Here is a 222,205-nt window from a genome sequence, read left to right as displayed (position 1 = left end):
CGTCAAGCGGCGCATGGTCGAAAAGCTGCTCGACCTCTGCGGCGGCAGCTTCAACGGCAAGACGATCGGCGTGCTGGGCGTGACCTTCAAACCCAATACCGACGACATGCGCGAGGCGCCGGCGCTGACCATCGTGCCCGCGCTGGTGGGCGGCGGGGCCAAGGTGCGGGTGACCGACCCGCAGGGCCGGCGCGAGGGCGAGCATCTGCTGCCCGGCGTCACCTGGTGCGCCGATGCCTACGAGGCGTGCGACAAGGCCGACTTGGTCGTTCTGCTGACCGAGTGGAACGAGTTCCGCGCGCTCGACCTCAAGCGGCTGGTCGAGGGCATGACCAAGCCCCATTTTGCCGATCTGCGCAACGTCTACGAACGGGGCGACGTGCTGGGCGCGGGCTTTGCCACCTACGACGCCATCGGGCGCTGAACCGGCCGGCCGACGATTGCGTGCCGGCTTGACCGGGTCTTTGCCCCCCGATCCGGGCTGTGACATGCTGCGCGCCACGGCGGGGCGCGGCAGGCGGAGACGGCGATGAGCCAAGGCGCATGGGAATTCTGGATCGACCGGGGCGGCACCTTTACCGATGTCGTGGCGCGCGCGCCCGATGGGCGGCTGCTGACCCACAAGCTCTTGTCGGAAAACCCCGAACGCTACCGCGACGCCGCGGTGCAGGGCATCCGCGAGGTGCTGGGGCTGGGCGCGGGCGCGCCGCTGCCCACCGGTGCGATCCGCGCGGTCAAGATGGGCACGACCGTCGCCACCAATGCGCTGTTGGAACGCAAGGGCGAGCGGGTGCTGCTGATGATCACCCAGGGCTTCGGCGAGTTGCTGCGCATCGGCTATCAGACCCGGCCGCGGCTCTTCGATCTGCACATCGTCCGCCCCGAGCTCTTGTATGAAGACGTCGCCGAGGTGGCCGAAAGGCTGGACGCCGAGGGCGAGGTGCTGACCCCCCTCGACGAGGCCGCCGCCCGCGCTGCATTGCAGGCGGCCCATGACAGCGGCATCCGGGCCGTCGCCATCGCGCTGATGCACGCCTACCTGAACCCCGCGCACGAAGACCGCCTGGCCGAGATCGCCAGCGACGTCGGCTTTACCCAGGTCTCGGCCAGCCACCGCGCCTCTCGCCTGATCAAGCTGGTGGGGCGGGGGGATACCACCGTCGTCGACGCCTATCTCTCGCCGATCCTGCGCCGCTATGTCGACCAGGTGGCCGGCGCGCTGGATGTCGGGCAGGGCGGCGCCGACCGCCTGCTATTCATGCAGTCGAATGGCGGGCTGACCGATGCTGCGCTTTTCCAGGGCAGGGACGCGATCCTTTCGGGCCCGGCGGGCGGCATAGTCGGCATGGTGAAAACCGCCGAGGCGGCCGGGTTCGACCGGCTGATCGGCTTTGACATGGGCGGCACCTCGACCGACGTCAGCCACTATGCCGGCCGCTACGAGCGGAGTTTCGAGACCGAGGTGGCGGGGGTGCGGATGCGCGCCCCGATGATGGACATCCACACCGTGGCCGCCGGCGGCGGGTCGATCTGCAAGTTCGAGGATGGCCGGTTCCAGGTCGGCCCCGAAAGCGCGGGCGCCGATCCGGGGCCGGCCTGCTACCGCCGGGGCGGGCCGCTGACCGTGACCGATTGCAACGTGATGCTGGGCAAGCTGAACCCAGGCCATTTCCCGGCCGTGTTCGGCCCCGATGGCGACCAGCCTCTGGATGTCGAGGCCGTGCGCGCGCAGTTCGCCGCGCTGGCACAGGACATCGCCGCGGCCACCGGCGAGGCGCCCCGCACGCCCGAAGAGGTGGCCGAGGGCTTTCTGCGGATCGCGGTCGAGAACATGGCCAACGCGATCAAGAAGATCTCGGTTCAGCGCGGCCATGACGTGACCGGCTACACGCTGCAATGCTTCGGCGGCGCGGGCGGGCAGCATGCCTGCCTTGTGGCCGACGCTCTGGGCATGAAGCGGGTCTTCCTGCATCCCTTCGCGGGCGTGCTGTCGGCCTATGGCATGGGGCTGGCCGAGATCCGCGCGATGGAGGAATGCCAGCTCGACGCGCCGCTCGCCGAGATCGGGCAGGCGGAACGGGCGCTGGCCGACCTGCGCCGCCGGGCGGTCGACGCGGTGGCCGGTCAGGGCGTGCCCGAGGGGGCGATCCGCACCGTCGCCCGCGCCCATCTGCGCTATGAGGGCTCGCACCAGACGCTGGAGGTGACCTTTGGCCCCGCAGACGAGATGCAGGCGGATTTCGAGGCCACCCATCGCGCCCGCTTCGGTTTTGCCTCGCCCGACCGGGCGCTGTTGTTCGACATGCTCGATGTCGAGGCCATCGGTGAGACCGGCGAGGCACCCGCGGCCATGGCGCCGGCGGCCCGTCCCGAGGTCGCGGCGCGCGTGCCGGTGCATCTGGCCGGCGAGACGGTCGAACTTGCGCTTTACGACCGCGCCACGCTGGGCGCGGGCACCCGCATCGACGGCCCCGCGATCATCACCGAGCCCACGGGCACCAACATGGTCGAGCCCGGCTGGGCAGCCTCGGTCGACGAGCGGGGCAACCTGATCTTGGAAAAGGTCGCCGCGGCGCCGCGGCCCCGCGCCGCCGGCACCGAGGCCGACCCGGTCGTGCTGGAGGTGATGTCGAACCTCTTCATGTCCGTGGCCGAACAGATGGGCGCGACGCTGGCCAACACCTCGTGGTCGGTCAACATCAAGGAGCGGCTCGATTTTTCCTGCGCGATCTTCGATGCGGGCGGCGACCTCGTGGCCAATGCACCGCATGTGCCGGTGCATCTCGGCTCGATGTCGGACTCGATCAAGACGGTGATGCGGGCCTTCGCGGGCGAGTTGCGCGAGGGCGACGCCTTCATGCTGAACTCTCCCTTCGCGGGCGGCACCCACCTGCCCGATGTCACCGTTGTCACGCCGGTTTTTGTCGAGGGCGAGGCGCGGTTCTGGCTGGGGGCGCGCGGGCATCATGCCGATATCGGCGGCCGCACCCCGGGCTCGGCCCCGCCCGACTCGAGGCGGATCGAGGAAGAGGGCGTGGTGATCGAGGCGATGCGGCTGGTCGACCGCGGCGGGTTCCTGGAAGACGAGGCCCAGGCGGCGCTGACGGCAGGGCCCTACCCGTGCCGGAACGTCCCCCACAACATGGCCGACCTCAAGGCCCAGGTCGCCGCCAACGAGACCGGGCGGCGCGAGCTGTCGAAGGTGATCGCGCAGTACGGGGCCGACGTGGTGACGGCCTATACCGGCCATGTGCAGGACAACGCCGAGGAAAGCGTGCGCCGGGTGATCGACCGGCTGCGCGCCGGGCGCTTTTCGTACCCGATGGACCACGGCGCGACCATCGAGGTGGCGGTTCGGGTGGACCGTGCCGCGCGCGAGGCGGTGATCGATTTTACCGGCACCAGCGCCCAGCACGCGGGCAACTACAACGCGCCGCTCTCCATCTGCCGGGCGGTGGTGCTTTATGTCTTCCGCACGATGGTGGGCAGCGACATCCCGCTGAACGAGGGCTGCCTGAAGCCCTTGAAAATCGTGGTGCCCGACGGGTCGATGCTGAACCCGCGCCCGCCGGCCGCAGTGATCGCGGGCAATACCGAGGTCAGCCAGGCGGCCTGCAACGCGCTATACGGCGCGCTGGGGGTGATCGCCGGCAGCCAGGCGACGATGAACAATTTCGTCTGGGGCAACGCACGGTTCCAGAATTACGAGACGATCGCGGGCGGCACCGGCGCGGGCCCCGGGTTTGACGGTTGCGACGCGGTGCAGAGCCACATGACCAACACGCGGATGACCGACCCTGAAGTGCTGGAAAAGCGCTTTCCCGTGCGGCTGGAGGAATTTTCCATCCGCCGGGGGTCGGGCGGGGCCGGGCGCTGGTCGGGGGGCGACGGTGCGGTACGGCGCCTGCGGTTCCTCGACGGGGTGACAGTGACGACCCTGTGTTCCCACCGCGAGATCCCGCCATTCGGCGTCGATGGCGGTGCGCCCGGGGCGGTGGGCGAGAACTGGGCCGAGTACCCCGACGGGCGCCGGGTGCGGCTGAACGGCAATGACGAGATCGACCTGCCGGCGGACGGGCTGTTCGAGATGCGCACGCCCGGCGGCGGCGGCTGGGGCGCGGCCTGACCGCCTTTAGGCCAGGCGTGTTTCACGACGTCTTGCCAAACGACCTACGAAATCTTCGGGCGGCTCACTTGGGCGCCGCGCCGCCGATGGCCGCGGTCACGGTGTCGGCCGCGCGGCGCACCTCGGCGCCGATCCGGCCCGCCTCTGACACCGGCATCCGGAACGCCGGCCCCGAGACTGACAGTCCCGCCACCGGCTCGCCATAGGCGTTGAAGATCGGCGCGGCGACGCAGCGCATGCCCTCGGCGCGCTCCTGATCGTCGATCGCATAGCCCCGCTCGCGGATGCGGGCGAGGTCGCGCTTGAGGCCGATCTCGGACGTGATCGACAGCGCGGTGAAGCCGTGCAGCCCCCGTTCGGCGACGATGGCCGTGACCCGCGCCTCGGGATAAAAAGCCAACAGCGCCTTGCCGATGCCCGAGACATGCATCGGGCTTTTCGTGCCCGGCGGGAAAAAGGCGCGGATCGCCTCGTGGGTTTCGACCTGGGTCAGAAACAGCACCTCGTCGCGGTTCTCGATGCCCAGGTTGGCGGTTTCGCCGGTGGCGCGCATCAGCGCCTGCATCGGCCCGCGGGCGCGTTCGGCCACGTTGGTGCGCCTGAGAAACCCCGATCCGATGCGAAAGGCGCCGGCCCCGACATGCCAGCGCTGCGCGCCCTCCTCCGATTCGACGATGCCGCGGGTTTGCAGCGTGGTCAGCACGCGGTAGACGGTGGGGGCGCTCTGGCCCGTGCGCTCGGCCAGTTCCGACAGCGTCAGCCCGTTGGTTTCGCTCAACGAGGCGAGAATGCCCATCGCCCGGTCGAGCGAGCGCACGGTGTTCTGTTCGGTCTTGTCGTGGAAGGCGCGGGGGCGGCCACGCGGGCGGGGCTGGGTCATGGATCGGCGTTCCGTTCAAGCGTGAAAACATTTTTCACATGATGAAATATGCGAAAGCGCCCCGATTCAAGGGGCCTGACCACTTTTTCGCCTGTCAAAATCATTTTTCAAAAAAATTGCACCACACCGGGCCCGGCGCGTACAAGACATGGCAGGAGAGAGAGGAACACATCATGGCCAGCCAGAACCCCGTTTTCATTCCGGGCCCCACGAATATTCCCGAAGTGATCCGACATGCCTGCGATATCCCGACGATGGATCACCGCTCGGCCGATTTCCCGCCGATTTTCGACAAGGCGAAGTCGGGGGTGAAGGCTGTGCTGGGTTCGGCGACCGGCGAGGTCGTGCTGTTTCCCGCCACCGGCACCGGCGGCTGGGAGGCGGCGATAACCAACACCCTGTCGCCCGGCGACAAGGTGCTGGCGGCGCGCCACGGGATGTTTTCCCAGAAATGGATCGACATGTGCCAGCGGCACGGTCTCGACGTCCATATCATCGAGGCGCCCTGGGGCGAGGGCGTTCCGGTCGCGGCTTTTGCCGAGGCGTTGGCGGCAGACACCACTCACGGAATCAAGGCCGTTCTCGTCACCCATAACGAAACCGCCACCGGCGTCACCTCTGACGTCGCTGCGGTGCGCGCCGCGATGGATGCCGCCGGCCACCCGGCGCTCTTGATGGTCGACGGGGTCAGCTCGATCGGGTCGATCCCGTTCAAGATGGAGGATTGGGGCGTCGACCTGGCCGTTGCGGGGTCGCAAAAGGGCTTTATGCTGCCGGCGGGGCTGGCCATCGTCGGCATCAGCCAAAAGGCGCTGGCCGCGATGGAGACGAACGGCCTGCCGCGCTGCTTCTTCGATTTGCGGGACATGCTGTCGGGCGTCTATCCCTATACCCCGCCCGTGGGGATGATCCATGGCCTGTCGGTTGCCACCGACATGCTGCTGAGCGAGGGGATGGAGGCGGTCTATGCCCGTCATCATCGCATCGCCGAAGGGGTGCGCAAGGCCGTGGCGGCCTGGGGGTTCAGCCCTTGCGCGGTGACGCCGGCGCTCTACTCTGATACTGTAACGGCGATCGTGACGCCCGAAGGGATCGATGCCGGGCGCATCGTCACCCATGCCGCAGACACCTATGGCGTGGCGTTCGGCGCTGGGCTGGGCGCGGTTGCCGGCAAGGTGTTTCGCATCGGCCATTTGGGTCAGATGACCGACGTGATGGCGCTGGCCGGCATCGCCACGGCCGAGATGGCAATGGCCGACCTGGGCCTCGACGTGGGCCTTGGCCGGGGCGTGGCGGCCGCGCAGGACTATTACCGCAGCACACATGCCGCGCCGGCGCGTGCAGCGGCTTGAGGAAGGGACCGATGAAAGACGCAAACGAGATGTATATCCCGACCTATGACGACGTGGTGGCCGCGCATGAGCGGATCGCCCCCTACATCCACCGCACGCCGGTTCTGACCTCGTCCTATTTCAACGAGTTGACGGGGGCCGAGCTGTACTTCAAGTGCGAGAATTTCCAGAAGGCCGGCGCCTTCAAGGTGCGGGGCGCGTGCAACGCGGTCTTCGGTCTTGACGACGCGACGGCGGAAAAGGGCGTGGCGACGCACAGCTCGGGCAACCATGCGCTGTCGCTGTCCTACGCGGCCGGGCGGCGCGGCATTCCCTGCTACGTGGTGATGCCCAAGACCGCGCCGCAGGCGAAAAAGGATGCGGTGCGCGGCTATGGCGGTATCATCACCGAATGCGAACCCTCGACGTCGAGCCGCGAGGCGGTGTTTGCCGAGGTTCAGGCCGAGACCGGCGCCGAGTTCGTACACCCCTACAACGACCCGCGGGTGGTGGCTGGGCAGGGCACATGCTCGCGCGAGCTCAACGAGCAGGTGCCGGGGCTGGACGCGGTGATCGCGCCCATCGGTGGCGGCGGCATGGTCTCGGGCACCTGCCTGACGCTGTCGAACATCGCCCCCGATATCGAGATCTACGCCGCCGAGCCCGAGCAGGCCGACGATGCCTATCGCAGCCTCAAGGCGGGCCACATCATCGCCGACGATGCCCCGAACACGGTGGCGGACGGGTTGAAAGTGCCGCTGAAAGAGCTGACCTGGCATTTCGTGTCGAACCACGTGACCGACATCTTCACCGCCTCGGAAGAGGAGATCATCGACGCGATGAAGCTGACCTGGCAGCGGATGAAGATCGTGATGGAGGCGAGCTGCGCCGTGCCGCTGGCGACCATTTTGAAGAACAAGGATGCCTTCGCGGGCAAGCGCGTCGGCGTCATCATTACGGGCGGCAATGTCGATCTGGACAAGCTGCCCTGGATCAAGAGCTAAGGGAGAGAACGCCATGAAAGACGTAACCACCTTTGACGGGCTGGAAGTGGGCTATGACGTTCCGGCCGTGCCGGGAATGGACGAGGCCGATATCCAGACCCCCTGCCTGGTGCTCGACCTCGACGCGCTGGAGCGCAACATCAAGAAGATGGGCGACTGGGCCAAGGAACACGGGGTACGCCACCGGGTTCACGGCAAGATGCACAAGTCGGTGGACGTGGCCAAGCTGCAGGAAGAGCTGGGCGACGCGGTCGGCGTGTGCTGCCAGAAGGTGAGCGAGGCCGAGGTCTTCGCCCGCGGCGGCATCAAGGACGTGCTGGTGTCGAACCAGGTGCGCGATCCGGCCAAGATCGACCGGCTGGCGCGGATGCCCAAGCTGGGCGCGCGCACGATCTGCTGCGTCGACGACATCGACAACGTGGCCGACCTGTCGGCCGCCGCGCAAAAGCACGGCACCGAGATCGAGTGCCTGATCGAGATCGATTGCGGCGCGGGCCGCTGCGGGGTGACCACCACCGAGGCGGTGGTCGAGATCGCCAAGGCCATCGACGCGGCGCCGGGGCTTAAGTTCTCCGGCCTGCAAGCCTACCAGGGCGCGATGCAGCATCTCGACCTCTACGAGGACCGAAAGGCCAAGATCGACATCGCCGTGGCGATGGTGCGCGACGCCGTCGAGGCGCTGAAGGCCGAGGGGCTGGAATGCGACATCGTCGGCGGCGGCGGCACCGGGTCGTATTACTTCGAGGGCAACTCGGGGGTCTATAACGAGCTTCAGTGCGGCTCTTACGCCTTCATGGATGCCGATTACGGCCGGATCCTCGACAAGGACGGCAACCGCATCGACCAGGGCGAATGGGAAAACGCGCTGTTCCTGCTGACCAGCGTGATGAGCCACGTCAAGCCCGACAAGGCGATCTGCGATGCCGGCCTCAAGGCGCAGTCGGTCGACTCGGGCCTGCCGGTCATCTATGGGCGCGACGACGTGGAATACGTCAAATGCTCGGACGAGCACGGCGTGATTTCCGACCCCGAGGGCAACCTCGAGATCAACGAGAAGCTGAAGCTGGTGCCTGGGCATTGCGACCCGACCTGTAACGTGCACGACTGGTATGTCGGCGTGCGGAACGGCAAGGTCGAGGTCGTCTGGCCGGTCTCGGCCCGCGGCAAGGCCTACTGACCGCCGCGCGGGGGAGCCGCCTTTCGGCGGCTGCCTCCGGCGGGGGTATTTTCGCCAAGAAGAAGCGAGGGCGCGGGGGCGCGGACCCGGCGCCCTTTTTACGGTTCAGAGGAGGGACGGGCATGATCATCGTGCCGGAGAAGGAGATTGCCGGGCTGATTTCGGCTGAGGACAGTTTCGATGCGGTCGAGTCGGTGTTCGCGGCCATGGCGCGGGGGGATGCGTATAATTTCCCGGTGATCCGCGAGGCGATCGGCCATGCCGATGCGCTTTACGGCTTCAAGTCGGGGTTCGACCGGGCGGGGCTGGTGTTGGGGCTGAAATCCGGCGGCTACTGGCCGGGCAATGCCGATAAGGGTCTGACCAACCACCAGTCGACCGTCGTGCTGTTCGATGCCGATACCGGGCAGGCCCATGCGCTGGTGGGCGGCAACCTGCTGACCGCGCTGAGGACGGCGGCGGCGAGCGCGGTGTCGATCAAGCACCTGGCGCGCAAGGATGCGAAGGTGCTGGGCATGGTCGGCGCCGGGCACCAGTCAGCCTTCCAGATGCGTGCGGCGGTCAAGCAGCGCGATTTCGAGAAGGTGGTGGGGTGGAACTACCACCCCGAGATGCTGCCGCGGCTGGCCGAGACGGCCGAGGAACTGGGGTTGCCGTTCGAGGCGGTCAGCCTCGAAGAGCTGGGGGCGCAGGCCGATGTGATCGTCACCATCACCTCGTCCTTCGAGGCGCAGGTGATGGACGCCCATATCAAGCCCGGCACGCACCTGGCCTGCATGGGGACCGACACCAAGGGCAAGCAGGAGGTCGACCCCGCGATCCTGGCCCGTGCGCGGGTGTTCACCGACGAGGTGGCGCAGTCGGTCAGCATCGGGGAGGCGCAGCATGCCGTGGCGGCGGGGCTGGTCGCCGAGGGCGATATCGGCCAGATCGGCGCGGTGATCGAGGGGACGGTGCCGGGGCGGCAATCGGCCGAGGAAATCACGCTGTTCGACGGCACCGGCGTGGGACTGCAGGACCTTGCGGTGGCGGCCAAGGCGGTGGAACTGGCTCGCGAGAAAGGCGTGGCGGTCGAGGTCGATTTCTAGGGCAGCCGCACCGTGTGGGGCGTGTCGAACCAGTGTTCCTCGAGGTTCGCCCCCTCGCCGATGCGGTCGACCACGGCGAAGAGCCCGGGGCCGTTGAGGGGCGTCAGCACACCGTGCCAGGTGCCGCGGGCGTAGTTCACGCCCTGGGCGCCGTCGGTGAGAAAGGCCAGCGGCGTGCCCGGCACGCCGTCCGCATCCGGCGCGACCACCACGAGGAACGGATGTTCGGACATCGGCAAGAACGCCTGGCTGCCCTCGGGGTGGCGCTCGACCATGTCGAGCGTCATCGGCAATGCGCGCGGCGTGGCACGAAACACGCTGATCCCGGCGCGGCCTGTGGACCCGAACTCGAGCCCGGCCCGGTCATGCCAGCGCCCGCAGAGCCCGCGATTGATGATCTTGTCGGGCGGGCCCGCCGTTTCCAGAACCTCGCCGAAGGGGGCGAAGGCGGCGGCCGTCAGCGCGCGGGCGAGGATCACGCTCATTCCGGGCGGCCGTAGAGGCGCAGCCGGCTGACGCCCCCGTCGGGGATGATGTTGAAGCGCACATGGGTCACGGGGCCGAATTCGGCCAGTTCGGCGGTGAAATCGTGCAACTGGTCGGGGCCGAGGGAAACCTCGGGCAGCAGCATGTTCCAGAACATCGAGTCGGTGATCAGCGCGTCGGTCAGCCCGTCGCCGAAGTTTTTCATGTCGGCGGCCTGTATCGAACACCGGGGCGGGAAATTGCCCTTGAAATGGGCGGTGTCCACGACGACGCGGCCGATGCGGCCCCGCGCGCCCAGCGCGAGGATCATCCAGTCGTAACCGGGTTCGCGGCGGCGCCGGGTTTCCCAGCCATCGCCCATGTTCAGCCCGCGCCCCGGCGCCAGGAGGCGCATGTAATCGCCGTAATGGGCGTCGGACACGGCCAGAACCCGTCCGCCGTTCAGCGCCGAGACCAGGTCGATCTCCCGGCCGTCCGCGATGGTGTCGAGCTCGGGCACGCCATAGACGCGCAGCCGGGCGATGCCGCCGTCGGGGAAGATGTTCAGCCGAAGATGCGTCCAGCTTTCGTAGCTTTCGCATTTGAAGAAATGATGGGCGTTGGGCCCCAGCGGGCGGTGCGGCAGGACCGGCACCCAGGTCGCCGCGTCGAGATTGCCATCGCTCTGGGTGCAGGCCTCGATCATGCAGGCGGGCGCGAAGTTGCCGGTGAAATGGCTGGTGTCGATGTCGAAGCCCAGGATGCGGCCCGCCGCCGCCAGCTTGATCACCGCGTGGTCGTTGCCGCCGTCGCGGCGGCGCTGGGTTTCCCAGCCGTCCATCCACTTGCCGTGATCGTCGAACTTGCCCTCGACGAAGACCGGGGCACTGTCGTGCAGCATCCGTTCGAGCGGCGCGAAGAATTCGTCACTGGCCGCAACCGCCTGCGCGCCGAGCCCTGCCGAGGCGAGGTTGATGCCGGTGCGGGCGAAAAGCGGCGTGTCGGGGTTGAGCGACTCGATCGAGGGCATGGAATATCCGTTACTGCGGCAAGAGGGCGTCGAGGCGCAGGCGGGCGATGCGCTCGACCTGTCGGCAGGCTTCGGCAAACTCGGTCTCGGCCTCGTTGTCAATGCGCTTGCCGAAGGCGGCGAGGATGCCGGCCTTGTCGTGATCGCGCACGGCGATGATGAAAGGAAAGCCGAACTTCGCCGTGTAGGCGTCGTTCAGCCGGGTGAACTCGGCCCGTTCGGCATCGGTCAGCGCGTCCAGCCCGGCGCTGGCCTGTTCGGCGGCCGAGGCGTCGGTCAACCGCCTTGCGGCGGCCAGCTTGCCGGCAAGGTCGGGATGGGCCCTCAGCACCTCCAGCCGGTCCTGAGGCGGGGCAGAGCGGAAGGCGCGGGCCAGCGCGGACTGCATGCCGACGGCGGTGTCATGGGCGGGGCCCAGTTCCAGCTCGAAGGCGCGTTCGGCGACCCAGGGCGAATGCTCGAAAATGCCGCCGAAGGCCGCGACGAAATCGGCGCGGCGCATCTCGGAGGGGCGGTCGAAAGAGACGGGCGGGTGCGCCGCCGCCCAGTGCCGGGCGATGTCGACGCGCCGGGCGAACCACACGCCCTCGTGGCCCCTGGCATGATCGAGGAAGCGTTTCAGCGCGGCCAGCCGTCCCGGGCGCCCGGCCAGCCGGCAATGCAGCCCGATCGACATCATCTTGGGCGTGCCGGCCTGCCCCTCGGCATAGAGCACGTCGAAGCTGTCGCGCAGATAGGCAAAGAACTGGTCGGCCGAGTTGAACCCCTGCGGCGTGGCGAACCGCATGTCGTTGGCATCGAGCGTATAGGGCACGATCAGCTGGTCGCGGTCCGCGACGCGCATCCAGTGGGGCAGATCGTCGTCATAGCTGTCGGCCACGTAGTCGAACCCGCCCTCTTCGGCGGCCAGCCTCACCGTGTTCATCGAGCAGCGCCCGGTATACCAGCCGCGCGGCCGTTCGCCGGTGACCTCGGCGTGCAGCCGGATCGCCTCTGCCATCTGGGCGCGCTCTTCGGCCGGGTCCATGTCCTTGTATTCGATCCATTTCAGGCCGTGGCTGGCGATTTCCCACCCCGCGGCCTGCATCGCGTCCACCTGTGCGGGGCTGCGCGCCAGCGCCGTTGCCACGCCGTAGACCGTGACCGGAACGCCTGCCCCGGTGAAAAAACGGTGCAGCCGCCAGAACCCCGCGCGCGCGCCGTATTCGTAGATCGACTCCATGTTCCAGTGGCGCTGGTCCGGCCAAGCGGCGGCGCCGACGATTTCCGACAGGAACGCCTCGGACGCGGCGTCGCCGTGCAGCAGGCAGTTCTCGCCGCCTTCCTCGTAATTGATGACGACCTGCACGGCGATCTTCGCGCCGCCGGGCCAGGCGGCATCGGGCGGCGTGGGGCCGTGGCCATGCAGGTCGCGGGGGTATCGGCGCATCGGCTCCTCCGTCGGGATCGGGACAGCCCCGTTATGCCGCCTCGGCCCTCGCCAGAGAAGCGGTTTCATGCCAGAACCCGGGGAAGAGGCGAGCGATGCTGAAGGAGTGAGCGATGACGACCGGCGGCTACCTGACGACCCATGTCCTCGACACCGCCCGCGGCTGCCCGGCGGCGGGGCTGAAAATCGAGCTTTTCGAGATCGAAGGCGGCGCGCGCAAACCGCTGGCCGAGGCGGTCACGAACGCCGACGGACGCACCGCCGAGCCGATCCTGCCCCGCGGCGCCTTCCGCCCCGGGCATTACGAGCTGGTCTTCCACGCCGGGCGCTATTTCGACGCCGCCGGCAAGGCAGGCGGCACCCCGCGCTTTCTCGACGAGATCCCGATCCGTTTCGGCATCGCCGACGGGGCCGCGCACTACCATGTGCCGTTGCTTCTGTCGCCCTATGGCTATTCCACCTACCGCGGCAGCTAGGGCGCACCGGCCCCGGCGGCGGCGCCTCGGGCAGGGTCGGGGATCATGGGTATTTCAGCCAAGAAGAAGGCAATGCCCGCTTCTTCTTGGCAAAAAATACCCAATTATGGTGCGCCGCGTGCCGCGGGCGCGGCCGGTGCGGATTTCGCGGTGCATGGTGCGCCGGCGCGCGCTATAGCGGAACGGACGGGATTTCGAGGGCCGGCGAGGCATGTTCGAGAGCTACACTTTCGCCCTTTTGTGGGATTGGGCCGAGTTTGCCGCGCGCTGGCTGCACGTGATCACCGCCATCGCCTGGATCGGTTCGTCCTTCTATTTCATCGCGCTGGACCTCGGGCTGAGGCGGCGCGACGGTCTGCCCGAGGGCGTGGCGGGCGAGGAATGGCAGGTGCATGGCGGCGGCTTTTACCACATCCAGAAATACGTGGTCGCCCCCGACCACCTGCCCGACCACCTGACCTGGTTCAAATGGGAAAGCTACGCGACCTGGCTGTCGGGTTTCGCGATGATGGTACTGGTCTATTACATGGGGGCCGACCTTTACCTCGTGGACGCGGCGCGGCTGGACCTGCCGGTCTGGCTGGCGATCGGGCTGTCGGTGGCCTCGATGGTGGGCGGCTGGTTTGCCTATGACCGGGTTTGCCGTACCCGCTTTGGCGACGACAATTTGCGGCTGATGCTGTTTCTCTTTGCCGTTCTGGTGGCGCTCAGCTGGGTGTTTGCCCAGATCTTCACCGGCCGCGCGGCGCTTTTGCACCTGGGCGCCGTCACCGGCACCTTGATGGCGGGCAACGTGTTTTTGACGATTATCCCCAACCAGAAGATCGTGGTGGCCGATCTGAAGGCGGGGCGGGTGCCCGACCCGGTTTACGGCAAGATCGCCAAGCAGCGGTCGGTGCATAACAATTACCTCACCCTGCCGGTCTTGTTCCTGATGCTGTCGATCCATTATCCGCTGGCCTTCGCCAGTCAGTGGAACTGGCTGATCGGGGCGCTGGTGTTCCTGATGGGCGTGACGATCCGGCATTACTTCAACACCCGCCACGCGCGCGCGGGCAACCCGCTATGGGCCTGGGCGCTGACGGTGGCGATTTTCCTGGTCATCGTCTGGCTGTCGGCCCTGCCCGGGCGCGAGCCCGCGGCGGCGGCGGCGGAGGAGGCCGCGCTGCGCGGGCCGGCGCGGGCCTATGCCGCGGCCGAGGGGTTCGAGGACGTTTACTACACCGTGCTCGGGCGCTGTTCGATGTGCCACGCGCGCGCGCCGAGCTGGGACGGGATGCATTGGGCGCCCAAGGCCGTGCATCTGGAGACCGAGGCCGATGTCGCGCGCCATGCCCGGCAGATCTACCTGCAGGCCGGGGCGAGCCACGCGATGCCGCCCGGCAATGTCAGCTACATGACCGAGCAAGAGCGCGCGGCGATCGTGGCGTGGTATCGCGCGGCGCGCGGCTAGCGCAGGGCCAGGGCCGTGCCGTCGGGCGCGACCGTGACCGCCCGGTTGACGCCGGTCTCGGCCCAGCCGCTGGCGGTGCCGTCCGGCCAGATTACCCGCACCCGGGCGGTTTGCGCCGCCCCGAGGCCGAAATGCTCGGGCCCCGCAAGTCCGCCCGCATGGCCGCCACCCACGGTGATCTCGCGCGCCTGCACGCGGCTCCCGGCCTCGACCTCGACCCAGGCGCCGACGCCGCGCGTGTTGGGCGCATCGCTGGCCAGCGCGACGGCCAGCCAGTGGCCGGTGCCGTCGGTTCGGTTCTCGTAGATCTCCATCGGCGCACGGCGGTTGACCACGGCGAGATCGAGCCGCCCGTCGCGGTTGAGATCGACGAGCGCCGCGCCGCGGCTGCGGGCGAGGCTGGCGATGCCGGCCGCGGCGCCGGCCTCGTCAAAACGTCCGTCCGCCGCCTGGATCAGCAGATTGTTGGGGTCGTGGATCGCGTTCGAGGGCATCTGGTCGACATTGCCCTTGGCCACGAAGATGTCGTCGCGCCCGTCGTTCTGCACATCGCCGAAGGCGACGTGCCAGCCGGTCGAGGGGCGGCCGTCATCGCCCAGGTAGGGGCGGTGGGCGGTGGTGCCCCGGTCATAGGGCGCGTCGCGGTAGACCGGGCCCCCGGCCCCCGGCACCAGCATTTGCAGACGCTGGTCGCCCATCGAGCTGAGATAGATTTCGGGCAGCCCGTCGCCGGTGATGTCGCGGCTGGCGATGCCCATGCCCCACAGGCGGAAGCTCTGCCAGCCGTCCTCTGGACCGTAGAGCCGGGGCCGCTGATCCATCGCCCACATCTGTTCCTCGCCGCCTTTCACGTAATAATGCCGGTCGTTCGAGATGCGCAGGTCCGCGCGGCCCTGTCGGCCCCAGTCGGAAAACAGCATCGACAGCGCGCAGAAGCCCGGCTCCAGCGGCAGGGCGTGGCCGTAGCGGGCGCCCGTGGGCCGGATGAGCCGGTTGCCGTCGCAGGTGCCGAAGGGGCCCTTGGGGTCGTCGCGATCGACGTAGTTGCCGAAGGCCAGGGTGGGGCGCACCGCGCCGGCCTCCCACGTGGCGGAAAAGGCGGTGGTCCATCCGGTGCCGGGGGCGATGCCCCAGGCCTCGGTGACATCGGCAAACCGGCAGCCGGACGCGCCGCGCAGCACCCGGTTGCCACCCACGCGCAACACCACCAGATCGAGCGGGCCGTCGCCGTCGATATCGAGAGGATAGGCCCCGGTCACCCCGGTCAGCCGCAGAGCGGCAGGCGTGTCGGCGATGAAATCGAGGGGTGCGCCGGGGGCAGGGGTGCGGTTGCGGAGCAGCACCGCGGGCGCCGTGCCGCCCGCCGCGAAAAGCTCGGGCAAACCGTCGTCGTCGCAATCGAAGGCGGCAAGCCCCCCGCCGACGAAATGCTCCCACCCGCCCGTATAGCGATGCTCGATGCCCAATGCGGCCGCGCGTTCGACGAAGTGCGGGGTCTGCGCGGCGGCCCCGCCGGCAAGCAAGAACGCAAGGCCTGCCACCGCCACCGCAAGGCGGCGCAGAACAAAATAAACATGGCCGCTTTCCGCAAACCGCATGGCGATAAGGTTAGACGCGAAAAACACGCGGTGCTAGCGTTCTTGCATCGGGGTCGATTCCGCCAAGAGAGGACCCGATGAATGTTACGGGAGGACATCATGAAAAAAGTGACAGTCGCCGCGGCGGCCGTTCTGAGCGTGACGCTCGGCGCGGCGGCCTGGGCACAAGACCTCGTGGTCGGCGTGAGCTGGTCGAATTTTCAGGAAGAGCGCTGGAAGCGCGACGAAGCGGCGATGAAATCGGCGCTGGAAGAGGGAGGCGCGTCCTATATCTCGACCGATGCGCAGTCGTCTGCGGCCAAGCAGCTTTCGGATATCGAAAGCCTGATGGCCCAGGGCGTGGACGCGCTGATCGTGCTGGCGCAGGATACCGAGGCGATCATCCCCGCGGTTCAGGCCGCCACCGACGAGGGCATCCCGGTCATCGCCTATGACCGCCTGATCGAGGACCCGCGTGCCTTTTACCTGACCTTCGACAATGTCGAGGTCGGCCGCATGCAGGCCCGCGCCGTCTACGCCGCCCAGCCCACCGGCAATTACGTGATGATCAAGGGCTCGCCCACCGACCCGAACGCCGATTTTCTGCGCGGCGGCCAGCAGGAGGTGCTGCAAGAGGCCATCGACAGCGGCGACATCACCATCGTCGGCGAGGCCTATACCGACCAGTGGCTGCCCGCCAACGCGCAGCGCAACATGGAGCAGATCCTGACCGCCAACGACAACGATGTCGACGCGGTGGTGGCCTCGAACGACGGCACCGCCGGCGGGGTGGTGGCCGCGCTGACGGCGCAGGGCATGGCCGGTATCCCGGTCTCGGGGCAGGACGGCGACCTTGCCGCGCTCAACCGCGTGGCGCAGGGCACCCAGACCGTCAGCGTCTGGAAGGACGCGCGCGACCTGGGCCGCAATGCCGGCGAAATCGCCGTGACGCTCGCCAACGGCGCGATGATGGCGGATATCGACGGGGCGGTCGAATGGACCTCGCCCTCGGGCACCACGATGTGGGCCAAGTTCCTGCCGCCGATCCCGGTCACGCAGGACAACCTGGACGTCGTCGTGGATGCCGGCTGGATCGACCTCGAGACGCTTTGCCAGGGCGTCAGCGACGGCCCGTCGCCGTGCAACTGAGGCGTCCGGCCTGACATGTGACCAAGCGCCTTCGCCCCATCGCGGGGCGGAGGCGCCGACTTGGCGAGTTTCCGAAAGACTGCGATGACCCATACATTCGACGAACCGGCGCGCGTCAAGAGCAAGAACCCGCTCGCCGCGCTGGAGATCGACAGCCGCCTGCTGGGGATGATCGGCGCCTTTGCCGTGATCTGCGTGGTATTCCAGGTCTGGACCGGCATCAACGCGATGACGCTGCGCGGAGATTTCGCCTGGAACCCGGCGGCCTGGCTCTTCGACGGACGCTTCCTGACGCCGCGCAACGTGTTCAACCTGACGATCCAGACCGTCTCGGTCGCGCTGATGGCCACGGGAATGGTTTTCGTGATCGTCACGCGGCATATCGACTTGTCGGTCGGCTCGCTTCTGGCCACCTGCTCGGCGGTGATGGCGGTCACCCAGACGGTGGTCGTACCCGAATGGATGGGGCTGGGCCTTGAACACCCGGCCATCGCCCCGATCTCGATCGCCGCGGGGATGCTGACGGGCCTTCTGATCGGCGCGTTTCATGGCTGGCTGATCGGATACCTGACGATCCCGGCCTTCATCGTGACGCTTGGCGGCCTTTTTGTCTGGCGCAACGTCGCGTGGCACCTGACGGGGGGCCAGACGGTGGGCCCGCTCGACGCCAATTTCCAGCACTTCGGCGGGATCAACGGCACCCTGGGCGTCAGCATGAGCTGGGTTTTCGGCCTGCTGGCGCTGGCGGCGGCATTCTACGGCCTGTTTTCCGCTCGCCGGGCGCGGGTGGCCCACGAGTTCCCGGTCAAGCCGGTCTGGGCCGAGTTCGCCATCGCCGGCATGATCGCCGTGGCGATCCTGGGCTTCGTGGCGGTCCTGAACGCCTACGAAATTCCGGTGCGCCGCCTGCAGCGCATCTTCGAGGACCGGGGCGAGGTGATGCCCGAGGGCTTTACCACCGGCTACGGCTTGCCGATCTCGGTCTTCGTGCTGATCGTGGTGGCGATCGTGATGAACGTGGTGGCAAGGCGCACGCGGCTGGGCCGCTATATCTTCGCCACGGGCGGCAACCCCGAGGCGGCGGAGCTGGCGGGCATCCGCACCCGCCTGCTGACGGTCAAGGTCTTTGCCATCATGGGGCTCTTGTGCGCGATCTCGGCGGTCGTCGCCAGCGCCCGGCAGACGTTTCATTCCAACGATATCGGCACGCTGGACGAATTGCGGGTCATCGCCGCGGCGGTGATCGGCGGCACCGCGCTGTCGGGCGGGATCGGCACGATCGTGGGCGCGATCCTGGGCGCGCTGATCATGCAGTCGCTGCAATCGGGCATGGCGATGGTGGGGGTCGATGCGCCCTATCAGAACATCGTCGTCGGCATCGTGCTGGTGTTCGCGGTCTATGTCGACATCGTCTACCGCAAGCGGACAGGAGGCTGATCATGGCACCCCCGCTGGTCGAGATGCGCGATATGCAGAAAGCTTTTGGCGGCATCCGCGCCGTCGATCACGTCAATGTCGACCTTCACCCCGGCGAGGTGGTGGGGATCCTGGGGCATAACGGCGCCGGAAAGTCGGTGCTGATGAAGATGCTGTCGGGCGCGCTGCCGCGCGACGGGGGCGAGATCTTCATCAACGGTACGCCCGCGCCGATCAACAGCCCGCGCGACGCGCGCGACTACCAGATCGAGACGATCTACCAGTACCTCGCGCTGGCCGACAACCTGGACGCCGCGGCCAACATGTTCCTCGGGCGCGAGCTGGTGACGCCGCTGGGGCTGGTCGACGACGCAAAGATGGAGGCCGAGACGCGCAAGATCATGAAGCGGCTCAACCCCAATTTCCGCCGCTTCAAGACCCCCGTTTCCGGCCTTTCGGGCGGGCAGCGGCAATCGGTGGCCATCGCGCGGGCAGTCTATTTCCAGGCCAAGATCCTGATCATGGACGAGCCCACCGCGGCGCTGGGGGTCGAAGAGACGCGGATGGTCTCGGAGCTTATAGAAGAGCTCAAGCGGCAGGGGATCGGGATTTTCCTGATCGACCACGACATCCACCAGGTCAAGTCGATGTGCGACCGCGCCAGCGTGATGAAGAACGGCCGGCTGGTGGGAACGGTCGATGTCGACAAGGTGACCGAGGATGACCTGCTCGGCATGATCATCGCGGGCAAGGACCCGATGACCGGCGAGATGGTCGGCGCCGCCGAGGTCTAGCCCAGCGGCGCGATCAGGATGGCGCGGACATCGTTGACATTGGTCAGCGTCGGCCCGGTGATGACCTGATCGCCGAGGGCTGCGAAAAACCCGTGGCTGTCATTGGCCGCCAGCGCCGCGGCCGGGTCCAGCCCCGCGTCGCGGGCGCGGGCCAACGTGTCCGGGCCGATGACGGCGCCGGCCACCTCGGCCGCCCCATCCACGCCGTCTGTGTCGCAGGCGATCCCGTAAAGTCCCGGCGCGCCGTCCAGCGAAAGCGCCAGCGCCAGCGCGTATTCCGCGTTGGGCCCGCCGGTGCCGTCGCCGCGCCGCGTGACGGTGCATTCCCCGCCCGAAAGCAGCAACAGCGGTGCGTCGCCGCGCGCCATCGCCGCCTGCCGCGTCAGCGCGAGCGAGGCATGACCCCCCGCCAGTTCGCGCGCCTCGCCCTCCAGCGCGTCGCCCAGCACCTCTGCCCGGATGCCGGCGGCGCGGGCGACCTCTGCCGCGGCGGCGAGCGATTGCGCCGGCGCGGCGATTACCCGGTTTTCGACGCGGCTCAGCCGGTCGTCGCCGGGGTCGAGCGGGGCGCCGCCGGCCCGGAGAAAACCCGCGATCGCGGGCGGTGGTGTCACGCCCCAGCGGTCGAGCGCGGCAATCGCCCCTGCGGCGTTGCCTTCGTGGCCGACGGTGGGGCCGCTTGCGATATCGGCGGGGTCGTCGCCCGGCACGTCCGAGATCATCAGCGCCAGCATTCGGGCGGGAAACGCGGCTGCCGCCAGCCGCCCGCCCTTGACCGCAGACAACTCCTTGCGGATGCCGTTGATCTCGCCGATGGGCGCGCCCGAGGACAAAAGCGCGTTGGTCAGCGCCTGCTTTTCGGCCAGCGTGATGCCGTCGGCGGGCGCGATCAGCAGGGCCGACCCGCCGCCCGAGATCAGCGCCAGCACGAAATCGCCCTCGCCCAGTGTGCCCAGCAGGTCCAGCATCCGGTTGGTAGCCGTCTGCCCGGCGGCATCGGGCACCGGGTGGCCGGCCTCGACGATCTCGATGCCCTTTGTCGGCCGGCCGTAGCCGTAGCGCGTGATCACCAGCCCCTCGCAAGGGCCCCAGGCGGTCTCGACCGCCTCGGCCATCCGCGCCGAGGCCTTGCCGGCGCCGACCACGACCACGCGGCCGACGGGCCGGGGGGGCAGGGCGCCGGGCACCGTGCGCATCGGGTCTGCCGCGGCGACCGCGGCGTCGAAGAGCTGGCGCAGAAAGGCTGGGATGTCGTCGGGCAGGGGCATGGCAGCAGCTCCGGCTGGGGTCCGTAGATCAGCCTAGCGGCCCGGCCGCGCCGCGCAAGAGGCGCTCATGCCAGCAGCAGGGTGTCCTCAAGCTCGGCATTGCCGGCCACCAGGTCGGACAGGCTGATCGCGTCGAGCGTATTGTAGAATTCTGCCAGCGCCGTGACCAGCGCGCCCTTCAGCCTGCAGGAGCAGGAGATCGGGCAGGTATTGGTCTCGGGGTCGAAGCATTCGGCGAACGGCACGCCTGCCTCAAGCTTGCGAAAAACATCCCCCACGCTGATCTCCTCGGCGGGCCTGTTGAGGGTCAAGCCGCCGTGCCGGCCGCGGGTCGTGCGCACAAGCCCGTGATGGCTGAGCGTGTTGATCACTTGGGCCATATGATTTTCCGAGGTGTTGCAGGCTTTTGCAATATCCGACTTGCGCACCAGCCGCCCACCATTTACGGCACAATACATAAGGGCCCGCATGGCGATGTTGGTGCGTATCGTCAGACGCATCGGGGGTCCTTTCGGCTCAATGCCCGTGAAGGGTGCAATGCTCCATTGTGGATGCATGAATTATTGAGCATAGAGGCTGCACCGTGAAGGGCAAGCGCCATTTCGCGGGTCCGACATGCCCAGGCAGGGCGTAGCGCGAGGCGGAGAGTGAAGGGCAGACGCGCAAAAAAGACCGATCCGGCGGCGACCCGCCTGGAGCTGATGACCGAACCGGTGCGCCAGACGCTGCGCAGCGCCGGCGATCTCGGCACGCTGTCGGCCCTGTTGTGGCTGGTGCAGGCCGGTGCCGTTGCGCTGGCCGTCGGCGACATGCTGGAGCCCGAGGGCGGACTGCCCGGCGGCGTGGCGGTCTACGCGCTGGTTTACATCCTTGTGGGGATACTGCGCGCCGCGCTCGACAGCCGCTCGGGGGCGCTGGCCTTTGCCGCGGCCGACTGGGTGCTGGCCAACGAGCGCGACCGCCTGATCGCCCGCGAAAGCCGCCGCCGCACCGACGACCCCGCGCGCCAGCCCGCCGCCAAGACCGCCACGCTGGCCGCCGAAAAGCTGGCCGCGCTCACCCCTTACCTGATCCGCTACGCGCCGGCCAAGCGCCGCGCGGCGGTGATGCCGCCGGTGATCCTGGCGGTGTCGTTCCTGTTTTCCTGGGCGGTGGGCCTGGTCCTGCTGGTGGCCGGGCCGCTCATCCCGGTTTTCATGGCGCTTGTCGGCATCGCCGCCAAGGAGGCCAGCGAGCGGCAGATGGAAGAGCTGTCGGACATGAACGTGCTGCTGCTGGAGCGGCTGACGGCGCTGGTGGATATCCGTCTGCTGGATGCCGCCGGGCGCACCACCGCGCAATTCCAGGAGGCCGCCGACCGGCTGCGCAAACGCACGATGGAGGTGTTGCGCATCGCGTTCCTGTCCTCGACCGTGCTGGAATTGTTCGCGGCGCTGGGCATCGCGATGGTGGCGGTCTACGTGGGCTTTGCGCTGCTGGGCGAGTTGGGCTTCGGCGCCTGGGCCACGCCGCTGACCGTCAGCGAGGGGGTGTTCCTGCTGCTGCTGGCACCGGATTATTTCCAGCCGTTGCGCGACCTGGCCGCCGCCTGGCACGACAAGGCCGACGCCTCTGCCGTGGCGCGCGAGCTGTCGGCGCTGGAGGCCGAGGAGGAGACGGCGTTCCTGGGCAGCGGCACCGCCGTGGCCCCGATGTCGGCGGGCGCGCTGTCGGTGCGGGGGCTGGTGCACCGGCTGCCGGGCGGCACGCGAATCCGCTATCCCGATTTCGATCTGGAGCCGGGCGAGACGCTGGCGGTGACCGGACCATCGGGCGTGGGCAAGTCGTCGCTGCTGCGCCTGCTGGCCGGGCTCGATGCGCCCGAGGCGGGCGAGATCAAGCTGGGCGACACGGTGCTGTCGGGCGAAACCGCGGATGCGTGGCGCGCGCAGCTCGGCTGGATGCCACAGGCACCGCGGTTTCTGTCGGGCAGCCTTAAGGCCAACCTGACGCTGGCCGCGCGCCCGGGCGACGACCGCCCGCTCGACGCCGCGCTCGACCGGGCCGCGGCGCGCGAGGTGGTCGAAACCCTGCCGCGGGGCCTGCATACCCAGCTGGGCGAGACCGGCATGGGCGTGTCGGGCGGCGAGGCGCGGCGGCTGATCCTTGCCCGCGCGGCCCATGCCGAGCCCGCGCTTCTGCTGGCCGACGAGCCCACAGCCGACCTTGACGAAGAGACGGCGACGCAGGTGGCCGAGGGCCTGCTGGGGCTGGCGCGCAGCGGCGCGGCGCTGGTCGTGGCCACCCATGACGCGGGGCTCGCCAAGCGGATGGACAAGGAAATCGTGCTGGAGCCGGACCGGTGAAGCATCTGTGGCATATCCTGCGACTGATCTGGCGCAAGCAGCCCGGCGCACTGTTGCGGGGCACGGCGCTGGCGGTGACGGTCCTTGTGGCCGGCGTGGCGCTGCTGGGCCTGTCGGGCTGGTTCATCACCGCGGCGGGCGCCGCGGGGTTGGCGGGTGCCGGCATCGCGTTCAACGTCTTTCAGCCGTCGGCGGCGGTGCGCCTGCTGGCGCTGGCCCGCACCGCGGCGCGCTATGGCGAGCGGCTGCTGACCCACGACGCCACGCTGAAAAGCCTGACCGACATCCGCGTGGGCCTGTTGCGCGGGGTGCTGAATCTGCCCTTCGACCGGCTGTCGCGGCTCAGGGGCGCCGAGACGCTGAACCGGCTGGTCGCCGATGTCGACGCGCTGGACGGGATCGCGCTGCGCCTGTTCATTCCGGCGGTGTCGGCGCTGATCCTCTATCTCGGTGCCTACGGTACGCTGGCCTGGCTGACCGATCCGCTGCTGGCGGGCTGGATCATGTCGAGCTTCACCCTCGGTGTCGGCTATGTGCTGTTCTGGACCGCACGCCACGCCATGGCGCCCTCGCGCCGGGCCGAAAAGGCGCTGCAGGCCTATCGCATCCGCCTGATCGACCTGTTGCGCGCGCGCGACGATCTCTTGGTCTACGGCCGGCTGCCCGACCAGAGCTCGGCGGTGGCCGCGGCCGAAACCCGGATGCGCGAGAACCTGAACGCGACCGACCGGCTGGAACGCCGCGCCGGGCTGCTGCTGGCGCTGACGACGACGCTGTCGGGCGGTATCGCGCTGTGGCTGGGCGCGGCGCTGGCCGCGCGCGGCGAGATCACACCGGCGCTGGCGGCGCTGGGCTTTTTCGCAACGCTGGCGCTGGCCGAGACCGTGGTGCCGCTGCGCCGTGGGCTGGCCGATATCGGCCGGATCCTCGACGCCGCGCGGCGGGTCACGGGGCTTTTGCCCGATGACGGCGCGCCGGCCGCCCCGGCGATCGCGCCGGCGCAGCCCGCCGGAGCCGCGTCGTTGACGTTCGAACAGGTGCGCTTTGGCCATTCGGGCGCGGTGCGGCAGGTGCTCGAAGGGTTCGACATGGAGATCGCCCCGGGCGAGATCGTGGCGCTGACCGGCGCCAGCGGCAGCGGCAAGAGCACGGTCCTTGCGCTGGCCGCGCGGCTGGTGCGGCCCGACGCGGGCCGCATCCTGCTGGACGGCCAGCCGATCGAGACGCTCGACCATCCGCTCTTGCGCGCCCATGTCACCTATCTGCCCCAGCGCAGCACGCTTTTGGGAAACAGCTTTTTCGACGTGCTCGCGCTGGCCGACCCGGCCCTGACCGAGCCCGATGCCGAGGCTGTGCTGGAGGCCGTGTCGCTGAGCGAGACCGTGGCCGCCCGCGGCGGGCTGCGGTCGCGGCTGAAGGAAAACGGCGCCGGGTTGTCGGGCGGCGAGCAGCGCCGCCTGGCGCTGGCGCGCGCGCTGTTGCGCCGCCCCGGCCTCTTGCTGCTGGACGAGCCGACCGAGGGGCTGGACCGGCCCACCGCCGCGGCGGTGCTGAATGGCATTCGCCATGTCCTGCCGAACGCGACGATCCTGACCGCCTCGCACCGGCGCGTCGAAAAGGACTGGGCCCAGCGACTGGTTCGGATGCCCTAAAGATGCATCTTGAATATGTCAAATTGACATAGGTCAAAGAGTGCACACGGGCGGATACCTAGAACGGCTCTAATGTGTTTTTGAGATACACATTAAGGAATCGCTAGGGTAACGGCCACAAGGAGGCCCCGCCAAATGGAACTCGACATTGTCGAGCTGTCCCGGCTCCAGTTTGCCATGACAGCCATGTTTCACTTCCTCTTCGTGCCGCTCACGCTTGGTCTGTCGATCATCGTGGCGATCATGGAGACGGTCTACGTCATGACCAATCGCCCGATCTGGCGCCAGATGACGAAGTTCTGGGCCACGCTGTTCGGGATCAACTTCGTGCTGGGGGTCGCCACGGGCATCACCATGGAGTTCCAGTTCGGCATGAACTGGAGCTACTACAGCCACTATGTCGGTGACGTCTTCGGTGCGCCGCTCGCCATCGAGGGCCTGATGGCATTCTTCCTTGAGGCGACCTTCGTGGGCCTGATGTTCTTCGGCTGGGACAAGCTGTCGAAGGTCGCCCATTGCGTCGTGACCTGGCTGGTGGCGATCGGGTCGAACTTCTCGGCGCTGTGGATCCTGATCGCCAATGGCTGGATGCAAAACCCGGTCGGGGCCCAGTTCAACCCGATGTCGATGCGGATGGAGATGACGTCCTTCTTCGAGGTGATTTTCAACCACGTCGCCCAGGCCAAGTTCGTGCACACGGTCTCGGCCGGTTACGTAACGGCCTCGGTCTTCGTGCTCGGCGTTTCGGCCTGGTACCTGCTGAAGGACCGACATATCGAACTCGCACGCCGCTCTATCGCGGTGGCGGCCAGCTTTGGCTTGGCCTCGGCGCTGTCGGTGGTGATCCTGGGCGACGAATCCGGCTATTCGGCCACCCATACCCAGAAAATGAAGCTCGCCGCGATCGAGGGCATGTGGGAAACCCACGAGGCGCCCGAGCCGTTCAACCTGGTCGGCCTGCCCGACATGGAAGAACGCGAGACCCAATTCGCGGTGAAAATCCCGGTGGTGATGGGCCTGATCGGCACACGCTCGCTGACCGAAGAGATGCCGGGCATCAACGAGTTGGTGATCGAGGCGGAAGAGCGCATCGAAAACGGGCTGGTCGCCTATGACGCGCTGATGCAGATCCGCGCGGCGCGCGGCCAGGCCACGCCCGCGCAGACCGCACTGTTCGAAGCGCACAGCGAAGACCTGGGCTTTGCCTTCCTGCTGAAGCGCTATGTCGAGGACCCGCGCGACGCCACCCAAGAGCAGATCGAAATGGCGGCCGCCGACACCATCCCCGGCGTTCCCCAGCTTTTCTGGGCGTTCCGCGTCATGGTGGTGCTGGGCTTCGCCTTCATCGGCGTCATGGCCTACTTCTTCATCCGCGCGAACTTCTACCGCATGTCCTTCCCGCGGTGGGCGCTGCGGGCGGCAGTGATCGCCATCCCGACGCCGTGGATCGCGGCCGAGATGGGCTGGTTCGTGGCCGAGTTCGGCCGGCAGCCCTGGACGGTGGACGGCGTGCTGCCGACCGCGCTGTCGGTCAGCAATCTCAGCGTGGCGCAGGTTGCCCTGACGCTGGCGGGTTTCGTCACCTTCTACTCCATCCTCTTCGTCATCGAGATGGGGCTGATGGTGAAATACATCCGCAAGGGCCCCTATCTCGACGTGCCGGAAACCGAGGCCTGGGTCCGCAAACATCGTGAACGGCTGGCCGGCAACGGCCCCAGCACCCAACCGGCGGAGTAAAGACCATGATCCTTCACGAACTCGTGGATTTCGAAATCTTGCGCGTCATCTGGTGGGTCCTGCTGGGCGTGCTTCTCATCGGCTTCGCGTTGACCGATGGCTTCGACCTTGGCGTGGGGGCGCTTCTGCCCTTCGTCGCCAGGACGGATGTCGAGCGGCGCGTGGCGATCAATACGGTGGGCCCGGTCTGGGAAGGCAACCAGGTGTGGTTCATCCTGGGCGGCGGGGCTATCTTCGCCGCCTGGCCACCGCTCTACGCGGTCAGCTTCTCTGGCTTTTACCTTGCCATGTTCCTGATCCTCGCGGCGCTGATCCTGCGCCCGGTGGGCTTCAAGTACCGCTCCAAGCGTGACGACGAGCGCTGGCGCACCGCCTGGGACTGGGCGCTGTTCGTCGGCGGCTTCGTGCCCGCGCTGGTCTTCGGCGTGGCGGTCGGCAACGTGTTGCAGGGCGTGCCCTTTTACCTGACCGAGGATCTGATGCCGATGTACGAGGGCAATCTCTTCGGCCTGCTGAACCCCTACGCGCTGCTGGCCGGTCTGGTGTCGCTGTCGATGCTGGTGATGCATGGTGCGGCCTGGCTGGTGCTCAAGACCGAGGGCATCGTCGCCCACCGGGCCCGCATCTTCGGCGGCTATGCTGCGGTATCGACGATCGTGCTGTTCGTCCTTGCCGGGTTCTGGCTGGCGGCGGGCATCGACGGCTACGCCTTTGCCGGCGAGGTCGTGACCGACGGCCCCTCGAACCCGCTGATGAGCGAGGTCGAAAAGGGCGGGTCCTGGATGACGGCCTATGGCGCCCGGCCCTGGATCGCGGTTGCGCCGGTTCTGGGCATTTTGGGGGCGGGGCTGGCCTTGCTCGGCTTCAAGGCCGGCAAGGAAGGCTGGACGATGATCGCCTCGAAACTCTCGATCTTGGGCGTCATCTCCACGGTCGGGCTGACGATGTTCCCGTTCATCCTGCCCTCCAGCATCGAGCCGAACTCGTCGCTGACGGTCTGGGACAGCTCGTCCTCGCAGCTGACGCTCTTCGTGATGCTGGTCTCGGCGGTGATCTTCGTGCCGATCATCCTGGCCTATACCGCCTGGGTCTACAAAGTGCTGTGGGGCAAGGTCACGTCCGAGGACGTGTTGGACAACAGCGATTCCGTTTACTGAGAAAGGAGCGACCGGATGTGGTATTTTGCTTGGATGCTCGGCCTTCCGCTGGCGGCGCTCTTCGCCGTTGTGAACGCCATGTGGCTGGAGATGAACTGCGACAGCGAATACGAAAGCGGCCGGCGCAAGCCTGAATGAAGCTGCTTGGGCGGGGCTGGACACGGCCCCGCCCACCTTGCCAGGCGCCGTTGCGGCCCGGGCCCGAAAAATCCCCTTACGGTAAAAGATGAGTCTTTGACATAAGTCATGGAATCTGTATACCGACATATGCAAATATACGAATGTTTAAGGAGGAGACGCATGACCGACCCCCTTCACCTTGGCGCCTCGCGCCGCGCCTTTCTTGGGCTCGCGGCCGGTGGGCTGGCGTTGGCCGGCGGCAGCGCGCCCGCCCGGGCCGAGAAGGTCAAGACGCAAGCGCGGATCGTGATCCTGGGTGCCGGTGCCGCGGGCACCGCGATGGCCAACCGCCTGGTTGACCGCCTGGACGGCGCCAAGATCACCATCATCGACGGGCGCAAGCAGCATCTCTACCAGCCCGGCTTCACCCTGATCGCCTCGGGCCTGAAACCGGCCGATTACTCGGTCTCGTCCACTGGCGAATGGCTGCCCCGCGGGGTGGACTGGATCGACGAGGCCGCGGCCGAGATCGACCCCGAGGCCAAGAAGATCGTCACCGCCGGCGGCAAGACCGTCGCCTATGATTACCTGATCCTCGCCGCTGGCCTGACGCTCGACTGGGGCGCCATCGAGGGCTTCTCGCTCGATATGGTGGGCACCAATGGCATCGGCGCCGTCTATGCCGGCCCCGAATATGCCGCGCGCACCTGGGGCGCGATGGACCGCTTCACCGACGAAGGGGACGTGGCGCTTTTCACCCGTCCGGCGACGGAAATGAAATGCGCCGGCGCGCCGCTGAAATACACCTTCCTCACCGACGATTACGCGCGCCGCAAGGGCAGTCGCGGCCGGGTGCGGATCGACTATGCCGCCCATGGCGGCAGCCTGTTCTCGGTGCCGATCGTGAACGAAAAGGTGCGGATGCTGTTCGACGACCGCGGCGTGAACGTCACCTACAACCGGGTGATGAAGGCCATCGACCCGGCCAAGAAGATCGCCACCTTCAGCTCGCCCGAGGGCGACGTCGAGATGGAATACGATTTCACCAACGTCATCCCGCCGATGGTCGCGCCCGAGGTGATCCGCAATTCGCCGCTGCCCTGGCAGTCGGGCAAGTGGGTGAACGAGGGCTGGGCCGAGGTCGACCCGCAGACCCTGCGCCACGCGCGCTACCCCGAGGTCTTCGCCGTGGGCGACATCGCCGGCGTGCCGAAGGGCAAGACCGCGGCCTCGGTGAAATGGCAGGTGCCGGTGGCCGAGGATCATCTGGTGGCCGATATCGCCGGCAAGATGAGCCCGGCAATCTACAACGGCTACACCTCCTGCCCGCTGATCACCCGGGTGGGCCGGGCGATGCTGGTGGAGTTCGACTACAAGAACAACCTGACCCCGTCCTTCCCCGGCATGATCGCGCCTCTGGAAGAGCTGTGGATCTCGTGGCTGATGAAAGAGGTGGCGCTGAAAGCCACCTACAACGCGATGCTGCGCGGCAAGGCGTAAGGAGAAAAACCGATGAAAGACCTTACTCTCGAAACTTTGATCGCTGTTTTCGAAGAGATCTTCGGAACTGCGCTCTTTTGGACGATGGTTGCGGTGGCGGTAATTATTACTCTCGCATTCATCTTTGTTCTGATTCGTGACCGCAGCCTCGAAGCGCGCTACCTGGCGCGCGCCGAACTGTCGGCGCCGATCGGGGCGATCGCGGCGATCCTGTTCGTGCAATACATGACGAATTCGGGCTTTTCCGATATCGGCGGGCCGGTCGATTTGATCGTGCTGATGCTGACGGGGATCGCGGGGGCAGGCGGCCTGATCTTTCTGGCCTATGTGGTGCAGGCGCTGCTCGGACGAGACGAGGAAGAGAGCTACTGAGCTGAGGAGTTTCCAAAAGATATGAGCACATCCGCCGATATCGAGCCGCAGGCGCAGGAAAGCCGCCTGGCACATTACCCGATCACCTTCTTCGCGACGGTCATGGGCATGCTGGGCCTTACCCTGGCGCTGCATGCCGGGGAACAGGCCTTTTCGGTGGGTGTGCATTATTCGCACTATGCGCTGCTGGTCTCGGCCGCGCTGCTGATCGTCGTGGCCGCTGGCTACGGGCTTAAGATCCTGACCCATTTCAAGATGGCGGCCTGGGAATGGCACCACCCGGTGCGGCTGGCCTTCTTCCCGACCATCTCGGTCTCGTTGATCCTGATGTCGATCGCGACCCTGGGCGAATACCCGGCCATCGCACAGCCGCTCTGGATCGTCGGCACGGCGCTGCAGGGGGTGCTGTCGCTTTTGGTGATCTCCGACTGGATCGGCCATCGCGACTTCAAGCCGGGGCACCTGAGCGCGGCCTGGTTCATCCCGCCGGTGGGCAACATCCTGGTGCCGATCGCCGGCGCCCAGCTGGGCTATACCGACATTTCCTGGTTGTTCTTCTCGGGCGGGTTGCTGTTCTGGATCGTGCTGCTGACCCTGGTGATGAACCGGCTGACCTTCCACGACCCGCTGCCCAGCCGGTTGCAACCCACGCTGGTGATCCTGATCGCGCCGCCCGCGGTGGGCTTCATCTCGTGGATGAAGCTGAATGGCCAGCTGGACCTTCTGGCAATGTTCCTGCTGAACTCGGCCTATGTGTTCGCGCTGATCGTGGCGACGCAATTGCCCAAGATCCTGAGGCTGCCCTTCGCGCTGTCCTTCTGGGCGCTGTCCTTCCCGCTGGCGGCGCTGACCATCGCCACGTTCCTCTATGCCGGCGAGACGCAGTCGGAGATGCACAAATACCTGGGCGGCGGGCTGCTGGCGCTGCTGGTGGTGGTCATCGCCCTTCTGCTGGCGCGCACGGCGGTGGCGATTGCCAAGCACGAGATCTGCCAGCCCGAGTGAGGCCGGTCCTATTGCGTGACAGGGGGGCGGGCCAGTGGGGCGCCGCCCCTTTCCTTTTTGCGGGGCGGAGAGGGAGACAGGGGGCGCTGCCCCCGGCGCCCGATTCCGGGCGCCTCCCCCGGGATATTTCGGGCCAGAAGAAGTGGGGGATCAACGCAGGCGGGGCAGGACGAGGCTGGCGGCGAAGATCAGGCTGGCGGCAACGACGATCGAGGGCCCCGCCGGCGTGTCGAAGACGAGCGAGCCCCAGAGCCCGGCCAGCGCCGAGGCGGCGCCGATGGCGAGCGCGCCCAGCGCCATCGCCTCGGGCGAGCGGGCCAGCGCGCGCGCCGCGGCGGGCGGCACGATGAGCATGGCCACGATCAGCAGCGCGCCCACAACCTGCAGGGCCACGGCGACCACGAGCGCAAGCGCCAATGTTAGGATCGCCCGTTCGCGCGCGGGGTTGAGCCCGGCCGCGCGGGCGAGGTCCTCGCTCACGGTGACGGTGAGCAGCGCCGACCAGCGCCAGGCCAGCAGCCCCGCCACGATGAGCGCGCCGGCCCAGATCGTGGCGAGCTCGGCCCGGCCGACGGCAAGGATGTCACCGAAGAGATAGGCGGTGAGATCGACCCGCACCCCGCGCAGGAAGGAGACCGCCACCAGCCCGAACGCCAAGGCGCCATGGGCCAGCACACCCAGCGCGGTGTCGGCGGCAAGCCCCCGGCCGGTGAGCCCGCCCAGGGTCAGCGCCATGGCCAGCGCCGCGGCGAGCGTGCCAAGGAAAATCGAGGTCGAGAAGGCAAGCGCCAGCGCAACGCCCAGGATCGCCGCGTGAGAGGTGGCCTCGCCGAAATAGGCCATCCGCCGCCAGACCACGAAACAGCCCAGCGGCCCTGCGGCCAGCGCGACGGCCAGCCCGGCGAGCGCCGCGCGGACCAGGAAATCATCGAGCATGGGCGGGTTTTTCCTCGTGGGTGCAGGCGTCGTGCGCGTGGTCGTGCGCATGCTGGTAGAGCGCCATGGTGCCGTGGGTGCCGTGGCCGAAAAGCGCGCGGTATTCGGGTGCGGCGGTCACCACGCGGGGGTGCCCCTCGCAGCAGACATGGCCGTTGAGGCAGATCACGCGGTCGGACGCGCTCATCACCACGTGTAAATCGTGGCTGACCATCAGGATGGCCGCGCCGGTCTCGCGCCGAATGTCCTCGATCAATGCGTAAAAGGCGGCGGTGCCCGGCTGATCCAGGCCCTGGGTGGCCTCGTCGAGGATCAACAGGTCCGGCGCGGCGAGCAGCGCGCGCGCCAGCAGCACCCGCTGGAACTGGCCGCCCGAGAGCGCGGTGATCTGGCGGTGCTCCAGCCCCGGCACGCCGGTGCGGGCGAGCATCGCGGCGACCTCGGGTTCGGGCCGGCGGTTGGGCAGCGACAGGAAGCGGCCCACGCTGAGCGGCATCCGCGCGTCGACGGCGAGCTTTTGCGGCACGTAGCCGATCTTGAGCCCCGGAGCGCGAGTGATGCGGCCGGCGGCAGGGCGCACCGCGCCCAGGAGCGCGCGCACCAGGCTGGACTTGCCCGAGCCGTTGGGGCCGATCAGGGTGACGATCTCGCCCTTGGCGATGGCGATGTTCACGTTCGACAAGGCGGCGACGGGGCCATATCGCAGGCTGAGCCCCTCGGTGGCGATCAGGCTCATCGCGCACCCTCGCGGCAGGCGGGGCACAGGCCCGTGGCCTCGATGCTCATCCGGTCGATGTCAAATCCGGCGCTGGCCGCGGCGGCCTGCATGGCGCGGGCCACGTCGTCGCCCGGCGCCTCGGCCAGCGCGTCGCAGCCTTCGCAGATCAGGAAGGCGGGCACATGGGCGGTGCCCGGGTGCATGCAGGCGCAAAAGGCGTTCAGCCGGCGGATGCGGTGCGCGAGACCGTGGTCGACGAGAAAGTCGAGCGCCCTATAGGCCACCGGGGGCTGGCGGGCAAAGCCGTCCCCGGCCAGCCGGTCCAGCACCTCGTAGGCGCCCAGCGCCTTGTGGCTTTCCAGCAGGATTTCCAGCGTGCGCCGGCGCACGGGTGTCAGGCGCAGGCCGTTGCCTGCGGCCATCGCCTCGGCGCGCGCCAGAACATTGCCGGTGCAGGCGCTGTGGTCGTGGCGGGCAAAGGCGAGCGGCGGGTCGGTTGGACGGGTTGTCATGATTACCCCTTGACACGTTACGCTATAACATATCGATATCTGCCCGTCCGCTACAACCCCGCTTGATCTTCGGGAGGTCGCCCATGCGCCGCATCGCCGCTATTCTGTCGCTCGCCCTTGTCGCCATGCCGGCGCGTGCCGAGGTGCCGCGCGTCGTGACCGACATTCCCCCCGTGCATGCCCTGGCCGCGGCGGTGATGGGCGATCTGGGGGCGCCGGACATCCTGCTCGACAAGGGGGCCGACCCGCACCATTTCCAGTTGCGCCCGTCGCAGGCGCGGGCGCTGGAGGGCGCCGATCTGGTGGTCTGGGTGGGTCCGCGGCTGACGCCGTGGCTGGACCGCGCAATCGACGGTGTGGGGCTGAGCGGCGCCTCGATCGAATTGATTTCGGCCGAGGGCATGGTGCGGCGCGACCTCGGCGAAGACAATCATGACCACGATCACGACCACGATCACGACCAGGCCGAGGCGGGGCATGACGAGCCCGCGCATGACGGCACCGACCCCCACGCCTGGCTGGACCCCGGCAACGCCCGCCGCTGGGTCGAGGTGATCGCCGCGGCGCTGACCGCGCTCGACCCCGACAACGCGGCGGCCTATGCGGCCAATGCCGACGCGGCCCGTGCCGCCATCGAGGCGGCCGAGGCCGAGGCGCGGGGCATCCTCGCCCCCGTGGCGGACGCGCCGGTCATGGTGTTTCACGATGCCTATGGCTATTTTGCCGATCATTTCGGGGTGAACGTTGTCGGCGCCATCGCCCTGGGCGATGCGGCCCGCCCCGGTGCGGGCCGGCTGCGCGCCCTGCGCGACACGCTTCAGGCGGCCGGGGCCGTCTGCATCTTCCCCGAGGCCCAGCACGACCCGGCCTACGTGGCCGCGCTGGTCGACGGGACCGGGGTGAGGGTGGGCGCGCCGCTCGACCCATCGGGCAGCACGCTGGATTATGGGCCCGCGCTTTACGGCGCGCTGCTGGTCGGGATGGCCGGCGCCATCGCCGACTGCGTGACAGGGACGGAGTGATCTAGTTTTCCGGCCGCTCGACAGGCAGACCGCTGGGCACCTCGTCGGGCACCCCGAGGCGTCCGGCAAGGCTGGCCCGATCGGTGAGGCTGCCTAAAAAGGCGATGAGCTGGGCGATTTCGCTGTCGCTCAGCTCTTGCAGGGCCAGTTCGTTGGCCGCGGCGATCGCGGCCAGATCCTCGGGCGTGTCCATCACCGTGAAATCGGGCGCCGCGCCGGGCAGGGGGGGCAGCACGGCCTGCGCCCGCTCATAGGCGGAAAGCGATGCCACCGGATCGAGATGGTGGCGAATGACCGCCATGAGCGTGTCATAGGCGCCGGCATGGCCATAGGGCGGGGTCGCGGTGACATTGCGCAAGGACGGCGTGCGAAACCTGTAGGCGTCTTCGGCGCGGCCGGTCACGCGCATCCGGCCGACATCGCGCTGGTGGCTCTCGAAGCGTTCCACCTTGCCGGGGCCGATCTGCGGCATCGCGATGGCGTGAAAGTCGTGATCGGTCTGGAACCGGCCCGAATGGCAATCGGCGCAGCCCGCCTTGCCGTAAAACAGCGCCATCCCGGCGGCGGCGTCCTCTGGCAGCGGCGTGCCCTTGCGCAGGTAGCGGTCGAACGGGCTGTCATCGGCACGCCATTCCCAGGCGATGAAGGCGGCCAGCGCGTTGGAGATGTCGGTAAAGCGGATCGGCGTCTCGGCCCCGATCACCCGGTCGAACGCGGCGCGGTAGGCAGGGATCGCCGCCACGCGTTTGGCCACGATGTCCCACGCGCCGCCCTCGCCGGTCAGCATTCCACGGCGCACCGCGACCGACACGTCGCTTTCGCCGTAATGCCCGGCCATCTCGTCGGGCGAGAGCACGGGGAACATGTTCTGCGCGGAAAGCGCACCGGAAAAGCCCTGCACCATCTCGTCTTCCAGCGGCGTGCGCAGGCCCGAGGGGCGCGCCGGGTCGACCTCGAGCCGTCCGTCATGGAACAGGTGGGTGAACTCGGCGGCGCCGAGGTTGAACAGCGCCTGCGAATTGCGCGGGATGCGCTGCTCGGGCATGTTTTCGGGGTCCGGTCGGCGGTCGGGGCCGAGGCCACGCGCCCCGTCGCCGAGCCCCAGCGACAGCGCGTCGGAGGTGCCGAAGGCGGGGTGATGGCACGAGGCGCAGGACACCTGCCGACTGCCCGACAGGATAGGGTCGTAGAACAGCAACCGGCCTAGACGGACTTGCTCGGGGTTCTGCGCCGGGAAAAAGGGCGCGTTGCCGGGCAAAGGCAGATCGCCATGCGCGGGCAGGGCGAAAAGGATCAACAGGCACGCGGCGCGGATCATGAAACCTCGACCTCCAGACGCTGGGCGTAGGGCGCCTCGGGGCTGCACAAGATGGGCGGGAAGCCGGGCTTGTTCAGCGCATCGGGAAAGCCCTGGGGCTCCAGGCAGAGGCCGGCGAAGGGGCCGATGGTTTGGCCCTCATGGCCGCCGTCCACGGCGCCGAGGCCGCCGGCTGTATAGAATTGCAGCCCCGGCCGGTCGGTCGTCAGCCGAAGCGTCAGCCCGTTGGGCGCGCGCACCGTCGCGGCGGGCTGGCCGCCGTCCAGAACATAGTTGAGGTCATAGCCCTGCCGGTCGGGGTCGGCCTCTGCCAGCCGCCGGGCGCTGGTGAAATCGAATCGGGTGCCCGCGACCGGGGCGATCTCGCCGGTGGGCAACAGCGTCGCGTCGGCGGGGGTATAGCGCTGCGCGGCGATCTCGACCGCGTGGCCGTAGACATCGCCGCCGCCCATCAGGTTGTAATAGTTGTGCTGGGCCAGGTTCACCGGGGTCTCGCGGTCTGGGGTCGCCTCGAATTCGTAAGTAAGCCGCGGCGCTTTCAGCGTGATCGTGACGGTAAACGCCACCCGCCCCGGATAGCCGTCTTCGCCGTCGGGCGAGGTGTAGCTCAGCCGCACGGCCCCGGCGCCGCTGTCGGCCTCCATCGACCAGAGCTTCGTTCCGAGGCTGCCATGCAGGTGATGGGGGGGCATGTTGACGGGCAAGGCGTACTCCTGCCCCCCGAGCGTGAACCGCCCGAACCCGGTGCGGTTGGCCACCCGCCCCACCACGGCGCCCAGAAAGCCGCTGCTGCCCGCATAGGCCATCGGGTCGGCATGGCCCAGCACCACGGGCACATCCCGGCCCCGTTGCGCCACCCGCCAATCCTGGGTGATGCAGCCGAGGTTGAGGATCGCCACGCGCATCGCGCCGCTGTCCAGCACCGCCCGCATCAGGGGCGCGCCGTTCAGGGTACCGACCTGGCGGGGCGGTTCCATGCGATCAGACGAAGCGGTTGACGAGGTTTTCGAGATATTCCTGGCGGCCCGATTGGGGCTGCGGGTCCAGCCCCTCGGCCTCGACATGGGCGGCGATCTCGGCCAGGCTCATCTCGCCCGACAGCATCCGGCGTCCGGTCTCGCCCTGCCAGCCCGCATAGCGGTTTTCGACAAAGCCCGCGAGACTGCCCTCTTCCAGCATCGCCGCCGCGGCCTTGAGCCCGCGCGCGCAGACATCCATGCCGCCGATATGGGCATAAAGCAGGTCCTCGGGGTCGAACGACTGGCGCCGCAGCTTGGCGTCGAAATTGGTGCCGCCGGTGGTGAAGCCTCCGCCCTTGAGGATGTGGTAATAGGCCAACGCCACCTCCGGCACGTTGTTCGGAAACTGATCCGTATCCCAGCCCGACTGATAGTCGTTCCGGTTCATGTCGATCGAGCCGAAGATGCCCAGGGCGGTGGCGAGCGCCAGCTCATGCTCGAAGCTGTGGCCCGCCAGGATCGCGTGGCCCTGTTCGATATTCACCTTGATCTCGTTTTCCAGCCCGTGCCGCTTGAGAAATCCATAGACCGTGGCGACATCGTAATCGTACTGGTGCTTGGTCGGCTCCTGCGGCTTGGGCTCGATCAGGATCGTGCCCTTGAATCCGATCTTGTGCTTGTGCTCGACCACGAGGTTCATGAAACGGCCCAGCTGGGCGTCCTCGTGCCCGATATTGGTGTTGAGCAGCGTCTCGTACCCCTCGCGCCCGCCCCAAAGCACGTAATTGGCCCCGCCCAGCCGGTGCGTGGCCTCCATGCAGCATTTCACCGTGCCGGCGGCGTAGGCAAAGACGTCAGGGTCGGGGTTGGTCGCGGCGCCCGCCATGTAGCGGCGGTTGGAAAACAGGTTCGCCGTGCCCCAGAGCAGGCCGACCCCGGTGGCCTCCATCTTCTGCCCGAAATAATCGGCCATCTCGTCCAGCCGCGCGCGGCTTTCGGCAAAGCTGTCGCCCTCGGGGCGCACATCGTGGTCGTGGAAGCAGAAGAACGGCGCGCCCAGCAGCGAAAACATCTCGAAGGCGACATCGGCCTTCAGTTTCGCCAGCTCCATCGTGTCGGCGGGAAACCACGGGCGCTGGAATGTGTCGCCGCCGAACGGGTCGGTCCCGGTCCAGACGAAGCTGTGCCAGTAGCAGACGGCAAAACGCAGATGATCGGCCATCCGCTTGCCCAGCACCGTCTCGTCGGCGTTGTAGTGGCGAAAGGCCAGGGGGTTTGTGCTGTCCGGCCCCTCGTAGGGGATGGGGGCGGAAAGGGGAAAGAAATCGGTGCTCATGTCACGGCCTTCAATGCGGGGTAAAGGGCGCGGAAGCCTTGGTAGGCCTCGCGGTAGGCGGGGGTCAGGTCCGCCCGGGGCGCGACGGTACGGGCGACCGGCGGGGGGGTCATGACCTCGGCGGGCTTGGCGCCGGTGACGGCCACCATCGCCAGCCTCGCCGCGCCCAGCGCGGCGCCGTAATCGCCCTGGGCGGGCAGGTCGATGGGCAGTCCGAAGACCGTCGCCAGCAGCTCGACCCAATAAGGCGATTTCGAACCGCCGCCGATGGCCAGCAGCCGGTCGAGCCGCGCGCCGGTGGCTTTGAGCGCCTCAAGGCTGTCGGTCAGGGCAAAGGCGACGCCTTCCATCACGGCGCGGGTCATGTCGGCACGCTCGGTCGCGATGTCGAGCCCGGCAAAGGCGCCGCGGATGGCGCTGTCGTTATGCGGCGTCCGTTCGCCCGAGAGATAGGGAAGAAAGCGCAGGGAACCTGGTGCGCCGATGGCCGTACCCAGCTCGGCCGACAGCGCGGCCGGCTTGTGCCCGGTGATCCGGGCATGCCAGTTCAGGCTGTCTGTCGCGGCCAGGATCACCCCCATCTGGTACCAGGTTTCGGGCACCGCGTGGCAAAAGGTGTGCAACGCGGTTTCGGGGGCGGGAGCATAGCGGTCGCGCGCGGCCAGCAATACACCCGACGTGCCCAGCGAAACGAAGCCCGCGCCCTCGGCCAACGCGCCCACGCCGCAGGCCGCCGCCGCGTTGTCGCCGCCGCCCCCGGCCACCGCGACCGAACCGGCAAGCCCCAACTCGGCGGCGAGATCGGCGCGCAGCCGCCCGCTGACCGCCGAGCCCTCGACCAGGTCGGGCATCTGTTCGGCCCGCATCTGCCCGGCCTCCAGCAACGTGCCGGACCAGGCCCGCGCCCCGGTGTCCATCCACGAGGTGCCGGCGGCGTCCGACATCTCGGACACATGCGTGCCGGTCAGCCAGAGGCGCAGGTAATCCTTGGGCAGCAAAACCTTGGCGACGGCGGAAAAGACATCGGGCTCGTGCGCCGCCACCCACAGCAGCTTTGGCGCGGTGAAGCCCGGAAAGACGATGTTGCCCGACAGCCGCCGGACATCGGGCAGCGCGTCCAGCGCTGCGGCCTCGTCATGAGCGCGGGTGTCGTTCCACAGAATGCAGGGACGCAGCACCTTGTCGTCCGCGCCCAGCAGCGTGGCGCCATGCATCTGCCCCGACAGCCCGATCCCCCTGAGCGCGGCAAAGGCCTTGGGCTGAGTCCGGCGCAGCGCGGCCATCGTGCCCTGACAGGCGGCGATCCAGTCGGCGGGGTCCTGTTCGCTCCAGCCCGAATGGGGGTGGGCGACGGGGTAGCTGGCCTCGGTCGTGTCAACGATGCGACCTGCCTCGTCGACGAGGCTGGCGCGCAGGCCCGAGGTTCCCAGATCAAGGCCCAGAAACATCGCTCCCCCCTTGGTTGCGGAGGAAGGGTTTCACGGCCCGCCCCCGCCTGTCAAAGCAAAAAAGGCGCCGCGCTGCGGCGTGGCATGCCGGGCGCGACGGCCCGTTCTCTGCCCACTTCTTGGGCATGTGCCCCTTAAATCGCCCCGGGAGCGCGGCGACCCTTGCCATTGCCGCGCCGCCGCGCAAGGGTTTGCCGAAGCACCCCAAGCCCGCGCCAGAATGACAGAACCTTCCCAGACCCTCCGCGTAAAGCTGTCCGAACTTGTCGGGCGCATCTACCCCGACCGCGACCGGGCCGAGCTGGTCAATGCGCTCGTCGCTGCCTTCTGGCCCGAGGGCAGCCACCCGCGCAAGCGCGCGCGCACCCCGTCGAACCGGCTTTGGTCGCCGCATGACGCGATGGTCATCACCTATGGCAACACGCTGATCGACGGCGCGCACAAGCCGCTCGACCTCTTGAACGATTTCCTGCGCCGATACCTGAGAGGGACGGTCAGCAGCGTGCATATCCTGCCGTTCTTTCCCTTCACCTCGGATGACGGGTTCGCGGTGACCGACTACCGGGCGGTCAACAGCCATCTGGGCGACTGGGCCGACATCCGCCGCATCGCCGATGAATTCACGCTGATGTCCGACCTGGTGCTGAACCACGTCTCAAGCCAGTCGAACTGGTTCAGCGAATATCTTCAGGGGCACGCGCCGTTCGACCGGTTCTTTTTCGAGGCCAGCCCCGATGACGATCTCTCGCCCGTGGTACGCCCGCGTACCAACCCGCTGCTGCGCGAGGTCGAAACGGCGAACGGCACGCGATATGTGTGGTGCACCTTCAGCCACGACCAGATCGACCTTGATTTCCGCAATCCCGAGGTGCTGCTGGAATTCCTGCGGATCATGCGACTGCACGTGGAAAACGGCATCCGTATCATCCGCCTCGATGCGGTTGCCTTCATCTGGAAGGAGGCGGGCACGCCCTCGATCCACCTGCCGCAGACCCATGCCATCGTGCAGCTCATGCGCGTGCTGTGCGATTTCGCGGTCGAGCCGCTGATCCTGCTGACCGAGACCAATGTGCCGAACATCGAGAACCTGTCCTATTTCGGCAACCGCAACGAGGCGCACGCGGTCTACAATTTCTCGCTGCCGCCGCTGATCCTTCACGCGCTCTTGTCGGGCAGCGCCGAGTATCTGCACCTTTGGCAGATGGGCATGCCGCCGGCGCAGCTGGGCTGTGCCTATCTCAATTTCACCGCCTCCCATGACGGCATCGGGATGCGCCCGGTCGAGGGGCTGTTGCCCCATGACGAGATCGCCCGCGTCATCGAGGCGGTGCGCAGCTTTGGCGGCGAGGTGTCGATGCGCACGCTCAACGGCGGCGGCGAGGCGCCTTACGAGCTGAACATCACCTGGTTCGACGCGATGACCGGCACGCTGGAGGGCCCCGACGACTGGAAGGTGGAACGCTTTCTCTGCAGCCAGTCCATCGTGATGGCGCTGGAAGGGGTGCCGGCCTTTTACATCCATTCGCTGCTGGCCACGCCGAACGACCATGCCGGCGTGGAAAAGACCGGGGTCAAGCGGGCGATCAACCGCCACCGCTGGGATTATCCCACGCTTCTGGAACGGCTCGACGACCCGTCCAGCCCGCAGTCGCAGGTGCTGCGCCGGATGAAGCGGCGCATCGGCATTCGCTGCCGCCAACCGGCCTTCCATCCCAACGCCACGCAATTCACCCTGCATCTCGACACGCGCATTTTCGGGCTCTGGCGGCAGAGCCTCGACCGCGACCAGTCGATCTTTGCGCTGCATAACGTCAGCGGCGACACGGTGTCGGTCTCGCCGCTGTCGATCAACCTGATCGGCAGCGAGAACTGGACCGACCTTTTGTCGGGCGAGACGATTTCACCCTCGGGCACCGATATCCCGTTCAAGCCCTACCAGTGCCGCTGGATCACCAACCGGGCATAAGGGCCCGACCGGACGATCAGGCCAGAAGGTCGAACACCTCGCCGCCGATCTCGATGTTGAGGCTGTCCTGCCCGGCCCCGTCGACCAGTGCCCAGACGATGAGGCCCTCCGGACGGTAGACCACGAACGCCTCTTGAACGTCGTCGTCGCCAGAGCGCCCGGTTGCGGGCGAGGATGTGTGCGTAAAGCGCACATTGAAGTCGTCGACCGATGCCGTGGCGTCGCTGAAGAGCAGCACGTCGCCCTCGGCGGCATCGTAATCCTGCACCCAGTCCGAGCCGTGGTTGGCGATGCCGAGATGGTAGAAATCGTCGGCGCCCGCGCCGCCGTTGATCCGGTCGAAGCCGAACCCGCCGTTGACGAAGTCGTTGCCATCGCCGCCGAAGACGAGATCGGACAGCGCCCCGCCGGTGATAACGTCATTGCCGGCCTGGCCGCGCAGGTCGTCGGCGCCAAATCCGCCGGAAATCCGGTCGTCGCCGTTCATCCCGAAGACGAGATCGTTGCCGTAGCCCGCGTCGATATCGTCATTTCCGTCGCCGCCATAGATCTCATCGCGCCGGTCGGCAGAGGTCGCGCCGCCCAGCACGACGTCGTCGCCCGCCTCGGCGTTGACCGTGTCGGGGCCGTCGCCCGCCTCGATCCGGTCGTCGCCTGCGGTGCCGGTCAGGCTGTCGGCGCCGGGCGTGCCGAAGATGGTGCTGCCCCCCGCACCCTCGAAAAGTTCGCCGCCCGACAGGACGTAGACCTTTCCGTCGTCGTCGAGCGCGACCAGATCGCCGGGCGCCCCGATCAGCAGTTCGGGCGTCCCGTCGCCGTCGAGGTCGCCGCTGGCAAGGGCGTAGCCGGCCGAGTCGGCCGTAGCCCCGTCAAGCCGCAGCATTCCCGCCGTGTCGGGGTCGTCTGACACCATGCCGAGCGACGCGAACGGTGTGAGGCTGCCCTCGCCATCGCGGCCGAGCACGACATAGACCGCCCCTTTCCCGTCGCCGGCGTTCAGAAACCCGATCCCGAAATCGCCGATACCGTCGCCGTTGACATCGCCGAGGGCCGAAAGGCCAGAGGTCAGGCCGCCGGTGTCTTCGTCGACCTCTCCGTCCTCCGAAAGCAGGTCGAAGGCGGGGTCGGCCGCATCGCCTTCGGCGTTGCCCAGCAGGCGCACATCGCCGTCGCCCGCCAGCGTGCCGCGCCGCGGCAGGCCGCCATCGAACAGCCCCTCGTCGCCCAGGATTGCGTAGACCGCCCCGACATTGGTCGCCGGGCTCACGCCGGTCCGGTCCAGCAGCGGGGCCAGCACCCCGATATCCGACACCCCGTCGCCGTCGATATCGCCGAGATCGGAGGGCGAGAAACCGGCCGCCGTGATTTCACCCGTTACCTCGCCCTGCAGGAAATACTGGTCGCGCAGGGTGACCTCGGCGCCGGGGCTCACGCCGTCCTCGAAATGCAGCAAGAACAGGCCGCCGCTGGTGTATTGCGAGTCCTCGGGCCCGTCCTGCAGCGCGCCGCCGAAGGGGGCGCCGACCATCAACTCCGACAGGCCGTCGCCGTCGAGGTCGGCCATCCCGAGCGTATCGAACATCCCGATCAGCCCCGAGAAGACCGGCCGCGAGCCACCGTCGCCGTCGTCTTCGCTCTCGACATAGCCTGCGGTGTAAAATCCCTGGCTGCCGTCGCCCTCGACGATGTCCGCACCCAGGCTGATTACCGCGGGCATCTCTTCATCGCCGAAAATCCCGTAGACGCGGCCCAGCGCCGAGGAAGGCGACGGAATTCCGGGGAAGCTGGGGATCTCCAGCGGCGATCCGTCGGGCTCGTAAAAAATCCCATCGGCTTGAAACGTCCCCAGCGCCAGGTCGGCAAAGCCGTCGCCGTTCAAGTCGCCCCCGCCGGTCATCGACAGCCCCAGGCGCAGGCCCTCCGCCTCGCCCTCGATGATGGTGATGGCGGGCGAGCCGTCGCTCATGGCCGGCATGTCGGCCAAGTCGATCAGCCCGGTGCCGGCCTCGGCCAGCGCCTCGGCCGAGGGCCCGCCATAGAGGATATAGGCCGTGCCGGGGCGGTGGTCGTAGGTCGTGCCGAAGGGGCCGCCGTCGACCTCGACAAAGCTCGGGGCGGCCAGCAGCGCGTCGGCGTATCCGTCGTTGTTGACGTCGCCCGCGGCCGTGCCGGTCAAGTCGTCGAATTCCAGCGCGCCCTGCACATAAAGGCCGTTGCCGGCCAGGTCGCTCGACGACAGCGTCAGGTCGAACACCCCGTCGGTTACGTCAGAGGCGAGCGCGGAGCCGCCGTAAATGATGAACGCGCCGCCGGCGTCCTCTCGGGTGCTGCCGATTTCGCTTTTGTCCAGGCCCGGCGCCCCGACGATGAAATCGTCGATTCCGTCGCCGTTGAAATCGCCAAGCACCGATACGGCGCTGCCGACACCCGACGGGTAGCCGGATATGTTCAGATTGCCTTCGACGGAAAAGCCGAAGGCGGCGTCGTCAATTGCTTCCGGAATCTGGATTGCCATTCTTAATCCCCTACGAGTGCGACAATACGTCCACACTAATCAACCCGTTCGCGGCTTGCCAAGGGGAAAAACCCATTTCGGATATATGGATAGACCGGCCGCGCCCGCCGCCTCGGGCTGCTCGGGTCACGTGAGGTCTTTCGTACACTGAAGCAGTTCAGGGCTCTGGCGGGCCCTTTGACGCCTGCTAACCGAATTCGGCGATATCGTCGGCCACGGCGCGCAGCATGTCGGTCATCAGCGCGGTGTCGGCGGCATGAACACGGTTCCACGTCGGGATGAACGGCGTCTCGGAGGGGTTGTCGAGAAAGACCTGCCCGGCCTGCCAGATGTTCGCGGCGAAAAGCTCGATGATCCGCTCTTCGCGGTGCCGGTCGAGGTGCAGCCCGTTCATGCGCGCGTCGCTGTAATAGCATTCCAGAAGGTCGAGCGCCGAGCGGTAATAGGTGGCCTTGAGGGTGCGGAAGATTTCCTCGGTGAACACCGTGCCGTCCGCGGCGAGCTTGCGGAAGATCGACTTGCAGATGTCGATCGACATCCGCGACAGACCCGTCGTGGAATCCTCTTGCGAGACGGGCTGGTGCTTGTGGTCGTAGGCGTCGGCGATTTCCACCTGGCACACCGATTGCGGCGCGAGGTTGCGCCACGCCTCCGACAGCACGCCGATTTCCAGCCCCCAGTCCGAGGGGATGCGCAAATCGGGCAGGGGCGCGGTGCGCATGGCGAACTCGCCCGACAGCGGGTAGCGGAAAGAGCGCAGGTAATCGAGGTAGTCGCGGTCGCCGATCACCTTTTTCAGCGCCAGCAGCACCGGGCTGACCAGCAGGCGCGAGGCGCGCCCGTTCAGCTTGCCCTCACCGATGCGCGGGTAATAGCCCTTGGCCAGCTGGTAAGAGAAAGTGGGGTTGGCCACCGGATAGACCAGCCGCGACAGCATCTCGCGGCTATAGGTCAGGATATCGCAATCGTGCAGCGCCACCACGGCGCTGTCCTTGCAGGCCATCATGTAGCCGAGGCAAAACCACACGTTGCGCCCCTTGCCGGGCTCACCGGGGTCCAGCCCCAACGCTTCGAGCCTTGCGTGGATGGCCTTCATCCGCGGGCTGTCGTTCCAGATCACCACGTGGTCCTGCGGCAGCCGCGAAAAGAATTTCAGCGCGTGGGCGTATTGCTCGGCATCGGCGCGGTCCAGCCCGATGACGACGCGATGCAGGTAAGGCACCTCGGCCAGTTCGTCGAGGATCTTGGGCAGCGCCTCGCCCTCCAGCTCGGAAAACAGCGAGGGCAGGATCAGGCTGATCTTGCGGGTCTGGGAAAAGGTGGTCAGTTCGCGGCTGAGCGTCTCGGCATCGCTGGAGCGCAGGTTGTGCAGGGTCGCCACGTTGCCGTTTTGATGAAAATCAGCCATCCGTCCCGCCTCCTGCGCGTTACAGCCCGCGCTCTGTGATAACCCGTTCAATGGCGTCGTTCCAACCCTTCGGGCCGGGCGCGTCAATGCGCCGGACATGGCCCTCGGCCTCGCCTTTCAGCGGCGGCAGAGGCGCGCGGTGCGGGTTGGCCACGACGATCCCCAGGTCGGCGGCTTCCAGCATCTCGATATCGTTGGGCGCGTCCCCCAGTGCCACGCGATAGGGATGGTCGTAGCGCGCGGCGATTTCGTCCATCCGGCCCGCCTTGGTGCCGCCGAAACTGAGCGTCAGAAACCGCCCGCCTTCGCGCGCGGTCACGCCCTGTTCGGCAAGAAGTGCAAGAAACGCGATGCGGTCGGTGTCGCTGCCGGCCCAGAGGCCGGGTTCCGAAAACCGGCGCCGGGCGGCCAAGGTTGCGGCGGCGGGCGACAGGCCGGTTGCCTGCGCGATGCCCCCAGCGCCCATATCGCCGAATCCGGTGAAGAGCGCGCGCAGATCGTCGGGCAGGGCGTCCAGCGCGGCGCGCAGCAGGGCGTAATCGCCCCCCGCGGCGGGCGCATCGGCCCCGCCCTCCAGCACGCCCGCCCCGTTTTCCACGATGGCCGGCACATCGGCAAAGCCCAGCTCGGCACGCAGCGGCGCGATTTCGGCGGCGGTCTTCGACGACGCCAGCACGACCGGAACCCCGGCGGCCTTCAGCCGGGCCAGCGCGGGGTCGGCCTCGGCATGGCTGTAGGTGTCGTGATCCAGAAGCGTGCCGTCGAGATCGGTGAATACGATGAGGGGCGCGGGCGGCATGGGCGGTCTTTGTCCGGCGGTGGGTCGCGCGCACCTTAGGCCGGACCGCGCGCAGCCGGAAGGCCCCCCTTGAACCCGCCGGCCCTTGCATGCCTTATGAAGGTGGAGGAAGCCCGATGGCATGGCCAATCTTTCGAACCGAGGGCGTGACAAAGGTCTACGACACAGGCGAGGTGCAGGTTCACGCGCTGGCCGGTGTCGACCTGACGCTTTTCGCGGGCGAGTTGGCCGTCCTGCTCGGCCCGTCGGGGTCGGGCAAGTCGACGCTTCTGAACATCCTTGGCGGGCTCGACCGGGCAAGTTCGGGGCACGTGTGGTTCCGCGATACCGATCTGACCGCCCTGCGCGAACGGGGACTGACCCGTTTCCGGCGCGACCACGTGGGGTTCGTCTTTCAGTTCTACAACCTCGTGCCCAGTCTCAGCGCGCGGGAAAACGTGCAGCTCGTGACCGACGTGGCGCGCGAACCGATGCCGCCGGAAGAGGCGCTCGGCCTTGTGGGACTGTCCCACCGGATGGACCATTTCCCGGCCGAGATGTCTGGCGGCGAGCAACAGCGGGTGGCGATCGCGCGGGCGATCGCCAAGCGGCCCGAGGTGTTGCTGTGCGACGAGCCCACCGGCGCGCTCGACAGCAAGACAGGCATCCAGGTGCTGGAGGCGCTGAAGGACATCAACGACCGGTTCGGCACGACCACGGTCGTCATCACCCATAACGCGGCGATCCGGAAGATGGCGCATCGCGTGGTGCGGTTTCAGGACGGGCGGATCACCGAGGTGGAGGTCAACGAAACCCGCCTCGCGCCGCACGAGATCGTGTGGTGAGCCGGATGGAGGCGATCGACATCAAGCTCTTGCGCGATTTTCGCCGGCTCTGGGCGCAGGCGCTGGCGATCGCGCTGGTGCTGGGCTGCGGGGTGGCGATTTTCCTGACCTCCTTCGGCATGTTCCGCGCGCTGGAGGACACCCGCGCGGCCTATTACGAGCGCAACCGCTTTGCCGACGTGTTCGTCACGGCGCGGCGGGTGCCCGGCCACATGGTCGAGGCCATCGCGGCGATCCCGGGCGTGTCCACCGTCGAGACCCGGGTCACGGGCTCGGTCGTGCTCGACATCCCCGGGCGCGAGGAGACGGCAGTGGGCCTGGTTATCTCGCTGCCCAACGGGGGCCTGTCGCAGCTCAACCGACCGGTGATCCGCTCGGGCAGGCTGCCCGACCCCGATGCGGCCGACCGGGTGATGGTCAACGCGCCCTTCGCCCTCGCGCATGGCTTTGGTGCGGGCGATGTTTTCTCGGCCAATCTCAACGGGCGGAAACGGCCGCTGACGATCACCGGCACGGTGCTTTCGCCGGAATACATCTATACCCTGGGCCCCGGCGCGCTGATGCCCGACAACGAGGGCTTCGGCATCATCTGGATGCCCGAGCGCGCGGCGGCGGCGGCCTTCGACATGACCGGGGCGTTCAACTCGGTCAGCATGAGCCTGACCCGCGGCGCCGACGAGGCAGAGGTGATCGACCGGCTGGACGACCTGCTGGAACCCTATGGCGGCATGGGCGCCTACGGGCGCGAGCAGCAGGTGTCCAACAGCTTCATCGATGCCGAGATCGCCTCGCTGAGAAGCACCGCGCTGATCCTGCCCCCGGTCTTCTTCGGGATCACCGCCTTCCTGGTGAACATGGTGCTGGGCCGGATCATCGCGCTGGAGCGCAGCCAGATCGGGCTGCTCAAGGCGGTGGGGTATTCCAACTGGGAGGTTTGCCTGCACTACCTGCTGCTCGCCGGGCTGGTGGCGGTGGCGGGCATCGTTCTGGGCTGGGCGGTGGGCGGCTGGCTGGCCCATGCGCTGGCGGAACTCTACGCCGATTTCTTCGACTTTCCCTTCCTGATCTACCGCGTTTCCTACGACGTCTACGCCATTTCGGCGGCCATCGCGCTGGCCTCTGCCGGCCTGGGCGCGGCGCGGGCGGCGCTGTCGGCCGCGCGTCTTTCGCCGGCGGTGGCCATGGCGCCACCCGCGCCGCCGCGCTATTCGCGCAACCTCTTCGACAGGATGCTGGCCGCGCTGCGGCTGTCGCAACCGGCGATGATGATCCTGCGCGCGATATTGCGCTGGCCGGTCCGGTCGGGGCTGACGGTGCTGGGGCTGGCGCTGGCGGTGGCGGTGATGGTCGCCGCCACCTTCACCGAGGATTCGCTGGACAAGATCGTCGATGCCGCCTTCTTCCAGTCGAACCGGCAGGACGCGATCCTCTATTTCACCGAGGACAAGCCCATCAGCGTGCTGGAGGAAATCCGCCGGCTGCCCGGCGTAATGGCGGTGGAGGGCCAATATTACCTCAGCGCCGAGCTGCGCCACGGCCACCGCGAAAAGCAGATCGCGCTGGAGGCCCGGCCCGAAGGCAGCGACCTGGCGCGGGTGGTCGATGAGCGGGGCCATGTGGTGGTGGTGCCCGAAAACGCCTTGGTCCTGACCCGCCGGCTGGCCACACATCTCGACGCGCGGCCCGGCGACGTGATCGAGGTGGAGTTCCAGGGCGACAAGCGCCAGACCAACGAGCTGCCGGTCGCGGCGCTGGTCACCCAGTATTTCGGCCTCGGCGCCTTCATCGACTACGACACCGCCAACCGGCTGTTCCGGCAGGCGCCGCAGATCACCATGGCCAACATCCTGATAGACCCGAGGCACGAGGCAGACCTGCACGCGCGGCTGAAGGACATGCCGGGGCTGGCGGGCACCGTGATGCTGACCGACACCAGGCGGTCGTTCCAGGAGACCATCGCGGAAAACGTGCTGATCATGAACACGATCTACGTCACCATCGCGGTGTTGATCACCGTGGGGGTGGCCTATAACGGGGCGCGGGTGCAGCTTTCGGAACGGGCGCGGGAACTGGCCAGCCTGCGTATCCTGGGCTTCACCCGTGGCGAGGTCTCGGCCATCCTGATGGGCGAGACGGTCGTTTTGGCGCTGGCGGCGCAGCCGGTGGGCTGGCTTTTGGGCTGGGGCATCTCCTGGGCGATGACCGAGGGCTTCACCTCGGACCTCTACGCGGTGCCGCTGGTGCTGCGCCCGGCGACCTTCGCCCAGGCCAGCATCGTGGTGCTGGTGGCCTGCCTGGGTGCCGTTCTGCTGGTGCGGCGGCGGCTCGACCGGATGGATCTGGTCGCGGTGATGAAGACGCGGGAGTGATGCGATGAAGGTCTCGGCGCGAAACGTTATCTTGGCCGGTCTCGGCGCAGCGCTGGTGGGCGGACTGGTCTACACCGCCGTTCGCACCGATCCGGTGCCGGTGGACCTGCACGAGGTGGGCCTTGGGCCGATGCAGGTCACGGTGAATGCCGATGGCGAAACCCGCATCCGCGACATCTACGAGGTGGCCGCGCCGATTGCCGGCACCGCGCGGCGCTCGCCCGTCGAGGTGGGCGATGCGGTGGCAAAGGGCGAGACGGTCGTCGCCGTTGTGGAACCGGTTGCGCCCAGCCTGCTGGACACGCGCAGCCGCGTGCAGGCCGAGGCCGCGGTCCGCGAGGCCGAGGCGGCGCTGCACCTCGCCGAAAGCGAGCTTGCCCAGGCGGTCGAAGACCTCGTCTACGCCCAGAGCCAGCACAACCGCATCCAGACGCTCGCCCAGCGCGGCGTCGCCTCCTTTACCCAGCTCGAGGACGTGACCCAGCAACTGGCGATCAAGCGCGCCGCGCGGGATGCCGCCGAGGCCGGGGTGGCGCGCGCCGAAAGCGCGCTGGAACGCGCCCGCGCCGCGCTCATCCCGCCCGAAGAGCAGGCGGGCTCGGTCAATGGCGAATGCTGCATTGAACTGCACGCGCCGATCGACGGTACGGTGCTGGATATCGACGTGATTTCCGAACGCCCGGTCAGCGTGGGCACAAGGCTGCTCAGCATAGGGCGGCCCGACGATCTTGAGATCGTGGCCGACCTTCTGTCCACCGATGTGGTGCGGCTGGCCCCCGGTGCGCGCGCCATCGTCGATCGCTGGGGCGGGTCCGATCCGCTGGAGGCGCGGCTGAGGACGGTCGAGCCGGTCGCGCGCACCAAGGTTTCGGCCCTGGGCATCGAGGAACAGCGCGTGGACGCGCTGTTCGATCTCGTCAGCCCGCCGGCGGCAAGGCCCGGCCTGGGCGATGGCTTTTCGGTGTTCCTGCGCATCGTGGAATGGGAGACGGACGAGGCGCTGAGCGTGCCGCTGAGCGCGCTTTTCCGCCGCGACGGGGGATGGGCGGTGTTCACGGTCGCTGACGGGCAGGCCAGCCTGCGCCCGGTCGAGATCGGGCGGCGCAACGCGACCCATGCGCAGGTGCTCGACGGGCTCGCCCCCGGCGAGCGGGTCATCACCCACCCAAGCGACGCGGTGGCGGACGGGGCGACGGTGATCGACCGCGCCGCGCTCTGAGGGCGAAATCGCGCAACTTTCAGGTTGACACATGCCCTGCTATGCCGCCACTCCCCTAGACGTGCGTCGCCACCGGGGCGGCGGCCAGACCAGTGCATACCCAGCATTTGGCCATGCGGCCTTGCCCCGCCGACGGCAGTATTAGGCGCCGCTGAGCCAGAGTTAGCGAGGAACGACAGAACCCGTGTCCCGGCCCCAGCCTTCCAGAAGCGACCTGATCCGTATCGGCCAGAAAGAGATGCGCGAAGCGCGGTCCAAGGGCACGACGCTCTTGGGCTATTCGTTCCTGTTCAGCATCTTCGTCAACCTCTTGATGCTGACCGGCCCGCTCTTCATGCTGCAAATCTACGACCGCGTGCTCGGCTCGCGCTCGGAAGAGACGCTGACCGCGCTGTTTTTGCTGGTGGCGGGCCTCTACGCGCTGATGGCGATCCTGGACTTCGCCCGCGGGCGGGTGCTGGCGCGCTTCGGCGCGCGTTTTCAGTCGACCCTCGACCAGCGGGTGTTCGACGCCACGCTTCGCCGCGCGGTGGTGCCCTCGGAACGCGCCGCGCCGGCGACCGCCCAGCGCGATCTCGAATCGATCCAGACGCTGTTTTCCTCGACGGCGCTGCTGGCGCTGCTCGACATGCCCTGGACGCCCGTGTTCATCGGGGCGATCTTCATTTTCCACCCGCTGCTGGGCTGGCTCGCGGTGGCCGGCGGGCTTTTCCTGGTTTCGCTGACTGTGCTCAACCAGCTGCTCACGCGGCGCCGGCTGAACGAGGCGCAGACGGCCTCGCAAGGGGCCTATGGTTTTGCCGAGCAGGCGCGCATGGCCAGCGAGATCGTGCGCGCCCAGGGTATGCGGGGCGCGATCACCGAACGCTGGCTGAACCGCCGCGTCGATGCGCTGAAACAGACGCTGGGGGCCAGCGACTGGACCGGCAGCTTTACCTCGTTCACCAAGGCGGTGCGGCTGTTTTTGCAATCGGCGATGCTGGCGCTGGGCGCGTGGCTGGTGCTGCAGGGCGAGATGACCGCGGGCGCGATGATCGCGGCTTCGATCCTCCTGGGCCGGGCGCTGGCGCCGGTGGAACAGGCGCTGGGCCAGTGGCAGGTGATCCAGCGCGCGCGTGCGGGCTGGACGTCGCTCTCGGCGTTTCTCGGCGCCACCCCGAAAGAGCCCGTGCGCACCGCCCTGCCGCGCCCCAAGGCGGAGCTCGTCGTCAAGGGCCTGAGCGTGGTGCCGCCCGGCGGCAGCACGCCGACGCTGAAAAACGTGAGCTTCAAGCTGGAGCCGGGCCACGCCCTTGGCGTGATCGGCAAGAGCGGGGCGGGAAAGTCGACGCTGGCGCGCGCGCTGTTGGGGCTGTGGTCGCCTGTGGCCGGCGAGATGCGCCTCGACGGCGCTACGCTGGATCAGTACGACGTCGACAGCCTGGGCCGGCATATCGGCTATCTGCCGCAAAGCGTGACGCTTTTCACGGGCACCGTCACCGAGAACATCGCCCGCATGTCGCTGGACCCCGACGAGGCCGCGGTGATCGACGCCGCCAGGCGCGCCAATGCCCATGACCTGATCACCAGCCTGCCCAAGGGCTATGACACGGTGATCGAGGGCAACGACAGCCAGCTTTCGGGCGGCCAGCGTCAGCGCATCGCGCTGGCGCGCGCGCTTTACGGCGACCCGGTGCTGCTGATCCTCGACGAGCCCAACTCGGCGCTGGACGCCGACGGTTCCGAGGCGCTGAACAAGGCCGTGCGCTCCTTCAAGGCGGACGGCAAGTCGGTGATTATCATGACCCACCGCCCGGCGGCGATCTCGGAATGCGATATCCTTTTGGTGCTCGACAACGGCCAGGCCACCGCGCTGGGGCCACGCGACGAGGTGCTGAAATCGATGCTGCGTAACGCCGACGATGTGCAGAAAACGCTGAAACGGGGGGCTGGCGCATGAGTGACGCCGACCAAAAACCCCCGGCGCCTGCGCCGCAAACCCAGCCCGAGGCCAAGACCGAGGGCCTGCCGGCCGCAACCGCCGCCGCGACCGCGCTGGCACGCCCGGCCGCAAGCCAATCGGGGACCGGCGGCGCGCAGCCGCCGCGCTGGCGCGCCACCTTTCCCATCGTGGTCGGGCTGCTGGCGCTGGTCGTTCTGCTTGGCGGGATCGGGCTGTGGAGCGTGCAGGCCCGCATCGCCGGGGCCATCGTGTCGTCGGGCATGATCCAGGTGGAATCGAACCGCCAGGTGATCCAGCATCCCGACGGCGGCGTCGTGGGCGCGATCCTGGCCAAGGACGGCGACGTGGTCGAGGCCGGCGATGTGCTGATCCGTTTCGACGACACCTTGCTGCGCTCGGAACTGGCGATCGTCGAGGGCCAGCTCGACGAGATCCTCGCGCGTCGTGCCCGCTTCGAGGCCGAGCGCGACGGCCGTGACGAGGTGGACTTTCCCGAAGAGCTGATCTCGCGCGCCTCGGTGATGCCCGATATCACCTCGCAGATCGAGGGCCAGCAGCGGCTGTTCGAGGCCCGCATCGAGTCGATGGCGCGCGAGTCAGAGCAACTGGACGAGCAAGTTGAGCAGATCGAGAACCAGATCCGCGGGGCGCAATCGCAGATCGACGCGCTGTCGATCCAGCTCGGCCTGATTTCGACCGAACTGCGCGACCAGCAGCAACTGCTCGACAAGGGCCTGACCCAGGCCTCGCGCGTGTCGACGCTGCGCCGCGAAGAGGCGCAGCTGAAGGGCGAGATCGGCAAGCTTGAATCCGACATCGCGCGCGCGCGCGGTCAAATCGCGGCGATCCGCATCGAGCAGCTCAAGCTGGTGACCCGGCGGCGCGAAGACGCGATCACGACCCTGCGCGATCTGCAATTCCGCGAAATCGAGATGCGCGAAAAGCGCCTGTCGCTGCTGGAAACGCTGTCGCGGATGGAGGTGCGTGCGCCGGTCGGCGGCGTGATCTACGGCACCCAGGTCTTCGCGATCCAGTCGGTGGTGCAGCCGGCGCAGCCGATCATGTACATCATCCCGCAGGACCGGCCGCTGATCGTCTCGTCGCGGATCGAGTCGATCCATATCGATCAGGTTTTCGTCGGTCAGCCCGCCACCCTGCGTTTTACCGCCTTCGACCAGCGCCGCACGCCCGAGATCGAAGGCCATGTCACCAAGCTGTCGGCGGACGTGTTCACCGACGAGGCGACCGGGATCAGCTTTTACCAGGCCGAACTGGTGCCCGACGATGGCGAACTGTCAAAGCTTGAGGGGCAGGAGCTGTTGCCGGGGATGCCGGTGGAGGCCTTTATCAAGACCGGCGACCGCAGCCCGCTGACCTATCTCGTCAAGCCGTTGTCCGACTATTTCAACCGCGCCTTCCGCGAGTAGGCGAGCGTGGCGGAAAAGCGTCATTATCCGGGCGATCTTCTGGTTTTCTGCGCCGCAGCGTTGCGGCGGCGGGGATTTTCCCGGATAGTCGGGGCGCTGCGGGCAGCGCATGGCAGCGTAAGAAAACGGGGGACTGGATGACCGACGCATCCAACGACAATACAAAGCGTCAGGGTCAACAGGTCGAGCAGAACGGATCTTGGATCGGCCGGAAATTGTTGCGGCTGGTGGTGAGCCTGGGGCCACGGCGCAAGACGGCCGTGTTCCTGCTGGTCGACATGTTGACGGTGCCCGTTTGTTTCGTACTGGCGCTGGGCCTGCAAACCACCCATTTCTGGCCCTCCGAACTGGCCGACCGCGGGCATTACCTGGTGATCGTGCTCATGGGGGTGGCCGCGCTGGTGTCGATGGTGCTTGGCCTGCCGCGGATCAAGCTCAAGGCGTTCGAGACGCGCGGAATCTACGCGACGGCGATCTTCGCCTCGCTGGTGGCGCTTTCCGGGATCGCGCTCAACCGGCTGGCCGGCGGGCCGGTGCCGGTGACGACCTTCATCACCTTCGGTATGCTGACCTTCCTTTGCGGGGCAGGCTGGCGGCTGGTGGGGCTGCAGGCGCTGTTGTGGGTCTACCGCCAGGGCCAGCCGCGCTGCCGCGTGCTGATCTACGGGGCCGGGCGCACCGGCATCCAGCTCGCCACGGCGCTGCACAAGGACGAACAGATCGAGCCGGTGGCCTTCGCCGATGACAACCGCGCGCTACAGGGCATGAACGTCGCGGGCCTGCCGGTGCATCCGCCGGCGCGCATCCCCGAACTCGTTGCCGAAAAGGGCATCGGCCGCGTGTTGCTGGCGATGCCCAGCGTCTCGCGTCCGCGGCAACTGCGCATCGTGCGGCGGCTGGAGAAGATGGGGCTGGACGTGCACGCGCTGCCGTCTTTCGCGCAGTTGGCCGGTGAGGGCGGGCTGGTCGAAAAGCTGGCGCCGATCTCGCCCACCGACCTGCTGGGCCGCTTCATGCTGGACCAGGAACTGCCGCAGGTCTCGGAATATTACGAGGGCCGCAACATCATGGTCACCGGCGCCGGCGGGTCGATCGGGTCGGAACTGTGCCGCCAGATCCTCGCCTGCAAACCGGCCTGCCTGGTGCTCTACGACATCTCCGAGGTGTCGCTTTACACCATCGACATGGAACTGCGCGTGCTGGCCGACGATGCCGGCGTGCGCCTCGTCTCGGTGCTGGGCTCGGTCGGCGACCGGCCACGCGTATCGCGAGCACTCAAGCTCTACGACATCGACGTGGTGCTGCATGCCGCGGCCTACAAGCACGTCCCGATCGTGGAAGAAAACGAGACCGCGGGTCTGTCGAACAACGTGCTGGGCACCCGCGTGCTGGGCGAAGCCGCGGCCGAGGCCGGGGTGTCGAGCTTCGTTCTGATCTCGTCGGACAAGGCCGTCCGGCCGTCCAACATCATGGGCGCCTCCAAACGCCTCGCCGAGCTTGTCTTGCAGGACCTGATGGCGCGCAATGCGGGCACGCTGTTTTCAATCGTCCGTTTCGGCAACGTCCTGGGCTCTTCGGGCTCGGTGATCCCGCTGTTTCAGGACCAGATCTCGCGCGGCGGCCCGCTGACCGTTACCCACCAGGACGTCACGCGTTATTTCATGACCATCCCCGAGGCGACGCGCCTGGTGCTGCTGGCCGGCTCTTTCGCGCGGGGCGGAGATGTCTTCGTTCTGGACATGGGCGAGCCGGTGCCGATCCGCCGCCTTGCGCGGCAGATGATCGAGGCGGCGGGCTATACCGTGCGCGACGAGAGCAACCCGGACGGCGATATCGAGATCATCTTCACCGGTCTGCGCAAGGGCGAGAAGATGCACGAGGAAATCCTCACCGGGGCCGATCTCTTGACCACGCCGCATCCGCGTATCCTGCGCACCCAGGAAGAATCGCTCTCGCGTCTCGAGGTGGCCTCGATGCTGCGCGACCTCAGCGCCGCGGTCAGCCGCGCCGATCCCGACTCTGCGCGGGAGGTGGTGCAGCGCTGGGTGCGCGATTATTGCCCCGATCCGGACGCGCTGCCCGCGCCTCAGGCCTTGACGCTGCGCCCCGCGCCGCAGGAAAAGGCGCAATAGCGCAGGCGAGCCCGCCGCACCTGACGGGCGACACCGGAACGAAGGTCTGACACATGGGACGCATTAGGCGAGATCGCAACATACCGGCCCGGGGCCTCGGCGTATCTGCCCTCGCTCTGTGGCTGGCCGCAGGCCCGGCCCTGGCCCAAAGCCAGGACACGGCGTGGAATACGCCCTCGCTGAACTTCAACGGCGTGACCGGGTTGATCGACATGCCCTCGGGCGAGGCCCAGCCCGATGGGCAGGTTTCGTTGACCTTCGGGTATTTCGGCGGCATGAGCCGCACCACCCTGCATTTCCAGTTGGCGCCGCGCCTGTCGGGCGCCTTTCGCTATTCCGGCACGCGCGACTGGGGCGATGTCGTCGATAGCAATTTCGACACCTATTTCGACCGTAGCTTCGACATGCGGCTGCTGCTCTTGAAAGAGCGGCGCTACGTGCCCGCCGTGACGCTGGGCTTTCAGGATTTCGTCGGCACGGGCCTTTTTTCGGGCGAATACATCGCGGCCACCAAAGAACTGCTGCCGGGGCTGAAGGTGACCGGCGGTCTCGGCTGGGGGCGGCTGGGGAGCTATAACGATATCGGCACGCCGTTCGGCGACCGACCGGAGATCGACATCGGCGAGGGCGGCAACGTCAACAACACCCAGTGGTTCCGCGGCCCGGCGGCGCCCTTCGGCGGCATAGAGTGGCAAATCAACGAGCGTTTCACATTGAAGGCCGAGTATTCCTCGGACGCCTATGTTGAGGAGGCCGGTCGGCGCGAGGTCTTCGAGCGGGAAAGCCCGTTCAATTTCGGTGTCGACTACAAGGTGAACGAGTCGCTGCGCGTCGGCGCCTATTCGCTTTACGGCAGCGAGTTGGGGGTGATGGCGTCGATCACGCTGAACCCGAAGCGCCCGCCGAACCGGGGTATCTTCGGACCTGCGCCGACCCCGGTCGAGCGGCGTCCGGCCCTCAGCGCCGACCCCGAAGCCTGGTCGGAAGAATGGATCACCCAGGACGGCGTGACCGAGATCTTGCGGCGCAACATGCGCAAGCAGCTTGAGGCAGACAGCCTGGAGCTTGAATCGATTGCGCTATCGGGCGATGCGGTCGAGCTGCGTTTCCGCAACTTGCGCTACGATTCCTCGGCCCAGGCCATCGGTCGGGTGGCGCGGGCGCTGACCCGGGTGATGCCCGCCTCGGTCGAAACCTTCCGCATCGTGCCGGTGGTCGACGGTGTGCCCGCCGCCGCCGTCACCCTGCGCCGCACCGATGTCGAGCAACTGGAACACGCCCCGAACGGCGCGGCGGCCATTCGCAGCCTGGCCGGGCTTGGCGATGCCGGCCCGATGCGGCGCGGCAGCTATGCCGAGGGGCTTTACCCCAAATTCGACTGGGCGCTCGGGCCCTATCTTCGCACCAGCTATTTCGACCCGGACGAACCCGTGCGGGCCGATCTCGGGCTGCGTCTGCAGGGCAGCTACGAAATGTCGCCGGGGGTGGTCCTGTCGGGCTCGGTCAGCGGACGGCTGGTCGGCAATCTCGGCGACAGCGACCAGGAATCGAACTCGGAGCTGCCGAAGGTGCGCTCGAACGCGGCCGAGTACAACCGCCAGACCGATGTCGGCCTCGACCGTCTCACGGCCGCCTATTATTTCAAACCGGGCCGCGATCTCTACGGGCGCGTCACCGCTGGCTATCTCGAACGTATGTTCGGCGGGATTTCGGGCGAGGTGCTTTGGCGGCCGGTCGACAGCCGCCTGGGCCTGGGCGCCGAAGTCAACTATGCAAAGCAGCGCGATTTCGACGGCGGGTTCGGTTTTCAGGATTACGACGTCTTCACCGGGCATGTTTCGGCCTATTACGACCTCGGCAGCGACTATCAGGTGCAGATCGACATGGGCCGCTACCTGGCCGGCGACTACGGCGCGACATTCACGGTGGACCGCGAATTCGACAATGGCTGGCGCATCGGCGCATTCGCGACCTTCACCGATGTGTCGGCGGAAGAGTTCGGCGAGGGCTCGTTCGACAAGGGGATACGGTTGCAGATCCCGCTGGCCTGGTTCACCGGGACCCCGACGCGCGAGCGGTACTCGACGGTCGTGCGGCCGCTGTCGCGCGATGGCGGGGCGCGTCTGCGGGTGGATGGCCGCCTGAACGAAAAGATCCGGGATTACCACCGCGACCGGCTGGACGCGCAATGGGGGAGGTTCTGGCGGTGAAACGGATCAAAGGGTTGCTGTTGGCGCTTGCCGGCAGCGTCGCGCTGAGCTCTTGCGGCGCTTCGGACACCTCTTACGAGGTTTACGGCCAGTTTCGTGAGCGGCTCAAGACACTGGGGCGCGGCAACGAGGCGGCCGAGCCCGGCGCCGAACCCAGCCGCGCCAGCATCGCCGCGTTCACCGATCCGCTGATCCTGGCGCGGGTGGACCGGACTGGCGGCATGTCCTTTATCGTGCGCACCAGGAAATACGGGGCGACCGAGGTCTGGCAGTCGACCGATGACGTGTCGATCACGCTGATCGGCGGAATTTTGCGCGCCACCCGCGGCCTCGGCGACGACCTGATGTCCTCGGACGTGATGCCGCTGGGCATGCAGGCGGATTCCGGCCGTGAGCACTATTATTTCGGCGGAGATGCGCGCACCCGGCTCGTGACCTTCGCCTGTACCCGGCAGACGCTGGGCACTGAGCGGATAATCGTGCTGGAGCGGGCCTATTCCGCCCGCCATATTGCCGAGACCTGCCAGGCCGGCGAAACGAGATTCACCAATGAATACTGGGTGGATAGCCGCGGCGTGATGCGTCAGTCGCGGCAATGGGTCAGCAGGGGTGTCGGATACGTCACACTTAAGCGGGTTGTCGATTAAAATCGTGACATCTGCCTTTTGACAGACCCAGACGGATGATATACGCATGCTAGTGGCACTCGCACCTTTTGGAGTTTCGACATGAAAAAAATCACTACCCTCGCTCTGGGCACTGCCCTGACCCTGTCCATGGCTTCGACCGCTTTTGCTGGCGGCCCGGTTGTGGTTGAAGAAGAGCCCGAGCCGATCATGGCTCCGGCGACCGGCAGCAGCGCCGGCATCGGCGCGCTTCCCCTGCTCGGCGGCGTTGCCGCTGCGGTGGTCGTGGCTGCCGTGGCCTCGGGCGGCGACGACGACGATTCGTCGGCCACCACCGAGTAAGCCAAGCACCGGCTTTCGCTTCGAAAGTTGCGAAATGATTAGAGGGCCCGCACGGATGTGCGGGTCCTTTTCCGTTTCGGGCGCCCTGCATGGCGGGATTTCTCTTGTGCCGCGGGGCGGCCTGTCGCAGGACGGCAGCCACGAACGGATGTTAGGTACGCCACGGAATTACAGCTCTATCAACAGGCGCACGCTATGACCGAATGGCCCCCCGGCGGCTCGGACGACCTGATCGAGACGCTGCAAGACCGCTACCTTCCTGATCTCGGCCATGTCGACATGCCCGGCCTCCTGCTCGACCGGCGGCTGGGGCAGGTCGCACTGGTCTCTTCCTTCGGGACAGAGAGCGCCGCGCTTTTGCATTACGTGATGACGATCAGGCCCGGGCTGCCGGTTGTCTTCATCGACACGGGCCGGCATTTTCCCGAAACGCTGGCCTATCGTGACCTGCTGGCCGAGCGGCTGCGATTGAACCTGGTGACGGTCGGGCCGGACAGCGCGCTGCTGGCAGCAGAGGACAAGGACGGCGACCTCAACGAATCCGACCCCAACATGTGCTGCACCCTGCGCAAGACCTTTCCCTTGCAGGACGCGCTGGCCTCCTTCGACACCTGGATTTCCGGGCGCAAACGCTATCAGGCCGACACCCGCGCCGCGCTGCCCGCGATCGAGCGCGATGGCGCGCATCTCAAGATCAACCCGTTCGTGTTCTGGCAGAAAGACGACATCGCGGCCTATTTCGAGGCCCACGGCCTGCCGCGCCACCCGCTGGAGGGGCGCGGATACCTCTCGATCGGCTGCGAGCCCTGCACCCGGCCCGTGTGCCCGGGAGAGGACGCGCGCGCCGGACGGTGGGCGGAAAACCCCGACAAGACCGAATGCGGCATCCATCTGGGCCCAGACGGCCGCTTTGCGCGGGCCGGGCGCCGGAGCTGAGGCTCAGGCCTTCTGCGAAAACGGGTCGGCCGGGGTGTGCAGGCGCACATGCCGGATAAAGGCGCGCGCGATTCGGGGCAGGGGGCGCTGGTCGGAGACCGCGAAATAGCTGCGATAGGTCATCGGCGCGTCGAAGCGGCGGAATTCCATATCCTCGCTGCGGAAATGGATCACCGGGAACGGGTTGACCACCGCCAGCCCCAACCCCTCTTTCGCCAGGTCGATGGCCGCAAACGAGGTCGAGACCTCGGCCACCACGTGGGCCCGGGCGCCAGCCTGGGAGAGCAGCTTGTCGAGCTGGGCGCGGCGCGCATGGCGATGGGTCAGCGCGATCAGCGCCTCGCCGTCCAGATCGGTGGGCGCGACGGTGGCCTTTTCGGCCAGAGGATGGCCGCGGGCCATGGCGCAGACCGCCGAAGAGGTGCGGTAGGGGATCATCCTCAGCCCCGCCCGCGACAGCTCTACCCCGATCACGCCGAGGTCGAACCGGTCGTCCAGCAGCCCGCGCACCACCTCGTCGGAGGTGTTGACCTCGAGGCTGACGAAGAAATGCGGGTTGGCCTTGAGAAAGCCGGTGACGAAGGAAACGAGAAAGCGGTGCGCGTAGGTGGGCGGCGCGATCAGTCGCAGGGTCTCGCGCACGGGCTCGGCCGGGGCGTCGATCCGGTCGAGCGCGGCAAAGAGCGGGTCGAGCCGGCGGTTGAGGCGCACCGCCTCGGCCGTGGGGCGCAGCCGGCCCGAATCGCGTTCGAAGAGCGTGCGGCCTGTGCGGGTCTCCAAACTGCCGATCGCCCGGCTGATGGCCGATTGCGACAGGCCCAGCCGGCGCGCGGCGGCGGTGGCGGTGCCAGCCTCCATCATCGCGCGCAGCGCTTGGTATTCCGACAGGCTGTGGCCATCCCGACGCGCCATAGGGCCCCCGCGTTTTGCTCATGGGTTAATGAGGTTTTATCATGCTGTTTTCCTGCGTCCATGAGGAAAAATCAGATAAGCTTGGGCAGGTCAGAGGGGCTGACCCGTTTAAACTTGGGATTTCCGTGTCCGGACCGATCCAACCCGCCGTCCTGGACGGCCACAACGACGTTTTGTTGAAGCTGTACCGCGCCGGGGGGCTGGCCGCGGCCGAGACCTTCATCACCGGGCGCGACGGCCATATCGATCTGCCGCGCGCCACTGAAGGCGGGTTTGGCGGCGGGTTCTTCGCTGTTTTCATTCCCTCGGCCATCGATCTCGACGAAAAGACCGAGCAGATGCAGCGGCCCTCCTACGACCTGCCGCTGCCCGAGCCAATCGACTGGGAAGACGCGCTGCCCGTCGCGCTGACCGAGGCCGCGATCCTGTTCCGGCTGGAAGAGTTGGGTGCGCTCACCGTCTGCCGCAGCGCCGCCGACATGCGGGCCTGCCTCGCCGGGGGCCGCATGGCCGCGATCCTGCACATGGAGGGGGCCGAGGCGATCGACCCCGACCTGCACGCGCTGGATGTGCTCTACCGCGCCGGGCTGCGCTCGCTCGGCCCGGTCTGGAGCCGCCCGACGATCTTTGGCCACGGCGTACCGTTCCGCTATCCCAGCGACGGCGATATCGGGCCAGGGCTGACCGATCACGGGCTCAGGCTGGTGAAGCGCTGCAACGAACTGCGCATCATGATCGATCTGTCGCACATGAACATGGCCGGTTTCTGGGATGTCGCGCGCCAGTCGGACGCGCCGCTGGTGGCCACCCATTCCAACGCCCATGCGGTTTGCGCGCACGCCCGCAACCTGACCGACGATCAGCTTGCCGCGATTCGCGACAGCGATGGTATGGTAGGGCTCAATTTCGCGGTCGCCTTTCTGCGCGAAGATGGCCGGATGGTCGACACCGGGCTTGACCAGATGCTGCGGCATCTGGACCATCTGATAGATCGTCTCGGTGAGACGCGGGTCGGCCTCGGCTCGGATTTCGACGGTGCGGTCGTTCCGTCCGAGATCGGCTCGGCCGCGGGGCTGCCGGCCCTGCGCGAGGCGATGAGGGCGCATGGCTATGACGAGGGCCTGATGAAAAAGCTCTGCCAGGAAAACTGGCTGCGCGTTCTGGAAAAGACTTGGGGCGGCTGAACCGACCCCGGAGATACGCCCAAACCAACAGAGAGGACCGAAAAGATGAACGCATTTTCCAAGTTGATGTCCGGGGCCGCGCTTGGCGTGGCCATCGCGGTCACCGCGCTGCCCGCGGGTGCCGAGACGCCGGCCAACATGCTGGTGATCGCCAACCGCATCGACGACATCACCACCCTGGACCCCGCCGAATCCTTCGAATTCGCAGGCTCCGACGTCAGCCGGCAGGTCTATAACAAGCTGGTCAACTTCGACCCGATGAACCTCGATGCCGGCTACCAGCCCGACCTCGCCGAAAGCTGGGAGGTCTCCGAGGACGGCAAGACGCTGACCTTCACCATGCGCGAAGGGGTCATGTTCCATTCCGGCAACCCGGTCACCGCCGAGGACGCCGAGTTTTCGCTGCGCCGCGCGGTGATCCTGAACAAGACGCCTTCTTTCATCCTGACCCAGTTCGGCTTCACCCCCGACAACGTCGAGGAAACGATCCGCGCCGAGGGCAACAAGCTGATCATCACCACCGACAAGCCCTACGCGACGTCGTTCGTGCTGAACTGCCTGACCTCGACCATCGGCGGCATCGTCGACAAGCAGGTGGTGATGGAGCACGACCAGGACGGCGACCTTGGCAACCTGTGGCTCAAGACCAACTCGGCCGGCTCTGGCCCCTACAAGCTGGTTGGCTGGAAGCCCAATGAATCGGTCACGCTGGAGGCCAATGCCGACTATTACGGCGGCGCGCCCAACCTCGACCGCGTGATCGTGCGCCACATCCAGGAAAGCGCGACCCAGCGCCTGCTGCTGGAACGCGGCGACATCGACATCGCGCGCAACCTCAACCCCGAGGACATCGCGGGCGTGATGGAAGCCGACGGCGTCAAGGTGCAGGACGAGCTCAAGGGCCGGCTGATGTACGCCTCGTTGAACCAAACGCATCCGGAGCTGTCGAAGCCCGAAGTGCGTCAGGCGATCAAGTACCTGATCGACTACGAGGGCATGGTGAACAGCTTCCTCAAGGGGCAGTACACCATTCATCAGAACTTCCTGCCGCTGACCTATCTCGGCTCGGTTCGGGAAAACCCGTTCTCGCTCGACGTGGAAAAGGCCAAGGCGCTGCTCGAAGAGGCGGGCGTCGACGGGCTTGAGCTGAACGTGGGCGTGCGCGAGGCGCAGGAGCGTCTGGAAATCGCCCAGTCGCTGCAGAACACCCTAGCCCAGGCCGGCATCACGCTGAACCTGACGGTGGGCACCGGCAAGCAGATCCTCGGCATGTACCGGGCGCGTGAACTGGACGTCTATATCGGCGCCTGGGGCCCGGACTACCCGGACCCGCACACCAATGCCTCGACCTTCGCCTACAACCCCGACAATTCCGCAGACGCGGGGCTGACGGGCATTCTTGCCTGGCGCAACGGCTGGGACACCGGCGGGCTGAGCGAGAAGACCGACGCCGCCGTTGTCGAGAACGACCGCGACATGCGCGCCAAGATGTACCAGGACATCCAGGCCGAGTTCCGCGAGACCTCGCCCTTTGCCATCATGTTCCAGCAGATCGAACAATCGGCGATGCGCGAAAACATCACCGATTTCTCGACGGGGCAGGCGATCACCGCCGCGTCCTACTGGCAGGTCACCAAGTAAGTGGCCCTGACAGAGCAGAAAAACGGAGGGCGCCCACGGGCGCTCTTCCCCGGCTGGCTGACCGCGACCGGCGTCACGGTGGGCTCGGTCGCGGTCACCATGCTGGGCCTGTTGTTCGTGACCTTCATCATCGGCCGGGTGATGCCGATCGACCCGGTGCTGGCCGTGGTGGGCGAACGCGCGACGCCCGAGACCTATCAACAGGTCTATGAGGAGATGGGTCTCGACAGGCCGCTGATCGTGCAGTTCGGCTTTTACCTGTGGGACGTGGTGCAGGGCGATTTCGGAATGTCGCTGCTGAACGGGCGCCCGGTCTCCGAAGATATCGCCCGCGTCTTTCCGGCGACGCTGGAACTGGCCACGCTCGGCACGCTTTTCGGCGTCCTGATCGGCGTGCCGCTGGGCGTACTCGCCGCGGTCAAGCAAGGCAGCTGGATCGACCAGGTCGCCCGCGTGGTCGCGCTGGTCGGCTATTCGATGCCGATCTTCTGGCTGGGCCTGATGGGCCTTTTGATCTTTTACGGAATCCTCGGCTGGGTCGGCGGACCCGGACGGGTGGGCATCTTTTATGTCGACGTGGTGCCGTCGGTGACGGGCATGATCCTGATCGACAGCGTGCTCGACCGAAACTGGACGGTGCTGAAGGATGCCTTCAGCCACATCATCCTGCCAGCCTCGCTGCTGGGCTATTACAGCCTCGCCTATATCAGCCGGATGACGCGGTCGTTCATGCTCGAACAGCTATCGGCCGAATACGTCACCACCGCCCGCGTCAAGGGTCTGTCCGAGCGCGCGGTGATCTGGCGCCACGCCTTCCGCAACATCCGCGTCCAGCTGATCACCGTGATCGCACTGAGCTATGCGGGCCTCCTGGAGGGCTCGGTGCTGACCGAGATCATCTTTGCGTGGCCCGGCATCGGCTCTTACATCACCACGGCGCTGTTGTCGGCCGACATGAACGCTGTCCTTGGCGGCACGGTGGTGGTGGGCCTCGTCTTCGTTCTGCTGAACGTGGGCTCCGACCTTCTGTACCGCTTTCTCGACCCGAGGGCCAAATGAGCGAAACCCTGACCGGATGGCGCGACTGGCTGTTGACCGACACGCCGCATTCGCGCAGCCAGGCACGCCTGTCCGCCCTCTACCAGGGGTGGCTGGCGTTCCGGCGCAATTCGCTGGCGATGCTCGGTCTGGCGATCCTGCTGTTCCTGCTCTTCGTCGCCGCCTTCGCGCCCTGGCTGGCACCCAGCGACCCCTTTGCGCAAGACCTGGCCAACCGTCTGCAGCCCATCGGCGCCGAGGGTCACCCGCTGGGCACGGATTCGCTGGGCCGCGATATCCTCTCACGGCTGATCCACGGCTCGCGGATCACGCTTTACATCGTCACGCTGGTGGCGCTGATCGCGCCCATCGCGGGGCTGATCGTGGGCACGATCGCGGGCTATGCGGGCGGCATCATAGACATGGGCCTGATGCGCATCACCGACATCTTCCTCGCCTTTCCGCGGCTGGTCCTTGCGCTGGCCTTCGTCGCCGCGCTGGGCGCGGGCATCGAGAACGCGGTGCTGGCGATCTCGCTGACCGCCTGGCCGCCCTATGCCCGGATCGCCCGGGCCGAGACGCTGACGATCCGCAATTCGGACTATATCAGCGCGGTGCGCCTGCAAGGCGCCGGGCCGATCCGGATCATTACCAAGCATATCTGGCCGCTCTGCATCTCGTCGCTGATCGTGCGGGTGACGCTGGACATGGCCGGCATCATCCTGGCCGCCGCGGGGCTGGGCTTTCTCGGCCTCGGCGCGCAGCCGCCCAGCCCCGAATGGGGCGCCATGATTTCCGAGGGCCGGCGCTTCATCCTCGACCATTGGTGGGTGGCCACCATGCCGGGGCTGGCCATCTTTACCGTGTCGCTTGCCTTCAACCTGCTGGGTGACGGGCTGCGCGACGTGCTTGACCCAAAGAGCGAGAAATGACCGATCTTCTGGACGTAGAGGACCTCTGGGTCCGCTTTCCCACCCGCACCGGCATGTTCGACGCCGTGCGCGGCGTGTCGTTCCGACTGGGGCGCGAGCGGCTGGGCATCGTGGGCGAAAGCGGCTCGGGCAAGTCGATGACGGGCCGGGCGATCCTGCGCCTGATCCGCCCGCCGGGGCAGGTGGACGCCACCCATATCAAGCTCGATGGAGAGAACCTGCTGGACAAGTCCGAGGTCGAGATGCGCGCGGTACGCGGCAACCGTATCTCGATGGTCATGCAGGACCCGAAATTTTCGCTCAACCCGGTGATGACCGTCGGCGAGCAATTGATCGAGGCGTATCAGCTGCACGCCCGCGGCGGGCAGGCCGAGGCGCGCAAACGCGCCATCGAGATGCTCGAGGCCGTGTCGATCCGCGATGCCGAGCGGGTGATGCGTGCCCACCCGCACGAGATGTCGGGCGGCATGGGCCAGCGCATCATGATCGCCATGATGCTGATCCCCGACCCAGAGCTGCTGATCGCGGACGAGCCGACATCGGCGCTCGATGTCTCGGTGCAGGGGCAGGTGCTGCAGATCATGGACAAGCTGGTGCAGGACCGGGGCATGGGCCTGATCTTCATCAGCCACGACCTCAACCTCGTGGCGCAGTTCTGCGACCGGGTGCTGATCATGTATGCCGGCCGCGTCGTGGAAACCTGTGACGCGCACAAGCTGCACGAGGCGCAGCACCCCTATACGCGGGGGCTGTTGAACTCGCTGCCGCGCTTCGACGCGCCGCAAAAGCGGCTGGAGGTGCTCAAGCGCGACCCGGCCTGGGCCGAGGTCCCCAGCGTGGGGCCGCGGGCATGAGCGCGCTCAGCTTTCAGGGGCTGAACGTCTGGTTCGGCGAAGGGCGCGACAGGGTCGATGCGGTCAAGGACGCCAGCTTCGAGGTGGCGCCGGGCGAAAGCTTTGGCCTCGTCGGCGAGTCGGGCTCGGGCAAGTCCACCATCATGCGTGCGCTCACCGGGCTCGCGCCGCACTGGTCGGGGCATATGTCGGTCAACGACCGCCCGGTGGGGCGCCGGCGCGACCGGACCTTTTACAAGACCGTGCAGATGGTGTTTCAGGACCCCTATGCCTCGCTGCACCCGCGCTTGTCGGTCGACCAGGTGCTGTCCGAGGTTTTGTGGCTGCACGGGTTCGGGGATATCGAGCCGCGCATCGAGCGGCTGTTGGACGATGTCGGGCTGGGCCCGTCGTTCCGCTTCCGCTACCCGCACCAACTGTCGGGCGGGCAGCGCCAGCGGGTGGCGATCGCCCGCGCGCTGGCGCCCGAGCCGTCGATCCTGCTCTTGGACGAACCCACCTCGGCGCTGGACGTGTCGGTGCAGGCCGAGATCCTGAACCTGCTGGCCGACCTTCGGACCGAGCACAACCTGACCTTCCTGATGGTGTCGCATGACCTCGCCGTGGTGGCGCATATGTGCGAACGCATCGCGGTGATGCAGGCCGGCGAGATCGTCGAAGTTCTGGGGGTCGAAGAGATGCGCGCGATGAAACCCCAACACCCCTACACGCTGAGCCTGCTGGAAGCCTCGCTGGGCTACCGTCGGGAGAGCGCCTAGGGGTCGGCCCGCGTCCCGCCCGGCATATCGAATCGGATCTTTTCCCGATGGATGTGGTATAAGTGCTTGTGGGCCTTTGGTGCCTGACAACGCCGATTGGCCTGCTTCAATAAGGGAGGGGACCAATCATGAACTGGGCTTTGCCTGTGGTGGCAACGCTTGTCGCGGGTATTGCGACGGTATCTGCCGCATCTTCAGACCAGTACGATCTCGACGCGCTGAGGATGGCCGCCGAGAAATACAAGGACGTGAACGTGGCGCTTGCCGAGGGCTACATTCCCGACCCGTCCGGCCATTGCGTGACGGCCGCCGACGAGGGCAAGCCGGCCGACATGGGGGCGATGGGGATTCACTACCTGAATCCGGCAGTGCTGAAGATCACGGCGACCGAACCGCGGGTCGACGGCGGCAGCATCCACACCGATTTCAGGGCGCCGGCGATCCTGCTTTACGAGCCGCAGGCCGATGGATCGCTGGAACTCGTGGGGATCGAGAATCTCGTCTTCGAAGCCGCCTGGCGCGGGGCCGGCAATGATGGACCGCCGCATATGAACGGCCGGTCGTGGGACCACATGGTGGACAACGCGGAAACGGCGCTGGACGAGGCGCACGGCTTCATGCCCCATTTCGATCAGCATGTCTGGCTTTTCCGCGAAAACCCGATGGGCAATCTGGAGCCGTTCAACCCGAACGTTACCTGCAATCATCACGCAAGCTAGGCATTTGCGTGCTGCGCCGGGGCCGCCGGGCCCCGGCGCCCTTTAACGGGAACGGCGCGCCTAGACCCCCAGGTACCGGTCGGCCAACTCCTGTGTCAGCGCGCCCATGGCGTCGGCCCAGACCACGCGCCCCTTTTCCAGGATCACCGCCCGGTCGGCTGCGCGGGACATTTCCTTCAGCGACTTGTCGACCACGAGGATGGCCAGCCCCGTCTCGGCCTTGAGCCGACGGATCACGCCCCAGATCTCCTGCCGGATAAGCGGCGCCAGACCCTCGGTCGCCTCGTCGAGAATGAGCAGGCGCGGGTTGGTCATCAGCGCCCGGCCGATCACCAGCATCTGCTGCTCGCCCCCGGAAAGCGACCGCGCGTCCTGCCCGCGCCGCTCCTCCAGACGGGGGAAAAGCGCGTAGATCTCGCGCAGGCCCCAGGCGCCGGAGCGCGCGGCTGCGACGAGGTTTTCCTCGACCGACAGCCCGGCGAAGGCGCGGCGCCCCTCGGGCACCAGCCCCAGCCCCAGCCGCGCAGCGCGGTGCGGGGCGAGCCCGCCCAGCGGCTGGCCGGCAAAGCGGATGGCGCCCGCGCGGTGCGGCACGAGGCGCATCACGCTGTGGATCGTGGTCGTCTTGCCCATCCCGTTACGGCCCATCAACGCCACCACCTCACCCTCGGCCACCTCCAGGTCGACGCCGAAAAGCGCTTGGGAATGGCCGTAGAACGCGGTCACGCCGCTGATTTCCAGCAACGCGCTCATGGCAGGGTCTCATCGCCCAGATAGGCGCGCTGCACTTCCGGGTTGGCGCGGATCTCGGCCACGCCGCCAGAGGCGACGACGCGGCCATAGACCAGCACGCTGATGCGGTCGGCCAGCCGGAACACCGCGTCCATGTCATGCTCGACCAGGAGGATCGGCGCCTCGTGCCGCAATTCGTCCAGAATCTGGGTGAACTCCCGCGCGCCGTCGGGGCCGAGCCCGGCCATCGGTTCGTCCAGCAGGAACGCCTTGGGGTGCTGGGCCAGCGCCATGGCGACCTCGAGCCGCCGCCGCTCGCCATGGGCGAGATCCCCCGCCGGCACCGCCACGCGGTTCAACAGCCCGACCCGCGCGATGTGCTGCGCGGCGCGGTCGGTCAGCGACCTGTCCGAGAGCGCGGGCATGAAGAACCCGTAGGCCCGGCCCTGGGCCCCCTCGACCGCCAGGGTAACGTTTTGAAGCACGGTGAAATCCGGCGCCACCGACGAGACCTGGAAACTGCGCGCCAGCCCCATCCGCGCGCGGGCCGCGGTGTCGCGGCGGGTGATGTCGCGGCCCAGAAAGGTGATGCGCCCCGAAGCCGGGCGCAGCCCCCCGGCGATCAGCCCGATCAGGGTCGATTTGCCCGCGCCGTTCGGTCCGATCAGCGCGTGGATCTCGCCGGGGCGCAGATCGAGCGACACCCTGTCGACCGCCTTGAGCGCGCCGAAGGCGACCGAGAGGTCGTGCACCGCCAGCACCGGGTCAGTCATGGGCCACCTGCCGCCCGGCCAGCGCGCCGATCATCCCGCCCCGGGCGAACAGCACGATGGCCAGCAGGATGAGCCCGAGAAAGAGCTTCCAGTAGTCGCTGACGCCGCCCAGCCAGTGTTCCAGCAGGATGAACAGCGCCGCCCCCGCCACCGGGCCGAAGAGCCGCCCGACGCCGCCGAGGATCACGAAGACCATGATCTCGCCCGAGGTCTGCCAGCTGAGCATGGCGGGCGAGACGAAGCGATTGAGATCGGCGAAAAGCGCGCCGGCCAGCGCCGTGATCGCGCCCGAGATGACGAACGCCGTCAGCCGCAGCGTGTAGGGCCTGATGCCCAGCGCGGCCACGCGGGCGGGGTTTTGCCGCGCGCCCTGCAGCGCGAGGCCGAAACGCGACCGGGCCAGCAGATGCGCGAACAACAGCGCCAGCGCCAGCAGGCCGAAGGCCAGCGCGAAGAACTGGATCGGGTCGAGCGTGTTCAGCCCCGGAAAGCCGTTCCTCACGTAGATCGACAGGCCGTCCTCGCCGCCATAGGCGGGCCAGGAGATTGCGAAATAGAATAGCATCTGGCCGAAGGCCAGCGTGATCATGATGAAATAGACCCCCGCCGTGCGCAGCGAAAGCGCGCCGATCGCCAACGCGGCCAGCGCGCCTGCGGCCATGGCCGCGGCCCAGATGACCGGCATCGACTTGGTGCCCGGCACCTCGATCGGCCATGTCATCAAGGGCTCGTAGGCCTGCACCGGGGCGGCAAGGATGCCCATCGCGTAGCCGCCGATGCCGAAAAAGGCCGCATGGCCCAGCGACACCATCCCGCCCAATCCCAGCGCGACGTTCAACCCCACGCCCGCCAGCGCCAGGATCGCCACCTTGGTTGCCAGCGTGATGACGAAAGGTTCGCCCATCGCCTGCGCGATCAGCGGCACGGCCAGGAGGCCCAGCATCAATAGCGTGTTTAACAGCCCCTCGCGGATCACGTCATGCCCGCCCGTATAGCCCGCCGGGGCGTACCACCAGCACGCCGGCCATCAGGATGTAGATCAGCATCGAGGCCAGCGCCGCGCCGACCGAGGTGGCGCTGGACGGGTCCATGATGTGCCCGAAGGCTGCCGGCAGCAGGAACCGGCCCAGCGTGTCGGTCATGCCGACCAGCAGCGCGCCGACGAACGCGCCCTTGATCGAGCCGATGCCGCCGATCACGATCACCACGAAGGCGAGGATCAGAACCGGCTCGCCCATGCCCACCTGCACCGATTGCAGCGCGCCCACCAGCGCGCCCGCCAGCCCCGCCAGCGCCGCGCCCAGGGCGAATACGGCGGTATAAAGGCGCGAGATATCGACCCCCAGCGCCGCGATCATCTCGCGGTCGGCCTCGCCCGCGCGGATGCGGATGCCCAGCCGCGTGTGCCCGATCAGCCAGAACAGGCCGCCGGCGATGGCCAGCCCGATGCCGATCAGCACCAGCCGGTAGAGCGGGTAGTCCAGCCCGCCTGGCAACGTGACCGGGCCGGACAGCCCCGCCGGGATGTCGAGATAGAGCGGGAAAGAGCCGAAGAGCCATCTTGTCCCTTCCGAGAAGACGAGGATCAGCGCGAAGGTGGCCAGCACCTGGTCGAGATGATCGCGCGCGTAGAGGCGGCGGATGACGGTGAGTTCCACCAATGCGCCCGCCGCTGCCGCGGCGGCCAGGCTCGCCGCCAGCCCCAGCCAGAAGCTGCCCGTGGCCGCGGCGACGGCGGCGCAGGCGAACGCGCCCACCATGTAAAGCGATCCGTGCGCGAGGTTGATCAGCCCCATCACGCCGAAGACCAGCGTCAGCCCCGCCGCCATCACGAACAGCATCACGCCGTATTGCAGGCCGTTGAGGGCCTGTTCGATCAGTAGCAATGCCGACAAGGCGGGCTCCTTCGGGGCCGCGGCGGGCGGGTCAGCCCGCCGCGGAGGTCGCGCTTACATCTCGCACTCGCCCTCGTAGGCGTTGCCGCGGTCCTCCATGGCGGTGCCGACGATGCGGTTGGTCAGGATGTCGCCCATCCGTACCACCTCGCGCACGTAAAGGTCCTGCACCGGGTGGTTGGTCGGGCCGAAGGCGAAATCGCCGCGCACCGATGCGAAATCGGCCTCTTTCAGCGCGGCGCGGAAGGCGTCGGCGTCCTTTACGTCGGCCTTGCCCATCGCCGACAGCAGCAGGTTTGCGGTGTCGTAGCCGTAGGATGCGTAGACCGAGGGCAGGCGGCCGTATTCCTCCTGGAAGGACGTGACGAAGGTCTGGTTGGCGTCGTTGCCCAGGTCGGGCGACCAGTTGGCGCCGTTCAGCACGCCCAGCGCCGCGTCGCCCATCGCCTGGATGATCGACTGTTCGAACGAAAAGGCCGGGCCGATCAGCGGCAGGCCCACGCCCGAGTCGGCGTATTGCTTGACGAAGGAAATCCCCATGCCGCCGGGCAGGAAGATGAACACGCCGTCGGCGCCCGAGGCGCGGATCTGCGCGATTTCGCCTGCATAATCGGTCTGGCCGAGCTGGGTATAGACCTCGCCCACGACTTCACCCTCGTAAAACCGCTTGAAGCCTGCCAGCGAATCCTGCCCCGCCGGATAGTTCGGCGCCATGATGAACGCCTTGCTGATGCCCGCCTTGGCGGCATAGGCGCCGGCGGCCTCGTGCAGGTTGTCGTTCTGGTAGGAGACCGAGAAGTAGTTGGGGTTGCAGCCCTTGCCGGCCAGCGCCGAGGGCGCGGCGTTGGTCGAGAGGTAGAACTTGCCCTGGGCGGTGGCGGCGGGCACCACGGCCATGGCGAGGTTCGACCAGACGATCCCGGTCAGCACGTCGACCTTTTCCGACTGGATCATCTTGTCGGCCAGCTGCACCGCGATGTCCGGTTTGCGCTGGTCGTCCTCGATGACGACCTCCAGATCGGGGTTGCCCGCCTGCTTGACCGCCAGCATGAACCCGTCGCGGGTATCGATGCCAAGGCTCGCGCCGCCGCCCGAAAGCGTGGTGATCATGCCCACCTTAAGCGGCTCGGCCTGGGCGGCCGTGGCCAGCGCCAGCGCGCAGAGGCCCGCCGCGAGTGTCTTGAATCCGGCCATTCGTCCCTCCTGTTGGTGCCGCCGCGGCACCCGCCGCAGCCCTTGTTTTCCGGGCGCCATGCTATGCAGAAGGGGGCAGGGGCCGCAAGCGGCGAATGGGCTCAGGAGGGGGCGGCCATTTCGGCGTCGACGGCGGCGATCTGGCCTTCCTCGTCGCGGCAGGCCCGCGCGGCAGTGACGAGCGCGCGAAAGAGCGCGCGCTGGCGGCGGGCATAAAACAGATGCTCGGGGTGCCATTGCACGCCCAGCGCGAACGGGTCGGTGAGCCGCTCGACCGACTGGATCATGCCGCCCTCGTCATGGGCGGCGACGCGCAACCCGGTGCCCAGATCCTTTACCGCCTGACTGTGCAGCGCGTTCACTCGCATCGGCCCGTCGCCCGCGATCTCGTCCAGCCGTGTGCCGTCGCAGACGGTGACGGTCTTCTTCGGCAGCACGGTCCAGACCTTTCTGGAGGCGGTGTAGGTGCCGTAGGCGTCTTGATCCAGCGTGCCGCCAAGGGCCACGTTGATCATCTGCGCGCCGCGGCAAATGCCCAGCACCGGCTTGCCGCGCGCCATCGCGCCCTCGACCAGCCGCCGTTCCATCGCGTCGCGCGCCGTGTCCAGCCTTGCCGAGGCGATCAACTGCCCGCCATAGAGGTCGGGCGAGATGTCGTCGCCGCCGCCGATGATCAGCCCGTCCACATCGTCGAGATCGGCCGGCCGCCCGGCAACCCAGCGCACGCCCTTGCCGCCGGCAATCCAAAGGTTGAAGGCCACCAGCGGGAAGATGCGCCAGCCCGACCGGGCCGAGGTGGTGACGCCGATCAGCGGGCGGGTCATGCGGCCTCCCAAAGGTTCAGCTCGTCCAGCCGCGCCTCGACATGGGCCAGCCAGTCGGGCCGTGTCGTCGTCCAGGCCTCGCGATACTCCAGCCAGTCCCGCGCCAGCCGTTCCAGCGCGTCGGGGCGGTTTGCCAGCCGTTCAACCATGACCCAGCGGTTCCACTCATAGGCGAGCGTCCACTCCGGGTCGTCCAGACGGCTGTCGGGCAGGCGGTAGTGATAGGCCGGCCGCGCGCTGACCGCGCTGGCATCGTCCAAGCCCGCCAGCACCCGCGCCTCGTCGAGATGGCGAAACACCGGCAACATGTCGAGCCCGCGGTTGCGCGTCGGCGTTTCCTCCAGGTAGGCGTCGATCAGCGCGCCCAGCGACCAGTCCGGCGCCCCGGCCAGCCGGTCGACAAAGCTCCGCGGATAAGGGTCGACAAAGGGCAGGAGGCGGCGCGACGGATCGATCGGGTCGGCCTTCCTCAGCCAGTCCTCCAACAGCGCGTAGGCGCGCACGACGGGCAGGATATGGCCCACCTCCGGCCCCTCGATCTCTGGGTTGAGATGCACGCCAAACCCCAAGAACAGCCCGCCGCCGCTGCCCTGGGCGCCGCCAGCGCGCAGCCGTTTGCGCAAGTCTTCCAGGTGCGGCAGGTCGTCGGGGGTCAAGGGCGCGGTGACGATCTCTACCGGCACCACGGCGCGGCCCAGCTCAAGCCCCAGATCGGCCAGCGCCGTGCCCGCCTTGTCGCGCAGCGCGGTGTCGAGGCAGACCTCGACATCGCCCAGCGTCGTGCCATCGACGACAAACTCGTGCGGCGTGTCCTCGACCACGCGCCCGCCCAGCACCGCCTGCACCAGCGCGGCCGTTTCCATTTCGGTGAGCCCGCCGAACTCGATCTCGACGCCCACCCGCCGCGGACGGCCTTCGGCCGTATCGGGGCGGGGCAGGGGCAGGAATGCCGCGCGTTCGATGCGGTCAGTGACAAATTCCATGGGCTCTCCTTATCGCGGCGCTGTCCGGCGGCTCGACACGCCGCCCTGGAGACCCAACTGGTATGTGGAAGAATTGTTTCAAGACGAGGCAGGCAAATGGCCGTCAATACGATGAAAGTCTCCGCAGGAGACGCTTACGAGGTGCTAAAGGCCGGATGGGAGGCGCAGAGATCGGGCGCGATGCAGGTCTCCTACATGCTGCATGGGCGTCCCGGCGTGGGCAAGACACAGGTGGTCGCGCAACTGGCCGACGCGATCGGCGCGCGGCTTTTCGATCTGCGGCTGACCACGATCGAGCCGCAGGACCTGCGCGGCCTGCCCTATTACGACCATGACGCGCAAAAGACCATCTGGTACCGCCCCGAGGATCTGCCCGACGACATCGACGCGCCGTCGATCCTTTTTCTCGACGAGCTGACCGCGGCATCGCCCTACCTGCAACCCACCGTCTACGGCCTGCTGCAAGAACGCCGGGTCGGCCGGCACCGGCTGCCCGACAGCGTCTTCGTCGTGGCCGCGGGCAACACTGTCGAGGACGGCGCCATCGCCTACGAGATGAACACCGCCCTCTCCGACCGTTTGATCCACCTGCACGTGCAGGCCGTGGCCTCCGACTGGCTGGACAATTACGCGGTGCCCAGGGGCCTGCATCCCGCCGTGATCGCCTTCATCAAGACCCGCGCGGACCTCTTGGAGACCACCGAGCGCGCGCTCGACCAGGGCCACATGATCGCCAGCACGCCGCGCAGCTGGGAACGGGTCAGCCAGATCATGCAGGCGGTGCCCGACCGGCGTGTGCGCAACGTGCTGATCGCCGGCACCGTGGGCGACGCGGCGGCCGCCGATTTCGCGCTGATCGCCGACGACATCGCCGCCACCGTTCAGGTCACCGAGATGCTCGAGGCCGACCGTAAGGACCGCATCGCCCTTTACCCCGCCACGATGCATGGGCTCAACGCGCTGATCTACGGGCTGATCGGGATCCTCGACCGCCGCAACGCCGAGGACGCCATCGACATCATGGCCGATATCCGCCAGCTCTCGCGCCTGCGCGAAGACCCCGAGTTCAAGCGCATGCCCTTGGGCGAGCTCTGCACCTACGGTTTCGAAGGGCTGATCCGCCGCGGCCTCGAGCTCGGCATCGGCGAGGCCTTCCTCGCCACGCCCGCCTACCGTGCCTATGCCGACGAGCGCAAGGCGGCGGGGCTCGACTAACCCATGGCCGAGCGGCACTCGACCCGCGCCACCCGCGCGCTGCAAAAGCTCTCCGAGGTCGATCCGGCCTTCGCCTCGCTGTCGCTGTGGTGCAACCACCGCGATGCCGAGGCGGGCGAGGGACCGGCCTGGACCGACGGGCGCACCATCTTCTACCGGCCCCCGTTCGAGGCGCTGTCGCTCGACGAACAGATCGGGCTGGCCGCCCACCACATCCTGCACGTTGCCTTTCGCCACGTGCCGCGCGCACGCGCCATGTTCGCCCGCTTCGGCGACCGCTACGACGAGAAGATGTTCAACCTCGCCACGGACGCCATCGTCAACCAGACGCTGCTGCTGTCGGGCTATATCCTGCCGCGCCCCTGCGTGGAATTGACGGGGGTGCTGAAAGGCGCGCTGGACGAGGACATGCCGGCCGAGCGCGCCATCGGCCGCTACGACGCCGAAACCCTCTATGTCGCGCTGATGCAGGGCCGGCAGGGCAAGCCCGGCGGCCGCGAGGGCGCCCGGGGCCAGGCCGGGGGCACGGGCAAGGGCAAGGGCCGCGGCGGCGGAAACGAGGGGCAAGAGAGCGAGGGCGCCGCCGCCCGCGCCGCCGATTACGCCGAGCGTCAGGGCTTTGCCCCCGACCTCGACGCCTCCGACGCCGAGGCCGGGCAGGGTGGGGCCGCCGAGGACGCCGAATGGCGCCAGCGCCTCGCCCGGGCCATGGCCGAAGGGCGGCTCGCCGGCACCGGCATCGGCATGCTCGGCCACCGGATCGCCGACATCCCCGAACCCCACACCCCCTGGGAGGTCGTCCTGCGCGGCCTGCTGGCCCGCGCCGTCCAGCACGACCCGCGCCGCACCTACCAGCGCCCCACGCGCCGCTGGATCGCGCTCGAAGGCGCGGCGCGCGCCGCCGGCGGGGCTGTGCCGGTCTACGAGCCAGGTACCGTGCACCGCCGCGACGCGCCAAAAATCGCCGTGGGCATCGACAGCTCCGCCTCGATCGACAAGGCCCGGCTGGCGCTTTTTGCAGCCCAGGTGGCGGGTATCGGCCGGCGCACCGGGGCCGAGGTGCATGTGCTGGTCTTCGACACCATCGTGCACGCGCACGAACTGATGACCGGCGCCGACTGGGAATCGCGCATCCTCGACATCGCGTTCTCCCGCGAAGGCGGCACCTCCTTTGTCGAGGTCATCGACCACGCCGCGCGCCTCGCCCCCTCCGCGATCGTCATCCTGACCGATCTCGAAGGCGTCTTCGGCCCCAAACCGGGCCGCGTTCCGGTGATCTGGGCCGTGCCCGGCGAGGTGCCGAGCGCGCCGCCGTTCGGCCGGGTGCTTGCGCTGGACCGGTAGGCGCGGCCCTGCTTCTTCTTGGTCAAAATACCCGAATCTGCGAACGCGACCGCCTGCGTTCCGGCCAGGTCAACGCGCCTCAGCCCGCCATCGCGGCCAGCCGCGCATGGGCCGAAACCGATTTCGGGTCCAGCTCCACGCTGCGCATATATTTGTTCTCGGAAATGTTCACCCGGTGCAGAAAGCGCTCGTCCAGCTCCTTGTCGAAGAGCGTGTCCTCGATCAGCTTTTCCTCCTCGGGGCTGAGTTGCAGCACCTCGACCCCGTCATTTTCGTATTGCACCGACACCATGGTCAGCGGCACGACGCGGGCCAGCCCCGATTGCTCCACGACCAGGTGCAGGGTGCCTGCCTGCAACTTGCGCCCTGCGGCGATCTGGGTCAGCACCTTGCGCGAACGGACCTGCACCAGATCCAGCGCACGCGCCCGTTCGGTCTCGTCGGCCAGCGCCTTGCGCTTTTCGGGGTTGCCGTAGCTCAGGTAATGGTACTCCACCATGTAGATCGCGAGAAACAGCAGCGCAGGCGCCTGGGCCAGGGGCAGTGCGAAGTCCGGGAAGGCCAACAGCAGGATCGGGAACGGCGCCAGCGCCAGCAGGTAGCGCGGGAACGAGAACTCCAGGAAAATACGCCAGAACATCCCCGACAGGGGCATCCCGCGCGGCAAGAGGCCCAGGCCCTTCTCGATCAGCTTGCGGGGCGCTTTCCTGATTTTCAGCACGCCGGGGTTGGCGATGCGGCCGGGTGTGAGGATATAAAGCATCTGCGCGTTGTCCTCCTTGTCACTTTTACACTAGGCTTTGACAGACCCAAGTCCAGCGCGCCGCGTCCCCCGACGGGATACCCGGTTGCGGCTCCTTGGGCCTCGCAGACCCGCCATTGGCCGCGCGGGGGCGCTGCGCCAAAGCGCGGCTTTCCCTTGTCCGGGCCAGGGCATAGGCTGCGCGCCGAGACCCCGACGAACGAGGTGCCCATGCCCGCTGCAACCCCGAAGCCCGCCGCCACCAAAGCCGAGACTGCCAGCGCGGCGGCGGCCCGGCCCGCCGCCGCGCCGGTGCCGGCCTCCGCGGCCGCCCGCGCCCCGACCCATAGCCACGAAACGCTCGACCGCGCCGTGCGTGCTATGAGCGCGCGGATGACGCGGGGCGTCTCGCCCCATGCCGCCGCGTCGGCCTGGGCCGACTGGGCAATGCATCTGGCCCGCGCCCCGGGACGGCAACTGGAGTTGGCCGAGCGCGCCCAGCTCAATTTCTGGAAGGCCGCGACCGATGCGATGGGCATGTCGCCCGGCGGCGCGCCGGCGTTTACGCCCGCCGCCGACGATCACAGGTTCGACCACCCGGCCTGGGACAAGCCGCCCTTCCGGATGTGGAAGACGGGGTTTCTGGCCATGCAGGACTGGTGGGATTGCGCCACGGCCGACATGCGCGGCGCGCGCCCCCACAGCACCGACCGGGTGCATTTCATGGCGCGCCAGATGCTGGATATGGCCGCGCCGTCGAACGTGCCGCCGCTGAATCCCGAGATCGTGGAACGCACGGTCCAGTCGGGCGGCCGCAACCTGGCCGAGGGCGCGCGCAATTTCGTCGACGACGCGGTGCGTCAGCTCGTCGATGGCGGACCCGAGCCTTCGGACAGCTACGAGGTGGGCCGCAATCTCGCCTGTACGCCGGGCGAGGTGGTTTATCGCAACGACCTGTTCGAGCTGATCCAGTACGCGCCGCAGACCGACAAGGTAGAGGCCGAGCCGGTGCTGATCGTCCCGGCCTGGATCATGAAATACTACATCCTCGACCTCAGCCCGCACAATTCGCTGATCAAATACCTTGTGGGGCAGGGCTTTACCGTCTTTGCGATCTCCTGGTGCAACCCCACCGCGGCGCAGCGCGACCTGTCGCTGGACGATTACCGCCGCCGCGGCGTGATGCAGGCAATCGACGCGGTCACCACCATCGTGCCCGACCAGAAGGTTCATGCCTGCGGCTATTGCCTCGGCGGTACGATCCTGTCGATCGCCGCGGCCACGATGGCGCGCGACGGCGACGATCGGCTGGCCTCGATCACGCTTCTTGCCGCGCAGACAGATTTCACCGAGGCCGGCGAGCTGATGCTTTTCGTCGACGAAAGCCAGATCGCCTATCTCGAAGACATGATGTGGGATCAGGGCTACCTGTCGCAGGACCAGATGTCGGGCGCCTTCCGGGCGCTGCGCGCCAACGATCTGGTCTGGTCGCGGGCGATCCGGCGGTATTTCCTGGGGGTCGAAGAGCAGGAGTTCGACATTTCGGTCTGGGTCGACGACGCCACGCGCATGCCCTACCGGATGCATTCGCAATACCTGCGCGGCCTCTTCCTGGAAAACCGGCTGAGCGCGGGGCGATTTGCCGTCGACGGGCGCGTGATCGCCCTGAAGGACATCACCGCTCCATTCTTCGTGCTGGGCACCGAGAAAGACCATATCGCGCCCTGGCGCTCGGTCTACAAGACGACGCTGTTCACCGATACCGACCTGACCTTCGTGCTGACCAAGGGCGGCCATAACGGCGGCATCCTCAGCGAGCCGGGGCATCGCGGCCGGCATTTCCGCATCGGCCACCGCACGCCCGAGGCGCACTATCTCGACCCCGACACCTGGGCCGAGCGGCACGCGCCGCAAGAGGGATCGTGGTGGGTTGAATGGCGCGACTGGCTGGCCCGCCAGAGCAGCGGCAAGACCGCCCCGCCGGCGATGGGCGCGCCCGCGCGCGGCTACCCGACGGTCTGCGCCGCGCCCGGCACCTACGTGCTGCAGACCTGAGCCTGCATCAGACCTCGACCCAGATCGTCACCGGCCCGTCATTGACGAGCGACACCTTCATGTCGGCGCCGAAACGCCCGGTGGCGACGGGCACGCCCTGGGCGGCCATCCGCCCCGCGAAATACTCGTAAAGCCGCTCGCCCTCGCCGGGTGGTGCGGCAGAGGAAAAGCCGGGGCGGTTGCCGCGCGAGGTATCGGCGGCCAGCGTGAACTGGCTGACCACCAGCGCCCCGCCGCCGATCTCGGCCAGCGCGCGGTTCATCTTGCCGTCCGCGTCGGTGAAAATGCGCAGCTTGGCGATCTTGGCGGCCAGCTTGTCGGCCTCGGCCTCGGTGTCGCCCTGCATCGCGCAGACGAGGATCAGAAGGCCCGGGCCGATCTCGCCCAATACGGCCCCCTCGACGCGCACCGCCGCCTCGCTGACCCGCTGGACCAGCGCCCTCATGCGATTTCCCTGGCCCAGGGCGGGTTGGCGCCGGGCCGCGATACGGTGATCGCGGCGGCCTTGATGCCCAGCGCCAGCGCCCGCGACAGGGCCTCGCCGCCAAGCCCGGCCAGCGCGGTGCGGTTGAGCTTGCCCTCGGACTGCAGCGCGGCCAGCACGCCGGCGTTGAACGTGTCGCCCGCGCCCACGGTATCGGCCACCTCGACCGGCGGGGCGGGCAGGGCGATTTCGTCGGTCCGGGTCAGCGCCAGCGCGCCTTCGCCGCCATGGGTCAGAAAGACGATCTGCGGGCCCTTGGCCAGTATCCCGCGGGCCAGCGCGCGCGGCTCGCCCGGACCCTCCAGCCAGGCGAGGTCCTCGTCCGACAGTTTCACGATATCGGCCAACGCCAGCATCCGCGCCAGCCGGTCGCGGTAGGCGGTCTCGTCAGCGATGAAACCGGGCCGGATATTGGGGTCGAGCATGGTCACGCGCGAGGCCGCCTCGCGGGCCATCAGCGTCTCGTAAGCGGTGCCGCAGGGTTCGACCATCAGGGAAATGCCGCCGAAAAACAGTGCCTCGACAGCGTCGGGCAGGGCCGGCAGCGCGTCGGGCGACAGCATCCGCCCCGCGCTGCCCTCGTCGTAAAAGCTGTAGCGCGCCTGACCGTCGCTCAGCATCACCACCGCCAGCGTGGTGGGCCGGTCGGCGCGCAGGGCGAGGCCGGACTCGACGCCGGCGGCCTCGAGCGCGGCGGCAAGCTGATCGCCGAAGACGTCGGTCGACAGCCCGGTGAACATTCCCGCCTGCGCGCCCAGACGGCCCAGAGCTATGGCGGTGTTGAACACCGCGCCGCCCGCATGGGGCACATAGGCGGCCTCACCCTCGGCGGTGCGCCGCGGCAGCATGTCGATCAGGGCCTCCCCGCAACACAGGATCATCGCGGCATCCTTTCCCTCTGGCTCGGTTCTCCAGCCATAGTCGCAGGGGCGGCGGGGTGCAAACCAAGCGCAGTGTTGATGCACGTCATGGCAGCCGGGCGCCGCAGGCGCGACACTTGGCGCGCAATGGTTCTCTTGACGAAGAGGAGATTTGAGATGGTCGAGAAAACCCACACCACAGGCTTCTGGCCCTCGCTTTACGAACCGCTCCGCGGGTTGGGCGAACGGGTGGCCGACTGGTTCGCCCCCGCGTCCGAGGCGTCGGTGGGCGATGACGGCTACCGCATCAAGATGGAGTTGCCCGGGGTCGAGGAGAAAGACATCGAGGTCAATCTCGACGACGGGGTCGTCACCGTGAAGGGCGAGAAGACCTCGGAGCGCAAGGAAGAGGGCGAGACCTGGTATTTCAGCGAACGCCAATACGGATCGTTCTCGCGCAGCTTCCGCCTGCCGCCGGACGCCGATCCGGCAAGGGTAAGCGCCGATCTGAAGGATGGCGTTCTGACCGTCAGCGTCGGCAAGAAGGCACAGGCAGAGATGCCGGGAGGCACGCAAATCCCGGTCACGAAGGGCTGAGAAACCCGGGGAGAGGACAGCAGCCGGGGCCGTTCAGGCGGCCCCGCCTCAGCCTTGGTTGAGCGCGGCGAAATAGCCGATCAGCCCGGCCAGCGCGAGACCGAGCAGGGTGGCGAGCGCGATCTTCCAGGCCGACCAGGGCCGTTCGCCGCGCACGCGCCCCGTCTGGCCGTTGACGACGAAGCGGTAGGTCTTGCCCCGGTATTTGTAGGCCGCCAGCCATACCGGCAGCAGAACATGCTTGAAGGTGACATCCGAGAGCCGCGTTTCGAGCGTCTCGATCCGCTGGCGGTCGCCGCCGATATCGAACGCCACGTCGCGCCGGATGATCCGTTCCATGATCGCCTGGGCTTCCTGAAACCCGTCGGTGGGGACCACGGTGTAGCCCTCGGCGCGAAAGCCGGCCAGGAAATCGGGCCGGTAGGGGAGCAGCCCTGACAGGTCCCACGGCTCCAGCGCGTCGGTGAAGCGTTTCGGCAGGCTGCGGCTGGCCAGCACCAGCACGTCGTCGAAAAACCGCGCGACCCGCCCCGAGACCGGTGTCCAGCGCACCTTTTGCACCTGCACCCTCCGGCGCTCGCCGTTGCGGATGACGGTGCGGGTTTCGTAATAGACGGTGCCGCGCGCGCCGGTATAGCGGCTGGCGGTATCGGCGTCGAAGGTCCAGTAGGGCACGTAGATGCCCTGCATCTTGCGGCCCTTGCGGGCGTATTGCTTCAGCCCGTTCGGCGCGAACCAGAGCCGCCCCAGCCAGTCGGCCATCGCCTTGTGTGCGTCGCGCTCGGTCAGGGCGAAGGGCAGCAGGCCGCGCGGCTTGATATGGCGGTGGGTGCCGGTGTCGGTGACCACGGGGGTGGCGCAGAACGGGCATTCGGCGGCATGGGTATCGGCGTCGAATTCGACCTGCGCGCCGCAATTGGGGCAGGACAGGACGCGGGTTTCCTCGATCTCCTGCGTCGGAAGGCTGGCCTCGACGGCGATTCGGAAATCGAGTTCGCGGATCGGGTGCGCCGGCGGCTGGGCCTGCTCGACCGGTTCGCTATACCCGCAATGGTCGCAGACCAGCCGCCCCTTGCCCGGCTCGAAGCGCAGATCGGCGCCGCATTGCGTGCAGGGAAAGCGGTGTGCCTCCTGCGGCGCGGGCGGATGGGGCGCGGCCATGATGTCGATGCCTCCGGCGGGGGTATTTGGGCCAAGAAGAAGCGGGGGCCTCAGGCCTCGGGCGGCGGCGGCGGCAGCACGGTGAAAAGCTGCGCCAGTTCGGCCACGTCCTCGGCATGCATCCAGCCGTCCTGGCCCGGGGTCCAGACATGGGTTGTGCGCTTGAGTGCGCCCTCGCCGGCCATCCGCCCCATGTCGGCCTTGGAGAACGGGCCGCGCGTTTCGCCTTTTTCAGCGATGTGCCAGACATGCTCGACCGGCGGCGGCGGGGGCGGTACGGGCTGGGCGGACTGGTCGCGCGCGCCCCAGGGCCTCATGGCGTGGCCCATGGCCATACCCATGCCGGCACCCAGCCCCGCAGCCATCGCGCCGCCCGCCGCGCCCTCGGGCGCGCCCAGCGCCTCGGCGGCGGAAAACTGGGTATAGCGGTCGAGATCTTGCACAAGCCCCATCGACGTGCGCTTGTCGAGCGCGGCCTCCACCGCGGGGGGCAACGAGATATTCTCGATGTAAAGCTCAGGCAGACTGAGCCCGTAGGCGGCGATGGTCTCGGAGATGGCGCCGGCCACCAGCTTGCCCAGCTCGGCGGTGTTGGCGGCCATGTCGAGCACCGGGATGCCTGCGCCCGCGACCGCCCGCGAGAATTCCTGCACGATGATGTTGCGGATCTGGAAGCCGATCTCGTCCATCGTGAACTCGCCGTCGGTGCCGACGATCTCGACCAGGAATTTCGCCGGGTCGGTCACACGGACCGTGTAGGTGCCGTAGGCGCGGATACGGGTGGGGCCGAATTCGGGGTCGCGCAGCATGATCGGGTTTTTCGTGCCCCATTTGAGGTCGGTGAAGCGCGTGGTGTTGACGAAATAGATTTCCGACTTGAAGGGCGATTTGAACCCGTGGTCCCAATGCTGGAGCGTGGTCAGCACCGGCATGTTGTTGGTTTCCAGCATGTAGAGGCCGGGGGTGAACACGTCGGCGATCTGGCCCTCGTGGACGAAGACGGCGGCCTGCCCCTCGCGCACGGTCAGCTTGGCGCCGTACTTGATCTCGTGGCCCTCGCGCTCGAACCGCCAGACCATGGTGTCGCGGGTGTCGTCGACCCAGTGGATGACGTCGATGAACTCGCCGGAAAGGAAGTCGAAAATACCCATGCTCTAGGTCCTCCAGTAGGGTGCCGGGCGCCACGGCGCTGCGGTCTCAGCTCTCTCCGCCCAACAGCTCGTCCACGATCTGCTCGACGATGGGGCGGGCGTCACGTTCGGTCATGCCAGGCCTCAGACGGCGGTCGTAGAGGATACGCAGCAGCAGCTCGTCATGGCCGGTCAGCAGCCCGAACTCTTCGTCGTCGTTGAAGATCGAGGGGCGCGCGGCGGGGCTGTCATTGGCCAGCCCCATGCCCTGGGCCAGCTCCTCGTGCAGGCACGACAGGCGCAGCAGGTCGGGGTGTTCGGCGCGGATCACCGCCACCGCGCGGGAATAGCTGCTGGAATTGCCCTTGGAAAAGGCGAAGACGAGGCAGAAGGTCGAGCGAGGCATGCCGGTGATGGTCAGCTCGGCGGTGCGGTCGATGCCCGGCACAAGCCGGCGCAGGTCGGGCCCGAAGGCGCGGCGCTCGTCCTCGTTGAGGATCAGAATGTGGAAATTCGCGTCTTCCGGCGCGGTCATGCGGATCGGCAATCCGGTCAGCCGGGACAGCCGGCGCGCATAGCCGACGATATTGGCCCGGTCCTCGCGGCGCTGGGCGGCGGGAACGGCGGCGCCGAACACCATCCCCATGCGGATCGGCTGTTCCCAGCGGCGCAGACGGCTTTCGGTCTGTTCGGCGACGAGCATTCCCGAATGGGCAACGTATTCGTCGTAAAGGGCGATACGGACAAAGTTTTCCACCAGGTTGCGCCGCGATACCGGGGTGTCGGCGCCGCCGCCGTCTGTGCGCAGCAGGCCGCGCTCGCGCAGCTCCGCCTCGACCCGGCCGAAATGCGCGGCCATGGCCCGGCTTTCCGCCGAGGGCATTGCCGGGACGGTCTCGGGGCGCGCGCGCGGCGGGGTGGAGTCGACCGGCGCCTCGGGCATGTCGCAAGAGGCCAGCCCCAACAGGGCCAGCCCCGCCAGGGCCGATGCGCGCCAGGGACGCCTCACGTCGCGCTCAGGACCCGGGAACCGATCCGCCGGCCTGGGCCCGCGACTTGGCCGCGGCCAGCGTGTTGCGCAGCTCGGCCTCCATCTTCTTGAGCTCTTCCTCGGCGGCGGCGCGACGGGCCTTGCCCTCGTCGGCGATCTGCAGGCTTTCCTGGATCGTCGCGATCAGTTCTGCATTGGCCTGCTTGACGGCTTCGATATCGAAAACGCCGCGCTCCATCTCCTCGCGGACCGTCTTGTTGGCAGCGCGCAGGTTCTTGGCGTTCGCGGTCAGCAACTCGTTGGTCAGGTCGGTGGCGCCGCGCACCGCCTCGGCCGCCTCTTTCGACCGCTGGATCGTCACCGCCTGGGCGAGCTGGGTTTCCCAAAGCGGCACGGTGTTGACCAGCGTCGAGTTGATCTTGGTGACCAGCGACTTGTCGTTTTCCTGCACCAGCCGGATCGAGGGCAGCGATTGCATCGTCACCTGGCGGGTCAGCTTGAGGTCGTGCACGCGCCGCTCCAGGTCGTCGCGGGCGGCGCGCAGGTCGCGCAGCTCCTGCGCCTTGATCACCTGGTCGCCTTCGGGCGCTTCGTTCACCTCGGTCTCTTTCGCAGGGATGGTCTGGGTGTCGAGTTCCTTCAGCTTTTCCTCGCCCGCGGCGATGTAAAGCGCCAGCTCGTTGTAAAAGGTCAGCGTCTTTTCATAAAGCATGTCGAGCGACTTGATGTCCTTGAGCAGCTTGTGCTCATGGCCCAGCAGGCTGTCGGTGATCTTGTCGATCTGGGCCTGCACGTTTTCGAAGCGTGCCAGGAACTGGGCGAAGGGCGCGGTGCGGCCCAAGAGCCTTTCCCACCAGCTGCGTTCGCGGCGCACGTCCAGCTCGGAGACCGAGAAGCCGCGGATCGTGGTGACGATCTCGCGCAAGCTGTCGCCGGCCGGGCCCACGTCCTTGTTGCGCACATCGGCCAGCATGGATTGCGAGATTTCCTGCAGCTCGGCCTGCGCGCCCGAGCCGAAGGCGATGATCGAGTTGGTGTTGCCCATGTCGATCTCGGCCATGCGCGAGCGGATCGCGTCGGCCGCCGGCGGCTCGGCCGCATCGAGCGGCACGATCTCGTCCATCGGTTCGGGCAGGATGGCGGCGGTCACCTTTTCGACCTCGGCCAGAGCCTCGGCGGCCTTTTCGCGAACGTTTTCCGACATGACTTTCACTCTCCGTTATGCGGCATCGCCTCTTCGGGGCGTACGCCCTCGCGCTGCAGCCTTTCGCGCAGCACTTCAATCTCGATATCTAGGTCGGCCCGGTCGTCCAGCAGCAGTTTGGCGGTGCGGGCGGCGAAGTTCTGTTCGAGGTCGTTCAGGAACGCCTCGTAATCGGTGCGCGCCCCGCTGTCGCGGGTGCGTGAATAGAGATCGGAAAACTTGATCGTCGCGTCCCGCGCGCCCAGCAGGTAGACGACAAGGTAGCGCCGCGCCGCTGTCAGGTCACGGGGGTCTTCCTCGACGGTGCGGAACATCTCGCGCGCGGTGGTCTGAAACTGCTCGACCCGCGCCTCCAGCCCGCGGTCGCCGGCACGGCGGATCGCGTCGGTCATCGCGGCCAGGTGCTTTTCGGCCTCGTCGATGACGCGCGCCACGCGGTCCTGCTGAAAGGTGTCTATGCCGTCCATCCCCTTGTCGCTCAGCGGGTCGGGCCCGAAGGCAAGAAAGTGCAGCCCCGCGCCGAGGATGGCGAAGACGACGGCCTCGGCCGGCCCGTGAGCGGTCATGCCCGCCAGCCCCAGCCCCGCCCCGGTCAACACCGAGCCGATGATCTTGCGCGGCAGCGCCGGGCGGCGCGCGACCTTGCGCGCCTCGTAGGCCATCTGCGCCTTCAGCCCCTCGCGCGTCAGCCAGGCGGCGAGGATCAAGAGGCCGAACGCGGCGAGAAACGCGGCCAGCCGCACGGGTTCGGCGAAAAACGCGCGGACAGCCAGCGGCAGCGGCGCAAGAAACAGCGCGTTGACCCGCCCGCCCATCTGCGTGGCGCGTTTTCCGTGGAACGGGTGGCGCGGTGGCACCGCGTCCTTGGGCGCCGATTTGGGGCTGAATTCTCCGCCAAAGCGCCGGGCCATCAGGCACCCCCCGTCAGCGAGACGTAGAGGATGAGCCCGAAGAGCAAGAAGTAAGCGAGTTTTTGCAGCCCCGTACCGGACATCCCTGGCCCCTTATCGGCGTCGCCTGACCTTTTTATGTATATGGGATGCAACGCCATCGTGAAAGACACGTCGCCGAAAGATACGGTTTTCCCGACCTGGCGTTCAGCGCCGCTTGCGGGGCGCCCGCCGTGGGCGGGGGGCGGTTTGCGGCTTGAACTCGGCGTCGAGGCCCAGCTGGTCGCGCAGAACGCGCGCGCGCACCTCCTCGACCGCGCCGGGCTTCAGATCGCCCAGGCGGAACGGCCCGTAGCCGACGCGGATCAGACGGTTGACGCTCAGGCCCACGGTCTCCATCGCGCGGCGGATCTCGCGGTTGCGGCCCTCGCGCAGGCCGACGGTCAGCCAGGCATTGGCGCCCTGCTGCCGATCAAGGCTCACCTCCATCGGCTGAAACCGCTCGCCCGCGACCGTCACGCCCGCGCGCAGGGGGGCCAGCGTCTTGTCGTCGGGCGCGCCCTTGACCCGCACCCTGTACTTGCGCAGCCAGCCGGTCGAGGGCAACTCCAGCCGCCGCTTGATCTCGCCATCGTTGGTCAGCAGCAACAGCCCCTCGGAATTGAGGTCGAGTCGGCCGACCGACACCACCCGCGGCATGTCTTCGGGCAGTGCGTCAAAGACGGTCGGGCGCCCCTTTTCGTCGCGCTCGGTGGTCACGAGGCCGGCGGGCTTGTGGTAGAGCCACAGCCGCGGCGGCTCAGGTGCGGCCAGCGGCTGGCCGTCGACGGCGATCTTGTCATCGGGCGTGACGTTCAGCGCCGGGCTGTCGATGCGCTTGCCGTTCACCGTGACCCGGCCCGCCGCGATGATCGCCTCGGCGGAACGGCGCGAGGCCACGCCGGCGCGCGCCAGCACCTTGGCGATGCGCTCGCCCTTTGGAAGCTCTGTGCTCATGGCGTTCCTTTACGCCCGAATGGCGGGTTGGGAAAGCGGCTTGCGTTCAACGGCGCAGGCGCGGCAAGACGGGGCGATGAGCCCGTTTCGCAGCCATATGGACGCCGCCCTGGCCGAGGCAAGCGCCGCCGCCGCCCGCGGCGAGGTGCCTGTGGGCGCCGTCGTGGTCTCGCCCCGGGGCGAGATCGTGGCGCGCGCCGGCAACCGCACGCGGGAGCTTTGCGACCCCACCGCCCATGCGGAGATCCTGGCGCTCAGGGCGGCCTGCGCTGCAGCGGGGTCCGAGCGGCTGCCGGGCCACGACCTCTACGTGACGCTGGAACCCTGCGCGATGTGCGCCTCGGCCATCGCCCAGGCCCGCATCGCGCGGCTTTACTACGGGGCGGCCGACCCGAAATCGGGCGGCGTGGCGCATGGGGCAAAGGTGTTCGAGCATCCGCAATCCCACCACGTGCCCCAGGTCTATGACGGCATCGCCTCGGCGGCGGCCGAGGCACTTCTCAAGGCGTTCTTCGCGGAGAAACGGTAACCCCGGCGGGCGACGCCGAGCGCCGGGGGCAAGAGTTTTGCCGGCTCAGATTTCGACCGTCTCCAGCACCTCCGGCGTTAGTACATCCACGCCCGGCAGCCCCGCCTTCAATGCCTCGGCCGACTGTTCCAGCAACGGGAAGGTCTTGTAGTGGCAGGGGATCACCGTCTTGAACTCGAAGAAGGTCTTCGCCGCGTAGGCCGCGCGCGCCATGTCCATGGTGAAATGCCCGCCGGCGCAGAGGATGCCGATATCGGGCGCGTGCAGGTCGTTGAAGACCTTCATGTCGGCCATCACGTCGGTATCGCCGGTGACGTAGATCGTGTGGCCCTCGCCGGAAATCATGAACCCCGATTCGGTGCCGGTATAGACGGGCCCGTCGCTGCCGCCCATCGAGGCGGAATGCACCGCGTTGACCATCGTCACCGCAACATCGCCCAACATCACGGTGCCGCCCTTGTTGAAGCCCACGACGGCGATTTTTTCCTTCTCTTCCCACCAGCTCATCAAATCGAAAATGCCCACGCAGGGGAGCGACAGCTCGCGGCAGATATCGACCGCGTCGGCGATATGGTCGAAATGGCCGTGAGTCACCAATACATGCGTCGCCCCCGCGATCGCCTCTGCGCGGCGGTCCTCGGGAAAGACCGGGTTGCCGGTGACCCAGGGGTCCACCAGCAGAACCTGGTCCGCGATCTCGATGCGAAAACCGGAATGGCCGAGCCACGTGATCTTCATTGCGCTCTCCCAATATGGTTGAATGAATACCCAAGACAGGCTTTACGACAACAGCCTATCAGCAAAACGGCTTGGCGTTCCATGGATTGGACAAGGCAGATCGACGCCTATTGCGAACGCACCGACCCGGGCCTCTGGGCCGAGCCGGTCAATGCGCTCACCAACGTGGCCTTCGTGCTCGCGGCCATCGTGATGTGGCGGCGCGGCGCCGACCTGCCCCTGGCGCGCGCGCTGGCGCTGGTGCTGGGTGCCATCGGGGTGGGCAGCTTTCTCTTTCACACCCGGGCGACGGTCTGGGCCTCGCTGGCCGACGTGCTGCCGATCGTCGCCTTCATCCTGCTCTACATCTACGCCGCGAACCGGGCCTTCTGGCGGTTGGGGCGGATTCCGGCGCTGTTGATTGCGGCGCTGTTTCTGCCCTTTGCCGCGGCCACCGCGCCGCTTTTCGGGCAGATCCCGGGGCTTGGCAGTTCGTCCGCCTATGCGCCGGTGCCTGTGCTCATCGGGGTCTACGCGCTGCTGTTGCGCCGCCGCGCGCCGGCCACCGCCGGGGGGCTGGCGCTCGGCGCGGCGCTCTTGATTCTCTCGTTGACCTTTCGCACGCTCGACGGCCCGCTCTGCGCTGTCACCCAATTCGGCACCCACTTCCTGTGGCACCTGTTGAACGGCGTAATGCTGGCCTGGATGATCGAGGTCTATTGCCGGCACGAACGCGCGGCGCGCTGAGCCGCCCTTGCCCGGCGGCGCGAGGGGGCCGACAGCTGGTGCCGTGGGTATTTGGACCAAGAAGAAGGCCATGCCGCTTCTTCTTGGCAGAAATACCCATTCTCCCGGGCCTCCGCCCCGCACGGCGGTCGGGCGCGGGCGCGCCGGGTTCAGCCCTGGCTGAACACGATGGTCTTGTGGCCGTTCGGCAGCACCCGACGCTGCAGGTGAAGCCGCACCGCGCGGGCCAGCACGCGGCTTTCGATATCGCGGCCGACGGCGACGTAGTCTTCGGCGGTCAGGGCGTGGTTCACCCGCTCGGTCTCCTGTTCGATGATCGGGCCCTCGTCGAGATCGGCGGTCACGTAATGGGCGGTCGCGCCAATGAGTTTCACCCCGCGCTCGAAGGCCTGGTGATAGGGCTTGGCGCCCTTGAACGACGGCAGGAAGGAATGGTGGATGTTGATCACCCGGCCGGCCAGGGCGCGCGAAAGATCGTCGGACAGCACTTGCATGTAGCGCGCCAGCACCACCAGGTCGGCCCCGGTCTCTTCGACCAGCGCCAGCACCCGGGCCTCCTGCTCTGGCTTGGTGTCTTTCGTGACGGGCAGGTGGTGATAGGCGATGCCTTCAGCCTCGGCGGTGGGGCGGCTGGTCTCGTGGTTCGACACGATCGCCGCGACTTCGGCCTCGAGCCAGCCCACGCGGATCTGGTAGAGCAGGTGCAAAAGCGCATGGTCGAATTTCGACACCATCAGGATGATCTTGGGCCGGCGTTCGGCGTCGACCAGATGGGCGTCCATGCCGAAGGCGGTGAAGATCGGCGCGAGCCGCGCCTCGAGCGCCTCGACGGTCGCGGGCTCTTCGGTATGGAACGCGATGCGCATGAAAAACCGGTTCCGCTGAGTGTCGCGGAACTGGTTGCTTTCCTGGATGTTGCCGCCCAGCGCCGAGAGGGCGTTGGAGACCGCGGCGACGATGCCGCGCTGGTCGGCGCAGGTGAGGGTTAGGATGAAGCTGGTCGAGGGCATGGTTGATCCGGGCTGTGGCGTGGCGGGGCGTGTCTGACCCTCACCGGCGCGCGATGCAAGCGCCAAACCGTCGCCGCCGCTTTCCCGCGCGTTCGCGACATCGGCCCAACTCTTGCGGCCCGACGCCTGCGGCGATAAACGCAAGGCCCGAACGAGACAGAAAAAGGCGCCCGCCCCATGTCCATCGACACCGATACCGCGCGCCGCGTCGCGCATCTGGCCCGGATCGCCGTGAAGGAAGACGACCTGCCCGAGCTGGCGCAGGAGCTTTCGGGCATCCTGACCTTCATGGAGCAGCTTGGCGAGGTCGATGTCGAGGGGGTAGAGCCGATGACCGGCGTCACGCCGATGCGGCTCAAGCGCCGCCAGGACGTGGTGACCGATGGCGGGATGCAGGACAAGATCCTGTCGAACGCGCCCGACGCGCGCGAGGGATTCTTCGCCGTGCCCAAGGTGGTGGAGTAAAGCGCGATGAGCGAGCTGACCAAGCTGACCCTGGCAGAGGCGCGCGATGCGCTGCGCGGGGGCGAAACAACCTCGGTCGCGCTGACCGAGGCCTGCCTCGCGGCGATAGAGGGGGCGGGGGCGCTGAACGCCTTTGTCCACCATACCCCCGAGATCGCGCTGGAGCAGGCCAAGGCCGCCGATGCCCGCATCGCCGCGGGGGAGGCGCCGGCGATGTGCGGCATGCCGCTGGGCATCAAGGATCTGTTCTGCACCAAGGGCGTGCCCAGCCAGGCGGCCTCGCGGATTCTCGAGGATTTCCGCCCCGAGTACGAATCGACCGTCACCCAGAACCTGTGGGATGCGGGCGCAGTGATGCTGGGCAAGCTGAACATGGACGAGTTCGCCATGGGCAGCAGCAACGAGACCAGCACCTACGGCAACGCGGTGAACCCTTGGCGGCGCGGCAAAGACGAGGCGCAGCTGACGCCCGGCGGCAGCTCGGGCGGCTCGGCGGCGGCGGTGGCGGCGGACCTGTGCCTGGCCGCGACGGGGACAGATACCGGCGGCTCGATCCGCCAGCCGGCGGCCTTTACCGGCATCGTCGGTCTGAAACCCACCTACGGGCGCTGCTCGCGCTGGGGGGTCGTGGCCTTTGCCTCGTCGCTCGACCAGGCCGGGCCGATGACCAAGACGGTGCGGGACGCGGCGATCATGCTGGGTGCGATGGCCGGCCACGACATGAAGGACTCGACCTCGGCCGACCTGCCCGTGCCCGATTTCGAGGCGATGCTCACCGGCGATATCCGCGGCAAAAAGATCGGCATTCCGTCGGAATACCGAATGGATGGCATGCCCGACGAGATCGAGACGCTGTGGCACAAGGGCGCCGAGATGCTGAAGGACGCCGGGGCCCAGATCGTCGACATCTCGCTGCCTCACACGAAATACGCGCTGCCCGCCTATTACGTGATCGCCCCGGCCGAGGCCTCGTCGAACCTGGCGCGCTACGATGGCGTGCGCTACGGCCACCGGGCCAAGCTGGCCGAGGGCGACGGCATCGTGGAAATGTACGAAAAGACCCGCGCCGAGGGATTCGGGGCGGAGGTCCAGCGCCGGGTGATGATCGGCACCTATGTGCTGTCGGCGGGCTTTTACGACGCCTATTACAACCGGGCCCGCAAGGTGCGCGCGCTGATCAAGCGCGATTTCGACGCGGTCTTTGCCCAAGGGGTCGATGCGATCCTGACGCCGGCAACGCCGTCCGCCGCCTTCGGGCTGGGCGAGATGGCCGATGCCGACCCGGTGCAGATGTATCTCAACGACGTCTTCACCGTGACGGTGAACCTTGCCGGTCTGCCGGGGGTATCGGTGCCCGCGGGGCTGGACAAGCAGGGGCTGCCGCTGGGGCTGCAGTTGATCGGCCGGCCCTGGGAAGAGGGCGAGTTGCTGAATGCCGCCGAGGCGCTGGAGCGCGCCGCCGGTTTTGTTTCCAAGCCGTCGAAATGGTGGTAAAACAGGTCAAAATGGCAACGGGCAGGGCAAAGATGAGACAGCTAGTGGTGCCGCTGGCCGCGCTTGTGGCGTTGGCCGGGTGCGAGCCCGAGGTTCCCGATTCCGCCGCCGGCGTGGGCTTTGCCGACTACGCCAGCTACCAGACCGCGCGCGAAAGCAGGCTGCAGGGGCAGGCGTCGGTACTGCCGCCGGTCACGACCGCCGCGATCAGCGAAGAGATGCCGAACCCACGGTTCTCGGCCGCGCCGGCCCCCGCCGCAACCGTTTCGCCGCAGGCGACCGCGCTGGCGCCGGTGAACGCGCCCGTCGGTGCGCCACTCAGCGCGCTCTCGGCGGATCGTGTGGCCGCCGCACCGGTCGCGGCATCGCCGCTGCCCGCCGCGCCGGCCCCGGCGATGCCTGCAGGCCAGAATAACGGCCCCGCCCCCATTCTCCAGGACGAGACCTACCAGCCGCCCACCGGCGCCCCGGTCGTGCGCGAGCCGGCGCCGGGCACCGCGGCGGGCCAGACGGCCGTGGCGATCGAGCCCGCGCCGGTGCCCCAGCGCAGCGGCACCTCGGCCCCGAACATCGTCGCCTACGCGATCAACACCACCAACCGCGTGGGCCAGCCGCGCTATCGCCGGTCGAACCCGCTGCGGTTTTCTTCGTTCGAGCGCAATTGCGGCCGCTACCCTTCCGACGACCTGGCGCAAGAGGCGTTCCTCGGCGCCGGCGGGCCCGAGCGCGACCGGCTGAACCTCGATCCGGACGGCGACGGATTTGCCTGCCGCTGGGACCCGGCGCCGTTCCGCCAGGCGGTCAACTGAGGCGGGCTTGGGCGCGCTCGATGTGCCGTCGCCCAATTTCGGGCCCCGCCGCCAGGGCGCCCGGCCCGACCTGATCGTCCTCCACTACACGGCCATGGCCAGCGCCGAGGCCGCGCTGGCCCGGCTGACCGACCCCGAGGCCGAGGTGTCGTGCCATTACCTGATCGACAGGCGCGGCCGGCTGTTCCGGCTGGTCGAAGAGAAGATGCGCGCCTGGCATGCCGGCGCCGGCCAGTGGGGTGCGGCGACCGATATCAATTCGCGCTCGATCGGGATCGAGCTCGACAATGGCGGCCGCGCCCCTTTCCCGGCGCCGCAGATGGCCGCGCTCGAGGCGCTGCTGGGCGATCTCATGGCGCGCCGGGTGATCCCGCCGCAGCGCGTCGTCGGCCATTCCGACGTGGCGCCCTTGCGCAAATCCGACCCCGGGCCGCGCTTCGACTGGCGGCGGCTGGCGCTGGGCGGGATGGCGGTCTGGCCCGGGCCCGGCCGGGCGCGCTTTGACGAGGCCGGCTTTCGCGCGGCGACGACGCTCTTCGGCTACGCGCCCGGCTGGCCCACCGAGGCGGTGCTGGCGGCCCTGCGCCTGCGCTTTCGGCCCTGGGCCGCGGGCCCGGCCGATGACCGCGACATGGGCATCGCCCTCGACCTCGCCGCGCGCTTCCCCATTGACCGGCGGCGCGCCGATCCCTAGATGCAGTCCGGCGCGGATGGCCGGATGGCCGCGGTGCCGGATCCCATCCGGTATCGAGGAAAGTCCGGACTCCACGAGGCAACGGTGCCGGGTAACGCCCGGCCGGGGAAACCCGAGGGAAAGCGCCACAGAGAACAAACCGCCCCTGTCCGCAGGGGTAAGGGTGAAACGGTGGGGTAAGAGCCCACCGCGGGCCTGGCAACAGGGCCGGCACGGCAAGCCCCACCGGGAGCAATGCCGAATAGGGACCCCGCGCTCCGGAGCTGATCCGGGGCAGGGCGGCTTCGGCCCAGGGGTCCGGGTTGGCAGCTGGAGCGCACCGGTAACGGTGCGCGCAGAGGAATGGTCATCCAGCCCCGGATCTTCGGTCCGGGGTGGACAGAATCCGGCTTACAGGCCGTCCGCGCGTTTTGCCCCGGGGCAGGCTTCGCCCCGAAATCCGCTCTGAACCGTCGTTGCGCGGGCGAAAACGCTGTAGGCTTGGCCCATGGCGGTAGTCCGCTTGGGTTCGGATCAGGGAGGACCAGCATGAGTTTCGTCAAGACCATGGCAACCCTCGCCGCGGGCTTTGCCGCGGCCAAGGGCGTCGAGCACTACCGGAAGATCGGCGGCATGGCCGGTCTGCAGGAAAAGCTGAAATCGAACGAGCAGGTGTCGGAGATGACCGCCCAGCTGGCCGGCATGATGGAGAAGATGGGCCTGCCGGGCGGCGCGAAAGGGGTGCAGGACATGTTTTCGCGCATGGGCGAGCCCACGGCGCGTGCGGGCGAAAGCGCGACGGCGGGGCTGGCCGGGCTGATGGCCGCGCTGGGCGGCGCGGCGGCGGCCGGCACCAGCCAGGCCGGCGAGATGGCCAACGCGCTGACGGGCCACAAGATGACAACCGAAACGATGGAGGAAAATGCCAAGCTCATGATTCGCGCCATGATCCAGGCCGCCAAGGCCGATGGCGAGATCGACGCCGAGGAACGCGCGCGCATCTTCGAGCATCTGGGCGACGTGTCCGAGCAAGAGCGCGCCTTCGTGGAAGACCAGATCGCCGCGCCCGTCGACCCCGCCGCGCTGGCCGCCGACACCTCGGATGCGATGCGCGCGCAGGTCTACGCGACAGCGGCCATGGCCGTGCGTGTCGACAACGCCGCCGAGGCGGCCTATCTCGACAACCTTGCCGCCGCGCTGGGGCTGAGCGACGAGACGGTGTCCCATATTCACGCTGCGATGGGGGCCTCCGTCTAGCGCCCGCCCCCGAGCGCGGGATTTGGGTATTTGGACCAAGAAGAAGCGGCAGGGCGCGCCTCGGTGGTTTCTTCTTGGCGAAAATACCCCTAACGGGTCATGTTCGCGGCTGCGCCGGGCGCAGGGCGAGAACGCGCTTGACTCGGGCCCACGGATCGGTAGAACCGCGACTTCAAGGATTTTCTGGGGCGGCCCGGCCGCCTGCGCGACGGAGAGAGACCATGGCGAAACCGACGACCATCAAGATCCGCCTGAACTCGACCGCGGGCACCGGCCATTTCTACGTGACCAAGAAGAACGCCCGCACCATGACCGAGAAGATGGTGATCAAGAAATACGATCCCGTGGTACGCAAGCACGTGGATTACAAGGAAGGCAAGATCAAGTAAGATCGCTGCCTTGCCGTTTCTGAAGGCCGCCCCCGCGGGAGCGGCCTTTTTCTTTTGCCCGGCCGTTGTCGTGCAAGGGTGCCGTCACGCGGAGCGCGCCGCGCAACCGAAGCCGCATCGCCGCGACACGGGGCCTTTGCCCTGTGCCGCGCCGCCCGCCGTGGCCCAGGCCCGCGCACCGGGGGCCGCCAAAGGAAAGGGGCCGGCGTTTCCGCCGGCCCCCGCATGGGCAGTCATGGTCTGGTCAGCTTACTCGCGGTTGCCGAGGAACTGCAGCAGGAACATGAACAGGTTGATGAAGTCGAGATAGAGGTTCAGCGCCCCCATGATCGCCGACTTGCCCAGCCATTCGCTGTCCATCGCGTGGGCGTGCTGGAGGTAATCGTTCTTGATCTTTTGGGTGTCGTAGGCGGTGAGGCCTGCGAAGATCAGAACGCCCAGCGCGGAGATCGCGAACATGACCGCGGGCGATCCGAGGAAGATGTTGACGATCGACGCGATCACGAGGCCGATCACGCCCATGATCAGGAACGAGCCCCAGCCCGAGATGTCTTTCTTGGTGGTGTAGCCCCACAGAGACAGCCCGGCAAAGGCCGCCGCGGTCACGAGGAAGGTCTGGGCGATCGAGTAGCCGGTGAAGACCAGGAAGATGGAGCTGATCGACAGGCCCATCAGCATGGCGAAGCCGTAGAAGTAAAGCTGCGCCGCGGCCGCCGTCAGGCGGTTGATCACCGCGCCGAAGGCGAAGACCATGATCAGCGGGGCGAACATGATCAGCCATTTCAGAGGCGAAGCGTAGATCGCCGCGCCGAAGCTGGTGAGGTACTCGTTCGCCCCGATCTGATATTCGGTCGGCACGCTCGATACCGCCAGGCCCGAAATCGACCAGGCGGCCAGAGCCGTGATCAGCATGCCCACGGACATGGTGCCGTAGACCTTGTTCATGTGGGCGCGAAGGCCCGCGTCAATCTGCGCGGTGCGAACGCCGGCCTGACCGGCCTGACCCGCGCGGATCGTGTTGTAGTCAGCCATGGACTGTCTCCTGTTGCTCCCTGACACGTAGAGGCAGGCCAAAAGCCCGCCTTTGCTGTCAAATATCGGCAAGGACGGGGCTCATTTCAAGGATACAAAGTGCGAAAAGCGCGCTATCGCAGCCAGCTTTGCGGAACGTCCCAGACCGGGCGGCGCGCTTCGCTCAGCGCATCCTGCCGGGTGAGCCCGATATCGCGCAGCAGCGCATCGTCGAGTTCGGCCAGCCTGCGGCGCTGACGGGCGGCGCCGAGGCCGAGAAACAGCCGAGACAGAAAGCCCGGGCCGCGGCGGTTGAGCGGGGCGGCGGAGCGGGAAAGTGCGGTCATGGACATCGCGGTAAACCTTTCGGTTTGGTGAACCCAGAAGCGAGTTGCATAAGGTGTCTTGATGTATATCGCGCGATGTGGTGTATTTTTCAAACGAATGCTTTTGATGGAATGAATCAGGGTTTGTGATATGACGCGCAATCTCGACCTGACCGCGCTGCGCTCGTTCGTGGCGGTGTCAGAGGCGGGCGGGGTGACCCGCGCCGCGGGCTTTCTCAACCTCACGCAATCGGCGGTGTCGATGCAGGTCAAGCGGCTGGAAGAGGCGCTGGACCAGACGCTTCTGGACCGCTCGGCGCGCACGGTCTCGCTGACCGCGGCGGGCGAGCAGCTGTTGGGCTATGCCAAGCGGATGCTGGCGCTCAACGACGAGGTCTATGCCCGGATGACCGCCAAGGAATACGAGGGAGAGATCGTGCTCGGCGTGCCGCACGATATCGTCTACCCGGCGATTCCGCAGGTGCTGAACCGGTTCAACACGGAATATCCGCGGGTCAAGGTGCAGCTTATGTCGTCTTACACCACGCGGCTGCGCACCCTGTTTGCCCGCGGAAAGGTCGATATCATCCTGACCACCGAGGACCGCTGCGGCCCCGGCGGCGAGACATTGACCGAGCTGCCGCTGGTCTGGGTCGGCGCCATTGGCGGCAGCTCGTGGAAGCAGCGCCCGCTGAAGCTGGCCTACGAACATGCCTGCATCTTTCGCAAGGGCGTGCAGGCGGCGCTCGATGCAGAGGGGATTGCCTGGGAAATGGCGGTTGAAAGCGAATCGATCCGCACGGTCGAGGCCAGCGTCAGCGCCGATCTGGCGGTGCATACGGTGATCGAGGGCGCGCTGCCGCCCTATGTCGAGCGTATCCAGCACGGCGGCGCCCTGCCGGAGCTGACCAGCACGCAGATCAACCTCTATGTCTCGGACGTGGCGCAGGCGCCCGCGCTCGACGAGTTGGCCGCGTTGATCCGGCGGGCCTATGCCCTGGGCTGATCGCCCATCGTCACCACCACCTTGCCCGTGGATTTCCGCGTCTTGAGCAGATCCAGCGCATCGGCCGCCCGGTCGAGCGGCAGGCAGTGGCTGATATGCGGCCGCAGCTTGCCCGCTTCATACCATGAGAAAAGCCGCGCCAGGCTTTCGGTCAGCACCTCGGGGCGCAAGCTCAGGTAGCCGCCCCAATAGAGCCCCAGAACCGAAAGGTTCTTGACCAGCAGGTGGTTGGCCGGAATCTGCGGCACCTCGCCGGAGGCAAAGCCGATGACCACGATCCGCCCGCCGGGCCGGCAGGCGCGCATGGCAGCGGTGAACTGGTCGCCGCCCACCGGGTCGTAGACCACGTCGGCGCCGCCCAGCGCCTTGACCGCCGCGCGCAGGTCGTCGTCATCGCTGTCGATCAGGTGGTCCGCGCCGGCCGCGGCGGCGACCTTGAGCTTTTCGGGGCCGCGGGCGCAGGCGATCACCCGCGCGCCCATCAGCTTGCCGATCTCGACGGCGGTCATCCCGACGCCGCCAGCCGCGCCCAGAACCAGCAGGGTCTCTCCGGGGCCAAGCCGCGCCTTGTGGTTGAGCGCCACGTCAGAGGTGCCGTAGGCCACCTGGAAGGCGGCGGCGTCGGCAAAGGGCATCGTGTCAGGCAGGGTCACGCAGCGCGCCGCGGGAAACACGCCGTATTCGGCCAGCCCCCCGGACCCGGCGAAAACCGCCACCCGCCTTCCGATCAATGCAGGGTCGGCGCCGGGTCCCGCGGCCTCGACGGTGCCGGCCAGTTCCATGCCCGGGGTAAGCGGTAGCGGCGGGCGTTCCTGGTAGCGCCCCGCGATCATCAGCAGATCGGCAAAATTCAGACCGCAGGCCGCGATACGCACCAGCACCTCGTCGCGGCCGGGGTCCGGGCGATCCGTTTCTTCGAGCTTGGGTATTTCGCCTATTGCGTGTATCCTGTAGTTTAGCACGCGTGTATCCCTCGTTTACCGGTTTGCGTGACCGTAGCGGGGTGGTGGGAGGTTGGCCAGACTGCCGCTTTTTGCAAAATGCAAAAATCCCGGCAGCGAGGTGCATTTTGCAAACCAAAATGAAAAGTATTCGCAATAATCAACCTTAGGATAATGCGAAGATGAAAGATATTCTGCCTATAAGGGAAATTCGGCCCCAGAGTTCTAAAAATTCTTACGTGATTTCAGGTATATGCAAAGTAATCGGAATTTCGTTGCGAGACCGGGCCATGTTGGCACGATTCTTGCATCATTTGGGGTAAAGAGGAGTACATCCATGAAACACCCCGTCGACGTGCATGTGGGAAAACGGATCCGGCACCGCCGTTGGATGGTGGGCATGACCCAGCAGCAACTGGCCGAGCATGTCGGAATCAAGTTCCAGCAGATTCAGAAATACGAAACCGGGATGAACCGCGTCAGTGCGTCGCGCCTGTGGGACATCGCTGACGCTCTGGAAGTGCCGGTGAGTTTCTTCTTCGAGGGGATCGACCAGCGCAAGCAGGAACACACCACCGGAATGCCCGAGGACATCCTCACCGACAAGGAGGCGCTGGAACTGGTGCGCTCGTACTACGCCATCCCCGAGAACCAGCGCCGGCGCCTGTTCGAACTGGCCCGCGTGCTGAGCGACGCCGCCTGAGCTTGACCCCGCGTCCCGGCGGCGCTAGCGCCATGGCGCGGCCCGTTGAGGGGGCCGCGTGCCGCAACCGGGGACGGGGATGCCACCTGAAGACCGCGACAGCCTGATTGCCACCGCCCATGCGCTGGCAGACGCCGCGCGCGCGGCAACGCTTCCCCATTTCCGCGACTCCGCGCTGTCGGTCGACAGCAAGGGGCAGGGAGATTTCGACCCGGTGACCGAGGCCGACCGCGGCGCCGAGGCGGCGATGCGGGCGGTGCTGGCCGAGCGTCGGCCCGAGGACGGTATCCTCGGTGAAGAGCTGGGGCAGTGCGACGGGCAAAGCGGCCTGACCTGGGTGCTGGACCCGATCGACGGCACCCGCGGCTTTCTGGCCGGCACGCCGACCTGGGGCGTGCTGGTGGCCGTCTCCGATGCAAACGGGCCGGTCTACGGCATCATCGACCAGCCCTATATCGGCGAACGTTTCTGCGGCGGGCTGGGCGAGGCGCATCTCGACGGTCCGCACGGGCGACGGGCGCTGCGGTCCCGCGCGGCACGGCCGCTGGACGAGGCGATCCTCTTCACAACCTTCCCCGAGGTCGGCACTGCCGATGAGGAACGGGCCTTCCGGCGCTTGTCGGGCAAGGCGCGCCTGACCCGGTACGGGATGGATTGCTACGCCTACGCGCTGGTGGCGCTGGGGCAGGTGGACCTGGTGGTCGAGGCCGGGCTGCACCCCTACGACATTCACGCGCCCATCGCGGTGATCGAGGCCGCGGGCGGCCTCGTCACCGACTGGCAGGGCCGGCCGGTCCATGGCGGCGGACAGGTGATCGCGGCGGCGAATGCGCAGGTACACGCCGCCGCGCTGGCGCTGCTGGCGGGCTGAGCCATGGCGCACTGGCTGATCCGCGGGGCCGATCTGATCGTCACCATGGATGACGACCGGCGGGAGCTCGCGGGCGCGGATATCCGGCTCAGGGGCGGGGTGGTCGCCGAGATCGGCGACGGGCTGTCCCCCGGCGGCGCCGAAATCGTCGAGGCCCGTGGCTGCCTGGTGACGCCGGGGCTGGTGAACACCCACCACCACCTCTACCAGTCGCTCACCCGCGCGGTGCCCGGCGCGCAGGATGCGCTGCTCTTTGGCTGGCTGAAAACGCTTTACCCGATCTGGGCGCGGTTCGGCCCCGAAGAGATGCACCTCTCGGCGCTGACGGGGCTGGCGGAGCTGGCGCTTTCGGGCTGCACGCTGACCTCGGACCACCTTTATATCTACCCGAACGGCGCGCGGCTGGACGACACCATCGCCGCCGCGGCCGAGATCGGGCTGCGCTTTCACCCCACCCGCGGCGCGATGAGCATCGGCGAAAGCGCGGGCGGGCTGCCGCCGGATACGCTGGTCGAGCGCGAGGCCGATATCCTGAAGGACGCCATCCGCCTCGTCGACGCGTTCCACGACCCCGCCGAAGGGGCGATGGTGCGGGTCGGCGTCGCGCCCTGTTCGCCGTTTTCGGTCAGCCGCGATCTGATGCGCGACGCCGCGCTGCTGGCCTGTGACAAGGGGGTGATGCTGCACACCCACCTGGCCGAGAACGACGAGGACATCGCCTATTCCGAGGCGCATTTCGGCTGCCGTCCCGGGCAATACGCCGAGGATCTCGGCTGGACCGGGCCGGACGTCTGGCACGCCCATTGCGTCAAGCTGGATGCCGCCGAGATCGGGCTTTTTTCGCGCACCGGCACGGGTGTCGCGCATTGCCCCTGCTCGAACTGCCGGCTGGGCTCTGGCATCGCGCCGGTGCGCGCGATGCGCGATGCCGGGGTGCGGGTGGGGCTGGGCGTGGACGGGTCGGCCAGCAACGACGCGGGCAACCTGATCGCCGAGGCCCGGCAGGCGCTGCTGCTTCAACGCGTTGCGCGGGGGGCCGACGCGATGAGCGCGCGCGAGGCGCTGGAGATCGCCACCCGTGGCGGGGCCGACGTGCTGGGCCGGCCCGATTGCGGGCGGCTGGCGGTCGGCAAGCGCGCGGATCTGGCGCTTTGGGACATGTCCGGCATCGAGGCCGCGGGCAGCTGGGACAGGGCCGCGATCCTGCTGGCCGGGCCCGGACGGGTGCGCGACCTGTTCGTAGACGGGCGGCAGGTGGTGCGCGGCGGGCATCTGGCGACACTGGATCTGCCCCGTGTGATCGAGGCGCAGACACGGCTGGCCCGGCGGTTGGCGGAGGGGCACTGAACAAAGAAGGGCTTGGCCACCCTAAAGCGCGCCGTTCCCGCGTCGGTGCACCATCCCACGGGGCGGTCGCTGACCCGGCTTTCGTTCCGCTCTTGATCCTTGTTGATCGACTGCGCAGTTCATCAACAAGGGCCTGCGGAACGCCCCAGGGTGTTTCCCGGCAAGGCACCCGAACGCTTCCGGCTCCGGCGTTTTACGCTGCGCCCTGCCGCACCCCGTTCACCCAGACCCCCGCGATCGCCCGGTCGTCGCCCATCATGATCGTCGGGAACAGCGCCTCCCAGATGTCGCCGGCCCGCGCGGCGCGCTGGGCGATGGCCGGTGTCGAGGCGAGGTCGAGTGCGATCAGGTCGGCCTCCAGCCCCTTGGCCAGATTGCCGATCTGCCGCTCCATCCGCAGCGCGCGGGCCGCGCCCACGGTGGCCAGCCAGTAAAGCTGCGCCGGGTGGGGGGCGAAGCCGCGCAGCTGGGCGATCTCGTAGGCCGCCGCCATGGTGCGCAGCATGGAAAAGGACGAGCCACCGCCGGTATCGGTGGCCAGCCCAACCCGCTGGCCCTCGGCGATCAGCCCTTCCAGGTCGAACAGGCCCGACCCGATAAAGCTGTTCGAGGTCGGGCAATGGGCGATGGCCGCGCCGCTCTCTTTCAGCCTAAGCCGTTCGCGCCCGGCCAGGTGGATCGCGTGACCGAACACCGCGCCGGGGCCCAGGAGGCCCGCGCGCTCGTAGGTGTCGAGGTAGTCGCGCGCCTCGGGGTAGAGGTCGTGCACCCATTCGACCTCGTCCTCCTGCTCGCTCAGGTGGGTCTGCACCAGGCAGGTGGGGTGCTCGGCCCAGAGCGCGCCCAGCGCGTCGAGCTGTTCCGGCGTCGAGGTGGGCGCAAACCGCGGCGAGATGGCATAGACCGCGCGGCCCCGCCCGTGCCACCGCGCGATCAGCGCGGCGCTTTCGTCATGGGCGCGCTGCGCGGTGTCACAGAGTGCCTCGGGCGCGTTGCGGTCCATGCAGGTCTTGCCGCCTGCAACGCGCATGCCGCGCGCCACGGCGGCCTCGAAGAAGGCATCGACGCTTTCGGGGTGGCTGGTGCAAAAGCTGGCCACCGTGGTGGTGCCATGGCCGATCAGCAGATCCAGGTACCGCCCGGCCGCCCCGGCCGCATAAGCGGCGTCGCCGAAGCGGGCCTCTTCGGGGAAGGTATAGCCGTTCAGCCAGTCGATCAGCCGCTTGCCCCAGCTCGCGATGATGCCGGTCTGGGGGTAATGCGCGTGGGCGTCGATGAAGCCTGCCGTCAACAGCGCTTCGCCCATCTCGGTGACCCGCGCCGCCGGGTGCGCGGCGCGCAACGCGTCGGCCGGGCCGGTCGCGGCGATGCGCCCGCCCTCGACCAGCACCGCGCCGCGGCGCTCGTACCTGGCCGCGGCGGGCCCCTTTGTGAAAGGGTCGCCGGCAAAGGCCAGTGTCTGCCCGAGGATCAGTTCTGCCGCGCCCATGTCCTGCCCCTGTAGCTGCCGCCGGTCGAGCCTAGGTGGCGCATTGCGCAAGGTAAATCGCGCATGGGCCTGTCGCTCTATTTTACCATTCGCTATGGTGCGCTCGATGCCGGCGCGAGGGGAGCGATGAGCGAAGAGGGCACCGAGACGCTCGAACGCGAGGACGAGGGATATGCCCTCGACGCCCGCACCGTTGCGGCCATCCGCCTGGCGGTCGCTGCGGGCGACAGCGCGCGGCTGGGCGAGCTGCTGGAGCCGCTGCACCCCGCCGACGTCGCCGACCTTCTGGAACAGGTCGATAGTGCCCATCGCCGCGAAATCCTGCTGTTGGGCGCCAGTTTTCTGACCGGCGACATTTTGTCGGAAATCGACGAGAGCATCCGAGAGGAGGTCATCGAGTTCCTGCCCCAGGACGTGCTGGCCGACGCCGTGCGCGACCTGGAATCGGACGACGTGGTCGACCTGCTGGAAGACCTCGATCCGCCGCAGCAGGAATTCATCCTCGACGCGCTGGAAGATGCCGACCGCGTCGCCGTCGAACGCGCGCTGAGCTATCCCGAGTTCTCGGCCGGCCGCCTGATGCAGCGCGAGGTCGTGATGGCGCCCGAGCACTGGACGGTGGGCGAGACCATCGACCACTTGCGCGCCAACAAGAAGACGCTGCCCGACCAGTTCTACCACGTGATCGTGGTCGATCCGCGGCTCCGGCCTGTGGCCTATGTCACCCTTGGCAAGATCCTGTCGACCAAGCGGTCGGTCAAGCTGGCCAGGATCCAGGAGGACAGCTTCCGCACCATTCCCGTGGACCAGGCCGAATCCGAGGTCGCCTACGCGTTCAACCAGTACCACCTGATCTCTGCCCCGGTGGTTGACGACGACGGCCGGCTGGTGGGTGTGATCACGATCGACGACGCCATGACCGTGCTGGACGAAGAGCACGAAGAGGACATCCTGCGTCTGGCCGGCGTCGGCGAGGGCAGCCTCTCGGACCGCGTGGTCGAGACCACGCGCCAGCGGTTTCCGTGGCTTTTCGTCAATCTGATCACGGCGATCATCGCGTCTGTCGTCATCGCCCAGTTCGAAGCGGCGATCACGCAGGTCGTGGCGCTGGCGGTGCTGATGCCGATCATCGCCTCGATGGGGGGCAATGCGGGCACCCAGTCGCTGACAGTGGCGGTGCGGGCGCTGGCGACGAAAGACCTGACCGGGTCGAACGTCTGGCGCGTTGTCCGCCGCGAGGTGACCGTCGGGCTGATAAACGGCGCAATCTTTGCGCTGGTGATGGGCGCGGTGGGCCTGGTCTGGTTCGGATCGATCGATCTCGGCCTTGTCATCGCGGTGGCGATGGTCCTGAACCTCGCCGTGGCGGCGCTGGCGGGCATCCTGATCCCGGTGACGCTCGACAAGCTGGGGGTGGACCCCGCGCTGGCCTCGGGCACATTCGTGACAACGGTGACCGATGTGGTGGGCTTTTTCGCCTTCCTCGGTCTGGCCAGTGCGGTCCTGCTTTAGGAGACAGCCATGGACGAGCAAACCGCCCTTCGTGACCTGAGCGAACAGAAGGCCGCCATCCGCAAGGTGGTCTGCGCGCGCCGCCGTGAGGCCCATCAACAGAGGCTCGACGCGATGGCCGCGGCGCATCTGCTGGAGATGCTGCGCGCCCATGCCGGCAAGATCCTCGCCGGCTACATGCCGATCCGCAGCGAGACCGACCCGCGCGCGGCGCTGCGCGCGATGGCCGCGCGCGGGCCGGTCGTGGTGCCGGTGATCCAGGGCGACGGGCTGCCGCTGATCTTTCGGCAATGGTCGCCGGGCTGCGAAATGATCGACGGGCCCTTCGGTGCGCTGGTGCCCGCCGAGGGGGATTTCCTTGAGCCGCAGGTGCTGGTGGTGCCGCTGGTGGCCTTTGACCGGCGCGGCAACCGTCTGGGCTATGGCGGCGGCTTTTACGACCGGACGCTTGCCGCGTTGCGGTCACGCAAGCCGGTCAAGGCCATCGGCTTTGCCTATGCCGCGCAGGAGGAAGAGACCCTGCCCGAAGAGCCCACCGACCAGAAGCTCGACCTGATCGTCACCGAAGAGGGCGTGATCGACCCCGCCGCGGGCGCGTGAGGCCGCCCTTGCCCTCGGGCCCGGGCTTGCCTAAGGGCTGGGCCCCATGAAGCTGATGTTCCTCGGAGACGTGATGGGCCGCGCCGGGCGCGCCGCCATCGCCGACACCCTGCCGCGGCTGAAGGCCGAGTGGCGGCTCGATTTCGTCGTGGTCAACGGCGAGAACGCGACCTCGGGTGCGGGGCTGTCGCCCGAGCACGCCAAGGGGTTGCTCGACGCGGGGGCCGATTGCGTGACGCTGGGCGATCATGCCTTCGACCGGAAAGAGATGCTCTCGTTCATCGAGACCGAGCCGCGCATCCTGCGGCCGCTCAATTTCGCCAAGGGTGCGCCGGGGCACGGCGCGCGGCTGTTCAACGCGCCGGGCGGGCGCAAGGTGCTGGTGGCGCAGGTGCTGGGCCAGGTGTTCATGAAGCGGCCCTTCGACGACCCGTTTTCCGCCGTCGAACCGGTGCTGAAGGCCCACCCGCTGGGCGGGCTGGCGCAGGCCGCGGTGATCGACATGCATTGCGAGGCGACGTCGGAAAAGATGGCGATGGGCCACTATTGCGACGGCCGCGCGTCGGTGGTCGTGGGCACCCACACCCACGTGCCCACCGGCGACGCGCAGATCCTGCCCGGCGGCACCGGGTACCTGTCCGATGCGGGCATGTGCGGCGACTACAACTCGATCATCGGCATGGACAAGGCCGAGCCGATGCGCCGCTTCATCACCGGCATGGCCAAGGGCCGCTTTACCCCCGCAGAGGGCGAGGCCACGCTTTCGGGCCTTTATGTCGAAACCGACGACCGCACCGGGCGCGCCACCCGCGTGGCGATGGTGCGCCAGGGCGGCCGGCTGGAGCAGGCCGGGCCGTGACGCCGCCGCGTCTGATGCTCTTTGCGCTGCTGGCGGCCGCCCGGCTGACGGGGCTTGCGCCGGTGCATCCGCGACATCAATCGACGCTTGTGCCGGCGGACGTCGCCGCTAAAGTGGCCGGCGGACCGGGAAACAGGCCACATTCATGATCGCTCTGTCCTTGCCGCCGACCGCCGCCGCCCTTGTCGCGCTGACCGTGGTCATTGTGATGTTCGTGCTGTTCATAAAGGAAATTTACCCGACCGAGGTGATCGCCATCGCCGGTGCGGTGCTGATGCTCGTGCTGGGCATCCTGCCCTATGACGTGGCGCTGGGCGTTTTGTCGAACCCCGCGCCCTGGACCATCGCGGCGATGTTTCTGGTGATGGGCGCATTGGTGCGGACCGGCGCGCTCGACTGGTTTACCTCGGCGGCCGAGCGCAACGTGCGCCGCAAGCCGCGCCGGTCCATCGTGTCGATGTTCGCCTTCGTCGTAGGTGCCTCGGCGGTGGTGTCGAACACGCCGGTCGTGGTGGTGATGATCCCGGTCTTCGTGCAGCTTGCGCGGGTGATGGATATCTCGGCATCCAAGCTTTTGATCCCGCTGTCCTATGCGGCGATCATGGGGGGAACCCTGACGCTGATCGGCACCTCGACCAACCTTTTGGTCGATGGCGTGGCACGGGCCCACGGCATGACGCCGTTCTCCATCTTCGAGGTCACGCCGCTGGCCGCGATCCTGATCGCCTGGGGCATGGTCTATCTGCGTTTCGTCGCGCCGCGGCTGCTGCCCGACCGCGACAGCATGGCGAACCTCTTGTCCGACAAGTCGAAGATGAAGTTCTTCACCGAGGCGGTGATCCCCCCCGACAGCAACCTGATCGGGCGCGAGGTCACCGGCGTGCAACTCTTCAAGCGCGAGGGCGTGCGGCTGATCGACGTGATCCGCGGCGATGAATCGCTCAGGCGCAACCTAAAGGGGGTCGAACTGCAGGTGGGCGATCGGGTGATCCTGCGTACCGCGGTGACCGAGCTTTTGTCGCTGCAGCGCAACAAGAGCCTGCGCCGGGTCGACCAGCTGTCGGCGGTGGAAACCTCGACGGTGGAGGTGCTGATCTCGCCCGGATGCCGGATGATCGGCCGCTCGCTGGGCTCGATGCGGCTGAGGCGGCGCTACGGCGTTTATGTGCTGGGGGTGCACCGCCGCAACCAGAATATCGGCCGTCAGATCGACGAACTGGTGGTGCGCGTGGGCGACACGCTGCTTCTGGAGGGGGCGGCCCCGGACATCAAGCGGCTGGCCGACGACATGGGGCTGGTCGACATCTCGCACCCCTCGGGCCGGGCCTACCGGCGGACCAAGGCGCCGGTGGCCATCGGCGCGCTTTTCGGCATCGTGGGGCTGGCCGCGCTGGGCGTGGCGCCGATCCTGCTGCTGGCGCTAGCGGCGGTGGCCGTGGTGCTGCTGGCCCGCTGCATCGACGCGGAAGAGGCGTTTTCCTTCGTCGACGGGCGGCTTTTGGCGCTGATCTTCTCGATGCTGGCGGTGGGCGCCGCGCTGGAGGCCTCGGGCGCGGTCCGCCTGCTGGTCGACGCGGTGTCGCCCGCGCTGATGAACCTGCCGCCGTTCATGATCGTCTGGGCGATCTACCTCTTGACCTCGGTGCTGACCGAACTGGTGTCGAACAACGCGGTGGCCGTGGTCGTCACGCCCATCGCCATCGGGCTGGCGGGCGCGCTGGGGGTCGATGCGCGGCCGCTGGTGGTGGCGGTGATGATTGCCGCATCGGCAAGCTTTGCCACGCCCATCGGGTACCAGACCAACATGATGGTCTACGGCCCCGGCGGCTATCGCTTTACCGACTTTCTGCGCGTGGGCATTCCGCTGAACCTCAGCATGGGGCTGTTGTCCTCGGCGCTGATCCCGCTGCTCTGGCCCCTTTAGGCCGCGCGCCGGCCCGGGCGCGGCGCGGATTGTGCCGTCGTGCCATTGGGTATTTGGACCAAGAAGAAGGGCAGGCAGGCGCCCTTGCCCCGATTGCCGGGCGCAAGGAGGCGCGCTGCGCGGCGCGCGCCTGTCACAGCGGCCAGACCACCAGGATCGTCGGGATCGACACGGCAAGGACCAGCAACTCCAGCGGCAGGCCCATGCGCCAGTAATCGCCGAAGCGATAGCCGCCGGGACCGAGGATCAGCGTGTTGTTCTTGTGCCCGATGGGCGTGAGGAACGCGCAGGACGCGGCAACCGCGACGGCCATCAGGAACGGGTCGGGATTGACCCCGAGCCGGTTGGCCATCTCGATGCCCACCGGCGCGGCGACAACGGTGGTGGCGGTGTTGTTGAGCACGTCCGACAGGGTCATCGTCACCGCCATCAGCGCGGCGAGGATCGCCCAGGGCGGCAGGCCCTCGGTCACACCCACCAGCGCGCCGGCGATGAGCGCGGTGCCGCCGGCCTCATGCAGCGCGGTGCCGAGCGGGATCATCGCGCCCAGCAGCACCACGACGGGCCATTCGACGTGGTCGTAGATCTCGGCCAGCGGCAGGATGCGGGACAGGACGTAGCCGACGACCACCACGCCCAGCGCGATGGGCAGGTCGATCATCCCGATGCTGGCGGCCAGCACCGCGCCCGCGAAGACCGCGATGGCAAGCCATGTCTTGCGGTGGTTGGTGACGGCAAGCCCGCGGTCGGCCAGCGTCAGCCCGCCCAGCCAGTCGGCCACGTCCTGGGACGTGTCCTGCGGCGCGAGCAGCAGCAGGATGTCGCCCGGCCGCACGGTGGTCTTGCGGATCTGGCTGCGGATCGGCCGGCCCTGACGCGAGATGCCCAAGAGGACGGTTCCGCGCCGCCAGGCGAGCCCGACCGAGCGCGCGCTCTTGCCGGCGATGCGCGCACCCTCGGGCACGACGATTTCGACGAGGTTAAGCCCGGCGCCCGCGGCGCTCAGCGCCTCTTGCCGCGGGCTTTCGGCAAAATCGAGCCCCAGCGAGGTGCGCAGCGCGTCGAGCGCCGCAGGCGTGGCATCGAGCACCAGCGCGTCGCCGGCGGCGAGGGCGGTGGCGCGCTGGGTGCCGTAGCGGCGCCTGCCGTCGCGCACCAGCCCGAGGATGGCGACGTCGTTCTCCTCGGCCTGGGGCCACAGATCGCCCAGCCGCTGCCCGATGAGCGGCGATTCTTCGGGCACCGTCAGTTCGGCGATATAGGGCGAGAAGGCGGCGAGCGTGCCGTCCGTGGCAGACGCGTCGGGCCGCGGGATAAGCCGCCAGCCGATCAGCGCGACGAAAGCGAGCCCGGCAAGCGCGGTCACCGCGCCCACCGGGGCGAAATCGAACATTCTGAACGGCTCTCCCAGGCTGTCGGCGCGGATCGTGGCGATGATGATGTTGGGGGGCGTGCCGATCAGCGTGGCCATGCCGCCGAGGATCGTGGCAAACGACAGCGCCATGAGGCTGAGGCCCGGCGCCCGGCCCGCCTTGCGCGCGGTGGCGATGTCGACGGGCATCAGGAGCGCCAGCGCGGCAACGTTGTTCATGAAGGCCGAGAGCGCCGCGCCGACAGCGCCCATGATCGCGATATGGGCGCCGATGGGCCGCGCACTGTCGATCATCGTGCGGGTGATCAACTGCACCGCGCCCGACCGCACGAGGCCCGCCGAGACGATCAGCACCAGCGCCACGACCATCGTGGCCGGGTGGCCGAACCCGGCGAAGGCCTCGTCTGTCGGCACGACGCCGGCGAGCACCGCGACCAGCAGCGCGCAGAACGCCACCAGGTCGTAGCGCCAGCGCCCCCAGAGCAGACCCGCGAAGACCGCGGCGAAAATTGCAAACAGGATGATCTGGTCCTGGGTCATGGCCGGCCCTCCGCCCCGCCAGCCAAGCCTATCGGGGCCGGCTTTGCAACGGGGGCGCGGGCTTGCGAGGCGGGCCGGGGCTGACATATAGAGACGCAAACTTGCACTCAGACGCCGCAAAGAGGGTTCCATGGCAGGCCATTCCAAATGGGCGAACATCCAGCACCGCAAGAACCGCCAGGACTCGGCGCGCTCCAAACTGTTCTCGAAGCTTTCCAAGGAGATCACCGTCGCCGCCAAGATGGGCGACCCCGACCCCGAGAAAAACCCGCGCCTGCGGCTGGCCGTGAAGGAGGCCAAGTCGAGCTCGGTGCCCAAGGACGTGATCGAGCGCGCCATCAAGAAGGCCACCGGCGGCGAGAGCGAGGATTACGAGGAAATCCGCTATGAGGGCTACGGGCCGGGCGGCGTGGCCGTCATCGTCGAGGCGATGACCGACAATCGCAACCGCACCGCGTCGAACGTGCGGTCGACCTTTACCAAGAGCGGCGGAAACCTGGGCGAGACAGGATCGGTCGGGTTCATGTTCGAGCGCAAGGGCGAGGTGACCTATCCCGCCGAGGTGGGCGATGCCGACACGGTGATGATGGCCGCGATCGAGGCCGGGGCGGAAGATGCGGAAAGCACCGAGGACGGGCACGTCATCATCTGCGCCGATACCGACCTCAACGAGGTGGCCACGGCGCTGGAGGCGGAACTGGGCGAGAGCGAGTCGACCAAGCTGATCTGGAAGCCAACGACCACGACCGAGCTGGACCTCGAAGGGATGCAGAAGCTGATGAAGCTGGTGGACGCGCTCGAAGACGACGACGACGTGCAGCGCGTGACGACAAATTTCGAGGCCACCGACGAGGTCTTGGCCCAACTCTGAGCCGGGGCGAAAAATTCCTGAGGTGAGGTGATTTTGGCCGTGAATGTTCGAATTTTCCCGGACCTTGCCGGGGGCCGCGGCACGCAACCTGCGGCAGCCCTACTTCTTGGGGGGGCGCGCGCTAGGTTGATGCCGGCAGTCGCGGGGAGACGCCGCCATGGCCGAGAGTGACAGCCTGAGCATCGGGCGCTTCGACAAGTCGTTCCTGATCCACATGATCAAGGACTTCTTTCTCGTCTTGCTCGCCGTCACGGTGCTGGAATTCGCCCTCAAGGCCTCGCTCGTCTATTATAATTTCCGGGTCAATGGCGAGGATGACGCGCGTGTCGTGGCCGAGGACCTGGCCGAGAACGTGCGTGCGATCATGCGCAACGAGGGCGGGCCGGTGGCGGCGCGCACGATGTACCCGATCCTCAAGCAGAACTGGGACGAACTGGGGTACAAGGTCGAGATCGCCCCGGCCGACGTGACCGTGCGCTCGATCGAGGCGGGTTTTGGCTTTACCCCCCAGGGGCTGTCGGTCGAGGCCTGGCCCGAGGGGCGGTACAAGGCGGCCGAGGTGCAGGTGGCGGCCGAAAGCTTTTGTCTGAATTGCCACACCGAGGCGCAGGTGGGCGACGTTCTGGGCACGGTCAACGTGCGCAACTACCTGTCGCGCGATTTCGCGCTCTGGTTCGAGGACGTCAAGCTGACCGCGGGTCTGGCGGTGGGCAAGATCGTGCTGCATTCGGTGCTGTTGTTCCTGATCCTGCGGGCCCGGATGGAGCCGCTTTTGGGCCTGCGGTCCACCGTGGGGCGGCTGGCGCGGGCCTATGGCGATCTCAACCACAGGGCCGATGTGCGCACCGCCGACGAGTTCGGGGCGCTGGCCCACGATCTCAACCTCTTTCTCGACCGGATCAACCGGCTGGTCGGAGAGCTCGACCAGGTGCTCAAGAAGGTGGTCGCGGTAAACGACGACATCGTGTCGGTGCAGGGCGCGCTGCGCGGGCGGATCGACCGGGTGGTTTCGGGGGCGCGGCGGCTGGAACGCGACGCGATGCTGGGGGCAAAGCGCGAGCCGTTGCTGTCGCAGGCGTGGTTCGACGCGATCGAGGGCGCGGTGGCGGATCTCGACGCGCGGCTGGAAAAGGCGGGCGACGACCCGCGCGGGGCGGCGCTGGTCGAGGATCTGCGCGCGGTGATCGGCAATGCCGAGGCCCAGATCGCGGCCAGCCAGACGCTGTTCGAGGGGCTTGCGGCCTTTGGCGACGACACGGAAGGGCTGAAGGGCGCGATGGCCGAGATGACCCGGCTGGAAGAGCGGATGAAGACGATCATGGAGACCGGAGACGTGCTGGTGCAGCGTTTGCGGCCCGATCTGGGCCAGGGCGTCGCGCAGGCGGTATGAGGCGCGCCGGGGGCCCTGCCCCCGGACCCCCGGGGTATTTCGACCAAGAAGAAGAGGGGGCGGGGCGGCGTCTGGGCCGGGGCGGTCTAGCCGTCCTGGTCGTCGCCGTAGAATGCCTCGATCTGCGCCACGATAACGGCGTTCTCGGCCAGGGCGCGGGCCATCAGCGCGGACTCTTCGGTACCGATCTCGTGCCCGGCGGCACGGCGTTCGTCGGCGGTGCCGTGGCCGGTGACGTCGAGCGGCGCCAGCCCGGCCTGTTTCAGCACCGCCACGGTTTCGCGCACGGCCTCGGCCTCGTCGACGCCGGAGGCATAGCAGACCAGCCCCGCACCGGTGGCGCCCTCGGGCAGACCGTCATCGGGTTTGCGGCCGACCTGCACGACCAGGGTGTAGACGTGGTGGGGCTTTTTAGGCTTGTCAGTCACGCAAAAGCTCGTTGATGCCGGTTTTCGACCGGGTCTGTTCGTCCACCCGCTTCACGATCACCGCGCAGTAGAGGTTGACGCCGCCCTTCGACGGCATCGAGCCGGATACCACGACCGAATAGGGTGGCACCTCGCCATACATCACCTCGCCGGTCTCGCGGTCGACGATCTTGGTGGACTGGCCGATATAGACGCCCATGCCCAGCACCGAGCCCTCGCGCACGATGCAGCCCTCGACCACCTCGGAGCGCGCGCCGATGAAGCAGTTGTCCTCGATGATGGTGGGGCCGGCCTGCATCGGCTCCAGCACGCCGCCGATGCCCACGCCGCCCGACAGGTGCACGCCCTTGCCGATCTGCGCGCAGGAGCCGACGGTCGCCCAGGTGTCGACCATCGTGCCCTCGTCCACGTAGGCACCGAGGTTCACGAAAGAGGGCATCAAGACCACGCCGGGCGCGATGAAGGCCGATCTGCGCACGATGCAGTTGGGCACGGCGCGGAAGCCCGCCGCCTTCCACTCGTTGTCGCCCCAGCCCTTGAACTTGCTGTCGACCTTGTCCCACCAGTGGCCGCCCTGGGGGCCGCCGTCCTGCTGTTCCATGTCCTTCAGCCGGAACCCCAGCAGGACCGCCTTCTTGGCCCACTGGTTGACGTGCCAGTCGCCACCCTCCTGCCGTTCGGCGACGCGCAGGTCGCCCCGGTCGAGCGCGTTGAGCGTGTCCTCGATGGCCTCGCGGGTCTCGCCGCCGGTCGAGGGCGTGATCGTTTCGCGCGCCTCCCAGGCGGCTTCGATGGCGGCTTCGAGCTGGGCGTTGGACATGGGGGTCTCCCTGAAAACGTGGCTGGCGTCGCTGGGCGTCAGGCTATAGTGGCAGAAGAACCCGCGCGCAATCGCAGGCGAGGCAGAAGCGATGAAAGAAGACAGAAAACACCCTCTGCGCGATGCCCACCAGGACATCGAAACCGCGCGCGAGATCCCCGATACGCCGCAGACGCGCTCGGCCTCCTACCGGCTGGCCTATGCCGACCCGGAATTCCTGTGCCGCGACGAGCTGCGCCCGGTGCGGCTGCAGCTGGAGCTTCTGAAACCCGAACTGGTGATGAGCGAATACGGCGTGGAGTCGACCATCGTGCTGTTCGGCGGCGCGCGCATCCCCGAGCCCGCGAAAAAGCACGAGGCCGGGACCGCGGCGCTGGCCGAACTGACCCGGTACTACGACGAGGCGCGCCGCTTTGCCCGGCTCATGACCGAGAAGAGCCAGGGCCATGAGGGCAGACGGTTCGTCATCGTCACCGGCGGCGGGCCGGGCGTGATGGAGGCCGGCAACCGCGGCGCGGCCGATGCCGGCGGCGTGTCGATCGGGCTGAACATCGTGCTGCCGCACGAGCAGGCCCCGAACGAATACGTCACGCCCGAGCTTTGCTTCAACTTTCATTATTTCGGCATCCGCAAGATGCATTTCCTGCTGCGCGCCGCGGCCATCGCCATCTTTCCCGGCGGCTTCGGCACACTCGACGAGATGTTCGAGGCGCTGACGCTGATCCAGACCAGGCGGATGGAACCGGTGCCCTTCCTTCTGTTCGGCCGGGAGTTCTGGGAGAAGGTGATCAACCTCGAGGCGCTGGCCGAGGTCGGCACCATCGCGCGCGAGGATCTCGACCTCTTCAGCTACGTGGAGACTGCCGAAGAGGCGGTGCGGACCATCGAGGAATGGGTGCCGCGGCGGTAGGCGGTGAAGGGGCCGCCCTTGCTGCGCTGGTGCTTTGGGGCCGGGCCTGCCGGCCGCGTGCATCGGCGCAGCCCCAAGGCCGCGCGCCTCAGGGGTGTATGTCCCGTGGGCAGCGCGACATGAAATAGATCGCCAGCCAGTCGAACCCCGATGCGATGCCGCGTTCGGCGAGCCAGCGGTCCTGCAGCTTGTAGGCCTCCCACTCGGGCGCCTGCAGGCACTCCCAATCGCGGTTGAGCAGCTGCACGTGGTGCACCAGTTCGTGCAGCAGGACAGAGACGTCGCGCGGCGCGTCCGCGTGCCATGGCCGCACGATCAGCACCCGACGTCGGGGCCAGTCGTAGACCGCGCGCAGTTGGTCGTCGACCAGTACCCGGGCGTCTTCGTAATCGACCCACTCGCCTTTGCTGCAAAAGTCGATCTCGGGCGGTCGGGCCAGGCTCTCGGCCACGTCATAGCCGGTGGCCCGGCCGATCCAGACCAGCAACTCCTGGACCAGCGCGCCGGGCACCTCGGGCTCGGCCGCGGGCGCGGGGCAGTCGGCCGGCGGCACCTCGGCGCCCAGCACATGGGCCGCGGCCGGCGAAAGCGCCAGCGCGGCCAGCAGCGCGAGAGGTGTCAGGGCTGAGAGGTGGGGCACATGCGCTCCGTTCGTCGGGCGGGGCGCGCGGCGCCCCTTGCCGAGGGTTGCGCGATGCTATCAAGTCGGCGCCATGGCGGACAAGGGTGACACTCCGGATGCGCATCGACCTGTCGCCGGTATCCTGTGGATGCTGGCTACGGGGCTCAATTTCGTCGGCGTTACCGCGGTGGTCAAACATGTGGGCGGCGACATGCCCGCGGCCGAGGCGGCGTTTTTGCGTTACTTCCTGGGGCTGATATTTCTGATCCCGATGCTCGGGCCGCTGTTTCGTTCGGCGATGACCCGGTCGGACCTGAAGCTATACGCCTGGCGCGGCGCGGCGCACACGGCCGGCGTGATCTGCTGGTTCTACGCGATGACGAAGATCCCGATCGCCGAGGTCACGGCGATGAACTATCTCAACCCGGTCTATGTCACGATCGGCGCGGCGCTGATCTTTGGTGAGCAGCTGGCGACGCGGCGCATCGCGGCCATCGCGGTGGCGTTCGTCGGGGTTCTGATCATCCTGCGTCCGGGGTTTCGCGAGGTGTCGCCGGGCCATGTGGCGATGCTGTTCACCGCGCTCTTTTTCGCCGCCTCCTACCTTTTGGCCAGCCGCCTCAGCGGCAAGGGCGCGGCGGCGGTGGTGGCGATGCTGTCGATCACAGTCACGATCGGGCTGGCCCCTTTCGCCGCGGCGGTCTGGGTCACGCCGACGCTGAGCCAGCTGTTCTGGCTGTTATTGGTCGCGGCCTTCGCCACGGCGGGGCATTTTTCCATGACCATGGCGTTTCGCGCCGCGCCGCTGGCAGTGACCCAGCCGGTGTCCTTCCTGCAACTGGTCTGGGCCACGGCGCTGGGGTGGTTTGCCTTCGGCGAAGCGGTGGACGGCTGGGTGGTGCTGGGCGGTGCGTTGATCGTCGGGGCGGTCAGCTTCATCACCTGGCGCGAGGCCGTGCTGAAGCGGCAGGCGACCCCGCCGACCGACGCCGCCAAGCTGTGATCAGGGCCTGCTTGCCCGGCCACGGCGGGCCGCTATGTGCAGCAGCATGAAAGACACGATGACCCTCGACCGACGCTCCGGCCTGCCCGACGCCCTGAAGGTGCTGCTTGACGAGCATCCCCGCGATTTGTGGGAGAGTGACGCCAATTTCGACGGGCTGACCCGGTTCTGGCTGAGCCGGCACATGCTGTTTCGCGACCTGCTGGCGCGGATGACCGAGGATGCCGCGGCGCTGGCCGACCAACGCACCGAAGCGGCGCCGCGCAATCTGGGCTTTGTCGGGCGGCTGGGGCAGGCGCTGGTGACCGAGCTGCACGGCCATCACAGGATCGAGGATCTGCATTATTTCCCGCGCCTCGCGGGGCTTGAGCCGCGGCTGGAGCGGGGCTTTGACATCCTCGATGCCGACCATCAGGCGCTCGACGGGCAGCTGCATGAACTGGCGACGGCGACCAACCGGGTGCTCAGGGCCGAGCCCATCGCGCTGGCGGGCAAGGCCGCGGCGCTGCACGACAACCTGACCGGATTCGCGGGCTTTCTAGACCGGCACCTGATCGACGAAGAAGACCTCGTCGTGCCGGTGATCCTGACGCATGGGGCGGCGCTGGAGGGCGGGCCGGTTTGATCGGGGTCAAGGTGGCCCGCCGTCGAGCGGTCTAGGCTCGTCCGGCAATTCCGGGAGAAGGACACCGCAATGACGAACACGCCGCACGAACTGGCCGAGGATTTCCCCGACAAGGCAGAGGCGATCCACGATCTCAAGGCGCGCGACGCGCATTTCGCCAAGCTTGTCGAAGACTATCACGAGATCAATGGCCAGGTGCACCGGGCCGAGACCGATATCGAGCCCACCGACGATTTGCACCTCACCGAGATGCGCAAGCAGCGCATGGTGTTAAAGGACGAGATCGCCCGGATGCTGGCCGCCGCTGCGGTGAACTGAGCGCCTCAGCCCGCCCGGGTGCTGCCGGCCGCGTCGTCGGTGTCCTCGGGCGGGCCCTCGACCATTTCCTGAAAGCGGTCGAAGAACTGATCGGCCAGCCGTCGGGCCGTGCCATGGATCAGCCGCGAGCCGAGCTGCGCCAGCTTGCCGCCCACCTCGGCATGGACGTCGTAGCTCAGCTCGGTGCCCTCCTCGACATCCGCCAGCCGCACGTCGGCCCGCCCCTTGGCAAAGCCCGCGACGCCCCCCTTGCCCTCGCCGGCGATCCGGTAGCTTTCGGTTTCGACGATGTCGGAGATCGTGACCCCGCCTTTGAACGTGGCCCTGACCGGGCCGACCTTCTGCTTGACCACCGCCGTGAACCCGTCCTCCAGGCTGCCCTCCAGTTCCTGGCAGCCGGGGATCGCCTCGCGCAGCGTGTCCGGGTCGGTGAGGTGGGACCAGACCGTCGCCCGGTCCGCCGCGATCACGCGGGTTCCGTTCAGTTCCATTGCTGCGTTCCCTCCCTTTTCGGTGAAGGGTAGGGCGCAAGTCGGCTTTGCGTCAAAACTATTCCGCGATCTCGTAGGGCAGCACGCCGCGCCGGTCGGCATCGACGCTGAGCCGCCGTTCCAGCGGCGGCACCGACCGCTGGTGGCACTCGCGCCGTTCGCAGATGCGGCAGGAAATGCCGATCGGTTCGAAGGCGGCCGATTTGGTCAGGTCGAGGTCGTCGGCATAGACCAGGTTCGCGGCATGGCTTATCTCGCAGCCCAGCGCGATGGCGAAGCGGCGCACCGGCGCGCCCCATGCGCCGCCGGGCTTGGACACGTCACGGGCGATGTTGAGGTAGCGTACACCGTCAGGCGTCTCGGCCAGCTGCCGCAGGAAGCGGCCGGGCGTCTCGAACGCGCGGTGCACGTTCCAAAGCGGGCAGGCGCCGCCGAAACGCGCGAATTGCAGCCGCGTGGCCGAGTGGCGCTTGGTGATCGTGCCGGCCTGATCGACCCGGACGAAAAAGAACGGCACGCCCTTGGCGCCGGGGCGTTGCAGGGTCGACAGCCGGTGGGCGACCTGTTCGACCGAGGCGCCGAACCGGTCCGACAGCAATTCCAGGTCGTGACGGGTCTCGCGGGCGGCGTCCAGAATGGCGCCGTAGGGCAGCAGGGCGGCCCCCGCGAAATAGTTGGCCAGCCCGATCCGGGCGATGGCGCGCGCCTCGTCGGACTGGAACCGGGCAAGGTCGAGCGTGGCCTGCAAAAGCTTGTCGCGGGTCAGCAGCGCCACCTGGTGGAGCATCTGAAAGCGCTGGGTGGCCGGCGCGCTGCGGGCGTTGAGCGTCAGCAGGCGCGCCCTGGCATCATAGGCCCTGAGCCCCGGCCCGTCGCGGTATTCCACGCCGACGCCGACCTCGGCCAGGGCTGCGCGGGCGCGCTCTACCGGGTCGGCGCGCACCCCGCCGGGGCAGGCGAAGCGTTCGGCGGCGCGGTCGACCGCGTCGATGTAGTTGTCGCAATAGTGGAAGAAGTCGCGCACCTCCTCCCACGGCGAGGGGCTGAGCGCGGCATCCTCGCGCCCCAGCGCCTCGTCGAGCGAGGCGAGGCGTTCGTGGCTTTGCCGGTAGGCGCGGTGAAGATCGAGAAAGGCGCGCGCGAGTGCCGGCGCGTTCGATGCGGCGAGCCGCAGATCGGCCAGCGGCGGGGCGGAGTCGGCGAAGACCGGATCGGCCAGCGCCTCGCGCATATCCGAGACCAGCCGTTCGGCATCGCCGGTGGACAGTTCGGTGACATCGAAGCCGAATTCCTGCGCCAGCGCCAGCACCACGCCGGTCGAGACCGGGCGGTGGTTGTTTTCCATCTGGTTGAGGTAGGGCAGCGAGACGCCCAGCCGCGCGGCGAAATCCTTTTGCGTGAGCCCCAGCCGCGTGCGGGTCTCGCGCAGCTTGACGCCGGCATAGAGTTTCTGGGTCGCCATGTCGGGGCCTTTGCAGATTTGCTTTGTGAGGGGATAGCCTTTGCAAACCTCGCGCACAAGCCGGGGCGCAACGCCCGTGGCACCGGCGCGCCGTGGGTATTTTGGCCAAGAAGAAGCCCCTGGGTCAGGCGCGGGGCGGGCGGGCCCTGGGCGGCGGTGTGGTGTCGATGGGCCCGGCGATACGGTTGATGTGCAGCACGTAGAGCGTGGCCAGGATCGAGGCCAACGAGGTCGCCAGCATGATCAGGAGCAGCGGGTAAGGGCCGCGCCCGGGCACCAGCAGCGCGCCCGCCAGCGCCGAAAGCCCGGCGCCGCCGCCGATCATGATCGCGCCGCCCAGCCCGCTGGCGGTGCCGGCCAGCCGCGGGCGCACCGACAGCATGCCGGCGGTGGCGTTGGGCAGGACCATGCCGTTGCCCAGGCCCATCGCGGCCATGAACCCGAAGAAGGCCAGCGGGTGGGTGGCGCCCAGCAAGAACAGAAGGATCGACAGCAAAATCCCGGCGGTGACCGTCAGCGTGCCGGTCAGGATCATCCGGTTGACGCCGAGGCGCACCGAAAAGCGGCCCGAGACGAAATTGCCCGCCATGTAGCCGAGCGCGGTGAGCGCGAAATAAAGGCCCAGCGCCGAGGGCGAGAGGCCGAAGACCTCGCTGCCCACGAAGGGCGCGCCGCCGAGATAGGCGAAGAACGCGCCCGAGGCGAAGGCGGCGGCCAGCGCATAGCCCCAGAACCGGCGCGACCCGAAAAGCTCGGGGTATTCGCGGAACTGGGCGACAAGGCTCGTGCTGCCGCCGCGCGCGGTTTCGCCCATGTCGGCCCAGGCCAGCGCGAGGATCGCTGCGCCCGCCGCGAACAGCATCGTGAAATTGGCCTTCCAGCCGAACGCCTCGTCAAGAAAACCGCCCAGCGCCGGGCCCAGCATCGGCACCAGCGCCATGCCCATCGTGACATAGCCGATCATCGAGGCGGCCTGGGCGTCGGGCACCATGTCGCGCACCACCGCGCGGCTGAGCACCATGCCCGTGACGACGATCGCCTGGGCCATGCGGAACAGCAGGAAGATCTCGACGCTGGGCGCCAGCAGGCAGCCCAGCGTGGCCAGGAGAAAGAGCGCGATCGAGCCCAGCATGACCGGGCGGCGGCCGTAGCGGTCGGAGATCGGGCCGATCAGGATCTGCAGCACCGCGTTCACCGCGAGGTAGAGCGCCACCGAGAGCTGCATCAGCCGGTAATCGGTGCCGAAATATTCGGTCATGTTGGGCAGTGACGGCAGGAAGATGTTCATCGACAGTGCCGAGATGCCGGCCAGCAGCACCAGTGTGACGATATGCGGAGGGGTCGTGCGGTCGAAAAGCCGCACGTCTGGCCGGGCGCTCATAAGCGTCAGTTAGAACCAAGCGGGCGGCTTGTCCATTGGACAGTGCCCGGGCCGCAATTTTGCTGATTTGCAATTCGCCAAGGGCGGCCTGTCAAAAATTTGCAAATTTACCGAATTCTCCTTTGAGCCCGCGCTCTGCACCGATAGGGTGCCGCAAACTTGAACGGGGCGAACCACATGAAAGATATCCTGCAAGAGCTGGAACGGCGCCGCGAGAACGCGCGCATGGGCGGCGGCGAGCGGCGGATCGAAAGCCAGCACGCCAAGGGCAAGCTGACCGCGCGCGAACGCATCGACCTGTTGCTGGACGAAGGGTCGTTCGAGGAATTCGACATGTTCGTCGCCCATCGCTGCACCGATTTCGGGATGGAAGAGAGCCGCCCCTATGGCGACGGGGTGGTCACCGGATGGGGCACGATCAACGGCCGCATGGTTTACGTGTTCAGCCAGGATTTCACCGTTTTCGGCGGGTCGCTCAGCGAGACCCACGCCCAGAAGATCTGCAAGATCATGGACATGGCGGTGCAGAACGGGGCACCGGTGATCGGGCTGAACGACTCGGGCGGCGCGCGGATCCAGGAAGGCGTGGCCTCGCTGGCCGGCTACGCCGAGGTGTTCCAGCGCAATATCGAGGCGTCGGGCGTGATCCCGCAGATTTCCGTGATCATGGGGCCCTGCGCGGGCGGCGCGGTCTATTCGCCGGCGATGACCGACTTCATCTTCATGGTGCGCGACAGCTCTTACATGTTCGTGACCGGCCCCGACGTGGTCAAGACCGTGACCAACGAGGTCGTGACCGCCGAGCAATTGGGCGGCGCGTCGACCCACACCAGGAAAAGCTCGGTCGCCGATGGCGCCTTCGACAACGATGTCGAGGCCTTGTACGAGGTGCGCCGGCTGGTCGACCTGCTGCCGCTCAACAACCGCGAAAAGCCGCCCGTCCGGCCGTTCTTCGATGACCCCGAGCGGGTCGAGATCAGCCTCGATACCCTGATCCCGGACAACCCGAACATGCCCTACGACATGAAGGAGCTGATCCTGAAGGTCGCGGACGAAGGCGATTTCTACGAGATCCAGGAGGATTTCGCCAAGAACATCATCACCGGCTTCATCCGTCTGGAAGGCCGCACGGTGGGCGTGGTGGCGAACCAGCCGATGGTGCTGGCCGGGTGTCTCGACATCGACAGCTCGCGCAAGGCGGCGCGTTTCGTGCGGTTCTGCGACTGTTTCGAGATCCCGATCCTGACCTTCGTGGACGTGCCCGGTTTCCTGCCGGGGACGGGCCAGGAATACGGCGGCGTCATCAAGCACGGTGCCAAGCTGCTTTATGCCTTTGGCGAGGCGACGGTACCGAAGGTGACCGTGATCACACGCAAGGCCTATGGCGGGGCCTATGACGTGATGTCGTCCAAGCATTTGCGCGGCGATTTCAACTATGCCTGGCCGACCGCGCAGATCGCGGTCATGGGGGCCAAGGGGGCGGCCGAGATCCTCTACCGATCGGAGCTGGGCGACCCCGCAAGGATCGCCATGCGCACAAAGGAATACGAGGACCGCTTTGCCAACCCGTTCGTGGCGGCCGAGCGCGGCTTTATCGACGAGGTGATCCAGCCGCGGTCGACCCGGCGGCGGGTCAGCCGGGCCTTTGCGGCGTTGCGCAACAAGAAGCTGCAGAAGCCGTGGAAAAAGCACGACAACATCCCGCTCTGACCATGGCGCAGGGGGGCTGGCATATCCTGCGCGAGGAGGGTGCGCTGACGCTGGCGCGGCACCTGCCGGCGCGGTTCGACCTGTCGGTTCGGGCCGGGTTTCCGGCCGCGCGCAAGCGGCGGCTGGCGCAGCAGATACGCCAGGACCTGTGGCGAGAGTTGCAGCAGATCCGGGGGTTTTCCCCCGTCATACGGGTGGAGGCGGAGGGCGCCGGGCTTGTCGTGACCGCAGGCGGTCGCGCGGCCCGGCCGTTTCCCAAGGCCCGGGCCGAGACGCGCATCGCGGCGTTGTTGGCCAGCCCCGCCCATCGCGCGCGCTGGCTGGCCCACGCGCAGGAAAGGCAGCCCGCATGAGCCCGGTTTTCCACATGATCGCCGGCGGCCCGCGGCCCGTCGCACCGTTTTCCCACGCGGTCGAGGCCGATGGCTGGGTGATGCTGACAGGCCAGATGCCGACCGACCCGGACGCCCCCGACGCGCCGCTGCCCGAGGGCATCGCGGCGCAGACGCGCCGGGTGATGGAAAACCTCGACATCGTGCTCAGGGGCGTGGGCCTCGATCTGTCCCATGTCGTGCAGTGCCGCTGTTACCTGACGGATTTCGAGCGTGACTACGCGGCGTTCAACGACACCTACCAGTCGTTCTTCCCGCCCGCCCGGCGCCCGGCGCGCACGACCATCGGCGTGACCGCGCTGGCGGTCGGCGCTTTGGTCGAGATCGACTGTCTCGCGCGGCGTCCGGAGGGCTAGGACGGTGGTGCGCGCGGTCCTTCTCGGTGTGGCGGTTGCCGCCGGCCCGGTCCTCGGGCAGGCGACGATCGACGTGCCGTCGGGCCAGCCCGTCAGCCTGATCGAAACCGTTTGGGGGGAACCCGGGCCCACAGGGCTGACCCTGCGCTTTCGCTTTCTGGCACCCGAGATCGCACGCGACGGCGGCGCGGTGGATTTCGAGACAGCCGCCGAAGACATGGCTTATCTGTGCGAGGCTTACGCGCTGCCGCGGCTCAGCGAGTTGGGTGCCCGCCCGTCCCAGATCGTGATCTCGCTGTCGGACCGGCCGTTGCCCTTCGGCACCGCAGATCCAGAGGCCACCCAGTTTTTCGAGGCCTACAGCCCCGAGGGCGACCGCTGCATCTGGGAGGGCTTCTGAGCATGCCGACCTTGGCGATCGTTTCCTTGACGGCGGCGCATTGCGTGCCTGCGTCTTTGCCATGTGCAAGCGCGCGTCGATGGTCTATGCTCGACACGGGCCGCCTGCGGGCGGGCTCGAGTGGAAAAGAGGCAGGCTTCGCAGGGCATTGCGAGTTGCCGGCCTTGTCAAACAACAGGAGACCCGGATGTCCAAGAGCATTAAGACCCTTCTCGCCATTTCGCTGGTGGCCTTCGTCGCGGCCTGCGCACAGCAGGAAGAAGAGGTCGTCTATGTCGAGCCTGTCGCTACCGTCGAGCCGGAGCCGACCTACAACAAATACTGATCGCAAGCCGGCACGGGCGATCGCGCCCGCGCCGGCACCTCGCGCCCACGGCCGGGGGAGGGCGCGATGCTGAAACACCGGGGCTTTCCCAGCCGCCTGCCCGGCACAGATTTCCAGTTCACCATCCGCCGCGGAAACAAGAAGGGCGCCACGCCTCTTGTTGCGCGTGAACGCTATGCTGATCGGCGCCCGGCGGATCGTCGCGCCGATGCCGGCTTTCTCCTGGCGCTGTGGGACCATTTCGGCGAGGCGCCGTTCGAACGCGGCAATCTCGATGCCGGGCGCTTGTCATGGTTCTTCGGCCGCGAGGTGGTGCCCGCGGAAGAGCCCTTTGACCCGGAAAGCTACGAAGCGCTCCTCAGGATCGACCTCGACTGCGCCAGGTCGAGTTTTCCCGATCTGTTCGACGGGGAGGTTTCGGCATGATCTCGCTTGCAGGGGCGCGGATCTGGCGGGAAACGGCCCATGTCGGGCCGCGCCGCACGGCGGGCTTTGACCGGCGGGCGGAATCGGTCACGGTTTTCATGGCTTCGGCGGGTCTTCCCCCAAGTCCCGATCCGGATCCAAGGCGTTACCCTTCCCCATTTCTTCGGCCTCGCCCACGCGTGGGCAGGCCGAATTTTTTGCGTTCGCCGGGCCGGCGATCTGCCGCCGGTGCCGGGGCCGGCCCCTGTTGCGTGCCGCGTGCTGCGCGTAGGTTTGCGCCATGTGCAATACGGAGGGGTCCGACATGGACAAGGCGATTTTCGCGGCACTTGCCGCCGCTCTTCTCACGGGCTGCGGCCTGTCGAATGACCGCGACCGGGCGATTGCCGGCGCGGCGACCGGGGCCATCGTGGCCGACCTGCTGGACGAAAACGTGGCCGCCGGTGCGGCCGGCGGCGCGGCCGCCGGTGCGCTGTGCGACGACGCAGGCCTCTGCTACTGACATCACGCTTGTCCGGGGCGTCTCGTCGCCCCACCGACATCACGCGACACCCACCGCCGCGCGGCCCGCGGCCGGTGGGTGTTTTTCTATGGCGGCCGGCGCCAAGGCGACCCGGCCCAAGGCTGGAAGGGACAGAAATGTTTAACAAGATCCTGATCGCGAACCGGGGCGAGATCGCCTGCCGAGTCATCAAGACCGCCCGCAAGATGGGGATTGCCACGGTCGCCGTCTATTCGGACGCGGACCGCAACGCGCTGCATGTGGAAATGGCCGACGAGGCGATCCATATCGGCCCGCCGCCGGCCAATCAGTCCTATATCGTGATCGACAAGGTCATGGAGGCGATCAAGGCAAGCGGTGCCGAGGCGGTGCATCCGGGCTATGGTTTCCTGTCCGAAAACAAGCGTTTTGCCGAGGCGCTGGAAAAAGCCGGCGTCGCGTTCATCGGCCCGCCCGCGAATGCCATCGAGGCGATGGGCGACAAGATCACCTCTAAAAAGATCGCCCAGGAGGCCGGAGTGTCGACCGTGCCCGGCTACATGGGCCTGATCGAGGACGCCGACGAGGCGGTCAAGATTTCCAAGGAAATCGGCTATCCGGTGATGATCAAGGCGTCCGCGGGCGGCGGCGGCAAGGGGATGCGCATCGCCTGGACCGACGAAGAGGCGCGCGAGGGCTTTCAGTCGTCCAAGAACGAGGCGGCCAGTTCCTTCGGCGACGACCGCATCTTCATCGAGAAATTCGTCACCCAGCCGCGCCATATCGAGATCCAGGTGCTGGCCGACACGCACGGCAACTGCATCTACCTGGGCGAACGGGAATGTTCGATCCAGCGCCGCAACCAGAAGGTCATCGAAGAGGCGCCCTCGCCCTTCCTCGACCCCGCGACGCGCAAGGCGATGGGCGAACAGGCGGTCGCGCTGGCCCAGGCGGTGGGCTATGCCAGCGCCGGCACGGTGGAATTCATCGTCGACGGCGACAAGAACTTCTACTTCCTGGAAATGAACACCCGCCTCCAGGTGGAGCACCCGGTCACAGAGCTGATCACCGGCATCGACCTGGTCGAGCAGATGATCCGCGTTGCGGCCGGTGAAAAGCTGAAGATCGCGCAGAAGGACGTCAAGCTGCACGGCTGGGCCATGGAAAGCCGGCTTTACGCCGAAGATCCGTATCGCGGTTTCCTGCCCTCTATCGGGCGGCTGACGCGCTACCGCCCGCCCGCCGAATCCTCCCACGACTCGGCCGTCGTGCGCAACGACACCGGCGTCTACGAGGGTGGCGAGATCTCGATGTATTATGACCCGATGATCGCCAAGCTTTGCACCTGGGGGCCGACCCGCGACCAGGCCATCGAGGAGATGCGCACCGCGCTCGATGCGTTCGAGGTCGAGGGCATCGGCCACAACCTGCCGTTTCTTGCGGCGGTGATGGAGCATCCGCGATTCTGCTCGGGCGATATCACAACCGCCTTCATCGCCGAGGAGTATCCCGAGGGGTTCGAGGGCGTAGACCTGCCCGCGCCGGAACTGCGCAAGGTTGCGGCGGCCGCGGCGGCGATGTTCCGCGTCGCCGAGATCCGACGCGCCCGTATCTCCGGGACGATGGACAATCACGAACGCCATGTGGGTGACAACTGGGTGGTCTGCGCCCAGGGCGTCTGGTTCGCGGTCAGGATCGAGGCCGATCACGAGGGCTCGACCGTGCATTTCGACGAGGGCGATCACCATCGCGTCACCTCCGCCTGGACGCCGGGCCAGCCGCTGGCGCGGCTCACTATCGACGGCGAACCGTTGGTGCTGAAGGTCGGCAAGGCACCGAACGGGTTCCGCGTCCGCCATCGCGGCGCGGATATGCGGGTGTCGGTCTACACGCCGCGCCAGGCGGAACTCGCCGCGCTGATGCCCGAAAAGCTTCCGCCCGACACCTCCAAGATGCTGCTCTGCCCGATGCCGGGGCTGATCGTGAAGGTCGACGTGGAAGAGGGCCAAGAAGTGCAGGAAGGCCAGGCGCTCTGCACCGTCGAGGCGATGAAGATGGAAAACATCCTGCGCGCCGAGCGCAAGGCCATCGTGACCAAGATCAATGCCGGTGCGGGCGACAGCCTGGCGGTGGATGACGTGATCATGGAGTTCGAATGAGCGATACGGCACAACCTGCAACGCCAGACCGCGCCACGTGGCGCCCGGCGCTGCCGCTTTGGGCGGCGCTGGCGGGGCTGGTGCATTACATCGTCCTTCAGGTGCTGGCCCTGATCCAGACCGGCGGGGTGTTCGAATACCCGCTGGACGACGTCTATATCCACCTCGAAATGGCCCGCTCGATCGCCGGCGGCGGCTATGGGGTGAATCCGGGCGAGTTCGCCTCGGCCGATTCATCGGTTCTCTACCCGCTGTTGCTGACACCGATGGCGGGGACGGAGGTGCAGCGCTACCTGCCCGCGCTCGTCAACATGCTTGCGCTACTGGGCTGCGGCTGGGCCTGGGGCAAGCTGATCGCATGGTCGGAATTCGGCCGCTTTCCCGGCATGGCCCTGGCGCTGGCCGCGATCGGGCCGGTCGCGCTGAACATGGCCGGCGTGGCCTTTCTGGGGATGGAGCACAGCCTGCATGCGCTGGTCAGCCTTATGGTCCTGCTGGGCCTCATCGTGCTGGCACGTGACAATCGGGTGGGCTGGCTCTTGTCGCTGGGGATCGTGCTGGGCCCGCTGCTGCGGCCCGAGGGGCTGGCGATCTCGCTGACGGTCTGTGCCTACCTGCTGCTGTCGGGGGCGCGCCGGGCGGGGCTGTTGCTGACGGCGGGCGCGGTGCTGCCCTTTGCCGGGTTCGTGGCGTTTCTCACCGCGCTTGGCATCGGGCCCTTGCCCAGTTCGGTGATGGCCAAGCTTTCGTCGATGGAGTTTCCGGGCGTCTCTGGCATGCAGGCCATGGTGTACAGGGTTCTGATCAACCTGTTCGGCCCCATGGGGGTGGCGACGGTTCTGATCGTGCTGGCCGTGGGGCTGGGCCTGTTATTCGCGCGCCCGCTGACGCGCAAGCGCACCGCCCCCATCGTGCTGATCGCCATGGTGGTGGCGCCGGCGCATCTGATCCTCGGCAAGATGGGCTGGAGCTATCGCTACGAGCATTACATGCTGGTCTTCCTGATCGGCGCGGCGGTCTACGCCTTCGGCTATTGGGCGCTGGCCGGGCGCGACCGGATGCCGGCCCTCGCGCCGGTGATGCCGGCCATCGTCCTGGCGCTGCCGCTGTCGACCTACCTGCCGCTTGTGCTGGCCGAGGGGCCGGCCTCGGCGCGCGCGGTCTACCTCCAGCAGCGCCAGTTGGGCCGGATCGCGAAAGAGGTGATCGCGGCGCCGGTGGCGGTCAACGACATCGGCTGGGTGGCCTACCGCAACCCCGATTACGTGGTCGACCTGTGGGGCTTGGCCTCGTCCGAGGCGCTGGCGGCGCGGCAGGCCGGCATGGGGCCCGGCTGGGCCGACGGGCTGCCCCAGCGGCACGGCGCCGACCTGGCGATGGTCTACGAGCGGTGGCTGGGCCCGGGCGCCGGGCCGGACTGGGTGCGCCTGGGCGAACTCGAACTGACCGGTCCGCAGGGCTTTGTCGCGGCGCCGGTCGTGATCTTCTACGCCACCCGGCCCGAGGCGGCGGCGGGGCTGCGCGACAAGCTGGCGGGGTTCGTGCCCAGCCTGCCCGAGGGCGCGCGCTTCAGCTTTGCGGAGGGTCTGGAGTGACCCTTTACCCGCCCCCCCCGGCCCGGTCGCGGATCTCCTGCTGGCGCAGGGGCGTCTTGTCGATCGAGCGGGTGATCTCGCGTACGTCCCAGGGGAAGGGCTTGCGCAGCTTGACGCCGCCATCCTTGCCGATCAGCACCAGCATGAAGCCGCGCGGGCGCAACTTCTGGCGCAGCGGTGAACGCGCCTGGGGGTCGGTATCGGTGATTATGACCACGTCGCGGTCCGCCAGTTCGTCCAGCCGCGCGGTCAGCAATTGCATCTGCTCGCGGTATCGCGGGTCGGCCGGGCTGTCGGCGAACACGACCACCGGCCGGGCGAGCCAATGGAACGCCTCGATCTCCAGGTCATCGGCCTCCAGCACCAAGGACGGGTCAGCCTGCCAGCGCGCAAGCGCGCCGGGGTCTTCGGCGGCGATGGCTGCCGCGGGCAACATGGCAACAAGGCCGAGGACGAGACGGATTTTCATACAACCTCCTGTCCCGCCTCATATAGGCGCGCTGGACAGGAAAGCGAAGAACGAACCCGCGACTGAGCGGGGCTGAGGAAAGGACTCTGCCGATGACCGACAAGAAAGAGACCTGGGCCAGGCTGGCCGAGAAGGAAATGAAGGGCCGCAACCCCGACGAGCTGACCTGGCAAACGCCCGAGGGCATCGCGGTCAAGCCGCTTTATACAGAGGACGATACCGAAGGGCTGGCCCATATGGGCGCGGTTCCCGGCGAGGCGCCGTTCACCCGCGGCCCGAAGGCCACCATGTATGCCGGCCGGCCCTGGACGATCCGGCAATATGCGGGTTTTTCCACCGCCGAGGAATCGAACGCCTTCTACCGCAAGGCGCTGGCCGCGGGGCAGCAGGGCGTGTCGGTCGCCTTCGACCTGGCCACCCATCGCGGCTATGACAGCGACCACCCGCGCGTCGTGGGCGACGTGGGCAAGGCGGGCGTGGCCATCGACAGCGTCGAGGACATGAAGGTGTTGTTCGACGGCATCCCGCTGGGCGATATCTCGGTCTCGATGACGATGAACGGCGCGGTGATCCCGATCCTCGCCAATTTCATCGTCGCGGGCGAGGAACAGGGGGTCGACCGGGCGCAGCTGTCGGGCACCATCCAGAACGACATCCTCAAAGAGTTCATGGTGCGCAACACCTATATCTACCCGCCCGAGCCCTCGATGCGCATCATCTCGGACATCATCGAGTTCACCTCGACCGACATGCCGCGGTTCAACTCGATCTCGATCTCCGGCTACCACATGCAGGAGGCCGGCGCGAACCTGGTGCAGGAGCTGGCCTTTACGCTGGCCGACGGCAAGGAATACGTCAAAGCGGCGCTCGACCGCGGGCTGGACGTCGACGCCTTTGCCGGGCGGCTGTCGTTCTTCTTTGCCATCGGCACCAACTTCTTCATGGAAATCGCCAAGCTGCGCGCCGCGCGGTTCCTGTGGCACCGTATCATGAGCGAGTTCGAGCCGAAGAACCCGAAATCGCTGATGCTGCGCACCCACTGCCAGACCTCGGGCGTTTCGCTGGCCGAACAAGACCCCTACAACAACATCGTCCGCACCGCCTACGAGGCGATGAGCGCGGTCCTCGGCGGCACGCAATCGCTGCACACCAACGCTTTTGACGAGGCCATCGCGCTGCCCACCGAATTCTCGGCCCGGATCGCGCGCAACACCCAGCTGATCCTGCAGAACGAGACCAAGGTGACCAAGGTCGTCGATCCGCTGGCGGGATCGTACTACGTCGAGAAGCTGACCGCCGATCTGGCCGACGCGGCCTGGAAGATCATCGAGGAAATCGACGAGATGGGCGGCATGACCAAGGCGGTGGCCTCCGGCATGCCCAAGCTCAGGATCGAAGAGGCCGCCGCGCGCTGGCAGGCGCGCGTCGACCGCGGCGACGAGGTGATCGTCGGCGTCAACAAGTGGCGGCTCGACGAGGAACAGGAGATCGACATCCTCGATGTGGACAACGTCAGGGTCCGCGATAGCCAGGTCGCGCATCTTAAGAAACTGCGCGCGGGCCGCGACCAGGCCGCCTGCGACGCGGCCCTGGCCGATCTGGAGCAGGCCGCGCAGAGCGGTGAGGGCAATCTCTTGCGCCTGGCGGTCGAGGCCGCCCGCGCGCGCGCCACGGTGGGAGAGATCAGCATGGCGATGGAAAAGGCATTCGGGCGGCACCGGGCGGAGGTCAAGACACTGGCCGGCGTCTACGGCGCGGCCTACGAGGGCGACGAGGGGTTCGCCGCGATCCAGAAATCGGTCGAGGCGTTTGCCGAGGACGAGGGGCGGCGGCCGCGGATGCTGGTGGTCAAGATGGGCCAGGACGGGCATGACCGCGGCGCCAAGGTGATCGCCACGGCCTTTGCCGATATCGGTTTCGACGTCGATGTCGGTCCGCTGTTCCAGACCCCCGAAGAGGCGGCGCAGGATGCCGTCGACAACGACGTGCACGTGGTCGGCATCTCGTCGCAGGCGGCCGGGCACAAGACGCTTGCGCCCAAGCTGATCGAGGCGCTCAAGGCGCAGGGCGCCGAGGATATCATCGTGATTTGCGGCGGTGTGATCCCGCACCAGGATTACGATTTTCTGAAAAAGGCGGGGGTCAAGGCGATCTTCGGGCCGGGCACCAACATTCCCGCGGCGGCGCAGGATATCCTGAGCCTGATCCGCGCGGCGCGCACGGCCTGAGAGGGCGTCACGGGGGGCTGTCTGCCCCCCGCCGCGCCCGGGCCGGGGCCCGGGCACGCCCCCCGAGGATATTTCCCGCCAGAAGAACCGGAAAGGGCATCCGGGACCGTTCGGCCGGGCGGCGGCGGCGCGACCATGCGCAGCAGAGCCTTTCATTCAGGGAGGTTGAAAAACCGTCCTGGGCGCGCGAGAGCATGGAGGGGCCTGGCGGCCGGTCCTGCCGGGAGGACGGCGACAGGCAATGCATGGGCGTCGACGCATGCGCCCGGCGGGCAGGTGCGGGAGCGAGGGAAAGGACAAGGCGATGGTGCGTCTCGATCATCTGGCGGTTGCCGCAGAGAACCTGGAGGCGGGCGTGGCGGCCGTCGAGGCCGCTCTGGGCGTCGGCCTGGCGCCCGGCGGGGCGCATGCGGCGATGGGCACCCATAACCGGCTGCTGCACCTTGGCCCGGGGCTGTATCTGGAGGTGATCGCCATCGACCCGGCGGCGCCCGCGCCGGGGCGCGCGCGCTGGTTCGACCTCGATCGGTTCGCGGGCCCGCCGCGGCTGAGCAACTGGATCGCGCGCTGCGAGGAGAATGGCCTGGAGGCCGCGCTGGCGGCGGCACCGGCGGGGACGGGCCGGCCGATGGCGCTGAGCCGGGGAGAGCTGAACTGGCGCATGGCCGTGCCCGAAGATGGGCGGCTGCCCTTTGACGGCGCGTTTCCGGCGTTTATCGAATGGCAGGGCGTGGCGCATCCGGCGGCGCGCCTGCCCGATGCGGGCTGTCGGCTGGTGGCGCTCGACATCCACCACCCCGAGGCCGTGGCGCTGGGCGAGGCGCTGAGGGGCGTGATCGACGAGCCGATGGTGGCGTTGCACGAAGGGCCGGAAAAGGCGCTGAGGGCGGTGATCGACACGCCCTCGGGCCGGCGCGTGCTGGAATGAGGGTGCGGGCAGCCGGCCCCGGCGATGCTGCCGCCGTGGCGGCGATCTGGAACCAGGTCATCCGCGACACGCTGATCACCTTCAATTCTGTGGAAAAGCACGTGGCCGAGGTGGCCGGGCTGATCGCGGCGCGCCAGGCGGCGGGGCAGGGATTTTTCGTGGGAGAGCGTGAGGGCGCCGTGGCGGGGTTTGCCACCTACGGACAGTTTCGCGCCGGCGCGGGCTATGTCCATGCGATGGAGCACACGGTGCTGCTGGCGCCGGCGGCGCGGGGGCGGGGGCTGGGCCGGGCGCTGATGGCCGCGCTCGAGGCCCATGCCGCGGCGGCCGGCGCGCATGTGATGGTTGCCGGCATCAGCGCCGCCAATCCCGGCGCCGTCGCCTTTCACGCCGCGCTGGGCTATGCCGAGGCAGGGCGGATGGCCGAGGTCGGGCGCAAGGCCGGGCGGTGGCTGGACCTGGTGCTGATGCAGAAGGTGCTGCAAACCCCACCTGACACAGCGCGCGTGCAGGTCTAGGCTCGCGCCCATGTCGATCTGGACACGCATCGCCACGGCCCTGGCCGCCCTGTCACAGGGCGAGGCGTTGTCGCGCGTCTTCGACCGGTTGCGCACCCCGCCAGAGCGCAGCGTGGCCTTCACCATCGCGGTGATCGCGCTGGGGGCGAAGATGGCCAAGGCCGACGGGCGGGTGACCCGCGACGAGGTGACGGCGTTCCGCGAGGTGTTCACCATCCCGCCGGGCGAAGAGGCCAACGCGGCGCGCGTCTTCGACCTTGCCCGGCAGGACGTGGCCGGGTTCGAGGATTACGCGACGCGAATACGGCGGATGTTCGACGAGGGGGCCGACACGCTGTGCGACCTGATGGAGGGGCTGTTCTTCATCGCCGTGGCGGATGGGGCCTATCACCCCCACGAAGACGCGTTTCTGACGCGGGTGGCCGAGATATTTGGCATGAGCGACCGTCAGTTCCGCACCCTGCGCGCGCGGTTCGTGCCCGATGCCGTGCCGGACCCCTACGCGGTGCTGGGCGTCGAGCCCGACGACGACCTGCAAACGATCCGCCGGGTCTGGCGCAACGAGGTGCGCGAGGCCCATCCCGACCGGATGCTCGCGCGCGGTGTGCCGCAAGAGGCGGTCAAGCTTGCCGAGCGGCGGCTGGTCGCCATCAACAGGGCATGGGAGACGATCCGGCAGGAGCGCGGCGCATGAGGATCGCCACCTACAACGTGGAGTGGTTCGATCAGCTTTTCGACGATGACGGGCGCTTGCTGGACGATCAGGCCTGGTCGGGGCGGCACGACGTGCGCCGCGCCGACCAGATCGCGGCGCTGGGCATCGTGTTCACCGCGATGGATGCCGACGCGGTGATGATCATCGAGGCGCCCGACCATAACGGGCGCCGCGCCACGGTGCCCGCGCTGGAAGGGTTCGCCGCGGCGATGGATCTGCGGGCGTGCCGCGCGATCACCGGGTTCGAAAACGACACCCAGCAGGAAATCGCGCTGCTTTACGACCCCGACACCCTGTCGGTACGCCACGATCCGCAAGGCGCGCCCACCGGCAAGAAGGGGTCGGCCGATGCGCCGCGGTTCGACGGGGTGTTTCGCCGGGATGTGGATGTCGACGCCGAGCCCGAGCTGATCCGGTTTTCAAAGCCGCCGCTGGAACTGGCGGTAGAGACCGCCAGCGGCACCGCGTTCCGCATGATCGGGGTTCATGCCAAATCGAAGGCTCCGCATGGCGCGCGCACACCCGAAGAGGTGACGCGCCTCTCGATAGAGAACCGGCGCAAGCAACTGGCCCAATGCATCTGGCTGCGCCAGCGGGTGGTGGGACATCTGAGCGCCGGCGACCCGCTGGTGGTGCTCGGCGATTTCAACGACGGTCCGGGCCTCGACGAATACGAAAAGCTTTTCGGCCGCTCCGGGGTCGAGATCGTGCTCGGCAACGAAGAGCGGCCCGGTCTGCGCCTCTTCGACCCCCATGCCAGGCAGGCATTGCAGGGACGTCTGGCCGCACAGCCCATCACCGCGCGGTTCTTTATTGCCAGCGAGGGGCGCTATCTCTCGGCGCTGCTGGACTACATCATGGTCTCGCCCGACCTGCGCGCCCGCGCGCGGCGCTGGCGCATCTGGCACCCGTTCGACGACCCGGCGCTTTACCGCGTGCCCGAACTGCGCGACGCGCTGCTGACGGCGTCGGACCATTTCCCGGTGACGCTCGATCTTGATCTCTGAGGCTTCTCCTGCTGGGTGTACTCGCCTATATTCCATGACATGAGACTGCCTGCCGCCCTCACGCTTGCCGCTTTCGTATCGCTCGGCCCGGCCGCCGCGCAGGAGACACCGGCGCCGAGGGACGACATGCGCGAAGGGCTTGAGCTGTTGGAGCGCGGCATGCGCCAGTTCTTCGAGGGGTTGGGCGACGAGATGGAGCCCGCCCTGCGCGAACTCGCCGAGAACATGGAGCCGGCACTGCGCGAGTTGCTGGGGCTTATCGAGGATTTCGACGCCTACCACATGCCCGAGATGCTGCCCAACGGCGACATCATCATCCGCCGCAAGACCCCGCTGGTGCCCGAAGAGGCCCCCCAGGGCGAGATCGAGATTTGAACGCGGCTCAACCGTCCGCCGTTTTTACCTCGGTCTCCACCCCCAGCGATTTCGCCAGCGACGCAAAGCGTGATTCTGCGACCTCGCCAAAAAGCGGCGCTGCCCCGTGGGCGAGGATGAGGTCCAGCTTGTTCTTCTTGGCCGAATAGCGCAGCTCGGCCGCGCGGTCGGGGGCTTGCGACTCGAACATCGAGCCAAAGCGCATGGCCTTGCCCAGCACCTCGGCCGCGGTGATCTCTTCTTCGCTCAACAGCTCGAACAGCGGTTCGAACCGGCTGCCCGAGCGGTTGTTCTTGTAGCGGTGCAAGAGGGCGAGACCCAAGAACACGCGGCCCGGATGGTCGAGCCCGCCCAGGTTGGCACGGGTGGCGTTGTCGAAGCAGACCTCGTGCCGGTAATCGGGATGGGCGCGCCAGGCGGTGTCGTGCAGGAGGCAGGCGGCCTTGACGAGGCGCCGCCGCTCGGGGTCGGCGCCCTCGAAGAGCGGCTTGACGAAGCTGTAGAGCCGCCGGCCAAAGCCCGGGATGCGGGCGCTGCTGACCTCGGCGAAGCGGCACGCCTCGATCATCGGGTCGGTCTCGCGCAGCGATTGGGGCATATGCTCGTAAAGCAGCCCCTCGCGGATGCCGTAGCTGGAAATCGCGATCTCGCTGGGTTTGAACGTGGAAACCAGCTGTCGCAGCACCTCCGAGGCGAGCGGCACCAGCGACATCCGGTCCGACGAGGTGCCGGTCATCGAGCGCAGCTCGTCCGGGTCGTTCTCGGCGATCCATTTCAGCGTCGCGGTCAGCGATTTGCGCGTCATCCGGTACTCGTGCAGCACCTTCATGGGATAGTCGCGCCGGGCCATGTCGAGCTTGGCGATCGCCCGCCACGAGCCGCCGACCAGGTAAAGCCGTTCATGATCGGTGCCCATGTCGGTGGCCAGCCGGTCGATGTGATCGGAGATATAACCGGCGAGCGCCTTTTTATCCTTGGCGATGTCGCGCAGCTTCAGGGGGCCCAGCGGAGAGGTCGCGCATTTTCCCACGCTACCGGCCTTGAGCTCGGCCAGTTCCATCGACGAGCCGCCGATATCCGACACGATCCCCTCGGCCTCGGGCCAGCCCAGCAGCACGCCCTGCGCCGACAGGCGCGCCTCTTCGGTGCCGTCGACGACCCAGAGCTTGAGCCCGGTCTCGCGCTCGATGATCTCCTGAAACTCGGGGCCGTCCTCGGCTTCGCGCATCGCTGCGGTGGCCACCGCGGTCAGCGGCGTGGCGTCCATCCCCTCGGCCAGAAGGGCAAATCGTTTCAGCGCGGACAGCGCCCGGCGGCGCCCGTCGGGCGACAGGCGCCCGGTTTCGCTCATCCCGGCGCCGAGGCCGCACATGACCTTTTCGTTGAAGAAATAGGCGGGGCTGCGGGCGGCGCCGTCGAACACGACAAGGCGCACCGAGTTCGAGCCTATATCGACGACGCCGACGCGGCTGAGCGCCCGCGCCTCGGGGTCGTTGAACAAAGGCCGTCCGAATGGCCCCCAGTCGTCCGAGGGCTGATCCGAGATGCCATCCATGCCTAAGCTCCCCAAAGCCTTGTACGACAGTGCCAAACCCGACCGGGCGGCGTCAATCTTTCGGCGTCGCCAGTTTCGGCACATCCGCCGCGCCGGCGGTGCCGCGGCCCGAGAGCGAGGGATATTTCATGAAGAAGTCGTGGCAGTTGAACGCATCCTCGGCAAAAGGGAAACGGTCGAATCTGCCATCGGGCTGCATCACCCAGCTTCGCGTCTCGTCGGCCATGTTCGCGGCCATGATCTGGTCGACGATCTGCGCCTTGACGGTGTCGTTGGTAATCTCCACCAGCGTCTCGACCCGCCGGTTGAGGTTGCGCCCCATCCAGTCGGCCGACGAGATATAGACCCGCGCGGACCTCGACGGCAGGCCCTGGCCGTTGCCGAAACAGGCGATGCGCGAATGTTCGAGAAACCGGCCGACGATGGATTTCACCCGGATGTTCTCGCTCAGGTCCTTGATGCCGGGGCGCAGCCCGCAGATGCCGCGCACCACCAGGCTGATCTTTACCCCGGCCTGGCTGGCGGCGTAGAGCGCATCGATCACGTCGGGCTCGATCAGCGAGTTCATCTTGGCCCAAATCTCGGCCGGGCGGCCGGCCTTGGCGTGCTCGGCCTCTTCGGCGATGCGCTTCAAGAGCGTGGGCTTCAGCGTGATCGGCGAGATCGAGAGGTTTTCCATCTCTTCCGGCTCGGCATAGCCGCCGACGTAGTTGAACACCTTCGTCGCGTCGCGGCCCAGCGCCGGATTACAGGTAAAGAGGCTGAGGTCGGTGTATATCTTCGCCGTGATCGGGTGATAGTTGCCCGTGCCGTAATGGGTATAGGTCACCAGTTGGTCGCCCTCGCGCCGGACCACGGCGCTGATCTTGGCGTGTGTCTTGTAGTTGATGAAACCATAGATCACGTGCGCGCCGGAACGCTCCAGCCGGCGCGATTGCTGGATGTTGGCGGCCTCGTCGAAACGGGCCTTCAGCTCGACCAGCGCCGTGACCGACTTGCCGTCCTCGGCGGCCTCGCACAGCGCGCTGACGATGGGGCTGTCTTTCGAGGTGCGGTAGAGCGTCTGCTTGATCGCCAGAACGTTGGGGTCGCGCGCGGCCTGCTGCAGAAAGCGCACCACCATGTCGAACGTCTCGTAGGGGTGATGCAGCAGCATGTCTTTCTGGCGGATCGCCGAGAACATGTCGCCCTCGTGGTCCTGTACGCGCTCGGGGACGCGCGGCGTGAACGAGGGCCACAGCAGGTCGCGGCGGTCATCGACGACCAGTTCCTTGAGGTCGGCCACGCCGATCAGGCCGCGCACTTCGATGACCTCTTCCTCGCCGATTTGCAGCTCGCGCATGATCACGCTGCGCAGCTCTTCGGGCGCGCCGGCCGACAGTTTCATGCGCACCACCTCGCCGCGGCGGCGGCGCTTGAGCGCGGTCTCGAACTCGCGCACCAGGTCTTCGGCCTCTTCCTCGAGTTCCAGATCGCTGTCGCGCAGCACCCGGAAGGTGCAGCTTCCCACGGCGGTATAGCCCGGAAAGAGCGAGCCGAGATGGATCAGAAGCAATTCCTCCAGCGGCAGGAAGCGGTGCGCGCCCTCCTTCGAGGGCAGCGGAATGAACCGGTCGATCTGCGCGGGGATCGGCAAGAGCGCCTGCAGCGGCCGGCGGTCGGAATCGCGTTCAAGCTGAAGCGCGAGGCAGAAGCCCGTGTTGGGGATGAACGGGAACGGGTGCGCCGGGTCGATTGCCAGCGGCGAGAGCACCGGGAAGACCTTGTGCAGGAAATAGTGCTTCATTTCGGCCTTGTCCTCGGCGGCCAGCTTGGACCGCGTGAGGATATGGATACCCTCGTCCTCCATCTCGCGCTTGAGCTGGTTCCAGGCGGTCTGCTGCGATTGCAGCAGCTTGCGCGCGTCCTTGTCGATCAGCACCAGTTGCTCGGCCGGGGTCAGGCCGTCGGCGGCGGGCGTTGTGTTGCCCTCTTTCGCAAGTTCGCGCAGGCCCGCGACGCGTACCGTGTAGAATTCATCGAGATTGGTGGCCGAGATCGACACGAAGCGCAGCCGTTCCAGCAGGGGGACGCGTGGGTTTCTGGCCTCGTCGAGAACGCGCCAGTTGAAGCCCAGCCAACTGAGTTCGCGGTTGAAGAACCGCTTGGGGCCGGTGCGGTGGGTCTCGGGGATCTCCACCGGCTCGGGCAGCGTGGCGGTCAGGAAATTGGCTTCGGTCATGGGGGGCTTATGCGTATGCTCTGTGACAATTGGGTGACGTTATGGGGCCGGGCCCTGGGCCTTGTCCAGCACCTCGGCCGCCAGACGGATACCCGGCTTGCGGCCGGTGGCCAGCGCCTCGTGGTCAAGAGCCTCTACCAGCGCCTGCGCGGCGGCGAAAGAGCGGTCCATCCGGTCGACCAGATAGGCCACGAGCCCCGGATCGACGGCAAGCTGGCGGTCGGCGAAGAGCTTGACCAGCAGCGCCGCCAGCAACGCATCGTCGGGGCCCTGAAGATGGGCGGTGGCGGTGGCCTCCATCCGGCTTTTCAGATCGGGCAGCGTCAGCGGCCAGTCGCGCGGCGCGTGCCGCGCCGTCACCAAAAGCGCGCCGCCCTCGGCCAAAAGCAGGTTGTGCAGGTGGAAAAGCGCGCGCTCGGCCGCGGCATCGCCCGCCGCGCGGTCGGCATCCTCGACAGCGACCGCGCCCTCGGCGGCCAGTTCGGGCAGGCCGGTGCCGGCCAGCGCGCCGGCCGCGACGACACGCGCCCCGCTTTGCGCCGCCCAGACATGGGTCAGATGGGTCTTGCCGCTGCCCTCGGGGCCGACCAGCACGAGCTTTCCCTGCGGCCAGTCGCGCCAATCCTCGACCTGGGCCAGCGCGGTTTGGTTGGCGGGCGTGACAAAGAATGCCTCGCGCCCCCGCGCCGGGCGCACCGGCAGGTCGAAGGTCAGTTGGCGGGCCATGTTCACTCGCCGCCGGGCTCGCCATCGCGCCGTTCGGCGAGGCCGCGATAGAGCCGGCTGTCGAGATACTGCGCGATGCCGAAGCGCGCCAGCACCCCCAGCGCCGCGGCCACCGGCACCGCGACCAGAAGGCCGGCAAAACCGAACACCGCGCCGAAGGCCGACAGCGCGAAGATGACCCAGACAGGGTGCAATCCCACCGACGAGCCCACCAGCTTGGGCGTGAGGAAATTGCCCTCCAGCATCTGACCGCCGACATAAACGACGGCCACCAGCGCGATCATCAGCCACTCGCCCCAGAACTGGAAGACGGCCAGACCGATGGCAACCACACCGCCCAGGATCGAGCTGACAAAGGGGATAAAGGCCAACAGCCCCGACAGGATGCCGACGACCAGCCCGAATTGCAGGCCCACCGCCATTAGCGTGATGCCGTAAAACACCGCCATGATCAGGCAGACCGACCCCTGGCCGCGTACGAAAGAGGCCAGCGCGGTGTCGATCTCGCGCGCCAGACGGCGCACCACCGGGGCATGGTCGCGCGGCAACATCTTGTCGATCTCGGCGACGATCAAGTCCCAGTCGAGCAGCAGGTAAAAGGTGACCACCGGCACGATGAACAGCAACAGCAGCACGTTGATTACGCTCATCGCCGAGGTCAGGGCGCTGTTCAGCAACTCGCCGCCGCGCGCCTGCACCGCCTCGCTGATGCTTTGCAGCGATTTGCGCAGCACCGACTCGGAGTTCATCAGGTCGGGGTAACGCTCGGTCAGCCAGGTCGTGAGCTGGGTGAACATCGCCGGCGCGGTGCGCACCAGCTGGGTGCCCTGTTCCGCCACCAGTGGCACGATCAGCAGGACCAGCGCCGTACCGAACAGCACCAGCGAGAACATGATGATTACGGTCGCCAGCGTGCGGCTGGTGCCCAAGCGCTCCAGCCGGTCGGCCACGGGATCGAGGAAATAGGCGATAGCCGCGCCGATCAGGAAGGGCACGATCACGTCGCCCAGAAACCACAGAAGCGCAAAGAAGATCGCGGCCGCGATGCCCCAGTATTTCAGTTGTTTCCGAACCGGCAGCGCCATGGCGGCCCCCTTTTTGTCCTTGCTGTCATCGCCCAAGCCCGGCGCCGTTGCAAGGCCCAGCCGCGGCGCTTGTCTGGCCGCGCCTTATGGCCTAGATGGGGCCAGACGCGAAACCGAGAGGCCGAGGACCCATGCGCCTGTCCCGCTATTTTCTGCCCGTTCTCAAGGAAACCCCCGCCGAAGCGCAGATCGCCAGCCACCGGCTCATGCTGCGCGCGGGCATGATAAAGCAGGCCTCGGCCGGCATCTATTCCTGGCTGCCGCTGGGCTTTCGGGTGCTCAAGAAGATCGAGCAGATCGTCCACGAGGAACAGATCCGCGCGGGCCATATTCCGATGCTGATGCCGACGATCCAGCCCGCCGACCTCTGGCAGGAATCGGGCCGCTACAACGCCTACGGGCCGGAAATGCTGCGCATCCGCGACCGGCACGACCGCGACATGCTGTATGGGCCCACCAACGAGGAGATGATCACCGACATCTTCCGCACCCATGTGTCCAGCTACAAGGACCTGCCGCTGACGCTCTACCACATCCAGTGGAAGTTCCGCGACGAGATCCGCCCGCGCTTCGGGGTGATGCGGGGCCGCGAGTTCTACATGAAGGACGGCTACAACTTCGATCTCGATTACGACAGTGCGATCCACGCCTATAACCGGCACATGGTCAGCTACCTGCGCACCTACGAACGCATGGGGCTGCAGGCGATCCCGATGCGCGCCGACTCGGGGCCGATCGGCGGCGAGGACACGCACGAGTTTCTCGTGCTGGCGGAAACGGGCGAGTCCGAGGTGTTTTACGACAGCGCGATCACCGATCTGAAACTGGGCAGCCGCGACGTCGATTTCGACGACCGCGACGCCTGCGCCGAGATCGTGCGGGAATGGACCACGCCCTATGCCCGCACCGACGAGACCCACGACCCGCACCGCTTTGCCGAGGTGCCCGAAGAACGCCGGCGCACGAGCCGGGGCATCGAGGTCGGCCAGATCTTCTATTTCGGCACCAAGTATTCCGAGCCGATGGGTGCGATGGTCAACACCGCCGACGGCCAGCGGGTGCCGGTCCACATGGGCAGCCACGGCATCGGCGTGTCGCGCCTGCTGGGCGCGATCATCGAGGCCAGCCATGACGAGGCCGGCATCATCTGGCCCGAGGGAGTCACGCCCTTCCATTGCGGCATCGTCAACCTCAAGCAGGGCGACGGAGAGGCCGACGGGGCCTGCGCAAAGCTGTACCAGGCGCTCTGCGATCGCGGCCTCGATCCGCTTTACGATGACCGCGCGGAGCGGGCGGGGGCGAAATTCGCCACGATGGACCTGATCGGCCTGCCCTGGCGCCTCACCGTGGGCCCGCGGGGCCTGAAGAACGGGGTGGTCGAGCTGACCTCGCGCCGCACCGGCGAAAGCGAGGAACTGAGCCCCGAGGCCGCCATCGACCGGGTGGCCCAGATCTACGACCCCCACCTCAAGGCGGCCAACGTGCAGCATTGGGAACCCATGGCCCACCGGAGCTCTCACACCTGGCTGTGAGGGGGCAGGCGCCCGCCGCGGATAACCTGCGCGGCGCGTCCGGCTCTGCCTTTTGGATGCGCAGCGAATTCGCTGGACCGGGAAATCCGGTGCCTCGCCGCACGGCGCAAGTTTGCGCCCTGCACGATGCGCGCTAGGTTGACGCCAGGCTGCAGCAGCGAAAGGGCCTCTTGGACATGCGCATCTCGCTTCGTGTTCTTTGCTTCGCCTTGTCGTTCTGTGCGGCCGTGCCGGCCATTGCCGAACCCCCAGCCTTTTCGGCGACGTCGTTGCCCAAAGGGGTGGCGCCGACCGCCAGCGAGCGAAACGCCTGTTTCGCAAAGGGGGAAAAGGCGCTGATCGCCCGGACGATCGACCGCGACCGGATTGCGGTAACGGGCTGTGACACGGGCGTGGTCGCGCCTCGGAAAACGCTTTCGACCTACCCTGTCTACCTCAGTGGCAGCGGGCAGCGCGGCGACGTGTTCGACTGCCGAAAGGTCCGCCTGAACGAGCTTTCCAGCGGGTATCTCGACAGGTATCTGGAAGAGGTCGTCGCGGCCACCGATGCCGCTGGCGGCGATCCCGATGCGCGCGCGGCGCTTTGTGCTGCGAACATGCTCTACACCTGGGCCAAGCACGATGGCATGGAGGTGATCGGCGAGAATGGCTCGCGCAACCAGGCGCGGTCCGAGCGCAGTTGGACCTTGGGCTCCCTGTCGGCCGCCTACCTGAAAAGCCGCGGCACCCGCGCGCGCGCCGCCCGCATGCCGGTTGGCGCCACCAGCGACAAGAACGAGGTCATCCTCGACTGGTTCTCGACGCTCTCTTACGGGACGCTCGACTATATCGGCGACCGGCGCCGGCAGGGGCTCGACCACACCAACATCCAGTACTGGAACGGCTATGCCATGCTTCCGACCGCGATCCTGACCGGGGACGGAACGCTGTTTCGGGCCAGCGAGGCGATCTTCGAAAGCGCAATCGATCAGATCACCGAAGACCCGCGCCCAGAGCGGGACGGGTTCCTGCCGAGAGAGTTGATGCGCGGAAGCAAGGCGCAGGGCTATCACGTCTTCGCGCTCAAGCCCATTCTCGGCATGGCGATCCTGTCCACGGCGCATGATTGCGATTTCGTCGATACGGGCTGGGAAGCCGGGCAGATCGAGAGCCTCGCCCGAACGGTGTTCGAGGGGTATTTCTTCGAGGACAAGTTCGCCAGGGCGATCCCGCGATTCACAGACAACCCGCCGGTCAAGCAGAACGTGTGGAACCCTGCGGGTCTGGGCTATCTGGTCGCTCAACTCGATCCGCAGATGTATCTCGACCTGGAAAGGCACCTGCAAGAAATCCTGTCGCTCAGCGGTCCCGATGCAGCCGATCGCAAGGCGCGTTGGCTATTCAAGGACGGCGAGCATGGGGCCGACGAGGTCGACCTCAAGCTTGGGGGCAAGCGGCGCCAGATCGTGGAGGGCGTCAGCCAGTTGCGGGGCGAGTGCCCGTTCCCGCGTGAGGTGCGGTGATCCCGGGTGGACCGTGTCCACAGCGTTTGCGATTTGGGTCACCACCGAAGCTTTCGCCGCGCCTGAAAGGCACGATACCCAGGTCAACGTGGTACCTCGCGCCGGTGGCGTCCCTCGATTTCAGACCGGCCACGGACATCGCAAACCGCAGCTTTCAGATATGGCTTTGACCGGGCAACGCCCGCGTCGCCTTTACGACGCGGCGCGGGGACGGCGCTCGGTGCGGGCAAGGCGGGCCTCGCCCGTCTCCTCGCCGAAGCACATCTCGACATCGGTGCAGGCCGCGCAACTGGGCGCGGTGCACAGCACGAACCCCTCGGCCTCGCAGAGCTTGCGGTAGAAGAACCGCTTCCACTTCATGCCTTCGGTATTCTGCCGGGCGAGCGGCGCGAAATGCCGGTCGAGCAGGGACGAAAGCTCGTCGCGGTTGCGCAGCCCGAGGTCCTGCCACAGATGGTCGGGCTCCATCGCGCGCCGCGCGACCATCGCGGCGAAAAGCGGGGCGAGACGGCTGTCGGGGCTGGCGTTCAGGCTGAGAAGCTCGCGCAGCGCGGTTTGCTCGTCTGCGTATTCGTCGGCTGCGGGGCCCAAGGGCTGCGCTGCGAGATCGGCCCGCCGCGCCGGAAAAATCGCAGCGGCCAGCGCGTCGAGACCAGCGCGGCCCAGTCCGCAACGCGCGCCGGCCGATCCTCCGTCCGCCCATGCCTCGGCCATCGCCAGCGCCAGAATAGATGCGGCCGCGTGGCGGTCGGCGGGCGCGGTGCCCGCAGGGGCAGGGCCGCTTAGCAGCCAGTCATAGGTCTCTTCGGCGGTCATGGTCCGTTGTCGTCCTGCGGGTTACATCGGCACCGCGGGCAGTGGCGCCGCCCGTCTGCGTCGCGCCCGAAGTGTCAGCCCGACCAGCCGGCCTGGTCAATCCGGGTAACGGCGGCGTCGGTCCCCGGCCTGCGATTGCCCGGTTTTCGGGCAGGCACGGCGCGACATGCCTGCCGCTGCGGCGGCCGGGCACGCAGCCGGGGGCCGGGCGGGGTGCCGCCGTCCACGCCGTCTGCACATCCCCGGCATTGACGTGCCGCCCGGCCCGGGAACCGCTTGACGCCGCCCGCCGGCGCCCCCAAGGTCCGCCGCGCCCATGACTGACAGGACACGCCCCTTGGCCAACCGCACCGTTCCTTTCGCCGGTTTCGAATGGATGATCGCCTGGCGCTACCTGCGCGCGCGCCGCGCCGAGGGGGGCGTGAGCGTGATGACCTGGATCAGCCTGATCGGTATCACGCTGGCGGTCTTCGCGCTGATCGCCACGCTTTCGGTGCGGGCGGGGTTCCGCGCCGAGTTCGTCGATACGATCCTAGGGGCCAATGCCCATGTCACGGCCTATTCCTCGGTCTACGTGACCGATGCCGGCGTCACGACGCGGGCGATTGCCGATTACGCCGAGATGGCCGACCGCATCCGCACCGTGCCCGGCGTCACGCGGGTGGCGCCGCTGGTGCGCGGACAGGTGATGGCCTCGGCGAACGGGCGCAACGCAGGGGTCGAGATCTACGGCATCGCCAAGGACGATCTTTTGACCATCCCGCGCGTGGCCGACCCCGAAGAGGCGCGCGGCGACATCGACGGGTTCGGCCCCGGCCTCGCCATCGGCTCGGGCGTGGCGCGCGAATTGGGGGTGCGCGTGGGCGACAAGGTCAGGCTTATCTCGCCCGACGGTGTGAAAACCGCCTTCGGCACCTCCGTGCGGGTGAACGCCTACGAGGTGGCCTATATCTTCACCGCCGGACGCTACGACATCGACCGCACCCGCATCTACATGCCGTTTTCAGAGGCGCAGAGCTTTTTCGACCGCGAGGGCGCGGCGGACGAACTGGAAGTGATGGTAAGAGACCCCGAACGGGTGGACGCCCTCAAGCCCGCGCTGTTCGACGCCGGGGGCGAGCTGACGCTCTTGTGGACCTGGCGCGACGCCTCGGGGTCGTTCCTGCGCGCGCTCGACATCGAGGACAACGTGATGTTCGTCATCCTGTCGATCCTTGTGCTGATCGCCACGATGAACATCGTTTCCGGGCTGATCATGCTGGTCAAGAACAAGGGCCGCGACATCGGCATCCTGCGCACGATGGGGCTGAGCGAGGGCTCGGTGATGCGCGTCTTTTTCATCTGCGGCGCCTCTGTGGGCACGCTGGGCACGGTGCTGGGCGTGGCTCTGGGCTGTCTCTTCGCGGTCTATATCGACCCGATCTTTTCGTTCGTGAACTACGTCTCGGGCGGGGGCGTGTGGGACCCCTCGATCAGGGGCATCTACGCGCTGCCGGCCAAGCTGCAAACGGTCGACGTGGCCGCCGCGGTCGCGCTGTCTCTGGGGCTGAGCTTTGTCATCACGCTTTTCCCCGCGCGGCGCGCGGCGCGGATGAACCCGGTCGAGGCGCTGCGCTATGAGTGAGCCGGTGCTGGTGCTCGACGCGATCGAGAAGACCTACAACCGCGGCAAGCCGGGCGCGGTGGAGGTGCTGAAAGGTGCCGCACTCAGCCTTGCGCCGGGCGAGGTCGTGGCGCTGGTCGCGCCCTCGGGCGCGGGCAAGTCCACGCTCTTGCACATCGCGGGGCTGCTCGACACACCCGATGCGGGCACGGTGCGCATCGCCGGGCACGAGATGACGCGCCAGTCCGACCGGCGGCGCACCGCCGCGCGGCGCGCCGAGATTGGTTTCGTCTACCAGTTTCACCACCTGCTGCCCGAGTTCTCCGCCGTTGAAAACGTCGCGCTGCCGCAACTGGCCGCCGGCACGCCGAAAGTCGATGCACTGGCCCGGGCGCAGGATTTGCTTGCCCATGTGGGCATTGGCGACCGCGCCGATCACCGCCCCGCCGCGCTGTCCGGCGGCGAGCAGCAGCGCGTGGCCTTTTGCCGGGCGCTGGCCAACCGGCCGCGCCTGTTGCTCGCGGACGAGCCGACGGGCAATCTCGACCCCGCGACTGCCGGGACGGTATTCGACATGCTGATGGCGCTGGTGCGCGACACCGGGCTTTCGGCGCTGATCGCCACCCACAACCCCGAACTGGCCGCGCGGATGGACCGCGTGGTGCATCTCGACGGCGGGCGGTTGGTCTAGCGGGCGGCGAGGTAGCGCCCGGCCGCGGCCTGGATCTGGGGGCGTGACTCGGGATGGGCGCGTTCGTTCACCAGCCGGTCGATCAACTCGACGCCGATGAAAAAGGGCAATAGCGCCTCGGGCGTCATCGCCGCGGCCAACTCTGGCGTGCCCAGCAGCGCGGCGCGATCGGCCGTGGCCAGCCCGTCCTGCCAGGGGCCGTCCGGCGCGGGCGCTGTCATTTCTGCGCAGACCAGAAAACGCGCCACGTCCTTGGCCAGCGACAACCGGTGGCTGTTCTGGATGTCGAGCCCGTACAGCACCGCACCGTCGACATGCAGGTTGAGGGCGCAGAAATCGCCATGGCTGCGCGCCTTGACGACCGGACGGTGGTCGAGCGCGGGGGCCAGCGCCCGGAGCCGCGCCTCCAGCTGGCTGGCGGTGCGCCGCACGGCGCTGCCTGTCGAAAGCTGGTCGATCAGGCGCTGGCTGCGCGTCAGCCAGAAACCGGGGCGGAGCGGCGACGCGCCCCGGCGCGGGGCGGCGTAATGGGCCAGCCATCCACCGGCCTGGGCGATCAGCGCGGCCCGGCCCGCCGCGGGGGCCCCGGCCAGCGCCTTGTCCAGCCGCGTGCCAGGAACGACCGCCATGATCGCCACCCCCTCGCCGGGGTAAAAGGCCAGAGGCTCGGGCACGCGGAACTGCCCCTCGCGCATGCGCGGATACTGGTAGGTCAACTCGTCCCGCGCGGCGCGGGTGCGCGCCTTGGCCCCCCTGCCGAGGGCAAGTTTCAGCACCGCCGGGCGCCCCTCCAGGTGGCCGCGGAACAGCGCGTTCTGGGACCCGGCCTTGAGCGCCTCTTCGGGTTCGAAACGGGCAATGGCCGGGCGGCGGGCCTGGATCTCGGCCAGCCGTTCGGTGGCGTCCAGGAGTTGGCTGAGACCGGGGGCGCGACGGGGCATGGGCAAAGTGTCCGGCTGCCCCGACGACGGGTCAAGCGCGATCTCGCGCCTTGATCAACGTCAAGGTGGGCCGCGCCGCGCCGGCCTAGCCTTGGGCAATGAAGGGAGGGACGGCCATGAAACGTCTTCTTGCAGCCATTGCGGCCTTTGGCGCGGCACTTCCCGTGGCGGCCGAGCCGGTCTCGGGCGTCACGCTTTTCCGGCAGAATTGCGCCACCTGTCACGGGCTCGATGCGCGCGGCAACGGGCCGATGGCCGGGGTGTTGAGCGTGGCGGTGCCCGATCTCACCGGGCTGGCGGCGGCCGCCGGCGGCGCCTTTCCGATGGCCGAGGTCGTGGCGGTGATCGACGGGCGCCGGGCCTTTCCCGCCCATGGCGGCCCGATGCCGATTTTCGGGTTCACGCTGAGCGGCGAAATGGTGGTGCTGACGCCGCCCGCGGGTGGCGAGATCGCCACCTCGCAAGAAATTGCGGCGCTGGCGCAATGGCTGGAAAGCGTGCAGGAGTGACGCCCGCCGCGGCCCTGTTGCGCGGCCTCAATCCGCCACGGCCACCTTTTCGCCGGGCATCTGGCCGGAAATTTCGAGGATCAGCTTGCGCCGGACCGCGTCGGCAAAGCTTTCCTCGCTGTCGGCGGTCACCACGAAGGCGCCCATGCCGCCGATGATCCGCTCGCTGTAGAGCCGCTCCAGATCGGCGCCCGAGGGCCGGCCGTTGCAGAACCTGCAAAGGATCGGTAGCCCGTTGATGGTGATCCCCGCGGCCAGCACTTCGGCGCGGGCCTCTTCGATGGACGGCCCGTTCCAGTTGTTCGCGCTGTCGCCGGAAAAGTCGATCACCTTGCGCCAGCCCTCGATCTCGTTGCCCTCGATCAGCGCCTTGCCGGTCAGCAGGGCCGAACCGATGGCGTTGCGCCCGAAGGCCATGCGCGGCGGCGGGATCAGCGCCGCGGCAAAGGCCGCCGCGTCGGCCTCGCCCGCGATCACCGTCCAGGGCACCACGACGTCCTCTTCGCCGGCGCTGGCCCATTCGACATAGGTCACCGCGATCTTGCCGTAGGCGGTGTTTGCGATGGCCGCCAGCACCGCGGGGTCGGTGATCGCCTCGGCATAGCCCTCGCGCTGAAACCGGATCTCGTCCATGTCGATCGAGCCCGACGCATCGGCCAAGAGGACCAGCTCCAGTTCCACGTCCTGGGCGCAAAGCGGCGTTGCGGCCAGCAAAAGGGCCGCGAGAAGGCGCATCATCGGCGGGCTCCCATCCTTGTCGCTGCCATGGTAGATAGCGGGAACGGGCATCAGGGCCAGAGGGGGAGTGGAATGCAGCGTGTGACGATTCTGGCGGGGATGTTGGCATTGGCGGGCTGCGCCCCGCCCGAGCCCTCGGGGCGCGAGCTTTACATGCAGCTTTGCGCGGGCTGCCACGGCGCGACGGGCAAGGGCGACGGCCCGGCGGTGGCGACCATGGAATACGAGCCCGCCGACCTGACGACCATCCGCCAGCGCAACGGCGGGCGGTTCCCCTTCGTCGAGGTGATGGCCACCATCGACGGCTACGGCCGCGGCACGCGGGTCTATGGCCCGATGCCGGAATTCTGGCCGCTGCTGGAGGGCAAGATGGTGCTGGCCGAAACCGACCTCGGCGTCTACACGCCCACGCCCGCCCGGCTGGTGGCGCTGGCGGACTACGTGGAGAGCATTCAGGAGTAGGGTGGGGGAGAGCCCACCATTGGGCGTCGCGGGGGGTTGGCACTCACCCTACGGATGCCGGGCCGCCGGCGCCTCGGTCAGACCTAAACTCCTGCAACCAAACGAAAGAGGTCCATCCCGCCCGGGCCACTTGTGGCCAGGGCCGCGCCCTCTTGATCGAACGGGTCAGGCGCCTTAGTTTCAGGGCACGGCAGGGCCGCGGGAGACGAGCCCTCGGGGCGATTGGCGTACATCCCGGTAGTATGTGCGCCACCCTACCGCTTCGCGTAAGCCGACAATAGCCAAGTTTTCTCCGCGCCGTGGCTCTGTTGCACAAATCGTTTGATGGCCGGGCTTCCCCTTTCCCCGGACAGACCTACACCTACGGCCCCTGTGATAGGGATCCCGAGAGCGGTGTAGGAGGGTAGGGTGGGTGGCAACCCACCGTTGGCCGGGTGGTGGGTTGCCACCCACTCTACGCTTGCTTCCAAAGCAAAAATGCCTGCAGGGCAGTGGCTATGGCTATGACCAATGTCAGCAAGGAAACTCTTGAGTTTTGTTTTGTCTGGTCTCTGTGGCGTCGCCTGCTATCCTCATATCTCGAAAGCGTTTCCAAAGCTTTGGCTTCAAGGTGGTACCTACCGTCACGATAGCTCAATTCTCCAGAGGCAACCAGCGAGTCCAGAACAAATTTCAATTCTTCGAGATAAATGTGTCTATCATCAAGCCCCCAGGCCCTTATTGAATAGAGGAGTGAAAAGAAATCAAAGTGCGAAAAACGTCCTCTACTAAGCGATCCTTCCGCACCTTCCTTAAGCAGCTGCCTTCGCCAGTCAACTAGCTTCTCCAATATATCCATTCTTTCAGCGGAAAAGCGGAAGGATCGGTTAAAAACTCGCTGTGCGAGGCGCTCTTTCCAATACTCACGCTTATGCTTTAGGGTGGTTTCACCGAAAATATAAGATGCTAGTGTGTTGTATTTAATCTCGATGGGCCCATAAATTCGACGAATGTCATACTCTGGGTCGACTATGATTTTGAATGGGATTGATACGTTCACCCCTTTTGAAGCATCAGCGGGCCAGCCCAAGCCTGTGAGGCCCTCCTTTCTTGGCTTCTCAAGCAATAAGAAGCGGGAGTAATTCACGCCTTTTTCTTCAAAGCCGAGATAGGTAAAGTTATATTTTACTTCATATCCGGCGCTTAGCGAGTAGCGCTCCGGAATTGGTTTATTTGTTGCAAGCCAAGCAGAAAGTCTAAGTAAAGAAAGGTGAAATGAATTCATCACTCAAACATCCACCTCTTCAACAAACCTCGCATTCTCCTGGATATACTGGAACCGCAATTCCGGCTTCTTGCCCATCAGCCGTTCCACCAGGTCGCCGGTCTCGCCCGGTTCGTCCTCGTCGATGGTCACACGGATGAGTTTCCGCGACGCGGGGTCCATTGTCGTTTCCTTCAAATCCTTAGCGTCCATCTCGCCCAGGCCCTTGAAGCGCGAGACGTCGATCTTGCCCTTGCCGCCCAGCCCCTTGTCCAGCCACATCGCCTTTTCCGCCTCGTCCAGCGCGTAGACCCGTTTCGCCCCTTGGGTCAGGCGGAAGAGCGGCGGGCAGGCCAGGTAGAGGTGCCCCTGGTCGATCAGGGGCCGCATCTGGGTGAAGAAGAAGGTCATCAGGAGCGAGGCGATATGCGCGCCGTCCACGTCGGCGTCGGTCATGATGATGACCTTGTCATAGCGCAGATCGTCGATGTTGAACCGCGTGCCGAGGCCGCAACCCAGCGCCTGGGTCAGGTCGCTGATCTCGGCATTGCTGCCCAGTTTCGACGAGGCCGCCCCCAGCACGTTGAGGATCTTGCCCCTCAGCGGCAGCAAAGCCTGGGTTTTCCGCTCGCGCGCCATCTTGGCCGACCCGCCCGCCGAGTCGCCCTCGACGATGAAAAGCTCGGTGCCCTCGCGCGACGTGGCCGTGCAATCGACCAGCTTGCCCGGCAGGCGCAGCCGCTTGGTGGCCGATTTGCGCTGGGTTTCCTTTTCGGCGCGGCGGCGCAGCCGTTCCTCGGCCCGGAGCACGAGAAAATCGAGGATCGCACCGGCCGATTTGGTGTCTGACGCAAGCCAGTGGTCGAAATGGTCCCTGACCGCGCCCTCGACCATGCGGGCGGCCTCGGTCGTGGCGAGGCGATCCTTGGTCTGGCCGACGAATTCGGGCTCTCGGATGAAGGTCGACACCATGGCGCAACCTCCGGTGATCAGGTCGTCGCGGCTGATCTGCGCGGCCTTGCGGTTGTTCGACAGCTCGCCATAGGCGCGGATGCCCTTGAGGATCGCGGCCCAGAACCCGGCCTCGTGCGTGCCGCCCTCGGGCGTGGGCACGGTGTTGCAGTACGAGTTGATGAAGCCATCGCGCGCGGGCGTCCAGTTGATCGCCCATTCCACGCTGCCCGGCTGGCCGAACTTTTCCTGGAAACGCACCTTGCCGGCGAAGGGACGCTGGGCATAGGTGGCGGCATTGCCCAGGGTCTCGTTCAGGTAATCGGCAAGACCTCCGGGGAAGTGGAACACGGCCTCTTGCGGGGTATCGTCGTCCGCAATCGCCGATTTCCAGCGGATCTCGACGCCGGAAAAGAGATAGGCCTTCGACCGCGCCATTTTCAAAAGGCGCGCGGGCTTGAACCGGAGATGGCCGAAGATCTCGGCATCGGGGTGAAAGGTGACGGTGGTGCCGCGGCGGTTGGGGGCGGCGCCGACGGCCTGAATGGGGCCCTGCGGTATGCCGCGGGAAAATTCCTGCGCGAACAGTTCCCGGTTGCGGGCGACCTCGACGCGCAGATGGTCGGACAGCGCGTTGACCACCGAGACACCCACGCCGTGCAGGCCGCCCGATGTCTCGTAAGCCTTGCCCGAGAACTTGCCGCCCGCGTGCAACGTGCACAGGATCACCTCCAGCGCCGACTTGTCGGGAAATTTCGGGTGCGGGTCGATCGGGATGCCGCGGCCGTTGTCACGCACGGTGACGGAGTGATCCTCGTGCAACTCTACCTCGATGCGGGTGGCGTGCCCCGCGACGGCCTCGTCCATCGCGTTGTCCAGCACCTCGGCGACCAGGTGGTGCAGCGCGCGTTCGTCGGTGCCGCCGATATACATGCCGGGGCGCTTGCGCACGGGTTCCAGCCCCTCGAGCACCTCGATGGACGAGGCGTCATAGGCGTCGGGGCTGGCGGCCCCGGAAAGCAGATCGTCGGCTGGCATGTGCTGCTCGTTTCTTGGTGGTTGGTTTGCACGCATTAGAGCAGATATCGGTGGTCGGGGGCAATGGCCCACAAGGGTTGGGTTCTTGTCGGGGCCGCGCGACATGCGCCCGAGGTGCGTAAAACCGCCGGCCCGGTGGGCGGCCGGGCCGGGCAGCGGGCAGGGCCGGACCGCCGTCGGCCAGCATTTATGACGCTTTCTTGACATTCCTCAAGGCCGGTTCCCCGGAAATCATCTAGAATCCTTCCAATCTGAGCAAGGAGACCCGGATGGCCGAACCCACCCAAAGCGCCGAGTCCGTCACGCCCGCCACTGCCTCGCATGCACGCCCCAACGGCAAGGACACCGGGCCCGTCGCCTCGCCCGCGAATATCGCCCATGCCTTCGAAAGCGGCGAATACCCCTACGACACCAGGATTTCGCGGCGGTCCTACGAAAGCCAGAAGGCCAAGCTGCAGGCGGAGCTTCTCAAGGTGCAGATCTGGGCGCAGGAGACCGAGCAGAAATTCGTGATCCTGTTCGAAGGGCGCGACGCGGCTGGCAAGGGCGGCACGATCAAGCGATTCATGGAGCATCTCAACCCCCGCTCGGCCCGCGTCGTGGCGCTGAACAAGCCCACCTGGGAAGAGAAGGGCCAGTGGTTCTTCCAGCGGTACATCAAGGAATTGCCGACCGTCGGCGAGATGGTTTTCTACGACCGCTCCTGGTACAACCGCGCCGGCGTCGAGCGGGTGATGGGGTTTTGCACGCCCAACGACTATCTCGAATTCATGCGCCAGACGCCCGAGCTGGAGCGGATGCTGGTGAACTCGGGCATTCGGCTTTACAAATATTGGTTTTCGGTCACCCAGGACGAGCAGCGGAACCGTTTCAACGCGCGCGAGACCGACCCGCTGAAGCGCTGGAAGCTGTCGCCGATCGACAAGGCCAGCCTCGACAAGTGGGACGACTACACCGAGGCGAAGGAGGCGATGTTCTTTTACACCGACACCGCCGACGCACCCTGGACGATCATCAAGTCCAACGACAAGAAGCGCGCGCGGCTCAACTGCATGCGCCATTTCCTGCACTCGCTCGACTACCCGGGCAAGAACGAAAAAGTGGTGCGCGAGCCCGACCCGCTGATCGTGGGCCGCGCCGAGCACGTGATCCACAAGGCCGACCATATCCTCGGCACGTCGCTGCACCCCGACCTGCGGCGCGGGCGCGAGGCATAGGCGCTCCGCGCGGGCGCGGTTGTTGCGGGTGCCTGCCTACCTGCGCGTATGGGCCGTTCGGGGCGGTGCCACGCGATGTCCGCAGCTCTGCGGCCGACATGCGCCTTGTGCCCGTGATGCCGCGCGCCTAGCTCTCACGCCAGGAGGGCGCGCAGATGTGGAACGACCGTTTTGCCGGCGAAGACTATGTCTACGGCACCGAGCCGGCCGATTTCCTGAGGCGCGAGGCCGGGCGACTGGCCCCGGGCGCGCGGGTCTTGTCGGTGGCCGAGGGTGAGGGGCGCAACGCCGTGTGGCTGGCCGGGCAGGGGATGGACGTGACCGCGATCGACGCCGCGCCGAACGCGGTGGCAAAGGCGCGAAGGCTGGCCCGGGCGCGGGGGGTCGAGGTGACGTTCCACTTGGCGGACGTGACGGCCTGGGACTGGGAGGCCGGGGTTTTTGACGCCGTGCTAGGTATCTTCATCCAGTTCGCGCCGCCCGAGGTGCAGGCAGAGGTGATCGAGGGGATGAAGCGGTCAACCCGGCCGGGCGGGCTGGTGCTGCTGCATGGGTTCGCCGAGCGTCAGGCAGGCTATGGCAGCGGTGGGCCGCCTAACCCGGCACAGCTTTATACGCCCGATCTGTTGCGCGCCCGCTTTGACGGGTTCGACCTTCTGGTGCTGCGCGACTACGACGCCGAGATCGACGAGGGCCGTGGCCATTCGGGCCGGGCCGGCCTGGTCGATCTTGTGGCGCGCCGCCCCGCCTAGAGGGAGCCGCCGCCGGTTTTCCCCTCGATCACCTCGCGGTGCCTGAAAAGGCCGGTCGAGTCGATCAAGCGCAGATAGTCGTTCACCGCGCGCCAGCTTTGGCCGAAACAGGCATCGGCGTCCCTGTTCGACATGGCCGAGGGGACCAGGTAGTCGTTGCCCGGCTTCCAGTCGGAGGGCGTCGCAACATCGAGCACGTCGTGGTGCTGCAACGCGTCGAGGCTGCGGAGAAGTTCCGCCGTGTTGCGCCCGATCCGCGACGGGTATTCAAAGATCATGCGGATGCGCAGCCCGGGGTCGATGATGAATGTCTTGCGGATCGCCGTCAGGGTGCTTTCCTTCGGGTGCTGCATCCCGCAGAGATTGGTCAGGATGCCCGTCAGGTCCTCGATCAGCGGAAAGGCGATCGGCGTGTCGTAAAGGATCTCGACCTCGGCGCACCAAGCACTCTGGTCTTCGGTGCTGTCGCGTGTCAGCCCGATCAGCTTGGTGTTGCGCGCGGTGAATTCGGGCTCTGCCCGCGCCAGGCTTGCCAGTTCGGTAGTGCAGACCGGGGTGAAGGCCCCAGGCTGGCTGAACAGGACGGTCCAGCTGCCTTCGGCCCAGTCGTAGAAGCGGATCGGACCTTGCGTCGTGGTCGCGTCGAAATCGGGGAAGATGTCGCCGATATGCGGGATCCATCTGACGTTTTGCCTGTACGCCCTTGGGAGGCGAACGAATTCGCCATGCCGGCCAAGCCCGGGAAGAAAACGCCGCTGCTCCATCGTTGATATGCCTCTACCTTTTTGTTTTTCCCACTTGAAAAACGGTGACCTCGGCACATGCAGCGATCTTGGGGCAGTCTCCCATTAAGGTAAAGAACAATTTACAACACAACTATGACGACATTGCGGCCATGCGCTGGCCGCGTGGCTGGATGTTGGCCCGGCGCACATCGCCGGGCCCGGCGCGGCGACTGCGGTCTTGCCGCGTGACGGGCGGGGGTCTAAGCCCGCGCCATGACCGCCCCAGCCGCCCCCGCCGCCCCCTTGGGCTTTGCCACCCATCTGCGGGCCACGCTGGGGCTGGGCCTTCCGCTGATCGGCAGCCACCTGGCGCAATTCGCAATCAGCCTGACCGACGCGGCGATGCTGGGCTGGTACGACGTCGCGGCGCTGGCCGCCGAGGTGCTGGGCGGCTCGCTTTTTTTCGTGCTGTTCATCATGGGCTCGGGCTTTGCCTGGGCGGTGATGCCGATGGTGGCCACGGCCGCCGCCGCGGGCGAGGAAACCCAGGTGCGACGCGTCACCCGCATGGGGCTGTGGATCTCGGCGGGCTTCGCCTGCCTGTCGCTGCCGGTCTTCTTCATGGCGGAGCGGCTGTTTCTGGGCATCGGGCAGGCGCCAGAGGTCGCGCGCCTTGCCCAGCATTACCTGACGATCAATGGCCTGGCGATGCTGCCCGCCCTGATGGTCATGGTGCTAAAGAGCTATCTCGCCGCGCTCGAACGCACGCGTGTCGTGCTGTGGGTCACGCTGATCGCCGTCGCGCTCAACGCCTTGGGCAATTACCTGTTGATCTTCGGCGCCTGGGGCTTTCCCGAACTGGGCATTCGGGGCGCGGCGCTGTCGTCGATCCTGGTGCACCTGGCCTCGATGGCCGCGCTTGTCGTCTATGCCGCGCGGGCAACCCCGGAACACGCGCTCTTTCAAAGGCTCTGGCGCCCCGACTGGGAGGCGTTTTGGCGGGTCTTTCGCCTGGGCTGGCCGATCGGGCTGACCAACCTCGCCGAGGTGGGCCTGTTCGCCGCCTCCTCGGTGATGATGGGCTGGTTGGGCACGCTGCCGCTGGCCGCTCACGGGATCGCGCTGCAGATTGCCTCGGCCGTTTTCATGGTGCATCTGGGCCTGTCGAACGCCGCCACCATACGCGCCGGGCGGGCGATGGGCCGGCGCGACGCCGACGCGCTGCGCCAGGGTGCGTTGGCCGCGCTGGTGCTGTCGGGCGCGGCTGTGGCGGCCAGCGTCGTGCTGTTCCTGGCGCTGCCCGAGATGCTGATCGGCCTGTTCGTCGACCCCGCCTCGCCGGACCGCGATGCCCTGATCGCCATCGGCGTGCCGCTGCTGGCCGCGGCGGCGCTGTTCCAACTGGTCGACGCGGCACAGGTCATGGCGCTGGGGCTGCTCAGGGGCGTGCAGGATACGCGGGTGCCGATGGTGATGGCCGGGGTCAGCTATTGGGGCGTCGGGTTGCCAGTGGCCTACGGGCTGGGCTTTTCCCTGGGCTGGGGCGGCATCGGCATCTGGCTGGGGCTGGCCAGCGGGCTGGCGGTGGCTGCCGTTTTGATGATGGCGCGGTTCTGGCGCCGCGGCGTCACGATCTGACCGGCAAAGGAGAGCGAGAGCCATGACCGAACAGAGGCTGAACGACCGGGGCGAGACGGCGGCCACCCATATGGTCGCCTCGATCCCCGTCGCGCGCTACGACACGCCCGCCGCCGAGGTGATCGAGGCGTTGCGCGGGCAGGTCTTTGCCTGCGCCGACACCGTTTTCGTCACCGATGCCGAGCGCCGGCTGGAAGGCATCGTGCGGATCAACGACCTGTTCGCCAACGGTGCGGGCCGGATCGGCGAGATCATGGAGCCCGAGCACGAGGCGGTGCGCCCCGAGGCCGATCAGGAGGAAATCGCCACGCTGGCAATCCGGCTGAGCATGATCGCCGTGCCGGTGGTCGATGCCGATGGAAGGCTTGTCGGCGCGGTGCCGCCCGAGGCGCTGTTCCGTATCCTGCGCGACGAACATATGGAGGACTTGCAGCGCCTTGCCGGCATCGCGGCCCACGACCGGGGCCCCGGCGCGGCGCTCGACGCGCCGCTGCGCGACCGGTTTTCCCGGCGGCTGCCTTGGCTTGTCTTCGGACTCGCCGCGTCGTCGCTGGTAACGCTGGTGATGGTTGGCTTCGAAGACGCGCTGGCCGCCAACGTCACGGTGGCCTTCTTCGTGCCGGCGCTGGTCTATATCGCGGGCGCGATCGGCACGCAGGCGGTGTCGGTTTCGGTGCGGGCGCTGTCGATGCAGGATGTCTCGATCCTGCGGCTTTTGAAGGACGAGTTGGCGATCGGGCTGGCCATCGGCACCGCGTTGGGCGTGCTTTCGGCGCTGGGCGTGCTTGCGGTTTTCGGCGACGCGATGCTTGCGCTGGCCGTGGGGCTGGCGGTGCTCGCGGGCGGGGCGATCTCGGCCGTGGTAGGGTTCGCGCTGCCCTGGGTTTTCCACCGGATGGGCTCGGACCCGGCGATGGGCAGCGGGCCGGTCTGCACCGTGATCCAGGACGCGGCAAGCCTGGCGATCTATTTCGGCGTGGTCAGTGCATTGATCCTTTAGCGGGCCGAACGCCTCAGCCCTTGTCGTCCTTCATCAGGCGGTCGGCCTTCTTGCGCACCAGGACGCTGCGCAGATCGTGCATCGCCAACAGCAGCGCGTCGGTGACGGTTTCGAGGTCGTCGTCGCTGGCACGGCTTTGCGCCCATTGGCTGGTCAGGTTGAGGTGATCCACCGTGCGCAGGATGTCGTCGACCTCGCGCGCGGCCAACACCGCGCGGCGGTCCGCGATCCACTCCGCGATGACCTGGCGCTCATCCTCGGACAGGACGTGGCTGCCATGCGGCTTGATTTCGCCGTTCTTCACGTTGGCGACGGCGATCTGGTCCATCTCGATGCGGCGCTGGCGGTTTTCCGTGTCGAGGCGGAAGACCAGTGCGCCGTTCTCGCGGACGCGGAAATAGTATTCGGGCAGATCGCTGGCCATGGCCCGCGCCCTCAGCTCAGGCTCGCGCAGAAATCCTGGATGCGGGTGCAGGCCTGTTTCAGGTTGTCGTCCGAGGTGGCGTAGCTGACGCGGAAATTGGGCGACAGGCCAAAGGCCGCGCCGAACACGACAGCGACACCCTTTTCTTCCAGAAGGGCCGTGGCGAACGCCTCGTCGCTGTCGATCTTGACGCCACCGGGCGAGGTCTTGCCGATGCACCCCGCGATCGAGGGGTAGACGTAGAACGCCCCCTCGGGGACCGGGCACTCGATGCCCTCGGCCGCATTCAGCATCTCCACCACGATGTCGCGGCGGCGCTGGAAGGTGGCGTTGTTCTCGGGGATGAAATCCTGCGTGCCCGTAAGCGCCTCCAGCGCGGCCCATTGCGCGATGGAACAGGGGTTCGAGGTCGATTGCGACTGGATCTTGCCCATCGCCTTGATCAGCTCCGCCGGCCCCGCGGCATAGCCGATGCGCCAGCCGGTCATCGCGTAGGCCTTGGACACGCCGTTGCAGGTCAGCGTCCGGTCATAGAGGCCGGGCTCGACCTCGGCCGGCGTGCAGAACTGGAAATCGCCATAGGTCAGCTTTTCATACATGTCGTCGGACATGACGTGCACATGCGGATGCCGCATCAGCACGTCGGTGAGCGCCTTGAGCTGCTCGCGCGTATAGCCCGCGCCGGTCGGGTTCGAGGGCGAGTTGAAGATGAACCACTTGGTCTTGGGCGTGATCGCGGCCTCCAGCGCCTCGGGCGTCAGGCGGAACCCGGTTTCCATCCCGGCCTCGACGATCACCGGCTCGCCACCGGCCAGCAGCACCATGTCCGGGTAGCTGACCCAGTAGGGCGCGGGGATGATGACCTCGTCGCCGGGGTTCAGCGTCGCCATCAGCGCGTTGTAGAGGATCTGCTTGCCGCCCGTGCCCACGCTGACCTGCGCGGGCGTGTAGTCCAGCCCGTTGTCGGCCTTGAACTTCTCGCAGATGGCTTTCTTGAGTTCTGGCAACCCGTCCACGGCGGTGTATTTCGTCTCGCCCCGGTCGATGGCGGCCTTGGCGGCGGCCTTTACGTTATCGGGGGTGTCGAAATCGGGCTCGCCGGCGCCAAGGCCGATCACGTCCTTGCCCGCGGCCTTGAGTTCGCGCGCCTTGGTGGTCACCGCGATGGTCGGTGAGGGCTTTACGCGCGCGAGTGTCGCAGACAGAAAGGACATGGTCGCCTCCGGTTTGAAAGTGATCGCCCCATCTTCTAGGGTGCACGCGATAGCCGTTCAAGCGGCTTTGCCCGAAAGGTTCGACATGAGCACCGACAGCTCCGACGCGGCACAGTGGTATTCCGAAGATGCCGCCACCTTTGGCGACCGGGTGGCCGGTGCGCGCGAGGCACTGGGCATGACCCAGACCGAACTGGCCAAGCGCCTGGGGGTGAAGCTGAAGACCGTGCGCGGCTGGGAGGAAGACCTGTCCGAGCCCCGCGCCAACAAGCTGCAGACGCTGGCGGGCGTGCTGAACGTTTCGATCATGTGGCTGCTCAACGGACATGGCGACGGGCTGGAGGCGCCGCCCGAAGAGATCGTGCTGTCGGCCGATGTGCGCGCGTCGCTGACCGAGATCCGCCAGGTCAAGACCGAGATGGGGCTCTTGACCGAGCGCCTGGGCGTGCTGGAAAAGCGCCTGCGCCACGTGCTGAAGGAGCATGGCTGATGGACGAGACCACGCAGACCCGCCTGAAGCGTCTGCGCATGCGGGCCTGGCATCGCGGCACCAAGGAGATGGACATCATCCTCGGTCATTTCGCCGACGACCGGCTGGACGCGCTCTCGCCGGACGATGTGGAATTGTTCGACGCATTGCTGGCTGAAAACGATCACGACCTCTACCAGTGGGTCACGCGCCAGATGACGCCGCCCGCGCGCTACGCGGCGATGATCGACACCGTGGCCACCCATGCGCATGCACGGCTGGTCGCCGGGCCGAATCCCGCGATTTAACGGAAAATTCGCGACTCACCGCCTATCACCGCTGCAAGGCACATGCTTGCGGAGGACGCGATGAGCGTGGAACGTCCCATCCCCGACGGCCGGACCACCGGCTTTCTGATCGGCTATCTCGAGATGCTGGCCCTGGTGGAACGGCTGCACCGGTTGATGCTCGACGTCATCAAGGACGAGTTCGAGCGGATCGGCCTGCCCGAGCTCAACCCGGTGCAGGCGCTGCTGCTCTACAATATCGGCGACAACGAGGTGACGGCGGGCGAGCTGAAAACGCGGGGCTACTACCAGGGCTCGAACGTGTCCTACAACCTCAAGAAGCTCGTCGAATACGGCTACATGCACCATCAGCGCTGCGCCATCGACCGCCGCGCGGTGCGGGTGCGCCTGACGCCCCGCGGCCGGGCGGTGCGCGATACTCTCGCCGCGCTCTTTGCGCGCCACGCAGAGGGCCTCCAGTCCGGCGGGCTGCTGGAGCGCCTGGCGATGGAAGAAATCACCGGCGGCCTGCGCCGGGTGGAACGCTACTGGGGCGACCAGATCCGGTATATCTACTGACCGGCGGGCGCCCCGCCCCGAGCGGTGCAGAGCCTCGCACCGATGCCATCGCTCATACGGATGAACGTCCTGCCCGAACCGGCGTGCGGGCATCGTGCGCGGGCGGATGGGACGACATTGCGGCGTGCCGGACCAGATGGCATCATGAAATCTGCCTAGAGAGACCAGCGAAATCCCGCCATGCTCCGCCGCGACCTTTTGAAAGCCGCCACGGCCGCCATGCTTGCCGGTCCAGCATCCGCCCAAGTGCAGGACCGGCAGATCGCGGGGCCGGTCGCCGCCGTCTACCATGGCTTTGCCGAATTGAAAGCCGGCGTCGAGAAAGGGGAACTCGCCGCGCTTGCCGATGGTACCGCGGTGCGGGCGGGGATGTGCCTTTACCTTACGGACGCAGCGCGCACCGGCGCGGCGGCGATCGTCCCCGAGCTTCCGGGGCTGGTGCCGTGGCCAGGTGGCGAGATGGTCGAGCATTGGGGCGCCGTCGGTGACGCAGCAGCCGACGACAGCGCGCCGATCATCCGGGCGCTGGCCTGGTTCGCCGAGGCGGGCCGGCCCGTGGAATGGGGTGGCGGCACCTACCGGTGCGAAAAGAACCTCGACGGGTTCGCAAGGCTGGTCCATGCGGGCCGCGGGGTGATCCACCGCGGCGAAGACAGCTATACGATAAGCGATGTCCACGGTGCGAGAAACGTTATCCACTGTGCGCCGCCCGAGAGCGCGGGTGAGAATGACGGGCTGACGCGCGCGACGCCCACCGATTACGTCACCGCGTTCAATTTCGTCGAGGCCCACGCGGGTATCCGGCCAGCGCAAAGGTGGCGGGTCCAGTACATTTCGGGAGTCTACGCCTTCAAGGGCGCGCGCCGATTGGAAAATTTCCCGACGACCTTGTATCCGATCGAATTCATGGGACAGGCGGACGAATTCGGTACCCCGACCGTGATTTTCGATGGTGGGCCTCACGGCGTGCCGGCCTTCAAACGGTTGCGGGGCGGTGCGCCGGTCAACCTGCATTTCGAAAACCTGAAATGCGTGAATTTCGACCAGTCCCAGGGCGCATTTCAGATCTGGTACGATATCAACGTCACCGCGGTAAACCTGCATGCCGCGGATTGCAGGGGCATGGTCTACGCCTGGCGCAACGGGGTCGTGGAACAGCACAAGGGGGTTTTCGACAACTGCGAGGGTTGTATCAACTTTCAGGACGTCTACGGCGCTGCCGGCGATCTCAACGGCACGCCGGGCACGGATGAGATCGTGTTCAACGACTGCACGGGAATTGGCTGTGTGCACTATACCCGTGGTACCAAAGCGTACCTGCGCGGCTGCGAGTTCAACAATGTCGATGTCGGCATCTTGATATCGCGTCATGCGCGATGCCGCACACAGGGCAATCGTTTCAATTCATGGAAAGCCGCCGCGATCAAGGCCGAGATGTTCGCGATCTGGAACTACGACCGCTCCGACCTGGATCGGATGACCGGAGCGACGAACAAGAAGGCCACAGTGCTTTGCGAGCCATTTTGCGTCATCGACCGCGTGCACAAGGATACGTCGCGGCCCAACGGGCACATGTATTACTATGACACCCCGATAACGTGGAGCGGCACGTCGCGCACAGCGCTTTCCGAAAATCAATATGGCTCGGAAAACCTGACACCATTCAGAATGCCGGCATGGTGGCTCTATCACACCAAGGCGAAAGGCGAGGGCCGTGTCGAGATCACCGTGCCGAAGGGCGATACGTGCCTGATGGAGATCACCGGCGCCGGGAGCGGGGCGAAGAACGTGCTTTGCGATGTCACGCTGCCCGAGGGACATTGGTTGTGCGAGTTCGAGTTCACCGGAGAGCGGCCCGACAAGCCGACCAACCGCTTCTTCGTCCGGGCGTTTCGAAGCAACTCGTCGGATGTCGTGACCAATGCGGGCAGCATGGCCGCGATGAACAACCGGGCAAACGCCGACGCCTCCAATTCGGATATCGAGTTCAGGCTTTACGGCACGTTGCGTGTCGGCACCTCGGAGGCGTCGATCATTCGGATGGAGACCGATGTCATTCTGTGATCGCCTTGGGTCTTTGGATGCTTTGCATATCGGCCGTTCGGCCCGTTGCGTGATGCATTTCGGGACGCGTGTCCGGGAATATCGGGGCGGACGATAGCGGTGTTCCAATCCGCCCCCGGTTACACGCATCCTATGGTCTGCGCGCCGCGCGGGTTATCGTGCCAGGCCCAGCACCGGCACCTCGAGTTCTCGCAACAGCTTGCGCACCATCGCGGCCTCGAAATCGGCAAAGCCCATCGCCGTTTCCACAAAGGCGTCCGCCCCGCGGATCACCTCGGCGCGGAAATAGGCGGTGAGTTCGCCCAGCCCGACCTCGGCATGGTCGATGCGGTTGGCCGCATCCGTGCCGATCACCAGCGCGTTGACCGTGATCCCGGCGAGGGCGGGCGCAGCGCGTACGTCGCGGGGGCGGGGGCCCTCGTTCGACTTGCCGTCGCCGGTGACATCCAGCGTACGCTTCCAGCAGGCCGCCTGATCGCCCAGCATTCGCCCCCCGGCAATCAGCGCCGCGCCCAGCCCGGTGGTGTGCGTGGTCGCCCGGCGCCGGCTGTCGCGCAGGTGGCCGGCGGCGGCGGCCAGCGCCGCCGCGCTTTCGATCTCGGCCCAGGGCAGCAGGAGCCGCTGGTCGGTCTGGCCGGCCCATTCGAACACGGCCAGCCGCACCGGGGCGTTCGGCATCGCCAGCAGCGCCGCTGCGACCTCGGGGTGTTCCAGCGCCGCGGCCAGCCCATCGACCTGAAGCCGGTATTCCAGCGCGTCGACCGAGCCCGATACGTCGAGCCCAATGGCCAGCGCCTGCCGGCAGGCGGCTTCGGCGCCGGGGGCCAGCGCCGCCGCGACAAGCGCGGCGTTCATCAGGCGGCGCGCCTTCATCCGCCCGCGGCCGGGCGGGGCAGGGCGCCGATCACCCGGGCCTGCACCTCGCGGAACAGCTTGCGCCGCATCGCGCGGGCGAAATCGTCGAAATCCTTCGCTTCCTCGACAAAAGCACCGGGGCCGCGGATCACCTCGTCGCGGTAATAGGCAAACACCACGGCGTCGTTCTCTGTTGCTCCGCCGATGGCCAGCCCGTTCACGGTGATGCCGTCCAGCGGAAAGCTGGAATAGGCGCGGGCCGGGCCGAACCCGTCGTTGTTGATGCCGTCGCCGGAGATGTCGAGCGTGCGGAACAGGCACTCCGGCGCGCCGCGGAATACTCGGGCGGCGTAGCCGATGCCATAGCCCATGGCGGTGGGAAACTCGGCATAGCTGCGCTTGGAGCCGGCGATCTGCGCCGCCGCCCCGGCGATGGCCGCCGGGCTGTCGAGCATGCGCCAGTCGAGCAGCATGTCCTGCTGGTAGCGCCCGCTCCATTCGTAGACGGCCAGCGCGACGGGGGCCTCGGGCTGGGCCAGCAAGGCCTCGCGCACCTCGGGCGCGGTCAGCGCGGCGGCCAGGCCCGCGCGCTGCAGGCGGTCTTCTTCGGCATCGACCGACGAGGAGATGTCCAGCGCCAGCACCAGCGCCAGACGGCAGGCTGCCCCGGCCGGGGCGGCGGCCCCGACCGAGGCCGCCAAAGCCGCCAGAAACCTTACCAATGGCCCGTGTTTTCCATGCTCGCCCAGGGCTCGGCCTTGGGCAGCGGGTCGCCCATCTGCAAAAGCTCGACCGAGATGTTGTCCGGGCTGCGCACGAAAGCCATGCGGCCGTCGCGGGGCGGGCGGTTGATGGTCACGCCATTGTCCATAAGGTGCTGGCACATGTCGTAGATATTCTCGACCGCGTAGGCGAGGTGCCCGAAATGCCGGCTGTCCGAGGGCAGCCCCTCGTCGCCGTCCCAGTTATAGGTCAGCTCGACCGGGCATTCTGCCTGTCCCGGTGGCGCCATGAAGATCAGGGTGAAGCGCCCGCCTTCGTTTTCGCTGCGGCGCGTCTCTTCCAGCCCCAGCAACTCATAAAAAGCGATGGATTTTTCCAGATCCTTCACGCGGACCATGGTGTGCAGATAGCGAATTTGCATGTTTCCCTCCGTTTTGCGCCAGACATAGCACATGCACCCGTTGGTGCGAGGGGAGGATGTCAGAACGTCGAGCGGAATCCCACGGTCAGGCCGATCTCTTCGGATTCGTAAAGCGAGATGTTCGATCTGTTCGAGACCGCGTTCAGCCCGATCTCGGGGGCAAAGCCGTATTGCGCAAACTCGGGCAAGACAACGCTGACCGCGAGGCGGAACCGGTCGTCCTCTCGCGGGGCGCCGCCATAAAGCGGCTTGTCGTAGTCGCGCCGCTCATAGGCCAGCGACGCGCTGAAATAGGCCCCCGCGACGGGTTTGGCGCGGTCGTAGCTCAGCGTCAGGATCTGCGCGTCATGGGCCACGGCGGCGGCCTCCGACACAGTGTCGCGCAGGCCAAAGCCGAGGGTCACGCGGTCGCCGCCGTCCAGCCGCCGGCCGAATTCGGCAAGGCCCGTCACGACTGTGGAGTCAAAGATTGAATTGTCGTCGCGCCACTGGCCTTCGCTGGAAAGCGTCAGCTTGACTCCCATCCGCGGGGTCAGCGCAAAGGATTGCCCCAACTCCGCACGGACGATGTCGGCCAGCGGGTCGCCACCGTAAAACACCTTGCCGACGCCGAAATCGAAGCTCGTCACCCCGCGCCTACCTTCGCCTGGCCAGCGCACGCCGAAATTCAATTCTCCGCTCTGGTAGGCAAGGTCGCCCGCGTCGAGATCGGGCGCCTTCTCTTTGGCATCGGAGGACAGCCGGTAGGCGCGCCCATAGAGGTTGGCGCCCACATGCATCAGCGCGCCGTCGCCGGCGCGAAAGCGATAGCGGGTGGCCGCGCCATAGGAGAATTCCAGGCCCGACAGCGCCTGCGCCGATCCGCTGAGAAGGAAGGGCACGCCGCCGATAATGATCGTATCGGATTCCGCGCCATCGTTGATGTTGGACGACGGCGTTACCGCGAAATGCAGTTGGCTGGACCAAGGGTTGCGGCTGCGCACATAGCGGTAGTCGCGGGCGGCCATGGCCTCGCGCCGGTCGTCTGGCGCGGTCTGTGCGGCGCGGCGCAGCCAGATCTGGGCCCAGGTCCGCTGACCCGCCGACGACATCGCCTGCGCCGTGACCATGGCGGCGGCATAGCGGTCGGCATCGGTTTCGGCCACGCGCCAGGCGGCGCGGCCGGCGTCGATTGCGGTGTCGTAAAGCCCCAGGTTGCGCGCCGCGCGTGCCTTGACTGTCAACGCGTAACCGTCATCGGGGTCGCGCGCGAGGAGCGCCTCTGCCAGCCGTAATGCGATCTCGTCCTCGCCGCGGGCCACCGCCGCGGCGGCCGTGGCGCGCATTTCTTCGGGCGACAGGCGGGCCGGTTCGGCAAGACCGGCGCCCGCCGTGAGGGCGAGCGCCAGGCTGAGTGCGACCTGCCGCAGGACGGAGGGCAGGCGCATGGCGTTTACGGCCGGTAGAGGATGAAGCCGCCGGTTTCGCGCACGGTCACGCCCTCGGCGCGCGGGTCTTCGGCGGTGACGGCGATGATGCCCACCACCTCTTCGGCGTTGTCGCCGGAGAGCACCGCGTAGTAGTTGCCGTCTTCGTAGACTTCAGCCGAGCCGCTGTTGGTCTGCACGAAGCTGCGCACGCTGCCGGTCAGCTCGCCATTGGTGTCCAGCGCGTCGGGCGAGATCACGAAGCGGATGACCGGCAGGCCGGTGTAATCTAGGCCGTACTTGTCCTCCAGCGCGGTCACCACGTCGATGGTGATGTCGTTGCCTTCGTCGTCGAACACCCGACGATTGTAGACCTCGCCGCGCACGGCGTCGCCGGCGTCGAAATCTTCGAAATCGATCGCCATCGTCATGTCGCCGGTGGCGTATTCCAGGCCGCCCAGGTTGTTGAAGTCGCGCAGCGCCGCGTAGGCCCCGGTATACTGGGCCTGGCCGGTATCGGGCAGCGTCACGCCGCCGTTGCGCTGGTAGACATAGCCGCCAAAGCCGTATTCGATGTAAGAGCCGGTGCGCACGATGGCGAATTGCGTGGTCGGGTTGCCGTCCGCGTCGGTATTGGTGCTGACGCCGTAAAGCGCCTTGTGCGCGAACTGCGCGATCGGGGCGCCCGTGACCGGGTCGTCGAAGCTTTCGGAGTTTTCGTATACGGCGTAGGGGCCGAGGCTGCCCACGAGGTTGTCGCGCGTATAGACGTTGTCGCCGTCGAACCCGAGGTTGTCGACGAAAAACTCGTCGTTCTCCGCGTCATAGCTGATGGCGCGGGCATAGCCGCTGCCGGCGGTCTCGCCGTCGCCGAGCGGCTCGTAGCGGAACAGGCTGTTATCGGCGGCGGGGCTTTCGGTGCCCGGCGGCAGGCCGCGGTCGCCGCTGATCGGCTCGCCGTCTTCGGTGGTGCCGCCCGTATCCGTCGTGGTGTCGGTGTCGGTGCAGTTGTCGGTGCCGAGTGTCCCGCAGTTGATCGGGTTGCTGCCGTCGCCGCTGCCGCCACAAGCGACGAGCGGAACCAGCAATGCCAGCGCGAGGTATTTCTGTGCCATGAACCTGCTCGTGTGTTTCTGGTTTTGATTGGACTATGACGAAGCGCCGATCGAAAAGTCAACTTTTCCAAATCACGGCTTTTCAGGGGCATGGCGGGGCGTTGCGGATAGGCCGCACCCGTTTTTTGGAGCCCGCCACATCATGTCGCTGTTTTGCAGGGGCCAATCCCTAGATATAGTGTCGCGCGACTCACATGCGCCGCAACCCGGGGACAGCCATGCCATTGACCGAAGAGCACAAAGCCGAAATCGACGCCCAGCGGGGCCAGACGCAGCAAACCGCCCGCGCCACCGCGCCGGGGATGGAGGCGCGGCTTTACACCGCCCACGAGGTGCTCGACCACGGCTTCGTGCGCGTGATCGACTACATGGGCGACGACGCCGCCATCTGCCAGGCCGCGCGCGTGAGCTACGGCAAGGGCACCAAGTCGGTCAGCAATGACGAGGGGCTGATCCGCTACCTGATGCGCCACTGGCACTCGACGCCCTTCGAGATGTGCGAGGTCAAGTTCCACGTCAAGCTGCCGGTCTTTGTCGCGCGGCAGTGGATCCGCCACCGCACCGCCAACGTCAACGAATACTCCGCCCGCTACTCGATCCTCGACCGCGAATTCTACATCCCCGCGCCTGACGCGCTGGCCGCCCAGTCGACCGTCAACAACCAGGGCCGGGGCGAGTTGCTGGAAGGGGACGAGGCCGCCCGCGTGCTGGACATCCTGAAGACCGACGCCGCGCGGTGCTATGACAATTACGAGGCGATGCTCAGCCAGGAGGGGCAAAAGGGGCTGGCCCGGGAACTCGCGCGGATGAACCTGCCGGCCAACATCTATACCCAGTGGTACTGGAAGACCGACCTGCACAACCTCTTCCACTTCCTGCGCCTGCGCGCCGACGTGCACGCCCAATACGAAATCCGCGTCTATGCGCAGACGATCTGCGAGATCGTGGCCGACTGGGTGCCGCAGGCCTATGGGGCGTTCGAGGATTACCGGATGGGCGGCGTCACGCTCTCCACCAAGGCGATTGACTGCGTGCGACGTATGCTCAAGGGTGAGGCGGTGACGCAGGAAACCTCCGGCATGTCCAAGGGGGAATGGCGGGAGTTTGAGGGGGTGATAAGATAGCGATGGCGTATGATCCAATTGAAGCGTTAAGGGCGATGGAGCTTGGAAAGTCGGTCGCTGAACAAGATGACGAACTGGATCGGTACTTTATTGAAACAGAGGCGTTTAGGGCTCTTATCGAAGGGCGTGCCGATGTCATAGCTGGCGACAAGGGAACAGGGAAATCGGCAATCTATCGTATGCTTCAACAGAACTACCGGGAATATCCAGAGATCGCAGACCTCGAGGTAATCTCGGCCTTCAATCCAACGGGTAGCCCCGTATTTCAAAGGCTAGCGGCCGGTGAGGTTTATTCCGAGGCGGTTTATCGAACAATTTGGAAATCATATTTTTTATCTCTTGTTGGAAACTGGCTGATAGATATTTTTGGTTCAAGCTACTCCAGTGAGGTCCGACGGCTTGCAAGTATCCTTGAGGCGTTGGGGCTTGAAGACCAGAAAGTCGATCCGCGGGGGATGTTTTCTTTTATTTCTGATTTTTTCCGGAAAATTTCAAATCCAAAAATGGCTGAGGTTGAGTTTTCAATAACTGAGACGGGCATGCCCATTGTTAAGCCTTCAGTTTCCTTTGATGGAAAAATTGAAGGACAAGACGCGGTTTATTGTGATGACTTTTTGCAGGCGCTTGAGGACGCGTTGGCGTCTTGTGAGATCCGTATTTGGCTCTTGATCGACCGTCTTGATGAAGCTTTTGTAGGTTTCCCGGATGTTGAAACACCTGCTCTGCGCGCACTATTACGTGCATATCTCGACTTCGGCGGATTCAAAGCGCTAAAGTTGAAGCTATTTCTGCGACGTGATTTGTTTCGCAGGGTGACAGCGGGAGGATTTGTGAATCTATCTCATGTCAATGCGATGCGTGTTGATATTGAATGGAATGATGATGATCTAGTTGCAATGCTCGAGAAAAGGCTTGCGAATTCGGGAGCGTTTCTCGGGGTGATTGGTTGGGACTCATCTGCGGGCCAAAGCTTATTTTCAAGAATTTTCCCAGATCAAATTGATGTAGGTGATCGTAAGCCTAGTGCGCGAAACTGGATTATGACCAGAATTCAAGACGGGAAAGGTATTCGGCCACCACGGAACCTGCTTGATTTGGCGATAAAGGCGCGAGAAAATCAAATTCGACGGGAGCAACGAAAAACACGCGGCCCTATCGACTGCCGGACTCCTTTAATCGAGGCTGATTCGGTGAGGGATGGGCAGAAACAACTGTCTCAAATCCGTGTAGATGATACTCTGCTCGCAGAGGCTGGTCCACTCGCTGCGCATATTTCAAAGTTCAAGGATGGAAAGTCGGAGCATTCTCTGGAAACGGCTTTGGACGTCCTCGGTGTAGCAGAAGAAGACGGGAAAATTATCGTTGCGGCGCTAGTGGAGATGGGCTTTCTGGAAGAATTAAAAGAGACCTACAAGATACCAATGCTTTTTCGAGAGGGCTTGAATATTACGCAAGGTAAGGCATTCTCGTAGATTGCTCCGGTTGTTAGCAAGCGTAGGGTGGGTGCCAACCCACCACTCCCGCCCGACCGCCCCCGTCCAACCCGAATGACGCCCCACGGTTGATCCGCTATCCTCCCCCCATGCCCAACCTCACCCGCTTCCTCACCGCCCAGTCCACCACCTTCCCAACGGCGTTGGCCGAGCTTCAGGCGGGCCACAAGCAAACCCACTGGATGTGGTTCATCTTCCCGCAACTGGCCAGCCTCGGCCGCTCGCCCACGGCCAAACGCTATGGCATCGACACCCTCGCCGAGGCGCGCGATTACCTGGCCCACCCGGTGCTGGGCCCCCGCCTGACCCGTGCCGCGCAGGCCGTGCTGGCCCACGAGGGCATGACGGCGGAAGAGATCATGGGCCCCATCGACGCGCTCAAGCTGCGGTCCTCGGCCACGCTCTTTCGCGCCGCCGGGGGCGGCCCCGAATTCCAGGCGATCCTCGATGCGTTTTACGGCGGCCAGCCCTGCCCCCTGACCGAAGACGCCCTGCGGGTTTGACTTCGCGCCCGCGCCCGCCACCTTTCCCTTGAAAAGGGAGGGCCCATGCAGATCGTCACCGCCTATGTCATCACCGCCATCGTGTTCTTCGGGCTCGACCTGATCGGGCTGCGGCTGATCATCCGCCCCGTCTTTGCCCGGCACATCAACGAACTGCTGCTCGACGGCTACCGCGCCGTTCCGGCCATCATCTTCTACCTCTTCTACATCGCGGGGCTCATGGTCTTCGTCTCGGGCCCCGCGCTGAAGGCCGGCGCGCCGATGCAGGCGGCGCTGATGGGCGCGTTCTTCGGCGCGCTCGCCTATGGCACCTACGAGTTCACCAATTACGCCACGCTCAAGGCCTGGACGCCCAGCATGGTGGCGGTCGACGTGGTCTGGGGCACCTTCCTGACCGGGTTTTCCGCCTGGGCCGGCGTGGCGGCGACCCGCGCGATCTGGAGCGGCTGAGGCCACATTTTCGCCGCAATTGGTTTGACAGCGGCAGGGCAACGTGCAACCCTTTGAAATAAATATAATTTCGAGCAGCAAGACATTTGGTGGGGAAAGACATGATTGTTTCCAGACACGCGCTTGCGGGCGCCCTGTCGCTGCTCTGTGCCGGCCCGGCGCTGGCAGTCGACACGATACCGCATGATCCCAACAGCATCCCGGCGCCGTCCTATTCCGGCGCCGTCGCCTGCCCGGCGGGGCTGCACCCGGTGCAAACCTGCTGCGGCGTGGCCTGCGACGGGCCCGCGCCGGGGCGGTACTACGTGGTCGACGGCCTCGACCAGGTGCCGGCCGACTATTCGGGGCGGGTCTACGTGCTGACCCCCTATGACAGCGGCTACCAGGACCTCGGCTGGTAACGAGAATGCGCGGTGCGGGGTTATCCCCAAACCGTCATAAACCTGTTACATTGCGGTCATGTGCCGATTTGCCATGACCGTCTGTTTGCCCTGCGCCGCCGCCCTCTGGACCCCGGCCCAGGCGGCCTCGCCCATCGCCGAGATCGTCTGCGCCCCCCGCGCCGAGATGGAAACCCGGCTGAAACACCGCTTTGGCGCGGTGTTGCAGGGGGTGGGTCTGCGCGGACCCGACGAGGTGATGGAGCTATGGTCGAGCCCGCGCTCAGGCGACTGGACGCTGGTGATGCGCTACGCTGGCGGGCAAAGCTGCATCGTGGCGATGGGCGCCGACTGGGTGCCGCTGCTGCCCGACGGCCCGGCCTGACCGCCCCTCGTGATCGCGCCAGTTACCCGCCCGCGGTGCCCGGCTGGTCGTCATCTGCCGGCTGTTCGCCCGCCACGTCTTCGCGCCAGGCGTTCTCGAAGATCCAGCGCTCGCGCTCGATCATCTCGGGCCAGCGACGTATTTCTTCAATCGAGGCCTCGTGAAAGTCGCAGGCAGCCTCGTGCAGCGCCGCAAGCCTTTCGTCCGCCATCAGCCGCGCATATTCGGCCTTTGCCCGCGCCACCTGTGCGGGGTTGAAGCTGGACGTGGCGAACGCATGCTGGTTGCGCGTCCGCCAATATCGGTTCGACACGGACTTGTTGGCAACCACGACATCGCCGCGGCGGGCCTTCATCAGGTAGCTGCCCAGGGACCGCAGGGGATAGTGTTCGAGCACGACCCGATCATAGGCGTCGCGCGCATCCGCGCCGTTGGCCTCGTCATCGCGCTGCAACTCGGAAAGGTAACGCCCGGAACCGTCCAGCCAAAGCACCGGCCCGATCTGCGGCATGAAGTCGGGGCGGTGGTTGCGCAGCCGCGCCACGCGCGGAGAAAGCCGCACGATCGTCTTGACGCCGCGTTTCGCTTTGCGCTTGCCCGGCTTCGGGGTCTGGTGCGCCGGAAATTGCTCGGTGACCCAACCCCTCTCGAAATCGCGCCGCGCGTTCGAGCCGTGGTTCAACTCGCTCATCGAAATTGCGTCGAACGGCCCCACCTCGGCAAAAAGATCGGTCAACCGGCCCTCGCCGTCACGAATGTTGATGAACTCGTCCACATCCATCGAGATGAAGAAATCCGCATCACGCAGCGTCCGCAGGTAATGCGTGTAGCGCAGCGCCCGCGGCTGGAAATGGGCGTCGCCCTCGACGGCAAGGGCCGGGTTGGGCAGATGAGTCACCTCGCCCAGATCGTCCAACCGGTCCAGCAGTTCTGCCGACCCATCGCTACAGTCATTGGTAAAGACGACCAGGTCGGTCACGCCGACCGCCCGATGCCAAGCCAGCCATTCGAGAATGAACGGCCCTTCGTCCTTCATGCAGGTTGCGACCATGACGCGGGGCTCTTGCAGCGGCCAGGTGCGGTAGCGGCGCGTCGGCATCAGCGACCCTTCCAGCGGCTGTCGCACACCGTCCTGCGGGGCGAAGACCTGCACGGTTGAGCTGTTCCAGGTATCGGTCTGACGATAGAACCCGCGCGCCGCAAGCGTGCCGGTCAGCCGCGCCACGCCCTCTTCGCCATACACTTTGGGATGCAATTCGAGGATGAGCAGTCTGATGCCGGAAAGATCGACATCGGGGTCGGACAAAAGCGAAAGCTCCGCCCCCTCGATATCGCATTGCAAGACCGTCGGCCGCACCTCGTCTAGCAGGTCGTTCAACCCCAGCCGCGGCACCTCTACCACCTCGTGATAGGGGCGCGAGTCCGGCTCCATCGTGGAGGCCCAGAAATTGTGGCGCAGATAAAAGCGGCAGGACGGGCCCGAAGCGTGGTCCACCGCGCCAAAGCGCAGGTCCGCGCGTTCGGCCCCGTTAAGCCGCAGCGTCTCGCGTATTACCGGCATCAGCGCGGGGTTGGCCTCGACCGCGACGACCGCTTCCACCCCCTCGGACAATGCCGCGATCGACGCGCACAGCCCCATGCCGGCGCCAAGCTCCAGAACGCGGTCGCCGGGGCGAACAAGGGCGCGCAGGGTCTTTGCCTCGCCACCCTCGTAGCGATTGTTGCGCATTGCCTTTTCGATCTTCGGCGTGACGATATGAGGGATAAAGGGCATGGTGACGCCCTGACACTCGATCACCTCGTCATAGTCCGGGCAATCCTTTTTGGGCTCAGCAATCCGGTTCACGATGCGCCCCATATTTCTTTGGTCAAAAGACACCCCATCGCAAGAATTGCACCGCCCGAAGCCCGCCTGTTCGGCGGTGTGGCGCCTCGCCCCGGTCCAAACGGAAGTGCCGCGGCCAACGGAGCCGTCTCCGGCCGCGCGGCGGCATCTGTCGCCAATCGCGTCGCGGCGGCGGTCATGTGGTCTTCTCGACCAGTACGCGGCGCTTCTTGCGCGTCTCGTCCAGCACGCTGAGCGTCCCCAGCTCGGCCAGCCGCGCGGCCTGCGGCTCGTAGCTTTTCATCCTTACGTCCAGCAGGATGCGCCCGCCCTTGGCGACGTTTTCGCGGAAATAGGGCATGTAGACGTCGACCGGGAAGTGGAACCCGCAGGAAAGAAAGCTGACCGCGAGATCGACCGGCCTGGAGGTCAGAACGTCGGCTTCGCGCGGGTTCAGCGTTTCTATGGCCCCGTCGGCCACGCCGTTCGCGGTGAGGAACCTGCGGGCGCGGGCGAGGTCCGCATAGGCCGCGCCCTCGGATTTAAAGCCGAAATGACGGTGGTCGTTTTCCTCGATGTCGATCAGCAACAGATCGGAGCCATAGGCCCGCGCCGCGAAGAGGTCGAACAGCGCGTAGCCGCAGCCGATATCGGCGATCCGTCCGGGCGGGGCGCGGTCCAGCACCGGCCGCAGCTCCGAGAACTCGTCGCCGATCACCCTTGCCGCGTCGCGGGCGATGCGCGCGCCGCGCTCGGCCACGATGTGGTCGATGGCGGCGGTGTCGCCGGAGCTCCAGTCCTTGATGATCCGCCCCGAGTTCGGCACGTCGCTGACGATTTCGGATCGTTGGAGGACGAAGTTGACCATATCTGCGGGGCCGAACATCGAAAGGTCCAGCGTCGCGGGGTCGGTGGCCATCTGCATTCTGCCCTCCGTCGGTTTTGTCTCTGGCGCTGGCATCATGCCTCGTCTCGAAAGATCTTGGGCGCCGCGGCGATCAGCCGTTCTGCACAGTCCTTCACGAAGCGCGGCTCGACCAGGTATTTGCGCGACAGGCTCTCGGCCGAGGCATCGGCCCTGAGCGCCTCGAGCGCCAGCTTCGCCTGAAATTCCGGATCGTCGACCGGGGCCTTGTGCTGCACGATCTTGGCGGGGATCGGTGCGGCTGCGGGGTCGATACCGTGCTTTTTCAGCAGCCCGTGCATGAAGCTGCCGCGGCGGGGCGTGTTGTTTTCCTGCTCTTCCAGCCGCGGCTTCATCCGCCGCGCCCAGAAATGAACGCCCCGCGTCTCATCGGTGAAATCGTCGCGCTCGGGGTCGAAGCGGCTGATGATCAGGTGGTTCCGCTTTTTGAATCTGACCGGGTAAAAGGCGGCCTCGGGCAGGGCATGGGCGATCTCGCCGGTCTCGATCAGGAAATGGGTTACCGAGGCGGGTCCGGTAAAGCCCCAGTTTTGCTCCGTCATATGAACCGGGCGGCCGGCCTCGGCCTCGGCGCGCAACTCGTCCTGTTGCCAGTCCTTCAGCCACGGGGCGATGGCGTATTCGTCCTTGAAGAACTCCAAGAGCCCGTTCAGCGTCTCCGAATCCGGCGGCAGGCCCAGCACCGCGTTACACACCAGCCCGGGCTTTTCCCAGCCAAAGATATAGGGGCCGTCATAGGCGAACGGCCGGTAACAGTACATATCGGCATCGACCCAGACCTGGTCGGTTGTCTTGAGCAACTTCAGCCGGAAGAGGTCGGCATGCAGCGCCGGGCTGCCGGTGCGGGCGTGGCGATACATCGGCTCGGCGGGAAAGATATCGGCGGCGTCGGCGGTCTTGACGCCCTCGGGCACGTTCTCGATCGGGCCATAGCTGTAAAGCGTGGTCTCGTGCCCCGCGTCGGCAAAGGATTTCAGGCAGAGCTGTTCCAGCCACGACAGCCGCCCGCCGATCCACAGACTCGCAATTCTCGGAAGGTCTACCATCGCTCCCGCCCGTTTTGCCTCATCGGTTTTTAAACCGATCATCGCGTCAGGTCTCGGGCGCCGCAATGGTTTTCGGGGGGCGGGTGCAGTTTCGGCCCGCCCGTTGCATGTGGATGCGGTCGATCGCGGGCGCCGCCGGCAGCGGCGGTGCCCGATCGGTCAGATAGCCTTGAGGTCGCCCGCCGATTGGCGGCCGTCGCGGCCTTCGATCATTTCGTAGGAAACCTTCTGGTTATCGGCCAGCCCGGTCATCCCCGCGCGTTCGACCGCCGAGATGTGCACAAACACGTCCTTGCCGCCGTCGTCGGGTGCGATGAAGCCATAGCCCTTGGTGGTATTGAACCATTTCACGGTGCCCGTCGGCATGCCCGTTTCTCCTTCGCTCTGTCCCGCCCGCGGGATTGCGGCGGGCACGGTCACAGCCAGGTCTTCCACGTCTTCCGGCTGCCCCGAGCGAGGAGCGGTCGTCATAGTCGTCTTGCCGTCACGGTCAAAGATTGGGGTGCGAATCAGCTTGAAATCAAGTTTTGAGTTGGGTTAGCGGCGCTCAGAAGTTATCTGACCAAGGGGACGGGATGCGCATCTACGGCCTGAAAAGCTGCGATACTTGCCGCAAGGCGCTCAAGGCGCTGGAGGCGGCCGGCCATGCGCCCGCCTTTCACGACATCCGCGCCGCGCCGCTGCCGCCGGGCGAGATCACGCGCTTTCGCGATACCTTCGGCGACGCGCTGGTCAACCGCCGCTCGACCACCTGGCGCGGGCTGGATGAGGCCGACCGCGCCGCCGATCCGGCGGCGCTTCTGGCTGCGCATCCGGCGCTGATGAAACGCCCGGTGATCGAGGCGGACGGGGTCCTCTACCTTGGATGGGGGCCGGAGGTGCAAGTGGCCCTGCTTGGATAAACCCGGACCGCCCCTTATATCGCGAGGCGGAAAACACAGGAGGCGCAGATGCGCAACGCGGCCCTGACCTTGGGTGTAATCGCCGGCGTGATCGGGTTGATCGTGGGCTTTTTCGGCTACGGCTACACGGTCTTCATCGACAATTTCGGCGAATTCGGCGACCTGGCCCATCAGGTCGAAAACCCCGACCTTGTTCGCGCGGTCTCGCTTGTCTCGCCGATTCTCGCCATTGCCGGCGGGGCAATGGCACGCGCGCGCAACATCGCCGCGGGCCTCTTGATGCTGGTCTCCTGTGCCGGCATGTTCTGGGGCTTCGGTTTCAACGTCTTCACCATGTTCCCGATCGCGATGTGCGGTCTGGGCGGGCTTTTGGCGCTGGCCGCCCGTCAGCCCGACGAGGCCTGAGCCCGCCGCGCGATCACCCGGTCGAGCGAGAGCGGCCCGCCGCCCAGCAACAGCGGCACCGACAAAAGGGTGATCCAGATCAGGCGCTGGTCCAGGATCGGTGCCGTCGGCATCCGGTCGAACCACGCGCCCAGCGTTTCGGGCTGGGTCAGTGCCCCGTGGCCGATGAGGTCGGTCAGGGTCTGCACCACGACGAAGCCGATCATGCCCAGCGCCGCCAGCCGCGTGGCCAGCCCCAGCACCAGCAAGAGCGGCAGCACGAATTCCGCGGCGGTGCCCGCCACCACGACCGCCCGGTGCCAGGCGCCCAACTGGCTGACATCGTAGTTCGCCGCCTCCATGGCGCGCGGGAAGATCTGGGCGTAGGCGCCGAGCGAGGGCATGATCAGGCCGCCCAGGCCGTCGCCGAGCTTGGTATGGGCCGAGGCCCAGAAATAGACCAGCAGCGTAGCCGCAAAAGTGAAACGCGCAAGCGTCGGCAACACCGCCGGAGCCAGCCATGAGCTGAGCCAGGTTGAAATACGATTATTGTACGATATCAGCATATTCATGGCGCATCCTCGCCTGTCACATCAACCAGCGCGGCATGGTCCAGCAGGATTTGCAGGACCGCGGAAAGGTTGAAATCCTGACACTCCTCTTCCGCCGCCGCGACGGCCTCTCCCAGCGGGCGGCCGTGCATGAGGGCCGCGACAAATCCTCCGCCGCCGGGCGGCAGCGGCAGCGGCACCGGGTCATAGCCCGGCCGGACCACCAGCACGTCCTCGGGGCCGGCGGCGGGTTTGGGCGCCGCTGCCGCGGTGTTGGCTCGCCAGATGCCGAACACCGGCCAGCGTGACCGGATGAGGCGCAGCGCGGGCGCCAGGTGCAGCCGCGCGCCCATCAGCGCCTCGGGCGGCAGCGCGGCCAGCGCATCGGGGGCGATGGGGTCGCTGTCGGCGGCGTGATAGCTTTCGCGCAGCGCCATTTCCAGCCGCGCCACGTCCGGCAGGTATACCAGCCGCTGCGCCGGGCCGAACCCTTCGAGAAAGGCCGGAAACGTCTCGCCGTAAAGCGTCAGCCGGGGCGAACGCGGCGGGTGGGAGCGCAGGAAAACGCCCGCCATCGCCGTGAAAAAGTCGTCGCCCACCAGTTTGCGCACCACCGGAAAGCCGGTTTCCAGCGCCTTGGTCAGGCTGACCGCCACGTTGTTGCGGTAGACGGCAAAGCGCTTGCCTGCCGGGCGCCCGTCGGGGCCGGTCAGCCCCGGGGGCACCGCCGCGGACGGGTCGAGCAGCGCCTGGGTGAACTCGCCTTGCCGGACCATCAAGCATCCACCGGGGTCGAAAGCGCCGCGGCCCGACCCGCCTCGGCGGCCAGCACCGGCCAGTCGGGCACGTCGGTATCCCATTCGATCAGCGTCGGGCGGGGCCCGGCGCGATGCAGGGTGTGGGCGTAAAGCGCCCAGACCGGATCGACCACCTCGGCGCCGTGGCTGTCGATCAACAGGGGCGCGCCGTGATCGTCTTGCTGTTCGTCATGGCCGCCGAGGTGGATCTCGCCGACCTCGGCCATCGGGAACGCGTCGATATAGGCCACGGGGTCGGTCTGCTGGTTGGTGGCTGACACGAAGACGTTGTTGAGGTCGAGCAGCAGGCCGCAGCCCGTGCGCCGGGCGATCTCGGCCAGGAAATCGGTTTCGGGCATGTCGCTCTCGGCGAAGGCCAGGTAGGTCGAGGGGTTTTCCAGCAGCATCCGCCGGCCGATCGTCTCTTGCAGCTGGTCGATATGCGCGGCCACGCGGGTCAGCGTCGCTTCGGTGTAAGGCAGGGGCAGCAGGTCGTTGAGGAAATGGGTGTCGTGGGTCGACCAGGCCAGGTGCTCGGAAAAGCTGGTCGGATTCAGCCACCCGACGAGATGCTTGAGCCGGGCCAGATGATCTGCATCGAGCGGCCCCTCGCCGCCGATCGACAGGCCCACGCCGTGGACGGAGATCGGAAATCGTTCGGCCAGCGCGCGAAGCTGCGCCAGCGGTCGGCCACCGTCGCCCATGTAGTTTTCGGCATGCACCTCAAGCCAGGCGACGGGGCCGGGATCGGCCATGATCGCGTCGAAATGCTGGGGCTTGAAGCCGACGCCGGGGCGGGCGGGCAGGGTATCTGGGCGCGTGTCGAGCATGGGGTGTCTCCTGTGGTCGAAACGCCCCCGGCCGAACCGGCCGGGGACAGGGCGCGTCGCTTAGGAGGGGACGTCGCGGTCGAGCGGTTCGAGCGAGCCCATGCGGTCGTCGGGCAGTTCCATCGTCTCGCAGGTGCCGGCGGGCACCAGTTTCCAGGCGTTGCCCTGATAGTCGACGGACGAGGTGCCCGCGCAGGTGGTGCCGGGGCCGGCGGCGCAATCGTTCTCGCCGGCGAGCGAAACGCCGTAGCACTTCACCTGCTCCTGATCCTGTGCCTGAGCGGCGGTGCCATGGGCGCTGAGCGCGGCGGCAACGGCGCCGGCAACGGCGAGGGTTTTGACAGTCGTGGACATCGAATTTTCTCCCTAGGTTTTCCCAATAGTCGCGTTGGGCGACGTGGAGAAGGAAGCAGGCAGAGCCGTTCAACGTCCAGTCACAGGGCGGTGTTGCACGCCCGTGTGACGGTCTGAAATATACGCAAGGCCGACCTGCGCGCCGTGCAACGATAGCGCACAGGCGTGAAAAATCATTATATGTCGGTAGGTTGAGGCGGCCCAATGCGGCGTTTCCGGGGCGCTAGACCGGATGGGCCGTGTCGAACTCGCGCGACTGTTCTGCAATATCTCGACGGATCTGGGCCTTGGTCGGCACCCGCCACTTCCGCCCCGTGATCAGGCCGTGCGATTCCAGATCGGCCCCGAGGGCCGCGAAATCGACGAGGCTGAGTGCCCGCGCGGGCATGTTGGGGGCGTCGCGGCGCATGAACATGTGTGTCACATGGCTCTCGCCCAACAGCGGCAGACCGGCGAAACTGTCCAGCTGCCGGGCAAAGACCGGGTGCCGGCGCTTGCGCCGCCAGAGGTTGAACACCCGCTGCCCCGACCGCGCGGCCAGAACGTAGAGGTGAAAGGCCGAGCCTTCGGCGAAGATCAGGTCGTCGGCGTCGCGGTAAAGGCGCAACTGGTCGCGGATTGGCATGGTCTGGGGGTGGACGACCGTCCAGCCTTCGGCGGCGAGGTTGTCGTCGAACGCCTTTTCCAGCACGAAACGCGCCTGCTGATCCTCGCGCGGCAGGGCCGAGCGCGACAGGAACACGCGCTTGGGCTGCGGCGCCTCGGGCGGGCCCAGCGCATCGACGCGGTCGCGGAAAAACGCGCGATTGGGGCCCTCGCCCGAAAGATAGCCCTGGGGAAAGCGCATCGCGCGCGGTACGATCAAGCGTTCGACCCGGGTGCGGGCGTTGACGCGGTGCTGCGGCAGGCCGGGCGCCAGCCAGTCGGCGATCTGGGCGATATAGGGGCGCAGCGGCTGGTTGGGGTAGCGACCGATATAGATGACGCCGTCGATCCCCTCGGCCTTGTCCACCGCCCAGAAGCGCGACAGCGACTCGGAGACGAAATGGCCGAAATGGTGGGTCTGCAGCAGCCCCAGGTAAAGCCATGTACCCGGCAACTCGGTCTCGGCGCTGGCGGGCTCGATCTCTTCGGGGCCGACATTCTCGTGGCTCAGAAAGCAGTTGTCGCCGATCTCCTGGCGCCGGCCGGCGGCATCGTAGACGCCGCCATCGAAGCTGCCGGGGACGACCGATTTTTGCTTCAGGTCGACTTTGGGCGGGAAATACCGGAAGAGCGGCACGACGATGCCGTTCTCGACCATGTCGAGCCGGGGCATGTCGGGCGTGCCGCCCATGGCTCAGGCGGCCATGTCGGGCGGGGTGGCTTCGGCGGTCAACGCCGCCACCACCTCGTCCAGCGGCACGACGCGGGTCTGCTTTTCGCCCAGCCGGCGCAGGGTGACGGTGCGGTCCGCGACCTCTTTCTGGCCAATGGCCAGGATCACCGGCACCTTGCCCACCGAATGCTCGCGCACCTTGTAGTTGATCTTTTCGTTGCGCGTATCGGCCTCGGCGCGCAGGCCCGCCGCGATCAGCCGCTCGGTGACTTCCTCCACGAACGGGTCGGCGTCGGACACGATCGAGGCCACCACCACCTGCCGCGGCGCCAGCCAGAACGGCAGCTTGCCGGCATAGTTCTCGATCAGGATGCCGATGAACCGTTCGAAAGACCCCAGGATCGCGCGGTGCAGCATCACCGGACGGTGCTTTTCGCCGTCCATCCCGATGTAGGAGGCATCAAGCCGCTCGGGCAGCATGAAATCGGCCTGGAAGGTGCCGCATTGCCATTCGCGCCCGATGGCGTCGGTCAGCTTGAAATCCAGCTTTGGCCCGTAAAACGCGCCTTCGCCCGGATCGACCTCATAGTCGTTGCGCACGCTCAGGATGGCCTTTTCAAGGGCCTTTTCCGCCTTGTCCCACACCTCGTCGCTGCCGATACGCACCTCGGGCCGGGTCGAGAGCTTTATGTCGAAGCTGGAAAAGCCGGCATCGCGGTAGACATCCGACAAAAGCTGGATGAATCGCCCGCATTCCTCTTCGATCTGGTCCTCGGTGCAGAAGATATGCGCGTCGTCCTGGGTAAAGCCCCTGACCCGCATCAGCCCGTGCAGGGCGCCATGCGCCTCATACCGGTGGCACGAGCCGAACTCGGCCAGCCTTAGCGGCAGGTCGCGGTACGACTTGATCCCCTGGTTGAAGATCTGGACGTGGCACGGGCAGTTCATCGGTTTCAGCGCGTTGATGCGCTTTTCGTTGGCGTGCTCCTCGTCGATCTCGGTGATGTACATGTTCTCGCGGTACTTGTCCCAGTGACCGGAGGCTTCCCAAAGCTTGCGGTCGACGACCTGGGGCGTGTTGATCTCGCGATAGCCGGCGCGGGTCAGCTTGCGCCGCATGTAGTCCTGCATCTCGCGGTAGATGGTCCAGCCGTTGGGGTGCCAGAACACCATGCCCGGCGCTTCCTCCTGAAAGTGAAACAGCTCCATCTCGCGGCCCAGCCGCCGGTGGTCGCGCTTTTCCGCCTCTTCGAGGAAGGTCAGGTAATCCTTCAACTCCTGCCGGGTCTTGAAGGCCACGCCATAGATGCGCTGCAGCATCGGCCGGTCGCTGTCGCCGCGCCAATAGGCGCCGGCCACCTTCATCAGCTTGAAGGCATCCGCCGGCACCTGGCCGGTATGTTGCAGGTGCGGGCCGCGGCAGAGATCCTGCCAGTGGCCGTGCCAGTACATCCTGATCGGCTGATCCTCGGGGATCATGCCGACCAGTTCCACCTTGTAGGGCTCGTTGTTGGCCTCGTAGTACTTTACCGCGCGCTCGCGCTCCCAGACATCGGTCGTGACGGGATCGCGGCGGTTGATGATCTCTTTCATCTTCTTCTCGATCTCGCCCAGGTCTTCTGGGGTAAAGGGCTCGTCCCGGTCGAAATCGTAGTACCAGCCCTTTTCGATGACGGGGCCGATGGTGACCTTCACGTCCGGCCAGATCTCCTGCACCGCGCGGGCCATGATATGGGCCAGGTCGTGGCGGATCAGTTCCAGCGCCTGGTCGTCGTCCTTCATGGTGTGGATGGCGATCGCGGCATCCTCGGCGATGGGCCATTGCAGGTCCCAGTGCCTGTCGTTCACCGTGGCCGAGATGGCCTTCTTGGCGAGCGAGGTCGAGATATCGGCGGCCACCTCGGCGGCGGTGATGCCGGCCTCGTAGCTGCGCGCATTGCCATCGGGGAAGGTGAGGGAAATCTGGGCCATGTCGGCCTCCTCGTCGGTTCGGCGCCCACGGAACGCCCGGTTGCGGGTTGTGATGCGCCTTCTGTCGCCCGACGGGGGCGGGCTGTCAAGCAGGCCCTGCCTGCGACAAGGCGGCCCCGGCCGGGTGGCGGCCGGGGCGCGCCGGTCGCATCGCGCGCGGCCTTGCGGTGCCGATCACCGCGCCTCGTAGCTGGAAAACACCTCGGTGCTGCCGTCGTGGCGGATCAGATGCACGTCGTAGGCCTCGCGGCGGCTTTCGGGGCCCATGCCGGGCGAACCGAAGGGCATATCCGGCACCGACAGCCCGACGGCCTCGGGCCGCTCCGACAAGAGGCGCCGGATATCGGCCGCGGGGACGTGGCCCTCGATGACGTAGCCCTCGACGGTCGCCGTGTGGCACGACACCATTTCCGGCGGCACCCCCGCCGCCATCTTGCGCCGCACCAGAACGCCGCCGGGCATGTCCTCGCCGGTGGCGCGAAATCCGTTGGCGTCCAGATGCTTCATCCAGGACACGCAGCAGCCGCAGCCGCGGGTCTTCATCACGTGGATGGCGGTCTCTCCGGCAAGCGCCGGGGCCGCGACGGCGGTCAGCAGAAGCGCGGCGAGTGTCTGGCGTGATCTTTTCATGGGGTCCGTTCTCTATATTCCGGATTGGGGCTGGCTGCCCCGACGAGCCTTATCCTTGTAGAGCCTCCACCGACTGGAAGCTCAACGCCGGGCTGCGGCCGGGGCCGCGGTCTCTCGGCATCGTGAATTAGACCGCGCGGACCCGGCTCAATAGCCTTGGGCCCAGCGCGGATGATCGTCGTCGATGACGAACGTGTGGCTGTGGCGGCGCTCGCCGTCCAGATGCGGGTGGTCGAGCGGCAATTCGGGGTGCGTGTGTTCGACCTCGCGCGGGTCGTGTGGAGGCCAGAGATGCCGAGCGGCGGCGACCCCCAGCGCGGCCAGACCGGCGAGGGTGACCAGTGCCGCGCCCGCCCCCGCATGGGTCATCAGCAGGCCGGACAGGGGATAGGCGACCAGCCAGCACGCATGGCTGAGCGCGAACTGCGCGGCGAAAAGCGCCGGCCGGTCCTCGGGGCGGGCCGAGCGGCGCAAGAGCCGCCCCGACGGCGTCAGCACCGCCGAATAGCCCATGCCCACCGCCAGCCATGCCCCCAGCAGCGCCGGCCAGGACAGACCTGCAAGCGCCACGATCAGCGCCAGCGCCAGAAGGCTGGCCACCATCCCCGCCGCGCCGGTCAGCATTACCGGCCGGTCGGGCACCCGGTCCAGCAGGCGCGGCAGCGCCAGCGCGGACAGCATCGACCCGGCCCCGAAGGCGAGCATGGTCCACGCGACCGCGCTTTCGCCCAGCCCCAGCCCGCCGCGCACCAGCACCACGGTGTTGACCAGCACCATCGCCCCCGCCGCGGCGGCCGCGAGGTTCAGCGACAGCAACCCGCGCAGACGCGGGGTGGCCAGGTAGATGCGGATGCCGCGGGTGGTGCGGTCGTAGATGCCCCGCGGCGCCGACGGCTGCGGGCTGGGCAACAGCACCGAGACGACCAGCGCGGCCGACGCGACGAACCCGGCGACGGTGCCCAGAAACAGCGCATCGTAGGACAGCAGCGCCAGCAGCAGCGCGGCTAGCGTGGGGCTGGCGATGTTTTCCAGATCATAGGCCAGCCGTGACAGCGACAGCGCACGGGTATAGCGCGCCTCTTCGGGCAGAACGTCCGGGATCGTCGCCTGGAAGGTCGGCGTGAACGCCGCCGAGGCCGATTGCAGCACGAAGATCAGCGCGTAGACCTGCCAGATTTCGGTGACGAACGGCAGGCAAAGCGCGGCCATGGCACGTATGGCATCGAGCGCGACCAGCAGCGCGCGGCGCGGCACCCGGTCGGCGAAGGCGCCCGCGATGGGCGCGATGCAGACATAGGCCACCATCTTGATCGTAAAGACGGTGCCCAGCACCATGCCCGCCCCGTCGCCCGCCAGATCATACGCCAAGAGCCCCAGCGCGACCGTGGCCAGCCCCGTGCCCAAAAGCGCCACGACCTGCGCGGCGAAGAGGTGGCGGTAGGTGCGGTCGGCCAGGATCTCCAGCATGGGCGGCCTCACAGATAGCGGGCGATGGCCCTCAGTTCGTCGCGGTCCGCGGGCGAATGCTCTGCGTCGAGGCAATGGTCCATGTGATCGTGGATCAGCGCCCGCTTGGCGTTGCGGACCGCACTTTCCACCGCCTGCAATTGTTGCGCGACATCGGGGCAGGGCTTGCCGTCTTCGATCATGGAGATCACCGCACGCAAATGCCCCTCGGCCCGCAGGAGCCGGGCGATGACGGCAGGGTGGGTGGCGTGGGGTCGGGGTGGTGTCATGCGGCATTGATATCCCCCCCAGGGGGATGGATCAATACCGGATCCGCCTTGCTGACCGGGGCGCGATGGCAGGCCCGGAACGGCCGTGTCCGCGACCGGCGCCCGCTGTTTGACAGCAATGCCCGCCGGCGCGCGCGCATTTCGCCGCGCCCGGTTTTGTCCCCGCATCGCTGGCGTTTGCGACGCGTGGGCTTAAGTTGTACGCGCCACAGCAAGGAGCCCGTTTCGCCGATGCGCCTCTCCCAAAGCGGCCTGACCGATGCCGCCTTCGACCTGCTGGTGCAGGATAGCGACGCGCCTGCCCGGGACATTTCCGAAGGCGCGCGGGTTTCCGAGCCGCGCAATTTCCTGCGCCACGCCACCGCGCTCTCGATGACCAAGGTGGCCGACGGGCTGATCGACCCCAAGCTGGTGCTCAGCTGGCTGATGGGCGTGCTGGGCGCACCGGCGGCGCTGGTGGGCCTTCTCGTGCCGGTACGCGAGGCGGGGGCACTTCTGCCGCAGCTGTTCACCGCGCCGCGCATCCGCGCCATGGGCCGCCGCAAATGGGCCTGGGTGGCCGGCTCGGCGGGGCAGGGGGTGGCGGCGCTGGCGATCCTCGCGGCGGCGCTGACGTTGTCGGGCGCGGCGGCGGGCGCGCTGATCGTCGCGGCGCTGGCCGTGCTGGCGGTGGCCCGCTCGGTCGCATCGGTGTCTTACAAGGACGTGTTGGGCAAGACCGTGGACAAGGCGCGCCGGGGCACCGCGACCGGGCTGGCCGGCAGCGTGGCGGCGGCAGGCGTGCTGGTTTTCGCGGTCCTGCTGATGAGCGGCGCGGTAGACCGTCTGCTGCTGGTCTTCTTGGCCATCGGGCTGGCCGGGGCCCTGTGGCTGCTGGCCGCCGCGGTGTTCTCGACCATCGAGGAAGAGCACGACCCGGCAGAGCCCGGCGGCGGCGTGGGCCTGTCGCAGATCGCGTTGCTCTGGCGCGACCGGGGCCTGGGCCACTTCGTGATGGCGCGCATCCTGCTGCTGCCCACGGCGCTGGCGCCGCCCTACCTGGTGCTGCTGGCCGGGCAGGCGGGCGACGACCGGTTCGGCGCGCTGGGCGCGATGGTGCTGGCCTCGTCGCTGGCGGGGTTTGCGTCGTCCTTCGTCTGGGGGCGGCTGGCCGACCGGTCCAGCCGCTTGGTGCTGGCCTGTGCCGGCGCGGTGGCCGCGCTCTTTCTCGCGGGCGCCGTGGTGCTGGACGCGATGGGGACGATGGGCACGGTCTGGGCCGCGCCGGCAATGCTGTTCGGCCTTATGGTGGCCTACCAGGGCGTGCGGCTGGGCCGGTCGACCTACCTTGTGGACATGGCGCCGTCGGAAAACCGCGCGGTCTACACGGCGGTGGCCAATACCACGGTGGGCGTGGCGCTGTTGGCGGCCGGCGCCTTCGGCGCGCTTGCCTCCGTCGCCGGGCCGGCGGCCACGCTGGCGGTCTTTGCCGCGGTGGCGCTGGCGGGGGCCGCGCTGGCGCTGGCGCTGCGCGAGGTTTGAGGCGCGCGCGGACCAACCGGGCCGGCGGCGTGCCCGGTAGGGCTGCCCGGCCCGCGGGACGCTCGGCCAAGGCGCGGCGGGATGGCCCCGCCGGCGGGGCGTTCTGGCTGGCCCTCAGGCCAGCTCCGCCAGCCTTTCCAGCGCGGTGCGCAGCTTGGCGGCCTCGTCGGTCTTCGCGGCCGCGAGGTCGCGGGTTTCCTCGACCACCTCTTCGGGGGCGCTTTCCACGAATTTCGGGTTTTTCAGCCGCCCGGTGAGTCCGCCAAGCTCTTTCTCCAGCTTGGCCAGGGTCTTCTCCAGCCGGGCCTTTTCCTCGCCCACGTCGATGATGTCGGCCAAGGGCAGGGCAAAGGTGCCGCCCTCCACCGCGATGGTCACGCAGCCCTTGGGCAGCGTGTCGACCTCTGTCAGGCTCTCGACCCGCGCCAGCCGCTTGACCAGCGCCTCGTTGCGGGCCCAGGCATCGCGGCCGGCCGCGTCCAGCCCGGTCTGCAAAACCGGCACGTGCAGCCCCGCAGGCACGTGCATCTGCGCGCGGGCCGAGCGGATTTCCTCGATCAGGCCGATCACCCAGTTCATCTCGCGGTCGGCGGCCGGGTCCACCAACTCGGGCCCGTAGGTGGGCCAGTCGGCATGGACGAGCATCTTGGGCCGCGTGCCCAGCGTGCCCCAGAGTTCCTCGGTGATGAACGGCATCATCGGGTGCAGCAGGATCAGGCACTGGTCGATGACCCAGGCCATGGTGGCCCGCGTCTCGGCCCTTTCTGCCTCGGACCCGTCCAAGAGCAGCGGCTTGGAGAATTCCACGTACCAGTCGCAGACCTTGCCCCAGACGAAGGCGTAAAGCGCGTTCGCCGCGTCGTTGAAGCGATAGGCCGCCAGCGCCTCGTCGACGGTTTGCCGGACGCGGGCGGTTTCGCCGACGATCCATTTATTCACCGTCTCGGTCGGCTGCGGGACCGTGCCATCGCGGGCGTAGCCCTCGAACACGCCGTTCATCTCGGCAAAGCGCGCGGCGTTCCAAAGCTTGGTGCCGAAATTGCGGTAGCCGGCGATGCGCTGGGTCGACAGCTTCAGGTCGCGGCCCATCGCGGCCATGGACGTCAGCGTAAAGCGCACCGCGTCCGCCCCGTACTCCTCGATCAGTTCCAGCGGGTCAAGCACGTTGCCCAGCGACTTCGACATCTTCTTGCCCTTCTCGTCGCGGACGAGGGCGTGGACATAGACGGTGTGGAACGGGATCCGGTCGACCACGGCCAGCTGCATCATCATCATCCGGGCGACCCAGAAGAAGATGATGTCGAAGCCGGTGATCAGGACATCGGTGGGGAAGTATTTGTTGAGTTCGTCCGTCTGCTCGGGCCAGCCAAGCGTGCCGATGGGCCAGAGACCGGAGGAGAACCAGGTGTCGAGGACGTCGGGGTCGCGTTCCAAGTTGACGACATCGACCGACTGCGAGTTACCAGACTTATACCAACCACCGGACTGGCGATTTCCAAGACGGTAGCGTTGCTGCGTCGAAAGATCAGCAATATCGCTTCCACCCCAGTCAATTGTGACCGGACAGCCGTAGAATTTTTCCGCTTGCTTTTGGACTTCGTTCTCGCTGGACGCGCAGAATAAGATCGTTTCTTGTGTTTCCAACTGGCGTAGGACTTGGTCCAGTTCAGACCAGATTTCATCCTGTTTCGCCTTATCTTTCTCGATTTCCGCCGCATCCATTTGGGCAATAAGATCATACGACCTTTGGCTCAGCTCCTTGCTTGCGAGCGGCGGCCCGTACCAAACCGGAATCTGGTGCCCCCACCAGAGCTGGCGGCTGATGCACCAGGGCTCGATGTTTTCCAGCCAGTGGAAATAGACCTTTTCGTGCTGCTCGGGCAGGATTTTCGTCTCGCCCTTGCGGACGGCGTCCAGCGCGGGGCCGACGATCTTGGCGGTGTCCACGAACCACTGGTCGGTGAGGTAGGGTTCGATGGCGGTCTTGGACCGGTCGCCATGGGGGACCATGTGGCGGTCGCTGTCGATACCGTCGAGCCAGCCGTCATCGGTCGCCTCGTTGATGATCGCCTCGCGCGCCTCGTAGCGGTCGATGCCGTCGAGCCGCTCGATGGCCTTGGCCACCAGGTCGGGGTCGCAGCCCTCGGCGAACTCGGGGTTGTCCTTGAGGAACATCGCGGCGCGGGTGGTCATCACGTTGATGGCGCGCAGGTTGGTGCGTTGGCCAACTTCCCAGTCGTTGAAGTCATGGGCGGGGGTGATCTTGACCGCGCCGGTGCCCTTTTCCGGGTCGGCGTATTCGTCGGCCACGATGGGGATGGAGCGCCCGCAAAGCGGCAGGCGGACGGTCTTGCCGATCAGGTGCCTGTAGCGGGGGTCGTCGGGGTGCACGGCGACGCCGGTGTCGCCCAGCATGGTTTCGGGGCGCGTGGTGGCGACGACGAGGTAATCGCGCGTCTCATGGGCCGTTGGATTGCCGTCCTCATCCCACTCGACGGGGTGTTCGTAGGTCTCGCCGTTCTCCAGCGCATAGCGCAGGCGCCACATGTGGCCGTCGACCTCGACCTGTTCGACCTCGAGGTCCGAAATCGCGGTCTCGAAATGCGGGTCCCAGTTCACCAGCCGCTTGCCGCGGTAGATGTAGCCCTTGTCGTACATGTCCACGAAGACCTTGATGACGGCATCGTGGAAATTGCCCTCCTCGCCCGCGGGCGCGTTCGGGGCGCCGGACATGGTGAAGGCGTTGCGCGACCAGTCGCAGGAGGCGCCAAGGCGTTTGAGCTGGTTGATGATGGTGCCGCCGGACTGGCCCTTCCACTCCCAGACCTTGGCCAGGAACTCTTCGCGGGTGAAATCTCGGCGGGACTTGCCCTCTTTCGCCAGTTCACGCTCCACGACCATTTGCGTGGCGATCCCGGCGTGGTCCTGCCCCGGCTGCCACAGCGTGTCGAAACCCCGCATCCGGTGCCAGCGGACAAGGATGTCCTGCAGCGTGTTGTTGAACGCGTGGCCCATATGCAGGCTGCCCGTCACGTTGGGCGGCGGGATCATGATGCAAAAGGTTTCGGGGCGCGAGGCGTTGGCCCCGGCCTTGAAGCAGCCGGCCTTTTCCCAGGCGTCGTAGAGCCGCGCCTCGGCCTCGGCAGCGTTAAAGGTCTTTTCCATCGGCATCGGGGGCATCCTGCATCGTAAGGGCGTTGCCGGGTGATCTAGCGAAAGGGGGGGCCGAGGCCAACCCCCGGCGAGATTGAGCCACGGCGGCGATGGCCCCTTCTCTCGGGTTCCGGCGTCACTGTCCCGAGCGCCGGCAATTTGCGGGACGGACCGGCCTTATCGGCAGAGCGCACCGGTAGCCGCGTGGCGCCTGCCTGCGGCGAGGCGCTGCGCGGCGGCTTTGCATTGGTTGCGCGCGGGGTCAGTGCGCGGCCGCCGATGTCTACAAGGGGCTATCGCCAACCGTTGACCCTCTGCCACCGGCCCGGCGTCCCGTCCGCCGGTAGGGCAGGGCGCCCATGGGCGGCTGCCCGCACGCACCGAACGCCCCGGGGCTGGACAGCACGGCGCGGGCCGCTACCCTGCGCCGCAGGGAACCAAAGCGCGAGGGCGGCATGGACACGAAATTCGGGCAGAGCCAGACGGTGAAACGGTTCGAGGACGTGCGGCTGCTGACCGGGCACGGGCAGTTCGTGGACGACACCGCGCCCGAGGGCGCGCTTTTCGCCCACGTGCTGCGCTCGCCCGTGGCCCATGCCGAGATCACCGGGCTCGATGTGTCCGAGGCGCGGCAGATGCCCGGCGTGCATCTGGTGTTGATCGCGGCCGACCTGGAAGAGGCCGGCGTCGATCTGAACATGAAGGCCACCGTGGTCAAGAACCGCGACGGCAGCCGCGGTGCGGCGCCCGAACGCCCGCTTCTGGCGCGCGGCAGGGTGCGCTTCGTTGGTGAGCCGGTGGCGATGGTGGTGGCCGAAACGCTGGACCAGGCGCGCGACGCGGCCGAGGCGATCGGCTTTGATTTCGAGGAACTTGAGCCGCATCTGGACCTCGCCGAAGGAGGGTTCGAAATCCACCCCGAGGCGCCCGGCAACCTGGCCTACGACTGGGCGCTGGGCGACGAGGAGGCGGTGAACGCGGTCTTTGCCGCGGCCGCCCGCACCGTGCGGCTGGAGGTGCCCGACAACCGGATCATCGTCAATTCGATGGAACCCCGCGGCGCCTGGGCGGAATGGGATGGCGACCGGCTGCATCTTTGCGTCAACGGGCAGGGCGTTTGGGGGCAGAAGACCAAGCTTGCCGCGATGCTGCACCTGCCAGAAGAGGCGGTGCGCGTGACCACGCCGGATGTGGGCGGCGGTTTTGGCATGAAGGGGATGACCTACCCGGAATATTACGTCATCTCCCACGCCGCGCGGGTGCTGGACCGCCCGGTGCGCTGGATGTCGGAACGGACCGAGGCGATGCTGACCGACAATGCCGGGCGCGATCTGGTGTCGGTGGCCGAGCTTGCCTTTGACGCCGATCACAGGATCACCGGCTACCGCGTCACGACGCTGTCCAACCTCGGCGCCTACAATTCCGAGTTTGCCCAGCCGATCCAGTCGCAACTGTTCTCGCGGGTGCTGACCGGGCCCTACGACATCCGGGCGGCGTTCGTCGCCGCCAAGGGTATTTTCACCAACACCACCCAGGTCGATGCGTATCGCGGCGCGGGACGCCCCGAGGCGATCTACGTGCTGGAACGCGCCATGGACATGGCCGCGCGCGAGCTGGGGGTCGATGCCTGGGAGTTGCGCCGCAAGAACTTCATCGCGGCGGACGCCTTTCCCTACAAGACCCAGTCGGGCGAGCTCTACGACGTGGGCGATTTTCCCCGCGTCCTCGACCGGGTGCGCGAGGCGGCCGATATCGCGGGCTTTGCCGCGCGCCGCGACCAGAGCGAGGCGCAAGGCAGGCTGCGGGGCCTCGGCCTTTGCTATTACATCGAGTCGATCCTGGGCGATCCGACCGAGGGCGCCGAGGTCGAGTTCTGCGAGGACGGCACCGTCAACCTTTATGTCGGGACCCAGTCGAACGGGCAGGGGCACGAGACGGTCTATGCCCAGTTCCTGTCCGACCAGTCGGGCATTTCCGTCGACAAGATCCGCGTGATCCAGGGCGACAGCGACCTGATCGCCAAGGGCGGCGGTACCGGCGGGTCGCGTTCGGTCACGACCCAATCGAACGCGACTCTGGCCACGGTGGAAAAGATGGTGGCCGCCTTCACCCCCTTCGTGGCCGGCGAGATGGGCGTCGACGAGGGCGCCGTGGGCTTTGAGGACGGCACTTTCCGCGCGTCGGGCTCCAACCTGACGCCAACGCTGGCCGAGGCCGCCCAGATGGCCCGCGCCAAGGGCCGCGAGGAATTGCTCAGGCACAAGGGCGAATACACCCTGCCGGGCCGGTCCTTTCCCAACGGGGCCCACGTGGCCGAGGTGGAAATCGACCCCGAGACCGGCGTGACGCGGGTCGTCAGATACACCGTCACCGACGATTTCGGGAACCTGATGAACCCGATGCTGGCCGAGGGGCAGGTGCATGGCGGCGTCGCCCAGGGCATCGGCCAGGCGATCTGCGAACGCGTGGGCTATGACGAGTATGGCCAATTGCTCACGGCAACGTTCATGGACTACGCGATGCCTCGGGCGGACGATATTCCTATGGTAACGTTCACCACAGAGCCCGTGCCCTCGACCGCCAACCCGCTTGGCATGAAGGGCTGCGGCGAGGCCGGCACCGTGGGGGCGCTGGCCGCCGTGGGCAACGCGGTGCTCGACGCGCTGTGGGACCGGGGCATACGCCAGGCCGACATGCCGTTCACGCCCAACCGGGTGTGGGCGATGCTGAACGGGAGGGATATTGCGGCTGAATGAGCGGATCACTCACTGGCTGCGCCGCCCCAGCTCAGGGGCGGCACGGGCCAGGCGTGCCGGCCGCAAGGCGCTCAACCATGTGATCCTGCTCGACGGTACGCTCTCGTCGCTCGAACCCGGGAACGAAACCCATGTGGGCCGCACCTACAAGCTGTTATGCGACTTGCCCGCCGCCGCGCCGGTGTCGATCTATTACGAGCCGGGCATCCAGTGGCCCGATTGGCAACGCACCCATTACGTGGCCGCGGGCCGCGGGATCAACCGTCAGATCCGCCGCGCCTACGGCTATCTGGCCTCGCGCTACCGCCCCGGCGACCGCATCTTCCTGATCGGGTATTCGCGCGGCGGCTACGCGGTGCGCTCGCTCGCCGGCGTGATCGACCGGGTGGGCCTCTTGCGCGCCGAAGAGGCGACCGAGCGCAACGTGCTGACCGCCTATCGTCATTACGAATCCCAGGCGCAATCCCCTGCCGCAAAGGTCTTTTCCGAGCGTTACTGCCACCCGCTGGCCGAGGTCGAGATGCTGGGCGCCTGGGACACGGTCAAGGCGCTGGGCCTGCGGCTGCCGCTGTTGTGGATGCTCACCGAGGAACGCCACGCCTTTCACAACCATGAACTGTCGCCGGTCGTGCGCCATGGCTATCACGCGCTGGCGCTCAACGAGACGCGGGAGGTGTTCGAGCCGGTGCTCTGGCACTGCCCGCCGGGCTGGCAGGGCCATGTCCAACAGGTCTGGTTCCGCGGCTGCCACGGCGATGTGGGCGGGCATCTCGGCGGGCTGACCGAGGCACTGCCGCTGGCGCATATCCCGCTGGTCTGGATGCTGGAGCGGATGGAAGAGTGCGGTCTGCCGCTGCCCGAGGGCTGGCGCGACCGGTTCCCCTGCGATCCGAACGCGCCCTCGGTGGGCACCACCCGGGGCTGGGGCAAGCTTTTCCTGCTGCGCCGTCCCCGGGTGGTGGGGCAGGACCCGTCCGAGGCGCTGCACGAAACCGCGCTCGGGGCGCCGGGGGCCGATGGGTTGCCGCTTGCGGGGCAGGCGGCCGGGCCGCAGCCGCTCAGCCTGTCATGATCAGGCAGGTGGTCGAGCCGCCGGCGTAGAGCTTTCCGTCATTCGCCCCGCGCACCTCTGCCACGGCCACGCCGGTGCGCCGCCCGCCATGCTGCACGCGGCCCACCGCCTCGACCTCCAGCCCGGGGCGCGCCACGCGGGCGATGTTGATCTTGTATTCCAGCGTGGCGTGGTAGGCGCCGGCGGGCACCTCGGTCATCACCGCGCAGCCCATCGCCGCATCCAGCAGCGTGCCGTACCAGCCGCCATGGGTCGTCCCGGTGACGTTGCCGTGTTCGGGGCGCGGGCAGGCGCGAAAGGTCGCCTCGCCCGGTGCGACGCCGATCAGCGCGATGCCCATCAATCCCCAGATCGGCGGCGGCGCGATCTCGCCCCCCAGCATGGCGGTGAGGTATTCAAGCCCGCTGAGACGGATCAGCCGGTCGCGGTCGAAGCTTTCGGGTGTCTCGGTCATGCCTGCCGCCTATCGCGTGCGGCGGGGACAGTGCAAGCTCAGGCGACCTTTTCCAGATGCGCCTCGGGCTGCACGCCCAGCGCGTGGCAGATGTCGCGGGTCAGCCCCGGCTTGTTCAGCGTGTAGAAGTGGAAATCCTGCACGCCGCCGGCCATCAGCTCGGAGCATAGCTCTGTGGCGATCGCCGTGCCCAAGAGCGTCTCGCGTCCGTCGCGCTTGGCCTTTTCAAAGGCATCGTCCAGCCAGTCCGGGATATGCGCGCCGCAGCCCTCGGCAAAGCGGCGCACGCCGCCCCATTTCTCGATCGGCAGGACGCCGGGGATAATCCTGGAGCCGTCGATCCCCTCTTTCTCGCAGGCGTCCCGAAAGCGGAAGAACGTCTCGGCCTCGAAGAAGAACTGCGTAATGGCCGAATCGGCCCCGGCCTCGAACTTGCGCTTCAGCCAGCGGACATCGTCGCCCTTGGCCCGCGCCTCGGGGTGGGGGTCGGGATAGGCGCCCACGCGGATTTTGAACTTGCCGGTCTCGGCAAGGGCCTCGACCAGCTCGCAGGAATTGGAAAAGCCATCGGGATGGGGGGTGAAGCTGCCCTGCCCCTTGGGCGGGTCGCCGCGGAGCGCCACGATCTCGGTCACGCCGGCCTCGGCGTAGGACTTGACGATCTCCATCGTCTCGGCGCGGCTGGCATCGACGCAGGTCAGGTGCGCGGCGACGTTCAGCTTGTAATGCTTGTGGATCGTCTCGACCGCGTCATGGGTCAGCTTGCGGGTGGTGCCGCCCGCGCCGTAGGTGACCGACACGAACTCCGGTTTCAGCGCAGAAAGCGCCTGCACGGTCTCCCACAGGCGAAAGCTCGCCTCAAGCGATTGCGGCGGGAAGAATTCGAAGGACACGCGGGGGGCGGACATGGGGAATGCTCCGGGTTCTCGGGTTTCGCAGCTTGTCGCACAGGAGAACATGTGAAACAAACTCATAGTTCTCAACAAGAATATGAAGATCGCGACAATATGCATCTGGAACTGCGCCACTTGCGAACGATCAAGGCGATCCATGACACCGGCGGGCTGGCCCGCGCGGCCGAGCGGCTGCACATCACCCAGTCGGCGCTGTCACACCAGGTCAAGGGTCTGGAAGAACAGGTCGGGCTGGAGCTGTTCCTGCGCCGCACCAAGCCGCTGAAGCTGTCTCCGGCGGGCCAGAAACTGCTGCGCCTGGCCGAGCGGGTGCTGCCCGAAGTCGAGGCGATGCAGCAGGAATTCGAGGCGATGAAGGCCGGCAAGTCCGGGCGGCTGCATATCGCGCTGGAATGCCACGCCTGCTACGACTGGTTGTTGCCGGTGCTCGACGTCTTCCGCAAGGCCTGGCCAGAGATCGATGTCGACATCCGCGCGGGCCTGTCCTTCGACGCGCTGCCGGCACTGATGCGCGAAGAGGTCGACCTGGTAATCTCGTCCGACCCCGAAGAGATCGACGGCGTCAGCTTCGCGCCGCTTTTCGATTACGAGCCGGTCTTCGTCTGCGCGGCAACCCACCCGCTGGCGAAAAAACGCGTGATCGAGGCCGAGGACCTGGCCGACCAGACGCTCATCGCCTACCCGGTGGACCGCGCGCGGCTGGATGTCTTCAAGATGCTTCTCGACCCCGCCCGGGTCGAGCCGCGCGCGGTGCGGCCGGTCGAGCTGACCGCGGTGATCCTGATGCTGGTAGCCTCGGGCCGCGGCGTGACGGTGCTGCCCGACTGGGTGGTGCGCGAGGCCCGCGGCGATACCGACCTCGCGGTGCGGCCGCTGACCGAGGGCGGGCTGACCCGCCGGATGTACGCCGCCACCCGCGCCGAGGATGCCGGCAAGGCGTTCATGGCGCATTTCATCCGCCTGGCCCGCAGCGAACCGGTGAAGCTGCAAAGGGCTTGAGGGGAAAGGGCTTCTTCACGGATCGGCTATGTCCAGGATAGCTCCTTCAACATATTTCAGCGCTCCTTTCAGAAATTGATCGGGGCCGCTGGCCCGGGAAAAAGCCGAAGGCGCCGGGCCGGTGCCGGCCCGTCCCGCTGGGCTGGCGTTTTTGTTGGCGTTGGCGCAAAGCTGGGGTCGAAGAGGGTCTTGGCTGGTATCAGCTGTTCGGCGCCGGTGCTGCGGCGCCATTTCATGGGCCGGCGCTGACCCGCCCACCCCTTGCCCCTTGGCACCGCCCCCCGGCGCGTGTAAGGCCCGCCTCAAGCAAGGAGTCCCCCATGCAAGGCAGTGCCAATCTCAACATCATGATCAAGGCCGCGCGCAAGGCGGGCCGCAGCCTGGTCAAGGATTTCCGCGAGGTCGAGAACCTGCAGGTCTCGATGAAGGGGGCGGGCGATTTCGTCAGCCGTGCCGACACGGCCGCCGAGACGATCCTCAAGGACGAGTTGCGCGGCGCGCGGCCCAATTACGGCTGGCTGGGCGAAGAGACCGGCGGCGCGGACGGCGAAGACCCGACACGGCGCTGGATCGTCGATCCGCTGGACGGCACCACCAACTTCCTGCACGGCCTGCCCCATTGGGCGGTCTCCATCGGGCTGGAACACAAGGGCGAGATCGTTGCGGGCGTCGTCTTCGACGCGGCCAAGGACGAGATGTTCGTCGCCGAAAAGGGCGCGGGCGCCTGGATGAACGACACCCGCCTGCGCGTCTCGGGCCGGTCGAAGATGATCGAGGCGATCTTTGCCACTGGCGTGCCCTTCGGCGCCAAGAAGACCCTTCCGGCCACGTTGCACGATCTCGGGCGGCTGATGCCCCAATGCGCGGGCGTCCGGCGCTGGGGATCGGCCGCGCTCGATCTGGCCTATGTGGCCGCCGGGCGCTACGACGGCTACTGGGAACGCGAGCTCAACGCCTGGGACATCGCCGGCGGCCTGATCCTGGTGCGCGAGGCCGGCGGCCTTGTCGGCCCGGTCCGCGAAGGCCACGACCCGCTGGAACATGGCGACGTTCTGGTCGCCAACCCGGCCATCTACGACAATTTCGCGGCCGTGATCCGCGGCACGTAATCACCGCTTGCGCGTCGGGCAATCGCCACAATCTTCTGCAACTTTAACGATATGACACTGTTTGGTCATATCCGGGCGCCGTTTCGCGCCTTTCAGCACGACGAGAGCGGTGCGGCCGTCCTCGACTGGATCGTGCTGACCGCGGCCAGCGTCACGCTCGGCCTTGCGGCGATAACGTTCGTCCAGGGCGGCACGGCAGACCTGGCGCAGGATACCGCAGACACCATTGCGGCCATCGAGCCGGGTGCGCCCGCACCCGGTCGGGATGGGGACGGCAGCGGCGGCGGAAGCGGCGGTGGCGGTGGAAGCGGTGGCGGTGGAAGCGGCGGCGGTGGAAGCGGAAGCGGAAGCGGCAGCGGCAGTGGAAGCGGAAGCGGAAGCGGAAGCGGAAGCGGCGGCGGCAGCGGAAGCGGTGGCGGCGGCAGTGGCAGCGGTAGCGGCGGCGGTGGCGGCAGCGGCAGCGGCAGCGGAAGCGGCAGTGGCAGCGGAAGCGGCAGTGGCAGCGGAAGCGGTGGTGGCGATAGCCGGGGCCGCAGTGACGACGTCCGCGACAACAATGGCGACCGCGGTCGCCGCACCCGAGACCGTGACCCCTACGGCGCTCGGCGCCGCTAGGGCGGCCAAGCGCCAGGCCGCGTGCTGCCTTCGGATTTCATGACGGGTTCAGGGCCAGGGTGCCCCTAGCGCCGGCGCACCCGCGGAATCGGCGTGCGGCGATAGACGACCTCTGGATGCGGCGGGTGGCCGTGGTTGCGCGCCCAATAGGCCGGGCCGCCAAGCCTCAGCCAGACCGGCAGGATGAACAGCATCCCCGCGGCAAAGCCGCCCGCGTGGGCCCAATAGGCCACGCCCCCTTCCTGCGGGCCCGCGGCTGCGCCCAGCACGACCTGCAGCACGAACCAGACCCCCAGCATCAGCCAGGCGGGCACCGGGATCACCCGGAAGATGATCACGATGATCAACAGGATGTCGACCCGCGCCTTGGGAAAGAGCAGCAGGTAGCCGCCCATCACCCCTGCAATGGCCCCCGAGGCGCCGACCGTGGGCACCGCCGACATCGGCTCGGCCGCGAATTGCGCCAGCCCCGCCGCCAGGCCGCCGGCCAGGTAGAACAGCAAAAAGCCGGCATGGCCCAGCGCCTCTTCCAGGTTGTCGCCGAAGATCCATAAGAACAGCATGTTGCCGGCCAGGTGCATCAGCCCGCCATGCAGAAACATCGAGGTGAAGAGCCCGTGCACCATCTGGCCGTCCGAGACCGCCGCGGGGATCAGCGCCCAATCGTAGAAAAAGGCGTTCAGCCGCGCGGGGTCGGAGAACATCGGAAAATAGCTGGCGAAGATCAGCACGTTGGCAGCGATCAGCGCGAGCGTGACATAGGGCGTTTTGGACGAGGGGTTGTGATCGCGGATTGGAAACATGGGGTTAGGCTAGCCCCTCTGCCCCCCCGGTCAAGCGGAACCGACCTCGGCCAGGAGCGCCGCGTTGCCGCCCGAGGCGGTGGTGTCGATGCACAGGTGCCGCTCCAGCCGCACGCGGCCCGCGTCGGGCGCCTCGGTGATGAGCGGCAGGATCGGCCCGTCGCGGCGGGCGAGGGCCCGTTCGCAGGCGCGACCCGTTTCGGCGTCGCCCCACCATAGCGCGCCGCCAAGGCCGGTGAGCGTGCTCAGCGCCTCGGGGGGCAGGGCGCCGTGCACCGCCACGCCGCGCCCGCCCAGCGCCTCGACCGCCGCGCGCTGCCGGTCTGCCGCGTCGCGGCCGGGACCAAGGCACAGAAGCGGCGGGCGGGTAAACCGGCTGAGCCGGTTCGACTCGCCCGTGGGCCCCGGCAGGGGCAGCGCATCGAGCCGGACCTCGCCCGCCGCCGCGTCGAGCGCGGCCTGCACGGCGCTGGGCCGGGCCTGGCCCTCGGACGCGGCGTTGACCGTCTCGGGCGCCCCGGCGGTAAAGCGCGCCAGGTAATCGGGCCCGCCCGCCTTGGGCCCGGTGCCCGACAGCCCCTCGCCGCCGAAAGGCTGGCTGCCCACGATGGCCCCGATCTGGTTGCGGTTGACGTAGAGGTTGCCGACCTTGAGCCGCTCGGCGACGTGCTGTACCCGGTCGTCGATGCGGCTGTGCAGGCCGAAGGTCAGCCCATAGCCCTTGGCGTTGATCGCGTCGATCACGGTGTCCAGCGCCTCGGCGCGGTAGGTGGCGATGTGCAGGACGGGGCCGAACACCTCGCGGTCGAGATCCTCGATCCCGCCGACACGGACCGCGACGGGGGCCAGGAAATGCCCCGCGGCGGGCACCTCGCCCTGCCACAGCACGCGGCCTTCGCCGCGGGCCGCCTCGACATAAGCGGCGATCTGGGCCTTGGCGTCGGCGTCGATCAGCGGGCCGGTATCGGTTGAAAGCGACCACGGATCGCCCGGCGTCAGCTCGGCCATCGCGCCGAAAAGCATTTTTTGAAACCCCTCGGCGATGTCTTCCTGCACATAGAGACAGCGCAACGCCGAGCAACGTTGACCGGCGGACTGAAAGGCCGAGGCCAGGATGTCGCGCACTGCTTGCTCGGGCAGGGCGGTGCTGTCCACGATCATCGCGTTCAGGCCCCCGGTCTCGGCGATCAGCGGCGTCCCCGGCGCCATCGTATCGGCCATCGCCCGTCGGATCGCCTGGGCGGTGTCGGTCGAGCCGGTGAAGGCGACCCCGTCAATGCGGGCGTCCGAGGTCAGCGCGGCGCCCACCGTGGGCCCGTCGCCGGGCAGCAGTTGCAGCGCGCTGCGCGGCACCCCGGCGCGATGCAGCAGCCCGACCGCGAAATGCGCGATCAGCGGCGTCTGTTCGGCGGGTTTGGCCAGCACCCCGTTGCCCGCCGCCAGCGCCGCCGCGATCTGGCCGGTAAAGATCGCCAGCGGAAAGTTCCACGGCGAGATGCAGGCAAAGAGCCCGCGCGCGGGGCGGTCGGCGGCTTCGCCCTCGTCCGCGTAAAAGCGCAGGAAATCCACCGCCTCGCGCAGCTCGCCCACGGCGTCGGGCAGGGACTTGCCGGCCTCGCGGGCCACGATCGCGAAGATCGGGCCGAACGCGTCCTCGTAAAGATCGGCGGCGCGGCGCAGGGTTTCCGCCCGCTCGGCGGCCGGGGCCTCCCACCGGCGCGCGGCGGCCAGCGCGGCCTCGACATCGGCGGGCGAGGCGTGGGCGACATGGCCCACGATGTCGGACGGGTCGGCGGGGTTTTCCACCTCTTTCGCGGTCTCGGGCTGCGCCGTGCCGGCGATCAGCGGCGCGGCGTCGAACCGCGCCGCGCGATGCGGCGCGCGGGCGGCCTCGATCTCGTCCAGGTGGGGGCCGTGGGCCAGATCCCAGCCCCTGGAATTGCGCCGGCCGGGACCGAACAGTGCCGGCGCGCGGCGGATGGCGGGGTGTTCGGGCGCGCCAAGATGCGCCTCGATCTCGGCAAAGGGGTCGGCTGCGACCTCTTCGGGCGGCACCGCCTCGTCGACGATCTGGTTGACGAAAGAGCTGTTGGCGCCGTTTTCCAGCAGGCGCCGCACGAGGTAGGCCAAGAGGTCGCGATGGGCGCCGACCGGCGCGTAGATGCGGCAGCGGCTGCCGGTCTCGCGCCGCATCACCAGGTCGTGCAGCGTCTCGCCCATGCCGTGCAGGCGCTGGAACTCGAAGGCGTCGCGGTCCGCGCCCATCTGGAGGATCGCCGTGACGCTATGGGCGTTATGGGTGGCGAATTGCGGGTAGAGCCGGTCGGTCATGCCCAACAGCTTGCGCGCGTTGGCAAGATAGCTGACATCGGTCGCCGCCTTGCGGGTGAAAACCGGGAAGCCGTCGACGCCCTCGACCTGCGCGCGCTTGATCTCGGTGTCCCAGTAGGCGCCCTTCACGAGGCGCACCATGAAGCGGCGGTCTTCCTCTTCGGCGAGGCGGTAGAGCCAGTCGATCACCTGGCCCGCGCGCTGCCCATAGGCCTGCACCACCACGCCGAACCCGTCCCAGCCGGCGAGGCGGGGGTCGCGCACCACCCGGGCGATCACCTCCAGCGACAGGCTCAGCCGGTCGGCCTCTTCCGCGTCCACGTTCAGGCCCATGCCGGCCTCCTTGGCCTGAAGCGCAAGCACCAAAAGGCGTGGGGCCAACGCGTCCATCACCCGCCCGCGCTGGGCCACCTCGTAGCGCGGATGCAGCGCCGAGAGCTTGACCGAGATGCCCGGGTTCGACCGGACGTCGCCCGAGGTGGCGGCGGTGCCGATTTCCGCGATGGCGGCGCTGTAGGCGGCCATGTAACGGTCTGCGTCGGCCATGGTGCGCGCGGCCTCGCCCAGCATGTCGTAGGAATAGGTGTATCCCTTGGCCTCCATGCCGCTGGCGCGGTCCATCGCCGCCTGGATCGTCTCGCCAAGCACGAATTGCCGGCCCATCTCGCGCATCGCCCGGCCCACGGCGGTGCGGATCACCGGCTCGCCCAGCCGCTTGACCGCGCCGCGGAGCGTGGAGGCCAGCCCCGGCTCGGGCTTTTCCAGCACGCGCCCGGTCAGCATCAGCGCCCAGGTCGAGGCATTGACCAGCGGCGAGGCGGATTTGCCCAGGTGCCGCCCCCAGTCGCTGGGCGCGATCTTGTCCTCGATCAGCGCGTCCATCGTTTCGGCATCGGGCACGCGCAGCAGCGCCTCGGCCAGGCACATCAGCGCGATGCCCTCTTCGGTCGAGAGGCCGTATTCGGCCAGAAACACCTCCATCAGGCCGGGCTGGTCGGTCTCGCGGATGGCGCGCACCAGATCGGCGGCACCGACGGCGATGCGCGCGCGGGCCTCGGGGGCGAGCGCGGCGTCGTCGATCAGCCGGGCCAGCACCTGGCCCTCGTCGGCATAGGTTTCGTTCTCGATCGCGGCGAGCATCGTGTCGGGGGACATGGCGGGCCTCCTTGCGTTTGAGGCAGTATACAGATGTATTCGAAGTTGGTTTGATCCGATATGATCGATTTCGAAGCCGAAAAGCCCAAATCGGAAAGGTTTTATATGCCGAACGAACTTCCGGCCCTCGATCGCTTCGACCGCGCGATTCTGCATGTCCTCTCGACCGAGGGCCGGATCAGCATTGCCGAGCTCGCCCGGCGGATCGGGCTGTCGAAGACCCCAACCCAGGCGCGGCTGAGGCGGCTGGAGGCCGAGGGCGTCGTCGCCGGCTACCGCGCGCTGATCGACCCGGTGCGGCTGGGGCTCGACCACGTCGCCTTCGTCGAACTCAGGCTGAACGATACCCGCGAGGCGGCGCTTTCGGCATTCAACGCCGCGGTGCGCGCGATCCCTGAGGTCGAGGAATGCCACATGATCGCCGGCGGGTTCGATTACCTGCTGAAGGTGCGCACCGCAGACATGGCCCGCTACCGCGAGGTGATGGCCGAACGCATCTCGGCGCTGCCCCACGTCGCCAACAGCTCGACCTACGTGGCGATGGAGGCGGTCAAGGACAGCGCCGTCGCAAACGTGAATTGACCGGAGCCGCGGCTGTGGCAGGCTGGTGTCATGCGTCTGATCCTCGCCCTTTGCTGCCTCGCCGCGCCGGCCCTGGCCGAGACCTGCCCGCCAGCGCCCGACCATTCCGCGGAAGTCCAGGACCTCTTGGCGCAGGCACGCGCGGCGCCCGACGAGACCGCCGCCCGCCCGCTGACGGCGCGGATGTGGGAGCTGTGGACCGACGCGCCCGACACCTATGCGCAGGAATTGCTCGACGAGGGGATGGACCGCCGCGCGTCCTATGACTTTGCCGGCGCGATGAAGGCGCTCGACGCGCTGGTGGACTATTGCCCGGACTATGCCGAGGGCTACAACCAGCGCGCCTTCGTTCATTTCCTGCGCCAGGACCACGCACCCGCGCTCGACAACATCGAGCAGGCGCTCGACCGCAACCCGGACCATCTGGGCGCGCTGATCGGCCAGGCGCTGGTGTTGATGCATATGGGGCGGGTGGACGAGGGCCAGGCCGCCCTGCGCGAGGCGGTGCGCCGCCACCCCTGGATCCCCGAACGCGCGATGCTGCTGCCCGAGCCCGGGCAAAAGCTTTAGGCCCGCCGCGCCGCTTTCCTTCCCCGCCGCCCCCGGCTATCGTCCGCGCCGCGCCCGCGTGGTGGAAGTGGTAGACACAGGGGACTTAAAATCCCTAGGCATCGCGCCGTGCCGGTTCGAGTCCGGCCGCGGGCACGTTAATTTCCATTCGGAAAGAATGGATTTCCGGCGGCGACAGCGTCCCCCGTGATGCCCCGGACCTCTCGTCAGGATAGGTCAGACACCGCCTGAGCGAGACCTCATTGCGGTGCGTTCGGGAAGAATAGCTGCTGTTCGGCAACCCTGTAATCCGCGATCGCAGCTTGGCCTTCGGCGGACAACAGCCAGTCGATGAAGGCTTGTCCGCCTTCGGCATTCACGCTTGGGCATTTCTCGGGGTTCACGAGGATCACGCCGTATTGGTTGAAGAGATCCTCGTCGCCCTGCACCTGGATTTCGTAGTCCTGCTTGTTTGCGAAGCTGATCCAGGTCGCGCGGTCGGTCATCACGTAGGCGCCCATCCCGATCCCGGTATTCAGCGTTGCGCCCATGCCCGACCCGGTTTCGCGATACCAGCCGCCCGAGGCGGTTGTCGGGTCGATGCCGGCCTCGGCCCAGAGCGCGCGTTCCTTCTTGTGAGTGCCGGAATCGTCGCCGCGGGAGGCGAAGAGGGCGCCCGACCCGGCGATCTTGTCCAACGCGGCCTCTACATCCGTCATGCCGCCCACGCCGGCCGGATCGTCGGCGGGGCCAACGATCACGAAATCGTTGTACATCAGGTCGGTCCGGGCGACCCCGCCGCCCTCGGCCACGAATGCCTCCTCGGCGGGTTTCGCATGCACCAAGAGGACGTCGCCGTCGCAGTTCGTGGCATTCTTGATTGCCTGGCCGGTGCCCACGGCGACCACGTTGACCCGTATCCCGGTCTTGTCCTGAAACATCGGCAGAAGATAGTCGTAAAGGCCCGAATTCGCGGTCGAGGTCGTCGACTGCACCAGGATCGCGCCATCCTTCGCATGGGCCGGCAGGGCGAGGGCCACGAGGGCGATGGCTGTCGCAAGCACTGTCTGGCGGGTTCTCAAGGTGTCTTCTCCCTTCTTGCGGTCACATCACGAGGCGGCCGGCGAGATGCGCGCGCGCCAGTTCCGTATCGGGTTGGTCGAAAAAGCCCTTGGCGGGCTTGTGTTCGACCACCCGGCCGCGATGCAGGAATACGACATCGTCGGCCATGCGCCGTGCCTGTCCGACATCGTGGCTCACGAAGATCACCCGCACGCCCTGCCGGGCGGTGTCGCGGATGATGGACTCGAACAGATGAACCGAGGTCGGGTCGAGGCTTGCGGTCGGCTCGTCGAGGAGCAAAACCTCCGGTCCGGTCGCCAGGGCCCGGGCGAGGGCGACGCGCTGCTGCTCGCCGCCCGACAAGAGCCGTGCGGCCTGTCCCGCCTTGTCCGACAGCCCGACACGGTCCAGTAGCGCATCGCGCTGGCGGGCGTCGCCCTTGCGCGCCCGCAGCACGAAATCGACATTGGCCGCCACCGACCGGCGCAACAGGACGGGTTTTTGAAAGACCAGCGCCTGGCGGCGCGTCACCGATGCCGACATCGGGTGTCCGCCCCAGCAAATCCTGCCCGCGCTCGGGGCGATCAGCCCGTGCAAGAGGCGCAGGAGCAGGCTCTTGCCGGCCCCGTTCGGCCCCATGACCATGGTGATGCCCTGGCCTCCGATCGTCAGGTCCAGGCCCGAGATCAGCTGCTTTCCGCCGAGCGCGAGGCCGAGGCCGCGCACCTTTAGCGGCACCAGGGACGGGCCGGATGCGGCGGCCGGTGCGGCCATCGGTGCCGAGCGGAGGGCGGCCTCATGCATAGGCATGCCGCACGGCCGTCAGCCGCACCCCCTGCACCACGACATTCACCGCAAGCGCGATGGCCATCAGGACGAGGCCCAGCGCCAGCGCAAGCGCAAGGTCGCCCTTCGAGGTCTCGAGCGCGATGGCCGTGGTCATGACGCGCGTCAGGTGGTCGATATTGCCGCCGACGATGATGACCGCGCCCACCTCGGCAATGGCGCGGCCAAAGCCCGCAAGGGCGACGGTGAGCAACGAGTAGCGCGCATCCCACAAAAGCGCCCGAACGATCTGTCCCCGCGACAGGCAAAACGATCGGAACTGTTCGGCATATTCGCTGTGCAGGTCTTCCAGCACCTGGCGCGACAGGGCGGTCACGATGGGCGTGATCAGGAGGGTCTGCGCGATGATCATCGCGGTCGGGGTATAAAGAAGCCCGAGAAAGCCCAGCGGCCCCGCGCGCGAGAGGTGCAGGTAGACCAACAGCCCCACCACCACCGGCGGCAGACCCATCAGCGCGTTGACCGCAACGATCACCGCCTGCCGGCCACGAAACCGCGTCACGGCCAGCACCGCGCCCAGCAGCAGGCCGACGACGCAGGACAGGGCCGTCGCGGTCAGGCTGACCCTGAGCGACAGCAGGACGATCTCGATAAGATCACCATCACCCGATGCAACAAGTGAAACGGCCATCCCAACGGCCTCGCCGAAATCCTGCATAATTTCCTCCCAGATGCAGATTTTCCGGACATCGGAAGGGTAGGGCGTAAAATGCAACATCGCAAGAGGGGCCCGGCCCGGTTTGGCAGGCCGCCCGGACCGACCCGGCACCGCTCGACAGCACGGGTCCGGTGCCGATACCATCCAGGGCAGGGAGGGACGGGATTGGACCGAAGCTTCGCCTTCGACCTGCACGAGACCAGCGGCGCGTTCGGCGACCTGGGCACGCTGCTGCCGCTGGTGATCGGGGCGGTCGCCGTCGGAGGGCTGGCCGCCACGCCGGTCCTGCTGGGCTTCGGCGTCTTCTACATCGCAACCGCGCTGGTTTACCGGGTGCCGGTGCCGGTACAACCGATGAAAGCCGTGGCAGCGGTGCTGCTGGCGCATGAGGTCTCGGCGGGGTCGGTGGCGGTGGCCGGGGTCGCCGTCGGCGCCGTGTTGCTGGTTTTGGGCGCTACCGGATGGATCGACCGTCTGGGCCGGCTGGTGCCGCACTCGGTGCTCGCCGGCCTGCAACTCGGGCTGGGCATCGCGCTTGCGCTGGTGGCGCTGCGCCTGATGGGGGATACCCCGCTCGTTTCCGTCCTGGCGCTGTCGCTTCTGGCGCTGCTGATCGCTGCGCGGCGGCTGCCTGCGACGCTTGTTTTTCTGGGGCTTGCCGTTGCCGTTGGGTGGGCGGCCGGCCTGCCCGGCGTGGACATGCCGGAGGGGACCGGCGCGCCGTGGACCGCGCCCTCCTGGCCGGGGCTCGACGCGGTGCGGCTGGGCGTCGGCGCCCTTGCCCTGCCGCAGCTTTCGCTGACCCTGACCAACGCGATTTTGCTTACCGCCCTCGTCGCGCAGGATCTGCACGGCGAGCGGGCGGCCCGGGTCACGCCCCGGCGCCTGTGCCTGACATCGGGACTTGCGAACCTTGCGCTCGCCCCCCTCGGCGCGCTTCCGATGTGCCATGGCGCGGGCGGGGTGGCGGCGCATTACCGCTTCGGCGCCCGCACCGGCGGGGCGCCGCTGCTCCTTGGGGCGACGCTTCTGGGCCTGGCGCTGCTGCCCGGGGGCTGGGGCATGGCTCTGATCGCAAGCGTTCCGGCCGCGGCCCTTGGGGCCTTGCTGATGGTGACGGCCGTACAACTGGCGGCAAGCCGGCGCCTGATCGACTGCCGGCCCTCTTGCCGCCCGGTCATCGCTGCGACCGCCGCTGCGACCGTCCTGCTCAACCCCTTCGCCGGTCTGGTCGTCGGCGCTGTGGCCGAGGCCGCGCGCGCCGCGCTCGTTGGACGCCGCCGCCCGCGGGATCGGGCGCTGTGACGGGCCGCGCGGGGGGCCGCGTTGCCGGCCATGGACCGGCCCGCCGGCCTGGACTAAGACTCGGGCACCCCGGCACAGAGCCGGACGAGGGAGCATGTGCAGGACCATGACAGAGGTCGACGAGAACAGGGCGGCACCGGAATTCCTGACCGTCCGGGAACTGGCAGAGCTGTTGCGGATCAAGGAGCGCAAGGTCTACGAACTGGCGGCCTCGGGCGAGGTTCCGGTGTCCCGCGTCACCGGCAAGCTGCTGTTTCCCGAGCGCGATATCCGCGCCTGGATCGCCGGCGGCAGCAGCGGCGGCCCCGCCGGCCCGGCCGTCCGGCGGCCCGACATCTTTCTGGGCAGCCATGACCCCCTGCTCGATTGGGCCATCCGCCAGTCCCGCTGCGGCCTGGCCACGCGATTCGACGGCAGCCTCGACGGGTTGTCGCGCTTTGCCGCCGCTGAGGGCGTGGCCAGCGGGCTGCACATCCGCGATGCCGCGTCGGGGGAATGGAACCTGCCCCGCGTCGCCGCGGCCTGCGCCGACCAGAACGCGGTGCTCGTCGCCTGGGCCCGGCGCCGCAAGGGGCTGGTGGTGCGGCCGGAGGACAAGGGCAGGATCGGCTCGATCGCCGATCTGGTCGGGCGCACCGTCGTTCCGCGACCGCCCGAGACCGGAACCCAGGCGATGCTGGAGGACCTGCTCGCCGCCGAGTGCCTGGACCCCGCCGACCTGTCCTTCTGCGAAAGCGCCCCGACCGAGGATGACGCTGTGCGCGCGGTCGCCCAGGGCGGGGCCGAAATCGCCTTCGGGCTTGAATCGGGCGCCCGGCTTTTCGGCCTGCATTTCGTGCCCGTCGTCGAAGAGCGGTTCGATCTGCTGGTCGACCGCGCCGCCTGGTTCGAGCCGCCGCTGCAGCGGCTTCTGGCCTTCTGCGGGACCGACAGCTTCCGTGCCCATGCCGCTGCGACGCCTGGCTACGATATCTCCGAGCTTGGCACCGTGCGCTGGAACGCCTAGACGGATCCGTCGGGCGTGTCGGGGCCGCCGTGTATGGCGACGAGTTCTATCTCGGCCTCGGCGGGGGTGATCGCGCGAAAGCTCTCCTTCACACCGGTCCCGGTCAGCTCGCGCTGAACCAGCAGCAGGACGTTCGGGTCGTGATCGGCGCATAGCTCTTGCATGAAGGCCAGTTCCTCTCGCGCCACCGGCAAGGCCGTATCCACATCCGGCGCGCCATAGATCGTCACGAAATGCTCGGCCAGGCGGCGGGTCACGGCCTCCAGCTCGGCCGCTTCGATGGCGGTCACGGCCACCAGCGTGGCCCGGCCGAAGCTGTCCAGCGAGAGCCACCCATTGGCGAAGGACTGCCTTGCCTTGCCGGCCAGGTCTGCCTCGCTCCAGTTGGAAAACTCGAACCCGCCGGGGATCGCCCATTCGCCGCTCTCGGCGGGCCGGGCGAAGATGTTCGCGTCGCTGTCGTCGAGGCGGATGGTGCGGGCAAGTTTCTGCATCAGACCTGTTCCAGCATCCCCGTCAGCGGCAAGGCCCGCGTCTGCCCCCCGACTTTGAGCACCAGCCCCCCGCCTTCGTCAAGGCCGAGCGCCCGGCCGGTCAGCGCCGCGCCGTCATGGGCCACCGTCACCTCCTGCCCCAGCGCGTAGAACCGCCCGCGCCAGCTTTCGTGCAGCCGGCCCATCCCCGTTTCCAGCCATTCGTGTATCCAGACCAGCGTGTGCCGGGCCCAGCTTTCCAGCAGGCGCAGGGGCACGATGTCGGCGCAGCCTTCTTCCCAAAGGGTGGTCCGGTCGGGGTCTTCCCCCGGTTCGGTGTCGCGGGGGGCGAAGATGGGGATGTCGAGCCCGATGACCAGCCAGCCGGGCACGGCGTCCGGCCGGCCGGTCGAGGCCGCGGCCCGGATCGCGCCGCACCGGGCGCCGTTGATGCGGATGCCCCCGGGCCAGTCGAAATGCACGGCGACCTCGGACGGCGCGAGCGCGCCGAAGGCATCGGCGAAGCCGTTGGCGACGGCGAACACCATCGCCATCGCTTCGCCGAGCGGCGCCTCGGGCGCCAGCACCAGCGCCGCCGACAGGCGGTCGGGCCGCACGCGGTGGACGACCAGCCCGGCATCGGTGCCGGCGCGGGCCCGGGCCACGGCCACCGTCAGCGGATCGCCATCCGTCGCCTCGCCCGTCATCAGGGGCGGCAGGCTGGGCGGGCCGGTATCAGACCAGTCCATCGGCGATCAGCTTGCGCGCGATGGCGCGGAAGGCCTGGGCCTCGGGGCTTTCGGGTTTCGACACGACGATCGGCGCGCCGCCGTCGCCGGCGCGCCGGATCTCGAGATCGAGGGGGATTTCCCCGAGAAAGGGCACCCCAAGGCGCTCGGCGTTCTCGCGCGCGCCGCCATGGCCGAAAATCTGCGTCTCGCCCCCGCAATGGGGGCAGATGAAGGTCGACATGTTCTCGATCATGCCCAAGACCGGCGTGTTCATCTTTTCAAACATGTTCAGCGCCTTGCGCACGTCCAAAAGCGCGATGTCCTGCGGGGTGGAGACGACGATGGCGCCCGCCAACTCGGTCTTCTGCGCCAGGGTGAGTTGCACGTCGCCGGTGCCCGGCGGCAGATCGACCAGCAAAACGTCCAACTGTCCCCATTTCACCTGGCCCAGCATCTGCTGCAGCGCGCCCATCAGCATCGGCCCGCGCCAGATCACGGCCTCGTCCTCCTGCGTCATCAGCCCCACCGACATCAGCGTCACGCCGTGGTTGCGCAGCGGCAGGATCGTCTTGCCGTCGGGCGAGGCGGGCCGGCCCGACACCCCCAGCATCCGCGGCTGCGACGGGCCGTAGACATCGGCGTCGAGCAGCCCCACCTTCTTGCCCTCGGCCACGAGCGCGACGGCCAGGTTGGCGGCCACGGTCGACTTACCCACACCGCCCTTGCCCGAGGCGATGGCGATCACCGCATTGACGCCCTCGGGTTTCCGCGGGCCCGCCGCGGGCCGGGCGCCGCCCTTCAGGTCGGGCGGGGCCGGCGCGGAATGGGCGGTCAGCACCACCGTGACATTGCCCGCGCCGGCAATCTCTTCCAGCGCGGCGAGCGCCTGTTTGCGCACCGGTTCCATGGCCGCGCCCTGATCGGGTGCGATCTCGAGAACGAAGCGCACGCGGCCCTCCTCGACGGTCAGGGCCCGCACCATGTCGGAGGCGACGAGATCGGTTCCCGTCGCCGGGTTCGCGATACCCTTAAGAACCTCCAGAACGGCCTCGCGGGTCAGGCTCAAGCGGGGTCTCCGATGGCGATGTCGCCTTCGACCACATGGGTCATGTCCAGCGCCTCGATGGTCAGCACCATACGGGCGGTGACCTTTCCGGCCGGAAGGGTGCCGGCCTCCTGCGCCTTGCGCACGGCCGCCTCGATTTCCTGCTGCGAGGTCACGCCGACCTGTTTCAGGAACTTCCGCATCGACATGTTGAAGTCTTCATCGCTCATGACCGATCCTCCCGGGTTTGCCACGCCTCGATTGAAATGGAGGCGCTTTTGGCCTTTTCTGGAGTATGGGCGGCAACGAGGCAAGGGCCGTCCGGAACGGGAAGGGAGGAGCAGATGCGCAGAACACTGTTCTGCGGTCTTGTTTGTGCATGCCTCGGCGGCGCGGGTACCGCTGCCGCCCAGGAACGCAGCATGACACTGGCCGCGGATGTCCGCCTGGAGCAGACCGGCCTCTTGGCCCATCTCGTGCCGCGCTTCGCGCTGAAGACCGGGATCAAGGTGACCGTCGTGGCCGGACAGGCCGACGATCTCGCAGCCGCCGCCGCGGCGGCGGACGCGCTGGTTGCGCCCGCGGCCGTGGTTGGCGGCATCCACAAGGGCGCCGGCGGCCCCGCCCCGCGGCCCGCCTTCCTTTCCGAAGACCCATCCCGCGGCGGCGCCTTCGCGGTTCTCGTCGTCGACGGCGCCGCGCAGGCCACCCATGCCGCACGGTTCGCCGACTGGCTGACCTCCGAAATCGGCCAGCGCACCGTGGCGCAATACACCTCGCCCGCCGGCATCCGCTACCGGCCCGGCGCACTGGCGCTGGCCGAACCGGAACCGGCACCGCCCTCGGGCGATGCCGACACGGGCCAGAAGCTGGCGATCCTGCATTGCGGGCGCTGCCACGTGGTGTCGGAGCGCAACCGTTTCGCCGGGATCGGCTCCACCCCCTCTTTCGCCGCGCTGCGCGCGATTCCGGACTGGCTGCGCAAGTTCCAGGGATTCTATGCGGAAAACCCGCACCCCTCCTTTACCCAGGTGGAGGGCGTGACCGACCCGTTCGATCCGGCCCGCCCGCCGCATATCGCGCCGGTCGAGATCACGCCCGAGGATCTGCAGGCCATCGTGGCCTACGCCGCCTCGATCCCGCCCAAGGACCTGGGCCCCGGGGTCGAGGCGCGCTGAGCGGGCTCAGCTTTCGTTGCGGGTCTTGCGCTCTTCGAGGTAGTCGTCGGTTGTCCGCGTCCGGGGCTTTTCGCCGAAGCTGAACGGCGCGGCGTCGCCATGATACTGCGCCCGCACCCGGCAATCGTCGCACATGCGGATCAGCCGGGCATTGTCGGAATTGGTGAACATCGCGTGTTTCCCTTCCAGCTTGGCCGCGATCCTCTCGATGGTCGACTTGACGCCGAACGGCTTGCCGCACTCGATGCAGTGGAACGGCTCTTCTTCCTTCAGCACGCGGTGGGAAAGCGCCGCGTCGGAGATGTCGAGCCGCGGCTCCAGCCGGATCGCGTCTTCCGGGCAGACCGTGACGCAGAGCCCGCATTGCACGCAGGCATCCTCGCGGAACCGCAGTTCGGGCCGGTCGGGATTGTCGCCCAGCGCGCCGGGCGGGCAGAGCCCGGCGCAGGACAGGCAGAGCGTGCAGGCGTCCTGATCCAGAACGACCGTGCCGTAGGGCGCCCCCTGCGGCAGCGGCACCGGCGGCACGTCGCGGCCCTGGGCGAGCGCCCGCGCCGCCAGCCGGGTCACGTCGCGCCGCTGTCCCAACGGCAGGATCGGCTCTGGCTGCAACGGCGCCGGTTGGGCGTCGTAAAGCGCGGACGACAGGGCGTCGGGGTCGGCGACATCGATCAATGCCACGCGGCCCGCCCCGGCGCCCAGCCCCTCGGTCAGCGCATTGGCCAGCGCCGTCTCGGCGGCCAGCGTGTCGCGATCCGAGCCCGGCGAGAGCAGCAGATCGACGCCGGCGAAGCCGGTGGCGAGCGCGGCCATCATCTCGGCATGGCCGAAGGCGGCAAGCGAAGGCAGCCCGAGCGGGATCGCGTCGGAAGGCAGGCCGCGCCCGAACCGGGCCGCGAGCGCGATCATCTCGCGCCCGTGGCTGTCGTCATGCACCAGCAGGCGTGGCGATGCGCCCCCCGCGGTGCGATAGGCGGCGGCAAGCGTCTGGATCCGGTCGAAGGTTTCGCCGACGGGCGGCGCGGCATAGCTGATCGCGCCCGACGGGCACAGCGACGAACACGCCCCGCAGCCCGCGCAGATGGCCGGATCGACGGCGACGGAGTCGCCATCCGGCAGGATCGCCCCGGTCGGGCAGGCATCGAGGCAGCGGGTGCAGCCGATCTGCCCCGCGCGGGAATGCGCGCAGAGGCTGGGCTGCAGATCGACATGCAGCGTCTTTTCGAAGGTGCCGACCAGTTGCGCGGCCGCGAAAAGCGCGCGCTGTACCGCAAGCGGGTCGCCGGGATCGGCGCGCAAGTAGCCGTCGCGCTTGTGATGGGAGGGAAAGAGCGGCGGGTTGCCCGTGAGATCGAGGATGATGTCGCAGCCCGATTCGCCGCCGTCTTTCGGATCGGCGAAAGCCAGCGCGCCGCGGCCCGAGGGCAGCGCGGGGCGCATCGCGTCGACGACCACGGTGAAGGCGCCGAACGCGCCCTGCGCCTTGCGCAGCCGCCCCGCGGCCACGTCGAACCGCCGGACCGGCGCCGGGATCACCTCGGCGGTGTCGGTCAGCAGGCAGGTAACCGACAAAACGTCGGCCAGCTGCTCGGCCGCGGGCAGCGCCACGCCCGGCGCCCCGAGGATCAGGCAGAGCCCTTCGGACCCGACATCGACCGTCTTTTCCGGGGCGCGGGGCCGCTGCGCCTCGGCCACAAGCGCCGCGATCTTCGGCGTGGCGCCGCGTGCGGCCTCGGACCACCCGGCGCGGTCGCGGATATCGACCGCCAGTGGCGCCCCGACGCCCAACTCCTCGGCAAGGGCCGCGAAGGTCTCGGCCTCCTGCCCGCAGGCGACGATCACCTCTGCCTCGGGATCCGACAGCGCCGCGGCCAGGCGGTCGGCCTGGGCGCCGCAAAGCTCGGACTGGACGGCGGAACACTCCAGCCCGGTGGCCCGCGCAATCGCCTCGCGGTCCAAGCGCTGCGTGCCCGCGCAGTCGCAGAGCATGAGCCTGGTGGTCATGGCTTCCCCCCTGTCGCCGCTGGACAGGACGCCCCCGCGGCGTTTTATACTGTTGACGGCGGAGCCTACTGCGGCTCGCGAGGGAGGACAAGATGAACGACGCAGCAGCCCGGGCGCGCATGGCGTCGATGCCGATCGGGGTGGTTCTGCGCCGTACCCCGGGAACGACCCGTTGGGCGAAATGGGCTTGGGGCGCAGTGGCCGTCACGCCCGGCGGCGGCCCTGGGCACTGGACAGAGCTGCGGCGCGAGGGCGACGCGGTCGAGTTTCACGCGGCGACCGTGCCGCTGGAATTGCACCGTTCCGAAACCGAGGGCTACCTGGTGGCGCTCAACGGCGCGCCGCCGTCGGTCTACGTCATCATGCGCCGCGCCGGGGGCCCGGACGACCGGCCCGAGATCGTCGCGGTCACCGCCTCGGCCTACGAGGCGCAGGACCATACCGACAACGGAGAAGACATCGTGGAGCGGGTGCGAATGCCCGAGGGGCTGGAGGCCTGGATCGGCGATTTCTGCACGCGGCACCATGTCGACGAGGCCTTCGTCAAGCGCAAGCGCCGCCCGCACCTGGACGCGCAGACGGAAGACGGAAAGGGCGATGCGCGCATCCGGCAGGCGGCCGACGTGTTCCGCTCGCCCGGCTCGATCCGGGGCGGCCGGTCATGAGCCCCGCGCCGGACGGTTTTCTGGCCCGGTGGTCCCGTGCCAAGCGGTCGGGCGGGGAGGAGCCAGAGACCGAAGGGGCCGGGCCGCCCGCCGAGGCGACCGTACCGGCGCCGGCCGAAGAGCGAAGCGATGCCGAGATCCTGCAGGAACTCGGCCTGTCCGACCCCGACTCGCTGCAGCCGGGCGACGATTTCTCCGCCTTCCTGCGCGAGGCCGTTCCCGAACACCTGCGCCGCCGCGCCCTGCGCCGGCTATGGCGGTCGAACCCCGTGCTGGCGAATCTGGATGGGCTGAACGACTACGATACCGATTTCACCGGTGATTCCGTGGGCCCCGGCCTGCTGCAGACAGCCTATAAGGTCGGGCGCGGCTTCGTGCTCGATGAGGATGTCCCCGCGGAAACCCCACCTGTCGAGAGGGCCGATACCGCCGAGGTGGAAACGCCGGAGTCCGATGTTCAGATTGACGAAGTTTTCGAGAACTCGGCCGAGCCATGGACAGAAGACAGCGTTATGCAGGATTCCGACAGGGTCCGGGCGCGCAAGCGCATGCGGTTCCGGTTCCAGACCTCGGCCGAGGCCGCCGCGGTCACGGAAGATTTCCTTGATAATGAATGAGTTTGAAACTTAGAATTGAAGTGTCTTCCGGCGCGTACGGAAGACAAGGGGAGGAACGAAATCGTGCCGGACAGTGCCGAAATTCCTTCGGTGCCTCAAGAAGATTTCTTGAGGGCGCAGCTTTACGGCCTTCTGGGGGCGCTTCTCGCGCGGCCACCGCAAAAGTCGCTCATCACGCAGGTGCGCGGTCTCCGCGGCGACGACACGGCCCTGGGACAGGGCGTCGGCGCTCTGGCTAAGGTGGCGGGCACGGTCGACGAACGGTCGGTCGAGCGCGAGTTCAACCGCTTGTTCATCGGTCTGGGCCGGGGCGAGCTTCTGCCCTACGCAAGCTATTACATGACGGGGTTCCTGCACGAGAAGCCGCTGGCGCTGCTGCGCCAGGACATGGCGCGGCTGCAGATCGAGCGGGCGCCGAACGTCTACGAACCCGAGGACAACATAGCGAGCCTGTGCGAGATGATGGCGGGGCTCATCGAGGGGCGCTTTGGCAACCCGGCGCCGGTTTCGACCCAGCGCGAGTTTTTCAACCGCCATATTGCGGCATGGGCGCCGCCATTCTTCACCGATCTGGAGGGGGCCGAGGGCTCGTTTTTCTATGCGTCCGTGGGGGCCATCGGGCGGGCCTTCATGGAAATCGAAAAGGAGGCGTTTCGCCTTGCGGGGGCCGATCCCGCGTAACGTGACCGTGCCGGGAGGCCGCGGTGCTTTAAGGGAGGATACGGACATGAACGATACCGACCAGCCGAAAGACGCCGGACGGCGCAACTTCCTGGCCTTGGCCACGACCGCCGCACCGGCAGTCGCAGTGACCGCATTGGCGGGACAACAGGCCGAAGCGGCCGAGACCGAAGATCAAGGCAGCGGACTGCGCAAGACGGCGCATGTCCGGGCCTATCTGGACAGCGCCCGGTTCTGAGCCGCCGCCAGCCGTGACAAGGTCGGGAGAGGGAGCCCGGCAAGGGAGGACACCATGCTGAGAAAGAAAACGAATGCAGCGCCGGCACGGGCGCGGACCAGCGGGCTGCTGGGACGAGCCGCCGAGACGCGGGTCGACCGCCGCGCTTTCCTGCGCAGCTCGGGCCTTGCCATCGGCGGGCTCGCCGCACTGGGCGCAACCGGCGGCACCGTCACCAGGGCCAACGCCCAGATGGCCGCGGCCCAGTCGATCACCAACGTCAAGTCGGTCTGCACGCACTGCTCGGTCGGCTGCACGGTCATCGCCGAGGTGTCCAACGGCGTCTGGGTCGGGCAGGAGCCCGGCTGGGACAGCCCGTTCAACCTGGGCGCCCATTGCGCCAAGGGCGCGTCGGTGCGCGAGCACGCGCATGGAGAGCGGCGGCTGAAATACCCGATGAAGAAGGTCGACGGCGAGTGGCAGCGGATCAGCTGGGAAGAGGCGATCAACGAGATCGGCGACAAGATGCTGCAGATCCGCGAGGAATCTGGCCCCGACAGCGTCTACTGGCTGGGCTCGGCCAAGCACTCCAACGAGCAGGCATATCTGCTGCGCAAGTTCGCGGCCTACTGGGGCACCAACAACGTCGACCACCAGGCCCGCATCTGCCATTCGACGACCGTCGCCGGGGTTGCGAACACATGGGGCTACGGCGCCATGACCAACTCCTACAACGACATCCATAACTCCCAGGCGATCTTCATCATCGGCGGCAACCCGGCCGAGGCACACCCGGTCTCGCTCTTGCACGTGCTGAAGGCCAAGGAGGAGAACAACGCGCCGCTGATCGTCTGCGACCCGCGCTTCACCCGCACCGCGGCCCATGCCGACGAATACGTGCGGTTCCGCCCGGGCAGCGACGTGGCGCTGGTCTGGGGCATTCTCTGGCACATCTTCGAGAACGGCTGGGAGGACAAGGAGTTCATCCGCACCCGGGTCTGGGGAATGGACCAGATCAAGGAAGAGGTCGCCCGCTGGACGCCCGAAGAGGTCGAGCGCGTCACCGGCGTGCCCGGCTCGCAGATGGAACGCGTCGCCCGGACGCTGGCCAACAACCGCCCCGGCACGGTGATCTGGTGCATGGGCGGCACCCAGCACACCAACGGCAACAACAACACGCGCGCCTATTGCGTGCTGCAGCTGGCGCTCGGCAACATGGGCGCCGCAGGCGGCGGCACCAACATCTTCCGCGGCCATGACAACGTGCAGGGCGCGACCGATCTGGGCGTTCTGGCCGACACGCTTCCCGGCTATTACGGCCTCGCCGACGGATCGTGGAGCCACTGGGCCCGCGTCTGGGAAGAGGACGAGGACTGGCTGCGCGGCCGCTTCGCGGTGATGGAGGGCGCGGGCGCCGACGGCAAGGACCGCATGATGATCAACGAGAAGGGGATACCCGTTTCTCGCTGGTTTGACGGCGTGCTGGAGGCCAAGGAGAACCTCGACCAGCCCGACAATACCCGCGCAATGGTGTTTTGGGGCCATGCGCCCAACTCGCAGACCCGCCTGCCGGACATGAAGCGCGCGATGGAGATGCTCGACCTGCTGGTCGTCATCGACCCCTATCCCACCGTCTCGGCGGTGATGCAGGACCGCACCGACGGCGTTTATCTGCTGCCGGCGGCGACGCAGTTCGAGACCTACGGCTCGGTCACCGCGTCCAACCGCTCGCTGCAATGGCGCGAGAAGGTGGTCGAGCCGCTCTTCGAGTGCAAAGACGACCACACGATCATGAAGCTCTTCGCCGACAAGTTCGGCTTCACCGACCGCATCTTCCGCAACATCGCGATCAACGGTGACGAGCCCCTGGTCGAGGACATCACGCGGGAGTTCAACCGCGGCATGTGGACCATCGGCTATACCGGCCAGTCGCCGGAGCGGATGCGCCTGCACATGGCAAACCAGCACACCTTCGACAAGACCACGCTTAGGGCGCTGGGCGGGCCGGCCGACGGCGACTATTACGGCATGCCCTGGCCCTGCTGGGGAACCGCCGAGATGGGCCATCCAGGCTCGGCCAACCTCTATGACATCTCGCTTCCGGTGAAGGATGGCGGGATGGGCTTCCGCGCCCGGTTCGGGGTGGAACGCGACGGCGACAACCTGCTGGCCGAGGGCGTTGCGCCGGTCGGCTCGGAGATCCAGGACGGCTATCCCGAGTTCACGATGCAGATGCTGATGGATCTCGGCTGGGACGGTGACCTGACCGCGGACGAGCGCGCCGCGATCGACGCGGTGGCCGGCCCGGGTACCAACTGGAAGACCGACCTTTCGGGCGGCATCCAGCGGGTCGCGATCAAGCATGGCTGCGCGCCCTACGGCAATGCCAAGGCCCGCGCCGTGGTCTGGACCTTCCCCGACCCGGTGCCGCTGCACCGAGAGCCGCTCTACTCGAACCGGCGCGATCTCGTGGCCGACTACCCGACCTACGACGACAAGAAGTTCTGGCGGGTGCCGACCATGTACGCATCGATCCAGAAGAACGATTTCTCCAAGGAGTACCCGATCATCCTGACTTCGGGGCGCCTGGTGGAATACGAGGGCGGCGGCGACGAGACCCGGTCGAACCCCTGGCTGGCCGAGTTGCAGCAGGAGATGTTCGTCGAGGTGAACACGCGCGACGCCAACGATCTGGGCCTGCGCGACGGCGCCGATGTCTGGGTCGAGGGACCCGAGAAAGGCAAGGTGCGCGTCAAGGCGCTGGTGACCGAGCGCGTCGCGCCCGGCGTCGCCTTCATGCCGTTCCACTTCGGCGGTTACTGGCAGGGCGAGGACCGGAGGTCGAAATACCCCAAGGGCGCCGATCCGTACGTCTTGGGGGAATCGTCGAACACCGCGCAGACCTATGGCTACGATTCCGTCACGCAGATGCAGGAAACCAAGGCCACGCTGTGCAAGATCTGGGCCGCATAAGGGAGGAATGAGAGATGGCTAGAGCAAAATTCCTCTGCGACGCGGAACGCTGCATTGAATGCAATGCCTGCGTCACCGCCTGCAAGAACGAGAACGAGGTGCCCTGGGGCATCAATCGCCGCCGCGTGGTGACGATCCAGGACGGCAAGCCGGGCGAGCGGTCGATTTCGGTCGCCTGCATGCACTGTTCCGACGCGCCCTGCATGGCGGTCTGCCCGGTCGACTGTTTCTACCAGACCAGTGACGGGATCGTGCTGCATTCCAAGGACCTGTGCATAGGCTGCGGCTATTGCTTCTACGCGTGCCCGTTCGGCGCGCCGCAATATCCGCAGGCGGGCAATTTCGGCAGCCGCGGCAAGATGGACAAGTGCACCTTCTGCGCCGGCGGCCCCGAAGACGACATGTCCGAGGCGGAGTTCCAGAAATACGGCCGCAACCGGATCGCCGAGGGCAAGCTGCCGATCTGTGCCGAGATGTGCGCGACCAAGGCGCTCTTGGCGGGCGACGGTGACGATGTGTCGGCGATCTACCGCGAACGGGTCGTGGCCCGCGGCTTCGGCTCGGGCGCGTGGGGCTGGGGCACCGCCTACGAACAGAAGGGCAATTGACGCCCGCGCCCGGGGCTGCGGACGCCGCGGCCCCGGGGCGACTTCAGGGCCGGACGGTCGGGGCGTGCCGCGGGCGCGCCCGACTGGTGCGTGAAAGGAAGACCCCTATGAAACTGCTGGAACGCCTGAGCTTTGCGGTTCTGATGATGCTGGCCCTGACGCTGGCGGCCCCGGCGCAAGAGGTCGCGGCCCCGCCCCCCGCCCCCGTCACCGAGCGTCAGACGCTGGACGACATCCTCGCCCGCCAGAAAGGCGAGAGCGCCGCGCGCCATCATCGAGATACAGACAGCGCGGCGGGCCAGGCGGAAAGTATCGGCGGCCAGCTCGGCACGCTGGGCGGCGCCTCGGATTCCGACGTTTGGGAGGCGCTGCGATTCGGCACGGCCGACGTCAAGGTCTCGGCCGGGGGCGCGCCGGCCCGCGTGGTCATGCAGGACCGCGGCATGTGGTGGCTGACCTTCCGCGAGGGCCGTCTGTCGAACTGGGGTTTCTTTTTCTGGATCGGCCTCGTGACCTTCCTCGTGATCTTCTACCTGCTGCGCGGGCGGATCATGGTGTCGGGGGGGCTGTCGGGCATCAAGGTCGTGCGCTTCACCGCCATCGAACGCTTTGCGCACTGGATGCTCGCGGGCTCGCTGATGCTTCTGGGCGCCACGGGGCTGTTACTGCTCTTCGGGCGCACCTGGTTCATGCCCTATATCGGAAAGGACATCTACGCGACCATCGCGCATTACTCCAAGCTCGTGCACAACAATGTCAGCTGGGCCTTCATGCTGGGGCTGGTGCTGGTTTTCCTGTTCTGGGTCCACCACAACGTTCCCCGCCGCATCGACCTGACCTGGTTCGCGCAGGGCGGCGGCATTTTCGGCAACAAGCACCCTCCGGCGCGCAAGTTCAATGCCGGGCAAAAGATACTGTTCTGGACGGTGATCCTGCTGGGCGCTTCGGTCTCGGCATCGGGGCTGTCGCTGATCTTCCCGTTCGAGTTCAACCTGTTCGCGCCCACCTTCGCCACGCTGAACGATCTGGGCGTGCCGGCGCTGCTGGGGATGGACCCGTTCCCGACGCAGCTGTCGCCCCAGGAAGAGATGCAGTTTGCCCAGCTCTGGCATGTGATCGCCTCGTTCGGGCTGATGGCGCTGACCACGGCCCATATCTACATCGGCACGATCGGCATGCAGGGCGCTTTCCACGCGATGGGCAGCGGCGAGGTCGATCTCAACTGGGCCAACGACCACCACAAGCTTTGGGTCGAGGAGATGGACGAAAAGACCAGGCGACTCGCCGACAAGGTCAGCCCTGCCGAGTGACCCGATGGGAGCGCGCGCGCTGATCTTGTCGCTGGCCATGGCCCTTCCGGCCGGGGCCGAGGGATTCCGCACCTTCGACGGCCATGGCGGGCCCGTGATGGGCCTGGCCGTGTCCGCCGACGGCAGCCGCGCGCTGACGGCCAGCTTCGACTATTCGGTGGGATTGTGGGACGTGGCCCGCCAGACCCCGCCCCGGTGGCTGGAGGGGCACAACGCGGCGGTCAATTCCGTGGCCTTCATGGCAGGGGGGCGGGCGGTGTCGGCGGGCGACGATTTCGACGTGCTGATCTGGGACCTGGCGACGGCGCGCGTGCTGGCCCGGCTGACGGGGCACGCGGGCAAGGTGATGTCCGCCCGCCCCTCGCCGGATGGCACGTTGATCGCCTCGGCCAGCTGGGACGGGACGATCCGCCTTTGGGACGTCGCCTCGGGGACCGAACGCGCGGTATTGCGGGGCCACGACGGGCCGGTGAACGACGTGGCCTGGGCCGCGGGCGGCACGCGGCTTTACTCGGCGGGCTATGATGGCACGGTCGTCCTGTGGGACGTGGCCGAACGCGCCGCGCTCCGCCGCGTGGCCAGCCATGCCTTCGGCGTGAACGTGCTGGCCATCGACGAGAGCGCAGGCTGGCTGGCCTACGGCGCGCTCGACGGGGGAACCCGCGTCATCGACCTGGACACCGGCGCCGAGCTGGCCGACCTGACCGCCGAGCGCCGGCCGATCCTGGCGCTGGCCCGCGCGCCGGGCGGACGGCGCATCGCCGTGGGCGACGGGCAGGGCTATATCATGGTCGTCGACACCTCCGACTGGACGATCGAGCGCGATTTCCGGGCCGCGGCCAACGGCCCCGTCTGGGCGCTGGCCTTCACCGGCGACGGGGCGGCGGTCATCGCCGGCGGCATCGCCGATCAGGCCTATCTCTGGCCGCTCGACGGCGCCGACAACGCCCCGCGCATGGCCGAGATCCGGCGCCGGTTCCACACCGCCCCCGGCGAGGTGTCGAACGGCGAACGGCAGTTTCTGCGCAAATGCTCGGTATGCCACACGCTGGGCCCCGACGGCGGGCGCCGGGCCGGCCCCTCGCTCTACGGCCTGTTCGGCAGGCCGGCCGGGACGCTGCCCGGCTACAGCTATTCGCCTGCGCTCGAAAACAGCGATATCATCTGGTCCAGTTCGACCATCGACAAATTGTTCGAGATCGGGCCGGATCACGTGACACCCGGCAGCAAGATGCCGATGCAGAAGATCGTCTCGCCCGCGGATCGCGCCGACCTGATCGCGTTCCTGAAGCGCGAGACCGCAACGGAATGAACGGAGAATGCCATGCGCGCCATGTATCTGGCCTTTGCAGCGACCATCGTCATCGGCGTCGTGGCGCACTACGCGCTGGAACAGATCGGCTATTCCTCGCAGGACCGCTATTCAAGCGACAGTGTCCGGCTTGATTGACCGCTCAAACCGCCCGAGCCGGCCTGTCAGCGGCGTCCAGCGCGGATCGGCACCAGGCGAGAATCCGGTCCTCCTCGGGCGGAAGCGCCTCGGCAATGCCCGCGCTGAAGGCGTGGAATTCCTCCAGATTGCCGGTGTTCACCGCGATCAGAACCGGAAGTCCGGCTGCAAGGGCCTCTCCGATCAGGGGGCGAAAGCCACGTCCCTCGATCTCCTGCTTGCCGAACTTGTTGACGATCACGAGATCCACGCCGCCCCCCGCCAACGCGGCCTCGGCCAGCCCGACCGCACGTTCCAGCCCGCCAGGGTCCAGTCGGCAGCCGCTCGACCCGGCGCCGAGGTTCTGGCTGATGCGCACCACCTCGGTGCCATTGAGGACGTGCAGATCCATGTCGCAGCGCGCACGGTCGGGCCGTCCGAGATTGACCTGAACGGCACCGGCCAGCCGAACGCCCTCGGACCGCAGCCGCGCGGCCACGTCACAGAGCATAGCGTCGGCCGCGCCGCGCCCCTCGGTCGAAAAGAAAGCCAGCATTCTCCCCCCTTGGCCCGGCACGGCCTTTCTTGTGCGGGACAGCTCAGGCATACAATATGACGGTGGAGGTGGGAACCATGACGGACCGGGAGCCCGAGACAAT

Annotated in this window: 214 protein-coding genes, 1 tRNA gene and 1 other RNA gene (2 of these 216 cut by a window edge); 124 read left to right on the top strand and 92 right to left on the bottom strand. The window is 67.4% G+C overall.

Annotated elements, in window-relative coordinates; genetic code table 11:
- On the top strand, positions 1–424 hold the end of the coding sequence (locus Ga0609869_RS03755) for a UDP-glucose dehydrogenase family protein (protein ID WP_125407602.1). It extends 881 nt beyond the left edge of the window; only the last 424 of its 1,305 coding nucleotides appear in the window; its start codon lies beyond the left edge, outside the window; its stop codon occupies positions 422–424.
- Positions 425–529: 105 nt separating this feature from the next.
- Entirely contained in the window at positions 530–4,126 is a 3,597-nt protein-coding gene (locus Ga0609869_RS03750) for a hydantoinase B/oxoprolinase family protein (protein ID WP_125407604.1), read from the top strand.
- Positions 4,127–4,190: 64 nt separating this feature from the next.
- Here Ga0609869_RS03750 and bhcR read toward each other — a convergent pair whose 3' ends face one another.
- On the bottom strand, positions 4,191–5,006 hold the full coding sequence (gene bhcR, locus Ga0609869_RS03745) for an HTH-type transcriptional regulator BhcR (RefSeq protein ID WP_125407606.1): 816 nt from the start codon (positions 5,004–5,006) through the stop codon (positions 4,191–4,193).
- A gap of 173 nt (positions 5,007–5,179) precedes the next feature.
- Here bhcR and bhcA point away from each other — a divergent pair, with 173 nt between their 5' ends.
- The 4 genes from bhcA (at position 5,180) to bhcD (ending at position 9,606) form a co-directional block, all read left to right on the top strand.
- Positions 5,180–6,358: an L-aspartate--glyoxylate aminotransferase BhcA gene (gene bhcA, locus Ga0609869_RS03740; RefSeq protein WP_125407609.1), complete on the top strand. Its 1,179-nt coding sequence runs from the start codon at positions 5,180–5,182 to the stop codon at positions 6,356–6,358.
- Positions 6,359–6,369: 11 nt separating this feature from the next.
- Positions 6,370–7,341, top strand: coding sequence for a beta-hydroxyaspartate dehydratase BhcB (gene bhcB, locus Ga0609869_RS03735; protein ID WP_125407612.1), 972 nt, complete (start codon positions 6,370–6,372; stop codon positions 7,339–7,341).
- 13 nt (positions 7,342–7,354) lie between these two features.
- Positions 7,355–8,518, top strand: coding sequence for a 3-hydroxy-D-aspartate aldolase BhcC (gene bhcC / locus Ga0609869_RS03730; protein ID WP_125407615.1), 1,164 nt, complete (start codon positions 7,355–7,357; stop codon positions 8,516–8,518).
- Positions 8,519–8,640: 122 nt separating this feature from the next.
- On the top strand, positions 8,641–9,606 hold the full coding sequence (gene bhcD, locus Ga0609869_RS03725; RefSeq protein ID WP_125407618.1) for an iminosuccinate reductase BhcD: 966 nt from the start codon (positions 8,641–8,643) through the stop codon (positions 9,604–9,606).
- Here bhcD and Ga0609869_RS03720 read toward each other — a convergent pair.
- The 3 genes from Ga0609869_RS03720 to puuE are packed head-to-tail and all read right to left on the bottom strand — an operon-like array spanning position 9,603 to position 12,530.
- The gene (locus tag Ga0609869_RS03720) at positions 9,603–10,091 is read right to left on the bottom strand and encodes an ureidoglycolate lyase (RefSeq protein WP_125407621.1); all 489 of its coding nucleotides are present in this window, start codon (positions 10,089–10,091) and stop codon (positions 9,603–9,605) included. The two genes, bhcD and Ga0609869_RS03720, sit on opposite strands and share 4 nt — an antisense overlap.
- Positions 10,088–11,101, bottom strand: a complete 1,014-nt coding sequence (gene alc, locus Ga0609869_RS03715; protein WP_125407623.1) for an allantoicase — start codon at positions 11,099–11,101, stop codon at positions 10,088–10,090. Before alc ends, Ga0609869_RS03720 begins: the two co-directional genes overlap by 4 nt.
- 10 nt (positions 11,102–11,111) lie before the next feature.
- Positions 11,112–12,530 (bottom strand): allantoinase PuuE, encoded by a 1,419-nt coding sequence (puuE, locus tag Ga0609869_RS03710; RefSeq protein WP_125407626.1) that lies wholly within the window; start codon positions 12,528–12,530, stop codon positions 11,112–11,114.
- Positions 12,531–12,643: 113 nt separating this feature from the next.
- Here puuE and uraH point away from each other — a divergent pair, with 113 nt between their 5' ends.
- Positions 12,644–13,006: a hydroxyisourate hydrolase gene (uraH, locus tag Ga0609869_RS03705; RefSeq protein ID WP_125407629.1), complete on the top strand. Its 363-nt coding sequence runs from the start codon at positions 12,644–12,646 to the stop codon at positions 13,004–13,006.
- 211 nt (positions 13,007–13,217) lie between these two features.
- Complete coding sequence (locus Ga0609869_RS03700; RefSeq protein ID WP_125407632.1) at positions 13,218–14,459, top strand: urate hydroxylase PuuD; 1,242 nt, start codon at positions 13,218–13,220, stop codon at positions 14,457–14,459.
- Here Ga0609869_RS03700 and Ga0609869_RS03695 read toward each other — a convergent pair.
- Positions 14,456–16,057, bottom strand: coding sequence for a CRTAC1 family protein (locus Ga0609869_RS03695; RefSeq protein WP_125407635.1), 1,602 nt, complete (start codon positions 16,055–16,057; stop codon positions 14,456–14,458). The two genes, Ga0609869_RS03700 and Ga0609869_RS03695, sit on opposite strands and share 4 nt — an antisense overlap.
- A gap of 99 nt (positions 16,058–16,156) precedes the next feature.
- Here Ga0609869_RS03695 and xylF point away from each other — a divergent pair, with 99 nt between their 5' ends.
- The 3 genes from xylF (at position 16,157) to Ga0609869_RS03680 (ending at position 19,395) form a co-directional block, all read left to right on the top strand.
- Positions 16,157–17,185: a D-xylose ABC transporter substrate-binding protein gene (gene xylF / locus Ga0609869_RS03690; protein WP_125407638.1), complete on the top strand. Its 1,029-nt coding sequence runs from the start codon at positions 16,157–16,159 to the stop codon at positions 17,183–17,185.
- Positions 17,186–17,269: 84 nt separating this feature from the next.
- Entirely contained in the window at positions 17,270–18,622 is a 1,353-nt protein-coding gene (locus Ga0609869_RS03685) for a sugar ABC transporter permease (protein WP_125407640.1), read from the top strand.
- A gap of 2 nt (positions 18,623–18,624) precedes the next feature.
- Complete coding sequence (locus tag Ga0609869_RS03680; RefSeq protein WP_125407643.1) at positions 18,625–19,395, top strand: ATP-binding cassette domain-containing protein; 771 nt, start codon at positions 18,625–18,627, stop codon at positions 19,393–19,395.
- On the opposite strand, the gene Ga0609869_RS03675 is transcribed toward Ga0609869_RS03680, so the two are convergent.
- Together Ga0609869_RS03675 and Ga0609869_RS03670 are read right to left on the bottom strand one after the other, a co-directional pair.
- On the bottom strand, positions 19,392–20,663 hold the full coding sequence (locus Ga0609869_RS03675; RefSeq protein WP_125407646.1) for a glycerate kinase type-2 family protein: 1,272 nt from the start codon (positions 20,661–20,663) through the stop codon (positions 19,392–19,394). The genes Ga0609869_RS03680 and Ga0609869_RS03675 overlap by 4 nt on opposite strands.
- Before the next feature lie 65 nt (positions 20,664–20,728).
- Positions 20,729–21,163, bottom strand: coding sequence for an RrF2 family transcriptional regulator (locus tag Ga0609869_RS03670; RefSeq protein ID WP_125407648.1), 435 nt, complete (start codon positions 21,161–21,163; stop codon positions 20,729–20,731).
- Positions 21,164–21,364: 201 nt separating this feature from the next.
- On the opposite strand from Ga0609869_RS03670, the gene cydD reads away from it, so the two are divergent.
- The 8 genes from cydD (at position 21,365) to Ga0609869_RS03630 (ending at position 30,551) form a co-directional block, all read left to right on the top strand.
- The gene (gene cydD / locus Ga0609869_RS03665) at positions 21,365–23,008 is read left to right on the top strand and encodes a thiol reductant ABC exporter subunit CydD (RefSeq protein ID WP_125407651.1); all 1,644 of its coding nucleotides are present in this window, start codon (positions 21,365–21,367) and stop codon (positions 23,006–23,008) included.
- On the top strand, positions 23,005–24,660 hold the full coding sequence (locus tag Ga0609869_RS03660) for an amino acid ABC transporter ATP-binding/permease protein (protein WP_125407653.1): 1,656 nt from the start codon (positions 23,005–23,007) through the stop codon (positions 24,658–24,660). Before cydD ends, Ga0609869_RS03660 begins: the two co-directional genes overlap by 4 nt.
- 135 nt (positions 24,661–24,795) lie before the next feature.
- Positions 24,796–26,397, top strand: coding sequence for a cytochrome ubiquinol oxidase subunit I (locus tag Ga0609869_RS03655; RefSeq protein WP_125407656.1), 1,602 nt, complete (start codon positions 24,796–24,798; stop codon positions 26,395–26,397).
- Between the two features lie 5 nt (positions 26,398–26,402).
- Positions 26,403–27,554: a cytochrome d ubiquinol oxidase subunit II gene (gene cydB / locus Ga0609869_RS03650; protein ID WP_125407659.1), complete on the top strand. Its 1,152-nt coding sequence runs from the start codon at positions 26,403–26,405 to the stop codon at positions 27,552–27,554.
- A gap of 15 nt (positions 27,555–27,569) precedes the next feature.
- Complete coding sequence (gene cydX, locus Ga0609869_RS03645) at positions 27,570–27,692, top strand: cytochrome bd-I oxidase subunit CydX (protein ID WP_125407662.1); 123 nt, start codon at positions 27,570–27,572, stop codon at positions 27,690–27,692.
- A gap of 162 nt (positions 27,693–27,854) precedes the next feature.
- Entirely contained in the window at positions 27,855–29,174 is a 1,320-nt protein-coding gene (locus Ga0609869_RS03640; protein WP_125407665.1) for an NAD(P)/FAD-dependent oxidoreductase, read from the top strand.
- 12 nt (positions 29,175–29,186) lie between these two features.
- Positions 29,187–29,546 carry a DUF5368 domain-containing protein gene (locus Ga0609869_RS03635; protein ID WP_125407668.1) on the top strand — a complete coding sequence of 120 codons (360 nt, stop codon included), beginning with the start codon at positions 29,187–29,189 and terminating at the stop codon, positions 29,544–29,546.
- A gap of 21 nt (positions 29,547–29,567) precedes the next feature.
- Complete coding sequence (locus Ga0609869_RS03630; protein ID WP_125407671.1) at positions 29,568–30,551, top strand: SLAC1 anion channel family protein; 984 nt, start codon at positions 29,568–29,570, stop codon at positions 30,549–30,551.
- 150 nt (positions 30,552–30,701) lie between these two features.
- Here Ga0609869_RS03630 and Ga0609869_RS03625 read toward each other — a convergent pair whose 3' ends face one another.
- The 3 genes from Ga0609869_RS03625 to Ga0609869_RS03615 are packed head-to-tail and all read right to left on the bottom strand — an operon-like array spanning position 30,702 to position 32,717.
- Positions 30,702–31,487, bottom strand: coding sequence for a metal ABC transporter permease (locus Ga0609869_RS03625; protein WP_125407674.1), 786 nt, complete (start codon positions 31,485–31,487; stop codon positions 30,702–30,704).
- Entirely contained in the window at positions 31,477–32,223 is a 747-nt protein-coding gene (locus Ga0609869_RS03620; RefSeq protein ID WP_125407676.1) for an ATP-binding cassette domain-containing protein, read from the bottom strand. The genes Ga0609869_RS03625 and Ga0609869_RS03620 overlap by 11 nt, the downstream gene beginning before the upstream one ends.
- Positions 32,220–32,717: a Fur family transcriptional regulator gene (locus Ga0609869_RS03615; RefSeq protein WP_125407679.1), complete on the bottom strand. Its 498-nt coding sequence runs from the start codon at positions 32,715–32,717 to the stop codon at positions 32,220–32,222. Before Ga0609869_RS03615 ends, Ga0609869_RS03620 begins: the two co-directional genes overlap by 4 nt.
- Positions 32,718–32,800: 83 nt before the next feature.
- Here Ga0609869_RS03615 and Ga0609869_RS03610 point away from each other — a divergent pair, with 83 nt between their 5' ends.
- Complete coding sequence (locus Ga0609869_RS03610; protein WP_125407681.1) at positions 32,801–33,739, top strand: zinc ABC transporter substrate-binding protein; 939 nt, start codon at positions 32,801–32,803, stop codon at positions 33,737–33,739.
- A gap of 1 nt (position 33,740) precedes the next feature.
- On the opposite strand, the gene Ga0609869_RS03605 is transcribed toward Ga0609869_RS03610, so the two are convergent.
- From Ga0609869_RS03605 to xylB, 4 genes are read right to left on the bottom strand one after another with little or no spacing between them, the layout of a single operon-like run.
- Positions 33,741–35,057, bottom strand: coding sequence for a cytochrome-c peroxidase (locus Ga0609869_RS03605; protein ID WP_125407684.1), 1,317 nt, complete (start codon positions 35,055–35,057; stop codon positions 33,741–33,743).
- Positions 35,054–36,034: an aldose epimerase family protein gene (locus Ga0609869_RS03600; protein WP_170168854.1), complete on the bottom strand. Its 981-nt coding sequence runs from the start codon at positions 36,032–36,034 to the stop codon at positions 35,054–35,056. The genes Ga0609869_RS03605 and Ga0609869_RS03600 overlap by 4 nt, the downstream gene beginning before the upstream one ends.
- 4 nt (positions 36,035–36,038) lie before the next feature.
- Positions 36,039–37,352, bottom strand: coding sequence for a xylose isomerase (gene xylA / locus Ga0609869_RS03595; protein WP_125407690.1), 1,314 nt, complete (start codon positions 37,350–37,352; stop codon positions 36,039–36,041).
- Positions 37,349–38,800, bottom strand: coding sequence for a xylulokinase (gene xylB / locus Ga0609869_RS03590; RefSeq protein ID WP_125407693.1), 1,452 nt, complete (start codon positions 38,798–38,800; stop codon positions 37,349–37,351). The genes xylA and xylB overlap by 4 nt, the downstream gene beginning before the upstream one ends.
- Before the next feature lie 220 nt (positions 38,801–39,020).
- Between xylB and Ga0609869_RS03585 the strand changes: the two genes are divergently transcribed.
- Entirely contained in the window at positions 39,021–40,766 is a 1,746-nt protein-coding gene (locus Ga0609869_RS03585) for a sugar phosphorylase (RefSeq protein WP_125407696.1), read from the top strand.
- Between the two features lie 16 nt (positions 40,767–40,782).
- Here Ga0609869_RS03585 and Ga0609869_RS03580 read toward each other — a convergent pair whose 3' ends face one another.
- The 3 genes from Ga0609869_RS03580 to Ga0609869_RS03570 all read right to left on the bottom strand — a co-directional run bounded on the left by Ga0609869_RS03580 (position 40,783) and on the right by Ga0609869_RS03570 (position 45,488).
- On the bottom strand, positions 40,783–43,281 hold the full coding sequence (locus tag Ga0609869_RS03580) for an FG-GAP repeat protein (RefSeq protein WP_125407699.1): 2,499 nt from the start codon (positions 43,279–43,281) through the stop codon (positions 40,783–40,785).
- A gap of 187 nt (positions 43,282–43,468) precedes the next feature.
- Complete coding sequence (locus Ga0609869_RS03575) at positions 43,469–44,689, bottom strand: glycosyltransferase family protein (protein ID WP_125407702.1); 1,221 nt, start codon at positions 44,687–44,689, stop codon at positions 43,469–43,471.
- A 19-nt stretch (positions 44,690–44,708) separates the two neighbouring features.
- Positions 44,709–45,488: an HAD-IIB family hydrolase gene (locus tag Ga0609869_RS03570; RefSeq protein ID WP_125407705.1), complete on the bottom strand. Its 780-nt coding sequence runs from the start codon at positions 45,486–45,488 to the stop codon at positions 44,709–44,711.
- A gap of 116 nt (positions 45,489–45,604) precedes the next feature.
- Here Ga0609869_RS03570 and Ga0609869_RS03565 point away from each other — a divergent pair, with 116 nt between their 5' ends.
- From Ga0609869_RS03565 to Ga0609869_RS03520, 10 genes are all read left to right on the top strand, one after another.
- Entirely contained in the window at positions 45,605–46,312 is a 708-nt protein-coding gene (locus Ga0609869_RS03565) for an ABC transporter ATP-binding protein (protein WP_125407707.1), read from the top strand.
- Positions 46,313–46,317: 5 nt separating this feature from the next.
- Positions 46,318–48,681, top strand: coding sequence for an ABC transporter permease (locus tag Ga0609869_RS03560; protein WP_125408217.1), 2,364 nt, complete (start codon positions 46,318–46,320; stop codon positions 48,679–48,681).
- Between the two features lie 4 nt (positions 48,682–48,685).
- Positions 48,686–49,900 (top strand): efflux RND transporter periplasmic adaptor subunit, encoded by a 1,215-nt coding sequence (locus Ga0609869_RS03555; RefSeq protein ID WP_125407710.1) that lies wholly within the window; start codon positions 48,686–48,688, stop codon positions 49,898–49,900.
- A 238-nt stretch (positions 49,901–50,138) separates the two neighbouring features.
- On the top strand, positions 50,139–51,839 hold the full coding sequence (locus Ga0609869_RS03550; protein ID WP_125408219.1) for a type I secretion system permease/ATPase: 1,701 nt from the start codon (positions 50,139–50,141) through the stop codon (positions 51,837–51,839).
- Positions 51,836–53,269 carry an HlyD family type I secretion periplasmic adaptor subunit gene (locus Ga0609869_RS03545; RefSeq protein ID WP_125407712.1) on the top strand — a complete coding sequence of 478 codons (1,434 nt, stop codon included), beginning with the start codon at positions 51,836–51,838 and terminating at the stop codon, positions 53,267–53,269. The genes Ga0609869_RS03550 and Ga0609869_RS03545 overlap by 4 nt, the downstream gene beginning before the upstream one ends.
- A 203-nt stretch (positions 53,270–53,472) precedes the next feature.
- Positions 53,473–55,401 carry a polysaccharide biosynthesis protein gene (locus tag Ga0609869_RS03540; protein WP_438826870.1) on the top strand — a complete coding sequence of 643 codons (1,929 nt, stop codon included), beginning with the start codon at positions 53,473–53,475 and terminating at the stop codon, positions 55,399–55,401.
- 53 nt (positions 55,402–55,454) lie between these two features.
- On the top strand, positions 55,455–57,611 hold the full coding sequence (locus tag Ga0609869_RS03535; protein ID WP_125407715.1) for a YjbH domain-containing protein: 2,157 nt from the start codon (positions 55,455–55,457) through the stop codon (positions 57,609–57,611).
- Positions 57,608–58,258, top strand: a complete 651-nt coding sequence (locus tag Ga0609869_RS03530; RefSeq protein WP_170168856.1) for a YjbF family lipoprotein — start codon at positions 57,608–57,610, stop codon at positions 58,256–58,258. Before Ga0609869_RS03535 ends, Ga0609869_RS03530 begins: the two co-directional genes overlap by 4 nt.
- Positions 58,259–58,339: 81 nt before the next feature.
- A complete protein-coding gene (locus Ga0609869_RS03525; protein ID WP_125407731.1) occupies positions 58,340–58,579 on the top strand; it encodes a hypothetical protein in 240 nt (79 codons plus the stop codon).
- Positions 58,580–58,774: 195 nt separating this feature from the next.
- The gene (locus tag Ga0609869_RS03520; RefSeq protein WP_125407734.1) at positions 58,775–59,515 is read left to right on the top strand and encodes a phosphoadenylyl-sulfate reductase; all 741 of its coding nucleotides are present in this window, start codon (positions 58,775–58,777) and stop codon (positions 59,513–59,515) included.
- A 3-nt stretch (positions 59,516–59,518) separates the two neighbouring features.
- On the opposite strand, the gene Ga0609869_RS03515 is transcribed toward Ga0609869_RS03520, so the two are convergent.
- Entirely contained in the window at positions 59,519–60,427 is a 909-nt protein-coding gene (locus tag Ga0609869_RS03515) for a LysR family transcriptional regulator (protein ID WP_125407737.1), read from the bottom strand.
- Between the two features lie 125 nt (positions 60,428–60,552).
- Between Ga0609869_RS03515 and Ga0609869_RS03510 the strand changes: the two genes are divergently transcribed.
- The 7 genes from Ga0609869_RS03510 (at position 60,553) to Ga0609869_RS03480 (ending at position 67,553) form a co-directional block, all read left to right on the top strand.
- Positions 60,553–61,611, top strand: a complete 1,059-nt coding sequence (locus Ga0609869_RS03510) for a dipeptidase (protein WP_245972369.1) — start codon at positions 60,553–60,555, stop codon at positions 61,609–61,611.
- A 45-nt stretch (positions 61,612–61,656) separates the two neighbouring features.
- Positions 61,657–63,252 carry an ABC transporter substrate-binding protein gene (locus Ga0609869_RS03505; RefSeq protein ID WP_125407743.1) on the top strand — a complete coding sequence of 532 codons (1,596 nt, stop codon included), beginning with the start codon at positions 61,657–61,659 and terminating at the stop codon, positions 63,250–63,252.
- Positions 63,253–64,311 (top strand): ABC transporter permease, encoded by a 1,059-nt coding sequence (locus tag Ga0609869_RS03500; protein ID WP_438826862.1) that lies wholly within the window; start codon positions 63,253–63,255, stop codon positions 64,309–64,311. It abuts the gene before it with no gap.
- On the top strand, positions 64,308–65,222 hold the full coding sequence (locus Ga0609869_RS03495; RefSeq protein ID WP_125407745.1) for an ABC transporter permease: 915 nt from the start codon (positions 64,308–64,310) through the stop codon (positions 65,220–65,222). Before Ga0609869_RS03500 ends, Ga0609869_RS03495 begins: the two co-directional genes overlap by 4 nt.
- Positions 65,219–66,076 carry an ABC transporter ATP-binding protein gene (locus tag Ga0609869_RS03490; RefSeq protein ID WP_125407748.1) on the top strand — a complete coding sequence of 286 codons (858 nt, stop codon included), beginning with the start codon at positions 65,219–65,221 and terminating at the stop codon, positions 66,074–66,076. Before Ga0609869_RS03495 ends, Ga0609869_RS03490 begins: the two co-directional genes overlap by 4 nt.
- Positions 66,073–66,834, top strand: coding sequence for an ABC transporter ATP-binding protein (locus Ga0609869_RS03485; RefSeq protein WP_125407751.1), 762 nt, complete (start codon positions 66,073–66,075; stop codon positions 66,832–66,834). The genes Ga0609869_RS03490 and Ga0609869_RS03485 overlap by 4 nt, the downstream gene beginning before the upstream one ends.
- 128 nt (positions 66,835–66,962) lie before the next feature.
- The gene (locus Ga0609869_RS03480; RefSeq protein WP_245972371.1) at positions 66,963–67,553 is read left to right on the top strand and encodes a hypothetical protein; all 591 of its coding nucleotides are present in this window, start codon (positions 66,963–66,965) and stop codon (positions 67,551–67,553) included.
- 60 nt (positions 67,554–67,613) lie between these two features.
- On the opposite strand, the gene Ga0609869_RS03475 is transcribed toward Ga0609869_RS03480, so the two are convergent.
- From Ga0609869_RS03475 to Ga0609869_RS03445, 7 genes are all read right to left on the bottom strand, one after another.
- Positions 67,614–68,306 (bottom strand): ABC transporter ATP-binding protein, encoded by a 693-nt coding sequence (locus tag Ga0609869_RS03475; protein ID WP_125407754.1) that lies wholly within the window; start codon positions 68,304–68,306, stop codon positions 67,614–67,616.
- Positions 68,303–69,058, bottom strand: coding sequence for an ABC transporter ATP-binding protein (locus Ga0609869_RS03470; protein ID WP_125407757.1), 756 nt, complete (start codon positions 69,056–69,058; stop codon positions 68,303–68,305). The genes Ga0609869_RS03475 and Ga0609869_RS03470 overlap by 4 nt, the downstream gene beginning before the upstream one ends.
- Complete coding sequence (locus tag Ga0609869_RS03465; protein WP_125407759.1) at positions 69,051–70,034, bottom strand: branched-chain amino acid ABC transporter permease; 984 nt, start codon at positions 70,032–70,034, stop codon at positions 69,051–69,053. The genes Ga0609869_RS03470 and Ga0609869_RS03465 overlap by 8 nt, the downstream gene beginning before the upstream one ends.
- Position 70,035: 1 nt before the next feature.
- Positions 70,036–70,953 (bottom strand): branched-chain amino acid ABC transporter permease, encoded by a 918-nt coding sequence (locus Ga0609869_RS03460; protein WP_125407762.1) that lies wholly within the window; start codon positions 70,951–70,953, stop codon positions 70,036–70,038.
- 54 nt (positions 70,954–71,007) lie between these two features.
- Positions 71,008–72,147: an ABC transporter substrate-binding protein gene (locus tag Ga0609869_RS03455; protein ID WP_125407764.1), complete on the bottom strand. Its 1,140-nt coding sequence runs from the start codon at positions 72,145–72,147 to the stop codon at positions 71,008–71,010.
- A gap of 101 nt (positions 72,148–72,248) precedes the next feature.
- Entirely contained in the window at positions 72,249–72,971 is a 723-nt protein-coding gene (locus Ga0609869_RS03450) for a gamma-glutamyl-gamma-aminobutyrate hydrolase family protein (protein ID WP_125407766.1), read from the bottom strand.
- On the bottom strand, positions 72,968–73,954 hold the full coding sequence (locus Ga0609869_RS03445) for an amidoligase family protein (protein WP_125407768.1): 987 nt from the start codon (positions 73,952–73,954) through the stop codon (positions 72,968–72,970). Before Ga0609869_RS03445 ends, Ga0609869_RS03450 begins: the two co-directional genes overlap by 4 nt.
- Before the next feature lie 96 nt (positions 73,955–74,050).
- Between Ga0609869_RS03445 and Ga0609869_RS03440 the strand changes: the two genes are divergently transcribed.
- Positions 74,051–75,169 carry an AAA family ATPase gene (locus Ga0609869_RS03440; RefSeq protein ID WP_125407770.1) on the top strand — a complete coding sequence of 373 codons (1,119 nt, stop codon included), beginning with the start codon at positions 74,051–74,053 and terminating at the stop codon, positions 75,167–75,169.
- 3 nt (positions 75,170–75,172) lie between these two features.
- Positions 75,173–76,513, top strand: coding sequence for a vWA domain-containing protein (locus Ga0609869_RS03435; protein WP_125407772.1), 1,341 nt, complete (start codon positions 75,173–75,175; stop codon positions 76,511–76,513).
- Between the two features lie 79 nt (positions 76,514–76,592).
- Here the strand turns inward: Ga0609869_RS03435 and Ga0609869_RS03430 are convergent, their stop codons facing one another.
- Positions 76,593–77,276, bottom strand: a complete 684-nt coding sequence (locus Ga0609869_RS03430) for a hypothetical protein (protein ID WP_125407775.1) — start codon at positions 77,274–77,276, stop codon at positions 76,593–76,595.
- Positions 77,277–77,486: 210 nt separating this feature from the next.
- Between Ga0609869_RS03430 and Ga0609869_RS03425 the strand changes: the two genes are divergently transcribed.
- Positions 77,487–79,310, top strand: a complete 1,824-nt coding sequence (locus tag Ga0609869_RS03425) for a PHA/PHB synthase family protein (protein WP_125407777.1) — start codon at positions 77,487–77,489, stop codon at positions 79,308–79,310.
- A 7-nt stretch (positions 79,311–79,317) separates the two neighbouring features.
- Here the strand turns inward: Ga0609869_RS03425 and dtd are convergent, their stop codons facing one another.
- Positions 79,318–79,755 (bottom strand): D-aminoacyl-tRNA deacylase, encoded by a 438-nt coding sequence (gene dtd / locus Ga0609869_RS03420; RefSeq protein ID WP_125407779.1) that lies wholly within the window; start codon positions 79,753–79,755, stop codon positions 79,318–79,320.
- Positions 79,752–80,675 (bottom strand): carbohydrate kinase family protein, encoded by a 924-nt coding sequence (locus tag Ga0609869_RS03415; RefSeq protein WP_125407781.1) that lies wholly within the window; start codon positions 80,673–80,675, stop codon positions 79,752–79,754. Before Ga0609869_RS03415 ends, dtd begins: the two co-directional genes overlap by 4 nt.
- A 156-nt stretch (positions 80,676–80,831) precedes the next feature.
- Here Ga0609869_RS03415 and Ga0609869_RS03410 point away from each other — a divergent pair, with 156 nt between their 5' ends.
- Positions 80,832–81,251 (top strand): Hsp20/alpha crystallin family protein, encoded by a 420-nt coding sequence (locus Ga0609869_RS03410; RefSeq protein WP_125407783.1) that lies wholly within the window; start codon positions 80,832–80,834, stop codon positions 81,249–81,251.
- Between the two features lie 48 nt (positions 81,252–81,299).
- Here Ga0609869_RS03410 and Ga0609869_RS03405 read toward each other — a convergent pair whose 3' ends face one another.
- The 6 genes from Ga0609869_RS03405 to Ga0609869_RS03380 all read right to left on the bottom strand — a co-directional run bounded on the left by Ga0609869_RS03405 (position 81,300) and on the right by Ga0609869_RS03380 (position 87,623).
- A complete protein-coding gene (locus Ga0609869_RS03405; RefSeq protein ID WP_125407785.1) occupies positions 81,300–82,412 on the bottom strand; it encodes a TFIIB-type zinc ribbon-containing protein in 1,113 nt (370 codons plus the stop codon).
- A 50-nt stretch (positions 82,413–82,462) separates the two neighbouring features.
- Positions 82,463–83,563: an SPFH domain-containing protein gene (locus tag Ga0609869_RS03400; protein ID WP_125407787.1), complete on the bottom strand. Its 1,101-nt coding sequence runs from the start codon at positions 83,561–83,563 to the stop codon at positions 82,463–82,465.
- Between the two features lie 46 nt (positions 83,564–83,609).
- Positions 83,610–84,485: a DUF2927 domain-containing protein gene (locus Ga0609869_RS03395; RefSeq protein ID WP_125408227.1), complete on the bottom strand. Its 876-nt coding sequence runs from the start codon at positions 84,483–84,485 to the stop codon at positions 83,610–83,612.
- A gap of 73 nt (positions 84,486–84,558) precedes the next feature.
- Positions 84,559–85,737: a toxic anion resistance protein gene (locus Ga0609869_RS03390; protein WP_125407789.1), complete on the bottom strand. Its 1,179-nt coding sequence runs from the start codon at positions 85,735–85,737 to the stop codon at positions 84,559–84,561.
- Between the two features lie 5 nt (positions 85,738–85,742).
- Positions 85,743–86,648, bottom strand: a complete 906-nt coding sequence (locus Ga0609869_RS03385; protein WP_125407791.1) for a 5-bromo-4-chloroindolyl phosphate hydrolysis family protein — start codon at positions 86,646–86,648, stop codon at positions 85,743–85,745.
- 186 nt (positions 86,649–86,834) lie between these two features.
- Entirely contained in the window at positions 86,835–87,623 is a 789-nt protein-coding gene (locus tag Ga0609869_RS03380; RefSeq protein ID WP_125407793.1) for a pseudouridine synthase, read from the bottom strand.
- 76 nt (positions 87,624–87,699) lie between these two features.
- On the opposite strand from Ga0609869_RS03380, the gene Ga0609869_RS03375 reads away from it, so the two are divergent.
- Complete coding sequence (locus Ga0609869_RS03375) at positions 87,700–88,152, top strand: nucleoside deaminase (protein ID WP_125407795.1); 453 nt, start codon at positions 87,700–87,702, stop codon at positions 88,150–88,152.
- A gap of 45 nt (positions 88,153–88,197) precedes the next feature.
- On the opposite strand, the gene Ga0609869_RS03370 is transcribed toward Ga0609869_RS03375, so the two are convergent.
- The gene (locus Ga0609869_RS03370; RefSeq protein WP_125407797.1) at positions 88,198–88,890 is read right to left on the bottom strand and encodes a metal-dependent hydrolase; all 693 of its coding nucleotides are present in this window, start codon (positions 88,888–88,890) and stop codon (positions 88,198–88,200) included.
- Between the two features lie 81 nt (positions 88,891–88,971).
- Between Ga0609869_RS03370 and Ga0609869_RS03365 the strand changes: the two genes are divergently transcribed.
- Positions 88,972–89,616 carry a ceramidase domain-containing protein gene (locus Ga0609869_RS03365; RefSeq protein WP_125407799.1) on the top strand — a complete coding sequence of 215 codons (645 nt, stop codon included), beginning with the start codon at positions 88,972–88,974 and terminating at the stop codon, positions 89,614–89,616.
- A 149-nt stretch (positions 89,617–89,765) separates the two neighbouring features.
- On the opposite strand, the gene purU is transcribed toward Ga0609869_RS03365, so the two are convergent.
- On the bottom strand, positions 89,766–90,626 hold the full coding sequence (purU, locus tag Ga0609869_RS03360) for a formyltetrahydrofolate deformylase (protein ID WP_125407801.1): 861 nt from the start codon (positions 90,624–90,626) through the stop codon (positions 89,766–89,768).
- A 177-nt stretch (positions 90,627–90,803) separates the two neighbouring features.
- Here purU and gatC point away from each other — a divergent pair, with 177 nt between their 5' ends.
- The 7 genes from gatC (at position 90,804) to rpmG (ending at position 95,713) form a co-directional block, all read left to right on the top strand.
- Complete coding sequence (gene gatC, locus Ga0609869_RS03355; RefSeq protein WP_125407803.1) at positions 90,804–91,091, top strand: Asp-tRNA(Asn)/Glu-tRNA(Gln) amidotransferase subunit GatC; 288 nt, start codon at positions 90,804–90,806, stop codon at positions 91,089–91,091.
- A 6-nt stretch (positions 91,092–91,097) separates the two neighbouring features.
- Positions 91,098–92,585 carry an Asp-tRNA(Asn)/Glu-tRNA(Gln) amidotransferase subunit GatA gene (gatA, locus tag Ga0609869_RS03350; protein ID WP_125407805.1) on the top strand — a complete coding sequence of 496 codons (1,488 nt, stop codon included), beginning with the start codon at positions 91,098–91,100 and terminating at the stop codon, positions 92,583–92,585.
- A gap of 32 nt (positions 92,586–92,617) precedes the next feature.
- Entirely contained in the window at positions 92,618–93,394 is a 777-nt protein-coding gene (locus Ga0609869_RS03345) for a hypothetical protein (protein WP_125407807.1), read from the top strand.
- Between the two features lie 7 nt (positions 93,395–93,401).
- Complete coding sequence (locus Ga0609869_RS03340; RefSeq protein ID WP_245972375.1) at positions 93,402–94,088, top strand: N-acetylmuramoyl-L-alanine amidase; 687 nt, start codon at positions 93,402–93,404, stop codon at positions 94,086–94,088.
- Positions 94,089–94,100: 12 nt separating this feature from the next.
- Positions 94,101–94,497, top strand: an RNA gene (rnpB, locus tag Ga0609869_RS03335) — RNase P RNA component class A.
- Positions 94,498–94,616: 119 nt separating this feature from the next.
- The gene (locus Ga0609869_RS03330) at positions 94,617–95,324 is read left to right on the top strand and encodes a tellurite resistance TerB family protein (protein ID WP_125407809.1); all 708 of its coding nucleotides are present in this window, start codon (positions 94,617–94,619) and stop codon (positions 95,322–95,324) included.
- Between the two features lie 221 nt (positions 95,325–95,545).
- Positions 95,546–95,713, top strand: coding sequence for a 50S ribosomal protein L33 (gene rpmG, locus Ga0609869_RS03325; protein WP_107890459.1), 168 nt, complete (start codon positions 95,546–95,548; stop codon positions 95,711–95,713).
- Between the two features lie 249 nt (positions 95,714–95,962).
- On the opposite strand, the gene Ga0609869_RS03320 is transcribed toward rpmG, so the two are convergent.
- Both Ga0609869_RS03320 and Ga0609869_RS03315 read right to left on the bottom strand, forming a co-directional pair.
- On the bottom strand, positions 95,963–96,745 hold the full coding sequence (locus Ga0609869_RS03320; protein WP_125407811.1) for a Bax inhibitor-1/YccA family protein: 783 nt from the start codon (positions 96,743–96,745) through the stop codon (positions 95,963–95,965).
- A gap of 113 nt (positions 96,746–96,858) precedes the next feature.
- Positions 96,859–97,071 (bottom strand): DUF1127 domain-containing protein, encoded by a 213-nt coding sequence (locus Ga0609869_RS03315; protein ID WP_438826861.1) that lies wholly within the window; start codon positions 97,069–97,071, stop codon positions 96,859–96,861.
- Between the two features lie 130 nt (positions 97,072–97,201).
- On the opposite strand from Ga0609869_RS03315, the gene Ga0609869_RS03310 reads away from it, so the two are divergent.
- The gene (locus Ga0609869_RS03310; RefSeq protein ID WP_125407815.1) at positions 97,202–98,056 is read left to right on the top strand and encodes a LysR family transcriptional regulator; all 855 of its coding nucleotides are present in this window, start codon (positions 97,202–97,204) and stop codon (positions 98,054–98,056) included.
- On the opposite strand, the gene Ga0609869_RS03305 is transcribed toward Ga0609869_RS03310, so the two are convergent.
- Complete coding sequence (locus Ga0609869_RS03305) at positions 98,041–98,937, bottom strand: NADPH:quinone oxidoreductase family protein (protein WP_438826860.1); 897 nt, start codon at positions 98,935–98,937, stop codon at positions 98,041–98,043. The genes Ga0609869_RS03310 and Ga0609869_RS03305 overlap by 16 nt on opposite strands.
- Positions 98,938–99,334: 397 nt before the next feature.
- Between Ga0609869_RS03305 and Ga0609869_RS03300 the strand changes: the two genes are divergently transcribed.
- The 3 genes from Ga0609869_RS03300 to Ga0609869_RS03290 all read left to right on the top strand — a co-directional run bounded on the left by Ga0609869_RS03300 (position 99,335) and on the right by Ga0609869_RS03290 (position 101,918).
- Positions 99,335–99,700: a helix-turn-helix domain-containing protein gene (locus tag Ga0609869_RS03300; protein ID WP_125407819.1), complete on the top strand. Its 366-nt coding sequence runs from the start codon at positions 99,335–99,337 to the stop codon at positions 99,698–99,700.
- A 79-nt stretch (positions 99,701–99,779) separates the two neighbouring features.
- Complete coding sequence (gene hisN, locus Ga0609869_RS03295; RefSeq protein ID WP_125407821.1) at positions 99,780–100,571, top strand: histidinol-phosphatase; 792 nt, start codon at positions 99,780–99,782, stop codon at positions 100,569–100,571.
- Positions 100,572–100,574: 3 nt separating this feature from the next.
- On the top strand, positions 100,575–101,918 hold the full coding sequence (locus Ga0609869_RS03290; protein ID WP_125407823.1) for an 8-oxoguanine deaminase: 1,344 nt from the start codon (positions 100,575–100,577) through the stop codon (positions 101,916–101,918).
- 193 nt (positions 101,919–102,111) lie between these two features.
- Here the strand turns inward: Ga0609869_RS03290 and guaD are convergent, their stop codons facing one another.
- The gene (guaD, locus tag Ga0609869_RS03285) at positions 102,112–103,407 is read right to left on the bottom strand and encodes a guanine deaminase (protein WP_125407825.1); all 1,296 of its coding nucleotides are present in this window, start codon (positions 103,405–103,407) and stop codon (positions 102,112–102,114) included.
- Positions 103,408–103,533: 126 nt separating this feature from the next.
- Here guaD and mgtE point away from each other — a divergent pair, with 126 nt between their 5' ends.
- From mgtE to Ga0609869_RS03265, 4 genes are all read left to right on the top strand, one after another.
- Positions 103,534–104,919, top strand: coding sequence for a magnesium transporter (mgtE, locus tag Ga0609869_RS03280; protein ID WP_125408231.1), 1,386 nt, complete (start codon positions 103,534–103,536; stop codon positions 104,917–104,919).
- A gap of 9 nt (positions 104,920–104,928) precedes the next feature.
- A complete protein-coding gene (locus Ga0609869_RS03275; protein WP_125407827.1) occupies positions 104,929–105,519 on the top strand; it encodes a 5-formyltetrahydrofolate cyclo-ligase in 591 nt (196 codons plus the stop codon).
- Between the two features lie 46 nt (positions 105,520–105,565).
- On the top strand, positions 105,566–106,378 hold the full coding sequence (locus Ga0609869_RS03270; RefSeq protein ID WP_125407829.1) for a TIGR00282 family metallophosphoesterase: 813 nt from the start codon (positions 105,566–105,568) through the stop codon (positions 106,376–106,378).
- A 145-nt stretch (positions 106,379–106,523) separates the two neighbouring features.
- Complete coding sequence (locus Ga0609869_RS03265) at positions 106,524–108,302, top strand: SLC13 family permease (RefSeq protein WP_369022834.1); 1,779 nt, start codon at positions 106,524–106,526, stop codon at positions 108,300–108,302.
- Positions 108,303–108,435: 133 nt separating this feature from the next.
- Here Ga0609869_RS03265 and Ga0609869_RS03260 read toward each other — a convergent pair whose 3' ends face one another.
- Positions 108,436–110,214: an SLC13 family permease gene (locus Ga0609869_RS03260; protein ID WP_125407833.1), complete on the bottom strand. Its 1,779-nt coding sequence runs from the start codon at positions 110,212–110,214 to the stop codon at positions 108,436–108,438.
- 130 nt (positions 110,215–110,344) lie between these two features.
- On the opposite strand from Ga0609869_RS03260, the gene Ga0609869_RS03255 reads away from it, so the two are divergent.
- Both Ga0609869_RS03255 and Ga0609869_RS03250 read left to right on the top strand, forming a co-directional pair.
- Positions 110,345–111,085, top strand: a complete 741-nt coding sequence (locus Ga0609869_RS03255) for a YebC/PmpR family DNA-binding transcriptional regulator (RefSeq protein ID WP_125407835.1) — start codon at positions 110,345–110,347, stop codon at positions 111,083–111,085.
- A 157-nt stretch (positions 111,086–111,242) separates the two neighbouring features.
- A complete protein-coding gene (locus tag Ga0609869_RS03250) occupies positions 111,243–112,475 on the top strand; it encodes a HAMP domain-containing protein (protein ID WP_125407837.1) in 1,233 nt (410 codons plus the stop codon).
- Between the two features lie 86 nt (positions 112,476–112,561).
- Here the strand turns inward: Ga0609869_RS03250 and Ga0609869_RS03245 are convergent, their stop codons facing one another.
- Positions 112,562–112,903: a DUF8846 family protein gene (locus Ga0609869_RS03245; protein WP_125407839.1), complete on the bottom strand. Its 342-nt coding sequence runs from the start codon at positions 112,901–112,903 to the stop codon at positions 112,562–112,564.
- Positions 112,896–113,723 carry a 2,3,4,5-tetrahydropyridine-2,6-dicarboxylate N-succinyltransferase gene (gene dapD / locus Ga0609869_RS03240; RefSeq protein ID WP_125407841.1) on the bottom strand — a complete coding sequence of 276 codons (828 nt, stop codon included), beginning with the start codon at positions 113,721–113,723 and terminating at the stop codon, positions 112,896–112,898. Before dapD ends, Ga0609869_RS03245 begins: the two co-directional genes overlap by 8 nt.
- Before the next feature lie 91 nt (positions 113,724–113,814).
- Here dapD and Ga0609869_RS03235 point away from each other — a divergent pair, with 91 nt between their 5' ends.
- Positions 113,815–114,633 (top strand): LOG family protein, encoded by an 819-nt coding sequence (locus Ga0609869_RS03235; protein WP_125407843.1) that lies wholly within the window; start codon positions 113,815–113,817, stop codon positions 114,631–114,633.
- Between the two features lie 88 nt (positions 114,634–114,721).
- Here the strand turns inward: Ga0609869_RS03235 and Ga0609869_RS03230 are convergent, their stop codons facing one another.
- The gene (locus tag Ga0609869_RS03230) at positions 114,722–115,273 is read right to left on the bottom strand and encodes a DUF6647 family protein (protein WP_125407845.1); all 552 of its coding nucleotides are present in this window, start codon (positions 115,271–115,273) and stop codon (positions 114,722–114,724) included.
- 73 nt (positions 115,274–115,346) lie between these two features.
- Here Ga0609869_RS03230 and Ga0609869_RS03225 point away from each other — a divergent pair, with 73 nt between their 5' ends.
- The 3 genes from Ga0609869_RS03225 to Ga0609869_RS03215 all read left to right on the top strand — a co-directional run bounded on the left by Ga0609869_RS03225 (position 115,347) and on the right by Ga0609869_RS03215 (position 117,201).
- Entirely contained in the window at positions 115,347–116,258 is a 912-nt protein-coding gene (locus tag Ga0609869_RS03225; protein ID WP_245972376.1) for a DMT family transporter, read from the top strand.
- Positions 116,259–116,304: 46 nt separating this feature from the next.
- Entirely contained in the window at positions 116,305–116,883 is a 579-nt protein-coding gene (locus Ga0609869_RS03220; RefSeq protein WP_125407847.1) for a hemerythrin domain-containing protein, read from the top strand.
- A gap of 69 nt (positions 116,884–116,952) precedes the next feature.
- The gene (locus Ga0609869_RS03215) at positions 116,953–117,201 is read left to right on the top strand and encodes an HP1242/YdcH family protein (protein WP_125407849.1); all 249 of its coding nucleotides are present in this window, start codon (positions 116,953–116,955) and stop codon (positions 117,199–117,201) included.
- A 5-nt stretch (positions 117,202–117,206) separates the two neighbouring features.
- Here the strand turns inward: Ga0609869_RS03215 and Ga0609869_RS03210 are convergent, their stop codons facing one another.
- The 3 genes from Ga0609869_RS03210 to Ga0609869_RS03200 form a co-directional block, all read right to left on the bottom strand.
- The gene (locus tag Ga0609869_RS03210) at positions 117,207–117,692 is read right to left on the bottom strand and encodes an SRPBCC family protein (protein WP_125407851.1); all 486 of its coding nucleotides are present in this window, start codon (positions 117,690–117,692) and stop codon (positions 117,207–117,209) included.
- A gap of 58 nt (positions 117,693–117,750) precedes the next feature.
- Entirely contained in the window at positions 117,751–119,154 is a 1,404-nt protein-coding gene (locus Ga0609869_RS03205; RefSeq protein WP_125407853.1) for a helix-turn-helix domain-containing protein, read from the bottom strand.
- Between the two features lie 124 nt (positions 119,155–119,278).
- A complete protein-coding gene (locus Ga0609869_RS03200; protein WP_125407855.1) occupies positions 119,279–120,535 on the bottom strand; it encodes a multidrug effflux MFS transporter in 1,257 nt (418 codons plus the stop codon).
- 177 nt (positions 120,536–120,712) lie between these two features.
- On the opposite strand from Ga0609869_RS03200, the gene Ga0609869_RS03195 reads away from it, so the two are divergent.
- The 9 genes from Ga0609869_RS03195 (at position 120,713) to Ga0609869_RS03155 (ending at position 128,379) form a co-directional block, all read left to right on the top strand.
- Positions 120,713–122,245: an acyl-CoA carboxylase subunit beta gene (locus Ga0609869_RS03195; RefSeq protein ID WP_125407857.1), complete on the top strand. Its 1,533-nt coding sequence runs from the start codon at positions 120,713–120,715 to the stop codon at positions 122,243–122,245.
- Positions 122,215–122,598: a hypothetical protein gene (locus Ga0609869_RS03190; protein WP_369022833.1), complete on the top strand. Its 384-nt coding sequence runs from the start codon at positions 122,215–122,217 to the stop codon at positions 122,596–122,598. Before Ga0609869_RS03195 ends, Ga0609869_RS03190 begins: the two co-directional genes overlap by 31 nt.
- Positions 122,595–122,993: a RidA family protein gene (locus Ga0609869_RS03185; protein ID WP_211336839.1), complete on the top strand. Its 399-nt coding sequence runs from the start codon at positions 122,595–122,597 to the stop codon at positions 122,991–122,993. The genes Ga0609869_RS03190 and Ga0609869_RS03185 overlap by 4 nt, the downstream gene beginning before the upstream one ends.
- A 7-nt stretch (positions 122,994–123,000) precedes the next feature.
- Positions 123,001–123,393: a DUF6497 family protein gene (locus Ga0609869_RS03180; RefSeq protein ID WP_245972404.1), complete on the top strand. Its 393-nt coding sequence runs from the start codon at positions 123,001–123,003 to the stop codon at positions 123,391–123,393.
- 187 nt (positions 123,394–123,580) lie between these two features.
- Complete coding sequence (locus Ga0609869_RS03175; RefSeq protein WP_170168859.1) at positions 123,581–123,718, top strand: hypothetical protein; 138 nt, start codon at positions 123,581–123,583, stop codon at positions 123,716–123,718.
- A gap of 66 nt (positions 123,719–123,784) precedes the next feature.
- Entirely contained in the window at positions 123,785–124,144 is a 360-nt protein-coding gene (locus Ga0609869_RS03170) for a hypothetical protein (protein WP_125407861.1), read from the top strand.
- A gap of 304 nt (positions 124,145–124,448) precedes the next feature.
- Positions 124,449–124,646, top strand: coding sequence for a hypothetical protein (locus Ga0609869_RS03165; RefSeq protein WP_125407863.1), 198 nt, complete (start codon positions 124,449–124,451; stop codon positions 124,644–124,646).
- A gap of 137 nt (positions 124,647–124,783) precedes the next feature.
- A complete protein-coding gene (locus Ga0609869_RS03160; RefSeq protein ID WP_125407865.1) occupies positions 124,784–126,784 on the top strand; it encodes an acetyl-CoA carboxylase biotin carboxylase subunit in 2,001 nt (666 codons plus the stop codon).
- Positions 126,781–128,379 (top strand): DUF8728 domain-containing protein, encoded by a 1,599-nt coding sequence (locus Ga0609869_RS03155; RefSeq protein WP_125407867.1) that lies wholly within the window; start codon positions 126,781–126,783, stop codon positions 128,377–128,379. The genes Ga0609869_RS03160 and Ga0609869_RS03155 overlap by 4 nt, the downstream gene beginning before the upstream one ends.
- Positions 128,380–128,383: 4 nt before the next feature.
- Here Ga0609869_RS03155 and Ga0609869_RS03150 read toward each other — a convergent pair whose 3' ends face one another.
- Positions 128,384–128,848, bottom strand: a complete 465-nt coding sequence (locus tag Ga0609869_RS03150) for a DUF4174 domain-containing protein (RefSeq protein ID WP_125407869.1) — start codon at positions 128,846–128,848, stop codon at positions 128,384–128,386.
- 92 nt (positions 128,849–128,940) lie between these two features.
- Here Ga0609869_RS03150 and scpA point away from each other — a divergent pair, with 92 nt between their 5' ends.
- The 6 genes from scpA (at position 128,941) to Ga0609869_RS03120 (ending at position 134,619) form a co-directional block, all read left to right on the top strand.
- Positions 128,941–131,076 (top strand): methylmalonyl-CoA mutase, encoded by a 2,136-nt coding sequence (gene scpA / locus Ga0609869_RS03145; protein WP_125407871.1) that lies wholly within the window; start codon positions 128,941–128,943, stop codon positions 131,074–131,076.
- Positions 131,077–131,380: 304 nt separating this feature from the next.
- Positions 131,381–132,004, top strand: a complete 624-nt coding sequence (locus Ga0609869_RS03140; RefSeq protein ID WP_125407873.1) for a VOC family protein — start codon at positions 131,381–131,383, stop codon at positions 132,002–132,004.
- Positions 132,001–132,522 carry a GNAT family N-acetyltransferase gene (locus tag Ga0609869_RS03135; protein ID WP_125407875.1) on the top strand — a complete coding sequence of 174 codons (522 nt, stop codon included), beginning with the start codon at positions 132,001–132,003 and terminating at the stop codon, positions 132,520–132,522. The genes Ga0609869_RS03140 and Ga0609869_RS03135 overlap by 4 nt, the downstream gene beginning before the upstream one ends.
- Positions 132,523–132,532: 10 nt before the next feature.
- Complete coding sequence (locus tag Ga0609869_RS03130) at positions 132,533–133,216, top strand: molecular chaperone DjiA (protein ID WP_125407877.1); 684 nt, start codon at positions 132,533–132,535, stop codon at positions 133,214–133,216.
- Positions 133,213–134,244: an endonuclease/exonuclease/phosphatase family protein gene (locus tag Ga0609869_RS03125; RefSeq protein ID WP_125407879.1), complete on the top strand. Its 1,032-nt coding sequence runs from the start codon at positions 133,213–133,215 to the stop codon at positions 134,242–134,244. Before Ga0609869_RS03130 ends, Ga0609869_RS03125 begins: the two co-directional genes overlap by 4 nt.
- A gap of 39 nt (positions 134,245–134,283) precedes the next feature.
- On the top strand, positions 134,284–134,619 hold the full coding sequence (locus Ga0609869_RS03120; RefSeq protein WP_125407881.1) for a hypothetical protein: 336 nt from the start codon (positions 134,284–134,286) through the stop codon (positions 134,617–134,619).
- A gap of 7 nt (positions 134,620–134,626) precedes the next feature.
- Here the strand turns inward: Ga0609869_RS03120 and Ga0609869_RS03115 are convergent, their stop codons facing one another.
- From Ga0609869_RS03115 to Ga0609869_RS03100, 4 genes are read right to left on the bottom strand one after another with little or no spacing between them, the layout of a single operon-like run.
- Positions 134,627–136,174, bottom strand: a complete 1,548-nt coding sequence (locus Ga0609869_RS03115) for a Ppx/GppA family phosphatase (protein WP_125407883.1) — start codon at positions 136,172–136,174, stop codon at positions 134,627–134,629.
- Positions 136,175–136,226: 52 nt separating this feature from the next.
- On the bottom strand, positions 136,227–138,395 hold the full coding sequence (locus Ga0609869_RS03110) for an RNA degradosome polyphosphate kinase (RefSeq protein ID WP_125407885.1): 2,169 nt from the start codon (positions 138,393–138,395) through the stop codon (positions 136,227–136,229).
- 39 nt (positions 138,396–138,434) lie between these two features.
- Positions 138,435–139,121 (bottom strand): P-loop NTPase family protein, encoded by a 687-nt coding sequence (locus tag Ga0609869_RS03105; RefSeq protein WP_125407887.1) that lies wholly within the window; start codon positions 139,119–139,121, stop codon positions 138,435–138,437.
- Between the two features lie 2 nt (positions 139,122–139,123).
- Entirely contained in the window at positions 139,124–140,206 is a 1,083-nt protein-coding gene (locus tag Ga0609869_RS03100; RefSeq protein WP_125407889.1) for an AI-2E family transporter, read from the bottom strand.
- A gap of 131 nt (positions 140,207–140,337) precedes the next feature.
- On the opposite strand from Ga0609869_RS03100, the gene proS reads away from it, so the two are divergent.
- A complete protein-coding gene (proS, locus tag Ga0609869_RS03095; protein ID WP_125407891.1) occupies positions 140,338–141,738 on the top strand; it encodes a proline--tRNA ligase in 1,401 nt (466 codons plus the stop codon).
- Positions 141,739–142,019: 281 nt separating this feature from the next.
- Positions 142,020–143,240, top strand: a complete 1,221-nt coding sequence (locus Ga0609869_RS03090; RefSeq protein ID WP_369022832.1) for an alginate lyase family protein — start codon at positions 142,020–142,022, stop codon at positions 143,238–143,240.
- 192 nt (positions 143,241–143,432) lie between these two features.
- Here the strand turns inward: Ga0609869_RS03090 and Ga0609869_RS03085 are convergent, their stop codons facing one another.
- Positions 143,433–144,056 carry a nitrogen fixation protein NifQ gene (locus Ga0609869_RS03085; protein WP_125407895.1) on the bottom strand — a complete coding sequence of 208 codons (624 nt, stop codon included), beginning with the start codon at positions 144,054–144,056 and terminating at the stop codon, positions 143,433–143,435.
- 316 nt (positions 144,057–144,372) lie between these two features.
- Between Ga0609869_RS03085 and Ga0609869_RS03080 the strand changes: the two genes are divergently transcribed.
- On the top strand, positions 144,373–145,680 hold the full coding sequence (locus Ga0609869_RS03080) for a lipoprotein-releasing ABC transporter permease subunit (RefSeq protein WP_438826859.1): 1,308 nt from the start codon (positions 144,373–144,375) through the stop codon (positions 145,678–145,680).
- Positions 145,673–146,350, top strand: coding sequence for an ABC transporter ATP-binding protein (locus Ga0609869_RS03075; RefSeq protein WP_125407897.1), 678 nt, complete (start codon positions 145,673–145,675; stop codon positions 146,348–146,350). The genes Ga0609869_RS03080 and Ga0609869_RS03075 overlap by 8 nt, the downstream gene beginning before the upstream one ends.
- Here the strand turns inward: Ga0609869_RS03075 and Ga0609869_RS03070 are convergent.
- A complete protein-coding gene (locus Ga0609869_RS03070; RefSeq protein ID WP_125407899.1) occupies positions 146,347–147,291 on the bottom strand; it encodes a phosphotransferase in 945 nt (314 codons plus the stop codon). The genes Ga0609869_RS03075 and Ga0609869_RS03070 overlap by 4 nt on opposite strands.
- A 116-nt stretch (positions 147,292–147,407) precedes the next feature.
- Between Ga0609869_RS03070 and Ga0609869_RS03065 the strand changes: the two genes are divergently transcribed.
- Positions 147,408–147,800: a c-type cytochrome gene (locus tag Ga0609869_RS03065; protein ID WP_170168861.1), complete on the top strand. Its 393-nt coding sequence runs from the start codon at positions 147,408–147,410 to the stop codon at positions 147,798–147,800.
- A gap of 27 nt (positions 147,801–147,827) precedes the next feature.
- On the opposite strand, the gene Ga0609869_RS03060 is transcribed toward Ga0609869_RS03065, so the two are convergent.
- The gene (locus tag Ga0609869_RS03060) at positions 147,828–148,538 is read right to left on the bottom strand and encodes a DUF1194 domain-containing protein (protein ID WP_125407903.1); all 711 of its coding nucleotides are present in this window, start codon (positions 148,536–148,538) and stop codon (positions 147,828–147,830) included.
- Positions 148,539–148,610: 72 nt separating this feature from the next.
- Here Ga0609869_RS03060 and Ga0609869_RS03055 point away from each other — a divergent pair, with 72 nt between their 5' ends.
- The gene (locus Ga0609869_RS03055) at positions 148,611–149,000 is read left to right on the top strand and encodes a c-type cytochrome (protein ID WP_125407905.1); all 390 of its coding nucleotides are present in this window, start codon (positions 148,611–148,613) and stop codon (positions 148,998–149,000) included.
- 454 nt (positions 149,001–149,454) lie between these two features.
- Here the strand turns inward: Ga0609869_RS03055 and Ga0609869_RS03050 are convergent, their stop codons facing one another.
- Together Ga0609869_RS03050 and parE are read right to left on the bottom strand one after the other, a co-directional pair.
- Positions 149,455–150,264 carry a hypothetical protein gene (locus Ga0609869_RS03050; RefSeq protein WP_125407907.1) on the bottom strand — a complete coding sequence of 270 codons (810 nt, stop codon included), beginning with the start codon at positions 150,262–150,264 and terminating at the stop codon, positions 149,455–149,457.
- Between the two features lie 3 nt (positions 150,265–150,267).
- Positions 150,268–152,232: a DNA topoisomerase IV subunit B gene (gene parE / locus Ga0609869_RS03045; protein ID WP_125407909.1), complete on the bottom strand. Its 1,965-nt coding sequence runs from the start codon at positions 152,230–152,232 to the stop codon at positions 150,268–150,270.
- Positions 152,233–152,501: 269 nt separating this feature from the next.
- Here parE and ppk2 point away from each other — a divergent pair, with 269 nt between their 5' ends.
- Together ppk2 and Ga0609869_RS03035 are read left to right on the top strand one after the other, a co-directional pair.
- A complete protein-coding gene (gene ppk2 / locus Ga0609869_RS03040) occupies positions 152,502–153,449 on the top strand; it encodes a polyphosphate kinase 2 (RefSeq protein ID WP_125407911.1) in 948 nt (315 codons plus the stop codon).
- Between the two features lie 155 nt (positions 153,450–153,604).
- Positions 153,605–154,201: an SAM-dependent methyltransferase gene (locus Ga0609869_RS03035; RefSeq protein WP_125407913.1), complete on the top strand. Its 597-nt coding sequence runs from the start codon at positions 153,605–153,607 to the stop codon at positions 154,199–154,201.
- Here the strand turns inward: Ga0609869_RS03035 and Ga0609869_RS03030 are convergent.
- Complete coding sequence (locus tag Ga0609869_RS03030) at positions 154,198–154,965, bottom strand: redoxin domain-containing protein (protein WP_125407915.1); 768 nt, start codon at positions 154,963–154,965, stop codon at positions 154,198–154,200. The genes Ga0609869_RS03035 and Ga0609869_RS03030 overlap by 4 nt on opposite strands.
- A gap of 234 nt (positions 154,966–155,199) precedes the next feature.
- Between Ga0609869_RS03030 and Ga0609869_RS03025 the strand changes: the two genes are divergently transcribed.
- Both Ga0609869_RS03025 and Ga0609869_RS03020 read left to right on the top strand, forming a co-directional pair.
- On the top strand, positions 155,200–156,564 hold the full coding sequence (locus Ga0609869_RS03025) for an MATE family efflux transporter (protein WP_125407917.1): 1,365 nt from the start codon (positions 155,200–155,202) through the stop codon (positions 156,562–156,564).
- A gap of 22 nt (positions 156,565–156,586) precedes the next feature.
- On the top strand, positions 156,587–157,564 hold the full coding sequence (locus Ga0609869_RS03020) for a magnesium transporter (protein ID WP_125407919.1): 978 nt from the start codon (positions 156,587–156,589) through the stop codon (positions 157,562–157,564).
- A 13-nt stretch (positions 157,565–157,577) separates the two neighbouring features.
- Here Ga0609869_RS03020 and Ga0609869_RS03015 read toward each other — a convergent pair whose 3' ends face one another.
- Both Ga0609869_RS03015 and Ga0609869_RS03010 read right to left on the bottom strand, forming a co-directional pair.
- Complete coding sequence (locus tag Ga0609869_RS03015; RefSeq protein WP_125407921.1) at positions 157,578–157,988, bottom strand: hypothetical protein; 411 nt, start codon at positions 157,986–157,988, stop codon at positions 157,578–157,580.
- Between the two features lie 11 nt (positions 157,989–157,999).
- Complete coding sequence (locus Ga0609869_RS03010) at positions 158,000–159,202, bottom strand: pyridoxal phosphate-dependent aminotransferase (protein ID WP_125407923.1); 1,203 nt, start codon at positions 159,200–159,202, stop codon at positions 158,000–158,002.
- An 85-nt stretch (positions 159,203–159,287) separates the two neighbouring features.
- Between Ga0609869_RS03010 and Ga0609869_RS03005 the strand changes: the two genes are divergently transcribed.
- The 4 genes from Ga0609869_RS03005 (at position 159,288) to Ga0609869_RS02990 (ending at position 162,601) form a co-directional block, all read left to right on the top strand.
- Complete coding sequence (locus tag Ga0609869_RS03005; RefSeq protein WP_125407925.1) at positions 159,288–159,692, top strand: helix-turn-helix domain-containing protein; 405 nt, start codon at positions 159,288–159,290, stop codon at positions 159,690–159,692.
- Complete coding sequence (locus Ga0609869_RS03000; RefSeq protein WP_125407927.1) at positions 159,692–159,979, top strand: FAD assembly factor SdhE; 288 nt, start codon at positions 159,692–159,694, stop codon at positions 159,977–159,979. Before Ga0609869_RS03005 ends, Ga0609869_RS03000 begins: the two co-directional genes overlap by 1 nt.
- Positions 159,980–160,039: 60 nt before the next feature.
- On the top strand, positions 160,040–160,537 hold the full coding sequence (locus Ga0609869_RS02995) for a MarR family winged helix-turn-helix transcriptional regulator (protein ID WP_125408241.1): 498 nt from the start codon (positions 160,040–160,042) through the stop codon (positions 160,535–160,537).
- A gap of 180 nt (positions 160,538–160,717) precedes the next feature.
- Positions 160,718–162,601: a hypothetical protein gene (locus Ga0609869_RS02990; RefSeq protein ID WP_125407929.1), complete on the top strand. Its 1,884-nt coding sequence runs from the start codon at positions 160,718–160,720 to the stop codon at positions 162,599–162,601.
- Between the two features lie 153 nt (positions 162,602–162,754).
- Here Ga0609869_RS02990 and Ga0609869_RS02985 read toward each other — a convergent pair whose 3' ends face one another.
- The 5 genes from Ga0609869_RS02985 to Ga0609869_RS02965 are packed head-to-tail and all read right to left on the bottom strand — an operon-like array spanning position 162,755 to position 167,121.
- Positions 162,755–163,456 carry a DUF1194 domain-containing protein gene (locus tag Ga0609869_RS02985; RefSeq protein ID WP_245972378.1) on the bottom strand — a complete coding sequence of 234 codons (702 nt, stop codon included), beginning with the start codon at positions 163,454–163,456 and terminating at the stop codon, positions 162,755–162,757.
- 14 nt (positions 163,457–163,470) lie between these two features.
- The gene (locus Ga0609869_RS02980) at positions 163,471–164,157 is read right to left on the bottom strand and encodes a DUF1194 domain-containing protein (protein ID WP_245972381.1); all 687 of its coding nucleotides are present in this window, start codon (positions 164,155–164,157) and stop codon (positions 163,471–163,473) included.
- A gap of 14 nt (positions 164,158–164,171) precedes the next feature.
- Positions 164,172–164,600 (bottom strand): VOC family protein, encoded by a 429-nt coding sequence (locus tag Ga0609869_RS02975; protein ID WP_125407935.1) that lies wholly within the window; start codon positions 164,598–164,600, stop codon positions 164,172–164,174.
- 59 nt (positions 164,601–164,659) lie between these two features.
- The gene (locus tag Ga0609869_RS02970) at positions 164,660–166,027 is read right to left on the bottom strand and encodes a porin family protein (protein ID WP_125407937.1); all 1,368 of its coding nucleotides are present in this window, start codon (positions 166,025–166,027) and stop codon (positions 164,660–164,662) included.
- Positions 166,028–166,032: 5 nt separating this feature from the next.
- Positions 166,033–167,121: a hypothetical protein gene (locus Ga0609869_RS02965; RefSeq protein WP_125407939.1), complete on the bottom strand. Its 1,089-nt coding sequence runs from the start codon at positions 167,119–167,121 to the stop codon at positions 166,033–166,035.
- Between the two features lie 218 nt (positions 167,122–167,339).
- Here Ga0609869_RS02965 and thyX point away from each other — a divergent pair, with 218 nt between their 5' ends.
- The 6 genes from thyX to Ga0609869_RS02935 all read left to right on the top strand — a co-directional run bounded on the left by thyX (position 167,340) and on the right by Ga0609869_RS02935 (position 171,456).
- Positions 167,340–168,245: an FAD-dependent thymidylate synthase gene (thyX, locus tag Ga0609869_RS02960; protein WP_125407941.1), complete on the top strand. Its 906-nt coding sequence runs from the start codon at positions 167,340–167,342 to the stop codon at positions 168,243–168,245.
- 2 nt (positions 168,246–168,247) lie between these two features.
- The gene (locus tag Ga0609869_RS02955; RefSeq protein WP_125407943.1) at positions 168,248–169,717 is read left to right on the top strand and encodes a P-loop ATPase, Sll1717 family; all 1,470 of its coding nucleotides are present in this window, start codon (positions 168,248–168,250) and stop codon (positions 169,715–169,717) included.
- 110 nt (positions 169,718–169,827) lie between these two features.
- Positions 169,828–170,241 carry a DUF1810 domain-containing protein gene (locus Ga0609869_RS02950; RefSeq protein WP_125407945.1) on the top strand — a complete coding sequence of 138 codons (414 nt, stop codon included), beginning with the start codon at positions 169,828–169,830 and terminating at the stop codon, positions 170,239–170,241.
- 45 nt (positions 170,242–170,286) lie between these two features.
- Entirely contained in the window at positions 170,287–170,691 is a 405-nt protein-coding gene (locus tag Ga0609869_RS02945) for a DUF2177 family protein (RefSeq protein ID WP_125407947.1), read from the top strand.
- A gap of 101 nt (positions 170,692–170,792) precedes the next feature.
- The gene (locus tag Ga0609869_RS02940; RefSeq protein ID WP_125407949.1) at positions 170,793–171,092 is read left to right on the top strand and encodes a hypothetical protein; all 300 of its coding nucleotides are present in this window, start codon (positions 170,793–170,795) and stop codon (positions 171,090–171,092) included.
- A gap of 73 nt (positions 171,093–171,165) precedes the next feature.
- On the top strand, positions 171,166–171,456 hold the full coding sequence (locus Ga0609869_RS02935) for a hypothetical protein (protein ID WP_125407951.1): 291 nt from the start codon (positions 171,166–171,168) through the stop codon (positions 171,454–171,456).
- A 22-nt stretch (positions 171,457–171,478) separates the two neighbouring features.
- Here the strand turns inward: Ga0609869_RS02935 and Ga0609869_RS02930 are convergent, their stop codons facing one another.
- The 4 genes from Ga0609869_RS02930 to Ga0609869_RS02915 all read right to left on the bottom strand — a co-directional run bounded on the left by Ga0609869_RS02930 (position 171,479) and on the right by Ga0609869_RS02915 (position 175,618).
- Positions 171,479–173,302: an FkbM family methyltransferase gene (locus Ga0609869_RS02930; RefSeq protein ID WP_170168862.1), complete on the bottom strand. Its 1,824-nt coding sequence runs from the start codon at positions 173,300–173,302 to the stop codon at positions 171,479–171,481.
- 175 nt (positions 173,303–173,477) lie between these two features.
- The gene (locus Ga0609869_RS02925) at positions 173,478–174,206 is read right to left on the bottom strand and encodes an SAM-dependent methyltransferase (RefSeq protein ID WP_125407955.1); all 729 of its coding nucleotides are present in this window, start codon (positions 174,204–174,206) and stop codon (positions 173,478–173,480) included.
- Between the two features lie 35 nt (positions 174,207–174,241).
- Positions 174,242–175,252, bottom strand: coding sequence for a glycosyltransferase family 32 protein (locus Ga0609869_RS02920; protein ID WP_125407957.1), 1,011 nt, complete (start codon positions 175,250–175,252; stop codon positions 174,242–174,244).
- 159 nt (positions 175,253–175,411) lie between these two features.
- Positions 175,412–175,618, bottom strand: a complete 207-nt coding sequence (locus tag Ga0609869_RS02915; RefSeq protein ID WP_125407959.1) for a cold-shock protein — start codon at positions 175,616–175,618, stop codon at positions 175,412–175,414.
- 209 nt (positions 175,619–175,827) lie between these two features.
- Between Ga0609869_RS02915 and Ga0609869_RS02910 the strand changes: the two genes are divergently transcribed.
- Together Ga0609869_RS02910 and Ga0609869_RS02905 are read left to right on the top strand one after the other, a co-directional pair.
- Positions 175,828–176,154: an ArsC/Spx/MgsR family protein gene (locus Ga0609869_RS02910; RefSeq protein WP_125407961.1), complete on the top strand. Its 327-nt coding sequence runs from the start codon at positions 175,828–175,830 to the stop codon at positions 176,152–176,154.
- Between the two features lie 48 nt (positions 176,155–176,202).
- Complete coding sequence (locus tag Ga0609869_RS02905) at positions 176,203–176,559, top strand: hypothetical protein (protein ID WP_125407963.1); 357 nt, start codon at positions 176,203–176,205, stop codon at positions 176,557–176,559.
- Here the strand turns inward: Ga0609869_RS02905 and Ga0609869_RS02900 are convergent.
- The 9 genes from Ga0609869_RS02900 to Ga0609869_RS02860 form a co-directional block, all read right to left on the bottom strand.
- Positions 176,541–177,110, bottom strand: a complete 570-nt coding sequence (locus tag Ga0609869_RS02900; protein ID WP_125407965.1) for a DoxX family membrane protein — start codon at positions 177,108–177,110, stop codon at positions 176,541–176,543. The genes Ga0609869_RS02905 and Ga0609869_RS02900 overlap by 19 nt on opposite strands.
- A complete protein-coding gene (locus Ga0609869_RS02895; RefSeq protein ID WP_125407967.1) occupies positions 177,107–177,865 on the bottom strand; it encodes an HvfC/BufC N-terminal domain-containing protein in 759 nt (252 codons plus the stop codon). Before Ga0609869_RS02895 ends, Ga0609869_RS02900 begins: the two co-directional genes overlap by 4 nt.
- Positions 177,865–178,716, bottom strand: a complete 852-nt coding sequence (gene bufB / locus Ga0609869_RS02890) for an MNIO family bufferin maturase (RefSeq protein ID WP_125407969.1) — start codon at positions 178,714–178,716, stop codon at positions 177,865–177,867. The genes Ga0609869_RS02895 and bufB overlap by 1 nt, the downstream gene beginning before the upstream one ends.
- Before the next feature lie 60 nt (positions 178,717–178,776).
- Positions 178,777–179,070 (bottom strand): BufA1 family periplasmic bufferin-type metallophore, encoded by a 294-nt coding sequence (locus tag Ga0609869_RS02885; protein ID WP_125407971.1) that lies wholly within the window; start codon positions 179,068–179,070, stop codon positions 178,777–178,779.
- A 223-nt stretch (positions 179,071–179,293) separates the two neighbouring features.
- Positions 179,294–180,406, bottom strand: a complete 1,113-nt coding sequence (locus Ga0609869_RS02880) for a glycosyltransferase family 61 protein (protein WP_125407973.1) — start codon at positions 180,404–180,406, stop codon at positions 179,294–179,296.
- Positions 180,407–180,409: 3 nt separating this feature from the next.
- Positions 180,410–182,359: a threonine--tRNA ligase gene (gene thrS / locus Ga0609869_RS02875; protein WP_125407975.1), complete on the bottom strand. Its 1,950-nt coding sequence runs from the start codon at positions 182,357–182,359 to the stop codon at positions 180,410–180,412.
- A 174-nt stretch (positions 182,360–182,533) separates the two neighbouring features.
- Positions 182,534–182,989: a DUF411 domain-containing protein gene (locus tag Ga0609869_RS02870; protein ID WP_125407977.1), complete on the bottom strand. Its 456-nt coding sequence runs from the start codon at positions 182,987–182,989 to the stop codon at positions 182,534–182,536.
- A 147-nt stretch (positions 182,990–183,136) separates the two neighbouring features.
- A complete protein-coding gene (locus Ga0609869_RS02865; RefSeq protein WP_125407979.1) occupies positions 183,137–184,456 on the bottom strand; it encodes an MFS transporter in 1,320 nt (439 codons plus the stop codon).
- Between the two features lie 8 nt (positions 184,457–184,464).
- Positions 184,465–184,725, bottom strand: a complete 261-nt coding sequence (locus Ga0609869_RS02860; RefSeq protein ID WP_125407981.1) for a metal-sensing transcriptional repressor — start codon at positions 184,723–184,725, stop codon at positions 184,465–184,467.
- Positions 184,726–184,956: 231 nt separating this feature from the next.
- Between Ga0609869_RS02860 and Ga0609869_RS02855 the strand changes: the two genes are divergently transcribed.
- Complete coding sequence (locus tag Ga0609869_RS02855) at positions 184,957–186,246, top strand: MFS transporter (protein ID WP_125407983.1); 1,290 nt, start codon at positions 184,957–184,959, stop codon at positions 186,244–186,246.
- Between the two features lie 114 nt (positions 186,247–186,360).
- Here the strand turns inward: Ga0609869_RS02855 and Ga0609869_RS02850 are convergent, their stop codons facing one another.
- The gene (locus tag Ga0609869_RS02850; RefSeq protein ID WP_125407984.1) at positions 186,361–189,417 is read right to left on the bottom strand and encodes a valine--tRNA ligase; all 3,057 of its coding nucleotides are present in this window, start codon (positions 189,415–189,417) and stop codon (positions 186,361–186,363) included.
- A gap of 437 nt (positions 189,418–189,854) precedes the next feature.
- Between Ga0609869_RS02850 and Ga0609869_RS02845 the strand changes: the two genes are divergently transcribed.
- Positions 189,855–192,155, top strand: coding sequence for a xanthine dehydrogenase family protein molybdopterin-binding subunit (locus Ga0609869_RS02845; protein ID WP_125407986.1), 2,301 nt, complete (start codon positions 189,855–189,857; stop codon positions 192,153–192,155).
- The gene (locus Ga0609869_RS02840) at positions 192,142–193,227 is read left to right on the top strand and encodes a T6SS phospholipase effector Tle1-like catalytic domain-containing protein (RefSeq protein ID WP_438826858.1); all 1,086 of its coding nucleotides are present in this window, start codon (positions 192,142–192,144) and stop codon (positions 193,225–193,227) included. Before Ga0609869_RS02845 ends, Ga0609869_RS02840 begins: the two co-directional genes overlap by 14 nt.
- Here Ga0609869_RS02840 and Ga0609869_RS02835 read toward each other — a convergent pair.
- Entirely contained in the window at positions 193,214–193,681 is a 468-nt protein-coding gene (locus Ga0609869_RS02835) for a PaaI family thioesterase (RefSeq protein WP_125407988.1), read from the bottom strand. The genes Ga0609869_RS02840 and Ga0609869_RS02835 overlap by 14 nt on opposite strands.
- A 38-nt stretch (positions 193,682–193,719) precedes the next feature.
- The gene (gene metF / locus Ga0609869_RS02830; protein ID WP_125407990.1) at positions 193,720–194,589 is read right to left on the bottom strand and encodes a methylenetetrahydrofolate reductase [NAD(P)H]; all 870 of its coding nucleotides are present in this window, start codon (positions 194,587–194,589) and stop codon (positions 193,720–193,722) included.
- Between the two features lie 99 nt (positions 194,590–194,688).
- On the opposite strand from metF, the gene Ga0609869_RS02825 reads away from it, so the two are divergent.
- The 3 genes from Ga0609869_RS02825 to Ga0609869_RS02815 all read left to right on the top strand — a co-directional run bounded on the left by Ga0609869_RS02825 (position 194,689) and on the right by Ga0609869_RS02815 (position 197,361).
- Positions 194,689–195,594, top strand: coding sequence for a LysR family transcriptional regulator (locus tag Ga0609869_RS02825; RefSeq protein ID WP_125407992.1), 906 nt, complete (start codon positions 194,689–194,691; stop codon positions 195,592–195,594).
- 320 nt (positions 195,595–195,914) lie between these two features.
- Positions 195,915–196,703 carry an inositol monophosphatase family protein gene (locus tag Ga0609869_RS02820; RefSeq protein WP_125407994.1) on the top strand — a complete coding sequence of 263 codons (789 nt, stop codon included), beginning with the start codon at positions 195,915–195,917 and terminating at the stop codon, positions 196,701–196,703.
- Positions 196,704–196,998: 295 nt separating this feature from the next.
- Positions 196,999–197,361: a hypothetical protein gene (locus Ga0609869_RS02815; RefSeq protein ID WP_369022831.1), complete on the top strand. Its 363-nt coding sequence runs from the start codon at positions 196,999–197,001 to the stop codon at positions 197,359–197,361.
- 22 nt (positions 197,362–197,383) lie between these two features.
- On the opposite strand, the gene Ga0609869_RS02810 is transcribed toward Ga0609869_RS02815, so the two are convergent.
- Together Ga0609869_RS02810 and putA are read right to left on the bottom strand one after the other, a co-directional pair.
- Positions 197,384–198,121, bottom strand: a complete 738-nt coding sequence (locus Ga0609869_RS02810; protein WP_125407996.1) for a rhomboid family intramembrane serine protease — start codon at positions 198,119–198,121, stop codon at positions 197,384–197,386.
- A 30-nt stretch (positions 198,122–198,151) separates the two neighbouring features.
- Positions 198,152–201,607, bottom strand: coding sequence for a bifunctional proline dehydrogenase/L-glutamate gamma-semialdehyde dehydrogenase PutA (putA, locus tag Ga0609869_RS02805; protein WP_125407998.1), 3,456 nt, complete (start codon positions 201,605–201,607; stop codon positions 198,152–198,154).
- 105 nt (positions 201,608–201,712) lie between these two features.
- Between putA and Ga0609869_RS02800 the strand changes: the two genes are divergently transcribed.
- From Ga0609869_RS02800 to Ga0609869_RS02790, 3 genes are all read left to right on the top strand, one after another.
- Complete coding sequence (locus tag Ga0609869_RS02800; RefSeq protein ID WP_125408000.1) at positions 201,713–202,189, top strand: Lrp/AsnC family transcriptional regulator; 477 nt, start codon at positions 201,713–201,715, stop codon at positions 202,187–202,189.
- A 30-nt stretch (positions 202,190–202,219) separates the two neighbouring features.
- Entirely contained in the window at positions 202,220–202,759 is a 540-nt protein-coding gene (locus Ga0609869_RS02795; RefSeq protein WP_125408002.1) for a tetratricopeptide repeat protein, read from the top strand.
- Between the two features lie 52 nt (positions 202,760–202,811).
- Positions 202,812–202,894, top strand: a tRNA-Leu gene (locus tag Ga0609869_RS02790).
- 104 nt (positions 202,895–202,998) lie between these two features.
- On the opposite strand, the gene Ga0609869_RS02785 is transcribed toward Ga0609869_RS02790, so the two are convergent.
- The 3 genes from Ga0609869_RS02785 to Ga0609869_RS02775 are packed head-to-tail and all read right to left on the bottom strand — an operon-like array spanning position 202,999 to position 205,304.
- Entirely contained in the window at positions 202,999–203,820 is an 822-nt protein-coding gene (locus Ga0609869_RS02785) for an ABC transporter substrate-binding protein (RefSeq protein ID WP_438826857.1), read from the bottom strand.
- A 22-nt stretch (positions 203,821–203,842) separates the two neighbouring features.
- Positions 203,843–204,574, bottom strand: coding sequence for an ATP-binding cassette domain-containing protein (locus tag Ga0609869_RS02780; protein ID WP_245972383.1), 732 nt, complete (start codon positions 204,572–204,574; stop codon positions 203,843–203,845).
- Between the two features lie 22 nt (positions 204,575–204,596).
- The gene (locus Ga0609869_RS02775; protein WP_125408004.1) at positions 204,597–205,304 is read right to left on the bottom strand and encodes an ABC transporter permease; all 708 of its coding nucleotides are present in this window, start codon (positions 205,302–205,304) and stop codon (positions 204,597–204,599) included.
- 165 nt (positions 205,305–205,469) lie between these two features.
- Between Ga0609869_RS02775 and Ga0609869_RS02770 the strand changes: the two genes are divergently transcribed.
- Together Ga0609869_RS02770 and Ga0609869_RS02765 are read left to right on the top strand one after the other, a co-directional pair.
- Positions 205,470–206,609, top strand: coding sequence for a putative sulfate/molybdate transporter (locus Ga0609869_RS02770; protein WP_245972385.1), 1,140 nt, complete (start codon positions 205,470–205,472; stop codon positions 206,607–206,609).
- A 106-nt stretch (positions 206,610–206,715) separates the two neighbouring features.
- Entirely contained in the window at positions 206,716–207,615 is a 900-nt protein-coding gene (locus tag Ga0609869_RS02765; protein ID WP_125408008.1) for a substrate-binding domain-containing protein, read from the top strand.
- Here Ga0609869_RS02765 and Ga0609869_RS02760 read toward each other — a convergent pair.
- From Ga0609869_RS02760 to Ga0609869_RS02745, 4 genes are read right to left on the bottom strand one after another with little or no spacing between them, the layout of a single operon-like run.
- The gene (locus Ga0609869_RS02760) at positions 207,612–208,109 is read right to left on the bottom strand and encodes a DUF6505 family protein (protein WP_125408010.1); all 498 of its coding nucleotides are present in this window, start codon (positions 208,107–208,109) and stop codon (positions 207,612–207,614) included. The genes Ga0609869_RS02765 and Ga0609869_RS02760 overlap by 4 nt on opposite strands.
- Positions 208,109–208,837, bottom strand: a complete 729-nt coding sequence (locus Ga0609869_RS02755; protein WP_125408012.1) for a biotin/lipoate--protein ligase family protein — start codon at positions 208,835–208,837, stop codon at positions 208,109–208,111. The genes Ga0609869_RS02760 and Ga0609869_RS02755 overlap by 1 nt, the downstream gene beginning before the upstream one ends.
- A complete protein-coding gene (locus Ga0609869_RS02750) occupies positions 208,824–209,885 on the bottom strand; it encodes an Mrp/NBP35 family ATP-binding protein (RefSeq protein WP_125408014.1) in 1,062 nt (353 codons plus the stop codon). Before Ga0609869_RS02750 ends, Ga0609869_RS02755 begins: the two co-directional genes overlap by 14 nt.
- The gene (locus tag Ga0609869_RS02745; RefSeq protein WP_125408016.1) at positions 209,882–210,094 is read right to left on the bottom strand and encodes a DUF6494 family protein; all 213 of its coding nucleotides are present in this window, start codon (positions 210,092–210,094) and stop codon (positions 209,882–209,884) included. The genes Ga0609869_RS02750 and Ga0609869_RS02745 overlap by 4 nt, the downstream gene beginning before the upstream one ends.
- Before the next feature lie 192 nt (positions 210,095–210,286).
- On the opposite strand from Ga0609869_RS02745, the gene Ga0609869_RS02740 reads away from it, so the two are divergent.
- Positions 210,287–211,042, top strand: a complete 756-nt coding sequence (locus tag Ga0609869_RS02740; RefSeq protein ID WP_125408018.1) for a c-type cytochrome — start codon at positions 210,287–210,289, stop codon at positions 211,040–211,042.
- A gap of 6 nt (positions 211,043–211,048) precedes the next feature.
- Here Ga0609869_RS02740 and Ga0609869_RS02735 read toward each other — a convergent pair whose 3' ends face one another.
- On the bottom strand, positions 211,049–213,046 hold the full coding sequence (locus Ga0609869_RS02735) for a 4Fe-4S binding protein (protein WP_125408020.1): 1,998 nt from the start codon (positions 213,044–213,046) through the stop codon (positions 211,049–211,051).
- Positions 213,047–213,138: 92 nt separating this feature from the next.
- On the opposite strand from Ga0609869_RS02735, the gene Ga0609869_RS02730 reads away from it, so the two are divergent.
- The 9 genes from Ga0609869_RS02730 to Ga0609869_RS02690 all read left to right on the top strand — a co-directional run bounded on the left by Ga0609869_RS02730 (position 213,139) and on the right by Ga0609869_RS02690 (position 221,567).
- Complete coding sequence (locus Ga0609869_RS02730; protein ID WP_245972387.1) at positions 213,139–213,711, top strand: DUF3305 domain-containing protein; 573 nt, start codon at positions 213,139–213,141, stop codon at positions 213,709–213,711.
- Positions 213,708–214,328 (top strand): DUF3306 domain-containing protein, encoded by a 621-nt coding sequence (locus tag Ga0609869_RS02725; protein WP_125408022.1) that lies wholly within the window; start codon positions 213,708–213,710, stop codon positions 214,326–214,328. Before Ga0609869_RS02730 ends, Ga0609869_RS02725 begins: the two co-directional genes overlap by 4 nt.
- A 63-nt stretch (positions 214,329–214,391) precedes the next feature.
- Positions 214,392–215,009 (top strand): TorD/DmsD family molecular chaperone, encoded by a 618-nt coding sequence (locus Ga0609869_RS02720; RefSeq protein ID WP_125408024.1) that lies wholly within the window; start codon positions 214,392–214,394, stop codon positions 215,007–215,009.
- 46 nt (positions 215,010–215,055) lie between these two features.
- Positions 215,056–215,247, top strand: a complete 192-nt coding sequence (locus Ga0609869_RS02715) for a twin-arginine translocation pathway signal protein (protein ID WP_125408026.1) — start codon at positions 215,056–215,058, stop codon at positions 215,245–215,247.
- Positions 215,248–215,301: 54 nt separating this feature from the next.
- Positions 215,302–218,199, top strand: coding sequence for a formate dehydrogenase subunit alpha (locus Ga0609869_RS02710; protein WP_125408028.1), 2,898 nt, complete (start codon positions 215,302–215,304; stop codon positions 218,197–218,199).
- 14 nt (positions 218,200–218,213) lie between these two features.
- On the top strand, positions 218,214–218,807 hold the full coding sequence (gene fdh3B / locus Ga0609869_RS02705) for a formate dehydrogenase FDH3 subunit beta (protein WP_125408030.1): 594 nt from the start codon (positions 218,214–218,216) through the stop codon (positions 218,805–218,807).
- A gap of 107 nt (positions 218,808–218,914) precedes the next feature.
- Positions 218,915–220,117 carry a formate dehydrogenase subunit gamma gene (locus Ga0609869_RS02700; protein ID WP_245972389.1) on the top strand — a complete coding sequence of 401 codons (1,203 nt, stop codon included), beginning with the start codon at positions 218,915–218,917 and terminating at the stop codon, positions 220,115–220,117.
- A 4-nt stretch (positions 220,118–220,121) separates the two neighbouring features.
- A complete protein-coding gene (locus tag Ga0609869_RS02695; protein ID WP_125408032.1) occupies positions 220,122–221,429 on the top strand; it encodes a c-type cytochrome in 1,308 nt (435 codons plus the stop codon).
- A 12-nt stretch (positions 221,430–221,441) separates the two neighbouring features.
- A complete protein-coding gene (locus Ga0609869_RS02690; protein ID WP_281273302.1) occupies positions 221,442–221,567 on the top strand; it encodes a hypothetical protein in 126 nt (41 codons plus the stop codon).
- A 4-nt stretch (positions 221,568–221,571) separates the two neighbouring features.
- On the opposite strand, the gene Ga0609869_RS02685 is transcribed toward Ga0609869_RS02690, so the two are convergent.
- Complete coding sequence (locus Ga0609869_RS02685; RefSeq protein ID WP_125408034.1) at positions 221,572–222,102, bottom strand: DUF2478 domain-containing protein; 531 nt, start codon at positions 222,100–222,102, stop codon at positions 221,572–221,574.
- Positions 222,103–222,179: 77 nt separating this feature from the next.
- On the opposite strand from Ga0609869_RS02685, the gene Ga0609869_RS02680 reads away from it, so the two are divergent.
- Positions 222,180–222,205: the 5' end (the start) of a formate dehydrogenase accessory sulfurtransferase FdhD gene (locus Ga0609869_RS02680; protein WP_125408036.1), read on the top strand. 853 nt of this gene lie beyond the right edge of the window; 26 of the gene's 879 nt are visible here — the first part of the coding sequence; it begins with the start codon at positions 222,180–222,182; its stop codon lies beyond the right edge, outside the window.

The sequence above is a fragment of the Rhodovulum iodosum genome (assembly GCF_041020385.1).
GTDB classification, from domain to species: Bacteria; Pseudomonadota; Alphaproteobacteria; order Rhodobacterales; family Rhodobacteraceae; genus Rhodovulum; species Rhodovulum iodosum.
Note: the sequence above shows the minus strand (reverse complement) of the source record. Positions and strands in the feature narration are given on the sequence as shown.

Coding starts and splice junctions, on each gene's coding strand:
- Ga0609869_RS02990 (WP_125407929.1), top strand. CDS start 160,718: ATGCTCCGCCGCGACCTTTTGAAAGCCGCCACGGCCGCCATGCTTGCC.
- Ga0609869_RS02810 (WP_125407996.1), bottom strand. CDS start 198,121: ATGTTTCCAATCCGCGATCACAACCCCTCGTCCAAAACGCCCTATGTC.
- Ga0609869_RS03480 (WP_245972371.1), top strand. CDS start 66,963: ATGAACTGGGCTTTGCCTGTGGTGGCAACGCTTGTCGCGGGTATTGCG.
- alc (WP_125407623.1), bottom strand. CDS start 11,101: ATGCCCTCGATCGAGTCGCTCAACCCCGACACGCCGCTTTTCGCCCGC.
- Ga0609869_RS03390 (WP_125407789.1), bottom strand. CDS start 85,737: ATGTCGGAAAACGTTCGCGAAAAGGCCGCCGAGGCTCTGGCCGAGGTC.
- Ga0609869_RS03395 (WP_125408227.1), bottom strand. CDS start 84,485: ATGCCCGAGGCGCCGGTCGACTCCACCCCGCCGCGCGCGCGCCCCGAG.
- Ga0609869_RS02780 (WP_245972383.1), bottom strand. CDS start 204,574: ATGGCCGCACCGGCCGCCGCATCCGGCCCGTCCCTGGTGCCGCTAAAG.
- Ga0609869_RS02730 (WP_245972387.1), top strand. CDS start 213,139: ATGAACGACGCAGCAGCCCGGGCGCGCATGGCGTCGATGCCGATCGGG.
- purU (WP_125407801.1), bottom strand. CDS start 90,626: ATGCCCTCGACCAGCTTCATCCTAACCCTCACCTGCGCCGACCAGCGC.
- Ga0609869_RS03490 (WP_125407748.1), top strand. CDS start 65,219: ATGACCGATCTTCTGGACGTAGAGGACCTCTGGGTCCGCTTTCCCACC.
- Ga0609869_RS02860 (WP_125407981.1), bottom strand. CDS start 184,725: ATGACACCACCCCGACCCCACGCCACCCACCCTGCCGTCATCGCCCGG.
- Ga0609869_RS03495 (WP_125407745.1), top strand. CDS start 64,308: ATGAGCGAAACCCTGACCGGATGGCGCGACTGGCTGTTGACCGACACG.
- Ga0609869_RS02885 (WP_125407971.1), bottom strand. CDS start 179,070: ATGTCCACGACTGTCAAAACCCTCGCCGTTGCCGGCGCCGTTGCCGCC.
- Ga0609869_RS03675 (WP_125407646.1), bottom strand. CDS start 20,663: ATGCCCCTGCCCGACGACATCCCAGCCTTTCTGCGCCAGCTCTTCGAC.
- Ga0609869_RS03270 (WP_125407829.1), top strand. CDS start 105,566: ATGAAGCTGATGTTCCTCGGAGACGTGATGGGCCGCGCCGGGCGCGCC.
- Ga0609869_RS02685 (WP_125408034.1), bottom strand. CDS start 222,102: ATGCTGGCTTTCTTTTCGACCGAGGGGCGCGGCGCGGCCGACGCTATG.
- Ga0609869_RS03070 (WP_125407899.1), bottom strand. CDS start 147,291: ATGCCCCGTCGCGCCCCCGGTCTCAGCCAACTCCTGGACGCCACCGAA.
- Ga0609869_RS03065 (WP_170168861.1), top strand. CDS start 147,408: ATGAAACGTCTTCTTGCAGCCATTGCGGCCTTTGGCGCGGCACTTCCC.
- Ga0609869_RS03260 (WP_125407833.1), bottom strand. CDS start 110,214: ATGACCCAGGACCAGATCATCCTGTTTGCAATTTTCGCCGCGGTCTTC.
- Ga0609869_RS03080 (WP_438826859.1), top strand. CDS start 144,373: ATGACTGACAGGACACGCCCCTTGGCCAACCGCACCGTTCCTTTCGCC.
- Ga0609869_RS02910 (WP_125407961.1), top strand. CDS start 175,828: ATGCGCATCTACGGCCTGAAAAGCTGCGATACTTGCCGCAAGGCGCTC.
- Ga0609869_RS03700 (WP_125407632.1), top strand. CDS start 13,218: ATGTTCGAGAGCTACACTTTCGCCCTTTTGTGGGATTGGGCCGAGTTT.
- Ga0609869_RS03250 (WP_125407837.1), top strand. CDS start 111,243: ATGGCCGAGAGTGACAGCCTGAGCATCGGGCGCTTCGACAAGTCGTTC.
- Ga0609869_RS03265 (WP_369022834.1), top strand. CDS start 106,524: ATGATCGCTCTGTCCTTGCCGCCGACCGCCGCCGCCCTTGTCGCGCTG.
- Ga0609869_RS02845 (WP_125407986.1), top strand. CDS start 189,855: ATGGACACGAAATTCGGGCAGAGCCAGACGGTGAAACGGTTCGAGGAC.
- scpA (WP_125407871.1), top strand. CDS start 128,941: ATGACCGACAAGAAAGAGACCTGGGCCAGGCTGGCCGAGAAGGAAATG.
- Ga0609869_RS03375 (WP_125407795.1), top strand. CDS start 87,700: ATGAGCCCGTTTCGCAGCCATATGGACGCCGCCCTGGCCGAGGCAAGC.
- Ga0609869_RS03670 (WP_125407648.1), bottom strand. CDS start 21,163: ATGCGTCTGACGATACGCACCAACATCGCCATGCGGGCCCTTATGTAT.
- Ga0609869_RS03170 (WP_125407861.1), top strand. CDS start 123,785: ATGCTGAAACACCGGGGCTTTCCCAGCCGCCTGCCCGGCACAGATTTC.
- proS (WP_125407891.1), top strand. CDS start 140,338: ATGCGCCTGTCCCGCTATTTTCTGCCCGTTCTCAAGGAAACCCCCGCC.
- Ga0609869_RS02970 (WP_125407937.1), bottom strand. CDS start 166,027: ATGCGCCTGCCCTCCGTCCTGCGGCAGGTCGCACTCAGCCTGGCGCTC.
- Ga0609869_RS02795 (WP_125408002.1), top strand. CDS start 202,220: ATGCGTCTGATCCTCGCCCTTTGCTGCCTCGCCGCGCCGGCCCTGGCC.
- Ga0609869_RS03435 (WP_125407772.1), top strand. CDS start 75,173: ATGGCCGAGCGGCACTCGACCCGCGCCACCCGCGCGCTGCAAAAGCTC.
- Ga0609869_RS03615 (WP_125407679.1), bottom strand. CDS start 32,717: ATGACAACCCGTCCAACCGACCCGCCGCTCGCCTTTGCCCGCCACGAC.
- puuE (WP_125407626.1), bottom strand. CDS start 12,530: ATGCGCCGATACCCCCGCGACCTGCATGGCCACGGCCCCACGCCGCCC.
- Ga0609869_RS03310 (WP_125407815.1), top strand. CDS start 97,202: ATGACGCGCAATCTCGACCTGACCGCGCTGCGCTCGTTCGTGGCGGTG.
- Ga0609869_RS02945 (WP_125407947.1), top strand. CDS start 170,287: ATGCAGATCGTCACCGCCTATGTCATCACCGCCATCGTGTTCTTCGGG.
- Ga0609869_RS03130 (WP_125407877.1), top strand. CDS start 132,533: ATGTCGATCTGGACACGCATCGCCACGGCCCTGGCCGCCCTGTCACAG.
- bufB (WP_125407969.1), bottom strand. CDS start 178,716: ATGCTCGACACGCGCCCAGATACCCTGCCCGCCCGCCCCGGCGTCGGC.
- Ga0609869_RS03055 (WP_125407905.1), top strand. CDS start 148,611: ATGCAGCGTGTGACGATTCTGGCGGGGATGTTGGCATTGGCGGGCTGC.
- Ga0609869_RS03570 (WP_125407705.1), bottom strand. CDS start 45,488: ATGCCGCCCGCGCCCCTCATCGTATTCACCGATCTCGACGGCACGCTT.
- Ga0609869_RS03625 (WP_125407674.1), bottom strand. CDS start 31,487: ATGCTCGATGATTTCCTGGTCCGCGCGGCGCTCGCCGGGCTGGCCGTC.
- Ga0609869_RS02905 (WP_125407963.1), top strand. CDS start 176,203: ATGCGCAACGCGGCCCTGACCTTGGGTGTAATCGCCGGCGTGATCGGG.
- bhcB (WP_125407612.1), top strand. CDS start 6,370: ATGAAAGACGCAAACGAGATGTATATCCCGACCTATGACGACGTGGTG.
- Ga0609869_RS03385 (WP_125407791.1), bottom strand. CDS start 86,648: ATGGCCCGGCGCTTTGGCGGAGAATTCAGCCCCAAATCGGCGCCCAAG.
- Ga0609869_RS02710 (WP_125408028.1), top strand. CDS start 215,302: ATGCTGAGAAAGAAAACGAATGCAGCGCCGGCACGGGCGCGGACCAGC.
- cydD (WP_125407651.1), top strand. CDS start 21,365: ATGACCGAACCGGTGCGCCAGACGCTGCGCAGCGCCGGCGATCTCGGC.
- Ga0609869_RS02920 (WP_125407957.1), bottom strand. CDS start 175,252: ATGGTAGACCTTCCGAGAATTGCGAGTCTGTGGATCGGCGGGCGGCTG.
- Ga0609869_RS03150 (WP_125407869.1), bottom strand. CDS start 128,848: ATGAAAATCCGTCTCGTCCTCGGCCTTGTTGCCATGTTGCCCGCGGCA.
- Ga0609869_RS03160 (WP_125407865.1), top strand. CDS start 124,784: ATGTTTAACAAGATCCTGATCGCGAACCGGGGCGAGATCGCCTGCCGA.
- Ga0609869_RS03105 (WP_125407887.1), bottom strand. CDS start 139,121: ATGGCCCGCCAACTGACCTTCGACCTGCCGGTGCGCCCGGCGCGGGGG.
- Ga0609869_RS02985 (WP_245972378.1), bottom strand. CDS start 163,456: ATGAACGCCGCGCTTGTCGCGGCGGCGCTGGCCCCCGGCGCCGAAGCC.
- Ga0609869_RS02870 (WP_125407977.1), bottom strand. CDS start 182,989: ATGAAAAGATCACGCCAGACACTCGCCGCGCTTCTGCTGACCGCCGTC.
- Ga0609869_RS02735 (WP_125408020.1), bottom strand. CDS start 213,046: ATGACCACCAGGCTCATGCTCTGCGACTGCGCGGGCACGCAGCGCTTG.
- Ga0609869_RS03550 (WP_125408219.1), top strand. CDS start 50,139: ATGCGCGAAGCGCGGTCCAAGGGCACGACGCTCTTGGGCTATTCGTTC.
- Ga0609869_RS03380 (WP_125407793.1), bottom strand. CDS start 87,623: ATGAGCACAGAGCTTCCAAAGGGCGAGCGCATCGCCAAGGTGCTGGCG.
- Ga0609869_RS02765 (WP_125408008.1), top strand. CDS start 206,716: ATGACAGAGGTCGACGAGAACAGGGCGGCACCGGAATTCCTGACCGTC.
- Ga0609869_RS03290 (WP_125407823.1), top strand. CDS start 100,575: ATGGCGCACTGGCTGATCCGCGGGGCCGATCTGATCGTCACCATGGAT.
- Ga0609869_RS03255 (WP_125407835.1), top strand. CDS start 110,345: ATGGCAGGCCATTCCAAATGGGCGAACATCCAGCACCGCAAGAACCGC.
- Ga0609869_RS03695 (WP_125407635.1), bottom strand. CDS start 16,057: ATGCGGTTTGCGGAAAGCGGCCATGTTTATTTTGTTCTGCGCCGCCTT.
- Ga0609869_RS02880 (WP_125407973.1), bottom strand. CDS start 180,406: ATGGGCGGCACGCCCGACATGCCCCGGCTCGACATGGTCGAGAACGGC.
- Ga0609869_RS02725 (WP_125408022.1), top strand. CDS start 213,708: ATGAGCCCCGCGCCGGACGGTTTTCTGGCCCGGTGGTCCCGTGCCAAG.
- bhcC (WP_125407615.1), top strand. CDS start 7,355: ATGAAAGACGTAACCACCTTTGACGGGCTGGAAGTGGGCTATGACGTT.
- Ga0609869_RS03005 (WP_125407925.1), top strand. CDS start 159,288: ATGAGCACCGACAGCTCCGACGCGGCACAGTGGTATTCCGAAGATGCC.
- cydX (WP_125407662.1), top strand. CDS start 27,570: ATGTGGTATTTTGCTTGGATGCTCGGCCTTCCGCTGGCGGCGCTCTTC.
- Ga0609869_RS03455 (WP_125407764.1), bottom strand. CDS start 72,147: ATGGCCGGATTCAAGACACTCGCGGCGGGCCTCTGCGCGCTGGCGCTG.
- Ga0609869_RS03185 (WP_211336839.1), top strand. CDS start 122,595: ATGAGCCCGGTTTTCCACATGATCGCCGGCGGCCCGCGGCCCGTCGCA.
- xylA (WP_125407690.1), bottom strand. CDS start 37,352: ATGAGCACCGATTTCTTTCCCCTTTCCGCCCCCATCCCCTACGAGGGG.
- Ga0609869_RS03605 (WP_125407684.1), bottom strand. CDS start 35,057: ATGATCCGCGCCGCGTGCCTGTTGATCCTTTTCGCCCTGCCCGCGCAT.
- Ga0609869_RS03075 (WP_125407897.1), top strand. CDS start 145,673: ATGAGTGAGCCGGTGCTGGTGCTCGACGCGATCGAGAAGACCTACAAC.
- Ga0609869_RS03565 (WP_125407707.1), top strand. CDS start 45,605: ATGGCATGGCCAATCTTTCGAACCGAGGGCGTGACAAAGGTCTACGAC.
- Ga0609869_RS03620 (WP_125407676.1), bottom strand. CDS start 32,223: ATGAGCCTGATCGCCACCGAGGGGCTCAGCCTGCGATATGGCCCCGTC.
- Ga0609869_RS03485 (WP_125407751.1), top strand. CDS start 66,073: ATGAGCGCGCTCAGCTTTCAGGGGCTGAACGTCTGGTTCGGCGAAGGG.
- Ga0609869_RS02975 (WP_125407935.1), bottom strand. CDS start 164,600: ATGCAAATTCGCTATCTGCACACCATGGTCCGCGTGAAGGATCTGGAA.
- Ga0609869_RS03120 (WP_125407881.1), top strand. CDS start 134,284: ATGAGACTGCCTGCCGCCCTCACGCTTGCCGCTTTCGTATCGCTCGGC.
- Ga0609869_RS03440 (WP_125407770.1), top strand. CDS start 74,051: ATGGCCGTCAATACGATGAAAGTCTCCGCAGGAGACGCTTACGAGGTG.
- Ga0609869_RS02820 (WP_125407994.1), top strand. CDS start 195,915: ATGCAAGGCAGTGCCAATCTCAACATCATGATCAAGGCCGCGCGCAAG.
- Ga0609869_RS03535 (WP_125407715.1), top strand. CDS start 55,455: ATGGGACGCATTAGGCGAGATCGCAACATACCGGCCCGGGGCCTCGGC.
- Ga0609869_RS03555 (WP_125407710.1), top strand. CDS start 48,686: ATGAAGGTCTCGGCGCGAAACGTTATCTTGGCCGGTCTCGGCGCAGCG.
- Ga0609869_RS03750 (WP_125407604.1), top strand. CDS start 530: ATGAGCCAAGGCGCATGGGAATTCTGGATCGACCGGGGCGGCACCTTT.
- Ga0609869_RS03405 (WP_125407785.1), bottom strand. CDS start 82,412: ATGGCCGCGCCCCATCCGCCCGCGCCGCAGGAGGCACACCGCTTTCCC.
- Ga0609869_RS03345 (WP_125407807.1), top strand. CDS start 92,618: ATGAGACAGCTAGTGGTGCCGCTGGCCGCGCTTGTGGCGTTGGCCGGG.
- Ga0609869_RS02690 (WP_281273302.1), top strand. CDS start 221,442: ATGCGCGCCATGTATCTGGCCTTTGCAGCGACCATCGTCATCGGCGTC.
- Ga0609869_RS03060 (WP_125407903.1), bottom strand. CDS start 148,538: ATGATGCGCCTTCTCGCGGCCCTTTTGCTGGCCGCAACGCCGCTTTGC.
- uraH (WP_125407629.1), top strand. CDS start 12,644: ATGACGACCGGCGGCTACCTGACGACCCATGTCCTCGACACCGCCCGC.
- Ga0609869_RS03125 (WP_125407879.1), top strand. CDS start 133,213: ATGAGGATCGCCACCTACAACGTGGAGTGGTTCGATCAGCTTTTCGAC.
- Ga0609869_RS03225 (WP_245972376.1), top strand. CDS start 115,347: ATGGCGGACAAGGGTGACACTCCGGATGCGCATCGACCTGTCGCCGGT.
- bhcD (WP_125407618.1), top strand. CDS start 8,641: ATGATCATCGTGCCGGAGAAGGAGATTGCCGGGCTGATTTCGGCTGAG.
- Ga0609869_RS03320 (WP_125407811.1), bottom strand. CDS start 96,745: ATGGCTGACTACAACACGATCCGCGCGGGTCAGGCCGGTCAGGCCGGC.
- Ga0609869_RS03450 (WP_125407766.1), bottom strand. CDS start 72,971: ATGACCCGCCCGCTGATCGGCGTCACCACCTCGGCCCGGTCGGGCTGG.
- Ga0609869_RS03430 (WP_125407775.1), bottom strand. CDS start 77,276: ATGCTTTATATCCTCACACCCGGCCGCATCGCCAACCCCGGCGTGCTG.
- bhcA (WP_125407609.1), top strand. CDS start 5,180: ATGGCCAGCCAGAACCCCGTTTTCATTCCGGGCCCCACGAATATTCCC.
- hisN (WP_125407821.1), top strand. CDS start 99,780: ATGCCACCTGAAGACCGCGACAGCCTGATTGCCACCGCCCATGCGCTG.
- cydB (WP_125407659.1), top strand. CDS start 26,403: ATGATCCTTCACGAACTCGTGGATTTCGAAATCTTGCGCGTCATCTGG.
- Ga0609869_RS03370 (WP_125407797.1), bottom strand. CDS start 88,890: ATGAAGATCACGTGGCTCGGCCATTCCGGTTTTCGCATCGAGATCGCG.
- xylB (WP_125407693.1), bottom strand. CDS start 38,800: ATGTTTCTGGGCCTTGATCTGGGAACCTCGGGCCTGCGCGCCAGCCTC.
- ppk2 (WP_125407911.1), top strand. CDS start 152,502: ATGGCCGAACCCACCCAAAGCGCCGAGTCCGTCACGCCCGCCACTGCC.
- Ga0609869_RS03575 (WP_125407702.1), bottom strand. CDS start 44,689: ATGGCTGATTTTCATCAAAACGGCAACGTGGCGACCCTGCACAACCTG.
- Ga0609869_RS03560 (WP_125408217.1), top strand. CDS start 46,318: ATGGAGGCGATCGACATCAAGCTCTTGCGCGATTTTCGCCGGCTCTGG.
- Ga0609869_RS03410 (WP_125407783.1), top strand. CDS start 80,832: ATGGTCGAGAAAACCCACACCACAGGCTTCTGGCCCTCGCTTTACGAA.
- Ga0609869_RS03215 (WP_125407849.1), top strand. CDS start 116,953: ATGACGAACACGCCGCACGAACTGGCCGAGGATTTCCCCGACAAGGCA.
- Ga0609869_RS03475 (WP_125407754.1), bottom strand. CDS start 68,306: ATGAGCGCGTTGCTGGAAATCAGCGGCGTGACCGCGTTCTACGGCCAT.
- Ga0609869_RS03365 (WP_125407799.1), top strand. CDS start 88,972: ATGGATTGGACAAGGCAGATCGACGCCTATTGCGAACGCACCGACCCG.
- Ga0609869_RS03115 (WP_125407883.1), bottom strand. CDS start 136,174: ATGGATGGCATCTCGGATCAGCCCTCGGACGACTGGGGGCCATTCGGA.
- Ga0609869_RS02755 (WP_125408012.1), bottom strand. CDS start 208,837: ATGGACTGGTCTGATACCGGCCCGCCCAGCCTGCCGCCCCTGATGACG.
- Ga0609869_RS02940 (WP_125407949.1), top strand. CDS start 170,793: ATGATTGTTTCCAGACACGCGCTTGCGGGCGCCCTGTCGCTGCTCTGT.
- Ga0609869_RS03015 (WP_125407921.1), bottom strand. CDS start 157,988: ATGGCCAGCGATCTGCCCGAATACTATTTCCGCGTCCGCGAGAACGGC.
- Ga0609869_RS03470 (WP_125407757.1), bottom strand. CDS start 69,058: ATGACTGACCCGGTGCTGGCGGTGCACGACCTCTCGGTCGCCTTCGGC.
- Ga0609869_RS03300 (WP_125407819.1), top strand. CDS start 99,335: ATGAAACACCCCGTCGACGTGCATGTGGGAAAACGGATCCGGCACCGC.
- Ga0609869_RS02925 (WP_125407955.1), bottom strand. CDS start 174,206: ATGCAGATGGCCACCGACCCCGCGACGCTGGACCTTTCGATGTTCGGC.
- Ga0609869_RS03210 (WP_125407851.1), bottom strand. CDS start 117,692: ATGGAACTGAACGGAACCCGCGTGATCGCGGCGGACCGGGCGACGGTC.
- Ga0609869_RS02865 (WP_125407979.1), bottom strand. CDS start 184,456: ATGCTGGAGATCCTGGCCGACCGCACCTACCGCCACCTCTTCGCCGCG.
- Ga0609869_RS03200 (WP_125407855.1), bottom strand. CDS start 120,535: ATGAGCGCCCGGCCAGACGTGCGGCTTTTCGACCGCACGACCCCTCCG.
- Ga0609869_RS03100 (WP_125407889.1), bottom strand. CDS start 140,206: ATGGCGCTGCCGGTTCGGAAACAACTGAAATACTGGGGCATCGCGGCC.
- thyX (WP_125407941.1), top strand. CDS start 167,340: ATGCCATTGACCGAAGAGCACAAAGCCGAAATCGACGCCCAGCGGGGC.
- Ga0609869_RS03635 (WP_125407668.1), top strand. CDS start 29,187: ATGAAAGACCTTACTCTCGAAACTTTGATCGCTGTTTTCGAAGAGATC.
- putA (WP_125407998.1), bottom strand. CDS start 201,607: ATGTCCCCCGACACGATGCTCGCCGCGATCGAGAACGAAACCTATGCC.
- Ga0609869_RS03640 (WP_125407665.1), top strand. CDS start 27,855: ATGACCGACCCCCTTCACCTTGGCGCCTCGCGCCGCGCCTTTCTTGGG.
- Ga0609869_RS02695 (WP_125408032.1), top strand. CDS start 220,122: ATGGGAGCGCGCGCGCTGATCTTGTCGCTGGCCATGGCCCTTCCGGCC.
- Ga0609869_RS03400 (WP_125407787.1), bottom strand. CDS start 83,563: ATGGGTATTTTCGACTTCCTTTCCGGCGAGTTCATCGACGTCATCCAC.
- guaD (WP_125407825.1), bottom strand. CDS start 103,407: ATGGGCGCGGCAGAACTGATCCTCGGGCAGACACTGGCCTTTGCCGGC.
- gatC (WP_125407803.1), top strand. CDS start 90,804: ATGTCCATCGACACCGATACCGCGCGCCGCGTCGCGCATCTGGCCCGG.
- Ga0609869_RS03085 (WP_125407895.1), bottom strand. CDS start 144,056: ATGACCGCCGAAGAGACCTATGACTGGCTGCTAAGCGGCCCTGCCCCT.
- gatA (WP_125407805.1), top strand. CDS start 91,098: ATGAGCGAGCTGACCAAGCTGACCCTGGCAGAGGCGCGCGATGCGCTG.
- Ga0609869_RS03155 (WP_125407867.1), top strand. CDS start 126,781: ATGAGCGATACGGCACAACCTGCAACGCCAGACCGCGCCACGTGGCGC.
- Ga0609869_RS03425 (WP_125407777.1), top strand. CDS start 77,487: ATGCCCGCTGCAACCCCGAAGCCCGCCGCCACCAAAGCCGAGACTGCC.
- Ga0609869_RS03515 (WP_125407737.1), bottom strand. CDS start 60,427: ATGGCGCGTCGGGATGGCCACAGCCTGTCGGAATACCAAGCGCTGCGC.
- Ga0609869_RS03585 (WP_125407696.1), top strand. CDS start 39,021: ATGACAGAACCTTCCCAGACCCTCCGCGTAAAGCTGTCCGAACTTGTC.
- Ga0609869_RS03165 (WP_125407863.1), top strand. CDS start 124,449: ATGGACAAGGCGATTTTCGCGGCACTTGCCGCCGCTCTTCTCACGGGC.
- Ga0609869_RS03520 (WP_125407734.1), top strand. CDS start 58,775: ATGACCGAATGGCCCCCCGGCGGCTCGGACGACCTGATCGAGACGCTG.
- Ga0609869_RS02835 (WP_125407988.1), bottom strand. CDS start 193,681: ATGACCGAGACACCCGAAAGCTTCGACCGCGACCGGCTGATCCGTCTC.
- Ga0609869_RS02745 (WP_125408016.1), bottom strand. CDS start 210,094: ATGAGCGATGAAGACTTCAACATGTCGATGCGGAAGTTCCTGAAACAG.
- xylF (WP_125407638.1), top strand. CDS start 16,157: ATGAAAAAAGTGACAGTCGCCGCGGCGGCCGTTCTGAGCGTGACGCTC.
- Ga0609869_RS03415 (WP_125407781.1), bottom strand. CDS start 80,675: ATGATCCTGTGTTGCGGGGAGGCCCTGATCGACATGCTGCCGCGGCGC.
- Ga0609869_RS03000 (WP_125407927.1), top strand. CDS start 159,692: ATGGACGAGACCACGCAGACCCGCCTGAAGCGTCTGCGCATGCGGGCC.
- mgtE (WP_125408231.1), top strand. CDS start 103,534: ATGAGCGAAGAGGGCACCGAGACGCTCGAACGCGAGGACGAGGGATAT.
- Ga0609869_RS03025 (WP_125407917.1), top strand. CDS start 155,200: ATGACCGCCCCAGCCGCCCCCGCCGCCCCCTTGGGCTTTGCCACCCAT.
- Ga0609869_RS02995 (WP_125408241.1), top strand. CDS start 160,040: ATGAGCGTGGAACGTCCCATCCCCGACGGCCGGACCACCGGCTTTCTG.
- Ga0609869_RS03135 (WP_125407875.1), top strand. CDS start 132,001: ATGAGGGTGCGGGCAGCCGGCCCCGGCGATGCTGCCGCCGTGGCGGCG.
- Ga0609869_RS03010 (WP_125407923.1), bottom strand. CDS start 159,202: ATGTCCTTTCTGTCTGCGACACTCGCGCGCGTAAAGCCCTCACCGACC.
- Ga0609869_RS03330 (WP_125407809.1), top strand. CDS start 94,617: ATGAGTTTCGTCAAGACCATGGCAACCCTCGCCGCGGGCTTTGCCGCG.
- Ga0609869_RS02850 (WP_125407984.1), bottom strand. CDS start 189,417: ATGCCGATGGAAAAGACCTTTAACGCTGCCGAGGCCGAGGCGCGGCTC.
- Ga0609869_RS03720 (WP_125407621.1), bottom strand. CDS start 10,091: ATGAGCGTGATCCTCGCCCGCGCGCTGACGGCCGCCGCCTTCGCCCCC.
- Ga0609869_RS03035 (WP_125407913.1), top strand. CDS start 153,605: ATGTGGAACGACCGTTTTGCCGGCGAAGACTATGTCTACGGCACCGAG.
- Ga0609869_RS03600 (WP_170168854.1), bottom strand. CDS start 36,034: ATGGAACCGCCCCGCCAGGTCGGTACCCTGAACGGCGCGCCCCTGATG.
- Ga0609869_RS03195 (WP_125407857.1), top strand. CDS start 120,713: ATGAAAGATATCCTGCAAGAGCTGGAACGGCGCCGCGAGAACGCGCGC.
- Ga0609869_RS03235 (WP_125407843.1), top strand. CDS start 113,815: ATGAAAGAAGACAGAAAACACCCTCTGCGCGATGCCCACCAGGACATC.
- Ga0609869_RS02825 (WP_125407992.1), top strand. CDS start 194,689: ATGCATCTGGAACTGCGCCACTTGCGAACGATCAAGGCGATCCATGAC.
- Ga0609869_RS02700 (WP_245972389.1), top strand. CDS start 218,915: ATGAAACTGCTGGAACGCCTGAGCTTTGCGGTTCTGATGATGCTGGCC.
- Ga0609869_RS02915 (WP_125407959.1), bottom strand. CDS start 175,618: ATGCCGACGGGCACCGTGAAATGGTTCAATACCACCAAGGGCTATGGC.
- Ga0609869_RS02715 (WP_125408026.1), top strand. CDS start 215,056: ATGAACGATACCGACCAGCCGAAAGACGCCGGACGGCGCAACTTCCTG.
- parE (WP_125407909.1), bottom strand. CDS start 152,232: ATGCCAGCCGACGATCTGCTTTCCGGGGCCGCCAGCCCCGACGCCTAT.
- Ga0609869_RS03110 (WP_125407885.1), bottom strand. CDS start 138,395: ATGACCGAAGCCAATTTCCTGACCGCCACGCTGCCCGAGCCGGTGGAG.
- bhcR (WP_125407606.1), bottom strand. CDS start 5,006: ATGACCCAGCCCCGCCCGCGTGGCCGCCCCCGCGCCTTCCACGACAAG.
- Ga0609869_RS03655 (WP_125407656.1), top strand. CDS start 24,796: ATGGAACTCGACATTGTCGAGCTGTCCCGGCTCCAGTTTGCCATGACA.
- Ga0609869_RS03205 (WP_125407853.1), bottom strand. CDS start 119,154: ATGGCGACCCAGAAACTCTATGCCGGCGTCAAGCTGCGCGAGACCCGC.
- Ga0609869_RS02965 (WP_125407939.1), bottom strand. CDS start 167,121: ATGGCACAGAAATACCTCGCGCTGGCATTGCTGGTTCCGCTCGTCGCT.
- Ga0609869_RS02740 (WP_125408018.1), top strand. CDS start 210,287: ATGACACTGGCCGCGGATGTCCGCCTGGAGCAGACCGGCCTCTTGGCC.
- Ga0609869_RS02775 (WP_125408004.1), bottom strand. CDS start 205,304: ATGCAGGATTTCGGCGAGGCCGTTGGGATGGCCGTTTCACTTGTTGCA.
- Ga0609869_RS02800 (WP_125408000.1), top strand. CDS start 201,713: ATGCCGAACGAACTTCCGGCCCTCGATCGCTTCGACCGCGCGATTCTG.
- dapD (WP_125407841.1), bottom strand. CDS start 113,723: ATGTCCAACGCCCAGCTCGAAGCCGCCATCGAAGCCGCCTGGGAGGCG.
- Ga0609869_RS02760 (WP_125408010.1), bottom strand. CDS start 208,109: ATGCAGAAACTTGCCCGCACCATCCGCCTCGACGACAGCGACGCGAAC.
- fdh3B (WP_125408030.1), top strand. CDS start 218,214: ATGGCTAGAGCAAAATTCCTCTGCGACGCGGAACGCTGCATTGAATGC.
- Ga0609869_RS03175 (WP_170168859.1), top strand. CDS start 123,581: ATGTCCAAGAGCATTAAGACCCTTCTCGCCATTTCGCTGGTGGCCTTC.
- Ga0609869_RS03020 (WP_125407919.1), top strand. CDS start 156,587: ATGACCGAACAGAGGCTGAACGACCGGGGCGAGACGGCGGCCACCCAT.
- Ga0609869_RS03275 (WP_125407827.1), top strand. CDS start 104,929: ATGGACGAGCAAACCGCCCTTCGTGACCTGAGCGAACAGAAGGCCGCC.
- Ga0609869_RS03630 (WP_125407671.1), top strand. CDS start 29,568: ATGAGCACATCCGCCGATATCGAGCCGCAGGCGCAGGAAAGCCGCCTG.
- Ga0609869_RS02855 (WP_125407983.1), top strand. CDS start 184,957: ATGCGCCTCTCCCAAAGCGGCCTGACCGATGCCGCCTTCGACCTGCTG.
- Ga0609869_RS02900 (WP_125407965.1), bottom strand. CDS start 177,110: ATGAATATGCTGATATCGTACAATAATCGTATTTCAACCTGGCTCAGC.
- Ga0609869_RS02955 (WP_125407943.1), top strand. CDS start 168,248: ATGGCGTATGATCCAATTGAAGCGTTAAGGGCGATGGAGCTTGGAAAG.
- Ga0609869_RS03680 (WP_125407643.1), top strand. CDS start 18,625: ATGGCACCCCCGCTGGTCGAGATGCGCGATATGCAGAAAGCTTTTGGC.
- Ga0609869_RS02935 (WP_125407951.1), top strand. CDS start 171,166: ATGACCGTCTGTTTGCCCTGCGCCGCCGCCCTCTGGACCCCGGCCCAG.
- Ga0609869_RS03030 (WP_125407915.1), bottom strand. CDS start 154,965: ATGGAGCAGCGGCGTTTTCTTCCCGGGCTTGGCCGGCATGGCGAATTC.
- Ga0609869_RS02950 (WP_125407945.1), top strand. CDS start 169,828: ATGCCCAACCTCACCCGCTTCCTCACCGCCCAGTCCACCACCTTCCCA.
- Ga0609869_RS03580 (WP_125407699.1), bottom strand. CDS start 43,281: ATGGCAATCCAGATTCCGGAAGCAATTGACGACGCCGCCTTCGGCTTT.
- Ga0609869_RS03505 (WP_125407743.1), top strand. CDS start 61,657: ATGAACGCATTTTCCAAGTTGATGTCCGGGGCCGCGCTTGGCGTGGCC.
- Ga0609869_RS03610 (WP_125407681.1), top strand. CDS start 32,801: ATGCGCCGCATCGCCGCTATTCTGTCGCTCGCCCTTGTCGCCATGCCG.
- Ga0609869_RS02895 (WP_125407967.1), bottom strand. CDS start 177,865: ATGGTCCGGCAAGGCGAGTTCACCCAGGCGCTGCTCGACCCGTCCGCG.
- Ga0609869_RS03140 (WP_125407873.1), top strand. CDS start 131,381: ATGGTGCGTCTCGATCATCTGGCGGTTGCCGCAGAGAACCTGGAGGCG.
- Ga0609869_RS03315 (WP_438826861.1), bottom strand. CDS start 97,071: ATGACCGCACTTTCCCGCTCCGCCGCCCCGCTCAACCGCCGCGGCCCG.
- Ga0609869_RS03685 (WP_125407640.1), top strand. CDS start 17,270: ATGACCCATACATTCGACGAACCGGCGCGCGTCAAGAGCAAGAACCCG.
- Ga0609869_RS03445 (WP_125407768.1), bottom strand. CDS start 73,954: ATGGAATTTGTCACTGACCGCATCGAACGCGCGGCATTCCTGCCCCTG.
- rpmG (WP_107890459.1), top strand. CDS start 95,546: ATGGCGAAACCGACGACCATCAAGATCCGCCTGAACTCGACCGCGGGC.
- Ga0609869_RS03220 (WP_125407847.1), top strand. CDS start 116,305: ATGAAAGACACGATGACCCTCGACCGACGCTCCGGCCTGCCCGACGCC.
- Ga0609869_RS03525 (WP_125407731.1), top strand. CDS start 58,340: ATGAAAAAAATCACTACCCTCGCTCTGGGCACTGCCCTGACCCTGTCC.
- thrS (WP_125407975.1), bottom strand. CDS start 182,359: ATGGCCCAGATTTCCCTCACCTTCCCCGATGGCAATGCGCGCAGCTAC.
- Ga0609869_RS03545 (WP_125407712.1), top strand. CDS start 51,836: ATGAGTGACGCCGACCAAAAACCCCCGGCGCCTGCGCCGCAAACCCAG.
- dtd (WP_125407779.1), bottom strand. CDS start 79,755: ATGAGGGCGCTGGTCCAGCGGGTCAGCGAGGCGGCGGTGCGCGTCGAG.
- Ga0609869_RS03050 (WP_125407907.1), bottom strand. CDS start 150,264: ATGAATTCATTTCACCTTTCTTTACTTAGACTTTCTGCTTGGCTTGCA.
- metF (WP_125407990.1), bottom strand. CDS start 194,589: ATGTCCGCCCCCCGCGTGTCCTTCGAATTCTTCCCGCCGCAATCGCTT.